Source organism: Microbispora sitophila, from assembly GCF_014892245.1.
Lineage (GTDB): Bacteria > Actinomycetota > Actinomycetes > Streptosporangiales > Streptosporangiaceae > Microbispora > Microbispora siamensis.
The window spans coordinates 219,887-450,572 of the sequence record NZ_JADBGC010000003.1; the positions used below are offsets into that span (position 1 = coordinate 219,887).

Annotated in this window: 198 protein-coding genes and 1 other RNA gene (1 of these 199 only partly in view); 110 read left to right on the plus strand and 89 right to left on the minus strand. The window is 71.4% G+C overall.

The genetic code is table 11. From position 1 onward, the window contains the following. The first annotated feature begins 137 nt into the window (after window positions 1–137). Both IL992_RS06945 and IL992_RS06950 read left to right on the plus strand, forming a co-directional pair. A complete protein-coding gene (locus IL992_RS06945; protein WP_193202667.1) occupies window positions 138–1,082 on the plus strand; it encodes an ATP-binding cassette domain-containing protein in 945 nt (314 codons plus the stop codon). Then, entirely contained in the window at window positions 1,079–1,828 is a 750-nt protein-coding gene (locus IL992_RS06950; protein WP_226872463.1) for an ABC transporter permease, read from the plus strand. The genes IL992_RS06945 and IL992_RS06950 overlap by 4 nt, the downstream gene beginning before the upstream one ends. On the opposite strand, the gene IL992_RS06955 is transcribed toward IL992_RS06950, so the two are convergent. Continuing rightward, window positions 1,812–4,955 (minus strand): BTAD domain-containing putative transcriptional regulator, encoded by a 3,144-nt coding sequence (locus IL992_RS06955; protein ID WP_193202481.1) that lies wholly within the window; start codon window positions 4,953–4,955, stop codon window positions 1,812–1,814. The genes IL992_RS06950 and IL992_RS06955 overlap by 17 nt on opposite strands. Window positions 4,956–5,094: 139 nt before the next feature. Between IL992_RS06955 and IL992_RS06960 the strand changes: the two genes are divergently transcribed. Next, window positions 5,095–5,628, plus strand: a complete 534-nt coding sequence (locus IL992_RS06960) for a sugar O-acetyltransferase (protein ID WP_193202669.1) — start codon at window positions 5,095–5,097, stop codon at window positions 5,626–5,628. After that, a complete protein-coding gene (locus IL992_RS06965) occupies window positions 5,628–6,170 on the plus strand; it encodes a TetR/AcrR family transcriptional regulator (protein WP_226872465.1) in 543 nt (180 codons plus the stop codon). Before IL992_RS06960 ends, IL992_RS06965 begins: the two co-directional genes overlap by 1 nt. Window positions 6,171–6,186: 16 nt before the next feature. On the opposite strand, the gene IL992_RS06970 is transcribed toward IL992_RS06965, so the two are convergent. From IL992_RS06970 to IL992_RS06995, 6 genes are all read right to left on the minus strand, one after another. Beyond that, a complete protein-coding gene (locus tag IL992_RS06970; RefSeq protein WP_193202483.1) occupies window positions 6,187–7,779 on the minus strand; it encodes a hypothetical protein in 1,593 nt (530 codons plus the stop codon). Beyond that, window positions 7,776–8,672 (minus strand): ATP-binding cassette domain-containing protein, encoded by an 897-nt coding sequence (locus IL992_RS06975; RefSeq protein WP_193202484.1) that lies wholly within the window; start codon window positions 8,670–8,672, stop codon window positions 7,776–7,778. Before IL992_RS06975 ends, IL992_RS06970 begins: the two co-directional genes overlap by 4 nt. A 9-nt stretch (window positions 8,673–8,681) precedes the next feature. Continuing rightward, window positions 8,682–9,074, minus strand: a complete 393-nt coding sequence (locus IL992_RS06980) for a hypothetical protein (RefSeq protein ID WP_193202485.1) — start codon at window positions 9,072–9,074, stop codon at window positions 8,682–8,684. A gap of 88 nt (window positions 9,075–9,162) precedes the next feature. Next, complete coding sequence (locus IL992_RS06985; protein WP_226872466.1) at window positions 9,163–10,377, minus strand: sensor histidine kinase; 1,215 nt, start codon at window positions 10,375–10,377, stop codon at window positions 9,163–9,165. Window positions 10,378–10,436: 59 nt separating this feature from the next. Further along, window positions 10,437–11,090 carry a response regulator gene (locus IL992_RS06990; protein WP_193202486.1) on the minus strand — a complete coding sequence of 218 codons (654 nt, stop codon included), beginning with the start codon at window positions 11,088–11,090 and terminating at the stop codon, window positions 10,437–10,439. Between the two features lie 43 nt (window positions 11,091–11,133). Beyond that, window positions 11,134–11,883 (minus strand): acetoacetate decarboxylase family protein, encoded by a 750-nt coding sequence (locus IL992_RS06995; protein WP_193202487.1) that lies wholly within the window; start codon window positions 11,881–11,883, stop codon window positions 11,134–11,136. A 160-nt stretch (window positions 11,884–12,043) separates the two neighbouring features. On the opposite strand from IL992_RS06995, the gene IL992_RS07000 reads away from it, so the two are divergent. Next, on the plus strand, window positions 12,044–12,412 hold the full coding sequence (locus IL992_RS07000) for a YciI family protein (protein ID WP_193202488.1): 369 nt from the start codon (window positions 12,044–12,046) through the stop codon (window positions 12,410–12,412). Next, window positions 12,396–13,637 carry an RNA polymerase sigma factor gene (locus tag IL992_RS07005; RefSeq protein WP_193202489.1) on the plus strand — a complete coding sequence of 414 codons (1,242 nt, stop codon included), beginning with the start codon at window positions 12,396–12,398 and terminating at the stop codon, window positions 13,635–13,637. The genes IL992_RS07000 and IL992_RS07005 overlap by 17 nt, the downstream gene beginning before the upstream one ends. Here the strand turns inward: IL992_RS07005 and IL992_RS07010 are convergent. Both IL992_RS07010 and IL992_RS48240 read right to left on the minus strand, forming a co-directional pair. Further along, the gene (locus IL992_RS07010; RefSeq protein WP_193202490.1) at window positions 13,616–14,260 is read right to left on the minus strand and encodes a response regulator transcription factor; all 645 of its coding nucleotides are present in this window, start codon (window positions 14,258–14,260) and stop codon (window positions 13,616–13,618) included. The genes IL992_RS07005 and IL992_RS07010 overlap by 22 nt on opposite strands. Continuing rightward, on the minus strand, window positions 14,248–16,251 hold the full coding sequence (locus IL992_RS48240) for a sensor histidine kinase (protein ID WP_193202491.1): 2,004 nt from the start codon (window positions 16,249–16,251) through the stop codon (window positions 14,248–14,250). Before IL992_RS48240 ends, IL992_RS07010 begins: the two co-directional genes overlap by 13 nt. Window positions 16,252–16,389: 138 nt before the next feature. Between IL992_RS48240 and IL992_RS07020 the strand changes: the two genes are divergently transcribed. The 4 genes from IL992_RS07020 (at window position 16,390) to IL992_RS07035 (ending at window position 19,978) form a co-directional block, all read left to right on the plus strand. Beyond that, window positions 16,390–16,740, plus strand: coding sequence for a hypothetical protein (locus tag IL992_RS07020; RefSeq protein ID WP_193202492.1), 351 nt, complete (start codon window positions 16,390–16,392; stop codon window positions 16,738–16,740). Window positions 16,741–16,765: 25 nt separating this feature from the next. Further along, entirely contained in the window at window positions 16,766–17,428 is a 663-nt protein-coding gene (locus tag IL992_RS07025; protein WP_193202493.1) for a hypothetical protein, read from the plus strand. A gap of 181 nt (window positions 17,429–17,609) precedes the next feature. Further along, a complete protein-coding gene (locus IL992_RS07030; protein ID WP_193202494.1) occupies window positions 17,610–17,840 on the plus strand; it encodes a hypothetical protein in 231 nt (76 codons plus the stop codon). Then, entirely contained in the window at window positions 17,837–19,978 is a 2,142-nt protein-coding gene (locus IL992_RS07035; RefSeq protein ID WP_193202495.1) for a peptidase domain-containing ABC transporter, read from the plus strand. Before IL992_RS07030 ends, IL992_RS07035 begins: the two co-directional genes overlap by 4 nt. Here IL992_RS07035 and IL992_RS07040 read toward each other — a convergent pair. From IL992_RS07040 to IL992_RS07055, 4 genes are all read right to left on the minus strand, one after another. Then, complete coding sequence (locus tag IL992_RS07040) at window positions 19,975–21,138, minus strand: glycosyltransferase family 4 protein (protein ID WP_193202496.1); 1,164 nt, start codon at window positions 21,136–21,138, stop codon at window positions 19,975–19,977. The two genes, IL992_RS07035 and IL992_RS07040, sit on opposite strands and share 4 nt — an antisense overlap. A gap of 67 nt (window positions 21,139–21,205) precedes the next feature. Next, entirely contained in the window at window positions 21,206–23,740 is a 2,535-nt protein-coding gene (locus IL992_RS07045; RefSeq protein WP_193202497.1) for an acyltransferase family protein, read from the minus strand. Window positions 23,741–24,047: 307 nt separating this feature from the next. Beyond that, window positions 24,048–25,814, minus strand: coding sequence for an LCP family protein (locus IL992_RS07050; protein WP_319018391.1), 1,767 nt, complete (start codon window positions 25,812–25,814; stop codon window positions 24,048–24,050). A gap of 451 nt (window positions 25,815–26,265) precedes the next feature. Further along, complete coding sequence (locus IL992_RS07055) at window positions 26,266–28,092, minus strand: hypothetical protein (RefSeq protein WP_226872467.1); 1,827 nt, start codon at window positions 28,090–28,092, stop codon at window positions 26,266–26,268. 157 nt (window positions 28,093–28,249) lie between these two features. Between IL992_RS07055 and IL992_RS07060 the strand changes: the two genes are divergently transcribed. Genes IL992_RS07060 through IL992_RS07085 form a run of 6 tightly spaced genes read left to right on the plus strand, consistent with a single transcriptional unit; the run spans window position 28,250 to window position 35,101 of the window. Continuing rightward, on the plus strand, window positions 28,250–30,361 hold the full coding sequence (locus IL992_RS07060; RefSeq protein WP_319018392.1) for an ArnT family glycosyltransferase: 2,112 nt from the start codon (window positions 28,250–28,252) through the stop codon (window positions 30,359–30,361). Window positions 30,362–30,401: 40 nt separating this feature from the next. Continuing rightward, complete coding sequence (locus tag IL992_RS07065) at window positions 30,402–31,274, plus strand: permease-like cell division protein FtsX (RefSeq protein ID WP_193202498.1); 873 nt, start codon at window positions 30,402–30,404, stop codon at window positions 31,272–31,274. Continuing rightward, window positions 31,271–32,125, plus strand: coding sequence for a permease-like cell division protein FtsX (locus IL992_RS07070; protein ID WP_193202499.1), 855 nt, complete (start codon window positions 31,271–31,273; stop codon window positions 32,123–32,125). Before IL992_RS07065 ends, IL992_RS07070 begins: the two co-directional genes overlap by 4 nt. Next, window positions 32,112–33,029, plus strand: coding sequence for a permease-like cell division protein FtsX (locus IL992_RS07075; RefSeq protein WP_193202500.1), 918 nt, complete (start codon window positions 32,112–32,114; stop codon window positions 33,027–33,029). Before IL992_RS07070 ends, IL992_RS07075 begins: the two co-directional genes overlap by 14 nt. Window positions 33,030–33,086: 57 nt before the next feature. Further along, window positions 33,087–34,022: a glycosyltransferase family 2 protein gene (locus IL992_RS07080; protein ID WP_319018393.1), complete on the plus strand. Its 936-nt coding sequence runs from the start codon at window positions 33,087–33,089 to the stop codon at window positions 34,020–34,022. Further along, window positions 34,019–35,101 (plus strand): glycosyltransferase family 4 protein, encoded by a 1,083-nt coding sequence (locus IL992_RS07085; protein WP_193202501.1) that lies wholly within the window; start codon window positions 34,019–34,021, stop codon window positions 35,099–35,101. Before IL992_RS07080 ends, IL992_RS07085 begins: the two co-directional genes overlap by 4 nt. Here IL992_RS07085 and IL992_RS07090 read toward each other — a convergent pair. Next, a complete protein-coding gene (locus tag IL992_RS07090; RefSeq protein ID WP_319018394.1) occupies window positions 35,065–36,018 on the minus strand; it encodes a lysylphosphatidylglycerol synthase transmembrane domain-containing protein in 954 nt (317 codons plus the stop codon). The genes IL992_RS07085 and IL992_RS07090 overlap by 37 nt on opposite strands. A 149-nt stretch (window positions 36,019–36,167) precedes the next feature. On the opposite strand from IL992_RS07090, the gene IL992_RS07095 reads away from it, so the two are divergent. The 5 genes from IL992_RS07095 (at window position 36,168) to IL992_RS07115 (ending at window position 42,002) form a co-directional block, all read left to right on the plus strand. Beyond that, complete coding sequence (locus IL992_RS07095) at window positions 36,168–37,022, plus strand: class I SAM-dependent methyltransferase (RefSeq protein WP_319018395.1); 855 nt, start codon at window positions 36,168–36,170, stop codon at window positions 37,020–37,022. Beyond that, window positions 37,019–37,945, plus strand: coding sequence for a lysylphosphatidylglycerol synthase domain-containing protein (locus IL992_RS07100; protein WP_193202502.1), 927 nt, complete (start codon window positions 37,019–37,021; stop codon window positions 37,943–37,945). The genes IL992_RS07095 and IL992_RS07100 overlap by 4 nt, the downstream gene beginning before the upstream one ends. Window positions 37,946–38,175: 230 nt before the next feature. Next, entirely contained in the window at window positions 38,176–39,303 is a 1,128-nt protein-coding gene (locus tag IL992_RS07105) for a glycosyltransferase family 4 protein (RefSeq protein ID WP_193202503.1), read from the plus strand. Between the two features lie 611 nt (window positions 39,304–39,914). Then, window positions 39,915–41,018 carry a mannose-1-phosphate guanylyltransferase gene (locus tag IL992_RS07110; protein ID WP_319018396.1) on the plus strand — a complete coding sequence of 368 codons (1,104 nt, stop codon included), beginning with the start codon at window positions 39,915–39,917 and terminating at the stop codon, window positions 41,016–41,018. 9 nt (window positions 41,019–41,027) lie between these two features. After that, on the plus strand, window positions 41,028–42,002 hold the full coding sequence (locus tag IL992_RS07115) for a DNA-3-methyladenine glycosylase family protein (protein ID WP_193202505.1): 975 nt from the start codon (window positions 41,028–41,030) through the stop codon (window positions 42,000–42,002). On the opposite strand, the gene IL992_RS07120 is transcribed toward IL992_RS07115, so the two are convergent. After that, window positions 41,987–42,406: a hypothetical protein gene (locus IL992_RS07120; protein WP_193202506.1), complete on the minus strand. Its 420-nt coding sequence runs from the start codon at window positions 42,404–42,406 to the stop codon at window positions 41,987–41,989. The two genes, IL992_RS07115 and IL992_RS07120, sit on opposite strands and share 16 nt — an antisense overlap. Window positions 42,407–42,568: 162 nt before the next feature. On the opposite strand from IL992_RS07120, the gene IL992_RS07125 reads away from it, so the two are divergent. Together IL992_RS07125 and IL992_RS07130 are read left to right on the plus strand one after the other, a co-directional pair. Next, window positions 42,569–45,202, plus strand: coding sequence for a bifunctional FO biosynthesis protein CofGH (locus tag IL992_RS07125; protein WP_193202507.1), 2,634 nt, complete (start codon window positions 42,569–42,571; stop codon window positions 45,200–45,202). Between the two features lie 113 nt (window positions 45,203–45,315). Beyond that, entirely contained in the window at window positions 45,316–47,067 is a 1,752-nt protein-coding gene (locus tag IL992_RS07130) for a substrate-binding domain-containing protein (RefSeq protein WP_193202508.1), read from the plus strand. A 20-nt stretch (window positions 47,068–47,087) separates the two neighbouring features. Here the strand turns inward: IL992_RS07130 and IL992_RS07135 are convergent, their stop codons facing one another. Continuing rightward, window positions 47,088–48,371, minus strand: a complete 1,284-nt coding sequence (locus IL992_RS07135) for a coenzyme F420-0:L-glutamate ligase (RefSeq protein ID WP_193202509.1) — start codon at window positions 48,369–48,371, stop codon at window positions 47,088–47,090. Between the two features lie 31 nt (window positions 48,372–48,402). Then, window positions 48,403–49,341, minus strand: a complete 939-nt coding sequence (gene cofD, locus IL992_RS07140; RefSeq protein WP_193202510.1) for a 2-phospho-L-lactate transferase — start codon at window positions 49,339–49,341, stop codon at window positions 48,403–48,405. A 171-nt stretch (window positions 49,342–49,512) separates the two neighbouring features. Between cofD and IL992_RS07145 the strand changes: the two genes are divergently transcribed. The 4 genes from IL992_RS07145 (at window position 49,513) to IL992_RS07160 (ending at window position 56,452) form a co-directional block, all read left to right on the plus strand. After that, entirely contained in the window at window positions 49,513–51,537 is a 2,025-nt protein-coding gene (locus tag IL992_RS07145) for a hypothetical protein (protein ID WP_193202511.1), read from the plus strand. A gap of 192 nt (window positions 51,538–51,729) precedes the next feature. After that, window positions 51,730–51,987, plus strand: coding sequence for a WhiB family transcriptional regulator (locus IL992_RS07150; protein WP_079313297.1), 258 nt, complete (start codon window positions 51,730–51,732; stop codon window positions 51,985–51,987). Window positions 51,988–52,148: 161 nt separating this feature from the next. Continuing rightward, entirely contained in the window at window positions 52,149–55,001 is a 2,853-nt protein-coding gene (locus IL992_RS07155) for a glycosyltransferase (protein WP_193202512.1), read from the plus strand. Next, window positions 54,998–56,452, plus strand: a complete 1,455-nt coding sequence (locus IL992_RS07160) for a DUF5719 family protein (protein ID WP_193202513.1) — start codon at window positions 54,998–55,000, stop codon at window positions 56,450–56,452. The genes IL992_RS07155 and IL992_RS07160 overlap by 4 nt, the downstream gene beginning before the upstream one ends. A gap of 17 nt (window positions 56,453–56,469) precedes the next feature. On the opposite strand, the gene IL992_RS07165 is transcribed toward IL992_RS07160, so the two are convergent. After that, on the minus strand, window positions 56,470–56,937 hold the full coding sequence (locus IL992_RS07165; protein WP_079313295.1) for a metallopeptidase family protein: 468 nt from the start codon (window positions 56,935–56,937) through the stop codon (window positions 56,470–56,472). Between the two features lie 166 nt (window positions 56,938–57,103). Between IL992_RS07165 and IL992_RS07170 the strand changes: the two genes are divergently transcribed. The 7 genes from IL992_RS07170 to IL992_RS07200 all read left to right on the plus strand — a co-directional run bounded on the left by IL992_RS07170 (window position 57,104) and on the right by IL992_RS07200 (window position 63,393). Beyond that, window positions 57,104–57,469, plus strand: a complete 366-nt coding sequence (locus IL992_RS07170; protein WP_030509365.1) for a DUF3499 domain-containing protein — start codon at window positions 57,104–57,106, stop codon at window positions 57,467–57,469. Between the two features lie 105 nt (window positions 57,470–57,574). Continuing rightward, window positions 57,575–58,930 (plus strand): phosphomannomutase/phosphoglucomutase, encoded by a 1,356-nt coding sequence (locus IL992_RS07175; protein WP_193202514.1) that lies wholly within the window; start codon window positions 57,575–57,577, stop codon window positions 58,928–58,930. A gap of 4 nt (window positions 58,931–58,934) precedes the next feature. Next, window positions 58,935–59,108 (plus strand): Trm112 family protein, encoded by a 174-nt coding sequence (locus IL992_RS07180; protein ID WP_076432865.1) that lies wholly within the window; start codon window positions 58,935–58,937, stop codon window positions 59,106–59,108. 40 nt (window positions 59,109–59,148) lie between these two features. Continuing rightward, on the plus strand, window positions 59,149–60,303 hold the full coding sequence (locus tag IL992_RS07185; RefSeq protein ID WP_193202515.1) for an SIS domain-containing protein: 1,155 nt from the start codon (window positions 59,149–59,151) through the stop codon (window positions 60,301–60,303). A 34-nt stretch (window positions 60,304–60,337) separates the two neighbouring features. After that, entirely contained in the window at window positions 60,338–61,279 is a 942-nt protein-coding gene (locus IL992_RS07190) for a cation diffusion facilitator family transporter (protein WP_193202516.1), read from the plus strand. A 129-nt stretch (window positions 61,280–61,408) separates the two neighbouring features. After that, on the plus strand, window positions 61,409–62,002 hold the full coding sequence (locus IL992_RS07195) for a DUF6230 family protein (RefSeq protein WP_142561559.1): 594 nt from the start codon (window positions 61,409–61,411) through the stop codon (window positions 62,000–62,002). A gap of 11 nt (window positions 62,003–62,013) precedes the next feature. Further along, window positions 62,014–63,393 (plus strand): DUF6114 domain-containing protein, encoded by a 1,380-nt coding sequence (locus IL992_RS07200; RefSeq protein WP_193202517.1) that lies wholly within the window; start codon window positions 62,014–62,016, stop codon window positions 63,391–63,393. A gap of 46 nt (window positions 63,394–63,439) precedes the next feature. Here the strand turns inward: IL992_RS07200 and IL992_RS07205 are convergent, their stop codons facing one another. After that, window positions 63,440–63,772 carry a MerR family transcriptional regulator gene (locus IL992_RS07205; RefSeq protein ID WP_193202518.1) on the minus strand — a complete coding sequence of 111 codons (333 nt, stop codon included), beginning with the start codon at window positions 63,770–63,772 and terminating at the stop codon, window positions 63,440–63,442. A gap of 167 nt (window positions 63,773–63,939) precedes the next feature. Between IL992_RS07205 and ahcY the strand changes: the two genes are divergently transcribed. Continuing rightward, the gene (gene ahcY, locus IL992_RS07210; RefSeq protein WP_193202519.1) at window positions 63,940–65,367 is read left to right on the plus strand and encodes an adenosylhomocysteinase; all 1,428 of its coding nucleotides are present in this window, start codon (window positions 63,940–63,942) and stop codon (window positions 65,365–65,367) included. Window positions 65,368–65,425: 58 nt separating this feature from the next. Then, window positions 65,426–66,670, plus strand: coding sequence for an adenosylhomocysteinase (locus tag IL992_RS07215; RefSeq protein WP_319018397.1), 1,245 nt, complete (start codon window positions 65,426–65,428; stop codon window positions 66,668–66,670). On the opposite strand, the gene IL992_RS07220 is transcribed toward IL992_RS07215, so the two are convergent. Further along, window positions 66,621–68,123 carry a DUF1349 domain-containing protein gene (locus IL992_RS07220; protein ID WP_193202520.1) on the minus strand — a complete coding sequence of 501 codons (1,503 nt, stop codon included), beginning with the start codon at window positions 68,121–68,123 and terminating at the stop codon, window positions 66,621–66,623. The genes IL992_RS07215 and IL992_RS07220 overlap by 50 nt on opposite strands. An 85-nt stretch (window positions 68,124–68,208) precedes the next feature. Here IL992_RS07220 and IL992_RS07225 point away from each other — a divergent pair, with 85 nt between their 5' ends. Next, the gene (locus tag IL992_RS07225; RefSeq protein WP_319018398.1) at window positions 68,209–69,372 is read left to right on the plus strand and encodes a sensor histidine kinase; all 1,164 of its coding nucleotides are present in this window, start codon (window positions 68,209–68,211) and stop codon (window positions 69,370–69,372) included. Next, a complete protein-coding gene (locus IL992_RS07230; protein ID WP_193202521.1) occupies window positions 69,369–70,025 on the plus strand; it encodes a response regulator transcription factor in 657 nt (218 codons plus the stop codon). Before IL992_RS07225 ends, IL992_RS07230 begins: the two co-directional genes overlap by 4 nt. A 9-nt stretch (window positions 70,026–70,034) precedes the next feature. Here IL992_RS07230 and IL992_RS07235 read toward each other — a convergent pair whose 3' ends face one another. Beyond that, on the minus strand, window positions 70,035–70,451 hold the full coding sequence (locus IL992_RS07235) for a nuclear transport factor 2 family protein (RefSeq protein ID WP_193202522.1): 417 nt from the start codon (window positions 70,449–70,451) through the stop codon (window positions 70,035–70,037). Between the two features lie 63 nt (window positions 70,452–70,514). Next, window positions 70,515–71,165, minus strand: a complete 651-nt coding sequence (locus IL992_RS07240) for a DUF305 domain-containing protein (RefSeq protein WP_319018399.1) — start codon at window positions 71,163–71,165, stop codon at window positions 70,515–70,517. 172 nt (window positions 71,166–71,337) lie between these two features. On the opposite strand from IL992_RS07240, the gene IL992_RS07245 reads away from it, so the two are divergent. Next, a complete protein-coding gene (locus tag IL992_RS07245) occupies window positions 71,338–72,756 on the plus strand; it encodes an LVIVD repeat-containing protein (RefSeq protein WP_193202523.1) in 1,419 nt (472 codons plus the stop codon). A 156-nt stretch (window positions 72,757–72,912) separates the two neighbouring features. Here IL992_RS07245 and IL992_RS07250 read toward each other — a convergent pair whose 3' ends face one another. Next, window positions 72,913–73,818, minus strand: a complete 906-nt coding sequence (locus tag IL992_RS07250; RefSeq protein WP_319018400.1) for an RDD family protein — start codon at window positions 73,816–73,818, stop codon at window positions 72,913–72,915. Window positions 73,819–73,858: 40 nt separating this feature from the next. Between IL992_RS07250 and IL992_RS07255 the strand changes: the two genes are divergently transcribed. Beyond that, window positions 73,859–74,851: a stage II sporulation protein M gene (locus tag IL992_RS07255; RefSeq protein ID WP_193202525.1), complete on the plus strand. Its 993-nt coding sequence runs from the start codon at window positions 73,859–73,861 to the stop codon at window positions 74,849–74,851. 16 nt (window positions 74,852–74,867) lie between these two features. Here IL992_RS07255 and IL992_RS07260 read toward each other — a convergent pair whose 3' ends face one another. From IL992_RS07260 to IL992_RS07280, 5 genes are read right to left on the minus strand one after another with little or no spacing between them, the layout of a single operon-like run. Further along, the gene (locus IL992_RS07260) at window positions 74,868–76,208 is read right to left on the minus strand and encodes a DUF58 domain-containing protein (RefSeq protein WP_193202526.1); all 1,341 of its coding nucleotides are present in this window, start codon (window positions 76,206–76,208) and stop codon (window positions 74,868–74,870) included. Between the two features lie 7 nt (window positions 76,209–76,215). Continuing rightward, complete coding sequence (locus tag IL992_RS07265) at window positions 76,216–77,181, minus strand: AAA family ATPase (protein ID WP_193202527.1); 966 nt, start codon at window positions 77,179–77,181, stop codon at window positions 76,216–76,218. Continuing rightward, entirely contained in the window at window positions 77,178–78,341 is a 1,164-nt protein-coding gene (locus tag IL992_RS07270) for a DUF4350 domain-containing protein (RefSeq protein WP_193202528.1), read from the minus strand. Before IL992_RS07270 ends, IL992_RS07265 begins: the two co-directional genes overlap by 4 nt. Then, entirely contained in the window at window positions 78,338–78,976 is a 639-nt protein-coding gene (locus tag IL992_RS07275) for a DUF4129 domain-containing protein (protein ID WP_319018401.1), read from the minus strand. The genes IL992_RS07270 and IL992_RS07275 overlap by 4 nt, the downstream gene beginning before the upstream one ends. Further along, on the minus strand, window positions 78,973–80,298 hold the full coding sequence (locus tag IL992_RS07280; RefSeq protein WP_193202529.1) for a DUF7847 domain-containing protein: 1,326 nt from the start codon (window positions 80,296–80,298) through the stop codon (window positions 78,973–78,975). The genes IL992_RS07275 and IL992_RS07280 overlap by 4 nt, the downstream gene beginning before the upstream one ends. A 307-nt stretch (window positions 80,299–80,605) precedes the next feature. Here IL992_RS07280 and mtrA point away from each other — a divergent pair, with 307 nt between their 5' ends. The 6 genes from mtrA to IL992_RS07310 all read left to right on the plus strand — a co-directional run bounded on the left by mtrA (window position 80,606) and on the right by IL992_RS07310 (window position 87,927). Further along, window positions 80,606–81,283: an MtrAB system response regulator MtrA gene (mtrA, locus tag IL992_RS07285; protein ID WP_030509347.1), complete on the plus strand. Its 678-nt coding sequence runs from the start codon at window positions 80,606–80,608 to the stop codon at window positions 81,281–81,283. A 16-nt stretch (window positions 81,284–81,299) separates the two neighbouring features. Next, window positions 81,300–83,039, plus strand: a complete 1,740-nt coding sequence (gene mtrB / locus IL992_RS07290; protein WP_193202530.1) for an MtrAB system histidine kinase MtrB — start codon at window positions 81,300–81,302, stop codon at window positions 83,037–83,039. Continuing rightward, a complete protein-coding gene (locus IL992_RS07295) occupies window positions 83,014–84,795 on the plus strand; it encodes an LpqB family beta-propeller domain-containing protein (RefSeq protein WP_193202531.1) in 1,782 nt (593 codons plus the stop codon). The genes mtrB and IL992_RS07295 overlap by 26 nt, the downstream gene beginning before the upstream one ends. Before the next feature lie 53 nt (window positions 84,796–84,848). Then, window positions 84,849–85,571 (plus strand): ComF family protein, encoded by a 723-nt coding sequence (locus IL992_RS07300; protein ID WP_193202532.1) that lies wholly within the window; start codon window positions 84,849–84,851, stop codon window positions 85,569–85,571. Between the two features lie 529 nt (window positions 85,572–86,100). Further along, a complete protein-coding gene (gene hpf / locus IL992_RS07305) occupies window positions 86,101–86,766 on the plus strand; it encodes a ribosome hibernation-promoting factor, HPF/YfiA family (protein WP_193202533.1) in 666 nt (221 codons plus the stop codon). A gap of 456 nt (window positions 86,767–87,222) precedes the next feature. Continuing rightward, on the plus strand, window positions 87,223–87,927 hold the full coding sequence (locus IL992_RS07310; RefSeq protein WP_193202534.1) for a response regulator: 705 nt from the start codon (window positions 87,223–87,225) through the stop codon (window positions 87,925–87,927). Window positions 87,928–88,011: 84 nt separating this feature from the next. Here the strand turns inward: IL992_RS07310 and IL992_RS07315 are convergent, their stop codons facing one another. Then, entirely contained in the window at window positions 88,012–89,220 is a 1,209-nt protein-coding gene (locus tag IL992_RS07315; RefSeq protein WP_319018402.1) for a winged helix-turn-helix domain-containing protein, read from the minus strand. Window positions 89,221–89,303: 83 nt separating this feature from the next. After that, entirely contained in the window at window positions 89,304–89,576 is a 273-nt protein-coding gene (locus IL992_RS07320; RefSeq protein ID WP_193202535.1) for an HGxxPAAW family protein, read from the minus strand. A gap of 219 nt (window positions 89,577–89,795) precedes the next feature. Between IL992_RS07320 and secA the strand changes: the two genes are divergently transcribed. Continuing rightward, entirely contained in the window at window positions 89,796–92,597 is a 2,802-nt protein-coding gene (secA, locus tag IL992_RS07325; RefSeq protein ID WP_193202536.1) for a preprotein translocase subunit SecA, read from the plus strand. 53 nt (window positions 92,598–92,650) lie between these two features. On the opposite strand, the gene IL992_RS07330 is transcribed toward secA, so the two are convergent. The 3 genes from IL992_RS07330 to IL992_RS07340 all read right to left on the minus strand — a co-directional run bounded on the left by IL992_RS07330 (window position 92,651) and on the right by IL992_RS07340 (window position 95,486). Continuing rightward, window positions 92,651–93,103 carry an Rv3235 family protein gene (locus IL992_RS07330; RefSeq protein WP_193202537.1) on the minus strand — a complete coding sequence of 151 codons (453 nt, stop codon included), beginning with the start codon at window positions 93,101–93,103 and terminating at the stop codon, window positions 92,651–92,653. Window positions 93,104–93,368: 265 nt separating this feature from the next. Next, a complete protein-coding gene (locus IL992_RS07335; RefSeq protein WP_193202538.1) occupies window positions 93,369–94,703 on the minus strand; it encodes a PTS transporter subunit EIIC in 1,335 nt (444 codons plus the stop codon). 42 nt (window positions 94,704–94,745) lie between these two features. Then, window positions 94,746–95,486, minus strand: a complete 741-nt coding sequence (locus IL992_RS07340) for a GntR family transcriptional regulator (RefSeq protein WP_193202539.1) — start codon at window positions 95,484–95,486, stop codon at window positions 94,746–94,748. 153 nt (window positions 95,487–95,639) lie between these two features. On the opposite strand from IL992_RS07340, the gene IL992_RS07345 reads away from it, so the two are divergent. The 7 genes from IL992_RS07345 (at window position 95,640) to IL992_RS07375 (ending at window position 101,545) form a co-directional block, all read left to right on the plus strand. Continuing rightward, a complete protein-coding gene (locus IL992_RS07345) occupies window positions 95,640–96,674 on the plus strand; it encodes an SIS domain-containing protein (protein WP_193202540.1) in 1,035 nt (344 codons plus the stop codon). A gap of 33 nt (window positions 96,675–96,707) precedes the next feature. Next, window positions 96,708–96,944: a glucose PTS transporter subunit EIIB gene (locus IL992_RS07350; protein ID WP_079313268.1), complete on the plus strand. Its 237-nt coding sequence runs from the start codon at window positions 96,708–96,710 to the stop codon at window positions 96,942–96,944. Window positions 96,945–97,024: 80 nt separating this feature from the next. Further along, window positions 97,025–97,471, plus strand: coding sequence for a PTS sugar transporter subunit IIA (locus IL992_RS07355; protein WP_193202541.1), 447 nt, complete (start codon window positions 97,025–97,027; stop codon window positions 97,469–97,471). Window positions 97,472–97,481: 10 nt separating this feature from the next. Then, complete coding sequence (locus IL992_RS07360; RefSeq protein WP_193202542.1) at window positions 97,482–98,117, plus strand: HAD family hydrolase; 636 nt, start codon at window positions 97,482–97,484, stop codon at window positions 98,115–98,117. A gap of 24 nt (window positions 98,118–98,141) precedes the next feature. Further along, window positions 98,142–98,399 carry an HPr family phosphocarrier protein gene (locus IL992_RS07365; RefSeq protein WP_079313265.1) on the plus strand — a complete coding sequence of 86 codons (258 nt, stop codon included), beginning with the start codon at window positions 98,142–98,144 and terminating at the stop codon, window positions 98,397–98,399. 77 nt (window positions 98,400–98,476) lie between these two features. Next, window positions 98,477–100,150 (plus strand): phosphoenolpyruvate--protein phosphotransferase, encoded by a 1,674-nt coding sequence (gene ptsP, locus IL992_RS07370; protein WP_193202682.1) that lies wholly within the window; start codon window positions 98,477–98,479, stop codon window positions 100,148–100,150. 57 nt (window positions 100,151–100,207) lie between these two features. Continuing rightward, window positions 100,208–101,545 carry a glycoside hydrolase family 3 protein gene (locus IL992_RS07375; RefSeq protein WP_319018403.1) on the plus strand — a complete coding sequence of 446 codons (1,338 nt, stop codon included), beginning with the start codon at window positions 100,208–100,210 and terminating at the stop codon, window positions 101,543–101,545. Here IL992_RS07375 and IL992_RS07380 read toward each other — a convergent pair. From IL992_RS07380 to IL992_RS07390, 3 genes are read right to left on the minus strand one after another with little or no spacing between them, the layout of a single operon-like run. Continuing rightward, window positions 101,538–101,804 carry a hypothetical protein gene (locus IL992_RS07380; RefSeq protein ID WP_193202697.1) on the minus strand — a complete coding sequence of 89 codons (267 nt, stop codon included), beginning with the start codon at window positions 101,802–101,804 and terminating at the stop codon, window positions 101,538–101,540. The genes IL992_RS07375 and IL992_RS07380 overlap by 8 nt on opposite strands. Before the next feature lie 8 nt (window positions 101,805–101,812). Further along, the gene (locus IL992_RS07385) at window positions 101,813–102,763 is read right to left on the minus strand and encodes a hypothetical protein (RefSeq protein ID WP_193202543.1); all 951 of its coding nucleotides are present in this window, start codon (window positions 102,761–102,763) and stop codon (window positions 101,813–101,815) included. Beyond that, window positions 102,754–103,086 carry a hypothetical protein gene (locus IL992_RS07390; protein WP_193202544.1) on the minus strand — a complete coding sequence of 111 codons (333 nt, stop codon included), beginning with the start codon at window positions 103,084–103,086 and terminating at the stop codon, window positions 102,754–102,756. Before IL992_RS07390 ends, IL992_RS07385 begins: the two co-directional genes overlap by 10 nt. An 83-nt stretch (window positions 103,087–103,169) precedes the next feature. On the opposite strand from IL992_RS07390, the gene IL992_RS07395 reads away from it, so the two are divergent. The 4 genes from IL992_RS07395 (at window position 103,170) to IL992_RS07410 (ending at window position 105,933) form a co-directional block, all read left to right on the plus strand. Next, on the plus strand, window positions 103,170–103,967 hold the full coding sequence (locus tag IL992_RS07395; protein ID WP_193202545.1) for a YbaB/EbfC family nucleoid-associated protein: 798 nt from the start codon (window positions 103,170–103,172) through the stop codon (window positions 103,965–103,967). Window positions 103,968–104,039: 72 nt separating this feature from the next. Beyond that, window positions 104,040–104,714, plus strand: a complete 675-nt coding sequence (locus tag IL992_RS07400; RefSeq protein ID WP_193202546.1) for an HAD family hydrolase — start codon at window positions 104,040–104,042, stop codon at window positions 104,712–104,714. A 29-nt stretch (window positions 104,715–104,743) separates the two neighbouring features. Further along, window positions 104,744–105,250: a DUF6912 family protein gene (locus tag IL992_RS07405; protein WP_193202547.1), complete on the plus strand. Its 507-nt coding sequence runs from the start codon at window positions 104,744–104,746 to the stop codon at window positions 105,248–105,250. A 50-nt stretch (window positions 105,251–105,300) separates the two neighbouring features. Continuing rightward, the gene (locus tag IL992_RS07410) at window positions 105,301–105,933 is read left to right on the plus strand and encodes an HAD family hydrolase (RefSeq protein WP_193202548.1); all 633 of its coding nucleotides are present in this window, start codon (window positions 105,301–105,303) and stop codon (window positions 105,931–105,933) included. A gap of 4 nt (window positions 105,934–105,937) precedes the next feature. Here the strand turns inward: IL992_RS07410 and IL992_RS07415 are convergent, their stop codons facing one another. The 3 genes from IL992_RS07415 to IL992_RS48245 all read right to left on the minus strand — a co-directional run bounded on the left by IL992_RS07415 (window position 105,938) and on the right by IL992_RS48245 (window position 116,761). After that, the gene (locus IL992_RS07415; RefSeq protein WP_193202549.1) at window positions 105,938–106,336 is read right to left on the minus strand and encodes a hypothetical protein; all 399 of its coding nucleotides are present in this window, start codon (window positions 106,334–106,336) and stop codon (window positions 105,938–105,940) included. Between the two features lie 13 nt (window positions 106,337–106,349). Further along, window positions 106,350–112,550 (minus strand): RHS repeat-associated core domain-containing protein, encoded by a 6,201-nt coding sequence (locus IL992_RS07420; protein WP_193202550.1) that lies wholly within the window; start codon window positions 112,548–112,550, stop codon window positions 106,350–106,352. A gap of 80 nt (window positions 112,551–112,630) precedes the next feature. Then, window positions 112,631–116,761 (minus strand): LamG-like jellyroll fold domain-containing protein, encoded by a 4,131-nt coding sequence (locus IL992_RS48245; protein ID WP_193202551.1) that lies wholly within the window; start codon window positions 116,759–116,761, stop codon window positions 112,631–112,633. A gap of 410 nt (window positions 116,762–117,171) precedes the next feature. Here IL992_RS48245 and IL992_RS07430 point away from each other — a divergent pair, with 410 nt between their 5' ends. Both IL992_RS07430 and IL992_RS07435 read left to right on the plus strand, forming a co-directional pair. Then, window positions 117,172–117,891, plus strand: a complete 720-nt coding sequence (locus tag IL992_RS07430) for an HAD family hydrolase (protein ID WP_193202684.1) — start codon at window positions 117,172–117,174, stop codon at window positions 117,889–117,891. 132 nt (window positions 117,892–118,023) lie between these two features. Beyond that, window positions 118,024–120,054 (plus strand): HNH endonuclease signature motif containing protein, encoded by a 2,031-nt coding sequence (locus IL992_RS07435; RefSeq protein WP_193202552.1) that lies wholly within the window; start codon window positions 118,024–118,026, stop codon window positions 120,052–120,054. Window positions 120,055–120,113: 59 nt separating this feature from the next. Here the strand turns inward: IL992_RS07435 and IL992_RS07440 are convergent, their stop codons facing one another. Continuing rightward, on the minus strand, window positions 120,114–121,661 hold the full coding sequence (locus IL992_RS07440) for a penicillin-binding transpeptidase domain-containing protein (RefSeq protein WP_193202553.1): 1,548 nt from the start codon (window positions 121,659–121,661) through the stop codon (window positions 120,114–120,116). Window positions 121,662–121,769: 108 nt separating this feature from the next. Between IL992_RS07440 and IL992_RS07445 the strand changes: the two genes are divergently transcribed. The 4 genes from IL992_RS07445 (at window position 121,770) to IL992_RS07460 (ending at window position 127,094) form a co-directional block, all read left to right on the plus strand. Beyond that, window positions 121,770–122,717: a LysR family transcriptional regulator gene (locus tag IL992_RS07445; protein ID WP_193202554.1), complete on the plus strand. Its 948-nt coding sequence runs from the start codon at window positions 121,770–121,772 to the stop codon at window positions 122,715–122,717. Window positions 122,718–122,725: 8 nt separating this feature from the next. After that, on the plus strand, window positions 122,726–123,601 hold the full coding sequence (locus IL992_RS07450; RefSeq protein ID WP_193202555.1) for a serine hydrolase: 876 nt from the start codon (window positions 122,726–122,728) through the stop codon (window positions 123,599–123,601). A gap of 62 nt (window positions 123,602–123,663) precedes the next feature. After that, the gene (locus IL992_RS07455) at window positions 123,664–125,589 is read left to right on the plus strand and encodes an acetoacetate--CoA ligase (protein ID WP_193202685.1); all 1,926 of its coding nucleotides are present in this window, start codon (window positions 123,664–123,666) and stop codon (window positions 125,587–125,589) included. A 68-nt stretch (window positions 125,590–125,657) separates the two neighbouring features. Further along, window positions 125,658–127,094 (plus strand): AAA family ATPase, encoded by a 1,437-nt coding sequence (locus IL992_RS07460; protein ID WP_193202556.1) that lies wholly within the window; start codon window positions 125,658–125,660, stop codon window positions 127,092–127,094. Window positions 127,095–127,123: 29 nt separating this feature from the next. Here IL992_RS07460 and IL992_RS07465 read toward each other — a convergent pair whose 3' ends face one another. Further along, window positions 127,124–127,813: a cyclase family protein gene (locus IL992_RS07465; protein WP_193202557.1), complete on the minus strand. Its 690-nt coding sequence runs from the start codon at window positions 127,811–127,813 to the stop codon at window positions 127,124–127,126. A gap of 4 nt (window positions 127,814–127,817) precedes the next feature. Next, the gene (locus tag IL992_RS07470; protein ID WP_193202558.1) at window positions 127,818–128,315 is read right to left on the minus strand and encodes a winged helix-turn-helix transcriptional regulator; all 498 of its coding nucleotides are present in this window, start codon (window positions 128,313–128,315) and stop codon (window positions 127,818–127,820) included. A gap of 98 nt (window positions 128,316–128,413) precedes the next feature. On the opposite strand from IL992_RS07470, the gene IL992_RS07475 reads away from it, so the two are divergent. From IL992_RS07475 to IL992_RS07485, 3 genes are all read left to right on the plus strand, one after another. Then, the gene (locus IL992_RS07475; protein ID WP_193202559.1) at window positions 128,414–129,058 is read left to right on the plus strand and encodes a dihydrofolate reductase family protein; all 645 of its coding nucleotides are present in this window, start codon (window positions 128,414–128,416) and stop codon (window positions 129,056–129,058) included. Window positions 129,059–129,079: 21 nt separating this feature from the next. Further along, complete coding sequence (locus IL992_RS07480; protein WP_193202560.1) at window positions 129,080–129,871, plus strand: alpha/beta fold hydrolase; 792 nt, start codon at window positions 129,080–129,082, stop codon at window positions 129,869–129,871. 61 nt (window positions 129,872–129,932) lie between these two features. After that, entirely contained in the window at window positions 129,933–133,139 is a 3,207-nt protein-coding gene (locus IL992_RS07485) for an ATP-binding protein (protein ID WP_193202561.1), read from the plus strand. Window position 133,140: 1 nt separating this feature from the next. Here IL992_RS07485 and IL992_RS07490 read toward each other — a convergent pair whose 3' ends face one another. After that, window positions 133,141–133,986, minus strand: coding sequence for an ABC transporter permease (locus IL992_RS07490; RefSeq protein ID WP_193202562.1), 846 nt, complete (start codon window positions 133,984–133,986; stop codon window positions 133,141–133,143). A gap of 76 nt (window positions 133,987–134,062) precedes the next feature. Continuing rightward, window positions 134,063–135,052: an ATP-binding cassette domain-containing protein gene (locus tag IL992_RS07495; protein ID WP_193202563.1), complete on the minus strand. Its 990-nt coding sequence runs from the start codon at window positions 135,050–135,052 to the stop codon at window positions 134,063–134,065. 206 nt (window positions 135,053–135,258) lie between these two features. On the opposite strand from IL992_RS07495, the gene IL992_RS07500 reads away from it, so the two are divergent. Genes IL992_RS07500 through IL992_RS07525 form a run of 6 tightly spaced genes read left to right on the plus strand, consistent with a single transcriptional unit; the run spans window position 135,259 to window position 142,947 of the window. After that, on the plus strand, window positions 135,259–135,705 hold the full coding sequence (locus tag IL992_RS07500; protein ID WP_193202564.1) for a DUF2690 domain-containing protein: 447 nt from the start codon (window positions 135,259–135,261) through the stop codon (window positions 135,703–135,705). 4 nt (window positions 135,706–135,709) lie between these two features. Then, entirely contained in the window at window positions 135,710–139,540 is a 3,831-nt protein-coding gene (locus IL992_RS07505; protein ID WP_193202565.1) for a GDSL-type esterase/lipase family protein, read from the plus strand. 45 nt (window positions 139,541–139,585) lie between these two features. Further along, a complete protein-coding gene (locus tag IL992_RS07510; protein WP_193202566.1) occupies window positions 139,586–140,497 on the plus strand; it encodes an ABC transporter ATP-binding protein in 912 nt (303 codons plus the stop codon). Further along, window positions 140,494–141,207 carry an ABC transporter permease gene (locus IL992_RS07515; RefSeq protein ID WP_193202567.1) on the plus strand — a complete coding sequence of 238 codons (714 nt, stop codon included), beginning with the start codon at window positions 140,494–140,496 and terminating at the stop codon, window positions 141,205–141,207. Before IL992_RS07510 ends, IL992_RS07515 begins: the two co-directional genes overlap by 4 nt. Window positions 141,208–141,217: 10 nt before the next feature. Then, window positions 141,218–142,345 (plus strand): sensor histidine kinase, encoded by a 1,128-nt coding sequence (locus IL992_RS07520; protein WP_319018404.1) that lies wholly within the window; start codon window positions 141,218–141,220, stop codon window positions 142,343–142,345. Further along, window positions 142,342–142,947, plus strand: a complete 606-nt coding sequence (locus tag IL992_RS07525; protein ID WP_193202568.1) for a response regulator transcription factor — start codon at window positions 142,342–142,344, stop codon at window positions 142,945–142,947. The genes IL992_RS07520 and IL992_RS07525 overlap by 4 nt, the downstream gene beginning before the upstream one ends. Here IL992_RS07525 and IL992_RS07530 read toward each other — a convergent pair. After that, complete coding sequence (locus IL992_RS07530) at window positions 142,944–144,056, minus strand: sensor histidine kinase (RefSeq protein ID WP_193202569.1); 1,113 nt, start codon at window positions 144,054–144,056, stop codon at window positions 142,944–142,946. The two genes, IL992_RS07525 and IL992_RS07530, sit on opposite strands and share 4 nt — an antisense overlap. Continuing rightward, a complete protein-coding gene (locus IL992_RS07535; RefSeq protein ID WP_193202570.1) occupies window positions 144,053–144,715 on the minus strand; it encodes a response regulator transcription factor in 663 nt (220 codons plus the stop codon). Before IL992_RS07535 ends, IL992_RS07530 begins: the two co-directional genes overlap by 4 nt. A 148-nt stretch (window positions 144,716–144,863) precedes the next feature. Here IL992_RS07535 and IL992_RS07540 point away from each other — a divergent pair, with 148 nt between their 5' ends. After that, window positions 144,864–146,360 carry a DUF1349 domain-containing protein gene (locus tag IL992_RS07540; RefSeq protein WP_193202571.1) on the plus strand — a complete coding sequence of 499 codons (1,497 nt, stop codon included), beginning with the start codon at window positions 144,864–144,866 and terminating at the stop codon, window positions 146,358–146,360. A 24-nt stretch (window positions 146,361–146,384) separates the two neighbouring features. Here IL992_RS07540 and IL992_RS07545 read toward each other — a convergent pair whose 3' ends face one another. Further along, window positions 146,385–147,002 (minus strand): DUF4328 domain-containing protein, encoded by a 618-nt coding sequence (locus tag IL992_RS07545; protein ID WP_193202572.1) that lies wholly within the window; start codon window positions 147,000–147,002, stop codon window positions 146,385–146,387. 244 nt (window positions 147,003–147,246) lie between these two features. Here IL992_RS07545 and IL992_RS07550 point away from each other — a divergent pair, with 244 nt between their 5' ends. Further along, a complete protein-coding gene (locus IL992_RS07550; protein ID WP_193202573.1) occupies window positions 147,247–147,825 on the plus strand; it encodes a GNAT family N-acetyltransferase in 579 nt (192 codons plus the stop codon). A gap of 9 nt (window positions 147,826–147,834) precedes the next feature. Then, entirely contained in the window at window positions 147,835–148,647 is an 813-nt protein-coding gene (locus IL992_RS07555) for an alpha/beta fold hydrolase (protein ID WP_193202574.1), read from the plus strand. A 12-nt stretch (window positions 148,648–148,659) separates the two neighbouring features. On the opposite strand, the gene IL992_RS07560 is transcribed toward IL992_RS07555, so the two are convergent. Beyond that, window positions 148,660–149,184: a GNAT family N-acetyltransferase gene (locus IL992_RS07560; RefSeq protein WP_193202575.1), complete on the minus strand. Its 525-nt coding sequence runs from the start codon at window positions 149,182–149,184 to the stop codon at window positions 148,660–148,662. Between the two features lie 42 nt (window positions 149,185–149,226). After that, on the minus strand, window positions 149,227–150,090 hold the full coding sequence (locus tag IL992_RS07565; RefSeq protein ID WP_193202576.1) for a helix-turn-helix domain-containing protein: 864 nt from the start codon (window positions 150,088–150,090) through the stop codon (window positions 149,227–149,229). A gap of 138 nt (window positions 150,091–150,228) precedes the next feature. Here IL992_RS07565 and IL992_RS07570 point away from each other — a divergent pair, with 138 nt between their 5' ends. Continuing rightward, entirely contained in the window at window positions 150,229–150,984 is a 756-nt protein-coding gene (locus IL992_RS07570) for an SDR family NAD(P)-dependent oxidoreductase (protein WP_193202577.1), read from the plus strand. 44 nt (window positions 150,985–151,028) lie between these two features. Here IL992_RS07570 and IL992_RS07575 read toward each other — a convergent pair whose 3' ends face one another. Next, on the minus strand, window positions 151,029–151,406 hold the full coding sequence (locus tag IL992_RS07575) for a winged helix-turn-helix transcriptional regulator (RefSeq protein ID WP_319018405.1): 378 nt from the start codon (window positions 151,404–151,406) through the stop codon (window positions 151,029–151,031). A gap of 56 nt (window positions 151,407–151,462) precedes the next feature. Here IL992_RS07575 and IL992_RS07580 point away from each other — a divergent pair, with 56 nt between their 5' ends. Further along, window positions 151,463–151,858, plus strand: a complete 396-nt coding sequence (locus IL992_RS07580; protein ID WP_193202578.1) for a YybH family protein — start codon at window positions 151,463–151,465, stop codon at window positions 151,856–151,858. A 1-nt stretch (window position 151,859) separates the two neighbouring features. Here IL992_RS07580 and IL992_RS07585 read toward each other — a convergent pair whose 3' ends face one another. From IL992_RS07585 to IL992_RS07600, 4 genes are all read right to left on the minus strand, one after another. Then, window positions 151,860–152,279 (minus strand): hypothetical protein, encoded by a 420-nt coding sequence (locus IL992_RS07585; RefSeq protein WP_193202579.1) that lies wholly within the window; start codon window positions 152,277–152,279, stop codon window positions 151,860–151,862. Between the two features lie 61 nt (window positions 152,280–152,340). Further along, window positions 152,341–152,553 (minus strand): DUF397 domain-containing protein, encoded by a 213-nt coding sequence (locus IL992_RS07590; RefSeq protein WP_193202580.1) that lies wholly within the window; start codon window positions 152,551–152,553, stop codon window positions 152,341–152,343. Between the two features lie 85 nt (window positions 152,554–152,638). Continuing rightward, window positions 152,639–152,827, minus strand: a complete 189-nt coding sequence (locus tag IL992_RS07595; protein WP_226872470.1) for a hypothetical protein — start codon at window positions 152,825–152,827, stop codon at window positions 152,639–152,641. Between the two features lie 125 nt (window positions 152,828–152,952). Continuing rightward, a complete protein-coding gene (locus tag IL992_RS07600; protein WP_193202581.1) occupies window positions 152,953–153,174 on the minus strand; it encodes a hypothetical protein in 222 nt (73 codons plus the stop codon). 190 nt (window positions 153,175–153,364) lie between these two features. Between IL992_RS07600 and IL992_RS07605 the strand changes: the two genes are divergently transcribed. Next, entirely contained in the window at window positions 153,365–154,039 is a 675-nt protein-coding gene (locus tag IL992_RS07605) for a DUF5919 domain-containing protein (protein WP_319018406.1), read from the plus strand. Between the two features lie 90 nt (window positions 154,040–154,129). Next, window positions 154,130–157,219, plus strand: a complete 3,090-nt coding sequence (locus IL992_RS07610) for a DUF3427 domain-containing protein (RefSeq protein WP_193202583.1) — start codon at window positions 154,130–154,132, stop codon at window positions 157,217–157,219. Window positions 157,220–157,243: 24 nt separating this feature from the next. Here IL992_RS07610 and IL992_RS07615 read toward each other — a convergent pair whose 3' ends face one another. After that, complete coding sequence (locus IL992_RS07615) at window positions 157,244–157,441, minus strand: hypothetical protein (protein WP_193202584.1); 198 nt, start codon at window positions 157,439–157,441, stop codon at window positions 157,244–157,246. A gap of 254 nt (window positions 157,442–157,695) precedes the next feature. Between IL992_RS07615 and IL992_RS07620 the strand changes: the two genes are divergently transcribed. Beyond that, entirely contained in the window at window positions 157,696–158,385 is a 690-nt protein-coding gene (locus tag IL992_RS07620; protein WP_319018407.1) for a hypothetical protein, read from the plus strand. After that, the gene (locus tag IL992_RS07625; RefSeq protein ID WP_193202585.1) at window positions 158,382–159,059 is read left to right on the plus strand and encodes a DUF4166 domain-containing protein; all 678 of its coding nucleotides are present in this window, start codon (window positions 158,382–158,384) and stop codon (window positions 159,057–159,059) included. The genes IL992_RS07620 and IL992_RS07625 overlap by 4 nt, the downstream gene beginning before the upstream one ends. 2 nt (window positions 159,060–159,061) lie before the next feature. Here the strand turns inward: IL992_RS07625 and IL992_RS07630 are convergent, their stop codons facing one another. Continuing rightward, the gene (locus IL992_RS07630; RefSeq protein ID WP_193202586.1) at window positions 159,062–161,161 is read right to left on the minus strand and encodes a glycoside hydrolase family 6 protein; all 2,100 of its coding nucleotides are present in this window, start codon (window positions 161,159–161,161) and stop codon (window positions 159,062–159,064) included. A gap of 124 nt (window positions 161,162–161,285) precedes the next feature. On the opposite strand from IL992_RS07630, the gene IL992_RS07635 reads away from it, so the two are divergent. Next, window positions 161,286–161,921: a TetR/AcrR family transcriptional regulator gene (locus tag IL992_RS07635; protein ID WP_193202587.1), complete on the plus strand. Its 636-nt coding sequence runs from the start codon at window positions 161,286–161,288 to the stop codon at window positions 161,919–161,921. A gap of 1 nt (window position 161,922) precedes the next feature. Here IL992_RS07635 and IL992_RS07640 read toward each other — a convergent pair whose 3' ends face one another. From IL992_RS07640 to IL992_RS07660, 5 genes are all read right to left on the minus strand, one after another. Then, window positions 161,923–164,175 carry a glycoside hydrolase family 6 protein gene (locus IL992_RS07640; protein ID WP_193202588.1) on the minus strand — a complete coding sequence of 751 codons (2,253 nt, stop codon included), beginning with the start codon at window positions 164,173–164,175 and terminating at the stop codon, window positions 161,923–161,925. Between the two features lie 89 nt (window positions 164,176–164,264). Next, window positions 164,265–164,525: a hypothetical protein gene (locus IL992_RS07645; protein WP_193202589.1), complete on the minus strand. Its 261-nt coding sequence runs from the start codon at window positions 164,523–164,525 to the stop codon at window positions 164,265–164,267. 164 nt (window positions 164,526–164,689) lie between these two features. Continuing rightward, the gene (locus IL992_RS07650) at window positions 164,690–165,256 is read right to left on the minus strand and encodes a hypothetical protein (RefSeq protein ID WP_193202590.1); all 567 of its coding nucleotides are present in this window, start codon (window positions 165,254–165,256) and stop codon (window positions 164,690–164,692) included. Window positions 165,257–165,464: 208 nt separating this feature from the next. Beyond that, window positions 165,465–166,385: a hypothetical protein gene (locus tag IL992_RS07655; protein ID WP_193202591.1), complete on the minus strand. Its 921-nt coding sequence runs from the start codon at window positions 166,383–166,385 to the stop codon at window positions 165,465–165,467. An 85-nt stretch (window positions 166,386–166,470) separates the two neighbouring features. Further along, window positions 166,471–167,319, minus strand: coding sequence for an SDR family oxidoreductase (locus IL992_RS07660; RefSeq protein ID WP_193202592.1), 849 nt, complete (start codon window positions 167,317–167,319; stop codon window positions 166,471–166,473). Window positions 167,320–167,403: 84 nt separating this feature from the next. Here IL992_RS07660 and IL992_RS07665 point away from each other — a divergent pair, with 84 nt between their 5' ends. Further along, window positions 167,404–168,126 (plus strand): TetR/AcrR family transcriptional regulator, encoded by a 723-nt coding sequence (locus IL992_RS07665; protein ID WP_193202593.1) that lies wholly within the window; start codon window positions 167,404–167,406, stop codon window positions 168,124–168,126. Between the two features lie 23 nt (window positions 168,127–168,149). Here the strand turns inward: IL992_RS07665 and IL992_RS07670 are convergent, their stop codons facing one another. The 12 genes from IL992_RS07670 to IL992_RS07725 form a co-directional block, all read right to left on the minus strand. Further along, the gene (locus IL992_RS07670; RefSeq protein ID WP_193202594.1) at window positions 168,150–170,156 is read right to left on the minus strand and encodes a polyprenyl synthetase family protein; all 2,007 of its coding nucleotides are present in this window, start codon (window positions 170,154–170,156) and stop codon (window positions 168,150–168,152) included. A gap of 17 nt (window positions 170,157–170,173) precedes the next feature. Further along, complete coding sequence (locus IL992_RS07675; RefSeq protein WP_193202595.1) at window positions 170,174–170,962, minus strand: ABC transporter permease; 789 nt, start codon at window positions 170,960–170,962, stop codon at window positions 170,174–170,176. After that, window positions 170,959–171,612 carry an ABC transporter ATP-binding protein gene (locus IL992_RS07680; protein WP_193202596.1) on the minus strand — a complete coding sequence of 218 codons (654 nt, stop codon included), beginning with the start codon at window positions 171,610–171,612 and terminating at the stop codon, window positions 170,959–170,961. The genes IL992_RS07675 and IL992_RS07680 overlap by 4 nt, the downstream gene beginning before the upstream one ends. 9 nt (window positions 171,613–171,621) lie before the next feature. Continuing rightward, window positions 171,622–172,269, minus strand: a complete 648-nt coding sequence (locus tag IL992_RS07685) for a hypothetical protein (RefSeq protein ID WP_193202597.1) — start codon at window positions 172,267–172,269, stop codon at window positions 171,622–171,624. Window positions 172,270–172,503: 234 nt separating this feature from the next. Further along, window positions 172,504–173,226 carry a GNAT family N-acetyltransferase gene (locus tag IL992_RS07690; protein WP_193202598.1) on the minus strand — a complete coding sequence of 241 codons (723 nt, stop codon included), beginning with the start codon at window positions 173,224–173,226 and terminating at the stop codon, window positions 172,504–172,506. A 45-nt stretch (window positions 173,227–173,271) separates the two neighbouring features. Then, on the minus strand, window positions 173,272–173,490 hold the full coding sequence (locus IL992_RS07695; RefSeq protein WP_079315621.1) for a helix-turn-helix domain-containing protein: 219 nt from the start codon (window positions 173,488–173,490) through the stop codon (window positions 173,272–173,274). Next, window positions 173,490–173,987, minus strand: coding sequence for a DUF2975 domain-containing protein (locus IL992_RS07700; RefSeq protein ID WP_193202599.1), 498 nt, complete (start codon window positions 173,985–173,987; stop codon window positions 173,490–173,492). Before IL992_RS07700 ends, IL992_RS07695 begins: the two co-directional genes overlap by 1 nt. A 93-nt stretch (window positions 173,988–174,080) precedes the next feature. Continuing rightward, window positions 174,081–175,541 carry an FAD-binding oxidoreductase gene (locus IL992_RS07705; RefSeq protein ID WP_193202600.1) on the minus strand — a complete coding sequence of 487 codons (1,461 nt, stop codon included), beginning with the start codon at window positions 175,539–175,541 and terminating at the stop codon, window positions 174,081–174,083. A gap of 72 nt (window positions 175,542–175,613) precedes the next feature. Beyond that, window positions 175,614–177,071 carry an NADH-ubiquinone oxidoreductase-F iron-sulfur binding region domain-containing protein gene (locus tag IL992_RS07710; RefSeq protein ID WP_319018408.1) on the minus strand — a complete coding sequence of 486 codons (1,458 nt, stop codon included), beginning with the start codon at window positions 177,069–177,071 and terminating at the stop codon, window positions 175,614–175,616. Next, window positions 177,068–177,937 carry a hypothetical protein gene (locus IL992_RS07715; protein WP_193202601.1) on the minus strand — a complete coding sequence of 290 codons (870 nt, stop codon included), beginning with the start codon at window positions 177,935–177,937 and terminating at the stop codon, window positions 177,068–177,070. The genes IL992_RS07710 and IL992_RS07715 overlap by 4 nt, the downstream gene beginning before the upstream one ends. Window positions 177,938–178,073: 136 nt before the next feature. Then, window positions 178,074–179,147 carry a DUF1996 domain-containing protein gene (locus IL992_RS07720; protein ID WP_193202602.1) on the minus strand — a complete coding sequence of 358 codons (1,074 nt, stop codon included), beginning with the start codon at window positions 179,145–179,147 and terminating at the stop codon, window positions 178,074–178,076. A 23-nt stretch (window positions 179,148–179,170) separates the two neighbouring features. Further along, entirely contained in the window at window positions 179,171–179,773 is a 603-nt protein-coding gene (locus tag IL992_RS07725; protein ID WP_193202603.1) for a DUF4142 domain-containing protein, read from the minus strand. A 129-nt stretch (window positions 179,774–179,902) separates the two neighbouring features. Between IL992_RS07725 and IL992_RS07730 the strand changes: the two genes are divergently transcribed. Continuing rightward, complete coding sequence (locus IL992_RS07730) at window positions 179,903–180,481, plus strand: sigma-70 family RNA polymerase sigma factor (protein ID WP_319018409.1); 579 nt, start codon at window positions 179,903–179,905, stop codon at window positions 180,479–180,481. Next, entirely contained in the window at window positions 180,481–180,678 is a 198-nt protein-coding gene (locus tag IL992_RS07735; RefSeq protein ID WP_193202604.1) for a zf-HC2 domain-containing protein, read from the plus strand. Before IL992_RS07730 ends, IL992_RS07735 begins: the two co-directional genes overlap by 1 nt. Here the strand turns inward: IL992_RS07735 and IL992_RS07740 are convergent. Beyond that, a complete protein-coding gene (locus IL992_RS07740; RefSeq protein WP_193202605.1) occupies window positions 180,638–182,857 on the minus strand; it encodes a bifunctional polysaccharide deacetylase/glycosyltransferase family 2 protein in 2,220 nt (739 codons plus the stop codon). The genes IL992_RS07735 and IL992_RS07740 overlap by 41 nt on opposite strands. A 7-nt stretch (window positions 182,858–182,864) precedes the next feature. Next, complete coding sequence (locus IL992_RS07745; protein ID WP_193202606.1) at window positions 182,865–183,437, minus strand: hypothetical protein; 573 nt, start codon at window positions 183,435–183,437, stop codon at window positions 182,865–182,867. A 309-nt stretch (window positions 183,438–183,746) separates the two neighbouring features. On the opposite strand from IL992_RS07745, the gene IL992_RS07750 reads away from it, so the two are divergent. Both IL992_RS07750 and IL992_RS07755 read left to right on the plus strand, forming a co-directional pair. After that, window positions 183,747–184,568: a tryptophan 2,3-dioxygenase gene (locus tag IL992_RS07750; RefSeq protein WP_193202607.1), complete on the plus strand. Its 822-nt coding sequence runs from the start codon at window positions 183,747–183,749 to the stop codon at window positions 184,566–184,568. Between the two features lie 26 nt (window positions 184,569–184,594). Beyond that, entirely contained in the window at window positions 184,595–189,538 is a 4,944-nt protein-coding gene (locus tag IL992_RS07755; RefSeq protein WP_193202608.1) for an NAD-glutamate dehydrogenase, read from the plus strand. A 13-nt stretch (window positions 189,539–189,551) separates the two neighbouring features. On the opposite strand, the gene IL992_RS07760 is transcribed toward IL992_RS07755, so the two are convergent. Continuing rightward, the gene (locus IL992_RS07760; RefSeq protein WP_193202609.1) at window positions 189,552–190,640 is read right to left on the minus strand and encodes a hypothetical protein; all 1,089 of its coding nucleotides are present in this window, start codon (window positions 190,638–190,640) and stop codon (window positions 189,552–189,554) included. A gap of 83 nt (window positions 190,641–190,723) precedes the next feature. Between IL992_RS07760 and prfB the strand changes: the two genes are divergently transcribed. Then, on the plus strand, window positions 190,724–191,842 hold the full coding sequence (gene prfB, locus IL992_RS07765; protein WP_193202610.1) for a peptide chain release factor 2: 1,119 nt from the start codon (window positions 190,724–190,726) through the stop codon (window positions 191,840–191,842). Here the strand turns inward: prfB and IL992_RS07770 are convergent. Continuing rightward, a complete protein-coding gene (locus IL992_RS07770; protein ID WP_193202611.1) occupies window positions 191,836–192,024 on the minus strand; it encodes a hypothetical protein in 189 nt (62 codons plus the stop codon). The two genes, prfB and IL992_RS07770, sit on opposite strands and share 7 nt — an antisense overlap. Window positions 192,025–192,203: 179 nt before the next feature. Between IL992_RS07770 and ftsE the strand changes: the two genes are divergently transcribed. The 5 genes from ftsE (at window position 192,204) to ssrA (ending at window position 196,961) form a co-directional block, all read left to right on the plus strand. Continuing rightward, window positions 192,204–192,893 (plus strand): cell division ATP-binding protein FtsE, encoded by a 690-nt coding sequence (gene ftsE, locus IL992_RS07775; RefSeq protein WP_079315626.1) that lies wholly within the window; start codon window positions 192,204–192,206, stop codon window positions 192,891–192,893. Between the two features lie 14 nt (window positions 192,894–192,907). Next, a complete protein-coding gene (ftsX, locus tag IL992_RS07780) occupies window positions 192,908–193,807 on the plus strand; it encodes a permease-like cell division protein FtsX (RefSeq protein ID WP_193202612.1) in 900 nt (299 codons plus the stop codon). A 57-nt stretch (window positions 193,808–193,864) separates the two neighbouring features. Further along, the gene (smpB, locus tag IL992_RS07785) at window positions 193,865–194,347 is read left to right on the plus strand and encodes an SsrA-binding protein SmpB (protein ID WP_142562969.1); all 483 of its coding nucleotides are present in this window, start codon (window positions 193,865–193,867) and stop codon (window positions 194,345–194,347) included. Window positions 194,348–194,350: 3 nt separating this feature from the next. Beyond that, on the plus strand, window positions 194,351–196,258 hold the full coding sequence (locus IL992_RS07790; RefSeq protein ID WP_193202613.1) for a penicillin-binding transpeptidase domain-containing protein: 1,908 nt from the start codon (window positions 194,351–194,353) through the stop codon (window positions 196,256–196,258). 318 nt (window positions 196,259–196,576) lie between these two features. Then, window positions 196,577–196,961: a transfer-messenger RNA gene (gene ssrA / locus IL992_RS07795) on the plus strand. 102 nt (window positions 196,962–197,063) lie between these two features. Here the strand turns inward: ssrA and IL992_RS07800 are convergent. After that, window positions 197,064–197,474: a type II toxin-antitoxin system VapC family toxin gene (locus IL992_RS07800; RefSeq protein WP_193202614.1), complete on the minus strand. Its 411-nt coding sequence runs from the start codon at window positions 197,472–197,474 to the stop codon at window positions 197,064–197,066. Further along, window positions 197,471–197,809 (minus strand): type II toxin-antitoxin system Phd/YefM family antitoxin, encoded by a 339-nt coding sequence (locus IL992_RS07805; protein WP_193202615.1) that lies wholly within the window; start codon window positions 197,807–197,809, stop codon window positions 197,471–197,473. Before IL992_RS07805 ends, IL992_RS07800 begins: the two co-directional genes overlap by 4 nt. Window positions 197,810–197,946: 137 nt before the next feature. Between IL992_RS07805 and IL992_RS07810 the strand changes: the two genes are divergently transcribed. After that, entirely contained in the window at window positions 197,947–198,519 is a 573-nt protein-coding gene (locus IL992_RS07810; RefSeq protein ID WP_319018410.1) for a GntR family transcriptional regulator, read from the plus strand. Here the strand turns inward: IL992_RS07810 and IL992_RS07815 are convergent. After that, window positions 198,492–199,532, minus strand: coding sequence for an adenosine deaminase (locus tag IL992_RS07815; RefSeq protein WP_319018411.1), 1,041 nt, complete (start codon window positions 199,530–199,532; stop codon window positions 198,492–198,494). The genes IL992_RS07810 and IL992_RS07815 overlap by 28 nt on opposite strands. Before the next feature lie 78 nt (window positions 199,533–199,610). Further along, entirely contained in the window at window positions 199,611–200,693 is a 1,083-nt protein-coding gene (locus IL992_RS07820; RefSeq protein WP_193202616.1) for a S1C family serine protease, read from the minus strand. Between the two features lie 188 nt (window positions 200,694–200,881). Here IL992_RS07820 and IL992_RS07825 point away from each other — a divergent pair, with 188 nt between their 5' ends. Beyond that, window positions 200,882–203,089: an acyl-CoA dehydrogenase gene (locus IL992_RS07825; RefSeq protein ID WP_193202617.1), complete on the plus strand. Its 2,208-nt coding sequence runs from the start codon at window positions 200,882–200,884 to the stop codon at window positions 203,087–203,089. A gap of 15 nt (window positions 203,090–203,104) precedes the next feature. On the opposite strand, the gene IL992_RS07830 is transcribed toward IL992_RS07825, so the two are convergent. Beyond that, window positions 203,105–203,659 carry a hypothetical protein gene (locus IL992_RS07830; RefSeq protein WP_193202618.1) on the minus strand — a complete coding sequence of 185 codons (555 nt, stop codon included), beginning with the start codon at window positions 203,657–203,659 and terminating at the stop codon, window positions 203,105–203,107. Between the two features lie 246 nt (window positions 203,660–203,905). Here IL992_RS07830 and IL992_RS07835 point away from each other — a divergent pair, with 246 nt between their 5' ends. The 5 genes from IL992_RS07835 (at window position 203,906) to IL992_RS07850 (ending at window position 212,621) form a co-directional block, all read left to right on the plus strand. Then, window positions 203,906–205,705 (plus strand): hypothetical protein, encoded by a 1,800-nt coding sequence (locus IL992_RS07835; protein ID WP_193202619.1) that lies wholly within the window; start codon window positions 203,906–203,908, stop codon window positions 205,703–205,705. A 139-nt stretch (window positions 205,706–205,844) separates the two neighbouring features. Then, window positions 205,845–205,976: a hypothetical protein gene (locus IL992_RS47535; RefSeq protein WP_256862666.1), complete on the plus strand. Its 132-nt coding sequence runs from the start codon at window positions 205,845–205,847 to the stop codon at window positions 205,974–205,976. 224 nt (window positions 205,977–206,200) lie between these two features. Beyond that, window positions 206,201–207,478 (plus strand): glycosyltransferase family 4 protein, encoded by a 1,278-nt coding sequence (locus tag IL992_RS07840; RefSeq protein WP_319018412.1) that lies wholly within the window; start codon window positions 206,201–206,203, stop codon window positions 207,476–207,478. 8 nt (window positions 207,479–207,486) lie between these two features. Continuing rightward, window positions 207,487–211,641, plus strand: a complete 4,155-nt coding sequence (locus tag IL992_RS07845) for an alpha-(1->3)-arabinofuranosyltransferase domain-containing protein (protein ID WP_319018413.1) — start codon at window positions 207,487–207,489, stop codon at window positions 211,639–211,641. Next, complete coding sequence (locus IL992_RS07850; RefSeq protein WP_193202621.1) at window positions 211,638–212,621, plus strand: DUF3068 domain-containing protein; 984 nt, start codon at window positions 211,638–211,640, stop codon at window positions 212,619–212,621. The genes IL992_RS07845 and IL992_RS07850 overlap by 4 nt, the downstream gene beginning before the upstream one ends. Here IL992_RS07850 and IL992_RS07855 read toward each other — a convergent pair. Then, window positions 212,562–213,332: a class I SAM-dependent methyltransferase gene (locus tag IL992_RS07855; protein ID WP_193202622.1), complete on the minus strand. Its 771-nt coding sequence runs from the start codon at window positions 213,330–213,332 to the stop codon at window positions 212,562–212,564. The two genes, IL992_RS07850 and IL992_RS07855, sit on opposite strands and share 60 nt — an antisense overlap. Window positions 213,333–215,237: 1,905 nt before the next feature. After that, window positions 215,238–216,476 carry an acyltransferase family protein gene (locus IL992_RS07860; RefSeq protein WP_319018414.1) on the minus strand — a complete coding sequence of 413 codons (1,239 nt, stop codon included), beginning with the start codon at window positions 216,474–216,476 and terminating at the stop codon, window positions 215,238–215,240. Between the two features lie 215 nt (window positions 216,477–216,691). Here IL992_RS07860 and IL992_RS07865 point away from each other — a divergent pair, with 215 nt between their 5' ends. Genes IL992_RS07865 through IL992_RS07880 form a run of 4 tightly spaced genes read left to right on the plus strand, consistent with a single transcriptional unit; the run spans window position 216,692 to window position 220,696 of the window. Beyond that, on the plus strand, window positions 216,692–217,621 hold the full coding sequence (locus IL992_RS07865) for a DUF3068 domain-containing protein (protein WP_193202624.1): 930 nt from the start codon (window positions 216,692–216,694) through the stop codon (window positions 217,619–217,621). 51 nt (window positions 217,622–217,672) lie between these two features. Continuing rightward, on the plus strand, window positions 217,673–218,587 hold the full coding sequence (locus IL992_RS07870) for a decaprenyl-phosphate phosphoribosyltransferase (RefSeq protein WP_193202694.1): 915 nt from the start codon (window positions 217,673–217,675) through the stop codon (window positions 218,585–218,587). After that, window positions 218,584–219,936: an FAD-binding oxidoreductase gene (locus tag IL992_RS07875; RefSeq protein WP_193202625.1), complete on the plus strand. Its 1,353-nt coding sequence runs from the start codon at window positions 218,584–218,586 to the stop codon at window positions 219,934–219,936. Before IL992_RS07870 ends, IL992_RS07875 begins: the two co-directional genes overlap by 4 nt. 10 nt (window positions 219,937–219,946) lie before the next feature. Next, complete coding sequence (locus IL992_RS07880) at window positions 219,947–220,696, plus strand: decaprenylphospho-beta-D-erythro-pentofuranosid-2-ulose 2-reductase (RefSeq protein ID WP_193202626.1); 750 nt, start codon at window positions 219,947–219,949, stop codon at window positions 220,694–220,696. Between the two features lie 44 nt (window positions 220,697–220,740). Here the strand turns inward: IL992_RS07880 and IL992_RS07885 are convergent, their stop codons facing one another. After that, on the minus strand, window positions 220,741–221,862 hold the full coding sequence (locus tag IL992_RS07885) for a S1 family peptidase (RefSeq protein ID WP_193202627.1): 1,122 nt from the start codon (window positions 221,860–221,862) through the stop codon (window positions 220,741–220,743). Between the two features lie 289 nt (window positions 221,863–222,151). Here IL992_RS07885 and IL992_RS07890 point away from each other — a divergent pair, with 289 nt between their 5' ends. Both IL992_RS07890 and IL992_RS07895 read left to right on the plus strand, forming a co-directional pair. After that, window positions 222,152–222,598 (plus strand): hypothetical protein, encoded by a 447-nt coding sequence (locus IL992_RS07890; protein ID WP_193202628.1) that lies wholly within the window; start codon window positions 222,152–222,154, stop codon window positions 222,596–222,598. After that, complete coding sequence (locus IL992_RS07895) at window positions 222,595–222,912, plus strand: transcriptional regulator (RefSeq protein WP_193202629.1); 318 nt, start codon at window positions 222,595–222,597, stop codon at window positions 222,910–222,912. Before IL992_RS07890 ends, IL992_RS07895 begins: the two co-directional genes overlap by 4 nt. Window positions 222,913–223,034: 122 nt before the next feature. Here IL992_RS07895 and IL992_RS07900 read toward each other — a convergent pair whose 3' ends face one another. Continuing rightward, window positions 223,035–223,997, minus strand: a complete 963-nt coding sequence (locus IL992_RS07900; RefSeq protein WP_193202630.1) for a LysR family transcriptional regulator — start codon at window positions 223,995–223,997, stop codon at window positions 223,035–223,037. A gap of 261 nt (window positions 223,998–224,258) precedes the next feature. Between IL992_RS07900 and IL992_RS07905 the strand changes: the two genes are divergently transcribed. Both IL992_RS07905 and IL992_RS07910 read left to right on the plus strand, forming a co-directional pair. Continuing rightward, window positions 224,259–225,374 (plus strand): NAD(P)H-dependent flavin oxidoreductase, encoded by a 1,116-nt coding sequence (locus IL992_RS07905; RefSeq protein ID WP_193202631.1) that lies wholly within the window; start codon window positions 224,259–224,261, stop codon window positions 225,372–225,374. 99 nt (window positions 225,375–225,473) lie between these two features. Then, window positions 225,474–226,670, plus strand: a complete 1,197-nt coding sequence (locus IL992_RS07910; protein ID WP_193202632.1) for a damage-control phosphatase ARMT1 family protein — start codon at window positions 225,474–225,476, stop codon at window positions 226,668–226,670. 66 nt (window positions 226,671–226,736) lie between these two features. Here the strand turns inward: IL992_RS07910 and IL992_RS07915 are convergent, their stop codons facing one another. The 3 genes from IL992_RS07915 to IL992_RS07925 all read right to left on the minus strand — a co-directional run bounded on the left by IL992_RS07915 (window position 226,737) and on the right by IL992_RS07925 (window position 229,791). Beyond that, window positions 226,737–227,465: a MerR family transcriptional regulator gene (locus IL992_RS07915; RefSeq protein ID WP_193202633.1), complete on the minus strand. Its 729-nt coding sequence runs from the start codon at window positions 227,463–227,465 to the stop codon at window positions 226,737–226,739. Between the two features lie 15 nt (window positions 227,466–227,480). Continuing rightward, entirely contained in the window at window positions 227,481–228,905 is a 1,425-nt protein-coding gene (locus IL992_RS07920) for a serine hydrolase domain-containing protein (RefSeq protein ID WP_226872471.1), read from the minus strand. A 70-nt stretch (window positions 228,906–228,975) separates the two neighbouring features. Next, window positions 228,976–229,791, minus strand: coding sequence for a crotonase/enoyl-CoA hydratase family protein (locus tag IL992_RS07925; RefSeq protein ID WP_319018416.1), 816 nt, complete (start codon window positions 229,789–229,791; stop codon window positions 228,976–228,978). A gap of 209 nt (window positions 229,792–230,000) precedes the next feature. Between IL992_RS07925 and IL992_RS07930 the strand changes: the two genes are divergently transcribed. Next, on the plus strand, window positions 230,001–230,686 hold the start of the coding sequence (locus IL992_RS07930; RefSeq protein WP_193202636.1) for an acyl-CoA synthetase. It continues 862 nt past the right edge of the window; the window shows 686 of its 1,548 coding nt (coding positions 1–686); it begins with the start codon at window positions 230,001–230,003; its stop codon lies off the right edge, out of view.

Here is a 230,686-nt window from a genome sequence, read left to right on the forward strand (position 1 = left end):
TGGAGGCGGCCGGCGCCCAGGCGGTGCTGTGCGACCTGGAGCGGACCACGGCGGCGGAGGTGGCCGAGATCCTGCTGGGAGCAGGCGCCGTCGTCTTCGCGGCCGGGGCGGGGGAGGGCTCCGCGATCGTGGACGCCATGAACGGTTCAGCCATAGCGGCCTCGGGGCTGCGGAAGGCATATAAAGACAAGATCGTGCTCGACGGCGTCGACCTGGATGTCCGGACCGGAACGATCTTCGCTCTGCTCGGACCCAACGGCGCCGGCAAGACCACGACGGTGAACGTGCTGACCACGCTGCTGACCCCAGACGCCGGCCAGGTGGTCGTCGCCGGGCACGACGTGGTCACGGAAACCAAGGCGGTGCGCGCGGCGATCGGGGTCACCGGGCAGTTCGCCGCGGTGGACGACCTGCTCACCGGCGAGGAGAACCTGCTGATGATGGCGGATCTCCTGCACCTGCCCAAGGCGGAGGGCAGGCGGATCGCCGGCCGGCTGCTCGACCGGTTCGATCTGGCCGAAGCGGCGGGCAAACCGGCGGCGTCCTACTCCGGCGGCATGCGCCGCAAGCTGGACCTCGCCATGACGCTGGTAGGGGAGCCGCAGATCATCTTCCTGGACGAGCCCACGACGGGACTCGATCCACGCAGCCGCCGCACCATGTGGGAGATCATCCGGGAACTGGTCGCCGGCGGTACGACCGTCTTCCTCACCACCCAGTATCTGGAGGAGGCCGACGAGCTCGCCGACCGCATCGCCGTGCTCGATCAGGGCCGGCTGGTCGCGGAGGGCACCGCCGACGAGCTCAAGCGCCGGGTCCCCGGCAGCCATGTCCGGCTGCGGTTCACCGGCAGGCACGAACTCGACGCCGCGGCACGCATCCTGCCCGGGTCCACGAGGGACGACGAAGAGCTGACCTTGCGTGTGCCCGGCGACGGCGGGGTGAGGTCGTTGCGCGCGCTGCTCGATCGGCTCGATCGGCATTCCATCGACGTCGAGGAACTGTCGGTGCACACACCGGACCTGGATGACGTCTTCCTCGCCCTTACCGGCAACGCGAACAAGGAGGTCAGTGCACGATGAACGTCATCGCGGATTCCGGGACCATGCTGCGGCGCAACTTCCGGCACACGATGCGAAATCCGATGGCGCTGTTCAACGGCGTCGTCATGCCGGTCTTTCTGATGTTCCTGATGGTCTACGTGTTCGGCGACGCGTTCAGCGTCGGCGTCGACTACGCCGACTACGCGACGCCGGGGTTGATGCTGACGACGATCTGCTACGGCATCGGCGCCACCGCGATCGCGGTGAACTCCGATATGACGACCGGATTCATCAACCGGCTTCGCGTCATGGACGTGTCCCGGGCCGCGGTGCTGAACGCGCACGTGATCGTGACCATGCTGCGAAGCCTGGTGGCCATCGCGTTCGTCACCGGGGTCGCGTTCCTGATGGGATTCCGGCCGTCGGCGAGTTTCGCGGAATGGCTCGGCGTGATCGGCATCGTCGTGCTGACGGTGTTCGCGATCGGCTGGCTGACCGTCGCGTTCGGCCTCGCGGCGAAAACGCCGGAAAGCGCGGGCCTCGCCGCTGTCCCGCTGATGCTCCTTCCCTTCCTGAGCAGCGCGTTCGTGCCGGCCGACAAGATGGGTCCCGGTGCGCGGCAATTCGCCGAATACCAGCCGTTCACCCCGATCATCGAAACCCTGCGCGGGTTGCTGACCGGCGCGCCGTCGGCGGGCTCGGCCATCACGGCGATCGCCTGGTGCGCGGGGCTGGCGTTGATCGGCTACCTGTGGGCGCGCGCGTCGTTCAAGAAGCGAGCGTGATCTCGGCCAGCTCGCGCCAATCCCGCCGCCGACCGTCGCGGATCGCCTCGGTGAAAACGGATTCACCGAGGCGGTTCCGCGTCTCCGCGGTGATCCGGGAAACGTCCGGGTGCGACCGATTCGGCGTGCCGCGCACGCCGTCGCTCGCCGCGAGCAGTCGCACGGCCTGCTCGTGGTCTCCCTGGCGCAGCGCGAGATCCGCGATGCCGACCAGCACCTCGGCGACCGTCGGCGGATGCTCGTACTTCATGACCGCGCGGAGCGCCTCGGCCCGATACGCGCGGGCCTTGTCGAGGTCCTCGGTGAGGTAGCCGTACAGGTCCATGATCGCGGCCCGGACGGAGTCGCCCCTTTCCGCGTCCTCCAGCACCGCACGCACCGTCGCCAGGTGCTCGTGTGCCTTGTCCGGCTCGCCGCGCCAGCGCGCCAGCTGTGCCTGCACGAGCGCCAGCTCGGCAAGCGAGTCCGGCCAGCCGATCCCGCCCGCGCACCGCTGCGCTTCCGCCATGGCGGAAGCGCTGGACCGCTCGTCGCCGAGCAGCCAGTACAGCTGAGCCTGCCGCGCCCGCAGGCCGACCACGTCCTCGGTCCCGCCCACCTCGGTCAGCGCCACGATCGCCTCTTCGAAGTGCTCACACGCTCGTGCCAACTCGCCGCGCATGGCGAGCCGATCGGCCAGGAAGGTCAGCGCCAGCGAGATCCCCATCCGCTCACCCAGCGTGCGGAACTCGGCGAGGGCGACTTCGGCGTCGGTGTCCACGTCGGTCTCGTCGCCGCCGAGCGTGAGCCGCAGCCGGCCACGGGCGAGCCTGGCCTGCGCGCGCACCCACGGATCGTCGTCGGCGATGAGCGGCTCGAACGCGGGCAGGAACTCCGCCGGGCCCTCCAGCATCCGCTCAAGCACCCCGACGAACCCGAGCAGCGGGTGGCTATACCCGCTGCGCTGAGCGAGCCGGTGCGCCTCGTGGATCCACTCCCGCGCCTGATACTGATCGCCGCCGACCCCGGCGGTCACGAACATCGTCACGATGAGGTACGCCATCGCTCGCACCTCATCGGGCACCTCACCGTCCAGCGAGGCCGCCGCGATGCTCAACTCGGTGCCCTCGGCCCTGTGCCCGCTCAGGTACCAGTACCAGCCCGCGGCCCCGACCAGCCGCATCGCCTCTTCGGCCCATCCCTCGGCGATCGCCCCGCGCAGCGCCGCATTGATGTTGTCGTGCTCGGCCTCGAGCCTGGCCAGCCAGTCCAACTGCTCGGCCCGGCGCAGGTGCGGATCGGCCGTCTCGGCCAGTTCGGTGAAGTAGGCGAGGTGCGCCCGGCGCGCCTGCTCGGTCTCCCCGGCTTCGGCGAGCCGATGCGCCGCGTACTCCCTGATGGTGTCGAGCATCCGGTAGCGCGGCGTGCCCTCGCCGTCGGCGAGCAGCAGCGACTTCTCGATCAACGCGGTCAGCAGGTCGAGCACCTGCGCCCCGGCGAACGCCTCGTCCCCGCACACCCGTTCGGCCGCTTCCAGACTCGCCCCGCCGGAGAACACCGAGAGCCGCCGCAGCACGCGACGTTCGGCCTCGGTCAGCAGATCCCAGCTCCAGTCCACGACCGCGCGCAGCGTCTTGTGCCGAGGGAGCGCCGTACGGCTGCCGCTGGTCAGGAGGTGGAATCGGTCATCGAGCCGGCGTGCCAGCTGATCGACGGACATGGTGCGCAGCCGTGCCGCGGCCAGTTCGATCGCCAGCGGAATCCCGTCGAGCGACCGGCATATCCGCGCCATGGCCGACAAGGTGTGCGCGTCGGAGCCGATGTCCTTGCGCACCAGACCCGCGCGGTCCCGCAGCAGCCGCACGGCGGGCGAGGACCCGGCCTCGGAGGGATCCGCTCCCTTCGCGGGCAGCGCGAGCGGCTCGACCTGCCACAGCACCTCCCCGGTGATACCGAGCGGTTCCCTGCTCGTGGCCAGAATCCGCAGCCTCCGGCACTCTCCCAGAAGCCGGTCCGCGAAAGCCGCGGCCTCCTCGATCACGTGTTCGCAGTTGTCCAGGATCAGCAGGATCGCGCGCTCCCGGACCGCGGCGATGAGCTGATCCATCGGTTCCCCACCCCGGGCGGCGCCGAGCAGCGCCTGGTCACGCAGGCCGATCGAGGTGAGGGCGGCCTGTGCCAGCTCACCGCCTGCCCGCACCGAGGCCAGTTCGACCAGCCACGCCCCGTCCGGCAGCTCGGCGAGCATCGTCCGCGCGGTCTCCGTGGCCAGCCTCGTCTTCCCGGAGCCACCCGCCCCGATCAAGGTGACCAGCCGGTGCGTGATGGCCAGCCCGGCGACCGCGGAGATGTCGTCGTCCTTGCCGACGAAACTCGTCAGCTCGGCGCGCAGGTTCGTCCTGCCGTTCTCCGCCCGCTCGCCCAGCTCGCCCCGCAGCAACGCGGTGTGCAGCGCGGAGAGCTCGGCAGACGGATCGGCGCCCAACTCCTCGGCGAGCCGCTCGCGCGTCCGCTGGTACACGGTCAACGCCTCAGCCGTACGCCCCGCTTCGGCGAGCGCCCGCATCAAGGCCGCCACGAACCCTTCCCGCAGCGGGTACGCGGCGACCAGCTCGGTCAGCTCGGAGACCAGCTCCGAGCCGCGGCCGAGGCGGATATCGGCATCCACCCGATCCCCGAGCGCGGCGACGTGGAGTTCGTCCAGGCGCGCGACCGCGGCGTCGAACGCGTCGCTGTCTCGCAGTGCGATGTCCGCCATGGCCGTACCGCGCCACAGTGCCAGGGCCGACCGCAGCAGATCGGCCCTGGCCGCGGGCTCGGCGGTGCGGGCCTGACCGACCAGGTGCTCGAACCGGCACACGTCCACGGCATCGGGAGCCACGGCCAGCCGATAGCCGCCGGAATCCGCCTCGATCGCACCGTCCGGCAACACCCTGCGCAGCCTGGACACCAGCGCCTGCAGCGCATTCACTTCGTCCGCGGGCGGCCGTTGCCCCCAGATCCAGTCCACCAGCCTCGCACGCGTGACGATCCGGCCGGGTTCGAGGGCGAGCGCGGCGAGCAGCGCGCGCAGCCGGACCCCGGGAACCTCCACCAGGGCGCCATCGCCGTTCCGGACCTCGAACGGCCCGAGCAATCCGACTCGCACATCAGCGATTGTCCCGCACACCCGTAATCGACCGAACCGTGGCAAAGACGACCAAGGGTCACAGCCCGATGCGTACGAACGTACACTTGCGGTCGCGGTGGGCTATTTCGCAGGTGACCCCCGTACGAACCGCGAGCGGATGCTCGCCGGTGAGCTCTACATCGCCGACGACCCCGAGAGCGCCAGGCGCGCACAGCGCGCGGCGCGGCTGGCGGACGCGTACCATCGCGCCGCGCTCGCCGACGAGAGCGCCGCCCGATCGATCCTGACCGAGCTGGTGGGGAGCCTGGGCGAGGGAGCGGTCGTCAGGCCGCCGCTGTACGTCGACTACGGCGAGAACATCACCATCGGGGCCCGCACCTTCGTCAACTACAACCTGACCGCGCTCGACGTCGCAGCGATCACGATCGGCGAGGACTGCCAGATCGGCCCGAACGTGCAACTTCTCACCCCGACGCACCCGATCGAACCCGAGCCTCGCAGGGCGAAGCCGGAAGCCGCGGAACCCATCACGATCGGTGACAACGTCTGGATCGGCGGCGGCGCGATCATCCTGCCGGGCGTGACCATCGGCGAGAACAGCGTGATCGGGGCCGGCGCGGTCGTCACCAAGGACGTCGGCGCGAACGTCGTCGCGGTCGGCAACCCGGCGCGGGTGATACGGCGGCTGTGATGACCCGCCGTTACGACCCGGAGCGCCGGGACCGCATCATCGACGCCGCGATCGACTGCATCGCCGAGGACGGGGTCGCCGGGACCTCCCACCGGAAGGTGGCCGCCCGGGCCGGCGTTCCGCTCGGGTCCATGACCTACCACTTCGAGAACATGGACGACCTGCTCGTCGAGGCGTTCACCCGCTTCGCGGCGAGCATCGGCGACGCGTTCGAGCGACGCCTGGCCGCCGCCCGGGACCGGGACGCCGCGGTCGAGGCGATCGTCGCGCTGATCCACGGGGACCTGCAGCGGTCCCGGCGCGAGCACGTGCTGACGTACGAGCTGTACACCCTCGCCGCGCGCAGAGCCGCCTTCCGGTCGATCACCCACAGGTGGATGCGCGAGAGCCGCCGCGCCCTCGAACGGCACTTCGCCCCCGACACCGCCCGAGCGCTCGACGCCTACGTCGAAGGCGCGGCACTGCACATCGCACTCCACCCGGACCCGCAGCCGCCGGCCCTGACACGAGCCGCCGTCGCCCGTCTCGCGTCCGGCGGCTGAGCGTGATCACGCCGCGTCAGCGGATCGCGTGGCGGGCGGTACGGACGGCCAGGGCGGCGCAGAGCAGGGCCGCGGCGAGGCAGGCCACGACGAGCGGGGACGGCCCGGCGGGCAGCCCGTCCGTACGGACCGCGCCCATGTAGTCGACGGCCGCCGTGCCGTTGACGGCGAGATACCACAGGCCGAGGTAGACGACCTGGAAGACCCGGTGCGTACGGCAGGCCACGCCGAGCGCCAGGGCGAGCGAGGGCACCAGGAGCGTGCCGCCCGCCCACGACCCCACTCCGGGCCAGTCGGCGGCGACCGCCATGCGGACGAGGGGCCCAACGCCGGTCGCGGCCGTGAGGACGACCCCGGCCGCCCACTCCGCGACCAGCCCGCGCCAGGGCGCGGGATAGGCGCCGAGCAGCCCTTCCACGCCGTACTCCACCCGCTGGGTTCCCAGCCGCGACCAGATCAGCACCGGCCATATCCAGGCGAGCGGGAGCACGGTCGCGGGTTCCGGCGTGGCGAAGGCGGCCGCCGTCACCCCGGCGGCCACGAGCCACCACCAGCGCGAGACGCCCTGCAGGAGGATGCGCAGCTCGCCGGAGAGAAGCCGCCGCGACGCCCGGCCCGGACGCGGCGCGACCCCCGGCACGGTCGAAGGCGTGACCGGGGACGTGGTCCGGAAGGCCGGTCGCCCGCTGTCGGCGGTGACGCCAGGCTCGTACGGCGCGACGGCCGGGGCGGTGAGACGGCGCGCCGGGTCGAACCGGGCGAACCAGAGGCACGGCAGCAGCGCCAGGACGAGCGCCGGCAGGAGGACGAGGAGACGGCTGCCGAGGAACGCGCCGGTGACGGAGAAGCCGTCCCACTGGAAGGTGCGCAGCGGCCTGGCGACGGAGGTCAGGCCGAGGCTGAACTCCCGGCCGTGCACGTCGACGCCCTGCGCGGCGAGGGCGGCGCGCATCGAGTCGGCGGCCTGGTGCACTCCGAGCCCGCCGAGGGGCGCCTTCGGCGACTGGCCGCCGATGAGGAGGACCAGGGAGACGACGAACCAGACGACGTTCCCCACGCCGCCCCGCAGCAGCGGCACGGTTTCGAACAGCACCGCGGCCGCCGCCGTCAGCGCCAGCGGAGGAAGCGTGATCGTCGCGAAGGGCAAGAGGAGCGCCACCGGGTCCACGGCCCCGGACTCGCCGCGGGCGAGCTGCATGATCGGCGCGGTCGCCGCGAGCACGCCCGCCATCGAGGCGAGCACCAGGAAGTCGCTGAGGAACTTCCCCAGCAGGTATGCCGGCGTACGCAGTGGCGTGGCGGCGACGAGCTGGCCCACGCGGGTGCGCTCGTCCCGGCCGATCGCGTCGCGTACCAGGTAGAACCCGCCCATCGTGAGCCAGAGGGCACCGGCGAGCGCGGTCGCCGTCCCGACCCAGGCGCTGGTGTAGACGCCGCGGTAGCCCCCGACGTCCAGGATCACCCATCCCGAGTCGGCGGGCGGGACGGCCAGCCGGGCCAGGCCGACCGCCGCCAGCAGGAACAGCGCGTACGCGGGCCGCCGCACCCGCTCCCGGAAGTCGGCGACGGCGAGCGCGATCGTCGCCCGCGCCGTGACCCGTGCCGTCATCGGGCCGCCTCCCGGACGCCGCCGCCCACCACGGCGAGGTACAGGTCCTCCAGGTCGGGGGGCACCCGTACGGCGCCGGCGGCCGGCGGCGTGTCCGACAGGAGCCGCAGACGGACCCCGTCCACCGTGCGGATCACGCGGCTGGCCGGGTGGCGCTCCCGCAGGACGGCGGCCTCGGACGGATCGGCGACCGTCTCCCAGACGTGGCCGTCGACCTCGCTGAGCAGCGCCTCGGGGGTGCCGCGCCGCAGCAGCCGTCCCCCGGCCACGACGGCGACGTCGGACGCGACGGACTCGATGTCGGACACGATGTGCGTGGACAGCAGGACCACCCGGTCTTCCGCCAGGTCGCCGAGCATGGCGCGGAACCGCACCCGCTCCTCGGGGTCGAGCCCCGCCGTCGGCTCGTCCACGATCAGCACCCTCGGGTCGGCCAGCAGGGCCTGGGCGATGCCGACCCGGCGCAGCATGCCGCCGGAGTACTTGCCGAGCGGCGTCCGGACCGCCTCCGTGAGGTTGACCAGTTCGAGCAGTTCGTCGACGCGCGCACGCGTCGCACGCGCGGCCAGCCCCTTCAGGGCGGCGAGATAGGAGAGGAACTCCCGCGCGGTCAGGTGCGGGTAGACGCCGAAGTCCTGCGGGAGGTAGCCGAGAACCCCGCGCAGCGCGCCGGGCCGGGACACCACGTCGGTCCCGTCGAACAGGACCCTGCCGCCCGTCGGCCGGGTGACCGTCGCGCAGATCCGCATCAGCGTCGACTTCCCCGCTCCGTTCGGGCCGAGCAGGCCGAGCAGTCCCGCGCCGCACCGCAGGGTGACGCCGTCGACCGCGCGCTTGCCGCCCTTGTAGGTCTTGGTGACGTCCACCAGTTCGAGGACCGGAGTTTCGATCATCTCGTCACCTCACTCGGGCAGGCCGCGCAGATCGGTCGTGCGGCCGTCGCGCAGCACTTTGACCTCGCGGGGCACCTCGACGCGGAACCGGGCCGAGCAGTCGGCCCACCCGGAGCATCCGGCGTTGAGGTCGAGCGTGTTCCCTTCGAGGGTCTGGCTGGAATGCGGGTTCGTGCCGTGCACGTCGAACCACAGGGTGACCTTGATGTCCTTCCTGTCCGTCGCGACGAGGTCGGTCGGGGTGTCGTGCGCCCGCACGTCGAGCGTCCTGCCGCCGAACGAGAAGGTCTGGGACACCGGTGTGGCCTTCGACGCGTCTGAACAGCCGCTCAGAACCGAGCCGCTCAGAACCGCCGCCGCGAGCACCGTCAAGGCGCACCACACCGTCTTGCGCGTAGTCATTCGGATCCTCCGGATAAGCCGTCCCGAGCAGGATCCGACGTGGGCGGCCGGGCCGGCATCTGCCGTTCGGCAGATATCGGGGACCCGATCAGCGGCCGGCGCGGCTCCTGGCACTGTGGCTCCTGGCACTCTGCGAAACGGGGAGGAGGGCGACGACCTGCCACCCCTCCGCCTGGCGGCCGGCGTGGAGCACGCCCCCGAGCGCCTTCACTCGCTCGGCCAGGCCGACCAGGCCGGTGCCTCCGCCGTGCCGGTCGTCTCCCGCGAGGCCGGTCGGAGAGGTTCCGCCGCCGTCGTCGGTGACGGACACCCGCAGGGCCGGGCCGTCGGCCGCGCCAGCCGGGGCGACCGCGACCACCACGCGGGTCGCGGCGGAGGCGTGCCGCCGCACGTTGGTCAGCGCCTCGAGCACGACGGCGTACACGGTGCTCCCGATCTCCGGCGTCACGGGGAGGGCGAGGTCGCCGGGCATGTCGAGCCTGGCCGGGATTCCTCCGGTGGCCGAGAAACGGCCGACCAGGTCGGGCAGGTCGGCCAGGCCGTAGACTCGGGTCGGCGGCGGCTCCTCCGCCACTCGCTCGTCCGGATCGCGCAGCGCGCTCACCATGTGGTCCATGGACGCCAGCGCACGCAGCCCCGCCTCCTCGACGCGTACGGCGAGCTCACGCGCCTGACGCGGATCGAGCTCGCCGAGCTGGGCCGCCTGGGCCTCCAGGACGATCCCGGTGACCTCGTGGGCGACGAAGTCGTGCAGGTCGCGGGCCGTATCCAGCCGCTGGGCCCGCCGCGCGTCCGCCACCGCGCGCACCCGCCGGTCGTCCAGGGACCTGAGGTACAGCGCGACGGCGGCCACGGTGACCACCGCGAAGAACGACAGGAGGCAGGCGATGACCGACGCGTCCGCCGTCGGGCGGGGCATGCGCAGCGTCAGCCGCAACGGCAGCGCGACGGCCGCCGCGATCCCGAGCGCCGTCCCGATGACCGCCGCCTGCCGCCCCGGCAGCCGCCGTACGACCCGTCCGAACAGGAGCAGCAGTGCGCCCATCTCGACGGGCAGCCACAGCCCGGCGAACTGGTGCCGCCCCTGGTAGACGAACGTGACGGCGTAGGAGACCAGCGCGACGACGCTCGCCGCCGTGGCGAGGCCGACCCGCCGGTGCGGCCGGCGCGTCAGCGCGACGGCGACGGCCAGGGTGGCGGACAGGGCGACGACGAGCGCGTGCGGGGGAGCGAGGATCGCCGGCGTCGGCACCATCGCCACGATCACGACGCACAGGAAGGCGCGGACCCGGGACCTCGTCATGCCACCGAGGGTACGCACGCGGCGGGGACCTTCACCGCACCCCGTTCATCGCACCCTGTTCATCGGACCCCGGCGTACCCCAGCTCCCAGGCGCGTACGGCGATGCCGACCCGGTTGCGCACGCCGAGCTTGCGCTGGATGCTCGCCACGTGGGTCTTGACCGTGCCCGGCGAGATGAACAGCTCGGCGGCGATGTCGGCGTTGGTCTTCCCCTCGGCCACCTGGCCGGCGATCTCGATCTCGCGCTCGGTCAGCGGCTCGGACGGCGGCGTGTGCCGGGGACCGTCGCCCGTGACGTGCCTGAGCAGCCGCACCGTGACGGAGGGGCTGATCAGGGTGTCGCCCGCCACGGCGGCCCGGACCGCCTCGACCAGGAGCGCGGGGCCCGAGCGCTTGACCAGGAACCCGGACGCGCCGTGCCGCAGGGCCGGGTAGACGTACTCGTCCAGGTCGAAGGTCGTCACGACCACGACCTTCGTCGGGACCGCCGCGCCGGGGCCGGCGAGGGCCCGGGTCACCTCGATCCCGTCCATCCTGGGCATGCGGATGTCGACGAGCGCCACATCCGGCTGGAACCGCCGGGCCATCTCCACCGCCGCCACTCCGTCGGCGGCCTCGCAGACGACCTGGATGTCCGGCTGGCTCTCCAGGATGCGGCGCAGGCCCCGCCGCACCATCTCCTGGTCGTCGGCGATCAGGACGCGAATGGTCACGCGCCGATTCTTCCAGCCCCGCCGGGAGCGGCCCGCGGTGGCGTCACGCCCGTCCCGGCTCCTCGAACGCCATCGACACGTGCTCGGCGGTGGCCGTCATCAGGGCTCGCCGGGGCAGGCCGAGCTCGCTCAGCTCCTTGGCGATCGGATGGTTGCCGAGGCGGATGAGCGCGCCGCCGGGCCGCCAGCGGATCCCCCGGGCGCGGACCGTCCAGGGGATGCGGCGGGTGACCCCGTCCAGGTGGGCGTAGGCGTCCGGCACGGGCAGCGCCTCGCCGAGCAGCGGCGCGGGCGTCGCCGGGATGCCGGGCCTGATCAGCAGGTCGACGACCATCCGGCCGTCCCTGCGCAGCAGACACCGCTTGTACGGCGAGCCGAGCCGCAGATCCACGTCGGCCAACTCCTTGGGGAAGCCCCAGATGGTCCGACCGGCCTCCAGCGTGAACGCCTGGTCGACCGGCAGCCAGTGGACGAAGGCGCCCGACCCCGCCCCGCGCAGGTCCTTCAGCCCGGCCAGCGGTCCGCGCCTCGGCGGGGGACCCGCGTCGACCGGCCGTACGAGGAAGGTGACGCCGAACTCGTTGTAGGAGCCCAGGTCGGAATCGTGATAACGGACGAACACCAGCGAGCACAGGGCCTTGCCCGGCAGGACCTCGGTGACGTCCATCCCGGAGTACGCGAGGACCGCGCGGGCGGCGTCCGCCCGCACCGGGTAGGCGGCGAGGCAGACCGACGCGTCGCGGACCTCCACCGGCGTCTCGACCCTGCGACCCTGGACGACATGGCTTGCCATGCTCCCAGTACAGCAAAGCCCGGCGGCCGGGCGACAGCCGTACGGCGGCAAGGTTGTCCCAGTCCTGTTTCCGGCGGGTGTCGATATCCGGGGCGGCCGTTCGTGTAGAGGGTGAACGGGCCCGCGCCGGGCGGGCCTCGCAGAGGAGGTGTACGAGACCATGAGGCACTATCTGCTCAGCATCCAGCAGCCCGACGGCGGGACGCCCCCGCCGGAGGTCCTGGAACCGATCATGCGCGACCTGGCGGTCCTCAACGAGGAACTGCGCGCCGCGGGGGCGTGGGTCTTCTCCGGCGGACTGCACGATCCGGGCACGTCGACGGTGGTGCGGGTGCGCGACGGCGAGGAACTCGTCACCGACGGTCCGTACACGGAGGGCAAGGAGCACGTCGGCGGGCTGACCATCATCAAAGCGCCGGACCTCGACGCGGCGCTGGAGTGGGGTCGCAGGCTCGCCCGTGCGACCACGCTCCCGGTGGAGGTGCGCCCCTTCGCGGGCGTCGTGGAGGGCGATGACGACCGGGAGTAGGGCCCCCGACGTCGAGCGGGTGTTCCGCGAGGAGTACGGCCGGGCCGTCGCGGTCTTGGTCCGCCACTTCGGCGACATCGACGTCGCCGAGGAGGCGGTCCAGGACGCGTTCGCCGAGGCGGTGCGGCGCTGGCCGCGCGACGGGACGCCGCCCAGCCCGGCCGGCTGGATCATCACGACCGCCCGCAACCGGGTGATCGACCGCCACCGGCGGGAGTCCCTGCGTGCGGACAGGCACGCGCGGGCGGTCCTGCTGCACGCCCCCGACGACGCTGACGACGGCCCGGCAGAGGAGGGTCCCGTGCACGACGACCGGCTCCGTCTGATCTTCACCTGCTGCCACCCCGCGCTCGCCCCGGCCGCCCGGGTCGCGCTGACGCTGCGCCTGCTCGGCGGCCTCACCACGGCCGAGATCGCGCGGGCGTTCCTGGTCCCCGAGCCGACCATGGCCCAGCGGCTGGTCCGGGCCAAGGCCAAGATCCGCGACGCGGGGATCCCGTACCGCGTCCCGCGGGAGGCCGACCTGCCGGACCGCCTCCGGGCCGTGCTCGCCGTCGTCTACCTGATCTTCAACGAGGGACACACGGCGAGCGCGGGCGACCGGCTGGCCCGCGAGGACCTGTGCGCGGAGGCCGTCAGGCTCGGCCGCCTGCTGGCCGCGCTGATGCCCGACGAGCCGGAGGTCATGGGGCTGCTCGCGCTCATGCTGCTCGTCCACGCGCGGCGCGACGCCCGCACCACCCCGGCCGGCGACCTCGTGCCGCTGCCCGAGCAGGACCGCTGCCGGTGGGACCGCGCACTCGTCGCCGAGGGCCAGGACATCGTGCGGGCGTGCCTGCGGCGCGACCGGCCGGGGCCGTACCAGATCCAGGCGGCGATCAACGCCGTCCACGCCGACGCGCCGATCGCCGCCGTCACGGACTGGCGGCAGATCCTGAGCCTGTACGACCACCTGCTCGCCCTCGCCCCGAGTCCGGTCGTCGCGCTCAACCGGGCTGTCGCGGTGGCCGAGGTGGACGGGCCGGAGGCCGCGCTCGCTCTCGTGGCCGCGCTCGATCTGGACGGCTACTACCTGTTCCACGCCGTCAGAGCCGACCTGCTGCGGCGGCTCGGCCGGGCCGGGGAGGCCGCGCGGGCGTACGAGGCGGCGATCGCCCGCACCCGCAACGCCTCCGAGCGGGCCTTCCTCGACCGGCGCCTGCGTCAGGTCCGGGAGTTGAGGTAGAGCAGGACGGCCAGCACGCGGCGGTGGTCCTCCTCCGAGCCGGGCAGGCCGAGCTTGGCGAGGATCGAGCTGACGTGGGTCTCCACCGTCCGGTCGGTCAGGTAGAGCCGCCGGGCGATGCCGACGTTCGTACGGCCCTCGGCCATCAGCGCCAGCACCTCCCGCTCCCGGGCGCTGAGCGACGCGAGGGGGGCGGCGGCCCGGTGTACGCCGATGAGACGCGAGACGACCTCGGGGTCGAGCGCGGAGCCGCCCGCCGCCACCCGGCGCAGCGTGTCGAGGAAGTCGTCCACGTCGAAGACCCGGTCCTTGAGCAGGTAGCCGAACCCGCCGCGGGACACCAGGTCGACGGAGTGCCGGGTCTCGACGTGCTGGGAGAGCAGGACGATGCCGAGGCCCGGGTGGGCGTCGCGGATCCGCCGGGCCGCCCGCGCGCCGTCGTCGGTGTGGTCGGGCGGCATCCGGATGTCCGCGATGACCAGGTCGGGATCGGTGGCGTCCACGGCGGCGACCAGCCCGGGGGCGTCCTGGGCCTTGGCCACGACCTCGTGCCCGGCGTCGGCGAGCAGCCGGGCCAGCCCCTCCCTGAACAGGGCGGAGTCCTCACCGATCACGACGCGCACGGCAGCACCGCCTCCACTGTCGTCCCGCCGCCCTCCGGGCTGGACAGCCGCAGCGCGCCGCCCGACGCGCGGACCCGGTCGGCCAGGCCCGCCAGCCCGGCGCCCGGCCGCATCTCGGCGCCGCCCCGCCCGTCGTCGCTGATCCGCACGGTGACCCGGTCGCCGGTCCGGCTGACGCGGACGCCGATGGCGGCGGGGCCGGCGTGCTTGACGGCGTTCGTCATCGCCTCACTCGCCACGTAGTAGGCGGTCATCGCCACATCGTCGGGCAGGTCGTCGGCCGACACGTCGAGCGCCACGGGCACCGGAATCTTGCCCGCCAGCGTGACCAGCGCGTTGCCGAGACCGTCGTCCAGGCTGCTCGGCCGCAGGCCGTGCGCGATCTGCCGCAGCTCGGTGACCGCGACGGCCAGTTCGGCCACCCACTCGTCCAGCAGGGCGCCGACGTCGGCCGAGCCGTCGCCGAGGTGGCGCTGGGCGAGCCGGATCGCCATGCCGAGGGACACCAGGCGCTGCTGGGCCCCGTCGTGCAGGTCGCGTTCGAGCCGCCGCCGCTCCTCGTAACCGGCGTGCAGCAGCCGGGTGCGGCTGGCCTCGGCCTCGTCGAGCGCCCGGCTCACCTCGATACGCAGCCGCACCACCTCGATGAGCAGCGCGCTCGCGTCGGCCGCCTCGCGCAGCAGCTCCCGGCTGCCCGCCCGGCCGCGTACGATCGCGCCGATCTCGTGGCCGCCGAGCCGTACGGGTGTCACGGGGGAGTCGCCGGGATCGACGGGCGCGCCGGTCGCGTCGACCAGCCCGGTGGCACCGGTCGCGTCGACCGGACCGGTAGCACCGGGCAGCCGGTAGCCGACGCGCAGCTCCGGATCGCGCAGCGCCTCGCGCAGCGCCGCCTCCAGTTCCTCGGGCCGCGCCTGTCCCTCGTGCATGCGGTCGCGCAGGTGCCGTACGGCGGTCAGCACGGCCTGCCGGGCCGGGTAGAGCCGGCGGTCCACCCGGCGCTGGAGCCGCACGCGCAACGGGGACAGCGCGGCGGCGCAGACGGCGGTGGCGGCGGCCGCCGCGACGGGCGAGCCGCGGCCGGCGCCGAGGCCGACGAGGAACGAGGCGGCCGTGTAGAAGCCCAGCAGGACCGCGGTCACCATGCCGTAGGTGACCGCCGCGCTGATCGCCCGGTCGACGTCGTAGAGGTCGTGGCGCAGCACCGCGATCGCGGTCGCCACCGGGATCGACACGGCCGTCGCGGCCAGGCCGATCACCACGAGGTCGGAACTGCCGAGGAACAGGTAACTGGCCCAGCACAGCAGCAGCGTGAGCGGCAGGAAGCCGCCGCCGAGGGCGAACCACTTGAGCCGCGCCCGGCTGATCTCGTCGGCCGCCCGCCGGTAGCGGATCACCATCGCCGCCGCCGACGCGACCAGCAGCCCGAGGAAGACCGGCAGCAGCGCCACTCCCGCGATCTCCAGCAAAGGCAGGTACGCCTCCGGAGGCCGCAGCAGGTGTGGCGTGCTCTCGAACGGCGGCGGGTACGCGCCGGGGACGCACGCCACGACCAGCATGAACAGCACGGGCACGACCAGCAGCCCGGCGACGGCCCAGCGCCAGCGCCGCCCCGGCAGGCGCCCGTCGGGAAAGACGAGCGTGAGCAGCGCAGCCGGCACGTACAGGAGCATCCAGTCGCCCTGCGACAGCGCCGCGTAGACCTCGGAGACCAGCAGCCCCGGGTGACGCCCGGCCAGGTTCGCGTACGAGTCGCCGACCGCCAGATGCACGGGCGTCGCGCCGGCCAGCACGAGCAGCAGGCCCACCACACTGCGCGGACGCCGGGTGGCGACCAGCACGCCGAGCACGACCGAGGGCAGGGCGAGCGCGGTGCCGACCGCGAGCGCCATGCCCGCCCCCGCGTCCTGACTGGCCGGCACCACCCCGGCGCCCGCCAGCGCGCACACCACCAGCACGGCGGCGTACGCGAGCAGACGGGGGAGTGCCACGAGCACACCGTAGGTCCCGGGGCGGCCGGGGTGAATACGTGCCAGCACGGAGATCGGACCGGGGGCGGCCCGGATCCGCCGACGGGGCCCGCGCGCCCACACTGCGGACGTCGGCATCCCGCGGCTCAGGAGAAGCGCATGAAACGCTCGGTCTCTCTCGTCATCGGCCTGGTCGTCGCAGGCCTGTTCGGTCTCATCGACGTGATCTCGCTGCCGTTCGGCGACGGCGAGCACCCGCCGTTCGTGGTGGCCCTCGCCGACGGCGTACTCGGCCTGATCACCGTGGTCGGCGTCGTGCTGGCCTGGCGCGGCAGCCGCGCCGGGGTGGTGGCCGTGATCGTCACCAGGCTGCTGTCGGCGCTCACCGCCGTTCCGACGTTCTTCGTCGACGGGGTCCCCGCGCCGGCGATCGCGGTGGCCGCGGTCGGCGTCGTGCTCACCCTCGCCTGCGTCGCGCTCCTCGCCCCGGCGCTGCGCTCCCACGCCTGACCTCCCCTTCTGTTGAGGAGAACCCATGGAAACGGCTCCGCCGCACACTCGTCGTCACGCACCGCTCGCGCTGGCGCTGTTCACCGCGCCGTGGGGTTTCGTCGTGGCCAACGCGGCGTACGCCTGGGCCACGCGCGACGGGGGAAGCGACGCCACCGGCGCGGAGGCGCTGGCGCTCACGGCGGCTCACCCCGCGCAGATGCGGCTGGCCACGGTCGCCGCGATGCTGGGCAGCCTGCTCATGGTCCCGGCCGTCCTCGGCGCCAGGCGGCTCCTCGCGGACCGGAGCCGCAGGCTCGGCTTCCTCGGCGCGACCCTCATGGCGGGCGGCTACATCTGCTACTTCGCGGTCGTCTTCGGCGGGATCACCGTGGACGTAATGGCGCGACGCGGGGGCCCTCTCGCGGATTACGCGGCGGTCGTCGACGGCGCCCAGAGCGACCCGTCGGCCGTCTGGGTGTTCCTGCTCTTCGTGCTCGGCAACCTGGTCGGCACGCTGCTGCTCGGGCTGGCCCTGCTCCGCGCCCGCGTGGTGCCGCTCTGGGCCGCCGCCGGGATCATGGCATGGCCGCCGCTGCACGTGATCGGCCTCGTGGCCGGCACCGAGTGGTTCGAGGTCGCGGGTGCGCTCACCCAGGCCGTCGGCCTGGCCGCCACCGGCGCGCGCCTGCTGGCCGCGTCCCGGTGATCCGCGGACGCGCCGTGGGGCCGCGCTTCCAGATCGCTTTCAAGTGATCCCCAAGTCGCGGCCCCTAACGTCGGCGCCGAGCGGAAGGGAAACCAGTGACCACGATCGAGTGCCGCCGTGAACGCGGCGAGGAAGGCGGCGGGGCCGCGAGGAACGGCCGGTCCCGGGGGGTGAGCGCGCCGTGAGCGGCGGGATCTTCCGTGAGGAGGCGCTGCGCCGCCGCGCCGCCCCCGTGGAGCAGGCCGTCACCCCCGAGACGGGCGTCCGCAGGTTCGTGATCCTGTGGGGGGCGGTCGTGGTGCTGGTCGTGGTGCTGTCCCTGCTCACCTGGCCGCTCCTGGGCGGTGGCGCGAGCGCCACGCCCACCGGGACGGGCGTGGCGGTTCCCGCAGTCCGGGGAGGCGGGCGGTGAGGCGGGTGCCCGTCGTGCTGCAGAACGCGGCGACCGAGTGCGGGGCCGCGTGCCTTGCGATGGTGTTGTCCTTCCACGGGCGGCGCACCACGGTGCGGGAGATGTCCGACCGGCTGCAGGTGGGCAGGGACGGGCTGAGCGCGCTGGCGATCGTGCAGGCCGCCCGGCAGCACGGCCTGCAGGCGCGGGCGTTCTCGCTGGAGCCGGCCGATCTGGCCCGGGTGCCGATGCCGGCGGTGGTCCACTGGGACTTCCAGCACTTCGTGGTCGTGGAACGCTGGAGTGCGGGTCATGTGGACGTGGTGGACCCCGGCCTGGGCCGCAGGCGACTGCCGGCGCAGGAGTTCGACGCGGGGTTCACCGGGGTTGTGCTGGCCTTCGAGCCCGGCCCGGGGTTTCGGCGGGGGCGTTCTGACGCCGCCCGCGCCTGGCGGCGGGAGTTCGTGCGGGCGCTGCTGCTGCGCCGCAAGGGACTGCTGGCCCAGGTGCTGGCGGCCTCGGCGCTGCTGCAGGTCCTCGGCCTCGGGGTGGCGGTCGCGCTGCGGGTGGTGGTCGACCGCATCCTGCCCGGCGGGAACGGGCACCTGCTCGCGCTCGCCGGGGCGGCGGTGGCAGCCGCCACGCTCACCCAGTTCACCCTGGCCTACCTGCGGGCGATGCTGCTGGTGGCGCTGCGTGCCCGCACCGACGGGGAGGTCACCCGCACCCTGGTCTCCCATCTGGTCGCCCTGCCCTACCGGTATTTCGCCACCCGGGGCACCGGCGACCTGCTCAACCGGGCCGGCAGCGTCGCCGCGCTGCGTCAGACGCTGACCGGGCAGATCCTGGCCACGCTGCTGGACGGGCCGCTCGCGGTGGTCTACCTGGTGCTCGTGGTGGTGGCCGACCCGCTGCTGGGAGGTGTGCTGGTGGCGCTGGCCGCGGCCCAGGGCGGGCTGCTGCTGGCCACCGCCGCACGGGTGGGCGATCACACCCGGCGGGAGCTGGCGGCCCTGGCCGCCACCCAAAGCCGCCTGCTGGAGGCGGTCGGCGGGATCGAGACGCTCAAGGCCTCCGGCGCCGAGCCGCGCGCGATGCGCCGCTGGTCGGACCAGTTCGCCGCGCAACTGGACGCCGACGTGCGCGGCGGGCAGATCCGGGCACTGGTCGAGGCCGCCCTCGGGGCGATCCGCTATCTGGCGCCGCTGGCGCTGTTGTGGGCCGGCGCCTCACGAGTGCTGGACGGCGAGCTGAGCCTGGGCGCGCTGCTGGCGCTCAACGCCATCGCCACCGCCGCGCTGGGTCCGCTCGGATCGCTGATGACCGCGCTGCAGAACCTTCAGCAGGCCGGGGCGCATTTCGACCGGCTGTCCGACATCCTGGCCGCCGAACCCGAACCGGCGGCCGGGATCGAGGTGCTGCGCCTGCGCGGCGCGATCGAGCTGCGCGGCGTGAGCTACCGCCACGACCCGCGCGGCCCGTGGATCCTGCGCGACGTCTGGCTGTCGGTGCGGCCCGGGCAGAAGATCGCGCTGGTCGGCGCCTCCGGCTCGGGCAAGAGCACTCTGGCCCGGTTGCTGCTGGCCCTGCACACTCCCAGCGAGGGGGAGATCCGCTACGACGGGGTGCCCGCCGCCGAGCTGAACCCGCGCTCGCTGCGCCGCCAGTTCGGCGTGGTCACCCAGCAGCCGTCGCTGTTCACCGGCACCATCCGCGACAACATCGCGCTGAACGACCCCGGGGCGTCCATGGAGCGGATCGCCGAGGCGGCCGCCCGCGCCTGCCTGCACGAGGAGATCACCGCGATGCCGATGGGATATGACACGATCCTCGTCGAGGGCGGCGGGCTGTCGGGAGGCCAGCGTCAGCGCATCGCGCTGGCCCGCGCGTTGCTGCCCCGCCCCAAGGTGTTGTTGCTGGACGAGGCCACCAGCCAGCTCGACGCCGCGACCGAGGCGGCCATCGAGGCCCGCCTGACCGGCCTGACCCAGACCCGCATCGTCATCGCCCACCGCCTCAGCACCGTCAAAGACGCCGACCAGATCCTCGTCCTCGACCACGGACGCGTCGTCGAACGCGGCACCCACACCGAGCTCCTCGCCCTGCGCGGCCGCTACGCCCGCCTCGTCGCCACCCAGATGTCCGGCGCGGGCCGCTAGACGTTCTGCCCCGACAGGTTGGTCAGGCGGCCGGCGGGGGAGCGGTCCGGCAGGGCGGCGACGGAGCTCGGGGCCTGGGCCCACCGCTCGAGCAGGGCGACGAACTCCCCGGCCACGGAGGGCCAGTGAAAGTGGTTCAGCGCCTCGACGTAGCCCCGGGCGCCCATCGCGGCACGCCGTTCGGCGTCCTCACGCAGGCGGAGCACGCACTGCACGACCGCGTCGGCCACCGCGCCGACCTCGCCGAACGGGACGATCGTCCCGCAGTCGACCCGCCCGACCAGGGACGCCGCCCTCGGCAGCGGGGTCGTGACGACGGGGATGCCGCGTGCCATGTATTCGACGACCTTCGTGGGCGTCGACTCGCGGTAGTTCGGCACGTCGTGCAGCAGGGACAGCCCGGCCAGGGCTCCCTCGGCCATCCGCAGCGCGTGGTTGTTGGGGACGTACCCGAACCAGTCGAGCAGCCCCGCGCGCTGCGCGTCGCGCAGCATCGGACGCACCGAGGCGTCGGCCGGTCCGATCAGGTCCAGGCGGATGCCGTACGGCCGGAGCCGCCGGGCGATCTCCACCATCTCGGCCGCGCCGCGGGCGAGGGAGATGTGGCCCACGTAGACGATCCGGGAGTCCCCGGGCGGCGGGGGCGGCGTCTGCGGCACGTACGTGTGGTTGGGCACCACGGGATGCGCGCCGGGGAAGCGCTCACGATAGGACTCCTCGGCGAGGATGAGGTGGAGCCGCCGCTCCGCCCGGCCCTCGATCGCGCGGATCAGCGGCGGCAGGACGCCCCGCAACGGCCCCGGCAGGTACGCCTTGGCGTTCAGCGCGCCGATCGTGTCCTCGTGGACGTCCCAGACCGTGGGCGGCCGCCTGCGCGGCAGCGCGAGCAGCAGCTCGATGTCGTGCACGAGCAGCAGGTCGGCGTCTCGCACCGCCGTACGCAGGGCAGCGGCGGCGGCCCGCAGCGCCTTGCCCCGGTGCAGGCCCACGGCCCTCGGCACGTCGACGGCCCGGATGCCCTGCCGCGGCGTCACGTTGCAGTGCGTGAACGGCGCGACGAAGGTCACCTCGTGCCCCGCGTCGAGCAGCGCCCGGATCTGCCGGTGGGTGATCCGGGCGTCCTCGGGGTGATGGACTGTCGTGCCGACGCATACCCTCATATGGGGAGGCTGACCGCACCGTCCGAAATGACCGGATGCGCTGGGTGAATGCCCCTCGAAATGCCGCTTAACTTCCGGTGTTCGCCGGCTGCGGCACCTGCCCGCTCGGCCTGCGGTACAACCAGGTCAGCCGGGGTTCGAGCAGCCACTTGAACGCCGTACGGGTGATCGGCAGGCACAGCACGATGGCCAGCGCGAAGCAGGAGCACGCGATGGCCGCCACCCCGAGCGGGCCGTACAGCCAGGAGAAGCTGAGCCAGCCCATCTCCTTGGCGATCATCACGGGCACGCCGTGCAGCAGGTAGCAGTAGAGCGTGCGGGTGCCGAGGTCGGTGAACCACGTCTGGCGCCGGGGGATCAGCGACATCACGGCCGCCGACATGGCCAGCGCGGCCACCAGCAGGCCTGTCCGCAGCAGCATGCCCTTCCACCAGACCAGGTGGAGGTCCTTGTAGCTGTCCTTGTAGTAGATCGGGCCGAGCTTGATCGAGTAGTTCTTCACCAGGAAGATCGCCACACCGGCGGCGCCCAGCAGCACGCCCACCGACAGCACCATCACCCAGCGCTGCTTGAGGAAGTCGAAGACTCCCGGCTTGAGTACGAGGCCGAGGACGAAGAACGGCATCAGGCCGAAGAAGCGGTCCATGCTGAAGTCGCCGGTCAGCTCGGAGAACCCGGCGAACAGATACACGGCGACCGAGATGACGAACGGATACTTCATCCGCTTCCACACGGGTGTGGACAGTCGCCAGAACAGCAGCGCGAGCAGATACCAGTTCAACCAGGCAGGGTCCATGATCGTGATGCTGAACTTGTGCCCGAAGGCGGTGCGCAGCAGGGCGTACCCCAGTTCGACGATCACGTACGGCACGAGGAACGTGTCGACCAGTTTGTTGGTCTTGGCGTTGGAGTTCCAGAAGTTCCTGGACAGGTAGCCGCTGACGATGACGAACAGCGGCATGTGGAAGACGTAGATGAACAGGTACGCCGCCCGGGCGGAGTCGGCCGCCAGCGTCGGGACCAGCGAGTGCCCGATCGGCACCAGGGCGATGCCGACGAACTTCACGTTGTCCAGGTAGGGGTCGCGCGGCTTCCTGGCCCGGGGCGCGGGCTCCTGCTCGGGCTCGTCCTCCAGGCCGTCCTGCTGTCCCGCACCCCGGGCGAACGGGTCGTCCGGCCGGACGGGCGCCTCGGCCCAGGCGGGCAGCGGGGCGCGCAGCGGCCTGCCGAGTGGGCCGGTCTGGCGGGGGTCGTTCGCGCCGCCCGCGCCGTCCTGCGAGCGCCGCCAGGGGTCCCACTGGGCGGGGTCGGCCTCCTGACCGGGCCACGCGGGGGCCGGCGCGTCCGGCGTGGGCGCGGGGCTGAAGGCCGCGTGCGGAGCGGCCCCGGGGAAGGCGTCCGACAGGCCTCGCCCGCCGCGCGGGCCGCGGGTGGTCTCGGGGAACGGCGCGGCGCCGAAGGGGTCGTCCGGCGTGAAGGCCGAGTCGGCGCCGGACGGGGGGGTGTCGAGGAAGGGGTTCGCCGCCCTGCCGGTGGCGGCCGCCGGGGGCTCCGGAAAGCCCGGGGGTTCGGGGAAGCCGGCGAATCCCGTTCCCAGCGGCTCAGGCCCGGTGCCGAAGGCCGGGGTGGGGAAGGCCGGGGAGTCGCCGAAGGGGGGCGTGGGGACGTCCGAGCCGTCCTGCGGGCCGGGGGCGGACGACCGCCGGGCGGCGCCGGGGAAGGCGTCCGAGAGGTTCCGGGGACCGTGCTCGGGGAACGTCTGCGGCCACGCGGGACCGTCGGCGGCGCTCACGCGCGAGGCGCCCGGACGATCCGCGCCCTGACGGTCGGTGCTCGGACGGTCGGCGGCCCGGCCGGCGGAGAAGTAGTCGAAGCCCTCCGGCGACGGGGCGGACTCGGGCGGCATGCCCAGGCGGGAAGCGCCCGGCTTGCGCGGCTTTCGTACGGGCAGGGGCTGCTTCTCGTACGGACTGTCGTGCGGCGCGGAAGCGGTGGACGCGGAACCGGCCGGCGCGGCACTGTTCGGCGAGGCGTTGTGTGGCACGGCGCTGTTCTGTGCGGCGTGTGCGACGCTGGGGCCCTCGGCGCTCCGCGGCCTGCGCACGGGCAGCGGCTGCTTCTCGTACGGCGGGGGGCCGGCGGGCGTGGAACCGGTCGGCGCGGCACTGTTCTGTGCGGCACTGTTCTGTGCGGCACTGTTCTGCGCGGCGCTGCTTTGTGCGGCGCTGGGGCCCTCGGCGTACCCCGCTTCGGCGGCCGCGCCTGCCGCGCTACCCGTGCTTGTCGTGCTCCCCGGGGCCCTCTCGCCGCTCTCGTGGCGTCCGTGCGCCGATGCGACGGCGCTCTCGTCACCGGACGCCGGGAAGGCGCCCTCGTGACGCCCGTGCTCGTGCCGCTCGGGTGCCTGGGAGCCGGGCCGGCCCGCGCCCTGCTCCGCCTCCGGACCGCCCGCGGTCTTCGGCTCTCGCCGCGGCAGGCCGCCGTCCGGAGCGGGCCAGTCTCCGGTGATGCGGCCTATCACTCCGGTCGGAGCCTCTTCGGCATCGGGGTCGGCGCCTTGCGGGGATCCGGGAACCGGGGGTTGATGGCGGGTGTCACTCACGGGAGAAACGCTCAGCTATCTGTTGGAGGCTCGGGGGAACGGCCACGCCTGGCGTAGCGTCGCCGCGTCCTTTCGGACACTAGCGAAGGCGCCCCGGCGCATCAGCCCGAACGGGCGAACAGGGCGCGTTCGCCAGGTGTTCACCCTAACGTTCTTGAAGACTGATGTCGCCTCTGAGGCCGAACGTAACTCATGTGGCGTCTGTCGGTTCTGTTGTCAGACCGCCGGAGATAGAACGGGCCGGGGCCCTTCGTCCTGGTGGACAGTGGGGAGCCCCGGCCGGGTTGTGGGCGGAGTGCGACGCGGGTCAGCTCGCGCAGGGGTTGGTGTCTGAGGTGACGACGTTGTCGCCCAGGTTGATGGGGGAGCGGACGCCCTTCCAGTCGGCGCCGATGACGAGCTGGATGATCGGCCCGCGCACCTTGCCCTTGGGCGCGTCCGGCGGGGGCGAGGACGGGGTGAACGGCGTGACCGGGCCGCCCGCCACCTTGCCGGTCTGCGGGCTGACGGGGTTGACCAGCTTGCCGACCAGGATCTTCGAGTAGTTCCAGCCCTGTCCGGTGTAGCGGACCATGGTCTGTGGCTGGTCAGTGCCGTCGGGCTTCCTCGCGTCGCCGACGCCGACGACGTTGAAGCCGAGCCCGGCGAGCTCCTCGGCGACCTCCTTGGCCCGCCCGGAGGTGTTGGTGCCGTTGAACACCTGCACCTTGACCTGCTGCGGCTTGGTGACCACCGGGCCGGACGGCGAAGCGGCCGCGCTCGGGGTCGCGGTGGCGGTGGGCGTCACCTCGGTGTCGTTCGCGATGGCCCTGAAGAGGTTGCCCGCGGCCGGCTGCTTCCACTGGACGCGGTTCTTGTCGGCGACGTACGGCTCCCACGGCACGGTGGTGGCCTTGAAGCCCTTCGCCGAGAGCTTCTGCGCGCTCTGCGCGATCTTGATGAGCTCCTCGGTGTTGAGCGCGTCGTCCATCGTGACGGACTTCGCCGCGGCGGCGATGAAGTTCTGCAGCTTGCCGACGTCCGTGAGCAGGGCGCTGCTGGTCGCCTTCTTCACGACCTGGGAGATGAAGACCTGCTGGCGCTTGATGCGGGAGATGTCGCTGCCGTCGCCGAGGCCGTAGCGCAGCCGCACGTAGCCGAGCGCCGCCTCACCCTTCACGATCTGCTTGCCGGCCGGCAGCGCGAGCTTCGCCTTCTTGTCGTTGACGGCCTGCGGCAGGCAGATCTCGATGCCGCCGAGCGCGTTCACGATGTTCTTGAAGCCGGTGAAGTCCACCTTCACGTAGTGGTGGACGCGGATCCCGGTAAGGCTCTCGATGGTCCGGCGCGTGCAGATCATCCCGCCGTCGGAGAACGCGGAGTTGATCATCCCGAGGTGCGCCGGGACGAGCGTCCTGTTCCTGTTGTAACAGGCGGGGATCATCACCATGGAGTCGCGGGGGAAACTGAGCAGCGTCGCCCCGTCGCGGTTGGGCGACACGTGCAGCAGCATGATCGTGTCGGTGCGCTCACCATCGTTGACCAGGTGCTGGCCGTACTTCTTGTTGTCTCCCGCGCGGGTGTCGGAGCCCACGAGCAGCACGTTGATCGCGCCGGTCTCGTTGACGGGGCGGTTCTTGTCGAGGTCGTCGGTGGACGCGCCTCTGTTGATCAGGCCGATCGTGCTCCGGTAGACCTTGTAGGCCGTCAGCGTGCCGATGACCAGCACGCACGTGAGCACGACGCTGATCCAGCCGCCGATCCCCATGCCGGACCTGCCGCCGCCTCCGCCGCGCCGGCGGGTCGGTTTGCCGTCCGGAGGGAGGCCGCCGCCCCCGGACGCGCGGCTCGCGACGGTGGGTGCCGTGGGGGCCGGGCCGTAGCCGCTCTCCTCGTCGCCGCCGCGCCTGCGGCCGCGCCGCCGCGGCGGCTCCTCTTCGTCGTAGGGGGGCTCGGGCGGACCGCTCGGCTCGGCACGCCGCCCGCCTCGGCGGCGTCCCTCGTCGTACACCTCGGGCGGGTAGTCGTCCCTGGGCGGTCGCTGCCCGCCTCGTCTTCCCGGCATCTCCGCGTAGCCGGCGGGGGCGGTGGCCACCGGCATGTCCGCGTAGCCGGCGGGCGCGGGAGCCCCTCTGCGGCCCCGGGGAGGCTCGAAGGCGCCGCCGTATGAGCCGTCTTCGGGGGGACCCCAGACTCTCTGGTCGGACGGAGCCGGCGGAGGACTGGAACGCGCCCCGACGCGCCTGCGCTCGCTCACCGCGCGCCTGCCCGGCGAGCGGCGGCCGTACGGCCCAGTGTGGCGGCCCGACGGCACAGTGAGGCGGCCGGACGAGTGGGCGAGAGGCCGGAAGAATTACTGGTTCGCTCGCACACTTGTCCTCCTTGCCTGGCGATCACACGTCGCGCTCCGAGGGTAGGTCACCGGAGCGTCTGCGGGCGCCGCGATTGGGAGGATCCGGGCCGCGATCACCCTGTGCCACGTCCCCCTGATCCAGGGGCAGAGCATACTAAACACCGACATTTTGGGTATGGGATTGAGTTTGCCTTTACCCGGATTTGGTGTTTTGTCGGCCGTTTGGCCAGGTCGCGCGGGTCATGTCCGCCGGGCGGAGTCCGCGGACGGACAGGGCGGCGGCCAGGCAGGCGAGCGGCACCGCGGGCAGGACGTAGCGGTAGTCGAACTGGGCCGTGGCGGGCGGGACGAGCAGCAGCGCCCAAGCCGTCGCCCAGGCGATGCCCCAGTGCGAGGAGGCCCAATTCGATCGGCCCCGGCTCGATCGGCCCCGGCTCGAGGAGGCATGGTTCGAGGAGGCATGGTTCGAGGGGGCACGGTCCGCGGCCGGCCGTCGCGTCCGCGCCGACCGGGCACGCACGGCCCAGGCGGCCGGGGGGACCAGGAGGATCAGCAGCAGCACCGTCCCCGGCAGCCGTGCGACGTCCTGGTAGGCCCGCATCAGCCCCGCGAACGGCTCGGAGATGCGCAGCGTGAGGGAGCCGCGCTCGTAACGCTGCGCGAACTCCTTGCCCTTCACGGCGGGGTGCCGCCCGGGCGGCGGTGGCACGGTGTCCGGAAACTCGTAGTACCCGTACGTCTCGGCGTCGGGGTAGACGGGCCGCCCGAGCGTGAACGACCTGCCGAGCTCGGTCAGCGTGCTGCGGAGGTAGTCGAGCGGCTGGCTGCGGATCGCGAGCGAGGCGAACCTCCCGGCCAGGGTGTCGGTCTCCTCGGTGAACGTGATGCCGGGCAGCCGGACCAGGGGGGATTCGGGGTTCCAGATGTACTCCTGGGACGCCGGCCGGGACGCGGGAGGCCGGGAGTCGCACAGCACGGCGAGGTCGGCCGGTGGCTTCATCACCGAACAGTCGGCGAACGCCATCGTGCGGGCGTAGAGGAAGACGCCGTTCGAGCCGACCAGCCCGACGCGCTGGTAGGTCGCGTAGAACCAGCCCGCGTAGCCCGCGACCGGCAGAAGCGCGGCCACCAGGAAGGGCACGGTGAGCCTGGCCACCGCCTTGCCGGGGCGGGCCGCCCCGCTCGCGCGGCGCACGCCGTACGCGAGCAGAAGGAGCGCGAAGACGGCGATCAGCGGCAGCCCGACGGTCCTGGTGAGCGTGGCGGCGGCGAGCACGAGGCCGAGCGCGGCGGCCGAGCGCGGCGTCAGCGGGCGGCGCATCGCCAGGCACACCGCCGCCACGACCAGGAACGTGAACAGCGAGTCGGAGACGAGCAGGTGCTCCAACTCGATCTGGTACGCGTCGAGCAGCACCGGGACGCAGGCCAGGACGGCCGCCCACGAAGGACCGCCGCGTCGCAGGACGGTCACGTAGAGCATCACGCCGACGAGCAGCCCCAGCACGTGTTGCACGGTCACGACCAGGGCGAAGCTGTGGAACGCCTCCAGAAGCCTCAGGAACATCGAATAGCCCGCCGGGCGGACCAGGTCGGGCCTCGGCCGCATGGCCGTCACGACGTACGTATAGGAGTCGGGGAACCACAGCGCGGGCCGGTAGCCGAGCGCGGTCACCAGCCGCAGGAGTGCCCCCAGCCCGAAGACCACGAGGAACCATCGATGCCGGCGCGCCCACCCCGGGAGATCCGCACGCGCCCAGGCCACCGGGTGCAGCGGATCGCGGGGCGCCAGACGCCCACGCATCCAGTTCCCGAGCCGCCCGCCCACTAGTCCTTCGCCCGTGAGTCGCAGGTGCGCGGGCCGTTCCTCCGCGGGTCGTTCCTCCGCGAGCTGTCCTTCCGCAGGCGGCGCGGGCGGCCTCGGAGACGGCGGCTCGCCGGGCCGGGCGGGCTCGGGGTGCTCGTGCGGGTGCTCGCCCCGCTCCGGCCAGGGCGCCGAGCCCCGGCTGTCCGACACCCTCATGCGCCCCCCTGCCTGCCTCCCGGCGTACGCTACCGGCTCCGTCCGACCCCCGTGCGGGGGCCGGACGCGCCTGTGGACAATCGCGACGCGCGGAGCGGGCGGGCCGCCTGGTGAAGGCGGGGCGCCCGGGTGGGCCGCTAGTCTCGGGTGCATTCCAGTGCACAGATCCGGCGATTCACGTGGTCGCACACGGCTGCCATCGGAGCGGGAGGCGGCGGGCAGGACGCTCGCGGCCGTCTCCGTCGTGCCCGCGCTCGCGCTGAGCGGGTGGCTGCTCGCCGGGCTGCCGCTGCTGCTGCTCGGCTGGTTCCGGCCGCTTCCCATGGCGCTGCTCGGCGGCGCCGCCGCCCTCCTGCTGTGCGCGTACGGCCTGCGCCGCCTGCCCGGGACCGCCACGCCGCACCGGTGGGCGACGGCGGCCACACTCGCCGTGGCACTCGGGTCGGGAGTGTTCAACGGGCTCCTGCACGGCGAGCAACTGATCGTCCGGCGTGACCCGTCGACCTACGCGCAGTACGCCATCTGGCTCGCCCGGCACGGGTCGCTCCCGATCCCGATGGGGAACTTCGGCGGTCCCGATCCCGCGCTCCGCTTCGACAGCATGGGCGTCTACGTGACCGACGGCGGGATCGTCCCGCAGTTCATGGCCGGGCCGCCGATGACCTACGCGATCGGCCACTGGCTGGGCGGCGTCCCCGGCCTGCTGCTCGTGCCGCCCGTGCTGGGCGCGCTCGCGGTGCTCACCGTCGCGGGGACCGCCGCGCGGCTGGTGGGCACGCGCTGGGCGCCCCTCGCCGCCCTCGTGTTCGCGGTCAGCCTGCCGATCCTCTACACGTCGCGGACGACGTTCAGCGAGATCCCCTCGCTGATCCTGCTGTTCGGCGCGATGAACCTGCTGCTCGACGCCCGGACCCGGCTCAGAGCGGCACTGCCCGGCGCGGGCTTCCCGTCCGCGGCGCTCGCGGGGCTGTCGTTCGGGCTGGCGCTGCTGGTGCGCATCGACGGCCTGCGCGACGTGCTGCCCGTGCTCGCCTTCGCCGGGGTGCTCGTCGCGCTCCGGCGGATACCCCGCGCGAGGCCCTTCCCGGAGGGACGGCTGGGCCTGCCCCTGCTGATCGGCCTGGTCGTGGGCGGCCTGTGGGGGTTCACCGGCGGCTACGTCCTCGCCCGGCCATACCTGGCGTATCTGTCGGGCTCGCTCATGCCCCTGCTCGCGATCTGCGCCGTCGTCGTGGCGCTCACGGTCGCCGGCACGGCTCTCGCGCCCTGGATCGCCGTCCGCGCGCGCCGGTCCCTCACGGGAGCCGCGTGGCTGCCGAACGCCGCCGCGGCCCTGGTCGTGCTGGTCATGGCGGGCTTCGCCGTACGGCCCTGGGTGCAGACCGTGCGCCGTGACGCGGTCACGCCCGAGGACAGGCTCACGGCCGACTTCATCGAGAAGACGCAGGTCGCCAACGGCCTTGCGAAGGACATGTCCCGGCTGTACTACGAGCACTCCCTCGACTGGGTCTTCTGGTACGTCGGGATCCCCGCCGTCGTGCTGGCGACCGTGGCGGCGGCCGTGCTCGCGCGCCGCCTGACCAGGGGCGAGGAGTTCGGCTGGCTGCTGCCGCTGGCCGTGATCGGGTGGACGACCGTGACGACGCTCTGGCGCCCCGCGATCACCCCCGACCACCCCTTCGCGTCCCGCAGGCTGGTGCCGATCGTCATCCCCGGCCTGGTGCTGCTCGCCGTCTGGGGGCTGCGGTGGCTCTCGCGGCGGCTCGCGCGTACGCGCTGGTTCGCCGGCCGTCCGGGACGCTCGCGGACAGCTGTCGCGGCGGGGGCGCTGCTGCTGGCGGTCCCGCCCGCGATCACCTCGATCGGCACGGCCTTCACGCCGGTCAACAGGGGAGAGGCCGCCGCGGTGGCGGGGCTGTGCCGGGCGATCCCGGCGAACGCCTCCGTGCTCGTCGCCGAGCGCGTCACGGGCGAGCGGCTGACGCAGGTCATGCGGGGCCAGTGCGGGTTGCCGACGGCCCGGGTGGTCTATCCCCGGGGTTCCGACGTGCCGCCCCCTGCCGACGTGCTGCGCCTGGTGGAGGCCGTCCGGCGCACCGGCCGCGTGCCCGTGCTGCTCGCCGCCGAGCCCGAGCAGCTCATGATGTACGGTCCGGCGACCCGGGTGATGAGCCTGCACACGCGGCAGGACGAACGTTCCCTGGTGGACCCGCCCAACGGCACCTGGTCGCTCAACATCGACGTCTGGATGACCGTTCCCACTCAATAGATCTAGGGTTCGGCGTGTGGATTCCCCTGCGATGGAGGAATTGTCCTTCGGCGACGATCGTCGTGAGCCGCAACACAGGACGGGCCTTTTCCGGAGGCCGCTGGTCGTCGCCGGACTGGTGGTCGTGCTCCTGGGGGGACTCGCCGGACTCGGGCTCGCCGGGTGGCGGTTCTACGAGCACTCCCGCTGGCCGCTGCCCCCGCCCGTAACCTCCGCTCCGCTCACCGGGAGGTTGTCGGTCTTCCTGTGCGCGGACGATTCGGACGAGTACGCACCGGAGTGTCTGTACGGTGCCGCGACCGCCGATGACCGGCGGGAGATCGAGGCCATGCTCAGGTCGCTCCCGGAAATCCGCGATCTCTCCTTCGAGACGAAGCAGCAGGCGTACGAGAGATTCCGGAAGAGTGCCGGTGAGGACCCGGCGGGTCTGGAGTTCGTGCGGAAAACGAGAGTCGACGAGATGCCCGAGTCCTACCAAGCCACCCTCGGTCCCGGGGACTGGGAGGCGATCCGGCTCGGCATCGGGGACTTGAGAGGCGTCCTGGCCACAGAGATCTACGGCGACAGCCTCTGGAGAGGAGTCGCCGACGTCGGGGTCGCGCTCTGCCCGGAGATCGGCAGCGACTTTTCGCGGTGCCAGGGACGCGAAGGGAGGGTCTCGGAAGAGGAAAAGGCGGCCGTGCTCGACCGCATCAGGGACCTCGACGGGGTCAAGGCCGTCTACTTCGAGGACGTCGCCTATGCGCTCGTCAACAGGCGGCGGATCTACTGGGAGGCGGACGCGAAGGACCTCGACCCGCGCACTCTGCCCGAGGCGTTCTATGTCGCGTTCGACCGTCCACCGGCGAAGGCCGAGATGGAGAAGATCTTCGGCCGGGTGCCCGGCGTCGCCGTCGTGGTGTCGGTGTCATGACCCTTCCCGAGGAGTATCAAATCGAGGAACTGACGATCGTTGAGAGCGGTGGTCGGCGGAGATGGCCGCTCGTCGTCGCGGCGGTCGTGCTCATCGCGGCGCTGATGGCCGGAGGGGTGCTCGCCTATCGGGCCTCCAGGGAGCCTTCGCCCCCGCCGGACGGGCCGTGGCCCCGGACCGGCACCTTCCTGGTCCACCTGTGCGGGCCGCCGTCCCCTTATGACGCGCAGTTATCTGACGACGCGCAGTCCTTGGACGAGTACTGCCCGTCGGGTGCGGCGACGGCGGCCCAGCGGCGCGAGGTCGAGCGCGTGCTCGCGAGCCACGCGGAGACCCGCGGATACCGGCGGCTCACGCCAGGGCAGGCCCTCGCCATCGCCCGCCAGGACGAACGCGTCGGCGACCATCTCGACGAGTATCTGCTGAGGCGCGCGGAGTACGGCGGAGTCCTGGCGCCGGGGAACTGGCGGCGGGTCCTCGGTGAGGTGCAGCGGCTTCCGGGGGTCTTCTACGTCGAGTCCTACCGGGACGACTTCTGGTGGGACAAGGCCGACGTGGCGGTCCGGCTGTGCCGGAAGGACTGTGAGGGCGGCCCGGCGGACCGGCAGGCCGTGCTCGACCGCATTCGCGCGCTGCCCGGCGTTGACGAGGTCTACTACGAGGATGCCGAACACGCCGTGGCGGTCATGCGTCACGTGCATTGGGTGGATCGGCCGGAGTTCTACCGTGCGGACCTGGCGCCGGAGGCCTTCCACGTGAAATTCGCCGGCCACCGGGACTTCGCCGAGGTTCAGCGGGCGTTCGCCGGAATGCCGGGCGTCGTGAAGGTGGTCCGGCATGCTCACCCGTAAGGGCTCACCGAGCCTCCGGATGAGAGCTCTCGCGGTCGCGGTGGCGGTGCTTCTTGTGGCGTCCTGCGCGACCGCCGGACCGCGGGCCGCTGCGGTTTCGCCGTCGCCGTCCGGTTCCGCCACGCCGTGGCCGCCGCCGGACGATCCGTGGCCGCGCACGAGCGCGCTCACGCCCTTGCCGCCGCCGGACGGCCCGTGGCCGGAGACGGGACAACTGGCCGTGTTCTTCTGCGCGCGCTCCACCGTGTTCGACGCCTGTAACGACCGGGGAGCCGCCACGCGGGGGGAGATACGGAAGGTGCGGGCGCTGCTCGGAGCCGCGCCGGAGGTCGAGAAGGTCCGCTTCGTGTCGCAGGCGGAGGAGTTCAGGCGAACGCGAGAGGCACTGCGGGACAGACCCGAGCTGCTGGAAGGCGCGGACCCCGCGGACGAGTCCGCGTCCTACATCGCGCGGGTGGGTCCGGGGGACTGGCGCGCGCTGGTCCGCCGCCTCTCGAAGGCGGCGGGGGTGTCCAACGCCTTCGTGACCCGCGACGACTACTGGCCGGGCAAGGCTGACGTCATGGTCCAGCTGTGCCCCCGGGCCGACCTCAGCGAAGGGCAGGGAGGGCCCTGCGAGGGGCGAGGGTTGGCCACTCTCGCCGAGAAGAACGCCATTCTGGACCGCATCGGCGATCTCCCCGGGCTGGAGAAGGTCTATTTCCAGGCCCGCTCCCACCAGGCCCCGATGTGGCGTCACCGGATAGTGCCGGAGGAAGACTTCGGCGCCTACCTTCCCGAGGTCTTCTACGTGAAATTCTCGATCCCGCCCGTGCTGTCGGAGGTCAGGCGGGCGCTGCGCGGAGCGGCCGGGGTGTTGCTGGTGGGCCCGGTCGACGCGACCACGAAGGAGAAGCGGCTGTGACGACGGCGTCCTCGAAGTGAGACCGCGATTTGGTGGGGCAGAGTACCCTAGCCCGACGTGACCACGCCCGAGACCTCTGGAAGCGCCGTGACTCCCGCAGAAACCCCGTACGTCACGATAGTCCTGCCCTGTTACAACGAGCAGGACCACGTCATCGACGAGGTCGAGCGCATCTGCGCCGCCATGGACGCCAGCGGGTACACCTACGAGCTGCTGGCCGTGGACGACTGCTCCACCGATGAGACGCTCGCGCGCCTCCAGGAGGCCGCGCCGCGCTTCCCGAACATGCGGATCAGGGCGTTCCACCGCAACGGCGGCTCGGGCACCGTACGCAGGATCGGCAGCCAGGAGGCCCGCGGCGAGATCGTCGTGTGGACCGACGCCGACATGAGCTATCCGAACGAGCGCATCCCCGAGCTGGTCCAGATCCTCGAAAAGGACTCGACGATCGACCAGGTCGTGGGCGCGCGCACCACTGAGGAGGGCTCGCACAAGTTCCTGCGGGTGCCGGCGAAGTGGTTCATCCGCAAGGTGGCCGAGCGGCTGGCCGGGCAGAAGATCCCCGACCTCAACTCGGGCCTGCGGGCCTTCCGCAAGTCGGTGGCCAAGCCGTACCTGCGGCTGCTGCCCCCCGGCTTCTCCTGCGTCACGACGATCACGCTGGCGTTCATGTCGAACCAGCACGACGTCTACTACCTGCCGATCGAGTACTCGAAGCGGGCCGGTAAGTCGAAGTTCAACTTCGTCTCCGACGCCTACCGCTACATCCTGCAGGTGCTGCGGATGGTCATGTACTTCAACCCGCTCAAGGTGCTCATGCCGCCCGCGCTCTGGCTGGTCGGCATCGGCCTGGTCAAGGGCGTGTACGACATGATCAGCCACCTGGCCTTCTACCTCACCAGCAACACCGTCGTGACCTTCCTGTCCGGCATGCTGATCGGGGCGGTGGCCCTGCTGGCCGACCTGATCGTGCGCTCCAGAGGTGACGTGTGAGGATCGCGATCGTCGGCCCGACGTATCCGTACAAGGGCGGCGGGGCGCAGCACACGACCGAACTGGCCCACCGGCTGCGGGCGCGGGGCCACGACGTGGTCATCGAGTCGTGGCGGGCGCAGTACCCCTCGTTCCTGTATCCCGGGCAGCAGACGATCGACAGCCCCGAGGGCGAGCCTTACCCGGGCGCCCGCCGCGACCTCGACTGGCGGCGGCCGGACGGCTGGGTGGCCTGCGGGCGGCGGCTGCGCGGGGCCGACCTGGTCGTGCTCGCCGTGCTCAGCCCGGTGCAGGTGCCCGCATACCTGGGCATCCTGTACGGCCTGCGCCGCAGGGCCCGGGTCGTGGCCCTGTGTCACAACGTGCTGCCGCACGAGAGCAAGCCGTACGACAGGCCGCTGATGAAGGCGCTGCTGCGCCGGGTGGACGGCGTGCTCGCTCATTCGGAACAGCAGGCGGACCTCGCCCGCGCGCTCACCGGCGCGCCGGTGCGGGTGGCCGCCCTCGCGCCGCACCTGCCCGCGCGCGGCGCCCGGGAGACGGCGGGCCGGGGGCCCAGGGGCAGCCTGCTGTTCTTCGGCATCGTCCGGCCCTACAAGGGGCTCGACCTGCTGCTCGAGGCGGTCGCGCAGGTGCCCGACGTACGGCTCACGGTCGCGGGCGAGTTCTGGGGCGGCCTGGAGGAGACCCGCGCCCTGATCGCCCGGCTCGGCCTGGCCGGCCGAGTCGAGATCCGGCCGGGATACGTGGCGGCCGAGGACGTGCCGGGGCTGTTCGCCGAGGCCGACGCGCTGGTGCTGCCCTACCGGTCGGCGACCGCCAGCCAGAACGTGTGGCTCGGTCACGAGCACGGCGTGCCGGTGATCGCCACCCGGGTCGGGGCGCTTCCCGACAACGTACGCGACGACGTGGACGGCCTGCTGGTGGAGCCGGGTTCGGCCGGTGCCCTGGCGGAGGCGATCAAGCGGTTCTACGAGCCGGGGACGCCCGAGCGACTGCGGGCGGGCGTCGCGCCCGTCGATCCCGAGCCGCACTGGGCCGTCTACCTCGACACGTTGCTGGCCGCGTCGGGGAGCTGACCGGCCGGGGCGGCGTGGCCGCGGGCGAGCAGGAAGCCGAGCCCGGCCCAGGCGGCGTCGGCGACGGTGAACATCACCCGGGACACCACGGCGATCGCCAGCGCCCTCGGCGTGTCGAGCACCGGCGCCAGCGCCACGACCATCGCGCCCTCCCGCACGCCGATCCCGGCGGGGACCACGACCGTGAGGATGCCCGTGGCCCAGGCCAGCGCGTACGCGCCGGCCGCGACGGCGTACAGGGACGGGCCCGCGGGCCGCATGCCGCCGATGAGGACCCACAGGTGCACGCCGTACACCAGCCAGCCGGCCATCGTCCAGGCGGCGGCCTTGGCCATCTCCGTGCCGCTGAGCACCCGGTCGAGCGGCTCCCTGCGGGCGACGCGCAGGGCGAGGTTGAGCCCCCAGGTCATCACCTGCGGGTGGAGGCCGACGAGGATGATCGGGACAAGCGCGAGCAGCCACCACGCCTGCCTGGCGATCTGCTGCGACAGCGTGGCCGCGGCGAGGGCGAGCGCGCAGCCGAGGGAGGTCACCAGGCCGAGGGCGGTGGCGCTGAACGTCCGTCGCGGCGGCGCGCCGTGGTCGCGGGCCAGCTCGATCATCGCTGCGAACGCCCAGACCGAGCCGGGGATGTACTTGCCGAGCTGGCCGACGAACAGCACCCGTGCCGCCACGCGCAGCGGCAGGGGCGAGCCGAGCCCGGCGAGGATGTCGCGCCAGGCGACCAGCATGAACCAGAGCCCGGCGAGCACGGACAGGAACGAGACCCCGAGCGACCACCACGACAGCCGCGACAGGGCGGCCGAGGTCTCCGTCCAGTTGCGGGCGAGGCCGTACGCCAGGAAGGCGAGCGCGACCAGGGCCAGCAGCACCCGCAGCAGCGGGCTGGAGCGCAGGCGGTTCAGCAGGCGCGGCACGCGCCCCAGAGTAAAGCCTGAAGCTACTGATCGGTAGGTCCGCCGCGCGGGTTATCCACAGGGTCGGCTGATCGGGAGACGGGGGCGGGGCGGGCACGGGTACTGTTGGGCAGCGTGGACGACAGGCAGGACGCGAGGGTGATCGACCGGTGAGCGGGGAACGCGCGGCCCAGCTGGAATACTCCGAGTTCCAGGCCGCGATGCTCGACGAGGACAAGCGCCGGCGCAAGGCCGCGAAGATCATCGCCGTGCTCGCGCACTTCCTGGGCAGGGACGCGGCCAAGCCCGGCGAGGCGCTGTCGGGGCTGACGGTCGGCGACGTCGGGTGCTCGGCCGGGTTCATCGCCGACGAGCTCGCCGCCGCGGGCGCGCGCCGCACGCTCGGGCTCGACATCGACGTCCCGGGCCTGCGCAAGGCGTCCGACCGGTTCGGCGAGCGAGTCGCGTTCGTCTGCGCCGACGGCTCCCGGCTGCCGTTCCCGGACGGCTCGATCGACGTGCTGGTCTTCAACCACATCTACGAGCACGTGGTGGACCCCGACGCCGTGATCGCCGACATGCACCGTGTGCTGTCCGACGACGGCGTGCTCTACCTGGGCCTGGGCAACCGGCTCGGGGTCATGGAGCCGCACTACAAGCTGCCCTTCCTGTCCTACCTGCCGCCCGCCGCGGCGGACCGGTACGTGCGGGCGTTCGGCCGGGCCGACCACTACTACGAGCGCTTCCGCACCCGGCCCGGGCTGCGGCGGATGCTGGCGGACTTCCACGTGTGGGACTACACGTTCCCGGTGCTGGCCGCGCCCGAGCGATTCGCCGGGGGTGAGCTGTTCCCCGGCGCCGTCGGCCGCGCCGCCAAGGCCACGCTGGAGCGGACCCCGCGCCCGGCCCTGCGGGCGCTGCTGCCGGTCGTCCCCACCTACCTGTGGGTCGCGACCAAGACACCTCGACGCCCCCTCGGCGCGCCGCTCCCGCAGGCCCCCGAGCCGGTCCGCACGTCCCGATGAGCCGCCGCAAGGCCGTACGCGCGCTGTTCCTGCTCGTGGCGCTGGGGTTCGGCGTCTGGGCCGTGGCGAGCCAGTGGACCGCCGTGGCGGACGGGTTCGCCCGCCTGTCGTGGGCGGAACTCGGCGGCTCACTGGTGGCGGTGCTCGGCGCGCTGCTGTCGGGGATGCTCATGTGGCGGGCGCTGCTGACCGACCTGGGTTCCCCGCTGGCGTTCACCGACGCGTCCAAGATCTTCTTCGTGGGCCAGCTCGGCAAGTACATCCCCGGATCCGTGTGGCCGATGCTCGCGCAGATGGAGATGGGCCGCGACCACGGCATCCCCCGCTCGCGCAGCGCGGCCGCCTTCTTCCTGACCTACCCGATCTACCTCGGCACCGGCCTGCTGGTCGCCGTCGTCACGCTGCCGGTGCTCGCCGGGCAGTCGGTCGCGAGATACGCCTGGCTGCTGCTGCTCGTGCCCGTGGTCGCCGCCGCCCTGCATCCGAAGGTGGTCAACGGCGTCATCGCGTTCGGGCTGCGCACACTGCGCCGCCCGCCGCTCGAACGGCCGCTCACCCGGCGCGGCGTGCTCGTCGCGTGCGGCTGGGCCCTGGCGGGCTGGGCGGCGTACGGCGTGCACCTGGCGCTGATCGTGCACGGCCTGGGGGCGGGCGGGCCCTCGGCCGTGATCCTGAGCTTCGGCGCCTTCGCGCTCGCCTGGTGCCTGGGGTTCGTGTTCGTGATCGCCCCGGCGGGCGCCGGTGTGCGGGAGGTCGCGATGGTGGCCGCGCTCGCCCCGGTGCTCGACCGGCCCGCCGCCATCGCCGCCGCGCTGTGCTCCCGGCTCATCGTGTCCGTCGGCGACCTGGTGTGCGCCGGCGCCGCCGGTCTGGCCTCCCGGCGCGCGGTCCGTACGCGGGAGGAACCCGTAGCCCGGGCCTGAATCCGTGGATTCGACGCGGGTCGCACACCCGGAGAGATGATCCTCATGTGATATCACTCACGTTTCGGGGGACGCCGGAAATAGAGTGACAGGGAGGGATGCGGGGGAAGGCGTCAGTTCGTGGCGCGGGGCCCCTGGCCCCTGCCGGAACACCGCCGGAACCAGCGGGACCGCGCGGGCGGGGAGTGATCCTCCCGGTCGGTGCGGGCCCAGTGAGGGGAGCGATTCACTTGACACCCCGGGTGCTCGTCGACGCCGCCGCGGTCCCCGCCGATCGCGGCGCCCTGATCAGGTATGTCGATGGACTGGTCGCGGCCCTGCACGAGGCGGGCGCGGACATCGCGGTGGTCTGCCAGCGTGCGGACGCCGAGCGGTACGCCGCCCTGGCCCCCTCGGCGCGGATCCTCTCCGGACCGCCGGCGATCACCAACCGCAACAAGCGGCTGGCCTGGGAGCAGACGGGGCTGCCGGTCCTGGCCCGGCACGCCGGCGCCCAGGTGATCCACGCCCCCTACTATTCGATCCCGCTGGGCTCGGGCCTGCCCACGGTGGCCACCGTCCACGACGTCACCTCGTTCACCGACCCCGACCAGCACGACCCCGTCAGGGCCTCGTTCTTCCGGTCGGCCACCCGCACCGCCGTACGCCACGCCAACCGGGTGATCGTGCCCTCGAAGGCCACCATGGACGAGCTGGTCCGGGTGCTCGACGCCGACCCCACCCGCATCGACGTCGCCTATCACGGGGTGGATCCCACGTTGTTCCACCCGCCGGCGCCCGAGGAGGTGCGCCGGGTGGCCGGGCGCATCGGCCTGCACGGCCGGCCGTACGTCGCCTATCTGGGCGCGCTGGAGCCGCGTAAGAACGTGCCGAGCCTGGTGACCGGGTTCGGCCGGGCGGTCGCCCACCTGTCCTCGCCGCCCGCGCTGGTTCTGGCGGGCGGTCCCGCGTGGGACGAGGAGGTCGACGCCGCCATCGCCGCGCTGCCGCAGAAGGTGAAGGTCGTCCGTCCCGGCTTCCTGCCCTTCGCCGACCTGCCGGGCTTCCTCGGCGGGGCGCTCGTGGTCGCCTCCCCATCGCGATGCGAGGGGTTCGGGCTGCCGGTGCTGGAGGCGATGGCCTGCGGTGCGCCCGTGCTGACCACCCACCGCGCCTCGCTGCCCGAGGTGGGCGGCGACGCCGTGGCCTACACCGAGCCCGACGCCGACAGCATCGCGCGGGCGCTGCGCGCCCTGCTGGAGTCGCCGGAACGGCGCGAGTCGCTGGCGGCCGCCGGGGTCACCCGGTCACGCGAGTTCACCTGGCGGCACTCCGCCGAGGCCCACCTGGTCGCCTACCAGCGGGCCGTCGAAGGCTAGGGAGGCGAATCGGCGCGAGGGTCCATGAAAGTTTCCGATCAGCGGCCGGATGGTCTCACTCCCAGACAGGCGACGACCTCCGTGAGTTCCGAATCCAGAAAGAGCTGGAAGCGGTATCCACCCGGAGGTGTGTCATCGACGTATCCCAGTGTGAGCTGGACGCCGTGATACGCGCGAAGTTCGTTGACAGCCGTGCCGAAACCTAACGAGGGCCGGCCGGAGCGGCGCAGTCTCCGCTCCCTTCTCTCGTAAATAGAGATCAGGTCTCGGGTCGTCACGGCTCCGGGCCAGAGCACGTACTCAGCACCGGCATCGAGCGCTGCCCGCGCCAGCAAGCGCGCTTCATCTGCTCCTTCCAAAAGTTGCCTGAGACGTCTTCTCTCCACGGCATCCTCCAGGTGACCGTTCGAAGACACGCCGTATGGACTCATCCGTTAGCTGCTCGGCGGCATCCCGATTATCGCGCGTCCGTTTTTGAGGCAAAAATCAGCCCTGCGTGTCGCTCGGTTCGGGGTTATGCGAACGGAAATTGCGGGCAGTCATGAAACGTCCGCACAACGGTCGGCGGCGGCGAGCCATGCGAAGGGCCCGGCTAGGCTACCCTCGCGGCTGTGAGGGAGAGTTCTGTGCGGTCGCCGGATGGTCTTGAGGCGATCCTTCTCGTGGGCGGCCAGGGTACGCGTCTGCGACCGCTGACGCTCAGCACGCCCAAGCCGCTGCTTCCGACGGCGGGGGTGCCCTTCCTCGCGCACCAACTGGCCAAGGCGCGGGCGTACGGGGTGCGCCGGGTGGTCTTCGCGACGTCCTACCGGGCCTCGATGTTCGGCGAGGCGTTCGGCGACGGGTCGGGCTTCGGCCTGGAGATCGTCTACATGACCGAGGACACCCCGCTCGGCACCGGCGGCGCGATCCGCAACGCCGCACGGGCGCTGACCTGCCCGCCCGAGGCGCCGGTGCTCGTGCTGAACGGCGACATCCTGTCGGGTCACGACATCGCGGCGCAGGTGGACCTGCACGTTTCACGGGGGGCCGCGGTGACCCTCCATCTCACGGAGGTGGACGACCCGTCGAGATTCGGCTGCGTGCCGACCGACGACGACGGTAGGGTCAGCGCCTTCCTGGAGAAGACGCCCAATCCCGTGACGAACCGGATCAACGCCGGCTGCTACGTGTTCCAGCGCTCGGTCATCGACACGATCCCCGAGGGCCAGGTGGTGTCGGTGGAGCGGGAGACCTTCCCCGGACTGATCGCGGCCGGCGAGCTGGTGCTCGGCTACGCCGACACCTCGTACTGGCTGGACGTGGGCACCCCGGCGGCGTTCGTGCAGGGCTCGGCCGACCTGGTGCTGGGCAAGCTCGGCTCGCCCGCGCTGCCGGGTCCGGTGGGCGAGAGCCTCCTGCTGGACGGGGCCGTCGTGTCGCCCGAGGCCAAGGTCACCGGTGGCACGGTCGTCGGCTCCCGGGCCACGGTCGAGGCCGGCGCGAGCGTGCGCGGCAGCGTGCTGTCCGAGGACTGCCACGTGGCGTCGGGCGCGACCGTCGTGGACTCGGTCGTCGGCGTCGGCGCCCGCGTCGCCTCCGGCGCCGTGCTGCGCGAGGTCGTGGTCGGCGACGGCGCGCTCATCGGCCCCGGCAATGAGCTCACCTCCGGTATGCGCGTCTGGCCGGGGGTAAATCTGCCCGAGTGCGCGGTCCGCTTCTCCAGCGACGTGTGACGGGGGGCAGTGACCGTTCCCGCCGCTTCCGCGGCGGCCGTCCGGGAGAGGCGCTGGCGGCCGCCGGCGCCGCTCGACGTCGCGCTGACACTGTCGCCGCACCGGCGCGGGGGAGGCGACCCGGCCTGGCGGCGTACCCCGGACGGGGCGATCTGGCGCACCTCGCGCGCCCCCGAAGGGCCCGGCACTCTGCGCGTCACGGTGAGCCGCGGCGAGGTCCTCGGGCAGGCGTGGGGGCCGGGGGCGGACTGGCTGCTGGAGACGCTTCCGTCGCTGCTGGGCGCCGACGACGACGTGGCCGGTTTCGCCGCGATGCTCGCGCGGCTCACCCGCTCGGGCGTTGCCCGGCAGGCCCGCGCCGCCGTGTTCGTCGCGGGGCTGGCCGACCGTGCCGCCGGGCTGCGGATCGGGCGTTCCCTGCGGGTCTTCGAGGCGCTCGCGCCCGCCGTGCTGGAGCAGAAGGTGGTCGGCAGGGAGGCGTGGCGGGCCTGGCGGTTCCTCATGCGCCGGTACGGCGAGCCGGCCCCCGGCCCGGCCCCCGAGGGCATGTACGTGATCCCGCCGCCCGAGGTGTGGCGGGCGATCCCGTCGTGGGACTGGCACCGGGCCGGGGCGGAGGCCGTACGGGCCCGGACGATCGTCAACGCGGCCCGGCACGCCGAGAAGCTGGAGCGCACCACGGAGGCGTCGGCGGAGGCGGACCGCCTGCTGCGGGCGCTGCCGGGGATCGGCGTGTGGACCTCCGCCGAGGTGCGCCAGCGGGCCCACGGCGACCCGGACGCCCCGAGCGTGGGCGACTTCCACCTGCCGGGGATCGTCGGCTACGCGCTGACCGGGCGGAAGACCGACGACGACGGCATGCTCGACCTGCTCGAGCCGTTCCGGGGGCACCGCCACCGCGTGGTCAGGCTGATCGAGCTCAGCGGCGTCCGGCCGCCGGCGCGCGGCCCGCGCATGGCCCCGCGCGACTACCGGGCCTTCTGACCACGTCCGGTGCGTCGCGCACCGCCGGCCTCGCCCGTCTTCAGGTCCTGGTTGATCCCGCAGTGCTCGACCCCCGCGTGGCACGTGCCGCTGAGGGTGTTGGTGAAGACGCCGACGCTCGTCTCCTGCTGGAGGCCGGCGAATGCGAGGCCGTTGTTGCCGGCGGGGGCGTTCACGTTGCGCCTGCCCATGGACACCTGCCGGGGGGCGCTGGCGATCGCGGGCGTGTTGGCCGTGTTGCGGCCGTCCGTGACCTGCTTGGCGTGGCCCTTGCCCGATCCGTCGCCGTGCCCGGCGTACGGCGCCGCGAACGCCTCACCCGCGAGCGGCGCCGACAACCCGATAACGAGCGTCGCGACGGCCAGCGACCGGGCCCCCGAGGCCAGACAAAACGCACTATCCACCCTCATAACGGCCACCAATTCCCCGCCCGTCCGTCGATCCCGCCCCACCACTCATACCCTGCGACCGCAAACTCCCCGGAGGGCGTACACCATGACTTCGGCCGTACGCGCGGCCGGGGGCTGAGTGCGCCGGACGGACTCACGCCTCATAGGGTGCGGCGTATGACGGCGAAGCGACCCCCGAACGTCAGCTCCGACAGCGGCACCCGCCGGGCACTCGCGCGGGCCAGGGACGGCAAGACCCTCGATCTCGCCGAGGCGGCGATCCTGCTGCGCGCCCGCGGCGACGACCTGGACGCCCTGCTCGCACACGCCTCGCGGGTCAGGGACGCGGGACTGGAGGCCGCCGGACGGACCGGCGTCATCACCTACAGCCGCAAGGTGTTCATCCCGCTGACCCGGCTGTGCCGGGACAGGTGCGGCTACTGCACGTTCGCCACCGCGCCGCACAAGCTGCCGAGCGCCTTCCTGTCGCCCGACGAGGTGCTGGAGATCGCCCGCCAGGGCGCGGCGATGGGGTGCAAGGAGGCGCTGTTCACGCTCGGCGACCGGCCGGAGGACCGGTGGCACCAGGCGCGCGAGTGGCTCGACGCCCACGGGTACGACGACACGCTGTCGTACGTCCGGGCGATGGCGATCCGGGTGCTGGAGGAGACCGGGTTGCTGCCCCACCTCAACCCCGGCGTGCTGACCTGGAAGGACCTGCAGCGTCTCAAGCCGGTCGCGCCCTCGATGGGCATGATGCTGGAGACCACCTCACGGCGGCTGTTCACCGAGAAGGGCCAGGCCCACTACGGCTCTCCCGACAAGGACCCGGACGTACGGCTGCGCGTGCTCGAGGACGCGGGTCGCTCCAGCGTGCCGTTCACGACGGGCCTGCTGATCGGCATCGGCGAGACGATCGAGGAGCGGGCCGAGTCGATCTTCGCGATCCGCCGGGTGGCCAGGGAGTACGGCGGCATCCAGGAGGTCATCGTCCAGAACTTCCGCGCCAAGCCCGACACGGCCATGCGCGGGATGCCCGACGCCGACCTGCACGAGCTGGCCGCGACGATCGCGGTGACGCGGCTGGTGCTCGGCCCGAAGGTCCGCGTGCAGGCGCCGCCCAACCTCATCGGCGAGGAGTACGCGCTGATGCTGCGGGCGGGCATCGACGACTGGGGCGGCGTGTCCCCGCTCACGCCCGACCACGTCAACCCCGAGCGCCCGTGGCCGCAGATCGACGACCTGGCGGCCCGCACCTCCGCCGCCGGCTTCACGCTGCGCGAGCGCCTCACGATCTACCCCGAGTATGTGCTCGCGGGGGAGCCGTGGCTCGACCCCCGGCTCACCGAGCACGTCGCGGCGCTGGCCGACCCGGCCACCGGGCTCGCGCGGGAGGACGCGGTGCCCCGCGGCCGTCCCTGGCAGGAGCCCGACGGCGGACTCGGCGGGCTCGTCACCGGCGGGCGGGCCGACCTACACACCGCCGTCGACGCCGAGGGCCGCACGGGCGACCGCCGCGCCGACTTCGACAGCGTGTACGGCGACTGGGACGCCCTGCGCGAGCGCCTGCCCAGCGGCGGGCGAGACGGGTCTGTCAGGGCGGACGTGCGGGAGGCGCTGCGGCAGGCCGAGGCGGACCCGGCGCGGCTGACCGACGAGCAGGCGCTGACGCTGCTCGACCTCGCCGGCGACCAGTCGGGGGCGGGCGCCGACGACGCCGGCCTGGACGAGCTGTGCCTGATCGCCGACGGGCTGCGCCGCGAGGCGGTGGGCGACGACGTCACCTACGTCGTCAACCGGAACATCAACTTCACCAACGTCTGCTACACCGGCTGCCGCTTCTGCGCGTTCGCCCAGCGGCGCACCGACGCCGACGCCTACACCCTGTCGCTGAGCGAGGTGGCCGACCGGGCGCAGGAGGCGTGGGAGGCCGGGGCGACCGAGGTGTGCATGCAGGGCGGCATCCACCCCGACCTGCCCGGCACGGCCTACTTCGACATCGCCCGGGCCGTCAAGGAACGCTGCCCCGAGATCCACGTCCACGCGTTCTCGCCGATGGAGGTCGTCAACGGCGCGAGCCGTACGAACCTGTCGGTCGAGGAGTGGCTGCACGCGGCGCGGGAGGCGGGGGTCGACTCCCTGCCCGGCACGGCCGCCGAGATCCTCGACGACGACGTGCGGTGGGTGCTGACCAAGGGCAAGCTGCCCGCACGGGAGTGGATCGAGGTCATCACCACCGCCCACCGGGTCGGCATCCCGACGACCTCGACCATGATGTACGGCCACGTGGACACCCACGAGCACTGGGTGCGCCACATCCGGCTGATCCGGTCGATCCAGGAGGAGACGGGCGGGTTCAGCGAGTTCGTGCTGCTGCCGTTCGTGCACCACAGCGCCCCGATCTACCTGGCGGGGATCGCCCGGCCGGGGCCGACCGTACGGGAGAACCGGGCCGTCCACGCCCTGGCGCGGATCATGCTGCACGGCGCGATCCGCAACATCCAGTGCTCGTGGGTGAAGCTGCGCGACGACCTGTGCCGGGACGTGCTCGCCGGAGGCGTGAACGACCTCGGCGGCACGCTCATGGAGGAGACGATCAGCCGGATGGCAGGCTCGGAGAACGGCTCCTACAAGACGATCAGCGAGATCGCGGCCATGGTCGCGCCGACCGGCCGCCCGCTGCGCCAGCGCACCACGTCGTACGGCCGGCCGAGCGAGGAGCGGGCCGAGGCGGCCCGGCGCAGCGACGGGGTGTGCCAGTCGGTCCGCAGGCCGCTGCTCACGGTCTCGCCCATCGCACGTCAGGAGTAATTGGACGCGCTGTATATAACAAGTTCTATTTCGCTCTTGCGCCGCATGCGGGGTGGGTGGGCAGAATCGCAATGCCGCTGCACCGGTCATGAGAACTGGGAAGGACCCGCACCGTGCCGTCCGGTCGTCACCGCGCCGCCTTCACCGTCGAGCGGCGCCGCAGGCAGGCCAGATGGAAGGGCGTGGTCGCGGTCCTGACGGCCGCGGCGATCGTCGCGGCGGGGGCCGTCCTCTTCCTCACGCGCTCGACAGGAACGTGTTCCGCCCGGGATCCGATCCTCGTGAGCGTCGCGGCGGCCGTGGACGTCGCGCCGCCCGTGATGGACGCGGCCGAGCGGTTCAACGCCTCGGGCGCGGGCGTGGAGGGGCGGTGCGTCCAGGTCCAGGTGGCCGAGCAGCCTCCGGCGCCGGTGCTCCGCACGCTGATCGGCGACCGGGCCGGCGTCCTGCCCGACCGCCCGGACGGCTGGATCGCCGACTCCTCCGTGTGGGTGCGGCTCGCCCGCAAGCAGGGCGGGCAGGACATCGCCGCCGACGAGACCGTCGTCGCCACCTCCCCGCTGGTCTTCGCCACCCGGCGCTCGCTCGCCGAGCGGTTCGCCGCCGGGGGGACGGCCATGAGCTGGGACATGGTCTTCCCCGCCACGGTGCGGGGACGTCTCCAGCCCACCGAGCACGAGCCCGACATCGTGCGCATCCCCGATCCCTCGGTCTCAGGAGCGGGGATCGCGACCGTCGCGGCGGCCCGCGACATCGTCGGCACGGGCGAGAAGGCCGACCGCGACCTCACGGCGTTCGTGCGCATGGCGCAGGCGGGGTCGGCCCCCGACTACCGCAGCATGCTCGGCGCGGTGGACGCCCCCGGCTTCTGGTCGCGTCCCGTGGTGATCGTCCCCGAGCAGTCGGTGTGGGCGCACGACCGCGAGAGCGGCGCCGAGCCCGTGGTCGCCCTCCAGCCCAAGGAGGGCACGATCAACCTGGATTACCCGTACGTCGTGACGGCCGCGGATCCCGACCGGGCGGCGGCCTCCCGGCTGTTCGCGGCATGGCTGCGGTCGGCGGCCACGCAGGAGGCCGTACGGAAGGCCGGGTTCCGCGGCGCCGACGGGCGGCCGCCGTTCGACAGCGGTGCGGGCATCTCGACCGAGCTGCCCCGCCCGCGGCCGTCGATCACGGCAGAGGTGATCGACGAGGCGCTGGAGGCGTGGAGCAGGCTGGCCCCGCCGAGCCGGATCCTCGTGCTGGCCGACGTGTCGAAGGAGAACGCGGAACCGATAAAGGCGGGCGGGAAGACCCGGCTGGACGTCGCGGTCGAGGCGGCCAAGCTCGGCCTGCAGCTGTTCCCGAACGAGACCCACATGGGCCTGTGGGAGTTCGCCCGCGACCTGAAGGGCGGCGCGGACCACCGCGCGCTGATCGGCCTCGGCCCGATCACCAAGCCCGACGACGGTCAGGAGGAGATCCGCAGGACCGCCCTGTTCCGGGTGGCTGACGGCATCAAGGCGTTCGGCGACCGGAGCAGCTCGCTGTACGACGCGATCGACGCGGGCTTCCGGTCGGTGTCGAAGGGCTACGACCCGCTGATGAGCAACGCCCTGCTGGTGCTGACGGCGGGCGTGGACGACGGGAAGGGCGTGTCGCGGCGCGAGCTCGTCGACAGGCTGCGCAAGGAGTGGGACCCGGACAAGCCGGTGCAGATCATCATCGTCGCGTTCGGCAAGGCCGCCGACCGGCCGGCGCTCGACGAGATCGTCTCGGCCACCAACGGGCAGCTCTACGTGGCGCAGGAGCCGGGCCAGATCATCGACGTGTTCCTGTCGGCGCTGGCCCGGCGGCTGTGCCACCCCACGTGCACGCAGAAGTGACGTGCACGCAGAGGTGACGGTCACCTCGTGACGTAGAAGTCGGCCGGGTCGCGCGGCGGCCGGTCCTTCGGCGGCGCGGCGGGATGGCCGATGGCCACGGCGCCCATGGGGTCCCAGTTCTGCGGCAGGTCGAGCACCTTGCGTACCACGTCGCGGCAGAACATCGTGGACGACACCCACGCCGAGCCCAGCCCCTGCACGGCGAGCTGGACCAGGAAGTTCTGCACGCCGGCGCCGGTGGCCACCACGAACATCTCCCGCTCGGCGGCGTTCCTGCGCTCGTCCCTGTAGGTGTGCGAGCCGTCCATCACCAGGCACGGCACCGCCAGGTAGGGCGCGTTCCGCAGCACGTCGCCGCGCCGGATCCGCCGGGCGATCGACTCCTCGGAGAAGCCGTCGGAGCGCAGGTCCTCGATCCAGGCGTCCCGCATCGCGTCAAGCAGTTCCGTACGCGCCCGCGGGGTCTCCAGCAGTACGAACCGCCACGGCGTGGTGTGGTGCGGGGCGGGCGCGGCGACGGCGGCGGCCACGGCCCGCCGTACGGCCGCGGAATCGACCTCGGCGGCGGAGAACTCCCGGATCGTGCGGCGGGCGAAGACGACGTCGGCCGAGCCGTACCGGAACATGTCCTCGTCGGCGGGGCGGACGAGGACCCGCCCGCCCGGGCCGTCCTCGTCGGTCACCAGGTCGCCCAGCCCGCGGACGAGGGCCACCGGAACGCCGGACAGCTTGCCCTTCGCCAGGTCGCCCGCCGCCGCGATCTCGTCGACCAGCGCCGTGACGGTGGCGTTGAGCGGGTTGCCGTAGCCGTCGATGCCGCCGCGCAGGTCCTCAAGCGGCCGCACGCCGGCCGCGCCGATGGCGACGTCGGTCAGGCCGTGCCGCCAGGGCCGGCCGAAGGTGTCGGACACGATCACCCCTATCCGCACGCCGAGCCGCTCGCGCAGCCCCCGGCGGATCCGGCCCGCCGAGGCGTCCGGGTCCTCGGGCAGCAGCAGCACGGTGCCGGGGGAGGTGTTGGAGGCGTCGACGCCGGCCGCGGCCATCACGAAGCCGTGCCGCGTCTGCGCGATGACGGTGTCCCCGCGCCGCGCGACCACGCGCTCGGTCTCCTCCTCGATCGCGGCCGTACGGCTGCTGTCTTGGCGGATGCGGCCTTCGGCCTTGCTCACGATCTTGGAGGTCACGACCAGGATGTCGCCGTCCCGGAGGTCGGGCGCGGCCTGCGCCACGAGGAGGGCGATGTCGTCGCCGGGCCGCACCTCGGGCAGGCCGGGCAGGCCGCTGACACTGATCTGGGGCATGGGCTCCTCTGACATCTGTTCTGGCATGGGTTCAGGACCTGAGGGATCGAGCCAGTGCGAGGGCCGCGGCGGCGATGTCCCGCGTGGCCTCGGGGTCGCTCATCAGGAGCGGGCGGGCCTCCACCACCACGCCGTCGAGCGCCACGCCCTTGTCCTCCTCGGCCACGAGCCAGCCGTCGAGCAGCGCGGAGCCGTACAGCTCCAGGACCGCCTGGGCGCTCGTCTCCACGCCGATCGCCGTCAGGCAGGCGTCGGCCATGCCGCGCACCGGCGCGCCGCCGATGATGGGGGAGACGCCGACGACCGTCTTGTCCTCCAGGGCCGCCCGGATGCCCGGGATCTGGAGGATCGTGCCGATGCTGACGACCGGGTTCGACGGCGGGAGGATGACGACATCCGCCGCCGCGATGGCATCGAGCACGCCGGGCGCGGGACGGGCCTCGTCCGCGCCGACGAGCACGATCTGCTCGGCCGGCACGGAGGCGCGCAGCCGCACCCACCACTCCTGGAAGTGGATGGCCCTCCTGCCGGTCTCGTCGGAGACGACCACGTGGGTCTCGGTGCGGTCGTCCGACATCGGCAGCAGCCGCACCCCGGGCCGCCACCGGTCGCACAGGGCCTCGGTCACCTGCGAGAGCGGATAACCGGCCGCCAGCATCTGGCTGCGGATGATGTGGGTGGCGAAATCACGGTCGCCGAGGCCGAACCACTGGGGCTCCATGCCGTACGCGGCGAGCTCCTCCTTCACCGTGAACGTTTCATCGGCCCGTCCCCAGCCTTGTTCCTCGTTGATGCCGCCGCCCAGCGTGTACATGACCGTGTCGAGGTCAGGGCACACGCGCAGGCCGAACAGGGTGATGTCGTCGCCGGTGTTGCCGATCACGGTGATCTCGGAATCGGGGGCCGCCGCCTTGAGACCTCGGAGGAACCGGGCGCCGCCGATTCCTCCGGCGAGGGACACGATGCGCATGCCGTCAGTCTTCCATCGGCCGCCCGCGGGAGCGCCGACACCCACCCAGGAACCGGGATGAACAGCCATATGTAGGGTGTGTTCGGCTTGTGAGGTTCTTGGGTCTGCCGACGCTTAAGTCAGTCATGTGCAAAACTTCCCCGAGTGCCGTTTGGACCGATGGGGGTAGTCGTGCTCAAGGTCGATACCGGCCGGCTCCGCGAGCCGGCCGCGTGGACGATGCTCGCGGTGGTGATCACCACCGTCCTCGTGACCATCGCGCGCATGCTGATCGGCTCCTCGCTGAGCAGCACATTCGGCGTCCGCGCGGCGGCGAGCCTGTACTCCCTCGTGTCCCCGGTCTCGACCGTGCTCGCGGCCGGCGCCGTGCTGCTCGTCGCCAAGGCCGGCGCGCCCACCCCCAGGGCTCGCCTCGTGGCGCTCGGCGCGGCCGGGTCGCTCGGTCTCGGCATCGTCTTCGGCGTGATCGCTGTGCTGGGCGTGCTCGTGGGCGACCTGGCCACGTTCCGCGACCGGTTCGAATACCTGATCACCGGGCTGCCGATGATCGCGCTCGCCGTCTTCGGCGCGCTGTTCTCGCTGAGCACGGCATCGGCGCTCCAGCCCGCCAGGGAGCCGGCGGGCGACTACTTCGGCAGGCGCGAGGACGCCTATCCGCCTCACACGTACGCCCCGGCGCTGCCGCAGGGCCCGCAAGGCCCCCAGAGCCCTCAAGGTCCTCACGGGCCGCAGGGGTACGGCGAGGTTCCGCAGGGGTACGGCGAGGTTCCGGGAGCGGCAGGTGCGGGCGCGGCAGGTGCGGGCGCGCCGCCCCACAACCCCCACCCCAATCCCGGCCCGGTGCCCGGTCAGCAGGTTCCCGGTCAGCAGCAGTTCGGTCACCCCGCCCCGGGTGACCCGCAGAACGTCCCCCAGGCCGTACCCCAGGCCGCTCCGCACGCCGCCACCCCCGGCGGCCAGTACGACGCCCCCCACCAGGGCCAGCACAACGGCCCGCAGAACCCGCCGCAGAATGTCCCGCACCCCGGCCAGTACGACGCCCCTCACCAGGGCCAGCCCCACAGCCAGCCGCAGGGCCAGCCGCAGGGGCCCGCGTACGGGCAGAGCACGCCGGCGCCGGCCCACCCCCAACTGCCGCCCGCCGAGCACCGGTACGCCGAGCACCAGCAGTACGGGCAGGACCAGCAGTACGCGCAGGACCAGTACGGCCAGGACCAGTACGCCCAGGAGCGGGGCCAGGGGGCCTTCGGCCAGGAGCGGCCCCAGGACGTCTACGGCCAGGAATACGAGCCGCAGCCCTCCTACAATCCCGCCCCGACCGCCCCGCAGCCCCCGCCGTTCGGACAGCCCGGCGCCCCGGCTCCCGCCTCGGCTCCCTCTCAGGGCCCCGGCCACGGACAGGCGCAGCAGCAGCCCCGGCCGTCGCTGCAGGACGTCCAGACCGGCGCGCACTACCCCGACTACGGCGCGTACGGCGCGCAGCCCGAGGCGCCTGCTCCCCAGCGGCCCGACTACTCCCCGCCGCCGCAGGGCCCGGTGTTCGACCAGTACGGCTACGCGGGCCAGCAGACGGAATCCGGCGGCTACGGGCAGTTCCCGAGCACTCCCCCCGCCGCGCCCGGCAACGCCCCCAGTGCTTACGGCCAGCCCTCCTCCTACAGCCCGAGCCCCGCCCCCGAGGCCAGGCCGTACGAGCAGGACCAGGCGTACGGACAGGGGTCGCCGTTCTCCGGCTACTCCGGCCAGGCGTTCGCCCGCCAGGCCGGCGAGCACGCGGCCGGTGGCCCGGCCTTCGACGCTCCCCCCGCGTACGAGGGCCCGGCCGACCCGAGGGAGCAGCAGCTCGCGCAGGCCTACCAGCAGGCGCAGAGCTACCAGAAGGGCGCCCTGCCGGACCACCCCACCGGCCCGCAGGACATGCCGGAGTACTACGACAACCCGCTCGGTCACCCCCAGTCCGAGCCCGCGCCGTTCCAGCCCCCGGCGCCCGGTCCCGCCGACCAGACGGTCCGCTTCGACCCCTCCGCCTACCACGGAGACCCGCTCAGCGACCCGCTGCGCAGGGAGGAACCGCTCGACCCGACGGCCATCTACACGCCGGACAGGTCGCAGGCAAAGTATGAGGAAGGTTCCGCCCCCGATCAGGCAGGCCGCAGAACCGACCCCGACCTCCCTTGGTATGGTTCCGAACGCTGATAGGACCGTAGATCGGGGCGTACGAACCGGGGCGAGCAGGTCTTTCCCCGGGTATCGTTATGCCGCTTGACGCCACACGCGCCACGCGCGTGTAATTACAGACATGTTGTTACGCCTTCCCAAGGGTGGGTATAGGGCAGGCGTTTTTATGGGGGGCTCCATGTGGGCGGGCGAGCGACAGGGAGGTGTGCAATGACCGATCTGGTCATGGCACAGGCGCTCGATGGTGAAGATCTTGGGTGGCAGGAGCGCGCTTTGTGTGCGCAGACCGATCCTGAGGCGTTCTTTCCTGAAAAGGGCGGTTCCACCAGGGAAGCAAAGAAGGTGTGCCGTTCGTGTGAGGTGCGCGCCGAGTGCCTTGAATACGCGCTTCAGCATGATGAGCGTTTCGGCATCTGGGGCGGCCTGTCCGAGCGGGAAAGGCGCAAGATCAAGCGCCAGGCCGTCTAGGTCCCTGAGGCTGACGTGGACGGGGCCGTGCGCTCGGCGCGCGGCCCCGCACTCATGTCTGGGTTGCTGCTGACATCCTGTTTCGCCTGGATGTGATCGGGTGAGTCCGGGTTGCCGTATCGTGGTCGGCGCTCAGCCGTACGACCCCCCTAGGACTCGACGTGCACTCGGTGACCGCGATCGTCGTCGCCCACGACGGCGCCCGCTGGCTCAAGGAGACGCTGGCGGCGGTGCTGCGCCAGACCCGGCCTCTCGACCGTGTCGTCGGCGTCGACAACGGCAGCCGTGACGGCAGCGGAAAGCTGCTGACCGAGGCGTTCGGCTCGGGCAACGTGCTGACTCTGCCCCGGTCCACCGGGTTCGGCGAGGCCGTCCACGAGGTGCTGCGGCGGCTGCCGCCCGCGCCCGGGCAGGAATGGGTCTGGCTGCTCCACGACGACTGCGCGCCCGACGCGCACGCGCTGCAGGCCCTGTTGTGGGCCGCCGAGCAGGATCCCAAGGCCGCCATCCTCGGCCCGAAGCTGCGCGACTGGCTCGACCGGCGGGTGCTGCTCGAGATGGGCGTGACCGTCAGCAGGTCGGGACGGCGCGACACCGGCCTGGAGCCGAGGGAGTACGACCAGGGCCAGCACGACGGGATCGCCGACGTCCTGTCGGTGTCCACGGCCGGCATGCTCATCCGCAGGGACGTCTGGGACGAGTTGTCCGGCCTCGACACCGCGCTGCCGCTGTTCCGCGACGACCTCGACCTGTGCTGGCGGGCCCGTACGGCCGGACACCGCGTGCTGAACGTGAGTGACGCGGTGGCCTGGCACGCCGAGGCGTCCGCGCGGCGGCGCCGCAGGATCGCCACCAGCGAGGAGCATCCGCGCAGGCTCGACCGGCGCAACGGGCTGTTCGTCCTGATGGCGAACCTGCCGTTCGGCGCGCTCGTGCGGTCGGTGTTGCGCAACGTCTTCGGGTCCGCGCTGCGGGCCCTGCTGTTCCTGCTGGCCAAGCAGCCGGCCAACGCCCTGGACGAACTGGCCGCGCTCGGCTCGGTCATGGGCCACCCCATGCGCCTGCGGCGGGCCCGCAAGGCCAGGAAGAAGGGCAGGAAGCAGGGCTGGCCCGCGATCCGGCGCAAGCTCACCCCGCCGGGCGCCGCGCTGCGGCGGCTGGCCGACATGGTGCAGGGCTTCCTCGCCGGAGCCGGCCCGGTGGACTCGGCGGGCCGCCACCACGCGGCCGCGGACCGCGCCCAGGAGGACGACGGCGACGAACTGCTGACCGACTCGGGCGGCGTCCAGCGCGTGTTCAGCAGTCCCGGCGTGGTGCTCTGCCTGATCCTGGTGGTGATCACGCTGGCGGCCGAAAGGGCGCTGCTGCCCGGGCTCCTGTCCTCCGACGGGCATCTGGGAGGCGGCGCTCTGGTGCCGGTCACCGGGGGCGCGTCCGACCTGTGGCGGCTCTACATCGAGGACCACCACGCCGCCGGGCTCGGCTCGCAGACCTGGGCTCCGCCGTACGTCGCCGTACTGGCCGGGCTGTCGGCGGTCGCGTTGGGCAAGACATGGCTGGCCGTGGCCGTGGTGCTGCTCGGCTGCGTGCCGCTGGCCGGGATCTCGGCGTACGCGGCGACCAAGCGGATGATCTCGTACACGCCCGCGCGGGTCTGGCTGGCCGCCACCTACGCCCTGCTGCCGGTCACGACGGGCGCGGTGGCGGGCGGGCGGCTCGGCACCGCGATCGTGATCGTGCTGCTGCCCGTCTACGCGGCGCTCGCCACGCGGGTGATCGCCGGGTCGCGGCGGGCGGCCTGGGGCTTCGGCCTGCTCCTGACCGTGGGCACGGCCTTCGTCCCCCTCGTGTACGTGCTGGTGGCGATCCTCGGCGGGCTCGCCGCGGTGTCGTTCGGCGGCATCCGCAGGGGCGTCAGGCGGTCGCTCGTGATCGGCCTCGGCACCCCGGTCGTCCTGCTGTTCCCGTGGCTGGTCCAGATCGTCAGGGAGCCGGGCCGCATCCTGCTCGAATCCGGCCTTCACGATGGGCGCCTCACCGCCCCCCGGCTCGGCGCCGACTCCCTGCTCATGCTGAGCCCCGGCGGGCCGGGCGCGCCGCCCGTGTGGGCGACGGCGGGCCTGATCGCGGTCGCGCTGGCCGCGCTGCTGCTGCGGCGTCACCAGATGATCGTCGCCATCGGCTGGGGCGTCATGCTCTTCGGGTTGCTGGTGGCGATCGTGGTCAGCCGGATCAACGACGCGGCGTGGCCGGGGGTGCCGCTGGCGTTCGCGGCGACGGGCCTGCTGGTGGCCGCGGGGCACCAGGCGCACCGGATCGCCGAGTTCCGCGCCGCGGGCGGGCTGCGCCGCCTGGGCGCGATGCTGATCGTCGTGGTCGCCTTCGCGACCCCGCTCGCCGCCGCCGCGCTGTGGGTGACCAGAGGCGCGGACGACCCGCTGCGCAGCGACCTGAGCGACCCGGTGCCGGTGCTCGCCGAACTCCAGTCGGAGCCCGGCGAGGGCACGCTGCTGCTGCGCCCCAGGGACGGTGTGGTGGGCTACACGCTGATGCGCGGCCAGGGCCCGCTGATCGGCGAGTCCGACCTCGAATCGCCCCGGGAGGCGACCGGCCGTTTCACGACCGCGGTCGCCGGGCTCGCCTCGGGCCGGGGCAGCACGTACGTCCAGACGCTCGCGTCGTCCGGGGTCCGCTTCGTGACCGTGCCGGGCCCCGTCGACCCCGCCCTGCAACGGGCGCTCGACTCGCAGCCCGCCCTGGTCAGGGTGAGCCTCTCGGAGACGGGCGGGCTGTGGCGCGTGGCCGGCCAGGTGACGGTGCCCCCGCGGCCGGCGACCGCGGGCGCGCTGCATCGGGGCTGGCTGTGGGCCCAGGGCGCGCTGCTCGTGCTCGTGCTGATCCTGGCCTCGCCCGGGGCCCGTACCAAGGAGCCGGAGGGCGACTACGCCGACGTGCCCGTCGAGGAGGGGCCGCGGGGCCGCCGCCGAGCAAAGGAAGATCGGGTGCCCGCGTGAGGAGACTGATCGAGAACCGCTTCGGCCTGCTCGCCCTGGTGCTGGTCGCGCTGGGCGCGTTGTACGGCGTCGCCTTCGTCAGCCGGCCCGCGCCGGCCGCTCAGGTGCGTCCGCAGGCCGTCAAGGCGCCGGTGGAGTCGGTGGCCGCCGTGTGCCCGGCGCCGTCCGGCAGCCGGGTGAGCGTGGTCACTCCCGCCCAACAGCAGCAGAACCAGGGGCAGGGGAGCGCCACCCTGTCGGCGATCAAGGCGCCGGAGGAGAAGAGCGGCGGCAAGGACGACGTGATCGACCGGCCGGGCCTGCTGTGGCAGCGCGAGATCGCCCCCGGGGGCGGCCCCCTCGTGGTCGACGCCACCGGTTCGATGGCCGCCGGGCTGGAGAGCGCCCAGACCGCCAGGGAGACGTCGGGCACCCAGCGGGGGCTCGCCGGGGTGCGGTGCGTCGAGCCGGGCGCCGAGACCTGGTTCGTCGGGCCCGGGCCCGCCGCGGCGGAGATGACGCTCTACCTCGCCAATCCCGACTCGGCTCCGGCCAACGTCTCGTTCATGGTCTATTCCGGGGAAGGCCCCGTGCTGAGCGAGCGCGGCAACGGCGTCGTCGTCAAGCCCGGCCAGCACCGCGTGATCCGGCTGCGTGACCTCGCGCCCTCCCCGCTGATCATGGCCCTGCAGGTGAGCACCCGCAGCGGCCGGGTGGCCGCCGCGGTGAAGGCCGTGCTGGGTGAGGGCAGGGGCGTCGACTGGCTGCCCGTCGCCGCCGCCCCCGCCACCCGGGTCGTCGTCCCCGGCATCCCCGGCACCGCCGGGCAGCGGGAGCTGTACGTCGCCACGCCGGGAGACCGGGACACGGTCGTGCGGATCAGGGCAGTGCTGGAGGACGGTTCCTACGCGCTGAAGAACAAGGAGACGATCGAGGTGCCGGCCGCTTCGGCGGCCTCGCTCGACCTGTCCACCGGCATCGGCGGGCAGCCGGCCGCGCTGGTGCTGGAGTCCGACGTCCCGATCGTGGCGGGCCTGAAGATCACCGGAACGGGGACCAGGCAGGACGTCGCCTTCACGGCCGGCGCCGCCTCCGTCGACCTCGGCAGCGTCGTCGCGGACGGCCGGGCGGAAGGCAAGCAGACCTCCTGGCTGGTGCTGTCGGCGCCCTTCGCCGCGGCCACCGTGGAGGTTCGGCTGGTGCCCTCGAAGGGCGAGGCGCCGGCCCCGGTCGAGGTGAAGCTGCCCGCCGCCCGCACCAAGGAGCTCAGGCTCGCGCCGCCGAAGGGAAGCAAGGGCGGCTTCAGCGTGGTCGTACGGCCGATGCCGGGCTCGGGGCCCGTGTACGGCGGGCGCGTTCTCGACGAGGCGGCCAAGGACGGCCAGCTGGTGACCGCGCAGCCGCTGGCCATGGCCAGGACCTGGGCTCTGGTGCCCCCGACCGTCGACTCGCCGGGCGCCGTGCTGCCGTAGGGCCTCGGTGCCGGTCGTCAGTGCCGGTCGTCGTAGCCGGGGTCGATCGTCTCCGGCGTGAGGCCGAGCAGGCTGGCCACCTGCTCGACGACCACGTCCAGGACCAGCGTGCCGAGCTGGTCGCGGTCGCGGGCCCGGGCCTCCAGCGGGCGGCGGTACAGCACGACGGAGGCGGGCTCGTCCCCCGAGGCCGACTCCGCCCGTCCCAGCGGGATCGGGTCGGAGGACAGCCGGGCGGGCCCGTCCACCAGCTCCGCGGCCGGCGGCACCTCCTCGACCGCGAACTCGACCGACGCGAGCTGGGTGCCCCACCGCGGCTTGAGCCGGTCGACCGCGTCGAGCACCAGGTCGTCGAACCGCTCGCCGCGGGACTTGGCGATGGGCACGTGCGAGGGCGCGAGGGGGCCGCGCATGCCGCGGCCGTGCCGGTCACGCCGGCGCACCCGCCGCCCTCGATCCGGCCTGTCGCCGCTCCGATCGCTCACGCAGCCAGCTTAGAGCGCCTTCCGCCGGTGCGGTGGGTCCGGCGGGTCGTGTCCGCTTTGCCCACCAACGTCATGTCGACTTCAGAGATCGCTGAATTGTGGCGACACGTTCAATAAGAGCGGCGGGGTGGTGGCAATGTGAACGCGGACCGGATACGGTCCCTCCGTGAGCCCCGTCCGCAGCTGTTCCCGTACCGCCTGCAGGCAGCCTGCCGTCTTCACACTCACGTATGTCTACGCCGACTCGACCGCCGTACTCGGCCCCCTGGCGACGTACGTCGAGCCACACTGTTACGACCTGTGCGCGGAGCACGCGGAACGGCTCACCGCGCCCAGGGGGTGGGAGGTCGTGCGCCTCCCGTCCGAGTCCGTCGCCCCGAGCGGGGACGACCTGGAGGCCCTGGCGAACGCGGTCCGCGAGGCCGCGCGTCCCGCTCCCGCCGCCGGCGAACCCGTCGGCCAGGCGGTCGAGGTGGGCCGCCGAGGTCACCTGCGGGTGCTCAAGTCCGCCCAGCCCAACAGGGAGCGATGACACCCCGCGATGAGATCGCACGCGGCGCGTTGAAGGGCTCATTGTGTGGGCAATCAGGCGCTATAGGCTCAGGTGCGAAGACTTAACGACTTTTAGGGGCGTGCAGTGGCCGACCTCAGCAGGATCTTCAAGGCGTACGACGTGCGCGGCGTGGTGCCGGACGAACTCGACGAGGAGATCGCACAGGCCGTCGGGGCGGCCTTCGTCGAGCTGACCGGTGCGTCCTCGGTGGTGATGGCGCACGACATGCGCACCTCGTCCGGCCCGCTGGCCGCGGCGTTCGCGCGTGGCGCCACCTCCCGTGGCGCCGACGTGATCAACGCCGGGCTCGGCTCGACCGACATGCTCTACTACGCCAGCGGCAGCCTCAACCTGCCGGGCGTCATGTTCACCGCGAGCCACAACCCGGCCAAGTACAACGGCATGAAGATGTGCCGGGCGGGCGCCGTACCGGTGGGCACCGACACCGGCCTGCTGCAGATCCGCGACCGGGCGGCCGAACTGCTCGAGGCGGGACTGGGGGGCGACCCCGGCAAGGGCACGGTGACCGAGCGGAACCTGCTCGAGGGCTATGCCGCCCACCTGAAGACGCTGGTCGACCTGTCGGGCATCCGGCCGCTGAAGGTGGTCGTGGACGCCGGCAACGGCATGGGCGGCTACACCGTCCCGGAGGTCTTCAAGGGCCTGCCGATCGAGCTGACCCCGCTCTACTTCGAGCTCGACGGCAGCTTCCCCAACCACGAGGCCAACCCGATCGAGCCGGAGAACCTGCGCGACCTGCAGAAGGCGGTCGTCTCGCAGGGCGCGGACATCGGCATCGCCTTCGACGGCGACGCCGACCGGTGCTGGGTCATCGACGAGCGTGGCGAGTCGGTCTCGCCGTCCACCATCACGGCGCTGGTCGCGGTGCGGGAGCTGGCCAAGAACCCCGGCGCCACGATCATCCACAACCTGATCACCTCCAAGGGCGTGCCGGAGATCGTCAGCGAGCACGGCGGCAAGCCCGTTCGCACCCGCGTCGGCCACTCGTTCATCAAGGCGGAGATGGCCCGCACCGGCGCCGTCTTCGGCGGCGAGCACTCGGCCCACTACTACTTCCGCGACTTCTGGTTCGCCGACTCGGGCATGCTGGCCGCACTGCACGTGCTCGCCGCGCTGGGCGAGCAGGACCGGCCGCTGTCGGAGGTGCTGTCCCGGTACTCGCGCTATGCCGCGTCCGGGGAGATCAACAGCAGGGTCGAAGACCAGGCCGGCGCCCTGGCCCGGGTACGCGAGACCTTCGCGGGCCGGGAGGGTGTTACCTTCGACGAGCTGGACGGACTCACCGTCAGCGGTCCGGACTGGTGGTTCAACCTGCGTCCGTCCAACACCGAGCCGCTGCTCCGGCTCAACGCGGAGGCCGGCGACGAGGAGAAGGTCGCCGAAGTCCGGGATGAAGTGCTCGCCGTGGTAAGGAGCTGACGAGTTGAAGATCGACGACTGGCTGCTGGACATCCTCGCCTGCCCGGCGTGCAAGTCCCCGCTCCGCGCCGTGCCCGACGCGGACGAGCTGGCCTGCACCTCGGAGTCGTGCGGGCTGGTCTACCCGGTGCGTGACGACATCCCGGTCCTCCTCGTCGACGAGGCCCGCAAGGCATGAGCGAGCGACGTAACGCCGAGCCGCCAGGCGAGGGCGTGGCATGAGTGGTGCCGGAGGGGCCCGGTTCGAGCCCGGCCGGCTCGACGACCAGGCATACCTGGTGGAGGGCGACCCCTCCGGCATGCTCCGCTCGGTCGCGTCGTCGGCCGCCCAGGTGCGGGCGGCGTACCGATCGGCGGTGGAGAACGGCGTGGCGCGGGTCGGCCGGGACGGCCGCCCCCGCGCGATCGTCGTGGCGGGCATGGGTGCCTCCGCTCTCGTGGGCGACGTGCTCGAGGCGCTGTGCCGCTACGGCGCCCCGGTCCCGGTGGTGACGGTGCGCGGCCACCGGCTGCCCGGCTGGGTCGGCGCCGCCGACCTCGTCATCGCGATCTCCCGCTCCGGCAGGACCGAGGAGACCGTCGCCGTGACCGCCGAGGCCGTACGGCGCGGGTGCGCGCTCGCCGGCGTGGGCGCGCCCGACACGCCGCTGTCGGCCCTGGTAGAGCGGGCGGGCGGGCCGTACGTGCCGGTGGGCGGGGTGACCGGGGTGGCCGGGCAGCCGAGGGCCACGCTGTGGTCGCTCATGGTGCCGCCGATCCTGGCGGCGGCCGCGCTCGGGCTGGTCTCGGCCGGGGAGAGCGAGTTCGAGTCGGTGGCCAAGCGGCTGGAGGACCTGGCCCATCGGTGCCGCCCGTCGAGCGAGTCGTTCATCAACCCCGGCAAGACGCTGGCGATGGAACTGGCCGGGACGCTTCCGGTCATCTGGGGCACCTCGCCGCTGGCCGCGGTGGCGGCCCACCGCCTGGCCGGCCGGCTGAGCGAGGACGCGGGCTATCCCGCGGTCTGGGGGGAGCTGCCCGAGGCCGCCCACAACCAGATCGTGACGTTCGACGGCCCCCTCGCCGGGCGGGACATCTTCGCCGACCCGTTCGCCGACGAGCCGGGGGAGGGCCCGCGCCTGCGCCTGCTGCTGCTGCGCGACGTGGAGGAGCACACTCAGGTCACCAGGTCCCGCACGGTGGCCGTACGGCTGGCCGAGGATCGGGGGGTTCCGGTGTCCGAGATCCTGGCCGAGGGCGTGCACCCGCTGGACCGGTTCGCCGCCCTGGTCGGCCTGTGCGACTACGCGAGTGTCTACCTCGCTCTCGGGTACGGGATGGACCCGGCGTCGGCCGCGGCGGCAACGGAACTCCAGGCCAGGATTTCCCAATAGGATCGCCTCGGCCGATTGAATTGAGGAGTTCATCGTGAGTGCGGGTGGCGGTACCAAGGCGATCCTCGCGGCGCTCGGCGCCAATCTGGCGATCGCTGTGGCGAAGTTCGTGGCGTTCCTGTTCACCGGGTCGTCGTCGATGCTCGCCGAGTCGGTCCACTCCGTGGCCGACTCCGGCAACCAGGCGCTGCTGATACTCGGCGGCAAGCGCGCCGCCAAGGGAAGAACCCGCAAGCACCCCTTCGGCTACGGCCGGGAGCGCTACTTCTACGCGTTCGTCGTCGCCGTCGTGCTGTTCACGATCGGCGCCCTGTTCTCCCTGTACGAGGGCTGGCACAAGATCGCCGACCCGCAGCCCGTGGAGTCGCCGATCTGGGCCTTCGCGGTGCTGATCTTCGCGATCGTCGCCGAGGGCTTCTCGTTCCGTACGGCCATCAAGGAGTCGAGCGCGCTCAAGGGCGACCACTCCTGGGTGGCGTTCATCCGCCGGGCCAAGGCCCCCGAGCTTCCGGTCGTGCTGCTGGAGGACTTCGGCGCGCTGCTCGGTCTGGTCTTCGCGTTGTTCGGCGTGACGATGGCCGTGGTCACCGGCAACGGCATCTGGGACGGTGTGGGCAGCCTCGTCATCGGCCTGCTGCTCGCGGTGATCGCGGTCATCCTGGCCGCCGAGACCAAGTCGCTGCTGATCGGCGAGAGCGCGACGCCCGAGGTCGAGGACAAGATCTGCGCCGCCCTGGAGTCCGCGCCCGAGGTCAGCCGGGTCATCCACCTGCGCACCCTGCACCTCGGCCCGGAGGAGCTGCTGGTCGCCGCGAAGATCGCGGTGGAGCACGACGACACCGCCGGCGAGGTGGCACGGGGCATCGACGAGGCCGAACGGCGCATCCGCGAGGCGGTTCCGATGGCCCGGGTCATCTACCTGGAGCCGGACCTCTACCGGGCGGACGCCGCCTCGGGGCAGCGTACCGGCGCATAACCCTCGTTACGGGCAGCCGTTTTTCACTGCGCACCGTAATTGAAATGTGATGCACAGTCACTTCAGTGCTGGCGGTACCGGTCGGTAACTTTACCCTTACATTACGACTGGTTACCCCGGAGGTGACTCATGATTCAGGGACGCGTGCGGTGGAAACGATTCGCCCTCGTCTTCGTGCCCGCGCTCGCGGTCGCCTCCGTGCTGGTCGGCGCGACCGCCGAGGGGGCGATCGGCGCGTCGTTCGTGGTCTCGGGTGACACGTTCAAGGTCTCCGCGGACACGCTGCAGGGCCAGGGCTTCGTGCAGTACGGCAGCACGGTCGAGAACAAGAAGGGCCAGAAGATCCCGGTCGCCGTCTCCGGCATCCGGAAGGCCACCCTGACCAACATGTGCCAGACGGTGCTGGTGAAGTCGCCCGTCGGCGCCGTGACCATCCGGATCACCGCCGGCACGGGCAAGGACCCGGTGACCGCCGAGAACATGATCGTCGATGCCACCCAGATCGAGGGCAACGCGGTCTTCACGAAGCTGGAGGCGGGCCGCGACGCGAGCTCCCTCGACCAGGTGCCGGACGGCCAGGGCGCGGCGGGCATGTTCGGCCAGCAGGCCGCCGGGGTCACCATCAAGGACTTCCGGCAGGTCTCCTGGGCGGTCAACGCGGCCACGTTCAAGCTGCCGGGGCTGAAACTGGCCGTGGAGCCGGGCGAGCACGAGTGCTTCTGATGGAGCGGCAGGTGAAATGGCGGCGGTCGCGGCCGTTCTGGGGCGGCCTGCTGGTGCTCGCGGCCGGCCTGGAACTGCTGAGCATCCCGTTCGCGACGCAGGCCCTGCCGCTCGTCATCCAGTCGGGCACGGTGGGCGCCACCTACCTGATCGCGCTGGTGCTGATCATCCTGGGCCTGATGATCTGGCTCCAGCCCGGCCAGCGGGCCTTCCTCGGCGTGGTCGCCGTACTGGTCTCGATCGCGTCGTTCGTCTACGCCAACCTGGGCGGCTTCCTGATCGGCATGCTGCTCGGCCTGGTCGGAGGCGCGCTCGCGGTCGCCTGGGCGCCCGCGGAGACCACCGAGGCCGGCGCGGCGCCGATCGAGCCCGCCGCGCCGCCCGTGCTGTCGGAAGGGGGAATCACCTTCACCGAGCGCCGGGTGGTCAGCGGCGACGAGCGCCTGGAGGCCACCCGGCCGCAGCGGCCCGCCGAACCCGCGGACGAGGCTCCGCGCATCCTGGTCGCCCGCGTCCGCCGCGACACCGATCCCGCCGCCGAAGAACCCGGCGACGGCCCCGGCGACGGCTCCGACGACTCCGGTGAGAGCTCCGGCGAGGGCCGCGATGACGGGGGTGTCCGCCCGGACGGCGGCGGGCGCGGAGACACGGGTCCGGGCCCCGCGGCCAAGGCGCTGGCCATCGCGGTGCTGCCCGTCATCCTGGCGGCCGGGACGGGCATGGCCCGGGAGGACCCGGGAACGGGCGGACAGGGCGGCTCCCTCCTGCCCGGCGTCGTCCCGAGCGCCGTTCCCGGCGGCCTGTCCGACGTCCTCGGCGGCGTCCTGCCCAGCGCGGTCCCTTCGGCCCTGCCCACGGGGCTGCCCACGGACCTGAAGGACGCCGTGGGGTCGCTCACCGGCAGGAAGAGTCCCTCGCCGTCGCCGGGGGAGGCCGGCCAGGACGAGCCGGGGGGCTCCTCCACGAAGGGAGCGGTGACGGTCGCGACCGAGACGGCGGCCGTCCGCGCGCCCTCGCTGACCATGACCGGGATGAAGTTCACCGGCGTGGTCGAGATGCCCACCGCGACCGGCACGGTCAAGATGCTCCGCTTCACCATGGACAAGGCCGTGCTGGAGCAGCCCCAGCAGACGATGGGCCCGACGACGCTGACCGGCAGCACGTTCACCTTCGAGGGCAACGTGGTGATCTGCACGACGAAGATGACCGCCAAGCTTCTCGGCGTGCCGCAGGAGTTCACGGCGGATCACCCGAACCTCCTGGTCAGAGCACTCAAACTGGTGCCGTCGCTGAACGTCCCGCTGACGATGACCGACATCGTCAGCGAGCAGCCGTACGTCACGGCCGACTCCCTGCGGGCGGACGACCTCCACCTCGTGGTCGGCGCCTGACTTCCGAGCGCCTGACTTCCGAGCGCCTGACTTCCGAGCGCCTGACTCACCGGTGCCGTAGCAGCCGCAGGGCCTTCTCCTTCTCGAAGTCCAGCGCCCGGCGCGGCGCCTGGATACGTCCGATGCGCAGGCCGAGGTCGCGTACGGCCTGGGCCACCGCGGGCTCGGACAGCGCACGGAGCGCGAAGGCCAGTTCGGCCGGCGAGACGTCGAACCGCCGCTCCAGCTCCATCGCCTGGCGCACCGCCTCCAGCTCGTCGGGCCCGAAGCGCCGATGGGCGCCCTTGTCCCGCACGGGCGGCAGCAGGCCGAGAGCCTCCCGATAGCGCAACATCCGCGGGGACATGCCGAGCCGCCTGGCCGCCTCGGTGATGCGCATCGTGCCTCCGGTCCCCGTTCCTGGGTCCACGCTAGACAGTCCAGCGGCCCTCCGGCACCCATCGGCGATGGAATCTCACATTCTTGTGTCAGGTTTGCGGGCCTCCGTATGCGTTCCTGCGTCCGCGACGCCTAAACTCGCACCGACGGACAACGGAGGAGACACTCATGGACTTCAAGGTCGCCGACCTTTCGCTTGCGGAATTCGGCCGCAAAGAGATCCGCCTCGCGGAGCACGAGATGCCGGGCCTCATGGCGACCCGCAAGGAATACGCCGCGGCTCAGCCGCTGCGCGGCGCGAAGATCATGGGCTCGCTGCACATGACGATCCAGACCGCCGTGCTGATCGAGACGCTGGTCGCGCTCGGCGCCGACGTCCGCTGGGTGAGCTGCAACATCTTCTCCACCCAGGACCACGCCGCCGCCGCGGTCGTCGTCGGCCCGGACGGCACGGTGGACAACCCCTCCGGTGTCCCGGTCTTCGCCTGGAAGGGCGAGACGCTCGAGGAGTACTGGTGGTGCACCGAGCAGGCCCTCCGCTGGCCCGACGGTTCCGGCCCGAACATGATCCTGGACGACGGCGGCGACGCCACGCTGCTCGTGCACAAGGGTGTGGAGTTCGAGAAGGCCGGCGCCGTGCCGGTCGCCGGTGAGGACGACCCCGAGGAGTGGGCGGTCATCCTCGACACGCTCCGCCGTACGGTCTCCGAGGACAAGTGGTGGACCCGCGTGGCCGAGGGCATCAAGGGCGTCACCGAGGAGACCACGACCGGCGTGCACCGCCTCTACGAGATGCACAAGTCCGGCACGCTCCTGTTCCCGGCGATCAACGTCAACGACTCGGTGACCAAGTCGAAGTTCGACAACAAGTACGGCTGCCGCCACTCGGTGATCGACGGCCTCAACCGCGCCACCGACGTGCTGATCGGCGGCAAGGTCGCCGTGGTCTGCGGCTACGGCGACGTGGGCAAGGGCTGCGCCGACGCGCTGCGCGGCCAGGGCGCCCGGGTCATCGTCACCGAGATCGACCCGATCTGCGCGCTCCAGGCCGCCATGGACGGCTTCCAGGTCACCACCCTGGAGGAGGTCGTCGGCATCGCGGACATCTTCGTCACCTGCACCGGCAACTACGGCATCATCAGCGCCGAGCACATGTCGCAGATGAAGCACCAGGCGATCGTGTCCAACATCGGCCACTTCGACAACGAGATCGACATGGCCGGCCTGGGCCGCATCCCGGGAATCAAGAAGGTCAACATCAAGCCGCAGGTCGACGAGTGGGTGTTCCCCGACGGGCACTCGATCATCGTGCTCGCCGAGGGCCGCCTGATGAACCTCGGCTGCGCCACCGGCCACCCGTCGTTCGTCATGTCGAACTCGTTCACCAACCAGGTGATCGCCCAGATCGAGCTGTTCACGAAGACCGACGACTACCCGGTCGGCGTGTACGTGCTGCCCAAGCACCTCGACGAGAAGGTCGCCCGCCTCCACCTCGACGCGCTCGGCGTGAAGCTGACCAAGCTCAGCAAGAAGCAGGCGGAGTACATCGGCGTCGACGTCGAGGGCCCGTACAAGCCGGACCACTACCGCTACTGATGGCTAGCGTGACGGGGGCGCGGGCCCGGCCCGCGCCCCTCGTCAGGAGGCAGACGGCGTGATTCAGCCGGACATCGCGGAGGCCGGGGAGCGGCGCATCGAGTGGGCGGCCCGGTCGATGCCGGTCCTCCAGGCGATCGGCGCCGGTTTCGGCGCCGACCGGCCGCTCGACGGCCTGCGCATCGCCGCCTGCATGCACGTGACCGCCGAGACGGCGGTGCTCCTCGGGGCGCTGCGGGAGGGCGGCGCCCAGATCGCCCTGGCCGCGTCCAACCCCCTGTCCACGCAGGACGACGTCGCCGAGGCACTGAGAACGTACGGCATCGCCGTGCACGCCCGCGCCGGGGTGGACAAGGCGACCTACTACCGGCACATCCACCAGGCGCTCGACATCGCGCCGAACGTCGTGCTCGACGACGGATGCGACCTCGTCAACACCCTGCACACCGAGCGGGTCGAACTCCTCGACGGCGTGATCGGCGGCTGTGAGGAGACCACGACCGGGATCATCCGGCTGCGCCAGATGGCCTCGGAGAACGCGCTGCGCTTCCCGATGGTCGCGGTGAACGACACCCGGACCAAGCGGATGTTCGACAACCGTTACGGCACCGGCCAGTCGACGCTCGACGGCATCATGCGGGCCACCAACGTCCTGCTGGCGGGCCGCACCGTGGTCGTCGCGGGCTTCGGCTTCTGCGGCCGGGGCGTCGCGGAGCGGGCCAAGGGCCTCGGCGCACGGGTCATCGTCACCGAGATCGACCCGGTCAAGGCCCTCGACGCCGCCCTGCAGGGCTACGACGTACGGCCGATGAGCCTGGCCGCCGAGACCGGCGACGTGTTCGTGACCGTCACCGGCAACCGTGATGTCATCCGCGCCGAGCACCTGGCCGTCATGAAGGACGGCGCGATCCTCGCGAACGCGGGCCACTTCGACGTCGAGATCGACGTACGGGCACTGGAGGAGATGGCGCGCGAGGTGCGCTTCGGGATCCGGCCCAACACCGACGAGTACGTCCTGGAAGACGGCCGCAGGCTGCTGCTGCTCGCCGAGGGGCGCCTGGTGAACCTGACCGCCGCCGAGGGCCACCCGGCCGCGGTGATGGACATGTCGTTCTCGGCCCAGGCGCTCGCCGTCGCGTGGCTGGTCCGGGAGTCGGTCCGGCTGGCGCCCGGCGTGTACGACGTCCCGGCCGACATCGACGCCGAGGTGGCCCGCTTGAAGCTCGCCGCCGCCGGGATCTCGATCGACGCGCTCACCGACGTGCAGGAGGAGTATCTCCACTCCTGGCGCCTCGGGTCCTGAGGTTCACGGCCGGCCACACGACCGCCAGCGTGTACGCGCACAACACGGCCAAGCCGGCCCAGCCGGGGAGCGGGAAATACCCGGCGGACGGCGCGTAGTGGGCGACCACCTGCGGATACTCCACTGCCGTCTGCTGTACGGCGAAGCCCGCGGCCGGGGTGAGCCGCAGCAGCCATTGCGACACCACGTCGGGCAGGAACGGGAACGCGGTCACCGCGTAGGGCACGGCGACGAGCGACAGCGCGAGGGTGATCGCCGCCCAGCCGCGCCGCAGCAGGACGCCCAGCCCGTACGCCAGGACGGCGCAGAGGGCGAGCACCGCCGCGGTCCCGACGACGACCCGGACGCCGGTCAGCGGGGAAACCGGCTGCACGGGGACGCCGTTGCCGCTCAGGATCGCGACGCCGACCGGCAGGACCACGCCGACGGCGGTGAGTCCGGTCACGAAGGTTGCGGCGCCGACCACCACGGCTCGGGCGGCCAGAACCGGGTGCGACACCGCCGTGTCCGGCCGGGCGCCGAACCGGGCGGCCAGGACGATGACGATGATCGACATGATCACCAGACCGGACAGCGTCCTCTCGACGGTGCCGGTGCCCTCGCTTCCGCTCGGGCCGATGTCACCGGTCCCACTCACGGTGATGACGCCGTCCTTCTCGACCGCGCCAGAGGCGTTGTGGTACTTCTCCCAGTCGGTGTGGTTCATCTCACCGACGGCTTCGCTGCGCCACGCACCGGCGGACGCGCCTGCCACGGTGACGTGGTCGAAGACACCGGTGGCCTGCGTGAAGCGGCTCTCCTCGACCGCTCCGCCGAATCCGACCTTCCGTAGTGTGAGGTCGCCGGGGGACGTGGCGAACAGCCCGACCTGCGCCGTCGCCGGGAGACCGGCCAGTCTCACCGTTCCGACGGTGTGCCAGCGCAGGCCGTCGGCCGACTGTGAACCGGTGACGGTGTCGCCGGACCGCGTCAGGCGCAACCAGCGCGGGAACCGCGGCGTGAGGCCGCCCTCACCCGCGGCGATGTCGTGCCGGAAGTCGTACTGCATCCGCACGCCGTGCCTGCCGGTCATCATGAGCGCCGCGTAGGAGGAGCCCTGCCGGACGCCGTCCTTGATGATGATCCCGGCCTTCGCCCACGGCACCAGGCCGGAGACGATCTGGTCGTGGCCGGGCGGAGGATAGGTGATCGTGCCGGTCATGGAGGTCATCCGCACGGTGATGGTGCCCTCCGGGCCGAGGTCGCGGTGCAGGAACCAGAACCGGTCGCCGACGATCGAGCCGTCCGCGGCGGTCGGATCGGCCGGGCAGGGCCCCTCGCAGGACGACCGGCTTCCGAAGGCGTAGAGCAGGCCGGCGGCGATCACGATGAGGGCCGCCACGGCGAGGGCGATCAGCCGGGCGGGGCGGCGGAAGGCCGTCCATTCCCGGTGAAGGAGTTCTCCTGTGAGCATGCGGTCGTTTTACGGGCGCGGGCCTAACACCGCCCGAACCGCCTCTGTCACGCCGTTGTTAGGTCCGGCCGGGCATCCTGGAGACGTGATCAGGCTGCGCGACGGGAGCGTGGGACTCCGGTTCACGATCTTGTACACCGGAGTGTTCCTCATGTCCGGGATCGGGCTGCTGGCCCTCACCTTCCTGCTCGCCGGCGGGGGAGGGGCCAGCGCCCCCGCCGGCCGGCAACCGCCCGCAGGCGGCAGGCTGGGCGAGATGCACCAGCAGGTTCGCCATCTGCAGGAGCAACTGGCCGAGGTGAACGCGCAGCACTCCCGGCAGCTGCTGGTCGGATCCCTGCTCGCGCTGACGGTGATGGCGGTCGTCTCCGTGCTGGTCGGCCGGGTGCTCGCCCGCCGGGTGCTGCGCCCACTGCGGGTGATCACCGAGGCGACCCGGCGCATCTCCGCCGACAACCTGGACCAGCGGCTCGGCGTCAGCGGGCCGGCGGACGAGGTGAAGGACCTGGCCGACACCATCGACGGCCTGTTGGGGCGGCTGGAGGCGTCTTTCGCCGCCCAGCGCCGGTTCGTCGCCAACGCGTCGCACGAGTTGCGGACCCCGTTGGCGACCATGCGGGCGTCGGTGGACGTCGCGGTGGCCAAGCCCGGCGTGGCGCCGCAGACGCTCGCTTTGGGCGACCGACTCCGTACGCAGCTGGACCGAGTGGATCAGCTGCTCGACGGCTTCCTCGTGCTGGCCCGGGCGCGGCACGGCGCGCTGGCCGGCGCTGCCGAGGTCGACGTGGCCCGATTGGTCGCGCAGGCGGTGAGTGACCGCAGCGCCGGGATCGCGGCGAGACGGCTGAGCGTGACCGAGGATCTGCGGGACGGCATGCCCATCCGGGGCGATGCCGCCCTGCTCTCCCGGATGGTGGGGAACGTGGTCGACAACGCCGTGGTGCACAACGAGGAGGACGGCTGGATTCGCGTCGAGACCTTCCGGGAGGGCACCGAGGTCCGGCTCGTCGTGCAGACCGGCGGACGCGTCCTCGACCAGCGGGACGTGGACCGCCTCGCCCAGCCCTTCGAGCGGCTCGGCGTGGACCGAACCGGATCCGAGAACGGCTCCGGCCTCGGGCTGTCCATCGTGGCGGCGATCGCGGCGGCTCACGGCGGGCGGCTCGAACTGCTCGCCCGGCCGGAGGGCGGCCTGCGAGTGTCGATCGCGCTGCCGTACGTCCCGGTCCCGGCCGAGGTGCGGTCGTGAGGATCCTGGTCGTCGAGGACGCGCGGTCGCTCGCCGAGGTCGTCGCCGAGGGCCTGCGCGATCAGGGGATGGCCGTCGACATCAGTTACGACGGGCTGTCCGCAGCCGCCAAGCTCGACCTCACGGCGTACGACGTGGTGGTCCTGGACCGCGACCTGCCCGGCCTGCACGGCGACACGCTGTGCCAGATGATCGTCGACCGGCCGGACCGCCCGATGGTGCTGATGCTGACCGCGGCCGGGACACCCGACGACCGCGTCAGTGGTCTGACCCTCGGCGCGGACGACTACCTCGCCAAGCCGTTCCACTTCCCGGAGCTGATCCTGCGTATCCAGGCCCTGGCCCGCCGCAAGCCGGACGCGCATCCGCCGACCCTGCGCGCCGCCGGGATCGAGCTGGACCCGGTGCGCCGGACCGCGGTGCGCGACGGCCGGCAACTGAACCTTTCCGTGAAGGAGTTCGCCCTGCTGCAGGCGCTGATGCGGGCGAGTCCCGGCTTCCTCAGCACGGAGGCTCTGCTGGAGCGGGTCTGGGACGAGAACGCGGATCCGTTCACCAACACGGTGACGGTGACGATGGGGCGGCTGCGCCGCAAGCTCGGCGAGCCACCGGTCATCACGACGACACCGGGCGTGGGGTATCGGCTCGCCTGAGCCCTGCCGTCAGGTACCGAGAGCTCGCGCGACAGTGAGGCTGTCCTCGTAGATGTGGTAGCGGGTGACGAGCCCGTCTTCGACGGTGAGGTGCAGCGCGAAAGGCGAGGCGTAGGCGGTGCCCCCGGCCCGGACCGTCTGCGCGATCTCTCCGAGCACGACGGCGTGCGTCCCGTCGACCAGGATCCACGTCACCGACGTGCCGTTCCGTTCTGGCACATGGTGGGCCTCCAGTGACCGGAAATGGTCTGCCACCTCGGCCCGGCTGGACCGAGGCCGGATCCAGGGAACCGCCGGATGCCCCTCGGCGGGCCAGGAGAGCCGCCAGTCGACGGGCTCGGCGAACAGTTCCGCGGTACGGTCGTGATCACCCTCCGCCATCCGGCGCAGCAACTCTTCCACGACGTCATAGGTGTCGCTCCTCATGCCGCAACCCTCGCGGACCGAGGCGTAGTGCGTCGATTACCGGTGAGGTAAGCGCGGGGAAGATCAGGTCCCCTGCATCTCGCGCATCCGCCGGATCTCGGCGGTCTGCTCGGCGATCACGTCCGTGGCCCACTGCTCGACGGTGAGGTGGGAGCCCTCGGTGAGCACCCGGGTGGCCATCGTGATCGCGCCCTCGTGGTGGGCGACCATCATCTGGAGGAACAGGCTGTCGAACTCGGCGCCGGACGCCGCCCTGAGCGCGGTCATCTGCTCCGGGGTGGCCATGCCCGGCATGTCCTGGTGGTCCGCGTGGTGGTCGGGCCGAGGGAGGCGCTCCTGCTCCAGCCAGGTCGTCATGCCCCGGATCTCCGGCTCCTGCACGTCATGGATGCGGGCCGCGAGCGCCTTCAGCTTGGCGGAGGAGGCCCGTGAGGGCGCCAGGGCCGCCATGTCCAGCGCCTGCCGGTGATGGACGATCATGTCCTGGACGTACCGCACGTCGGCCGCGTTGATCGTGGGGGAGGGGACCGCGGTGGCGGCCTCGGCGGGGCTGAGGGTCCTGGCCTCCTCACCCGGCCGGCCAGGCGCGATCACGGGGGCGGTCGAGACGGGAGCACTCCCGCGTACGTCCTCGGAGCAGGCGGTCAGGAGGAACGCGGCACCGGTCATGAGGACGAGTGCCACCCGCACCCTGTTTCCCTGTGCGACCCGCACCCTGCCTCCCTGTCACGGAGCGTATAGAGATCACGACGCTAACCCGGCAGGAGTAATAGGTCAAAGGGCGATATGTGCCAGTTTTCTTGACAGACTGACAACTAGCGGGGCGTCAATGTCAAAGGTGACGATCTGATCATTTATCTCCCCTTTATATGAGGAGGACAGCGAGTTGTTCACCTTACGCCGCAGCGGTCGTGCGCTGGCCGTGGCAGGAGCGGCGGTCGTCCTGGCTCTGTCCGCGGGCCCCGCACAGGCCGCCGACGTGCTGGCCCCGGGCGAGATCGCGATGAGCGCGAACGTCACGCACGTCGCGAACGTGCCCACCCCGGCCGCCCTGGCCGGCACGATCAACACCGACATCGCCTTCCAGGGCGACTACGCCTACGTCGGCAACTACGGCGGCTTCACGATCTTCGACATCAAGCACCCGCAGAAGCCACAGGTGGTCAGCTCCGTCGTGTGCCCCGGCTCACAGATGGACATGTCCGTCTACGGCGACCTGCTGATCGGCTCCGTCGACTCCTCCCGCAACAACGACTCGTGCTCCAGCACGGCTCAGCCGGCGTCCGAAAAGGCGTCGTGGGAGGGCCTTCGCATCTTCGACGTCAGCGACAAGTCGAACCCGAAGTACATCAAGTCGGTGGAGACGAACTGCGGGTCCCACACCCACACGCTCGTGCCGGACAAGACCGGTGAGAACGTCTACGTCTACGTCTCCTCCTACGCACCGCTGGCGACCTTCCCCGACTGCCAGCCGCCGCACGACCTGATCTCGATCGTCAAGGTGCCGCTCAAGAACCCCACCGCGGCGTCCGTCGTCGCGACGCCGGTGCTGTTCCCGGACGGCGGCAACCCCGGCGAGCCGGGCAAGCAGTACCCGTACCGCACGTCGGCGACGGAGGGCTGCCACGACATCACCGCCTACCCCGAGAAGGGCCTGGCGGCCGGCGCGTGCATGGGCGACGGCATCCTGATGGACATCCGTGATCCGGAGCACCCGAAGGTTCTCGACGTCGTCCGCGACGACGAGAACTTCGCCTTCTGGCACTCGGCGACGTTCAACAACGACGGCACCAAGGTGGTCTTCACCGACGAGCTCGGCGGCGGCTCCCGGGCCACCTGCAACGAGGCGATCGGCCCGAACCGCGGCGCCGACGCCATCTACGACATCGCCCCCGGCAACAAGCTCACCTTCAAGAGCTACTTCAAGATCGGTCGCTATCAGGCGGACACCGAGAACTGCGTCGCGCACAACGGCTCGCTGATCCCGGTCAAGGGCCGCGACATCATGGTGCAGGCGTGGTACCAGGGCGGCGTCTCGATCTGGGACTTCACCGACTCGGCCCACCCGCAGGAGATCGGCTACTTCGAGCGCGGCCCGTGGTCGCAGCCGCTGAGCGGCGGCTTCTGGTCGGCCTACTACTACAACGGCTACATCTACGGCAGCGACTTCAACTTGGGACTCGACGTCCTGAAGATCAACGACTCGCGTACGAACCAGGCTAACAGCGTGAAGATGGACATCCTCAACGTGCAGAGCCAGGGCTCGTACCGTGAGCACGGCGAGGGTGTGCCTGGCGGCCACTGAAAGCCTGAGTGACCCGTCCGGCGAGTGATGCGAGGAGGCGGGCATCTCCGGTGCGGCCTCTCCCTCAACGCACCGGCGATGCCCGCCTCAACCCCACTGCAGGTATGCCCCATGACCTGCAATGACCACAGGTGCCCCGCAAATCGGGCTCTACACCTAAACCGGAGGAACAAATCCTCCCGATGTCGTCGGAGCCTCTCCGCGCGGCGGTCCCGCCTCCCTCGGCGGAGGCGGCGCGGGCGGCGCCGGCAGGCGGTGCCCCTGCGCGCCGTACCCCTGCACGCCGTACCCCTGCGGGCCGTACGGCGGGGGCGTGGAACGGGCCCGGGCGAGCCGCATCTCCTCACGGCGCCTGCGTTCGGCCAGCACGGCGGCCAGATAGGCGTACGGCGGAACGCCGGGCGGGGGCGGCGGCGCCACCTGCGCGCTGATCTGCCCGGCCACGCGCAGCCCCATCTCCTCGCGCATCCGCGGGCTGAGCTGGTGCCACCGGGACAGGTACTGCCGGGCGGTGTTGGCCAGGTCGTCGGACAGCCCGGACAGCTCCAGCGTCGCGGCCCACGACGCGAGCGGCGGAGGCATCTCCGGCGGCGGGGCCTGCTGCGGCGAACGCTCCCCGATGACGGTCGTCCCGGCGAACACGTCCCCGAGGCGCTTGCCGCGCTGGTTGAGGAGCGACGTGATGAGCGCGGGGGCGCCGAAGAACGTCCAGAACTCCAGGAACCCGGCGAGCCCGCGAAACAGCGCCTGCCGGAAGCGCTCCGGCCCGCCGTCGTCGCTCACCACGCGCAGGCCGAGGGCGAGCTTGCCCAGCGAACGGCCCCTGGTGATCGTCTCGAACGCGACCGGATAGCCCACCGTGACCAGCACGACGAACAGGATGAGCAGCCCGGTGGCCAGCGACTCGTCGGTCACCAGGGACGCCTGCGCGACCAGCACGACGGCCAGGATGATCACGGCCCACTGGACGGCCCAGTCGATGAGGAAGGCCAGGGCGCGGCTGGGGAGCTGGGCGACGCGAACCTCTACGACGACCGCCTCGCCGGTCACGACTTCGGACACACTGCGCACCCTACTGTGTGCCGCCGATAGGGTCCGATCCGTGGACATCGATGCGTTCGTCGCCGCGAGCAAGCCGTCCTGGGACCGGCTGGACGACCTCGTGCGGCGGCAGCGCAGGCTGCGCGGCGCGGAGGTCGACGAGCTGGTCGAGCTCTACCAGCGGGCGGCGACCCACCTGTCCATCGTGCGGTCGGGGTCGTCCGACGCCCTTCTCGTCGGACGCCTGTCGTCGCTGGTGGCGAGGGCGCGCGCGGCCGTCACCGGCGCCCACAGCCCGGCCTGGCGGGAGGTCGCCCGGTTCTTCACGGTGTCGTTCCCGGTGGTGGCCTACCGGGCGCGCCGGTGGTGGGTCGGCGCCACGGTGGCCTCACTCGTGGTCGCGTACGTCGTGGGCGTGTGGGTGGCGCGCGACCCCGCAGTGCAGAGCCTCATCGGCACACCCGAGGACATCCGCCAGATCGTCGAGCACGATTTCGCCGACTACTACTCGGAGAACCCGGCGGCGTCGTTCGCCGGCCACGTGTGGCTGAACAACGCCTGGCTGTCCATGCAGGTCGTGGTCTCCGCGATCCTGCTCGGCCTGCCCATCCCCTGGATCCTGTGGCAGAACGCGGCCAACGTCGGGCTCATGGGCGGCCTGATGCACTCGCACGGCAAGGCGGACGTGTTCTGGGGCCTGATCCTGCCGCACGGCATGCTGGAGCTGACCGCGGTCTTCCTGGCGGCGGGCGCCGGGCTGCGCCTCGGCTGGACCGTCGTCGACCCCGGGCCGAGGCGGCGCGCGGAGGCGCTGGCCGAGCAGGGCAGGGCCGTGATGAGCGTCGCGCTCGGCCTGGTCGTGGTGCTGCTCGTCTCCGGGCTCATCGAGGCGGGGGTCACCCCGTCGGGCCTGCCGACCTGGGCGCGCATCTCGATCGGGGCGCTCGCGGAGGCGCTCTTCCTCGCGTACGTGATCGTCTTCGGCCGCCGGGCGGAACGCGCGAACGAGTCGGGGGACATCGAGCACGCCCCCGACCTCGCCCCGACCGCCTGAGACCACCGCGTAAGACTCAGAGCCGGCCGGCGGCCTTCAGAGCGAGATATGTGTCGGCGAGCGCCGGGGCGACGTCCTCGGGCAGGGCGTCCACGACCTCCACGCCGTGGCGGCGCAGCACCGCGGTGATCTCGCGTCGCTCGCCGCGCAGCCGCTCGGCCGCCGCGGCGTCGTAGACGGCCTCGGCGGTGCCGCGCCCGGCCGCCATGCCGGCCACCCGCGGATCGGCGACCGAGGCCACCAGGACCATGTGCCGGGACGACAGTCCGGGCAGCACGGGCAGCAGGCCCTCCTCCATGGCCGTGGCGTTCAAATCGGTCAGCAGCACCACCAGGCAGCGCCGCCTTGCCCTGGACAGCACGGCCGCCACCATCCCGGCGGCGTCGGCCTCGACCAGCTCCGCCTCGATCGGCGCCATCGCGTCCACCAGCGACGACAGCAGTTCCGTCCGCGACGCGCCGGACACCTGGGCCCGTACGGCCCGGTCGTAGGCGAGGAAGTCCACGCGATCGCCGGCCCGCGCGGCGAGCGCGGCCAGCAGCAGCGCGGCGTCCATCGACCAGTCCAGCCGCGGCCAGCCGGAGAGCCGGTCACCGCCGACCTGTGCCACACCGACCGGGGCCACGCCGACCCGGCCCGCCGAGGTGCGGCCCGTGTCGAGCACGATCAGCACGCGGCGGTCGCGCTCCGGCCGCCAGGTGCGCACGACGACGTCGCTGCGCCGGGCGCTCGCCCGCCAGTCGATCGAGCGGACGTCGTCGCCCACGACGTACTCGCGCAGCGAGTCGAACTCGGTGCCCTGGCCGCGCACCAGCGCGGGGTGCCGTCCGTCGAGCTCGCGCAGCCGGGCCAGCCGCGCCGGCAGGTGCCTGCGGCTGAGGAACGGCGGCAGCACCCGGACGGTCCACGGCACGTGGAACGTCCGCTGCCGCGCCGCCAGGCCCAGCGGCCCGACCGAGCGGACGGTCACGGCGACGGCCTCCCGGTCGCCCCTGCGGGTGGGCGTCAGCGTCGTGACCAGGCGCCGTCGCTCGCGGGCCGGCACGTCGAGCGTCACCCGCCGCGCGGCGGCCCCGGCCGAGGGCTGCCAGGCGTCGCGAAGCACGCCCCGGACCCGCCGCGGGCCCGGGTTGTCCACGACGAGGCCGATCGCCGCCGACTGCCCGAGCCGCACCCGCCGTTCGCCGTCGCGCTGGAACCGCAGCCCGCGCACACCGCCCGCGAGCAGCAGGTCGGCCGCCACGAGCATGGCGAGCACGAGCACGGCGGCCAGCACGACCAGGCCGGGCTCGGGGGCGAGGAGCACGACGATCGCGGCGAGGGCGGCGAGCAGTGCCGCGCGTCCGGTCAGCGCCACGCGGCCCTCACCGGGGAACGGGGACGGCGGACAGGATGCCCTCCAGGATGCCGTCGGGGGTGGCGCCCTCCAGTTCGGCCTCCGGGCGCAGCCCCACCCGGTGGCGCAGGGCGGGCCGCGCCAGGGCCTTCACGTCGTCCGGTGTCACGTACGACCGTCCCGACAGCCACGCCCACGCCCGCGCGGCGGCCAGCAGCGCGGTGGCCCCGCGGGGCGAGACGCCGAGCTGGAGCGAGGGCGACTGCCGGGTGGCCCGTGCGACGTCCACGATGTAGCCGAGCACCTCGGCGCCCGCGTGGACCTGCGCGACCGCCCGGCGTCCCGCCGCGAGGTCGGCCGCGGACGCCACGGATTTGATCTCCGTCAGGTCGCGCGGGTCGAAGCCGAGCGCGTGCCGTTCGAGGACGGCGATCTCCTGCTCGCGCGGCGGCAGCGGCACGGTCAGCTTGAGCAGGAACCGGTCGAGCTGCGCCTCGGGCAGCTGGTAGGTGCCCTCGTACTCGACGGGGTTCTGCGTCGCCACGACGATGAAGGGGTCCGGTAGCGGGCGGGCCGCTCCCTCGACGCTGACCTGTCGTTCCTCCATCGCCTCCAGCAGGGCGGCCTGCGTCTTCGGCGGCGTGCGGTTGATCTCGTCGGCGAGCAGCAGGTTGGTGAAGACCGGCCCCTCGCGGAACTCGAACTCCGCCGTCCTGGCGTCGTAGACCAGCGACCCGGTGACGTCGCCCGGCATCAGGTCGGGGGTGAACTGCACCCGCTTGAAGTCCAGCGCGAGCGTGGCCGACAGCGTGCGTACGAGCAGGGTCTTGGCCACGCCGGGCACGCCCTCGAGCAGCACGTGACCCCGGCACAGCAGCGCGATGACCAGCCCGGTGACGACCGGGTCCTGGCCCACGACCGCCTTGGCCACCTCCGCCCGCAGCGCCGCGAGCGCCTCGCGGGCGGCGTCCGCGTCCGATTCAGGTGTGGTCACGAATCTCGTACCTGCCTTTCGAGTGTGTCCAGGTGGGCGGCGAGGGTCACCAGCGCGGTGTCGTCACCGGGCGGCGGGCCGCACAGCAGCGTCAAAACCGGCTCCGGGTCGCGGCCGGTGCGCGCGGCCGCGGCGACGGCGACCTCCTCCGCGGTCGCGGTGCGGGGCAGTCCGAGGCGGGGGGCGAGCCGGTCGGCCGCGGCGGCCCGCAGCGCGAGGGCGGCCCGGTCCCTGGCCCGGCGGGAGCGGTACAGGCGTCCGCGCCCCTCCACGGTCTCCGCGGCCCGCACGACCACGGGCAGGCGCTCGACCACGACGGGCCCGAGCCTGCGTCCGCGCCACAGGGCGGCCAGGGCCACCGCGACGAGGAGCTGGATGACCGCCCACTTCACGCCGCCGGGGATGAGGTCGCCGAGCGAGCGGGCCTGCCCGTCCGTCCCACCGCCGGGACCGCCTGTCTCGTCCTGGTCGTCGGGCTCGGCGAGCCAGACGAGTTTCTGCCGCGCCCCGGCCAGGTTCAGCGCGAGCGCCGCGTTGCCGTCCTCCGCGAGGCGCAGGTTGGTCATGAACGACGCGTCGCCCAGCACGGTCACGGTGTGCCCGTCCGCGGTGTAGCGGACCAGGGCGTGCCCGTCGCCGGCCGGATAGCAGCCCGTGGCCCCCCGTGGCCCGGCGAAGGACATGCCGCCGGTGTAGGCGTCGCCCGCTCGCACCGCCTCTCGTAACGTGCACTCCGGGGCCCGCGACCGGGTGCGCACAGGGCCCTTCCTGCGTACGCCGGAGGCGAGCACGTCGAGGTACGGCACGGAGCCCGCGACGAGCCGGTCACCGGGGGCCTCCGCGATGCGGCGGGCGGCGTCGCGGTTCAGGAAGCTCGCCTCGGTGACCAGCAGCAGGGTCTGCGGCCCGGCGGCGGCCACCGCCGCGCCGGGGGTCTCCACTCGGGTCACCTCCACCCCGTGCGCCTCCAGCAGCCGGGCGAGTGCGGCGCTGCCGTTCAGCGAGGTGTCGGCGGGATCGAGGGTGCGGCCGCCGGACTGTCCCCCCGTCAGCAGCATCGGCAGCACCGCCGTGGCCAGCACGAGCACCACCAGCAATGCGACCCAGGCCGTCTGCCGCCCTCGGCTACGGGCTTTCGCCGGGGCGCTCGCGGCGGTCATGCGGTCACGCCCGCGCGGGCCGACCGCAGGCGCTCGTCCAGGGCGGTGAGCGTCAGGTAGCCCTCCCGGGTGCCGCCCGCCCCGCCGTAGGTCACGTCGTCGAACAGGCGTGCCGCCGCGCGCAGGTCCGCCGCGTGGGGCGGCAGCGCCTGGCCGGCGACCTCGGCCAGTTCCACGGCGGTACGGCCCGGCATCGGGCTGACGATCGCGCGTTCCTCCAGTTCGCGGGCGATCGCGCGCAGCCGCTCCTGGATGGCCCCCGCCCAGCCGCCCTCGGCCGCCAGGCGTTCGGCCTCGGCGCGATGCTCGGCGGCCGTCCGCTCACGCTGCCCGAAAACGGCGCCGCTCTCCGTACGCCGGCCGCCGGAGAAACGGCGCAGGGCCCACAGGAGCAGCACGGCCAGGACGGCGAGGACGACGGCGATCACGACGAGCGACGTCACGCCGCCCCCGCCCATCCCGCCGCCGTTCATGAAATCGCCGAGGAACTGGGAGATCTCCCGCTGCAGCCGGTCGAACAGCGGCTCGTGCTGGTAGGCCGCCCCGGACAGCTCGCGTGCGGCCTCCCGCGCGGCCTGGTCGCGGCCGACGTCGACCGGCGAGGCGAGCAGCGCCGCCGCCCGCACGGTCGTCACGCCTGCGGCCCGTACGGCCCGTACGGCGGAGCCCCGTGGTACGGCCCGGAGCCCGGCCCCGTCCCGGCGGCGTAGCTCGGGTGCCACAGGTCGTCGACCCCGGAGTGGACCCAGCCCTGCGACTGGTTCTGCGCCGCCGCCGTCTGCAGCACGAGGTCGAACGCCTCGGCCCGCATCCGCCTGTCGGCGTACAGCAGCCCGGCCACGCCCGCCTGGAAGGGATACGTGATCATGGACGCGATGACCTGGCCGACCGCCAGGAGGAGCGCCGCGATCGTGGTCCCGGCGGCGGTGCCGCCGCTCAGCATCCCGACGAGCGAGCCGCCGAACGTGAACGGGATCGCCAGCACGCTGCTGATGATGGCCGCGAGTATGGCGGTGAGCAGCAGGATGCCGAGCACCCGCCAGCTGTCGCCCTTCACCAGCCGCCACGACCGGCTCATGGCGTCGGTGACTCCGCGGCCCTCCAGCACGATGGCGGGGGCCGACAGCGACAGGCGCGTGTAGAAGAACAGCAGATAAGGGACGTAGGCCACGAAGAACAGCAGGACGACGAGCACCGCCACCCCCGTGCCGGTGTTCCCCGTGCCGTCGAACGCGTTGGCCGCCGCGAGGCTCACGAGCACCGCGACGAGCGCCAGCAGCGGCAGCAGGAGGATGAGCGCCTGCAGCAGCACCAGCCCGAACAGCGCGGGCAGCCGCGACCGCGCGAGCCGCCACGCCTCGCCCACCGTGATGCGCCCGCCGAACACCGCGCGGCCGAGCACCCGGGTGAGGACGCCCGTGAGGATCGTGGTGCCGACGAACGTCATGACGTAGGTGACGATCGCACCGATGAGCTGTGAGGCGTCTCCGGCGATGGACACGTCCGCGGCGTCGGTGGCGTACGGGTCGGCCAGGAGGTCGCCGATCGAGCCGAAGGAGATGGCCTGCCCGATCGCGGCCGGGATTCCGGTCACCGCCGCCACGATCGCCGACAGGCCGAGCGTGGCCTTGGGGTTCGACCGGATCAGCTTGATCGTGCCGTCGAGGATGTCGCCGAGCGTCAACGGGCGCAGCGGGATGATGCCCGGCCGCGGCGCGTCCGGCGCCCGGTACCCGTACTGCCCGCCCGTGTAGGGCGCGTACGGAGTGGGCGGGTGCGGGGCGGACGAGTACGGAGTGGACGGGTGCGGGGCGGACGGGTTCGCGCCCTGCGGCGCGCCGGCGCCGGGAGAGGCCCAGGAGGGCCCGGCCGCCCCGGCGGCCCCGCCGTACGGGGGAGGTTGCTCGGCCGCCCAGCCGGAGGGCATGTCGGGGGTGGAGCCGGGGCCGTCTGTCATGTCCCAATCCTGGCATGATGTACGCGCGTGCCGCGCGGCCGTACAGAGGCTCGTGCAAGGCTCTCGGGCGGAGGGCTCTTGGGGGATGGCCGAAACAGGGGGTGCGGGCGCACACTTGGAACGTGACCGCACCACGGGATTCCCGCCGGTGTGACCGCATCTGGTCAGATAATCGCGCGCTTCGTCCGCTGCGCCTAAACTCCATCCTCTGTCGTGGTCGTGTAACACCAAAGCGGTGGCCACGGTAGCCTGCGGGGGAAACTGTGACAAACGCCCAAATCTCCCATACGCGTACGAATGAGGGGCCATGAAAGGACGCGTGCTGGTCGTCGACGACGACGCCGCTCTCGCCGAGATGCTCGGCATCGTCTTGCGCGGGGAGGGCTTTGAGCCGTCGTTCGTGTCCGATGGCGACAAGGCGCTCGACGCCTTCAGGGACACCCGGCCGGACCTCGTCCTGCTCGACCTGATGCTCCCCGGTGCCGACGGCATCGACGTCTGCCGCCGCATCCGCGCCGAGTCCGGGGTCCCGATCGTGATGCTCACGGCCAAGAGCGACACCATCGACGTGGTGCTCGGCCTGGAGTCCGGCGCGGACGACTACATCGTCAAGCCGTTCAAGCCCAAGGAACTCGTCGCCCGCGTGCGCGCCCGCCTGCGCCGCACCGACGAGCCCACGCCCGAGATCCTGCAGATCGGCGACATCACCATCGACGTGGCCGGCCACTCGGTCAAGCGTGGCGAGGAGACCATCAACCTCACGCCGCTGGAGTTCGACCTGCTGGTCGCGCTGGCCCGCAAGCCCCGCCAGGTCTTCACCCGCGAGGTGCTGCTCGAGCAGGTCTGGGGCTACCGGCACGCCGCCGACACCCGCCTGGTGAACGTGCACGTCCAGCGCCTGCGCGCGAAGATCGAGAAGGACCCCGAGCACCCGGAGATCGTCGTCACGGTCCGGGGCGTGGGCTACAAGGCCGGCCCGGCGTAAGCCGCACGTCACCGTCATGCCGGTCTCCGCGAGGAAACGCCGTCGCCGGACCCCAGGCCAGATCGCCCGCGGGGTCCGCAGGCGCGCGCGCCGCCTCGCGGGCCGGCTGCGGCACGCCTGGCGGCGCTCGCTCCAGCTTCGCGTCGTCACCAGCACGCTGGTGCTTTCGATGGCCGTCGTGGTCGTCCTCGGCGTCTTCCTGATGCAGTCGATCGTCGCCTCGGTGCTGACCAGCACCGAGGTGTCCGCGGTCGAGGAGTCGCGGGCGAACATCGCGACCGCGAGCGGCTACCTCACGCAGCCCGCGGACTCGGCCGACATCTCTCAGGACGCCACCGCCCAGGGGCAGACGGTGAACCCCGTCGACGCGGCGGCCAAGGCGCTGACCGACCGCTCCGGCGGCCGCTACGACGTCGTCATCTTCAACGAGGGCTCGGTCGGTGAGGGCCGGGCGTCCGGTCAGGTCGACTGGTCGAGCGTCCCGGCCCTGCTGCGCACGAAGGTCCAGAGCAGCGAGGAGCAGTCGCTCTGGGTCCAGACCGTGAAGATCCGGTACATCGGCGCGAAGCAGCCCGAGAGCGCCTGGGTGGTCGGCGCCCGGGTGAACGGAACCTACGAGATCTACCACGTCTTCCCGCTCGGCGACGAGGAGAAGACACTGCTCACGGTCCAGCAGATGGTCTTCGGCGCGGGAGCCGCGCTCGTGCTGCTGCTGGCCGGCGTCGCCTCGCTGGTCACCCGGCAGGTGGTCACCCCCGTACGGCTCGCGCGCCAGGCGGCGGAACGGCTCGCCGCCGGCCGGCTGGAGGAGCGGCTCAAGGTGCGCGGGGAGGACGACCTCGCCCGGCTGGCGACCTCGTTCAACGAGATGGCGTCCAACCTCGCCGTGAAGATCCACCAGCTGGAGGAGCTCTCCCAGGTGCAGCGGCAGTTCGTCTCCGACGTCTCCCACGAGCTGCGCACACCGTTGACGACCGTCCGCATGGCCGCCGACCTGCTGTACGAGGGCCGCGAGGACTTCGACCCCGCCTCCGCGCGGGCCGCCGAGCTCATGCAGAACCAGCTCGAACGCTTCGAGTCGATGCTCGCCGACCTGCTGGAGATCAGCCGCTACGACGCGGGGGCGGCCACCCTCGACCTGGAGCCCGTCGACATGCGCGACGTGGTCCTGCGCGCGGTGGGCGACTCCGAGACGCTCGCCGAGCGGCAGGCCACCCGGTTCGAGCTGCGCCTGCCCAACGAGCCGTGCATGGCCGAGGTGGACAGCCGCAGGGTCGAGCGCATCCTGCGCAACCTGCTCTTCAACGCCATCGAGCACGGCGAGGGCAAGGACATCGTCGTCACGCTCGGCGCCGACCGCGACGCGGTGGCCGTGGCCGTACGCGACCACGGGGTCGGCCTCAAGCCGGGCGAGGAGACGATGGTGTTCGACCGCTTCTGGCGGGCCGACCCCTCGCGCGCCCGGACCATCGGCGGCACCGGGCTCGGCCTGGCGATCTCGCGGGAGGACGCCATGCTGCACGGCGGCTGGCTCCAGGCGTGGGGCGCGCCGGGGGAGGGCAGCCAGTTCCGCCTGTCGCTGCCGCGCGTGGCGGGGGCCCCGCTGCGCGGGTCGCCGCTGCCGCTCGTGCCGCCGGAGGTCGAGATGCGGCGCACGTGGCGCGGCCATGCCACACCGGTCCTGACCCCGGCGCCGGCGGAGACGGCGCCGAGGGTGCGGGAGAACGTGGATGCGGGGGCCTTCGATGCGGAGTGAGCGGCTCGGCGCCCGCCGTCTCACCGCCGCCGCGGGCGCGGCGCTCGTCCTGGTCTCCGGCGGGGCCGGGTGCGCCACCGTGCCCACGAGCGGCAGCCCCCGTGCCGCCCAGGAGGACCACGGCAAGGACACGCTCAGCCAGCCGTACGTGCGGCTCATCGCGACCCCGCCCAAGAAGGGCGCCCCGCCCGAGGACATCGTGAAGGGCTTCCAGGCCGCCATGGGGGCCTTCGACGACCCCGGGCTCGCCATCGCCCGGGAGTACCTCACCCCGGGCGCGGCCAAGCACTGGAACCCGTGGCGGCTGACCCGCATCTACGAGGGCAAGATCGAGTCGGACCGCGCGCAGAACCTCCAGGAGGCCACGCGGACGACGGTGACGCTGAAGGGCACAGCGGTCGCCACGATCGACGCGGAGGGCAGGTCCACCCCGGCAGCCGGCAACCTCGTCGAGCCGTTCACGCTGGTCAAGCAGAACGGCGAGTGGCGGATCGACGTGCCGCCCGACGCCCGCCTGCTGTCGTACGACGACCTGTGGCGTGCGTACCGGAAAGTGGACCTCTACTACCCGCCCGCCACCGGGGAGATCGGCCTCGTGGCCGACCGGGTGTGGGTGCCGATCGAACCCAGCAGGGGCGTGCCCGAGACGCTGGTCCGCCGCCTGCTCGCCGGGCCGACCTCGTCCATCAGGAACGCGGTGAGCAGCGCGTTCCCGCCGGGCACCGAGCTCAACCGGATCACCGTCGAGGGCGACACGGTCGTGCTCGACTTCTCCTCGGAGCTGGAGTCGGTGCCCACCGACCGCCTCGACGCGCTGAAGGCGCAGCTCGTGTGGACGCTCGGCGAACTGGTCACCGGCCGGACCGTCGAGATCCGCGTGAACGGCGAGTCCGGGATGCGGTTCCGGCCCGCCGACTACGCCCGATACGACCCGAACGTGCTGACCGGCTCCCTGCAGGCGTACTACATGCAGGGCGGCAGGCTGCTGCAGTTCAAGGAGAAGGGCGACGGCACGCCGGTGCCGGGCGCGGCCGGCGAGCAGGCCGGGAAGTTCTCCCAGCCGGCCGTCTCCAACACCAACCAGTTCCCGCCCCTCGTGGCCGCCCTGGTCAACGGCGACGGCGTCTACGTCGCCCCCATGACCCCGAACAGCCAGTGGCAGCGGTGGATCGCGGGCGGGGACATGAGCCCGCCCTCCTGGGACCGCTACGGGGCCGTCTGGTCGGCCGAGAGGGTGAACCCGCACGAGAGCCGGGTCTGGACGGCCGAGAACGGCCGGGCCCGCCGCGTGGACATCGACGACGAGCTGTCCTACGGGCGGATCATCGAGCTGCGGGTCTCCCGCGACGGAGCCCGGATCGCCGCGATCGTCGACGACGGCCTCGGCACCTCCGTGAAGATCGGCACGATCGTCCGCAACGGCCAGCAGACGCGGATCGAGTCCGTACGGTCGCTCATCGAGCCGCGCGACGCGCGGAAGATCAAGGACATCGCCTGGCAGGACGCCGCCGATCTGCTCGTGCTGTCCGAAGGGAGCAGCGGCCAGGAGCTCGCCACCTGGTCGGTGATGGAGGGCGTGGTCCCCAACGACGGCCCCATCAAGCTCGACTCGAAGATCAAGTCGATCGCGGCCGTCCCCGACCACGTCCTCGCGGCGGCCGACGAGGGCCAGGTGCTCACCTACAGCGTGGACAAGCACGCCTGGACCCCGCGCGCCGACAACGGTGCCACCAACCCCGTCTACCCCCTCGGCTGAGCCGGCCGGAGTGACCGGAGTGAACTGTCGGTGGCGGGCGGCATCCTGAGGGCGTGCCGCCCGCCCTGCTCGATCTGATCCTCCCGCCTCGCTGCGCCGGATGCGGCGCGCCGGGCGCTCCGGCCTGCCCGTCCTGTACGGCCGAGTTGCTGCGGGAACCGGCTCCCCGCCCACCTGACCCGCCGCCTCCGGGCCTGCCCGACTGCTGGTCGGCCACCGCCTACGACGGCGCGGCCCGCCGGATGATCCTCGCCTGCAAGGAACGCGGCCGTACGGCCCTCGTGCCGGTCCTGGCGGCTTCCGTCAGCGCCTGCGTGGCCGCGTGGGCGGCGGGCAGGGGGGCGTACCGGGAGGTGTGGCTGGTGCCGGTTCCGAGCGCCCGGGCCGCCTCCCGCCGCCGGGGACACGACCCCGTCCGCGCCGTCGCCGCGGCGGCGGCCCGCGAGCTGCGCCGGCGAGGCCGGCCTGCCGCCCTCGCGCCCCTGCTGCGGCAGGGCCGGCGCGTCGCCGACCAGGCGGGGCTGGGATCGGCGGAGCGGGCCGTCAACCTGTCCGGGGCGTTCGAGACCGCCCCGGGCCCGGTGGCGCGGCTACGGCCCTCTGGCCGCGGTCCCGGGGCCGTCGCCGTGGTCCTGGTGGACGACGTCGTCACGACGGGGACGACGCTGGCGGAGGCGGCAAGGGCGCTGCGCGCCGCCGGCGCGGAGCCGTCCGCGGCGGTGACCATCGCCGCGACACGCCGGAGACGCCCGATTGGTGAATATCACTCACAGTAAAGACTGGGGCAAGTTAGAGACTTCCCGCCGGGGAGCGGCTCCCTGTCTACTTCGGGGCGACTTCCCTGCTCAATGCAGGTGTGGACGCCGCGGTTGCGGGGATTCCCAGAATATGACCACGAATTTTCCGACGGGGAGACGGCAACCCGGATCACGCAAAGTGATCGTTTAGCCGATCTCCTGGCTGACATTCGAGGCGGTAGCGACTAGCGTTCAGACATGGCACCCGTTCGGGTCCGTGGTTGCGCCGGGCCGATTCCCCCCTCGTGGGGTTCGGCCTGGCTAGCCGATGCCAGCCGCAGGCGAAACGGCCCACGTAAGGCGACTCTTGGTCGACCGATCACGGTGCGGCTTAGAGGTAAGTCCTGCCCTCCCGGGGGTCCAGATGTCCCCCGTAAGAGGAGAAGGGCAGTAGTGGCGAGTGAGCTGCGAACCCCTCAGCAGGCGGATGTGGGGACGAAGACCAGGTCGGCCGGACGGGTGTCCAGGAGCGCGTGCACCACCGTCGATGTGCGAAGGGGGGCTTTGCGTGGAAATCATCGTCAAGGGACGGCACACCACTGTGGGTGACCGGTTCCGCGATCAAGTGACGTCCAAGCTGGCCAGAATCCAGAAGCTCAACAACAAGCTCATCCAAATCGACGTAGAGGTCTCGAAGGAGCCCAACCACCGGCAGAGCGGGCAGCGTGAACGGGTGGAGCTGACGATCCACTCGCGGGGCCCCGCCATCCGCGCGGAAGCCTGCGCGGACGACCGGTTCTCGGCGCTGGACATAGCCATTGGCAAGCTGGAGGAGCGGCTGAGGCGGCTCGCCGACCGCCGCAAGATCCATCACGGGAAGAGCTGCCCTCCCTCGATGGCAGAGCTCACCGCGGTGACGGAGGGCGCGCAGGGGGTGATCACGACCGTCCGGGAGGAGCCGGAGCCGGTCGCCGAGATCCCGGCGGAGACCGCCGGAGGGCGGGCCGAGAGTTCCGAGGCCATCGTGCCCATCGAGATGGACGGCGAAGGACCGCTGATCGTACGCGAGAAGTTCCACAAGGCCGACCCCATGACGATCGACCAGGCGCTCCTGGAAATGGAGCTCGTGGGTCACGACTTCTACCTCTTCCGCGACAAGGAAGGGGGCCAGCCGAGCGTCGTCTACCGGCGCCGCGGCTACGACTACGGAGTCCTCAGGCTCGTAGAGAGCTAGGTCGTGTCTGACAAAACATGTCCTGCTGCGCGTGGCCCAGGCGGCGCCTCGCGGCGTTGTCGTCGTCGCCCATAGCTCCGCTATGGGCTCCTCCTCCGCCTTGCGATGCATCCACCTGGATCCACGCTCGCGACGGACAGCCTTTGTCAGACACTCCCGCACCTCGCCCTACGTGGGCCGGACCTCGCTCAGCGGGGCCCGGCCCACGTTTCGTACGCCCACGGCGGCATCGAAGCGGATGCGTGAATCGGGGGGTGCGGGCACCTATCGTGAGGAGGAAGGGCGCGTGCCGCATCAGGTGTCGTTCGCCCAGGTATGTCCTGGTGCCGGGGGTAGTAGCGCCTCGATGAAGATCCGCACCGGTTCCGGAACCGTGCCATGATGGCGATCAGCACGCTGACCGCCACGGTTCGCCGGGCGGAGCGACAGCGTCCTTGACCCCCGCAAGGAGGTTCCGTGACCCGACCCGACGAGGCGGCCCGAGCAGCCGGTCGAAGCGAGCCGATTCGTGTGCTGATCGTCGACGATCACGCCTTGATCCGCCGCAGCCTTGAGCTCGCGCTGGCCGCGGAGGCGGACATCGAGGTGGTAGGCGAGGCGAGCGACGGCAAGGAGGCCGTCGAGCTCGCGGACCGGCTGATGCCGGACGTGGTCCTGATGGACGTCCGCATGCCGAAGCTGGACGGCATCGGGGCGACTCGGAAGATCAAGGAGTCGGTGCCGAGCACCCGGATCATCATGCTGACCGTCAGCGACGAGGAGGAGGACCTCTTCGAGGCGATCAAGGCGGGTGCGACCGGTTACCTGCTCAAGGACGTCCAGATCGACGAGGTGCCCGACGCCGTGCGCGGCGTCCACGAGGGCCAGTCGCTCATCAACCCCGCCATGGCGGCCAAACTGATCAGCGAGTTCGCGAACATGAGCCGCAAGGAGGCCGAGCGGCCCCCCCAGCTCCCGGTCCCCCGCCTGACCGACCGGGAGATGGAGGTCCTGCGCCTCGTCGCCAAGGGCATGAACAACCGCGAGATCGCCAAGGATCTGTTCATCTCCGAGAACACGGTGAAGAACCACGTCCGCAACATCCTGGAGAAGCTCCAGCTCCACTCCCGGATGGAGGCCGTGGTCTACGCGGTGCGCGAACGGCTGCTCGAGATCACCTGAGTCGCGGCGAACCCCCAGGCCCGCGCGCCGTGTCGCCGGGCCTCGGCGGGTGCGCCTACGCGAGCCCTGGGGTGCCGTGAGTGGTCAGTTGGGTCCGCGGGTCACTGCGGCGCGCAGCGGGGCCTCCAGGTCCGGCGTGCCGACCCGCTCCACTCGCACATCGGTGCAGCCGACCCAGCTCGCGGCCTCCCACAGGGCGTCACTCATTGCCTCCACGGCCCTGGCACGGCCGCCGCCCGGCTCGAATCCGACCTGCCGGGCGACCAGTGTGGCGCCCTCGCGGGCCGGGTCGACCCGCCCGATGATGCGCCCGCCCGCGAGCACCGGCATCGCGAAGTAGCCGTGCACCCGCTTGTCCTTCGGGACGTACGCCTCCAGGCGGTGGTTGAGGCCGAACACGCGCTCGGCCCGCGCCCGCTCCCAGATGAGCGAGTCGAACGGCGACAGCGGCGTGGTGCGGTGCCGCCCGCGCGGCTCGCTCTCCAGCGCGGCGGGGTCCGCCCAGGCGTTCGGACCGTCCGGGTCCGCGCCGCGCCGCGCGGGCCAGCCCGACACGCGTACGGGCACGAGGCCGGCGGCGCCGCTCAGCAGCGCCTCGTCGAGCATGGCGGCGTGCCTGCCCTTGACGCGGGTGAAGTCGACCAGGTCCGCCCTGGTCGCCACGCCGAGCGACCGCCCGGCCATCGTGGTCAGCCGGGTCACGCACTCGTCGTCGGACAGGTCCTGGGCGAGCAGGTCCGCCGGGACCGCGCGCTCGGCGAGCTCGTAGACGCGCCGCCAGCCGACGCGGCGGGTGCAGACGACCTCACCGATGTCGAGCAGGAACTCGATGGCGATCTTGGTATCCGACCAGTCCCACCACGGGCCTCCGTTCTTGGCGCCGCCGATGTCGGCCGTGGTGAGCGGGCCGTCCGAGCGCACCTGCTCCAGGACCTTGTCGACCACGGGCGGCACCTCGTGCCAGCGAAAGCGCCGGTCCCGGTACGCGCGCCGGCGGAAGGCGTACAGCGGCCACTGCTCGATGGGCAGGATGCAGGCGGCGTGGCACCAGTACTCGAAGGCACGGGCGGGGTCGTCCCAGTAGGCCCGCTCGACCACGGAGCGGCCGACCGGCCCGAGGCGCGCGTACGCGACGAGCTCGTGGGAGCGGGCGAGGACGGAGATGGTGTCGAGCTGGACGGCGCCGACGCGCCGCAGCATCGCGGGGACGCCGCCGCCGCGGGCGGTGGCGCCGAGGAAACCCTGGGCCCGGAGGATGATCCTGCGGGCCTCGTCGGCGGTCAGGTCGGTCACAGCCAGAGATGCTAGACGCCGTGACCGACAAAACGCTTACGGCGGTTCGGGCATGGGCATGGAGGCGCAGGCCCGGGGAGGACTCAGGAGGTGATGGACCGGTGCTCGAAGGGCGAGTGGTGCTCCTGGACCGGAACCTGCCGGGGGGCGTCCACGATCACGTCCGAGAAGATGTCGAACGCGAGCGCGAGCAGCCCGCCGACGGCGCAGATGCCCACGCCGATCCAGACGAAGAGCCAGTTCGGGCCGAGGGTCAGCGCCACGCCCCCGAACGTGAAGCCGATGAGGATGGTGATGACGGCGAGCCAAGATTTGGCGCTTCCCGCGTGGCTGCCCTGGTGTCCGCTCTGTGCCATACCCCGTTTTCTACCTGATGGCCGAGGTGGTCGGAACATCGGGGGAACCTTTGGCGGCGGTTTTCCCCTACGAGATATGCGATTGTGCCGCGGCGCTCCGTCGATTGCAGGTGGGTGTGTCTGGTACGGGAACCGCCTACGATGGCTAGCGGGGAAGTATGTCTCGTCCTCACACCCCGGTGATCGGCCGGGGTAGACCTGCGAGGAGCTTTACTAAAAGTGCCAGCCATTCTCGACAAGATCCTTCGCGCCGGCGAAGGCAAGACTCTGCGGAAGCTCAAGCGCATCGCCGAGCAGGTCAACTCCATCGAAGAGGACTTCAAGAGCCTGTCCGACGCCGAGCTCCGCGCGCTGACCGCCGAGTACAAGCAGCGTCACGCCGAGGGTGAGTCCCTCGACGACCTGCTGCCGGAAGCGTTCGCGACCGTCCGCGAGGCCGCCCGCAGGGTCCTCGGGCAGCGCCACTTCGACGTGCAGCTCATGGGTGGCGCCAACCTGCACATGGGCAACATCTCCGAGATGCGCACCGGTGAGGGCAAGACGCTCACCTGTACGCTTCCCGCCTACCTCAACGCGATCTCCGGCAAGGGCGTCCACGTCGTCACGGTCAACGACTACCTGGCCAAGCGCGACGCCGAGACCATGGGACGCGTCCACCGCTTCCTCGGCCTGGAGGTCGGGGTCATCCTGGCCAACATGTCGCCGGAGGAGCGCCGCAAGCAGTACAACGCCGACATCACGTACGGCACGAACAACGAGTTCGGCTTCGACTACCTCCGCGACAACATGGCGTGGTCGATCGAGGAGTGCGTCCAGCGCGGCCACAACTTCGCCATCGTGGACGAGGTCGACTCGATCCTGATCGACGAGGCCAGGACTCCGCTCATCATCTCCGGTCCTGGCGAGCAGTCGGGCAAGTGGTACCAGGAGTTCGCCAAGATCGTGCCGAGGCTGCGGCGCGGCACCGAGGGCAAGGACGGCGAGGAGAGCACCGGCGACTACGTCGTCGACGAGAAGAAGCGCACCGTCGGCATCCTCGAGGCGGGCGTGGAGAAGGTCGAGGACTGGCTCGGCATCGACAACCTCTACAAGCCCGAGCACACCCACCTCGTGCAGTTCCTCAACAACGCCCTCAAGGCCAAGGAACTGTTCAAGAAGGACAAGGACTACATCGTCGTCGACGGCGAGGTCCTGATCGTCGACGAGTTCACCGGGCGCGTCCTGCACGGCCGTCGTTACAACGAGGGCATGCACCAGGCCATCGAGGCCAAGGAAGGCGTGAAGATCAAGGACGAGAACCAGACTCTCGCCACGATCACGCTGCAGAACTACTTCCGCCTCTACGAGAAGCTCGCCGGCATGACCGGTACGGCCGCCACCGAGGCCAACGAGTTCCACCAGACGTACAAGCTGGGCGTCGTCCCGATCCCGACGAACCGGCCGATGATCCGCAAGGACCAGCCCGACGTCGTCTACAAGACCGAGGACGCCAAGTTCCAGGCGTGCGTCGAGGACATCAAGGCGCGCTACGAGAAGGGCCAGCCGGTCCTCGTCGGCACCACCAGCGTCGAGAAGTCCGAGAAGCTGTCGCGGATGCTCAAGCGTCAGGGCGTGCCGCACGAGGTGCTGAACGCGAAGAACCACGCCCGTGAGGCCGCGATCGTCGCCGAGGCGGGCCGGAAGGGCGCCGTCACCGTGGCGACCAACATGGCCGGTCGAGGCACCGACATCATGCTCGGCGGCAACCCCGAGTTCCGCGCCGACCTGGAGCTTCACCAGCGCGGCCTGTCGCCGTCCGAGACTCCGGAGGAGTACGAGAAGGCCTATCCCGAGGCGCTCGAGAAGGCCAAGGAGGCCGTCAAGGCCGAGCACGAGGAGGTCACCGAGCTCGGCGGGCTCTACGTGCTGGGCACCGAGCGGCACGAGTCGCGGCGCATCGACAACCAGCTCCGCGGCCGTTCCGGCCGTCAGGGCGACCCCGGCGAGTCGCGCTTCTACCTCTCGCTCGAGGACGACCTCATGCGGCTGTTCAACTCGGCCAGGGTCGAGATGATCATGACGCGGCTCAACATCCCGGACGACGTGCCGATCGAGTCGGGCATGGTCTCCAAGGCCATCGCCTCCGCGCAGCACCAGGTCGAGCAGCAGAACTTCGAGATCCGCAAGAACGTCCTGAAGTACGACGAGGTGATGAACCGCCAGCGCACGGTGATCTACGCCGAGCGGCGGCGGGTGCTGGAGGGCGCCGACCTGCACGAGCAGGTGCGCGGCTTCGTCGGCGACGTCGTCGACGACTACGTCAAGGGCGCCACCGCCGAGGGCTTCGCCGAGGAGTGGGACCTCGAGAAGCTGTGGAAGGCGTTCGGCCAGCTCTACCCGATCTCCTTCACGGTCGACGAGCTCATCGAGCAGGCCGGCGGCGACCGGGAGGAGCTGACGGCGGAGCTCATCGCCGAGAAGGTCAAGGAGGACGCGTTCGCGGCCTACGACCGCCGCGAGGAGCAGCTCGGTTCCGAGGCGGTGCGCGAGCTTGAGCGCCGGGTCATCCTCTCGGTGCTCGACCGCAAGTGGCGCGAGCACCTCTACGAGATGGACTACCTCCAGGAGGGCATCGGCATGCGTGCCTATGCCCAGAAGGACCCGCTGATCGAGTACCAGCGCGAGGGCTACGAGATGTTCTCGGCGATGCTCGACGGCATCAAGGAGGAGTCGGTCGGCTACCTGTTCAACCTCGAGGTCGAGGTGCAGGCCAACCCGATCGTCGAGGAGAACGCCGAGGAGGACACGGCGCTCTCCGAGACCGGCTCGATCATCGCCCGGGCGCTGCGGCAGCCGTCGCGGCCGACGGAGATGGTCTATACCGCGCCGGGCGAGAGCGGCGACGTGGAGGTCAGCCGGGTGCGGTCGACCCCCGAGCAGCGCGCCGCGTACGGCGACACCGAGCGCAACGCGCCCTGCCCCTGCGGCTCGGGCAAGAAGTACAAGCGCTGCCACGGCGACCCGCGCAACCAGCAGGCGTGACGTGACCCGAGAAGGACCCCGCCGGGCCAGGCCCCGGCGGGGTCCTTCGCGTATCACGCGGTCTCGAACTCGGTGACCAGCCACTGCACGCCCCGCCGCTCCAGCCGTACGGCGAGCACGCGGCTGCGTGGACCGCAGTGGACGAGCAGGCACATCTCGATCACCCCGTCACGGGGTCGCTGCACATGGGGAAGGCCCGTCAGCGGCGGCCGCTCGGTGTCGATCATCTTCCCGGCCCGGACCAGTTCGCGATAGGCCCGCTCGGTCAGCCGGTCCTGGACGGTCTCCGGCGGTCTGCGGCCCGCCAGGATCTCCGCGAGCGCCTGGCCGAGCCCCCGCAGGCGGCGCTCGTCCGTGGGCGTGCCCGTACGACGCGGGACCGGGGCCAGGGCGAGCGCGCCGTACGTGCCGGGACGCGTGACGTGGCCGCCGCCGTCACGCTCGTCGTACGGAGGATCGGCCGGGGGGACGGACGCGAGCCGTGGCAGGGGGACGGGCTTGGGCATCGGGGGACTCCGCTCTCGTGCGCCGTGAATCTGACGCCTAATAGAGGTTGCGGTCAGCCGCCCTGATACGGGGAAACGCCAACTTTGCCGAGTCGCGAGCCTTTGTGCCGCCGTTCGTCCGGGAAGATTCCTCCGGGTTGGCGTGGCCGTCTTGGATTTGAGCATGGGTTGATCGGGAATTATCGGCATCCGTAATAGCGGGAAACACAACAGGGGCGCCCGGGATCACCGGGCGCCCCTGCTCCCTGAGAGGGGACCTGACGCGTCAGGCGCGGGCACGCGCCGTCTCGGCGCTCTCCCCGGAGTCCACGTCGGGCTCGGGTTCGCGGCCGGGCGTCATGATGTTCAGCTTCTTGATGAGGAAGCTGAAGATCACGTAGTAGAGGACGAAGTAGACGACGCCGATCAGCATGATCAGCAAGAAGTTGTGCGTGTTGTCCTTGGACGCATTGAGGCCGGCGTCGATCAAGCCCGCGGAGAACCCGAAGCCGAGCCGGCCGTCGAGGGCCGCGACCAGGGCCATCGAGATGCCGGTGAGCAGCGCGTGCGCCGCGAACAGGATCGGGGCCACGAAGATGAACGCGAACTCGATCGGCTCGGTGATGCCGGTGAAGAAGGAAATCAGGGCAGAGGAGAGCATGATGCCGCCGACCGTGGCGCGGCGGTGCGGCGGCGCGGCCCGCCACATGGCGATCGCGGCGGCCGGCAGGCCGAACATCATGACCGGGAAGAAGCCCGCCATGAACGCGCCCGCGCCGTCCTGGCCTGCGAAGTAGCAGTTCAGGTCGCCCGCCGCGTGGGTCGCGCCGACGGTGCACTCCGGCACGGTGAACCAGACGATCGAGTTGACGAAGTGGTGCAGGCCGAAGGGGATGAGGCCCCGGTTCACGATCCCGTAGATGCCTGCGCCGATCGTGGAGTTGCCGGCGAGCCAGTCGCCGAAGCTGCTCAGGCCCTGCCCGATCGGCTGCCAGATCAGGCCGAAGATCACGCCGAGGACGAGCCCGGACACCGCGGTGAGGATCGGGACGAAGCGGCGGCCGCCGAAGAAGGCCAGGTAGGCGGGTAGTTTCGTCCGATAGAAGCGCTGCCACAGGATGGCTGTGACGATTCCCATGAGGATGCCGCCGAGCACTCCGGTCGGATTGGCCGACGCCAGGTTGAGCGCCTCCGCCGGCTTGCCGTCCGCTCCGACGAGCGTCTGGGCCACCTTCTTGTGCACCGCCGAGTCCGCCGAGGCGTCGAAGAACATCAGGTGGGTGACCCGGTCCCAGACGAGGTAGCCGACCACGGCCGCCAGGGCGGTGGAGCCGTCGGCGCGCCGGGCGAAACCGACCGCGACGCCGATCGCGAACAGCAGCGGCAGTGCGTCGAACAGGGCGCCGCCGGCGTTGGCGATGACATGAGCGATCTTGTCGAGAGCGGCGTTGTCCGTGCGGCCGAGGAGGTCGTCCTGGCCGATCCGGAGCAGGATCGCCGCGGCGGGCAGCGCCGCGATCGGGAGCATCAGCGAGCGGCCGATGCGGGACAGCGCGGTCATCACCGCGTTCTGGCTAGAGGGTGCGGCGGGCAGGCCCGCGTCGGCGGAGGTGGAACTCATCGGTTGTTCCTCCAGGGGGGTGGGGGAGAACAGGGAGGAGTGTCAGAGCCTTCTGGCCGGGGCTCCGAGGAGCGTCCGGAGCTGGTAGCGGTCGGCGCGATAGGTGGAGACGCCGAGTTCGGCGCATACCCCGCCGGCGAAGGACCGGCGCTGCAGCAGCAGCACGGCCCCGCCGCGGGGAAGTTTGAGCAGGTCGGCGTCGCTCGGATCGGCGAGGCCGCCGTCGATGGTCAGCTCCCCGGCGTCCATCACGAGCCCGTACCGCGACTCGAGCAGGGCGTACAGGGATCGTCCGGTCAGGTCGTAGGCATCGAGATCGGGTGCGAGCGCGACCGGGATGTGGGCGCGCTCGATGCTCAGCGGTTCCCCGTCCGCGGTGCGCAGCCGCTCGATGAAGTGGACGGCGTCTCCCGGCTGGATGCCGAGCTGCCGTGCGAGGTGGGCGCTGGCCCGGACCACCCGCCGGTCCAGGTCGCGGGAGCCGGGCTCCATGCCGCGCGCCCGCATGTCGTCGGTGAAGGAGGTGAGTTGGAGTGCCAGCTCGATCTTGGGGCGGGCCACGAACGTGCCCTTGCCCGGGACCCGGTGCAACCGGCCCTCGGACACCAGGTGGTCGACGGCCTGCCGTACCGTCATACGGGACAGGTCGAAGCGCTGGCTCAGGTCACGTTCGGAGGGGATCGCCGCGCCGATCGGCAGCTCGTTGTTCTCGATCAGATCGAGCAGGATTTCCCGCAGTTGGAAGTACTTGGGCACCGGGCTGGCCGGATCGATCTGGGCCACTGATCCCTCCCCTCTCGCTCTGGATCGTCCGAATAAGTTAAGGTTCTTACTGGTCTAGTCCGGACTAGACCACAGCCGGGAAATGTGTGTCAATGTATGGGCCGGCGACGGATCGATAACGGACAAATCTCGCCAAGCAGAGGATGATCATCGATGACGACCAGGATGCGCGGTGAGATCGCCGAGCAGCCCGCCGCGATTCGGGCGACGCTGGACGCCCTCCTTCCGAGGACCGGCGAAGTCGAGGCGGTCGCGCGGGGCACCCGCCACCTGCTGTTCGTCGCCCGCGGGACCTCGGACAACGCGGCGGTCTACGGCCGCTACCTGATCGAGGCGCGGGCGGGCCGGATGGCCGCGATGGGCGCCCCCTCGGTCGCCACGACCTACCGCCGCAAGCTCGACCTCGACGGGGTGCTGGCCGTGGGCCTGTCCCAGTCCGGCCGTACGGAGGAGATCGTCGAGACCCTCCAGTGGGCGAAGGACTGCGGCGCGAAGACCGTCGCGATCACCAACGGCGGCGAGGAGTCGCCGCTGGCCCAGGCCGCCGACCTCGCGCTGTGCACGCTCGCCGGCGAGGAGAAGGCCGTCCCGGCCACGAAGACCTACACGACCCAGCTCGCCGCACTGGCCGTCCTCGCGATCGGCCTCGGCGCCGACGTGGACCCCGACGACCTGCGCCGGGTGCCGGACGCGGTGGAGAAGCTGATCTCCGACCCCGGCGACCTGGACGCCGTGGTCGAGGGCCTGGCCGACAAGCCCGGCGTCGTCGTGTCCGGCCGCGGCCTGGCCTTCTCGACCGCGCTGGAGCTGGCGCTCAAGCTCAAGGAGGCGTGCTACCTGCACGCCATGGGCCTGTCGTACGCCGATCTGCTGCACGGCCCGATCGCGGTCGTGGACGCCGAGACCCCGGCGATCCTGGTGGCGGCCGGGGAGGGCCCGACCCTGGCGGGCACGGTCGCGCTGGCCGAGCGGGTCACCGGGGCGGGCGCCGCCGCCTTCGGCGTCGGGGGCGGCGAACGGCTCGCCTCCGCCTCGACCGCCGCCCTGAACGGTCCGGACCTGCCCGAGTGGGTGGCTCCGCTGGGACTCATCGTCCCCGGGCAGTTGCTCACCGAGGCGCTCGCGCGCAGGCTCGGTATCGACCCCGATTCCCCCCGCGGTCTGAAGAAGGTCACGCAGACCGACTGAACGACAGACCGGCCGAACAGCAGGAGGACCCCCATGGCTGCAGACGCCGAGGCGATCATCGCCGGGCTCGGTGGCGCCGACAACATCATCGAAGTGGAGCCGTGCATCACCCGGCTGCGCACCGAGGTGCACGACGCCTCGAAGGTGGACCAGGCCGCGCTCAGGGCGGCCGGCGCCCACGGAGTGATGGCGGCGGGCAACGTCGTCCAGGTCGTGGTGGGCCCCGAGGCCGACACCATCGCCAGCGACATCGAGGACATCATCGGCTGAACCCGGGAGATCGTCGCGGGTCCGCCGGTCTCGGCGGACCTGTGGTGACGCCTGCCCGGATCTCAGGGAAGGGCTCTTCATTGACGACTGTTCTCGCCCCGGTCGCGGGGGCGGCCATCGGCCTGGCCGCCGTGCCGGACCCGGTGTTCTCGCAGGCGATGGTCGGCCCGGGAACCGCGATCGACCCCCTCAGGCGGCCCGTCGAGGCCCTGGCCCCGATCGACGGCACGATCGTGAAGCTGCACCCGCACGCGTACGTCGTGGTGGGGGACGACGGCAGGGGCGTGCTGGTGCATCTCGGCATCGACACCGTGCAACTCAAGGGCGAGGGCTTCCGCCTGCTCGCGGCGGAGGGGGACCGCGTCAGCGCCGGGCAGCCCGTCGTGGCCTGGGACCCCGCGACGGTCGAGGCCGGCGGGCGCTCGCCGGTCTGCCCCGTGGTGGCGCTCGACGCCGTGGCGGGCTCGGTCGGCGAGATCGCCGCGGGCGGCGTGGACGCGGGTGACCCGCTGTTCGAGTGGTCGTGATGCCGAGGTGATGGAGGCCGCGCTCTTCGATCTCGACGGCACCCTGGTCAACACCGAGGTCCGCAGCCGTGCCCTGTGGCGGATGTTCCTGGACGACCGCGGCATCACGTACGACGAGACGCTGTTGCGGCGTGTCATGGGCCGGCGCGGGGTGGATGTGATCCCCGAGGTGCTGCCCGGCATGGATCCGGAGGTCGTGATGGAGGAGATCCGCTCCTACTACGACCATCCGGACCTGCCCGGCATCGTGCCGGTCCCGGGGGCGGCGGAGCTGGTGTCCCGGGTCGCGGAGCAGGGGGCTCCGCTGGCCCTGGTCACCTCGGCTCAGCGATGGTGGGCCGTGGAGCGGCTCACCGACATCGGCGTCGTGGAGGTGGTACGGACCATCGTCTCCGCCGAGGACGTGACCATGGGCAAGCCCGACCCGTCCGGCTACCTCATGGCGGCCGACCTGCTCGCGGTCGACCCGGCCAAATGCGTGGTGTTCGAGGACTCGCTCGCCGGGATAGCGGCGGCTCGGGCCGCGGGTATGACCTGCGTTGCGGTGGCCACCACTCATCATCCGGATGAACTCTCGCACGCGGATCTGGTAATACCCGATATGTCGGGTATTGACTGGCCTTTGACGGAACTACCGGCGGTCTAGACCACCGCTGCAGGAGGAGGAAACGTGGCCGAACGCACAGTCAGCGTCGCGTCCGAGGTGGGGCTGCACGCGCGCCCTGCGGCGACGTTCGTGCAGACCGCGGCGAAGGTGCCCTTCGACGTCACCATCGCGAAGGCGGGCGGTTCGCCGGTGAGCGCGAAGAGCATCCTGTCGGTTCTGGCGCTCGACGTACGACAGGGAGAGTCGATCGTCATCAGCGCGGAGGGCGAGGGCGCCGAAGAGCTGCTCGACGAGCTCGCCCAGATCGCCTCGGCCTCCTGACGCCAGTGGACGGGCAGGAGAAGACGGGGACGACGGCGGGGGACGACAACGGCGCGCGGTCGCCGGCCGGCACGTCGCTGGCCGGCACCGGGGTCAGCCCCGGCGCCGGGTACGGCCCGGCCCATGTGCTCGCGGGGGAGATCCCCGAGCCCGACAAGGAGGCGCGCCACGACGGCGACGCCGCCGCCGAACGGGCCCGCGCCGAGCGGGCGGTCGAGGAGGTGGCCGCCGACCTGGAGGCGAGGGGCGCGAGGGCGGGCGGCGAGGCCCAGGAGGTGCTCGGCGCGCAGGCGTTGATGGCCCGCGACCCGAGCCTGGCCATGGAGGTCGGCGAGCTCATCGACCGGGGCGTGGCCGCCCCGCGCGCCGTCTTCGACGCCTTCGGCAAGTATCGGGACCTGCTCGCGGCGGCCGGTGGCTACCTGGCCGAGCGCGTGGCGGACCTCGACGACATCCGCGACCGGGTGATCGCCGTGCTCACCGGCCTGCCCATGCCGGGCGTGCCGGCCAGCGCCGCCGAGCCGTTCGTGCTCATCGCCAAGGACCTCGCGCCGGCCGACACCGCGCTGCTGTCGAAGGACGTGGTCGCCGCGTTCGTCACCGAGCAGGGCGGGCCGACCAGCCACACGGCGATCCTCGCCCGCTCGATGGGCGTGCCCGCCGTCGTCGGCTGCGCCGGCGCGACCGCGATCGCCCCCGGCACCCCCGTGCTGGTCGACGGCGCGTCCGGGCAGGTGCTGCTCACGCCGGACCCGGCCCGCGTGGCCGAGGCGCGCGGCGCCGAGGAGGCGCGGCGGGCGGTGCTGTCGGCGGCCACCGGCCCCGGCGCGACCGCCGACGGCCACCCCGTTCCCCTGCTCGCCAACATCGGCGGCCCCCGCGACCTGGAGAGCGCGCTGGCCAACGGCGCCGAGGGCGTCGGCCTCTACCGCACCGAGTTCCTCTTCCTCGACCGCGAGACCGCGCCGTCGGGAAGCGAGCAGGAGGAGGCCTACCGGGCGGTCTTCGAGGCGTTCCCGGAGGGCCGCGTGGTGGTGCGCACGCTCGACTCCGGCGCCGACAAGCCTCTGGCGTTCCTGCCGCCGCCGGAGGAGGAGCCGAACCCGGCGCTCGGAGAGCGCGGCCTGCGCATGTTCCGCCGGTATCCGGAGATCATGGCCGCGCAGCTCGGCGCGCTGGCCCGGGCCGCTGCGGGCGTCTCGGCCAAGGTCCAGGTCATGGCACCGATGGTGGCCACCGTCGAGGAGGCGGAGTGGTTCGCCGAGGCCTGCCGTACGGCGGGGCTCGACGGCGCGGGCATCATGATCGAGGTGCCGTCGGCGGCGCTGCGGGCGGCGGACCTCATCCGGGCCGTCGACTTCTTCTCGATCGGGACCAACGACCTCACGCAGTACGCGCTCGCGGCCGACCGCCAGGTCAGCGCCGTCGCCGGGCTGCAGGACCCGTGGCATCCGGCCGTGCTCGACCTGATCGCGATGGCCGCCTCGGCCGCCTCCGCGGCGGGCAAGGGCTGCGGAGTCTGCGGCGAGGCCGCGGCCGATCCGGTGCTCGCCTGCGTGCTCGTCGGCATGGGGGTCACCTCGCTGTCCATGGGCGCCCCCGCGCTGCCCTGGGTGCGCGCCGCCCTGTCGCGGCACACGCTCGAGCAGTGCCGCGCGGCCGCCGCCGCGGCGCGCTCGGCCACCTCGGCGCGGGCCGCCAAGGCCGCCGCCCGAGCGGAGCTTCCCGGCCTGGACGCACTCGCGCTCTGACCGGCCGTGACCGGGTTCCGGGCCCGGTCACGGCCAGGCACGGCTACGGTAAAGAACGTGCCACGAATCAGACACGGTGTCGTCATGCTCGCCGCCCTCCTCGTGACCGGATGCTCGTCCGGCGTCGGCGCGGCGAGCCCGGCGCCCTCGCCGCGCGCGTCCGCGCCGGGGTCCGTGTCCCCGCCGTCCCCCTCGCCGGCCCTGTCGCCGTCCGTGTCGCCGTCCCTGTCACCGTCGGCCCGGCCCTCCGGCGGTCAGGCCGAGCGGACGCTCGCGGCGATGAGCCTGCGCGACAAGGTCGCGCAACTCTTCACCATCGTGGTGTGGGGCCAGAAGGCCGGGGCGGCGAGCAAGGAGAACGAGGCACGGTACGGCGTGGCGACGCCGGCGCAGGTGGTGGAGAAGTTCCGCCCCGGCGGGGTCATCCTGTTCGACTGGGCGGGCAACGTCTCCGGCGCGAGTCAGGTGGCCGCGCTCACCACCGGCCTCCGCGAGGCGGCCGCCAGGTCCGGCGAGGCGCCGCTCATGATCGGCGTGGACCAGGAGAACGGCCTCGTCTCCCGGCTCAAGTCTCTCGTCACCAAGTTCCCAGGCGCGTCGGAGATCGGGGAGACCGGCAAGACGGCGAACGCGCGCGACGTCGCCAGGGCGACCGGCGAGGAACTGCGCGACCTCGGCATCTCGCTCGACTTCGCGCCGGTCGCCGACGTCAACATCAACCCCCGCAACCCCGTGATCGGGCCCCGCGCGTACGGCTCCGACCCCGGGAAGGTGGCCGAGATGGTCGGGGCGGCCGTCGACGGCTTCCACGCGGCGGGCGTAGCCTCCGTCGCCAAGCACTTCCCCGGCCACGGGGACACCTCGGTCGACAGCCACACGGGCCTGCCCGTCATCACACACTCGAAGACGCAGTGGCGGAAGCTGGACGCGCCGCCGTTCCGCGCGGCGATCGCGCACGACGTGGACGCGATCATGTCGGCGCACGTGGTGATGCCGAAGCTCGACCCCTCGGGCGACCCCGCGACGCTGTCTCACCGCATCCTCACCGGCCTGCTCCGCGAGGAACTCGGCTTCGACGGCGTGATCAGCACCGACGCGCTCGACATGGCCGGGGTGCGGAAGAAGTACGGCGACGCCGAGGTCGCCGTGCGGGCCGTGCTCGCCGGGGCCGACATACTCCTCATGCCGCCGAACCTGCCCAAGGCGTACGACGCCGTCCTCGACGCGGTGAAGTCGGGCCGGATCACCGAGCGTAGGATCGACGAGTCGGTGCTGCGGATCCTGCGGCTGAAGGAGAAGCGCGGCGTCTTCGGCCCGATCCGCACCGACCCCGGCGCGCTGAAGTCCGCCGCGCATCGCAAGGTCGCGGAGCGCGTCTTCGCCGCCGTCAGGTGATGGCGGGCGCGTCCTGTCCGGGCTCGTCCTCTGCCGGCTCGCCGGTGTGGGCGTAGTCGAAGTACACCGTTATCGACGGCCAGTTGGCGCCTTCGTCGGTGATCTCGTTGTGCATGATCAGGTCGTACACCTCGACCTGGCCCAGCTCCTCGATCGTGGTCGCGACGCGGCGGAGCAGCGCCGGCACGCTGTCCTGTCCAATCCCTTCCGGGTTGTTCTGGGTGAAGTGGTGCATTTGATTGGTAATCGGCTTTGTCACGAAAGTCCCTACCAGAAGCGCTTCTTCTTCTTGCCCTGATTGCTCTGGTTCTGCTGGCCTTGCTGCTGGCTCCCGGTGCCCTGGCCGGACTGGCCTGACTGGCCGGACTGGTTCGACTGGGTGCCGCGCTTCTGCGCGTTGCGCTCACCGTCGAGCTTCTCACCCGTCTTCACCTTCTGCTCGGCCGCTCTGGCGGCCTTCCTGTCGTATGGCTGACCGGCCTTCTTCGCGTCCAGCGCGGCCTGCTCCGCCGAGGACAGCTGGGGGCCGGTCTGCCTGGAATAGGGCTTGCGGCTCCTCCCCATGTCCAGCTTGACGCCCCCGCGCGGCCCCGTCTCACCTGCCGTCCGCACGGGCGCGCCCCGCAGGGGAACATGAGGGCCGCCCGCTCCCGCCAGGGACGGACCGCCGCCGAATGGGCCGCGGGTGTTCTTCAGGATGCGTTCCAGGGGTTCGGTGACGTGCCGCGTGACGGCCGGGGCGAGAACCCGGGCACCGCCCTCCTCGGCCTCCCGGAGGATCTTCCGCATGGCGTACCGGGTGGCGAGCAGCCCGGCCGTGGCCGAGGCCGCGGCGAACGGACCGCCCGCGACGAGGATCGAGGCCAGCCTGGTCGCGCCCGCGACGGCCTGCGTGATGACGGCCACCTTCGTGGCGGTCACCGCGCTGGCCGTGCCTTCGAGCACCGCCGGCGCGTACGCGGCGGCCCGGACGGCCGCGCGGAGGTGTTCCGTGGTGCCGGTCTTGTTCCAGTTGTTCCCCATGGCGTCGGCGGACACGCCCTGGTACACGCCTGGCAGCCGCCTGACCTCGTCCTCCGCGCCGGTCCCCCCGGAGGCGGCGCCGGCCTGCACGACCTGCCATGGGCGGATTTCCGTGCGGATGTCGGCCTCGTCGATCTTCGGGAAGTTCACCAGGCTCGCGACCGGCTGTGCCCAGTCCGGCGGCATCAAGCCCATGCCGCACCCGGTTCGTCGTGCGCCTGCGCGATCTGGCGGCCCGCGTCGCCCTCGGCGTCCGACACCCGCCGGCGCGCGACCGCGAGCGCGTCTCCCGTGCCGCCCACCGTCCCGCCGAGGTGCGCGTACGCCTCGACGGCCGTCAGGGCGCAGCGGTTGTACGCGGCCACGAAGGCGCCGAACAGGCCGTCGTCGCCCCACGAGGCGGCGCCCGCACGCTCACGCAGATACTGAAGGGCGGTTACGAACTCGTCGCCGTGCTCCGTCAGGCGAGAGGCGGCCCTGTCCACCCCGCTGTATTCGATGCCAAGTTCCCCGTACATGCGCGGCACGTTAGCATGACCGGCGAATTACGGTTGGGTGAATTGCACAGTAAACACCTTTTGTCCTTTTTGCGGAGGAACACTTGTCCCTGTCGTTTCCGGGTGGCAGCGACCTGGAGCTGCTGGAGCAGATGATTCGCCAGGCCGAGGACGTCATGCGCGGCCTCGCGGACGTCCAGGCCGGGATCCGGCAGGTCACCGGCGAAGGGGAGGGCGCCGACGGCCTGGTGAGGGCCAGGGCCGACGGCAGGGGACAGGTCACCGCGATCACCCTTGACCCGCGGGTCATGCGGCTCGACGCGGCCGCCTTGAGCGCGGAGGTGACGAAGGCGATCCAAGCCGCCCAGGACGCCGCGAAGGAGCGGACGGACAAGCTCGTCGCCGCCGCCCGGACCAGGGTGACCGGGCTGGCGGCCCCGCTGGACGAGACGTTCGTGCGTTATCGGTTCGACCAGCTCGCCCAGGAGCTGGACGCGGGAGCGGACGGCTTCGGTCCGCACTCCGCGGACCGGGCCGACGACCTGGAGCAGGACGCGGAGCGGGCCGTACGGATCGAGGCATGGCTGGAGGACGGGCAGCGCGAGATCGAGGCCGTCACCGGCCACGGCCGGGCGGCCGACGGCCGGATCCAGGCGGTCACGACGGCGTACGGGCAGGTGCGGGAGGTCGTCATCGAGCCTCGTGCCATGCGCCTGCCCAGCCGGACGCTGGCCGAGGAACTCCTGCTGGCCCTGCGCCGGGCGCAGCAGGACGCGGAACGGCAGAGCCGTCAGTTGGTGAGTGACGCGCTGCGGGAGATGGCGCCCGGCGAGTCGTTCGACCCGGACACCATCGACGAGTGGTTCGGCGGGTTGCTCAAGCCGTTCGAGCGGCCCGACTGACCACCCGGACCGGCGCCGGGGTCCCGTACGGCGGACGGCCTATATTTGGAGGCACGTCGGGTGGGAGGCGCGGTGCTCAAGGGTGTGCTGATCGACTGGGGCGGGGTTCTGACCACGAGCCTGGCCGAGTCGATCGCGGAGTGGATCGAGGCGGACCGGATCGACCCCCGGCACTACCGGGAGGTCATGCGCGCGCTGGTCGCCCAGGCGTACCGGGCCGGCGTCGAGCCGGACGGGGAGAACCCGATCCACGCGCTCGAACGGGGCGAGATCCCGGTCCTGGAGTTCGAGCGCGCCCTGGCGGCCCGGCTGGTGACCCTCGACGGCGGCCCGCCGGAGGCCGACGGCCTGCTCACCCGGATGTTCGCCGGGTTCCGGCCGGTCGAGGAGATGAACGAGATGCTCCGCCAGGCTCGCGTGGCCGGGCTCGGCACCTGCCTGGTGTCCAACTCCTGGGGTGACCACTACTCCCGTGAGGGCTGGGAGGTCCTCTTCGACGCGGTCGTCATCTCGGGAGAGGTCGGCATGCGCAAGCCCGAGGAACGGATCTTCCGGCATGCGCTCGGCCTGCTGGGGCTCGAGCCGACGCAGTGCGTGTTCGTCGACGACATCGAGGCGAACATCCTGGCGGCACGCTCGATCGGCCTGGTCGGCGTCCACCACAGCGAGCCCGCGGCGACCATCACCGAGATGGAGCGCCTGTTCGGCCTGTCTTTCCGCGAGCCCGGCGCCGCCGCCCGTCTGTAGCTTGAATCAGAGACCGAGTCGAGGAACGCATGCGCGTCTATCTGCCGTCCACGATCACCGCGCTGGCGCGCGTCGTCGCCGCGGGGGAGCTGGGCCCGGCCCCGCTGACCGGCTTCGCGGTCACTCCCGCGTTGATCGAGTGGTACGTCTCGGGTGACACCGAGGAGCTGGAATACGTCGCGCTGACCGAGGCCGCCCGGGCCTCCCTGCGCATGCTGGCCGCCGACCGCAAGGACGGCGTCGAGGTGGCGGCCCGGCGCGTCGTGATCGCGGCCGAGGTGCCCGACGAGACCGTCAAGGCAGGCGCCGATCTTGAGGAGCGCGCCCGCGTGCGGGTGCTGGAGCCGATCTCGATGCGGCTGGTCGCCTCGGTCCATGTGGACGACGCCGACGCCGCGCCGGACGTGGAGGCGGCGATCGCGGCGCTGCCCGCGGCCGACGGCGGGGACGACGACGCGCAGTTCGTCGTGGACGGCGCGGAGGACCACGAACTGCTGTGGTACGCCACGCAGGAGATCCCGGATCTGCTCGCCTGACCCGCGGAGTTCATGGAGTTGTCACGCCCGGCGTCTAAGCTGGAGGCGAGATGACACACATTGTTTGGGACTGGAACGGGACGCTCTTCCACGACATCGACGCCGTCGTAGGCGCGACCAACGAGCTCTTCCAGCCGTACGGCCTGGGGCCGTACGACGCGGAGGGCTTCCGCGAGGTGTACACCCGCCCCATCTGGGTGGCGTACGAGCGGATGCTCGGCCGGGCGCTCAGGGAGGGCGAGTGGGAACTGCTCGACGCGGGCTTCCACGAGCACTACCACCGGCTGATGGAGGCGTGCAGCCTCGCCGAGGGGGCGCTGTCGAGCCTGCGCGCCTGGGAGGAGTCGGGCCGCACGCAGTCGCTGCTGTCCATGTGGGGCCACGAACGGCTGGTCCGCAAGACCGGCGAGTTCGGCATCGACGGCCACTTCACCCGGATCGACGGCTCGCGCGCGGCGACCGGCGGCCACAAGGCCGAGCACATGGTGGAGCACCTGCGCGCGCTCGGCCTCGACTCGGCGAAGGTCGTGGTCATCGGTGACAGCGTGGACGACGCCCACGCGGCCCAGCACGTCGGCGCTCGCGCCATCCTCTACACCGGCGGCATGACCAGGCGGTCGGAGCTGGAGGGCGTCGGGGTCCCGGTGGTGGACTCGCTGGCCGACGCCCTCGATCTCGTCTGACGCGTCAGCGGGCCTGGCGTTCCTCCTCCTCCAGCAGCCACCGGGGCTTGGCCCTGCGCGGCGGCCGGTAGAGCCGCTTGACCGCCACACCTCCGAAGACGAACGACGCGAACAGGAACAGACCCATGATCGCGTCCCAGGTCTCCTGACCGGAGACCCGGGTGTAGGCGAGCATCACGGCCCACATCGCGAGCATGACGGCCCCGGGGAGCTGTGCGAACGGCAGGTTGCGCAGCTCCTTGGGGTTGTCGGTGTCGAAGTAGCGAGCCGCCCAGGTGCCGCCGGGCCCGCCCCGGACGAACCTGACGTGGTTGACGAAGCCGAGGATCGCGAGCAGGGCGGCGGCGAGCACCGCCCACACCGGCGCGTGCGGGTAGCCCACGACCTCGGCCGTGTCGGTCACGGCGCCCGTCATGCTAACCAAAGAGACTCTTCCATCCCTTCTTGATACCCGACCCGATCGACTTGACGGTGTTCACCACCGGCTTGCGCATGTGGTCGTACGCGGCGATCGCGGTGTCGCCGACGACGCCGCCGACCATACCGCCGACGTACGCGCCCGCGGCGCCGCAGACCGCGGCGAGCACGACGCCCGGGCTGCACGCCGCCGCGCCGATCGTGGCGCCCGCGTAGGAGCCGCCCGCGACCGCCGCCCCGCGGATGGTCGCCCGCGCGACCTTCTCACCGGTGTTGATGTCCTTGCCCGAGTCGCTGTTCCACTGGGTGAGCGCGCCGTCGGCGAAGGTGGCGACGACCCCGAACCTGCCGACGAACTTGCCCGCCTTGCCGAGCCGGCCGCCCCACTTGATGCCGCGCGCCTCGATCCGGTTGGCCTTGGCGTCGTACCACTTGCTGAGCCCCTGCCACAGCCACTTGGTCAGCCAGTTGCCCTCCGGATAGCTGACCGACTTGAGCTTGTAGATGCCGGCCATGACACGGCGGCTCTCCTTGAAGTTCTCACCCCAGGTGTTGAGCATGTCCGCGGGGCCGCCCAGTCCGTACGCCAGCCAGCCCAGGGCGGTGAACTTGCGCGGATCGACGCTGGACAGGGTGTTGCTCTTGACCGTGGAGCCGAAGCTCGGGCCTGAGCGGTGCGGAGCGCCGCCGCCACCGCCGGTGTAGCCGCCACCGCCGCCGTGGCTTCCGCCGCCGCCGTGGTTCCCTCCGCCTCCGCCGCCGTGGTTGAGGATGGCCAGCAGGGCGCGCAGGAGCGCCAGGAGGATCGCCAGCCAGCTGCCCCAGAACTTGCCGTCGGGGTCGGTGAAGGTGACGGGGTTGTTGCCGGCGTAGGCGTAGCCGTTCATCTGCTGCGGGTCGTGCGGGTCGATGATCGGGTCGACGCTGATGAACCTGCCGGTGGCCGGGTCGTACTCACGCGCCCCGAGATGGGTGAGACCGGTCGACTCGTCCACGGTGCCGCCGACGAAGCCCTTCTCGCCCGGCCAGGAACCCGGGGGCGATCCCCGCAGCTGGCCAAAGGGCTTGAACCGGCGCTGCGTCAGCGACTGGTTCGCCGCGTCGATGGCGAGCTCCGCCGTGCCGTTCTGGTCGGCGGCCAGGAACTTCACGCCCGAGGTGGTGCGCACCGCGACCGTCACGGTGTCGTGGGTGTAGTACCTGGTCGCCTGGACTTTGGCCGTGGTCTTGTCCAGGCGCAGCTCCATCCCCGGGAGGTAGAGCGTGGTGCCGCCGGGGTCGCGCCGGATGAGCCGGTTGCCGTCGGCGTCGTACACGTAGGAGGTGACCTTCGTGCCCTCGGTCACCTTGGCCAGGTGGCCCTCGACGTCCCACTCCAGTGTCTGGGCCGTGGCGCCGATCGTGCGGCCGGTGGTGTTGCCGGTCTCGTCGTAGGCGTAGGACTCCGTGCGGGCGCCCGCGCCGCCGGTCTGGGTCACGCCGGACAGGGCGTGCGGGTGCGGCGAGCCGGGGGCCGGGTAGTCGTAGGTCCGGTTCGTGTCGGCCGTGCCGCCGACGCCGTGCTCGACCTCCTTCGTGCGGTTGCCGGTCACGTCATACCCGAACGACTGCCAGTAGGGCGCGACGCCGCCGATGACGCTCGCGCTCGGCGCGCCCGCGCACGACTGGGTGCCCTGCGTCCAGGCCTCGGCGAGGCGGCGCAGGTAGTCGTAGGCGAAGCACTGGGTGTCGGTGCCGCCGCGGGACACGTCGGAGATCGAGACGACGTTGCCCACGGCGTCGTAGGTGTAGGTGGCGTCGCGGTCCACGCCCGCCACGTCCTCGCGGTCCACCCGCGACGACTGCAGGCGCTGGGTGCCGTACTCGTAGGAGTAGGTGAACCAGGTCTTCTTGCCGCCGGTCGACAGTTCGTACTGCTCGGGCTTGCCGGTGAGGCTGTGGATCGAGTCGGTGACGTACGGCGACAGGCCCGACATGGTGGTGGGCCGGCGCAGGTCGTCGTAGGAGTAGACGACCGTCTCGGCCGGCAGGCCGCCCGCGTCGGGGTAGGTGGCCGACTGTACGGTGCCGTCCAGCTTGTAGCGCGTGTCGAACACGTAGCTGCCCGCGAGCGCGCCCTCGGCGGACGGGATCGTCACGGTCGTGCGGATGGCCCGGTAGAGGTTGTCGTAGGCGTTGAACGTGGTCGTGTACGCCTGGCCGTTGGCGTACCTGGTGGCGCTGGACGCCTGTCCCTTGCGCACGGTGTCGTAGGTCCACGACGCCATCAGCGGGCCGGTCGCGGAGCCCTCGCGGGTCTCCGTCCTGCGGCCCATCGAGTCGTAGACGTTGAAGATCGTCTTGCCGCGTGCGTCGGTGGTGGTCAGCACGTGGTCGAGGTCGTCGTACGTCGTCTTCGTCGTCCCCTTGTCGGGGTCGCGCACCTCGGTCTCCCGCCCGCGCAGGTCGTAGAAGTGCGTCCAGACGTTGCCCGCGGGGTCCTTGACGGTCGAGAGCTTGCCGGCGGGCGTGTACGTGTAGGTCGTCTTGTCGTAGTCGCCGGTGGGGGAGTCGCCCCTGTACTGGCGCAGCTCGACGATCTGGTCACGGGCGTCGGTCAGCGTGGTCACCGGCGTGTCGCCGGTCGGCGGGTCCACGGTGACCCTGCCGCCGCCGTAGCTGGTGACCGTGCGCCACTTCTCCTTGGTCTCGCCGTTGCCGACGAGGAACCGTTCGAGCGTCACCCGGTTGCGGCCGTCGTAGTCGAACACCTTCTGCGACTCGACGTCGCCCTCGTACGCGCCGAACAGCGCCGTCGAGGGGGCCTCGGTCGAGTAGTACTGGCCGTACTCGCGGGCCACGTTGCCGCGGGAGTCGTAGAACTTGTCGCTGACCAGGCGTCCGCCGTCCGGCCCCGGCTCCTGCGTCTGGCGCAGCCGCAGCCGCCCGTCGTACAGCTCGTACGTCGGAGAGGTCTGGCCGCCCTCGGCGTCCAGCTTCCTCGTGCCGATGGCGACGATCTGGCCGTCCACGATGCGGTAACTGAACTCCAGGTTCGGCGTCTGGCCCGCCGCCTTCGACCGGTCGGGCATCCACACCTTCATGAGACGGCCGAGCGCGTCGTACTCCAGGTCGGTGCGCTTGCCGTTGGCGTCGATCTTCACGGTCTCGAACCCGTACGCCGGGTCCTTCTCCTGGCTGGTGACGTGGGCCGTCGAGGCGTCGCCGGGAACCACAGGCGGGCCGGTGACCTTCACGCCCGTGTTCAGCCCGCCGGTGTCGGTGTAGGCCGTGGTCGTGACGTGGCCGGCCGCGTTCTTGGTGGTCAGCTCGCGGCCGTAGGCGTCGTACGTCGAGATCTCCTTGGCGACGTACGTCGCGGTGGTGCCGTCGTGCGCGGCGATCGTCTCGACGCGGGTGACGTCGCCCCTGCTGGGCGCGGCCCCGAAGGCGCCGTTGTCGTAGAAGGTGCGGTCGTCCTCGACGACCTGCTTGGCCCGGTCAGGGGTCGCCGAGCACGCCACCGCGACGGTCTCCACCCTGCTCGGATACTTCAGCATCCAGGCCTTGGTGTTCTGGGCGTAGGTGGTGCGGGTGCACCGGTCGTCGGCGGTGGTGGACAGGTCGCCCTTGTCGTCCACCTGGGTGGTGAGGCCGGCGACGGGCTCGTACTTCGTCCCGCTCTCGGTCTCCCGCCAGCCGCCGCCGTCCATCGCGGTCCACGTGTGCGTCTTGGCGACGTTGACGATGTTCGCGGTGACGGTGCCCCAGCTCCGGGTGCGCTTGGCCGTCTCCTGATACCAGGGGGTGTTGACGGTCTTGACCGCGACCGCGCCGTCCACGCCCTCGTATTCGGTCCGCTTGAGCTCGAACCCCTGCAGCGGGTCCTCGTCGTCCACGCTGCCGCCCTCGCCGTCGGAGACCGCGACCTTCTTCGTCCCGCCGCTCGGCCCGGCCCGGTCGCCGTTCATGCCGCGCAGGTAGCGCGTCTCGACCAGGGAGCGCAGGTCGTTCCAGCCGCCGGTCCGCACCCGTACGCGGCCGTAGCCGCGCCACTGCGACCAGGTCTTGTACTTCTCCTTCGTCATGCCGTCGTCGTCGTCATAGTGCCAGGCGGCGCCGTCGAGGTACTCGTACGTCGTCAGCGCGTCGGGGGAGCCGCCGGTGCGGTCGGTCTGCACGACCTGGGTGACGACGTACTTGTGGAACCAGTCGGTGATCGGGTCGTCGTACCCGGCGGGCGTCCACTTGACGGGGAAGCAGCGCCGGGTGTTGGTCTCCGGGGTGGGCAGCGAGCCGAGCGTGCAGTCGGCGTCGGAGTAGTTGACGTCGATCTGCCCGCCCGACTCGTCGTAGATCGCCCCGAGGCGGTACTTGACGAACGGCGGGATGTCGTCGCCCTGCTTGTCCACCCGGTTGGGCAGTTGCACGTGGTTGAAGGTCACCGAGGGCAGCGCCACCGGGCTGCCGGTCGCGCGACCGGTGTGTGCGATCGACTTCACCAGCAGGGCCTGGTCGATGTCCGCGTCGCCCCACAGGTGGTCGAGGGTCCAGTTGTCGACGTCGCGGTAGGTGCCGTCGGCCTTGATCACCTGCGTGGTGACGCCGGTGAGCCGCTTGCGCGACCAGAACGTGGGCGCGAGCGTGCCATGCGTCGCCTTGCACTCGGTGCCGGCGTCGCAGTTCAGGTCGTACGGCACGTCCGGCCACTTGGTGGGGTTGGAGCCGATCTTGCTCGGGTCGCAGTCGAAGCCGTCGGCCTTCAGGCACCGCTCGGAGACGCCGAACACCACGCGTGCCGGGGCCTTGGCGCTGAAAAGCGTGTCGGAGCGCTGGCCGTACTCGATGCGGTCGAGCCAGCCGCCGCGCACGTACGGCGTCTCGTCCTCGGGCTTGAGGTTGCGGCCGTAGTGGTTGCCCTCCTGCTGGTAGTAGTACGTGATGGCGTTGCCGCGCGGGTCCACGACGTAGTCGAGGTTCCACTGGTAGGCCTGCTGGCACCACGAGGCGGCGAAGGTGGAGGCGTGGCACGGCTCGTTCGCGTCGTTGCCGAACACGGGGTGCGTCCAGGCCGACTTCGTCTCCGGCTTGCCGCTGCTCCACCCGGGCAGCCGGTTGAGCCCGAAGAAGAACTGCACGCCGTCGGGGGTGGTGAGCTTCCAGTACTCCCCGTCGTCGTCCCCGTTGGCCTTGGCCGTGTCCTTCAGGCGTTCGACGCGGGTGCCGTCGTCGTTCTTCATCCGCCACGTGCCGTCGGAGGCCTGGATCAGCTCGCCGCCGCGTCCGTTCCAGCTGATCACGGCGTTGTCGTACGCCCAGCACTGGTCACCGGGCGGGGTGCCCCACTGGTCCTTCGGCGCCCCGTCGTCGGCACAGGGCTTGTAGGCGCGCTTGATGTAGCCGGGCCAGTAGTCGAAGCCCTCGCCCACCCAGGACGGCTGGTTGTTGGTGTTGGACGTGCGGCCGTCCACCGCGCCGGAGGAGTAGCCGATCTCCACCTTGGGCGTCAGCTCACCGGGGACGGGCGGCACCCGCAGGGGATACGACCAGGAGAAGTCGCCCGACTGCTCGGCCACGGTCCAGGTGGCCGACGGCGACAGCTTGGTGGCCTTGTAGTCCCCCTTGTCGCTGGAGTCGCCGGACACGGCCGCCAGCACCGTCGCCTCCGCCGGGATCGAGGCGGTGAGCGTACGGTTCGCCGCGTCGTTGCGCGCGCGGACCGGTGTCTCCGTACGGCAGGCGGGCTGGTCGGGCGTGGTCAGCGCACAGGCGGGCAACCGGACCAGGCGCAGCCGGCTGCCGTACGAGCCGCCGAAGTCGTCGGCGAGGCCCGAGTAGTCGACGGTGACACTCGACGCCCTGTCTCCGGCGGCCTCGACCGTGAACAGGGCGGCGTCGGCGCCCACCCGCTCGGCGGCGGCGTGGTCCAGCATCCGCACCGCGCCGGGGGAGGTGACCTTCACCTCGCCGGACGCGGGCCGCCGCTTGGCGGGGGCGCCCGCCGGGTCGGGGCGGCGGGGCTTGACGCCCAGTGTCTCGCCGCGGACCACGCGCTCGGCGCTCTTCACCTCCGGGCGTCCCGCGTCCGGCGCCGTCGCCCGCGCGGGCTGGGCGACCAGGGACGCGGCGACGGTGGCCAGCGCCGTGACCGCGGCGACCCTGCGTCTGAACCGCTGCCTGAACCTCTGCCTGAACCGCTTCGGGTGGGGGAACCCGTTCATGCGCAACCTCCCGCCCGGCCGCCGTGCGGCGGCCGGGCCTGGTTCGAGTTCGAGTCGCCGGTTCTTACAGGCCCGTGTTCTTACAAGCCCGTGTCCGTGGCCAGTTCGGTGCCGCCGGCCAGCATCTGGATCTGTTCCTCGGTCGCGATCCCCTGGAAGGCCCACACATCGTCGATCACGCCGGGCCAGTACTCGCCCCACGCGCCGTCCGCCTTGGTGCGGCCCAGCTGGAGCCCCTTGCCCGCGTTGAACCCGATCACGTTGTGGCGCCAGGACACCGTGTCCTCGATCTGTTCCAGCTCGCCGTTCACGTAGAGCCGCATCTCGTCCTGGAAGGCGTCGTACACGATCGCCACGTGGTCCCAGTCGAAGCCGGACTGGAAGGCCGAATGCTCGGCGGTCGGCCGGGCCGCGCCGGTCGCGTCCTTGTCCGGCATCTCGATCTGGTAGCCGCCCGCGTTGGCCGGGTCGGCCGGATCGGGCCGATAGCGCAGGGTGAACGCGCTGTTGACCGAGCCCTCCTGGCTGAAGACCGCCGCGGCCCTGGACGGCCGTCCCGCGGTGGTCACCCAGCCCGCGATCGTGAAGCTCTCGTCGGTGCGGACGACCGGGACGGAGGTGGCGGCGTAGTCGCCGTCGCCGTCCAGCACCAGGCCGCCCGGCGGGGTGCCCACCCAGCCGGCTCCCTGGTCGATCCTGGCGTTGCCGTTCAGCGTGACGTGGCGCCCGGACGGGCCGTCGTCGGCGGCGATGGTCAGCGAGGCGCCGGAGGCCAGCGTGGCGATCTCCGAGTCGCTGATGATCTGGTCGTACAGCCGAACGTCGTCGATCTCGCCGGGGAAGAAGGACTTCAGCGTGCCGTACCAGCCGGCGCCGATCTGCACCGGGCCGGTGGCCTTCCACGGCGTGGTGAAGGCCGTCGTGGAGTTGAGCTTGCCGTTGACGTAGAGCCTGATCTGCTTGTTCGCCGCGTCGTACACGCCGGCGAGGTGGGTCCAGACGCCGCCCTCGGGCACGGCCGTGGACTGGGCCCGCGTGATCACGTCGTCGTCGTTGTCGTTGTCGTACCGGTTGAAGATCCACCGGTCGTAGCTGGAGGAGTAGTACAGCTCGAACCCGCTGCGCCGGGAGCCGGCCTGCGTCGCGATGATCGCGGCGTGGGTCGGTTTGGTCGCCGGGAGTTTCGCCCACGCCGACACCGAGAAGCTCTTGGTGGTGTCGGGCAGGACCGGGCCGCCGGTCTTGAGGTAGCCGGTCGTGCCGTCGAGGTGCACGGCCTTGCCGAACCACCCCGCCGCGCCGAACGTGACGCCGCCCTGCGGACCGGCCGGGTAGGCGCCGCCCGCCTCCTCCGCGCGCGGGGCTCCGGCCGCCTCGTCCATCTTCCAGTAGGCGGTGGCGGCCCGTACGGCGGAGGCGGAGTCGTTCAGCTTCCAGCGCGCCGCCACCACGGGGTGCTGGGTGAACAGGTTGCCGACCTCCTCCGGCGTGACGATGCGGTCGAAAAGGCGCACGTCGTCGATCTCGCCGGGGAAGAAGGCGTCGAGCTTGCCGTACCAGCCCGCGCCGATCTGCACGGGGCCGGTGGCGTTCCACGGGGTCGTGTAGGCCGTCGTGGCCTGGAGTTGGCCGTTGACGTACAGCTTGATGTTCTTGGCCACCGCGTCGTACACGCCGACCAGGTGGGTCCATTCGCTGCCCTGCGGCGAGGCGGTGCCGATCGCCCGGGTGATCGTGCCGTCGGTCGTGTCGTTGTTGTAGCGGTTGAAGATCCACCGGTCGTAGCCGGAGGAGTAGTACAGCTCGAAACCGCTGCGCACGCTCCCGATCTGGGTCGCGATGATCCCGGCGTGCGTGGGTTTGGTCGCGGGCAGCCGCGCCCAGGCCGACACCGCGAAGCCGTTGCGCGTGTCGAGCACCGGCCCGGCGGTCTTGGCGTAGCCGTTGGTGCCGTTGGTCTGCATGGCGGTCTTCGACATGCCGTCCACTCCGAGCGTCACCCCGCCGTACACGGTCGCCGGGTACGCGCCCGAGGCGTCGGCCACCTGGGTGGAGTCGATCGGCTCGTCCAGGGCCCACTGGGCCTTGGCCGGGGAGCCCGCCTTCACGCGGAACACGTAGCGCCCGATCTCGCTGGAGTTGCCCGCCGCGTCGAACGCCTTCACCGTGAGGTAGTTCGGCCCGGCGTGGTCGGGCGCGATGTCGATGGTCACCGCCCCGCCCGGGCTGGACGGCTTGCGCTCGTTGGCGGAGGTCGGGTTGGAGTTGATGCCGAACCAGTACTTGACCACGTCGGTCGAGGACGAGGCCGCGGTGAAACGGCCGTAGCGGCCCACGCCGTCATACCAGGGATCGGCCTCGTTCTCCGGGTCCGACTGCGGGTACGCCGTCGACGACAGCGTGGGAGCCGCCGGCACGCTCTTGTCGTAGGTGAAGTAGCACGCGGTGGCGTCGCCCGCGTAGCTCCACGGGCTGTACTGGTAGCCGTCCCAGGTGCGGACGTACCAGTTGATGGTCTTCTTCTCGGGAATCGACGCCGGCAGCGTGACCTGGAAGGTCGAGCCGGTGGTCTTCGGGCCGATCTTGCCCGACGACCACTTCTGCGCGCCGTCCCAGGTCGCGCCGAACTCGGCGTACACCTTCTTGGCGTCGGCGGAGTCGGCGTCGTACAGGACCGCCGAGATGGTGGGGGGCACGCGCACGGCGGGGGCGGGGGAGTAGACGCAGGTGCCGCCGGGGTTCATCGACAGGTCCGACATCTTCGGCTGTGGCGGCGGGGTGTTGTAGTTGACCCGCAGGTAGGCGTCGTCGGCGAACCGCTTCCAGCCGTAGGCGTCGGTCTCGTAGCCCGCGCGCAGGCCGAACGTCGTGGTCGACCACTTGCCGGCCGAGGCGTCCTTGACCGCCTTCGTCGCATTGAACTCGACGTCGCCCGCCGGGCAGCTGGACGACCAGCCCTTGGCCACGTCACGGGTGTCGAGGTGCTCCAGCCAGTTGTCGGAGGTGGAGTTCCACGTCGAGCTCTCGACGAACCCCTTGGTCCGCCACAGCTGCACCGTCCGGCCGTCGCAGGAGTACGACCAGGTCTCCTTGGCCACGAAGTCGGCCGAGATGATGTACTTTCCGGCGTACGCGCTGGTCGGCATGCGGTAGAAGATGCGCTTGACGTCGGACGGCGCGCACTTGGAGTCGCCCGAGCACAGACCCAGGCCCGAGTCGGCCTTGCCCCCGAACTTGTAGTACGACGTGCTGGGGTAGGTGCGCGACACGTAGGCCCAGGCCGACGCCTTGACCGTCTTCCACACCGGGTCGATGTAGACGGGATAGCGGGTGTCGGGCGCGTCGAGCAGCGCTTTGTCGGGAGTGAGGGTGAGGTTCCCGCCCTCCACGGCCGCGTTCAGACCGGCGACCTTCGAGGTGTCGGAGGGGCCGCGCTCCAGCGGGGCCGAGGTCGCCGCCTTCAGCGCGGGAGCCGGGGTGCCGGAGTCCCACATGACCGCCGCGGGCGCCTCGAACAGCGCTCCGCCGCCCGCGGCGTCGACCGCCTCGACGGCGCCGCCCTCCTTCGTCCGCACGCCGACACCGGGGCCGCCCAGTCCGAGCGAGAGCCGGGCCAGCGCGTTGTTCGCCGCGGCCTCCCTGGTCTTGACGACGAGAGTGTGGGAGAAGCCGTCCACGTCGGCCCGTACGACGAGGTCCACATCTTTCATGACGTCGTGGTAGACGGCCGAGTCGCCCCGCAGTTCGGGTTCGGGCAGCCCTCCGGGCCACTTCAGCGACAGCTCGCGGCCGGCCCTGGCGACGCGGGCCAGTGGTGCGTCGCCGCCGCCGGACAGCGACAGCCCGACGGTGCTCGCCCGTGGCCCGATCGAGCCGTCCGGCAGCCTGACCAGCGTGGTGTCGGGGGCGACCCAGGAGTCGCCCTGCCGCACCCGCACAGGGCGCAGATGCTCGACCGTGGTGAAGGTGCCGTCGGGGTTGGCGTAGGTCTCCCGGTCCTCGCCGCGCTTGGCCAGCACCTCGACGGGGCGGCCGGTCTCGCGGGCGGCCCGCCCGGCGGCCTCGTCGGTCGGCGCTCCTTCCCCCGGCTCCTGAGGATCGGCCTGCGCGGCGCGGGGAGCGGCGTACGCCGCGCTCCCACCCTCGTCGGTTACGGTCAGGCCGATCGCGAGGACCGCGGCCAGCACTGTAGAACCCAGCTTTCGGTACACGACGTCCGCCTCATTCTGGACAGGGTGGGACGAGAGCTAAGAACCGCGCGGAAAGTGCAAAAAACGTTTACTGATCATTAAGAGAACCGCCGGTGACATGTCTTGTCAATATCTTGTTTGCGGTGTGGTGGACGGTTACGATCCCCGCGCCGCAGGCGGTGAGGAAGGGGGGTTCGGACCGAATCCGCAGCAATTTGCGGACGCTCCCCATGCCGTACGGGCCGGGTTCCGGCCATGGCGGCTGTCGGGGTAATGGATGCCGGGGGGAGCGCTGGGGCGGATTTCGGCCGGTACCTCGTCCCGCGTGCCAACCCGTGCCTGCGACTTGTCGAGGCGTCGTGGATGCGGCGGGTGCCCCGCGTGGGCCGTACGCTGAGCACGATCCACACCGCACCCCCACGGAGGCCGCGATCAACCGCCTCGTTCTCTGGAACATCGACCTGACGCTCGTCGACGTCGCCATCGTGACCCGCGACGCCTACGCGGACGCGTTCCGGATGGTGACAGGGCGACCGCTGGTGAAACTCGCACCGGCGCTCGGCCGGCCCGACTCGGAGATCATCTTCGAGACGCTGGCCGTCAACGGCATCGCGGTCGAGGACTACCACCTGCCCAGGTTCGTCGACGCGCTGGCCGTCAGCTTCGCGGAGCGGCGCGGCCGGCTGGCCAAGGACGGCCGAGCGATGCCCGGCGCCAAGGACGCGCTCAAGGCCGTGTCCCGCCTCGACGGCGTCGCGCAGTCGGTGCTCACCGGCACCATCAAGAGCAACGCCGTGCACAAGCTCAAGGCGTTCGGGCTGGACAAGTGGATCGACGTCGAGGTGGGCGGCTACGGCGAAGAGGTCTATCCGAAGGCCACGCTGCTGCAGGTGGCGCAGGGACGGGCCAAGGCCCGTTACGGCGCCGCTTTCACCGCCGGCAACACCGTCCTGATCGGCGACTCCACACGCGACGTCCAGGCGGCGAAGATCGGCGGCGCGGCCATGATCGGTGTGGCCTCGGGCCGGTCCACGGCCGCCGAATTGCGCGAGGCGGGCGCCGACATCGTGCTGTCCGACCTGTCCAACCCCTCCGAAGTCGTCGCGGCCGTCGCCCGCCTGACCACCCCGGCCGACCGTACGACGCCCTGACCCCGCAGGGGGTACGGGCCTGCGGTCGTAAATGCCGTAGATATCGCCCTTTTCTCGGTTTCCGCTGGTTGCCGCCTGCAGAGATGGGTGAAAGAATTCATATAAGTTTTCGAATTCTTTGAGGAGGGTGTGATGGATCTGTTCGACTCGGATTCTGTCCACCCTCGTCGTTCGAATAAAGCCGACGTCGGCTGGTGGGATCCGTTGATCTGCGGTTCGCCGTTGTGGTCGTCCGAGGGCTCGGCCGCCCGCGAGCATTTTCCGATCATCGACTCCGAGTTGCGGCGGCACGCGAGCCAGGACGGCCGCGACGACGCGCCCGGCACCGGCGGTGTAGATAACAGCTCGGGTGTGGATGCCGCCGGTGCGGGTGATCGCCGAGTTCGGTCGTCGTGGGTGTTGGTGGGTTCTGTTCGTGAGTCGGTGCAGGCGTTGGCGCTGGCGCCGCTTCCCGATGATGTGGACATCTGCGTGGCCGAGGCGGAGGAGTTGATGGTCGCGCGGGATCGGATCACCTCCGCGTTGGCGGATCGGGTGGGGCGGGTGCATGGGGCGGGGTGGGCCAAGCGGCATGGGCATGCCTCCACCCGTAGTTGGCTGCGCAGCGCCGGGGGGATGGGCGTGGCGGGTGCGGGCCGTTTGTTGACTGTGGCGGTGGAGTTGGCGCGTCTGCCGCGGGTGCGGGAGAAGTTCGCCGCCGGGCAGTTGGCGGCGGGGGTGGTGGAGGCGATCTGCGCCGCCACCGCCCAGTTGAACGATGAGCAGGCCCGCCTGGCCGAGCCGATCCTGGTGGAGTTGGCGGGCAAGGCGGGTGCGGCGGAGGTGGCCAAAGCCGGCCGCTACCTGCGCGCGGTGCTCGACCCTGATGGGGAAGACCGCGACGAGCAGGCCGACTACGGGCGGCGGTTCCTGCGGGTGCGCCCGGCCTGGGGTGGCGGGCTGGAGGGGGAGTTCTACCTGCCCCGCGAGGCGGCCGCCCGGTTGCGCGCGTTGCTGGATGCTTATGCCAAGCTGCGGGCGGAGGGTGATGACCGGCCGCAGCGGGTGCGTAATGCGGATGCGTTCATCGCGCTGCTGGAGCAGAAGATCGCCACAGAGCTCCTGGTCCTGGTCAACGCCGAATCCCTCCCCACGGACGACACCGACACCGCCCCCACCGACCGCCCCGAAGACGCCGCAGACACCCAGGCCGCCGAGGGCGCCGAGGATGGCCGGGACGGCGAGGACGTGAGCGCCCCTGGTGAAACGGGCGAGGCCGAGGTCACCGGCGACTGCGCCTTCGGCGATGCCGAGAGCAGTAACGACGCCTGCGATGCGAGCACCGTCCCTGCCGAGGACGACGACACCGCGCCCGCCGCAGGGGACGAGGACGGTGACCGTGTTGCAGTCAGCACTGGAGCCACACGCGCCAGGTGCACGTCCGCATGGCCCGCACGTGGCGGCAGCGGGCATTCGCACACAGCACATCCGCACACAGCGCGACCGGACCCTCCTCCCGAGGACGCACCTGGACATCACACTCACGCCGGGCATCGGCCTGCGGGGGACTGCCGGCATGGGCAGGCCACGCCTGGAGGTCACGGCCACGAGCAGCGAGGATACGGCGAGGGCGGATACGAGTGTGGCGGGGGAGCGCGGTGCTCGTCGGCAGCACCGGGGACGCCGAGACCGGAGCCGGAGACGCCACCGGGTACAGCGCCAGGGACGCCACCAGGAGCGTCACCGGGGGCACTGCCGGGGGCGTTGCTGGGGACGGCGCCGGGGTTGTTGCTGGCGACCGGGCAGATGCTGCCCATCACCAGCGTGCACCGCCTCGCCCGCACCTCCACCCTGGTGCGCCTGGTGATGGATGCCGACGGGCAGGTGCTGGACATGGGCCGCAAGGTCCGCCTGGCCACCCCCGCCCAACGCCGGGCCGTCTTCGCCCGCTACGCCACCTGCTGGATCGACGGCTGCCCACTCCCGGCCACGATGTGCCAGATCGACCACGCCGACAACTGGAGCGCGGGCGGCCTGACCGACCTGAAACTCCTCGGACCCGCCTGCCAGTTCCACAACCGCGACCGCTACCGCCACCCCGACCGCTACACCCGCCACAAGGTCGGCACCGACTGCTGGGCCTTCACCTACCACTCAACCCGCAACAGGCGACTGCGAGAGTGAGGCGGCCGGCGGCGCGATGGGCGAGATCACAGTGCTGCCAGGTCACAGTGCTGTGAGAATCACAGAGCTTGGAGGAAGCGGGCCGCGACGGGGGCCGCCACCTGCGCTCCGGTGCCGCCGCCCTCGACCACGACGGCGAAGGCCAGGTCGCCCTTGTAGCCGATGAACCAGGAGTGCGTAGGAGGGTTCTTGCCGTTCTCCGCCGAGCCGTACTCGGCTGTGCCGGTCTTGCCGGCCGTACCGGAGGGGAAGGAGATGCCGCTCGCGGTGCCCTCGCTGACGACGGCCGGCATGAGGCGGCGCAGCGCGGACACCACTGCGGGCTCCAGCGCGCGCGGGGGCGTGCCGCCCTCCGGGACGAGCGAGGCCGGAACCAGCCGGGGCTGCCGCCAGGTTCCCGCGGCGATGGCGCCCGCGACCGCGGCCATGTTCAGCGGGCTGGCCAGGACGCGCCCCTGGCCGATGGCGGCGGACGCGAGGTCGGTGTCGTCATGCGGCGCGGGGAAGGCGGCGTCCACGGCGGGCACCCCGATCTTGATGCTGGCGCCGAAACCGAAGTCGGCGGCCACCTTGGACAGGCGGTCAGCGCCGAGGCGCCGCACGGCCATGTCGCCGAACGTCGTGTTGCACGAGTGCGCGAAGGCGTCGACGAAGCGCAGCGTGCCATAGTCGTGGAATTCGGCGTTGTGGAACGGGAAGCCGCCAATCGTCTTCTCGGCCGGGCACTCGACGGTCTGGCCGGGCGTGACGCCACCGGCGACCAGGGCCGAGGCGGTCACGATCTTGAAGGTCGAGCCGGGCGGGTACGTGCCGAGCAGGGCGCGGTTGTAGCCGCCCGGCTTGTTGACCACCGCGAGGACCTCCCCCGTGGACGGGCGCAGCGCGACGAGCGAGGCGGGCTTGTCCACGCCCTCCAGTGCCTGCGCCCCCGCCCGGTGCACCTGCAGGTCGAGGGTGGTCGTCAGCGGCTTGCCGGGCTTCGATCCGCCCTCGGCGAGCGTGCCGACCTTCGACCCCGTACGGCTGTCGACCAGGTCGGCCCGTGCGGAGGTGGTGCCGGTCAGGCGGGAGGCGTACTGTTCGCGCAGCCCCTCGACGATCTGCTGCACGGAGCCGGGCGTGTCCGGCGTGTCGATGCGGGTGCCGTCGGCGGCGGTGATCGGGGCGCGCTCGGCGGGCACGGTGGTGAGCTTGGCCCGGATACCGTCGGTCATTCGAGGGTGGATGGCCGTCGGCGTCCACGCCACCTTCCAGGCGCGGTCGCGCTCGACCAGGCGGAGCCTCCCGTCGTACGCGATGGGCAGTGGGCCGGTCAGCCGGGCCCGGAACCGCACGGTGTCGTCCTGGACGCTCGTCAACTGGAATCGCTGCCCGGTGAGCTTCAGGTCGTCGTGGAAGCGGCGGTACGTGCTTTCGAAGCCGGCAGGCGGGTCGGCGGCGAGCGTGCGCATCGCCGCGTAGTCCGAGCGCGACCAGGCCGCGAGGAAGTCCCGCGCGGTCTCCTCGGGCGATCCCTTCGTCCGCAGTGCCCACACCGTGACCCCCGCGGCCACCACCGGCACGAGCACCGCCGCCGTGACGTACGGCCAGCGCCTTCGCCCTCGCATGCGTCCCCCTTCGAGTCGAGTGCACGCCAAGAGCAGCAGACCAGCCGGGAGTATGTCCAATATGGATATCAACGCGCTTCATGTGCGATTCGGATATGCTCCCAGCTCGTGGACTTGGTCCGGCATCTCGGCTACTTCCTGGTTGTGACCGAAGAGCTGCATTTCGGGAACGCGGCCGCGCGACTGGGGATGGCCCAGCCGCCGCTGAGCCAGCGCATCAGGCGTCTGGAGGAGGAGCTGGGCGTGCGCCTGTTCGAGCGGTCGAGCCGCCGGGTGGCGCTGACCGAGGCGGGACGGCTGCTGGTGCCCGAGGCCCGCGAGATCGTCGCCAGGGCCGAGCGGATGCGTGACCTCATGTCCGACCTGGCGCGCGGCGACGCGGCGGTCGTGCGGGCGGGCGTCCCCGCCGACCTCGGCGCCGCCGTGCTCGCCGCGCTCATCGCGGGGTTTCGCGACCGCCGCCCCGACGTACGGCTGTCGCTGACCGAGATGGGCACGGCCGCGCAGGTCGCGGCGTTGCTGGAGGGCAGGCTCGACGTCGGGCTGCTGCGCCATCCGGTCGCGGCGAACGGGCTCGCGTACGGCCCGGTGCTCGTCCGGCATCCGGGCGTCCTGCTGGCCGAGGGCGACGAGCTGACCGAATGGGCGACCGTGCACCTCGGCGACCTGGCCGGGCGAGACCTGGTGCTGTTCCCCCGGGACGCCGAGCCCGGCCTGTACGACGACACCCTGGCCTCGTGCCGTCGCGGGGGCTTCGTCCCCACCGAGATCATCTGCACCGACCGGGCGGAGTTCGCCCTCGGCCTGGTGCTGTCCGGCACGGCCGTCGCGTTCGGCGCTCCCGCCGAGGTGCCGGGGGTGGTGTGGCGGCCCCTCGCGGGCACGCCCCTGGCCTGGCGCTGCTCCCCGGCCTGGCGGACCGAGCCGGGGCCGTACGTGCGAGACTTCACGGCCGTGGCCGTACAGGTGCTGAAAGAGAACGCCGGCATGGTGGACGAAGGCGTGCCGCCCGCGCCGCGCGTGGCGCCGCGCCCCGCGACCGGGTTCCTCGCGTGAGCCCCGGCGTGAATCCTGTGGAGCGGGTGTTCCGCAACGCCGGTGTCACCGGGTGGCTGCATGCCGTCGACATCGACGACGGGCGCGAGGTGGGCCTGCGGGCCGACGAGCCGGTGGTGCTCGCGTCGGTCTTCAAGGTGCCCCTGCTGCTGGAACTGCACCGCCAGGCCGAGCGCGGGCTGCTCGACCTCACCGAACGTGTCGGTGTGCCGGCGGCGGACCGTACGGCTGGGGGCACCGGGCTGGCGGCGATGCTGGACGACGCCACGCTGTCGCTGCGCGACCTGGCGTACCTGATGATGGCGGTGAGCGACAACACCGCGGCCGACGTGCTGCTCTCCCGGGTGGGCCGGGAGGCGGTCAACACGCTGCTCGACGGCCTCGGACTGACGGCGACGCGGGTGGTGCAGAACTGCCGCGACATGCTCACCAGCCTGTGGGTGGACGCGGGCGTGGCGGAGCAGTCGGACGTGACCCAGGCGTGCACCGACCCAGAGGTGGTGGCGCGGCTGCGTGCGCTCGATCCGGCGCTGGGCAACCGGAGCACGCCGCGAGAGATGACCCGGCTGCTGGCCTTGATCTGGCGTGACGAGGCGGCGGGCGCCGCCTCCTGCGCGGCGATCCGCCGCCTCATGGCCCTGCAGGTGTGGCCGCACCGGTTGGCCTCGGGGTTCCCGTTCGACGACGTCGCGGTGAGCGGCAAGACGGGCACGTTGCCCACGCTCCGCAACGAGGTCGGGGTGGTCGAGTATCCCGACGGCGGGCGCTACGCCGTGGCCGTGTTCACCCGGTCGCTCAGCACCGCGCAGAACCAGCCGCGGGCCGACGCCGCGATCGGGGCCGCCGCCCGGGTCGCGATCGACCAGCTCAGAACCCACATATGACAGACCCTTTCTATGTGGGCGGGGAGGGTGACATGCGGCTCAAGCGTGGCAAAGATGGGGGCATGGTCGAGGAAGGCGCTCTGCTCTGGGAACCCACGCCCGACGTCGTACGTGCGGCCCGGATCACCCGTTACATGGAACGACTGGGCCGTACGGGGGACTACGAGGACGTGTGGAAGTGGTCGGTCGAGTCTCCGGCCGACTTCTGGACGTCTATATGGGACTACTTCGGTGTGGTCGGTACACGTGGCGACGGGCCCGTCATCCAGGGAACGATGCCGGACGCCGAATGGTTCGCGGGATCGGCCCTGAATTACGCCGAGAACGCGCTGCGCGGCCACCCCGGCCGGACGGCGGTGATTTTCCGCAACGAATCGGGCAGCCGCTGGCAGTACTCGCTCGGCGAGCTCCGTGAGGAGGTCGCCCGCGTCAGGGCGGGGCTCGTGCGGCTGGGTGTCGGGCGTGGTGACCGGGTCGCCGCCTACGTCCCGAACATCCCCGAGGCCCTCATCGCCTTCCTGGCCACCGCCTCGCTGGGGGCGATCTGGTCCTCCTGCTCGCCCGACTTCGGCGCGCCCAGCGTGACCGACCGGTTCGCGCAGATCGAGCCGAAGGTGCTGGTCGCGGTGGACGGCTACCGCTACGGCGGCAAGGCGTACGACCGGTCGGAGGTGGTGCGCGAGATCGCCGGGAAGCTGCCGACGCTGCAGGCCACCGTCTGGATCCCCGCGCTCGGCGCCGACGCGCCCGACGACGCCCCCGATGCCGCGCTGAGCTGGGACGACCTGCGCGCCGAGACCGCGCCGCTGGAGTTCGAGCGAGTGCCGTTCGGCCATCCGCTGTGGGTGCTGTACTCGTCGGGCACCACCGGCCTGCCCAAGCCCATCGTCCACGGTCACGGCGGGATCGTGCTGGAGCACCTCAAGTCGCTGTCCTTCCACCAGGACCTCGGCGAGGGCGATGTGTTCTTCTGGTACACCACGACCGGCTGGATGATGTGGAACTACCTCATCGGCGGCCTGCTGGTCGGGTCCACGGTCCTGCTGTACGACGGCAGCGCGGCCCACCCCGACACCGGCGCCCTGTGGCGGCTCGCCGCAGAGGAGGGCGTGACGTACTTCGGCACCGGCGCGCCGTACATCCTGGCGTCGATGAAGGCCGGGGTGAAGCCGCAGGGGCTCGACCGGCTGCGCGGGATCGGCTCGACCGGCTCGCCGCTGCCGCCCGAGGGGTTCGCCTGGGTCTATTCGGACGTGAAGCCCGACGTGCAGCTCGGCTCGTTCTCCGGCGGCACCGACGTGTGCACCGGGTTCGTCGGCGCGGTGCCGCTGCTGCCGATCCGGGCCGGCGTGATCCCGTGCCGCTGCCTCGGCGCGTCCGTCGAGTCCTTCGACCCCGCGGGCGCCTCGATCGTGGGCGAGGTGGGGGAGCTCGTCATCACCCGGCCCATGCCGTCCATGCCGGTCATGTTCTGGAACGACCCCTCGGGCGATCGCTACCGCGAGTCGTACTTCGCCGACTACCCGGGCGTCTGGCGGCACGGCGACTGGATCAAGATCCTCCCCGACGGCGGGTGCGTCATCTACGGCCGCTCCGACTCGACCCTGAACCGCGGCGGCGTACGGATGGGCACCAGCGAGTTCTACCGTGTCGTGGAGCGCTTCGAGGAGATCGCCGACAGCCTCGTCATCGACACCGGGCAGCTCGGCCAGGAGGGCAGGCTGCTGCTGTTCGTCACCCTGGCCGACGGCGCGTCTCTCTCCGACGAGCTGACGTCCCACCTGCGTACGGCCCTGCGCACCGAGCTGTCGCCCCGGCATGTGCCCGACGAGATCCACGTGGTCCCCGGCATCCCGAGGACGCTGTCGGGCAAGAAGCTGGAGGTCCCCGTACGGAAGATCCTGCTCGGCACCCCGGTCGAGAAGGCCGCCAACCCCGACGCCATGGCCAACCCCGAGGTCCTCACCCACTTCGCGCCGCAGCAGTAGGACGGCGGTGTGTATAAGTACACTTCTTAGAAGTCGACTTCTAAGAAGTGTACTTATAAGGGGATCTCATGAAGCCTGCTCACATCTTCGATCGAGATCGCGAGTGGGCCGCCCTCAGGGACTTCGCGGAGGCGCATGACCCGGAGATGAGACTGGCGGTGGTGAGCGGCCGCCGCCGGCAGGGGAAGACGTTCCTCCTGCAGGCCCTCACCGACGTGTTCGGCGGCTTCTACTTCGTCGCCGTCGAGTCGACCTCGGCGGACGCCCTGCGCCAGTTCGGCACGGCCGTGGCGACCTATCTCGGCGTGCCGGGCACTTTGGCGTTCGCGAACTGGGACGAGGCCATCATCTATCTGCTGGACCGCTGCAGTGACCGGTTGATCGTCCTCGACGAGTTTCCGTACCTGGTGAAGGCCGATCCATCGATCCCCTCGATCCTGCAGCGGGAGCTTGACGCGCGGGTCGCGCATCGTGGCACCGGCAGCCGGGTGCGTCTGGTGCTCGCCGGGTCCGCCATGTCGGTGATGGGCAGGCTCCTCGCCGGGCAGGCGCCGCTGCGCGGGCGGGCATCGCTTGACCTGGTGGTGCAGCCGTTCGATTACCGTCTGGCCCGGCGGTTCTGGGGAATCGAGGATCCGCGGCTTGCGCTTCAGGTGAACGCCATCGTGGGCGGAACGCCGGCCTACAGAACCCGCTTCGTGGGCAACGAGGCCCCCGGCGACGATCTCGGCGACTGGGTCATCCGGCGGGTGCTCAGCCCTGACACGCCTCTCTTCCGTGAGGCCCGATACCTGTTGACGAACGAAATGGAGATCCGGGACGAGGCCCTCTATCACGCGGTCCTCGGAGCGATCGCCGCCGGGAACAACACGCGCGGTGGCATCGCGGGGCACATGGAGCGCAAGGCGACGGACATCGCCCATCCGCTTGCCGTACTCGAGGACTGTCAGCTCATCCGCAAGGAGATCGACCCGGTACGGAAGCGCTCGCTCTACCGGGTCGCGGAGCCGCTCGTGACGTTCTACGAGGCGATCATGCGGCCGGCGTGGAGTCAGTTGGAGCGGGGGTGGGCCGACCGGGTGTGGCAAGCGGCCCGGCCGAGATTCACGTCGCAAGTGGTGGGCCCGCACTTCGAGCATGTGTGCCGGGAGTTCGCGCTCGCGCACGACTGGGGCGGCGAGTTCGCCGCCGAGGTCGCGGCGGGGATCGCCCCTGGCAGTGGCAAGGGGCAGAACATCGAGGTCGACGTGATCGCCCTCGCGGCTCAGGACAACCACACGCGCCGGCTCCTGTCGGTGGGAGAGGCGAAGTGGTCTGAGATCATGAACGTAGGCCACCTGAGGCGCCTGGAGCAGGCAAGAGACCAACTGCACACGCGGGGGCTCGACACCCGCGACACGGTGCTCGCCCTCTACAGCGGCGCAGGTTTCGACGCCGCCCTCACCGACGCCGCCGCATCTGACCCCCGGGTGCTCCTGGTCGACCTGCCCATGCTGTACGGCTGAGCCTGACGTTCGGGTCGCGTATGGAGCGATCAGAAGACGAGGGCGTACGCGCGGACGGGGAAGGTGCCCATGCCGGACACGGCGACGGGTGCCGCGTGGAGCCGGAACCCGGTGTGCGGCAGCCGTTCCAGTCCGCACATGTGCTCGATGATCGGAATGCCCGCGATGAGCAGAGCGGTATGGGCCGGGCGAAGTCCGTCCGCCATGTCGTCGATGTTGACACTGTCGATGCCGACGACGGCCGGTTGCCGCTCGGCGAGCAGGGCGGCCGCGTCCGCCGTCAGGAAGGGATGCCGCGGGTCGCCGTAGGCCGGGCTGCCCCAGTGCCTGTCCCAGCCCGTACGCAGCAGGACCGCGCGCCCCCGGACGTCATGGCCTTCGAACGCGTCGACGCCGATGCCTCGCCGGGGGGAGTCGGAGACGTCGATCAGCAGACCGGGGACGTCGACCAGCCGGGACAGGTCGATCTGGGCAAGGTCCTCGCCCTCCGCGAGCCGGTGGAACGGTGCGTCGAGGTACGTGCCGGTGTTCGCCACCATCGTGATGCGGCCGATCTGGAACTCGGTGCCCGGAGCGTACCGGCCGCGGGAATCTTCGCGCGTCAGGTAGTCGGTGATCTCCGGTGCGGGCAAACCGGGATAGGTGACCATGCCGTGCCGGACCACGTGACTGAGTTCGACGACGCGGGCGCGCGGGTGCTGCTGATCCTCAAACATCATGTGGTCAGGATGACGTAGCCAGGACGCGTTCGTACGCCTCCTGGAGCAGTCGGGACGCGCGCGGGCGGTCGGGGTCCGGACGGGGGATGCCCAGGTGGGTCTCGCGCAGCTCGTCCATCAGGTTCTCCCAGAGGGGCGGGCCGCCTTCCTCCAGCAGCCGCGCCCGGATGCTCAGCTCCGGCGTCGTCGGACGGTGCCGCAGGCCCCAGGAGCCGAGCGCGACCATGACCGGAACCGTCTGGATGCCCGCCTCGGTGAGGCTGTAGGTGCCCCGTCGTCCCCGCCCCGCGTCCTCGTGGGTCAGCAGGCCTCCGGCGACGAGGGACTTGAGGCGGCTGCTGAGGATGTTCGACGCGATCCCCTCCTCCGAGTTGGCGAGTAGATCACGGAAGTGCCGGCGCCCGCCGAAGATCACGTCGCGCAGGACGATGAGGCTCCACCTGTCTCCGAGCGCCTCCACCGCCGCGTTGATCGCGCACCCCGACCGCGGCTCGTCTCGCATGCAAGACCTCCAACTGATTGCGTTTTGCCACCACCTAGTCTACGCTTATTCCCAGTAGTTGCAATCCGCAATCACTGGCCGGAAACAGGAGATCAGCCATGTCTCGCGTCAGGGTGCACAACTTCTCCGTCTCCCTGGACGGCTTCGCCACGGGCGAGGGTCAGAGTCTCGACGAGCCGTTCGGCCATGCGGGCGGACGACTCCACGAGTGGTTCTTCGAGACCCAGATCTTCCGCGAGATGCTCGGGAAGAAGGGTGGCAGCATGGGGGTCGACAACGCCGTGGCCCGCACATGGAACGAGGGCATCGGCGCGGAGATCATGGGCCGCAACAAGTTCGGTCATCAGCGCGGCCCGTGGGAGAACCACGACTGGACCGGATGGTGGGGGCCGAACCCGCCGTTCCACACGCCGGTCTTCGTCCTGACCCATCACCCCCGGCCCTCGGTGGAGATGGAGGGGGGCACCACGTTCCACTTCATCGACGCCACCCCGGAGGAGGCGCTGCGTCAGGCCCGCGAGGCCGCGGGCGATCTCGACGTGCGCATCGGCGGCGGGCCGAGCACCGTCCGGCAGTTCCTGGCCGCCGACCTGATCGACCACATGCACATCGCCGTCGTCCCGATCATCCTGGGCCGCGGCGAACGCCTGTGGGACGGGCTCGAAGGGCTCGAGAAGCGTTTCCGGATCGAGTCGGTGACCACCCCGAGTGGCGTCACCCACATGACCTTCACACGACGCTAGCCCCCTGAAAGGCTGACAGACATGACCGAGAACATCACGTCCAAGGACGGCACGACCCTCGCCGTCGACACGATCGGCCAGGGTGTGCCGGTGATCCTCGTCGGGGGCGCGTTCAACGACCGCTCGACCGTGGCCGGGCTCGGCGCCGAACTCGCGTCGGCGTTCACCGTCGTGACCTACGACCGGCGCGGCCGGGTGGGCAGCGACGACAAGAGCGACGACTACCAGGTCGCGAACGAGATCGACGACCTGGCGGCCGTCATCGAGCACGTGGGCGGCCGGGCCTCGGTGTTCGGGCACTCCTCGGGCGCCGTCCTCGTGCTGGAGGGGGCCATGCGCGGGCTGCCGATCGACCGGGTGGCCGTCTACGAGCCGCCGTACTGCGCCGACGAGAACCAGCCGAGGCCGGCGGCCGACGTCTACGACCGGCTCAAGGCCCTGGTGGCCGCCGGCGACCGCGACGGCGCGGTGGAGTTGTTCCTCCACGAGGCGGTCGGGGTCCCGGCCGAGGCGATCGCCGGGATGAAGGCCGGGGAGGAATGGGCGTTCCTGGCCGACAAGGCGCCCAGCCTGCCGTACGACGTGCTGGTCAGCGCGCCCTGGCGGGTGATGCCGTTCGACCGGCTCGCCGCGATCGGCGTGCCGGTGCTGGCGGTGTACGGCGACCAGACCGCGCCGAACCTGGCGGAGGGGACGAAGGCCGTCGCGGCGACCGTGCCCGGCGCCGAACTTCTGGTGATGCCCGGAGAGGACCACGGGGTGCTGCAGCGGCCGGCGGCGCTGGCGCAGATCCTTACGAAGTTCTTCGGCTGAGCCGTATGCCCGCTCCGGACGCCCGGAAATTGTCGGAGCGGGCGGATACCTTCGAGTCGGCATGCGGATCGACGGCGCGACCACTGAACTGATCGGCACCGGGCTGATCGGCACTGGGCTGATCGGCAGGGAGCACCCTGCCGCGATGCTGCGCGCCGAGATCGAACGGGCGGTCGGCAGCCACGGCGGCCTGACGCTGGTCGCCGGCGAGGCCGGCATCGGCAAGACCACGCTCGTCACCAGCGCGGCTGAGGAGGCCAGGCGTCTGGGCGCGCTGGTCCTCAGCGGATCGTGCTGGGACTCCGACAGCGCCCCGGGCTACTGGCCATGGGTGCAGATCCTGCGCGGGCTGCGGCGGTGCGCCGCGCCCGGGGAGTGGGCGGCGGCCGAGGAGGCGGCGGGCGCCGAACTGGCCGCGCTGCTCGGCGAGTCGCCGAACGCCGACGTGGCCGAGGGCTTCCGGCTGTACGACGCGGTGACGAGCGCCCTGGTGGCGGTCTCGCAGAGCCGTCCCCTGGTGGTGGTGCTCGAAGACCTGCACTGGGCGGACGCCGCGTCGCTCAGGCTGCTGGAGTTCGCGGCCCAGCACACCTGGTTCGAGCGGGTGCTGATGGTGGGCACCTACCGCGACGTGGAGGTGGAGTCGGCGGACCATCCGCTGCGGCCCCTCGTGCTGCCGCTGGTCGCGCGGGCGACGACGGTCCCCCTGACCGGGCTCGAACGCGAGGAGGTCGCCGCGCTGATGACCCGCGCCGCCGGCCGGAACCCGTCCGCCGACCTTGTCACAGAAGTGCACCGGCGCACCGGCGGCAACCCCTTCTTCGTCGAGCAGACGGCGCGGCTGTGGCGCAGCGGCGGTTCCGTCACCACGATCGCTCCCGGTGTCCGCGACACCCTGCTGCGCCGGCTGTCCCTGCTGCCCGCGCCGGTCGTGGACCTTCTCGTCACCGCCGCGGTGCTCGGGCGTGAGTTCCATCGCCAGGTGCTGGCCGCCGTCGCCGCTGCTCCCGTTCTGCAGGTGGAACGGCTGCTCGACCAGGCGGTGGCCGCCCGGCTCGTGGTAGCACGGGGTGCGGAGGCGCAGGGCGGAGAGACGTTCGCGTTCGCGCACGACCTGGTCCGCCAGACGCTCTACGAGTCTCTCGACGAGAAGGCGGCATCCCGGCGGCACGCCGCGGTCGTCGAGGCCGTCGACCGGTCGCCCGGCCTCGCCGAGCACGTGCTCCCCGCCGACGTGGCCCGGCACGCCTACCTCGCCGGTGACCACGTCGAGCCGGCTCGCGCGGTGGACCGGCTGCTCGCCGCGGCTCGCGGCGCCGCCGCTCGCCTGGCCTTCGAGGAGGCGCTCGGGCACTATCGCAGGGCGCTCGAACTGGCCGCCGTCGCCGGAGAGCCGCGCCGGCGCGTCGTGATCGCACTCGAACTCGGCCGCGAGCTCTACCACGGGGACGACCCCGACGGCGGCCGGCGTGCGTTCGAGGAGGCGGCCGTCGTCGCACGGGAGGCCGGCGAGCCCGAGTTGGTCGCGCGGGTGGCGCTGTCCGTCTACGCGGCCTGCGGCGGCGACGGCGGCCCGTTGGGCGCCGACCTGCTGCGGGAGGCACACGGCGAGCTGGTCCGGGACGGCCGGCCCCCCGACAAGGAGCTCTCCCTCGACCACCTCGCCCGGGAGCTGGCCATCCACGTGGCGCTGCTCGCCCGGCGCGGCGAGGACGACGAGGCGCTGGCCTTCAGCCTGTGGGTCTTCCACGACGCCATCTGGGGCCTGGGCACCGCACCGGAGAGGGTGGCGCTCACCGGAGAGCTGCTGACTTTGGCCCGCCGCACGGGCGACGTGGAGATGGAGAGCATCGCCGCCGCATTGCGCTGGGTGGCTCTGCTGGAGCAGGGCGATCCCGCCTATCTCGGCCAGTTCCGTGAGTTCGTCGCGCTCGGCGGCCGCACCGACCTGCCGCGCATCGACATGGCCACGGCCAGCGACCGCAGCATCATCGCCGCGTTCACGGGAGACTTCGGCCAGGCGGAGACCCTGCTCGACGAGCTCGCCGGGTTCGAGCACGGGCACGACCACTTCGCGTACATGCTGGACCACCACCGCTGGGCGGTGCGGATGCTCCAGGGCCGCGACGACGACCTGGACGACATCCACCGTGCGCTGCGCAGGAGCCGGCACCCCTGTCCGGGCCTGCTGGAGGCCATGACCGCGCTGCGGAGAGGTGACGGCGCGACCGCGCTGCGCCACCTGCGCGACACCATGGCCAGAGGCGAGCCGCGGCGCTCGATACAGCCCCTGTGGCTGCGGTTCCAGGCCATGGTCGCCGCGTGGTCGCGCGACCCGGAGCTGTGCGAGAAGGCGAGGGCCGAGCTCGACCCCTACCTCGGCAACTGGGCGGTCTCGATGTACGGCTGGGACATCGGCGGCCCGGTGATCCTCCTGCGCGCTCTCGTCGACGCGGCGCAGGAACGCTGGGACGAGGCGATCGACGGGTTCACGGCCGCCTGGCACTCCGCCGATCTGCTCCACGCCCGCCCGTGGTCCGTCGAGGCGCGGGCCCATCTCGGCGAGGCGCTGCTGCGGAGGGGCCGCCCGGGCGACGCGGATGAGGCCGGGAAGCTGCTTGACGACGTGGAGGGCGAAGCGGGCCGGCTCGGCATGGGGCACATCGTGGAGCACGTCCGCCGGGTGCGTCTCAGGGAACGCGCGCCCGTGCATGGCCGCTCCGGAGCCGAGTTCCGGCGGGACGGCGCGGTCTGGACCCTGGGATTCGGCGGCCACACCGTTCACCTGCCTGATGCCAAGGGTCTGCGCGACCTCCACTGCCTGCTGAGCCACCCCGGGGCCGACCTGCCCGCCGTACGGCTGCTCGACCCGGAGGGCGGGGAGCTCGTCGTCGCCGCCCGGAGGATGGGCGGCGACGCGGTCCTCGACGAGGAGGCCAAGACGCGATACCGGCGCCGGCTCGCCCTGCTCGACGAGGAGATCGACCGGGCGGCCGAGCGGGGAGACGACGGCCGGGCGGCGGAGTTCGACAGGGAGCGGGCGGCCCTGCTGGCCGAGCTGCGCTCCGCGTCGGGGCTCGGCGGGCGCGACCGCCGCCTCGGCGACGAGGCGGAGCGCGCCCGCAAGGCGGTCACCGCCCGCATCCGTGACGTGCTGCGCAAGCTCGACCGGCTTCATCCCGCGATGGCCGCCCATCTGCGCGCCGCCGTCTCCACCGGCGCCACCTGCCGCTACCAGCCCGAGCATGAGGTCACCTGGCGCCTTTGACCTATTTGCGGTTGTAGAGGCGCATGGTCAGCGCGCCGAAGACCACGATCGACACCGCGCCGCAGACCAGCACCCAGGTGATCTCCCCGGTGTCCGCGCTGCCCGCCATCAGGGAACGCGCCGCGGTGACCAGGTGGGAGATGGGATTCACGCCGACGAACGCCTGCAACCAGCCCGGCATGGTCTGCGGGTCCACGTAGACGTTGCTGAGGAAGGTGAGCGGGAACAGCACCAGCATGCTGACGCCCATCACCGACTTCTCGCTGCGCAGCAGCAGCCCGAACATCGTCCAGACCCACGAGAACGCGAACGAGAAGGCCACCAGCAGCGCGATCGCGGCCAGCACGCCGACGACCCCGCCCTGCGGGCGGAAGCCCAGCACCAGCCCGACCACGAGGATGACCGTCGCCGCCATCGTGTAGCGGAACGCGTCGCCGAGCAGGTAGCCGACCATGGTCGACGGCCGCCAGATCGGCAGCGTACGGAAGCGGTCGAACACGCCCTTCTCGATGTCCTTGTTGACCTCGACCCCGGTGTACATCGTGATCATCACGACGCTCGTCACCATGATGCCCGGCAGCAGGAACTGCAGATACTCCGTCGGCGAGCCCGCCAGCGCGCCGCCGAACAGGTAGGTGAACATCAACGTCATCATGATCGGGAACGCGGTGACGTCGAACAGCTGCTCGGGCACATGCTTGATCTTCAGCATCGCCCGCCAGCCGAACGTCAGCGAGGCCGACAGGGCGCTGGGGCGCGGCGGGCGTGCCCCGGGATCCAGCACCGCCCCCAGCGTGTCGGCCGCGGGGACGAAGGACGTGCCGGTCTCGGTGGTCGTGGCGCTCATGCGACCCCCTCGCCTAGTGGCTCGGGGGCGCATTCGCGCAGCGCCCTGTGCTTATCGCTTCGCTCGCTTCGCTCGCTCATGCCGCCGTCTCCTCCATTTCCTTTTCTCTGTCGGTGAGGGCCAGGAAGACTTCGTCGAGGCTGGGCTGGCCGAGGGAGAAGTCGTCCACGACGATGCCCGACGCGGCCAGCGCCGCGAGGGCGCGCGAGGCCCGCTCCGCACCGGCGTCCGCGTCCTCTCCGGGGATGCGGGCGGTGAGGGCCACGGGATCGGCCTCCAGGTGGACCTGGGTGTTCAGCTCCTTGGCCAGCACCCGCTCGGCCTCGGGCCGTTGCGCGGCGTCTCGCAGCCGTACGTGCACCGACCCCGAGCCGACCGACGACTTGAGCTCGCCCGGCGTGCCCTCGGCGATGACCCTGCCGTGGTCGATGACCGCGATGCGCCCGGCCAGCCGGTCGGCCTCGTCCAGATACTGCGTGGTGAGCAGCACGGTCGTGCCGTGGGCGACCACGATCCTGACGATGTCCCAGACCTGGTTGCGGCTGCGCGGGTCGAGGCCGGTCGTGGGCTCGTCCAGGAACAACAGGTCGGGCGTGTTGAGGATGCTGGCCGCGATGTCCAGCCTCCTGCGCATGCCGCCCGAGTAGTTCTTGACCTGCCGGCCGGCGGCCTCGGTCAGCCCGAACGCCTCAAGCAGCCGCATGGCCCTGTCCTTGGCGGCGGCCTTCCGGTGGCCCAGCAGCCTGCCGAGCAGGACCAGGTTCTCCATTCCGGTCATCTCCTCGTCCACCGAGGCGTACTGGCCCGTCAGGCTCACCCGGCTGCGTACGGCGTCGGGCTCGCGCAGCACGTCGTGGCCGAACACTCTGGCCTCGCCGCCGTCCGGGCGCAGCAGGGTCGCCAGCATCTTGACCGCGGTGGTCTTCCCCGCCCCGTTGGGGCCGAGCACGCCGTACACCGTGCCCGCGGGCACCGTGAGGTCGAGCCCGTCCACCGCGCGGTTCTTGCCGAATGTCTTGACCAGACCCGACGTCTCTATTGCCAGCCCTGTTGTCCGGTCCTGCATGATCTGTCGTCTCCGTTCCGTTCAGCCGTTCACGGAAGAGGCGCCAGATCCGCGGAAGGCACCCGCTAGATCCGATCTAGCGGCGGAGGACGGAAAGGCTGGTCAGTGATTGATGCGCGCTTGTCTCGCATCAACGCACCGGCCCCATCAACCTCTCGAATGCCTACAAATGGCGTGGTTCCTGTTCGCGATGGAGGGAAGACCACGTGACCACATCACGCACGCCACGCCTCGCCGGGCGGCTCCTGCTCCTGGCGTCGTTGCTGCCCGCCGTGCTGGCCGTCGCCCCGCCCGCCCAGGCGGCGGCGACGTGCTCCGGATCCGGCTGTAACGGCAAGGACCCCCAGACCTACGGGTGCTATTCCGACGCCAAGCCACTGGCCTCGCTGTCACTCAACCACGGCACCTCCACCATGACGCTCTTCTACTCCAGAAAGTGCACGGCCAACTGGGCGCGGATCACCACACCCAGCTTCAGTCTCGGCGCGAACATCTGGGTGGAGAACGCCCTGGGCGACAGCTACTCCACCGGCAGCGTCGAATACGGATACAGCGATACGCACATGGTCAACGGCGAGCCCATCGCGCGCGCCTGCGCGGTGGACAACTCCGGATACCCCCCCTCCCACCCCGGCTGCACCGGCTGGTTCTGACGCCGTGCATCCCTGGAGACACCGCTGGAGACACCGCTGGAGACACCGTGCGGCAGCCCTGGCCGCCGCACTCGGCCTGTCGCTGGCCGCCACCGCGGCCCCCACCCACGCCGCCGAAACTCTGGCCGCCCCGGCCATCGGAAGCACGATCGTGCCCGATGGAGACGAGATCGTGTTCGGAGACGGAGACACCTCCGGCTACCACCTGTACGCCGCGGGCCCGGCGGACGGCTGGACGTGGCACGCCCTGGCGAGCATCCAGCCCGGCGTGGGTGAGGACGAACGCTGGATCGGGCAGCAGTGCCTCACCGGCGACGGCCGCTGGGTGGTCGCCGTCGTCGCGCCGTGGAGCGCGGCCAACTCCGAGGCGGGCATGGGCGCCGGAGGCTTGGCGTACGCCGTGGACGCGCACACCGGCGCGGTCCGGCCCCTCGCCTCCGGCGTCTCGCTCGCGTACTTCAACCCGGGGTGCGGTGCGGGCGGCGAGGTGGCGCTCACGAGCTATCCGGGGCGTGACCAGCGCCCAACCCGGATCGGCGTGCTGGACGTGGCCAGCGGACGGCAGACCCGGTCGGCCGTCGTGCGAGCCGAGATCACCTCGGCCGTGCCGGCCGGCGACCGCATCGTCGGGGTGCGCGGTGCCGATCTGGTCGACGTCACCGGCGGCCGGACCACGGTGCTGCGGCGGTTCCCCGGGCGGGTGACCGACGTGATCCCGTCCGCGGCCGGAGGCGTGGACCTGATCACGCACACTGGTGCGGCCGGCGAGGTCTGGCGGTGGACTCCCGGCGGCGCCCGGCGGGTGGCCAGCGGCGGGTCGCTCGGCCTGCACCTGCGCAACGGCCGGGCCGGCCGCACGGTGGTGTCCGGGGCCGGGCACCTGGACGCCGGCTCCGGGCTGGTCGCCGCCCCCGCCGCCGAGAACCCGACGGCCTCCGGCCCGTCGGCCCGCAGACTGCCCGCGCCGCGCCCGGTGCCCGCCACCGCCCTGCCGGAACTGCGGCTGGACGGCGCCGCCACCGTCCGGGCGCTCACAACGGGCGGCGGCTACGCCTGTGCGGTGCCGCGCAACGACATGTTCAAGCAGGTGTGGCAGCCGACCGCAGCACAGGTGCGCTGGGCGGTCAACCAGGCCGTCCAGCATGCGCTGAAGCCCGGGCTCGCCTCCGCGAGACCGGCGAACCCCGAGATGTACACCGACGTCAATGGGCAGCCGCTCGCCACCGGATACCCGAGTGAGGACTTCCTTCCGATCGACGGCGCGCCGGCCGTGCCGCCCCTGGTGCTGTACGGCATCCTCGCCCAGGAGTCCAACTTCAGCCAGGCGAGCTGGCACGCCCTGCCGGGCCGATCGGCGAACCCGCTGATCGCGGATTACTACGGCATCGGCGGCACGGGCACGGCCGTCGACTACTCGAAGGCCGACTGCGGGTATGGCATCGCCCAGATCACCGACGGCATGCGGCTGGAGGACGCCGAACCCGGGGACCGGAAGGTCCGGGTGGCGGTCGACTACGCCACGAACATCGCGGCTGCCGTGACCATCCTGCAGGAGAAGTGGGTGCAGCTGCACGACCTCGGCATGACGACGAACAACGACGATCCCACGAAGGTGGAGAACTGGTACGGCGCCATCTGGGCGTACAACTCGGGCGTGCACACCGACCCCGGCGAGCGCAACGGGCTGGGCTGGTTCAACAACCCCGCCAACCCGATCTATCCCGTCCGGTCGACCTTCCTGCACAACGGAGCCACCGAGGCGTACGGCGACGCGAGCACGCCCGCCCACTGGCCCTACCAGGAGCGGGTCTTCGGCTGGATCGACGTGCCGCAGTATGGTCCGGACAACGAGCGGCGCTATCACGGCTCCTACGACTGGGACGACACGGCGAATCCCGGCCGGTTCCTGAACACTCCCGGCGCCGACGCCTTCTGCGATCCGGCCGTCAACCACTGCGATCCCCGTCTGGCGCTCGACCAGTCCGGCGACCCCTGCCCGTCCGAGGACGCCGCGTGCTGGTGGGACAGACCCCTCAACTGGGCGAACTGCGCCCTCGCCTGCACCACGTCCACGCCGGGCGACGCGCCCAACGGGCACGTCGAATACGCGCAACCCGGCACGCCCGAGCCGCACGTGACGCCCGATCCGGCGACCTGTTCACTCACGGGATCGGTCAGCCCGGGAGCGAACGCGATCGTCGTCGACGACTCCGCCCTCGACAGCGAGAAGAACCGCGCCCGGCTGACCCCCAACCTGATGGGCTGCGGCAGTCACGCCTCCGGCGTCGTCGCCCCGGCCTCGGCGGGCGCCACGTTCACACTGCTCGGGCCGGACGGGGAGGACGTGCCGGCCACGCCGTCGAGCGTGCCGGCCATCGATCTCCACCAGATCGGCGGCGGCGTGGGCGGGCACGTCTTCTTCACCCACACAGCGGGGCCGGCGTACGAGGACACGGAGGTGCGGGGCCGGTGGGCGGCGACCCTTTCCGCCGACACCACCTACGGCACCGTCTACCAGGTGAAGGCCTTCGTGCCTGACCTCGCGGCGGCGACCGGCCACGCGACGTACGAGATCGACACCGGCGGCTACGCGGGGGCCGTGAACAACACGCGGGCGCTGCGGCGCACCATCGACCAGGGGCGGCACACGAACGAGTGGGTGCCGCTCGGCTACTACCTGTGCGGCGGCACGGCGGACAACAGCCCGGGCGGCCCGCCGTCCTGCCGGATGACCGTCACCCTGCGCTCGATCACTCCAGAGGGCGACCGCACCCAGGGAGTCGACGTGGCCTTCGACGCGGTCGCCTTCGTGCCCGTCCCGGCCGGAGCGTACGTCGCTCTGGGCGACTCCTACTCCTCCGGAGAGGGACTCGGCGGCGGGGACAACCAGTCCCCGGCGGGCTGGGAGGAGGGCACGGACGTGACCCAGAACGTCCCCGGCGACACCGGCGACCTGTGCCATCGCGGCGGCCACTCCTGGCCGCGCCAGGTCGCGGCGCGTATGAACCGGCTCGCCTTCGTCGACCTGACCTGCTCGGGATCCAACCTCGGCGACGTCGCCGGCATCGGCTACCACATGCAGGAGAGGATCGAGGGGTCGTGGATCCCGGGGGTCTACACGGCCCGTTTCCTGGGTGACGGGCGGCTGCACGCATCGGCCGGCGACGGCGGCGACTGGATGACGAACATCCCCAACAACGACCAGGCCGGCTCCGCGTTCTACGGCGAGCCGAGCAGTCAGCTCCAGCTGCTCCGCGCGCTGCGACCCGCGCTGGTCACCCTCACGGTGGGCGGCAACGACGTGGGGTTCGTGGACATCCTCAACACCTGCATGCACGCGCCGCCCGACTGCCTGGAGGTCTACGGCGCGGGTACCGGGCACGACCTGCTCGACGCCCGGATCGACAGCCTGGGCGACTTCCTCCCCGAGGCGTACCAGGACATCGCGAACGCGGCGGGCGGTGCGGACAAGGTCTACGTCGTGACCTATCCCGGCATCTTCGCTCCGGGCGACCCGAACGATCCGGCGGCGTCCGACTGCACCGGTTTCCTAGGCGCTCAGCGGACGTGGCTCAGGCCGAAGGTGACCCGGCTCGCCGGCGTGATCAAGGCGTCGGCCGCCGAAGCCCACGTGCATGTGATCGACGTCAGCGGGCTGTTCGCCGGCCACGAAGCCTGCGCGCCGGATGGATATGTCACCCTTCCGAACGTCTTCTACGTGAACTCCTGGCCCGCCGTCGACAACTGGTTCCACCCCAACCGGGCCGGTTACGACGCCCTGAGCAGGGAGGTGGCGAGCCATGTCACCATGACATCTGTCGTGGGCGGGTCGTGACAGATGGCGGAGGTCCCCGCTGGGGCGGAGGCGGAGGCTTGCCGTATGAGACTCCATGACGGCGCCCCCGCCCTGTCCGTGACGGGGCTGCGCAAGACGTACGGCGAGACCCGCGCGGTCGACGGGATCGACCTGGTGGTGGACCGAGGAGAGGTGGTGGCCCTGCTCGGCCCCAACGGCGCGGGCAAGTCCACCACGATCGACATGGTCGTCGGGCTGGCCCGCCCGGACGCCGGGGAGATCGCGGTGTTCGGCGCCTCTCCCCACGAGGCGGTGCGGCGCGGCATGGTGGGCGTGATGCCCCAGGAGGGCGCGTTGCTCGACGACGTGACCGTGGGGGAGACCGTGACGCTGATCGCGTCCCTCCACAGCGCCCCGCTGCCGGTGGAGGAGGCGCTGAGCCGCGCCGGGGTGGCCGACCTCGCCGACCGGCGGGCCGCGCGGCTGTCCGGCGGCCAGCGGCAGCGGGTCCGGTTCGCCATGGCACTGGTGCCAGGCCCCGGCCTGCTGGTGCTCGACGAGCCGACGGCGGCCATGGACGTGACGGCCCGGCGGGAGTTCTGGCAGTCGATGCACGCCTTCACCGAGACCGGCCGCACCGTGCTGTTCTCCACGCACTACCTGGAGGAGGCCGAGGCGTACGCGGACCGGGTCGTGCTGATGCACGCGGGCCGCGTCGTGGCCGACGGGCCGGTGTCCGCGGTCATGGCCGAGGTGTCCGGCCGTACGGTGACCGCGACCGTGCCCGGCGCCCGCGCCGAGGACCTGGGCGCCCTGCCGGGCGTGACGGCGGCGCACGTCCGCGACGGCAGGGCCGAACTGCGCTGCACCGACTCCGACCTGGTCGTACGCGAACTGCTGACGCGCTATCCCGAGGCGCGGGACGTCGAGGTCGGCGCGCTGGGCCTGGAGGACGCGTTCCTGCGCCTGACCGGAGCGTCGGAGGCCGTGCGATGACCGGATACCTCACCTTCGAGATCAGGCGGACCCTGCGGGACGCCAAGTTCCTGCTGTTCGCGGTCGCCCTGCCGGTGGGTCTCTACCTGCTGATGGCCGACCGTTTCGTCGACCAGGGGGCTCCCGCGTCGTACGTCATGGGCGGCGTCGCGGCGTTCGGGGCGGTGAAGACCGCCCTCGACGTCGGTGCCCGCACGGCGGTGGAGCGCGCGATCGGCTGGCAGCGCCAGTTGCGGCTGACCCCGCTCAGCGGCGGTGGCTATCTGCTGGCCAAGGCGTCGGTGGCGATGGTCGTGGCGCTGCCGCCGGTGGCCGGGGTGTCGCTGGTCGCCGCGCTTGTCAGCGGGGTGCACCTGTCTCCCGGCGGGTGGGCGCTGGCCGTGCTCGGCGTGTGGGCGGGCACGGTGCCGTTCGCCCTGCTCGGCCTGCTGATCGGCCAGTTCGCCACCGCCCAGAACCTGCAGGCGTACCAGGCGGCGGTGGTGCTGGTGCTCAGCTTCGTCGGCGGGCTGTTCATCCCGGTGAGCACGTTCCCGCAGGCGCTCGCGACGGTGGCCAAGGTGCTGCCGAGCTACTGGCTCGCGCAGGTCGGGCACGCCACCGCTCCCGGCGGTGACAGCTGGCAGGCCGCGCTGGTCCTGACGGTGTACGCGCTCGTGCTGGGCGCCGCCGTGGCCTTCCGGTATCGCCGCGACACCGCTCGGGCCTAGGGTGACTGACGTGGGCGAGCAGGGCGTATGGGGGCGTTCCGCCTGGCCGGTGTGGAACCCGGCCCGGCCGGCCTCCCGTACGGCTCACATCCGTGGCGTCGTCGTGCTGTCGCTCTTCCTTCTGTGGCCGCTCTGGGAGGTCCTGCGCCCGGACGGAGGCGGACCGGATGCGGCGGTCGGGGCCGTCGTCCCCCTGTACGGCGCGGGCTGGCTCGTCGCCATGACCACCGGGCCCCGCCTGCCGCCCCGGCGGCGGATCCTGCTCGTCGGGATGCTGTTCGCGCTGGCGGTCGTGGCGGCGCTGTTGCGCGACGGCCCGCTCTACCTCGGCCACGCCGGCCTCTTCAGCTTCGCGCTCGCGGCGGCGGCCTGGCTGTTCCCGGCGCTGTGGGCGGTGCTCCTCGGGCTGGCGACCTGGGTGGTTCAGGTGCTCGCGCACTGGTCGGCCCCCGGTCCCGTTGATTGGGGGCATGTGGGCGGGCTCGTCCCCGGGATCGTGATCCCGGTGGCCGTGACGCTGCTGATCCGGCTCGTCGTCCAGCTCGGCCAGGCCCGCGAGGAGATCGCGGCGCTGGCCGCGGCGGCGGAACGCGACCGGCTGGCCAGGGACCTCCACGACGTGCTCGGACACAGCCTGACCACGATCACCGTGAAGACCGGCCTGGCCCGCCGGGTGCTGGAGAGCGGTGGCGACCCGGAACGCGCCCTGGCCGAGTTGCGCGACGTCGAGCGGTTGTCCCGGCAGGCGCACAGCGAGGTGCGCCTGACCGTGTCCGGCCGCCGCCGGCCGTCCCTCGCCGCCGAGCTGGCGGGGGCACGCGCCGCGCTGCGGGCCGCCGGGATCAGCCCGATCCTCCCGCCGTCCGCGGACCACGTCCCGGCCGAACTGGCCGAGCCCTTCGCGTACGTCCTGAGGGAGGGAGTCACCAACGTGATCCGGCACAGCGGTGCGACGCGGTGCGAGGTGCTGCTCGGAGACGACTGGCTGGAGGTGCGCGACAACGGCCCCGGGCAGACGGCGGCGAAGCCGGGCAACGGCCTGTCCGGCTTGGCCGAACGGTTGCGCGCCGTCGGCGGGCGGATCGAGGCGGGCCCGTTGCCCGCCGGCGGTTTCCGGCTGCGGGCGAGCCGCGCATGATCAGGGTGTTGCTCGCCGACGACCAGGCGCTCGTACGCGGCGCGCTGGCGGCGATGCTCGCGCTGGAGCCGGACATCGAGGTGGTGGCTCAGGTCGGCTCGGGCGAGGAGGTCGTCGAGGCGGCGCGGCGGACTGTTCCTGACGTGGCGTTGCTGGACGTGCAGATGCCGGGCAGGGACGGTTTGGAAGTCACCGCCGACCTGCGCGCCGCGCTCCCGTCCTGCCGGGTGGTGATCTGTACGACCTTCGGGCGGCCGGGCTACTTCGCCCGTGCCATGGAGAACGGCGCCTCGGGCTTCGTCGTGAAGGACGCCCCGCCCGAGCACCTGGTCGACACGGTGCGCCGGGTCCACGCGGGCCTGCGCGTGGTCGATCCCGCCCTGGCCGCCGAGTCGCTCGCCAGCGGGTCGAGCCCGCTGACCGCCCGGGAGCGCGACGTGCTGCGTGCGGCCCGGCAGGGCGGCACGGTGGCGGAGATCGCTCGGAGCCTGCACCTGTCCGCCGGGACCGTACGCAACCACCTGTCGGCGGCGATCGGCAAGACCGGCGCCGGCACCCGCGCCGAGGCCGCCCGCATCGCCGACGAGCACGGCTGGCTCTAGCGGCTCGGATGAGATCCGTGCGCGAACCGCACGGTGATGGACAGGCCGCCTTCCGGGCGTGGGCTGGTGGTGAGGGTGGCGTGGTGGGCTCGGGTGACGGCATGGACGATGGCGAGGCCCAGGCCGTAGCCGTCGCGGCGGCCGTGACGATCGGGCGCCAGTTTCTGGAAGGGCTGAAAGAGGCGCTGGATCTGGTTGCCGGGGACGACCGGCCCGCTGTTGGTGACCGTAAGGGCCACCTGCGCGCCGGAGGTCTGCGTGGTGATCTGGACGTGCCCGTCCGGGTGGTTGTGGCGGATGGCGTTGTCGATGAGGTTGGCGACGAGGCTTTCGATCAGTTTCGGGTCCCCGGCCGTCATCGCGGGCGTCAGGTGTTCGGCAAGGTCGATGCCTGTCTCCGCTGCTTGCTCGCGGCGGGAGGCGAGGACTCCTTCGACGACGTCGGCGAGGTCGAGGGTGTCCCAGCGGGTGACGCCGCGCTCGCTGGTGGCCAGGGCGAGCAGTGCTTGGACGAGCCGCTCCTGGTGTCCGCCAAGAGCGAGGGCCTCCTGACAGGCCGAGCGCAGGGCATCGGCGTCGGCGTCGGGGTCGGCGAGGGCGACTTCAAGGAGGGTGCGCAGGCCGGCGAGAGGGGTGCGTAGCTCATGGGAGGCGTTGGCGACGAAGTGGCGTTGAGCGTCGAAGGAGGCTTCAAGGCGGGCGAACAGGCCGTCGAGGGTGTGGCCGAGTTCGGTCAGCTCGTCCGTGGGCTCGCCGAGGTCCAGGCGCCGATGGAGGTCCCCGGCGGAGATGATTGTGGCGGTGGCGGTGATGGCACGCAGCGGGCGCAGGAACCGGCCGGCGACGAACCAGCCGAGAGCCAGGGCGACGGGAATCAGAACCACCAGGGCGACGGCGGATCCCGCGAGGAGCTGGGGCAGGCTGATCCCGGACCCGGTTTCGGTGACCGCGCTCGACGAGGGGTGGCCTGCGGGTTTGGCCGCGTGGATGCCGGCGAGCGGGACGTCGACGAATACGAGCACGAAGACCCCGGCCGCGTAGATGCCCGCCGCGTAGGCGAGCGCGAGCCGCTTCTGCAGGGACCTTCTGGCGAGCTGCCGGGTGGTCATGACGATCCGATGCGGTAGCCGCCTTCGCGGATGGTCTCGATCACGGGAGGGTCGCCGAGCTTGGCCCGTAACCGGTGCATGGTGTGCTTGACGGCGCTGCTGAAGGGGTCGGCGGCCTCGTCCCAGACGCGTTCGAGCAGTTCCTCGGCGGAGATGACCACGCCGGGTACGGCGAGCAGGCATTCGAGCAGGGCGAACTCCCTGGGGCTCAGGTCAAGGCGCCGACCGGCCCGGGACGCGATACGGCGGGCCGGATCGAGGGTGATGTCCCCGTATGCCAGGGTGGGCGGGAGCGGCGGGGTGGCACGGCGGGCCAGGGCACGGACGCGGGCGACCAGTTCGGCGAACGCGAACGGCTTGGGCAGATAGTCGTCGGCGCCGAGGCTGAGCCCGTCGACGCGGTCCTCGATCGTGCCGGAGGCGGTGAGCATCAGCACGCGGGTCTCACAGCGGCTGCGGGCGAGTCGCCGGCAGATCTCGTCCCCGTGGACGCCGGGCAGGTCGCGGTCCAGGATCACCACGTCGTAGCGGGTGACGGCCAGGCGGTCGAGGGCGGCGGTTCCGTCCAGGACGACGTCGACGGCCATGCCCTCGCGGCGCAGCCCGGTTCCGATGGAGCGGGCGAGGACCTCGAAGTCCTCGACGACGAGGACCCTCACCGGCGCTCACCGCCGGCCCTCGTGGGCGCGGGGCGGGCGAGGCGGCCGCGTTCAGGTGCCATGTCTCCACGATGCCAGGTCCCCGGTCGCAGCCGGGTCGCAGCCGCTGCGACCCGGCTGGAACCGGGTGCCCCGTACAACCGTCGGCATGAATCCATTCACGCCTTACGGCTTTCCCCGGGGTCTGCACGCGGAGTGGACCAAATTCCGGACCTCGCGCGGCTGGGTGCTCGCCATGGCGGCCTCCGTGCTGGTCACCGTGTCGCTCGGACTGCTGATCGCCGGGGGCGCCCGCACCACTTGCGTGACAGGGAAGGGCGAGGGCCCCTGTCCCGCGCCATTGGTGGGACCGGATGGCACGGCGGTCAGGGACAAGTACTACTTCGTGCACCAGCCCCTCAAGGGGAACGGCAGCATCACCGCCCGTGTGTCGGACATGACCGGGCAGATCCGGCTGCCGGACGCCGTGCCCGGGGTGCGCAACGTCACGGAGGGGGTGGTGCCGTGGGCGAAGGCCGGGCTCCTCGTCAGGCAGAGCCTCAAGCAGGGCACACCGTATGCCGCCGTCATGCTCACCGGAGATCACGGCGTGCGGATGCAGTACAACTACACCCACGACGTGGCCGGCGGTCCTCACAATGGCCCGCAGTGGCTGCGGCTGACCAGGTCGGGCGACACCATCAGCGGCTACGAGTCGGACGACGGCAAGACGTGGACCGAGGTGAGCACGGTCAAGCTGACCGGGCTGCCGGAGACGGTCGAGATCGGGCTGTTCGCCACCTCGCCAGGCGCGCTGTGGGACATGGCGCAGGCTTTCGCCCAGGCCACCGCCACCTTCGACCAGATCACGCTGCAGGGCGCGAACGGTTTGTGGCGCCGCGACGACGTCGGCGTCTCGATGGAGTCCGACGGTAAGACCCCGCATCACCCGGGCGGGGCCGTCGAGTCCGGCGACAAGTTCATCGTGACCGGAGGTGGTGACATCGGGCCCGCCACGGTGGAGGGCGGTCTGCGCGCCGACCTCATGCTGATCGGCGGGGCCGTGGGGCTGATCCCGGTGCTCGTGGTGGCGGTCACGTTCTTCACAACGGAACACCGGCGCGGGCTGATCAGGACCGGCCCGCCGGCCGAGCCGCGTCCGGCGCGGCTGCTGGCGGCCAAGGCCGTGGTGGTCGGCGCGGTCGCGTTCGTGGCAGGGCTGGTGACCTCGGGGGTCGTGATCCCCGTCGGCCTGGCGATGTTGCGCGCCAATCAGAACCCGATCCAGCCGATCACCCTGGGCACAGAACTCCGGGTGATCGTCGGCTACGCGGCGCTCACCGCGGCCGCCGCCGTGCTGGCTCTGGGCCTCGCCGCGCTGGTCAAGCGGGGCATCGTCGCCATCGGGCTGACCATCGCGCTGATCGTCGTGCCCTACCTGCTGGCGGCCGCGGGTCTGGTGCCATGGCTGCTGATGATCACCCCTGCCGCCGGGTTCGCGATCACGCAGAGCGTTCCCACGTTCGCGCATGTCGACGTCGGCCCGTCACTGCTCGGAGGCTATTACCCGCTCCCGCCATGGGCAGGGTTGGCCGTGACCTGCGGATATGCCGCCATCGCCCTCGGGGCGGCGATAGCCGTACGCCACAGGAAAGCGCCACGTTAGGTTCCGCCGTCTCCTAACCCCGGCTCATACCGCGTACGGAGACGGCCAGAAGGCGACCCGGCGGTGGTCCTCCTGGAAACGCGTGATCGTCAGGACGACCGCGATGGCCAGGGCGGCTGCCGCGATGGTCAGGATGTTGCCGGCGATGCCGTAGAGGGCGGCATCCCGAATGGCCGGCAACTCCTTGGCGTTGGCGTAGAGCGGGATCAGCCCCCTCGTCACGAACGAGGTGACCCACCATGTCAGCCACCAGGCCCAGACAAGACCGGAACGGCGGGCGGTCGCGAGGCTTCCGGTCTCCTGGATGGCGCCGGCCTTGGAAGACGTCCAGATGTCGTCGACGATCTGTTTCGGGAACCAGAGACTGACGATCGGCGTGAACCACCCGAAGATCAGCCAGGGTCTGGCGCGCCGGTGCGGCCACGGGCTGAGCGTCTCGGCATTCGCCCGGGCCCGGAACAGCCAGATCAGGAACATGACGGCGGTGGCGTAATAGGCGACGGTCTCCACCCATCCCGACATCGCATAGAGCCTGTCATTGGTTTCGAGGTCGCTGAGGGGAACGGAACGCATGTCGGCCAGGAACCTGTCGATGAGCACGACGCGCTGCACGTCGACGGCGGAGGCGAGCACGCGCACCACGGCGTCGACGACCAACATCACGACGGCCGCCGTCCCCAGGCCCTGGATGGGACGCGAGGGCGTGGGCGGTGGTGCGGGATACACAAAGACTCCTCGAGATAGGCCGACGAGTCATCATCCGATCGGGCGCGGAACTCGGGCGTCCGCGTTTCTCACCCGGGATGATCCTGTGATCGCCCCGGGATCGGGTGGGGGCACAAAAAGCGGATGACCGGCAAGCGGCACGAGCGCGAGAATGCGTCCCATGTCTCAGGCGACACTGCGTACCGCCCGCATCGAGCTCGTTCCGCTGTCCGACGAACACCTGGAACACGAGGTCGAACTGGACGCCGACCCCGAAGTCATGCGTTACCTCACCGGCCGGGCACGCAGCCGTGAGGAGGTCGAGGCCTTCCACCGCCAGCGGCTCGCCGCTGCGGAACGTGTCGCGGGGCTCGGCTTCTGGGTGGGTTTCGTCGGCGGGCGGTTCGTCGGCTGGTGGATCCTGGAGCCTCCCACGCGTGACGACCAGGGCCCGGTCGAAGGGCAGGCCGAACTCGGATACCGGCTCCTGCGTCGCTACTGGCGTCAGGGCTTGGCCAGCGAGGGAGCCCGCGAGCTCCTCCGCCACGGATTCGAGGACCTCCGGCTGACCCGCGTCTTCGCCGAGACCATGGCGGTCAACACCGCCTCCCGCGCCACGATGACGGCGATCGGCATGCGGTACGTCCGTACGTTCCACGCGAACTGGGAGGAACCGCTCCCCGGCAGTGAGCTCGGCGAGGTCGAGTACGCGATCACCCGAGAGCAATGGCTCGCTTCCCGAGCGGCCACGCTTGGTTAGGTTGTCGGCATGGAGGTAGAGGTCGGCGGCGCAGCGGTGCATTACGTCGAGCACGGCAGCGGACTCTCCGTGGTGGCGTTGCACGGAGCGGGGGTGGATCATCGCGAGATGGTCGGCTCCCTGGAGCCGGTCTTCCGTGACCGGTCTGGTTATCGGCGGGTCTATCCGGACCTGCCCGGCATGGGCCGCACTCCGGTGCCGGACTGGTTGCGCGGCTCCGACGATGTCCTCGATCTCTTGCTCGGCCTGATCGATGCCGTCGTCGGCGATCAGGAGTTCGCGATCGCCGGCCAGTCGTTCGGCGCGTACCTGGCCAGGGGCATCGCGGACCGGCGTCCGGCTCAGGTCGCGGGGCTGGCGCTGATCTGCCCCCTTGGCGAGGAGTCGCGTGACGTGCCCGCACACGCGGTGCTGCACGCCTCGGTCGACGTGGCCGATGTGCTCAGCCCGGCCGAGCAGACCCAGTTCCGGGACTACTTCGTGGTGCAGACGCCTGCCACTCTCGAACGGTTCCGGCAGTACGTCGCTCCGGCCATTCCCCTCGTCGACCAGGAGGGCCTGGGGCGGCTGTTCGAACAGTGGCGGCTGAGCAACGCTTCCGCGGACGCGTCTCCGTACACGGGCCCGACTCTGATCCTCGCCGGGCGCCAGGACGCCACGGTGGGGTACGCCGGTGCATGGGATCTGGTGGAGCGGTATCCGCATGCCACGTACGCCGTCCTGGACCGCGCCGGCCACGCGCTGCCGCACGAGCAGACCGGGCTGCTCACCGCGCTCATCGCCGAATGGCTCGACCGGGTGAACGAGCGCCTCGCCGCATGAGCCCCGGTCCGCTCACGGATTCGGCGGGTAAGGATCGCTTCGCAGCCTGCTGTACATCCAGCCGTCGCGCCACTGACCGCGGAGGAACTCCACCGCGCGTAAGACGCCCTCCAACCTGAAGCCGGCCTTCTCCAGCGACTTCTGTTCCGCGATGTTCTCCGGATGGGTGAACGCCTGGATGCGCTCGACCGGGGTGTGGGTGAACAGGTAGTCGCACAGCATCGCCTGAGCGCGCCAGCCGATGCCACGGCCACGCCAGTCGGGCAGCAGAGCGATCCCTATCTCCCAGTATCGGGAGACCCCGAACCCTCGCGCCGACCAGCTCACCAGGCCCGCGGCCGTGCCGTCGGCCTCGACGATGAGCCTGCTGTCGTCCTCGCCCAGGTAGCCGTCCTTGGCGAAGCGACGTGCCGGCGCCTGGGCGTCGCGAAACCCCGCCCAGTCCAGGCCGATCAATCCCGGCTCCGTGACGAAACGCCGGAACATGGCGAGATCGTCCTCTGTCACCGGCCGCAGTCGTACCTCAAGCGCGCTCACCGTGCCGCCTCCCCTCGATGCACTTCGACACTAGCGCTGAGATCATCCGCCGCTGACGGCGCGAAGGGCACCGGGGTGACGGCCGGTGAGGCGGTCGAGCCTGGCGGCGGTGGCGTCGTCCGCGGGGAGATAGGTGATCAGAAGTTGGTTGTCGTCGTCGGACAGGCCGAGGGTCTCATAGGCCAGGCGTAGTTCGCCCGCCTCCGGATGCGTCAGCCGTTCGAGGCCGGTGCGCCTGGACGGGCCGGGCGGAGTTTTCAACCGGTCGGTGAAGGGGGCGCCGACGGCGAGGGTCAGTTCGTCGACGAGGTGCTCGACGTGCGGGTCCCCGCGGGAAACGCCCAGTTTCAGCCCGGCGAGCCGCTCGTCGGCGACCCGGTCCCACTCGGGATATGCGGCTCTGGCCCGGGGATCGGCGAAGACGTACCGCACCAGGTTGGGCGGCCGGCGGTCCAGCAACCCGATGGGGCCGGCGAGCCGCTCGTAACCGTTCGTGTACGCGAGCACGTCACCGAGCCGGTTGACCACCAATGCCGGGGCGGGTTCGAGCCGGTCGAGCAGTGCCCGGACGGTGGGCCGCACCGACTGCGCGGGCGGCCCCTGGCACGGGCCGACAAGCCGGCCGGCACCATCGGCCGCCTTGAAATGGTGGAGCAGATGGAGGCGGTCGTCGGCGGACAGGCGCAACGCGTCGGCGAGGGCGGCGAGCACGGGCACCGAGGGGTGACGATCACGCCCCTGCTCGAGCCGGGTGAGGTATTCGACGCTGATCCCGGCGAGCGTGGCCAGTTCGGAACGGCGAAGGCCGGGGGTGCGGCGCCGGCCGCCGCCGGGCAGCCCGACCTCGGTGGGGGTGACGGCCTCGCGGCGGGCCCGCAGGAACTCGCCCAGAGTGTTGTCGCTCACGATTCGCAGGCTACCGAGTGACCTCGTCTCCGATCGTGGCCCTGCGGGGGCCAGCCTCGGCCCGGCCTCCCTCCGGCGGTCCCCGCCGCCGGATCCTTGGCCCTGCTCAAGGTTTCCACTGTCGTAAGGAGCGTTGAAATGGATCTGGGACTCACCGGCCGTACGGTCATCGTGACGGGAGCCTCCGGCGGCATCGGCCGCGAGATCGCCCGCGGGTTCGCCGCCGAAGGGGCCGACGTGGTGCTCACCTACCACCACGCACAGGCGGGCGCGGAACAGCTCGCCAAGGAGATCGGCGGGCGCTCGCTGGTCGCCCCGTACGAGTTGGACGACGACGAATCGGCCCGCGGCCTGGTCGAGACCGTGCTCGACTGGTCCGGCCGGATCGACGTGCTCGTCAACAACGCCGTGCACTGGGGCGCCGCCGAGCCGGAGGCGGACCTTCCCTTCGAGGCCGTGCCCGACGAACGGTGGCAGAAGGTGATCCGGGCCAACGTCGAGGGCGCGCTGCGGCTCTGCCGGGCGGTCGTCCCGTCCATGCGGGAGCGCGGATGGGGCCGGATGGTGCACATCTCGTCCAGCATCGCGGTCGACGGCATGCCCGGTGGGGAGTACTACGGGGCGGCCAAGGCGGCACTGCACGGTTTCAGCAGGTCCGTCGCGTTCGGGCTCGGGAAGGACGGAGACATCCTGTCCAACGTCGTCATGCCCGGCTTCACCAGGACCGAGACCAACATCGCAATGGTCGAGCAGGCAGGCGGGCACTACAGCGCGCGGGCCCCGATCGGCCGCCTGCTCGACGCCGCCGAGGTCGCGGGCGCCGTCGTCTACCTGGGCTCGGCCGCCAACACCGGCATCACCGGACAAGCGATCAAAGTGACCGGCGGCGCATGACCGGTTCAGGTGGCGGGGCAGCGGTAGGCGGACTCTCAACACCCTCACGGTCCAACTCCGCTGTCCGTGCCCCAGTCCCAGAGGGCTTGCAGGACCGGACCGAGGGAGCGTCCACGCGGGGTCAGGCTGTACCGGACCCGAGGCGGCCAGCCGGAGAGACGGTGACGGTCGACGACCCCGACGTCCGCGAGGTGGGCCAGCCGTTCGGAGAGGACCTTGTCCGAGAGGCGGGGCAGGATGCGGCGGAGCTCGCTGAACGTACGGTCGCCGCGGAGCAGTTCACGGATCACCAGTGTCGTCCACCTGCCGCGGAGCGCCGCGAGGGTGATCTCCACAGGGCAGGACGGGGAAGGCTCGGCGGCCTCGCCCATCGGGCCGTCCGGAAGGCCCGGCCGGGCGATGCACACCCTTTGGTTAGCCACGAAAGCGCCTCCTAATGTTCCTCGCGGTTCCTGTACGACCGGAGGGATGAAAGCCGATGAGTCGAGAAATAGCACGCCGGGCCGAGGACGTCCCCGCGGTGTTCGCCGCGCGATTCAACAGCGGCGTGCCGGCCGCTGTGTCGGAGATGTACGAGGACGGCGCCGTGTTCGTGCCGAGTCCCGGCACGGCAGTGACCGGGGACGGCATCGGCCGGGCCAACGCCGAATTCCTCGGTCTCGGGGTGCCGATCACAGTGCGGCCCCGGCACACCTACGTGTCCGGCGATCTCGCGCTGCTCGTGGTGGACTGGATCATCGATGGCGTGGACGTCCGGGGTGATCGGGTGCGCATCGAGGGCACCGCGACAGACGTCGCCCGCCGCGCCTCGGACGGCGTCTGGCGGTACGTCATCGACAACCCCTTCGGGGTGGCGCCTGTGGAAGGAAACTGAATCAAGAGGCGGGACAGCGGTAATCGGCGTGGCGATTGGGGGAGCAGCACACCACGCCGCAGGTGAGGAACCGGCCGCCGGTCAGCCAGATGCCCCACTGCACGTCCACGCCGCTGGCGAGTGCCTCGCGGGCATTGCGAAGGCGGAGGTCCAGCCCGATCCGGGCCTCGTCGGCCGGGCGAAGGAAGGAGCTTTCCATCGTCCGGTAGCGCTCCGCGAGCCAGGCGAGTGCGTCGTCGGGTGTGGCCGGAGAGGCGTCGATCCGGCGGGCCGGCTTCAGCAGCCAGTCGCACGTACGCATCGGCGGCAGCGGGGAGCTCGTGAACGGACCGGGGTCGGCGGGCGGCAGCGGCGGTCGTCGCTCGGCCTCGTTGCGCAGGTCTTCCCCGATCCCGCTCCACACGTAGCAGTGCAGGTGCATGACGCTCCGTACAGTGGGGGTGGCCCCTGCCTGCTATCACCGGGCAGGGGCCACCGTGCTCCTACAGTGTGGTCAGGCCGGCCGCGCGAAGCTCGGCACCGGTGAACCGGAGAGTCCCGGCATCCGGGTTCTTGCTGTCACGCAGGGCGAAGGCGTCGGCCTCGCCCGGAATCGGGGCCAGTTCGACGCAGGACTCCATGTCCTGTTCCTGCTGGTTGCCGCCGCACAGCCGCCGGAAGCGCACTCCGGCGAGGTCGCGGTCGTACAGGTCCATCGTGTTCCTTTCCTGTTGGTGGTCCCGCCTCGGACGGTTCGCCGGGCGGGCGTCTTCATCGGACCTTGCCGAGCAACAGATCCATTCACAGCCGTCGCGCCTGCGGGTCGGGCAGGCGTTCGGTCTCCCGGACCTCCGGTTTTTTGTCGGTTCGGCTCGTACGGCGGACGAACAGCAGCCCACCGGACGCGCACAGTTCGTACGCCAGCGGCGAGCAGTAGTCGCAGGTGTGGGCGACGACCCGGGCCCGGGCAGTACGCCTGGTCTCGCGCATCCACCGGATCGCGACATGTCCCGGCTGCTCCGTAGCCACATGCAGCCCAGGACAGGCGGAGTCGGCCTGGGCCAGAGCATCGAGCGCCCGGACAGAGGACGCTCGGAGGGCAGGTACGCCGTCACTCACTGGGGCAACAACCCTGCGGCGAGCTCCTCCTGGTCGCGGAGCTGCGCAACGAGTTGGTCGGCGTCGTCAGCGTCGATGGTGTGGCTCAGCCCGTGACTCAACTGCGCGTCAGTGAGCCGCTGGTTACGCGTGGCCCATAGGCGATCCGCTGAGCTCCGCCAGATCGTCCAGTGGGGGAACGCGGCCTGCAGATCCTCGAAGGTTGTCGTCGTGGACATGGGGACAGCATCACGTGTTGTGCTGGTGCGTTTACACTGCGTTCTCGGGACGTGCGGGACGTTTCGCGTTACCGTCTGGATACGTCCTCAACGTCCTCCCGATTCGAGGTCGCCAGTGGCTAATGACTCTCTACGCCAAGCCATGTCCAGTGCGAGACTTACCGAAAGGGACCTCGCGTTGCGGTGCGAGGTGGACGTCAAGACGGTGTCCCGCTGGCTGACTGACGAGGCACGCGTGCCGCACCCGCGTCATCGGTGGGCCGCTGCCGAAGCGTTGGGAGTGGATGAGTCCGTGTTATGGCCCGAGGCGATAAGGAACACGGTCAAGACTGGACCTGATCGGGAGGTCGTGTCGGTCTACCCGTACCGGTCGGCCTGCCCGAAGAGCGTATGGCGGGCACTCATCACCGATGCGAAGTCGACAATCACGTTGGCCGGATACACGAACTACTTCCTCTGGCTTGAGCACCCCAACCTCGCGAAGGTGCTCAAGCGCAAAGCTGAGCAGGGCTGCCGCATCCGCTTCCTTATCGGCGACCCCGACAGCGAGGTAACCCGTCGACGTGAGGAAACCGAAGCGGTCCCGCTCACGGTGTCCACTCGGATCCGCATCACGCTGGCCGAACTCGACCATCTCAAGGACGTGCCCGGCATCGAGGCGCGGTTCGGTGACGAGCACATCGCCCTGTCGGCGTTCCAGTTCGACGACGAGATGCTCGTCACCCCGCACCTTGCCAAGCTGGTCGGCCACGACTCGCCGCTCCTGCACCTCAAGCGCCACCAAGACGACGGCCTCTACGACCGCTTCGCGTACCACGTCAAGGAGTTGTGGTCGGTAGGCCGAGACATCTGGGCAGGGGAGTAGTGGTCTCCCCGGCCTCGGTGACCCTGGTGCGGAGAGCAACGAAATGATCAATTTTGTGCAGTGGTTGGGAGTGATGCGTAAGGTTTCGGCATGAACGAGGCGGCTGGGATCTACGAGCACCTGATTACACAGGGCCTTCAGGCTCGTGTCGCGATGGTTTCGCCTGATTTGGTGCAGCGGTCGAGCCTCGACGAAGCAGACGCTGACGAGGTACTGGTTCGACATCTCGCTGTGCTGGTCAGGCGGGCACTGCGCGCTTCTCGGGACTCAGATGACCCCATCAGCAGCCGGGTAAGGGTGGCTAACAGGATTGCTGCGGCGATTGCCGACATCGTTCCCGACTCAGCCGTTCCCGATGATTTCGTTCATGACGCACACGAACTGCTACTTGCAATCGCTGAGCAGAGGCAGCCGGATGGCAGCGTAGTTTTTCCGGACCGGCCAGAGATACCTCTCTCGTCTAGCGCGCTACTGGTTAACGGTCGAGGCCAGCCCCAAATCGGGCGAGAGATTGTGCGGGAGTTGGCGTCCGCTACGCGTGTAGACCTACTCTGTGCCTTCATTAAGTGGCACGGCCTTCGACTTGTTGAGGAAGCGCTACGTGGCTTCATTGCTCGGGGCGGCAAGCTCAGAGTAATCACTACCACCTATCTAGGTGCGAGCGAAATCAAGGCTATTGATCGCCTCATCGAGTTGGGGGCTGAGGTCAAGGTTTCCTATGAAACGCAAAGAACCCGCCTACATGCAAAGGCGTGGCTGTTTCACCGGGGTACTGGTCTGGACACCGCGTACGTGGGATCGTCCAACCTCTCTCGCGCGGCCCTCCTGGATGGCCTGGAATGGAATGTGCGGCTGTCGCATGCTGAACAGCCACACATTCTCGATACTTTCTCGGCGACGTTCGAAGAGTATTGGGACGATCCGACTTTTGAGCGCTACGACCCGGAGCGTGATCGAGAGCGTTTGCGGTGGGCTCTCAGCAATGAACGCGGTGGCTCTGTGGCTACGGATACTTTGGAGATTGCGTCGATAGACGTATATCCCTTCGGCTATCAAGGTGAGATCCTAGAGGCGTTGGCGGCTGCTCGTGAAGTGCATGGCCATCATCGCAACCTAGTGGTCATGGCGACAGGGACTGGGAAGACGGTAGTCGCGGCCCTGGACTACAAGCGTTTGAGAAATCAGGGCCATGAATCCCTGCTCTTCGTTGCGCATACCAAAGAAATTTTGCGCCAGAGTCGATCGACGTTCCGTCAGGTGCTGCGAGACGGCTCATTCGGTGAGCTGCTCGTAGACGGCGAACGCCCGCAGCACTGGCGACATGTTTTCGCCTCGATTCAATCTCTTGCGCGGCTCGATTTGGCTCGCGATCTTCCTGTGAATCATTTCGATATGGTGATCGTCGACGAGTTCCATCACGCGGAAGCCCCTAGCTATGCCGCCCTGCTCAACCACCTTGCGCCAAGGACGCTCCTAGGCTTGACGGCGACCCCCGAGCGCACCGATGGTGCCGATATCTTGCACTGGTTTGACGGCCATCAGCCCACTGTCGAATTGCGGCTATGGGAAGCAATTGAACGGCAATTCTTGGTGCCGTTCCACTACTTTGGTGTGCATGACGACACCGACCTCTCATCCATCGCCTGGAGTCGTACCGGATACGACAGCACGCAGTTAACCAAGCTGTACACTGGACATGATGCTCGTGTGGCTCTGGTGGTCAAAACTCTCCAGGACAAGCTGACCGATGTTGGGCGGATGAGAGCGGTTGGCTTTTGTGTCAGTATCGCGCATGCCGAATTTATGGCTAGGCGTTTCAGGGATCGAGGCATTCCCGCTGCTGCGGTTACCTCGGCGACACCTCGTAACGAGCGTGAACAGGCTCTACGGGATTTGGCCGCTCGTAAGGTCAACGTGGTGTTCACTGTCGACCTCTTCAACGAGGGGGTCGATGTACCCGCTATCGATACCGTACTCTTCTTGCGGCCTACGGAGAGCGCAACTGTCTTCTTGCAGCAGTTGGGCCGCGGACTGCGACTTGCCGAAGATAAGTCATGCCTCACGGTACTTGACTTCGTAGGTCGGCAGCACGCTAGGTTTCGCTTTGATAAGCGCTACAGGGCGCTAACGGGCGTATCTCGGCGAAAGCTGGAAGGCGAGATCAATGATGGCTTCCCGCACCTTCCTCCGGGCTGTCATATCGATTTAGATCGTGAAGTCAGTAGCCTCGTTCTTGCTAATGTACGCCAGGCTCTTCGCCTTCGTTGGGAAGAGCTGGCAGCGGAGTTAAGGTCGCATGCTGAGGCAACCCTATGGCAATTCCTGCAGGAAACTGGCCTCGAACTGGAGGAGCTATACGCGGGAAGTCGTAGTGGCTGGGCGGGACTTCGGCGGGCGGCTGGCCTGGATCTGCGGGCGGTTCCAGAAGGTGATGTTAAGCTAGCCGGGGCGATCAAGCGGATGTTGCACATCGATGACCCGGAGCGACTAGGGTTTCTGCGTGAGATTCTCAGCAAGGAGGATCCTCCCGATTGGGATGGCGCTAGCGAGCGTGAGCGACGCCTCCTCGCAATGATGCATGCGACGTTGGACAGTAAACGCTCGCTGAGAGAATTGCCGGAGAACCTTGGCCGCCTCTGGCAGAACGTCCCTCGCCGCGAGGAACTGCTGGCTATCGTAGACGTCTTATTCCAGCGTATCTATCGGGTCACGCCAGTGATCGAGGAGTCGCCACTGCGTCTACATGCTACCTATACGCGGGACGAAATCCTGTCCGCGTACGGACGAGAGAAACCTCATTCGCATGTCGCTGGCGTTTACTGGGCTGCGGAGCACCAGGCGGACCTCTTCTTCGTCACTATCAATAAGAGTGATAAGGGCTTCAAGCCCTCGACCATGTACAACGACCGAGCAATAACGCCTTCGCTATTCCAATGGGAATCTCAAAGCACTACCCGCGAGATGTCAGAGACCGGGCAGCGCTACGTCTCCCACACGCAGCGCGGATCGACCGTCCACTTGTTTATCCGCGAAAGTAAAGAGAGTGCTCCGCCATATCTTTATGCCGGACCAATGACGTATCTGGAGCATGAGGGCGAGCGGCCCATGCGCATCCGTTGGCGGCTGGACTATCCGCTCCCGGCGGACGTCTTCCACTATGCCAAGGTCACGGCGGGGTAGTGGGTTCGCCGAACTGCCGGCAAATTAGCCCTTGCGGAGCGTGTTAAGGGCGGACCGACAGACGGCGTGCCAGACGTCTCCGCCCTTGTGCCGGGTCAGGACGCTGGCGACGACCGACTCCTGGCATGTACGACCGTGCCAGGAGCACCGGCCCTGGGCGGCGAGCTCGCCCTTGTGCAGCCTCGCGTCGAAAGGCCGCTCCTCCACCAGTTCGGTCGACATCGTGCCTCCGCTGCCTCGGACTTTCATGTGACTGTGATTCGGTCGTTAATCTTCACGTCCTTCGGTTCACATGATGCTCCGCGCTGGCCCAAAGCACACCCGCCCAGGTCAGACGTAACCAATGCGGGCACGGGCATCCCACCCAACGCAGAGCCGCACGGGGTCCAGTCGCCGGCGCCATCTACCAGCGGGCTTGAGCGACCGCTTAAATCGGCTTACTCTCCATTTTGAGCGAACGCTCAAGGCGGCGGAGGGTGCGCGTGGGTCGGTTTGTGTACGTTGAGTGCTTGATTCGGGCCGACATGGACGCCCTGTGGAAGTTGACGCAGCGACCTGAGCTGCATCAACGTTGGGATCTTCGGTTCACGGAGATCGACTACCTGCCGCGTGCCGACGATGGGCCGCAGCGGTTCCGGTACGCCTTCCGGGTCCTGCCGGGGCTTGTCATCACCGGCATCGGTGTCACGACCGGGGACCGTCACGACACCGACGGCAGGACGTCGGCGTTGCGGTTCGCCTCAGACCATCCGCTCTCGCTGATCCGCTCGGGCTCCGGCTACTGGCGATACGTACCGACCGACGACGGCATCCGCTTCATCACCCGGTACGGCTATCGCCCCGGCTGGGGCAAAGCCGTGGACCTCGTGTTCCGGCCGCTCATCGGCTGGGCGACGGCCTGGTCCTTCGACCGGCTTCGTCTCTGGCTGGAGACGGGCCAAACGCCGGAGCGTTCCCTGTGGCAGGCCCTCGCCGAACTGTGCGCACGCGTGCTCGCCGCCGGCATCGCTATACAGGCGACCCCGCCCGCAGCCGCCGTCCTGGTCGTGGCGCTGGCCGTGCTCCTGCCGCCGCTCCCGTCAACCCCTGCGGCTCGCCGGTGCCGGCGCCGTCCGCCCGATCGGCAGGCGGCAAAAGCTCCCCTGACCCACTTGGAGACGCCATGACCTCGATCTTCGAACGTGCCCTCGGCGCTGACTTCGCCCGTCTGCACCCGCAACTGCGGCGCCGCTTCGGCGTGAGCGTCACCGGCGGGCGGGCTTGCGTCGGCACGGGGGTGATGGAGCACATCTGGCACGCGGGCTTCACCCGGCCGTTCCTCGCCCTCGGCGGAACGCGCAACATCCTGGTCCCCGAGCAGGGCCGGCAGGTGCCGTTCACGATTGAGAACTATCCGTACGTCGACTCGTACGGGCGGGAGACGGTCAGCTTCGTCCGCACCTTCGATCTGGCAGGCCGCCGCAGGCGGTTCGACGCCCAGATGGTGTACGACTCCAAGAGGGACGGCATCGTCGACTACCTGGGCTCGCACCAGCATCTGGCCGTGGACCTGGACTTCCAGGTGGACGAACGCGGGGGCCTCGTCATCCGCTCCGACGGGTTTCGACTGCACGAGGGCTGGCTCTCGTGCCGCCTCCCCGCGCTAATGACCGGCACGGCCGTCGTCAGGGAGTCGTACGACGACGAGGCGGGGGAGTTCCGCGTCGGGGTGACGGTCTCCCACCCCAGGCTGGGGCCCATGTTCGGCTATTGGGGCGCATTCAAAGCCCGGTACGTCGACGTCACCGAGCACGGTGTGCCCGCCGTCCTAAAGCCGCGGCGCGAAGAGGCACGCCTGTGAGATCAACGCAACGGCGGGACGGCGTTGCGGGCGCGTTCGAGAGCCAGAGAGGGCCACCAGGTGCCGCCGACGGGGTCCACCTGGTGATACACCGGATCCTCCGGCCCGGGGCCGCCCCGGAGGCACCGGCCGTTGGACTCTCCGGGGTGGCGGATCCACAGGAAGGCGTCGGCCAGTTCGTTGCCGGTGTCGGTGGTCGGGCGAAGACCGACCCCTCGGCCCGGAGGGTTGCACCACAACTGGGGGTCGGCGTACTTGCCCTCGGGAGCCTCCCACACGCCCTTGCCGTTGCGGCTGGTGTCGATGACGAAGTGGGTCAGCGGCGCGTCGTCCGGCACGGCGTCGATCTCGGCGTCCGCACAGGTGCCGCCACCCTTGGTGCTCAGCAGGTAGACGCAGCGGGAGAGCCTGTCCCCGTACCGCAGGAGGCTGTCGGTGTGCTGGAAGTCCGAGCTGTTCAAATAGAAGCCGTCGGCCCGCCCCACCCCGGCGTTCACAAGCCGATCGGCCATCGCGACGAAGTCGGGCCAGCCCTCGATGCCGCCGTCGAGGTAGACGGCCGTGTGCGGAAGCGCCCCCAGCCGGTCCACCGCGTAGCCGAGCTCGCGATAGCGCTCGGCCGTCTCCGCCTTCCCGCCCGACGGGCAGTCCTCGGTGCCCGGCAACTCGGTCAGGCTGTTGGGTTCCAGCACCACCACCGCGCGGCCGGCGCCGATGCCGGACGCGATCCGGTCGATCCAGTCCTTGTACGTCCGCTCGTTCGGCGCCCCCCGATCGGAGCAGTCCAGCAGCGGGACGTAATCCGTGAGGAACACCGGCACGGCATCGTGGGTCGCGGCGAGCCGCATCGTGGACGTGACCGTGTCCTTGACCTCGGCGACCGGCATGTTCAGGTTCACGGCATGCGGCACCGCGGCCAGGGCGCGCATCAGCGCGGCGTCGGTCTTCCGGCCCTGCGCGTCCCACAGGTCTGCCTGGCGCTGCGGGTCGAGCTCCTGCTTGTACGCGAACCGTACGCCGGGCTCGCGCAGCGGATTGCCACCGGTGCCGGCGGCGGAAGCGGACGGGAGAGTGGTGGGGACGGAGGCTGCCGAGGTGGCCGCCGACGTGGCGGACGAGCCGGACGAGGGCGATCCCGACGAGGTGCCGAGCCAGGTGGCGGTCGCCGCCGCGACCAGGGCGAGCGCGCCCGCTCCGACCCCGATCATCAGGCTGCGGCGGCGTCTTCCGTCACCTCCGGGCAGAGTGGCGACGGACGGTGCCGTGGAACCGGTGAGCGTGTCGAGGATGTCCTGTACGGTCGGGCGTTCGGCGGGGTTCTTGGCCAGGGCGTGGGCGACCAGCGTGCCCAGCGGCCCGTCGAGGCCGGTCAGGTCGGGTTCGCCGTTGATGACCCGGTTGAGCACGACGGGGAGCGATCCGTGGCCGAAGGGGGCGTGGCCCGTGCCCGCGTAGGTGATCGTGCTCGCCCAGGCGAAGACGTCCGAGGCGGGCGTGAGGGGGCCGCCCTCGAACTGTTCCGGGGACATGAACGAGGGTGTCCCGACGACGGCGCTGCTCATGTGTCCGGCCGCGTCGGTCAGGTGGGCAATGCCGAAGTCGATGACCTTGGGGCCGATGGGGGAGAGCAGGACGTTGCCCGGTTTGAGGTCGCGGTGGATGATGCCGGCCGCGTGGATGGCGCGTAGGGCGGTCGCGACGCTGACGGCGAGCCCGTCCAGGCTGGAGCCGCGCAGCGGCCCGTCCCGCATGACGGCCTCCCTGAGGGTCGGCCCGGGGACATACTCGGTGACCAGATAGACAATCTCGCCGTCCACTTCGGCGTCCAGCACGGCCGCGGTGCAGAAGCGGGCGACCCGTTTGGCCGCTTCGACCTCGCGCCGGAACCGGCGGCGGAAGTCGGGGTCGGTGGCGATCGTGTGGTGGAGCAGTTTGACCGCGACCTGTGTGCCGTCCGGTGCTTCGCCCAGGTAGACGGTGCCCATCCCGCCCTCGCCCAGCCTGCGCAGCAGCCGGTACGGCCCCACCTGGGCCGGATCACCTGCCCGCAGGCCGGACTCATGCTGCCCGGGTAAGCCCCCCGCCTCGCTGCCGCCGTTCACACCGCCCCCGCTGGGATGTCCGGAAGGTCAGTCAGTACGGATCTTATTGACCGCCGCCGCGCGGGGCCATTGTCGAACACGTGCCACTACGGTGAAGCCGCGAAGAGGAACGAAGGGGGAGACGATGGGCGACACCCGTACGCGGCTGCTCGAAGGCGCTCTGGAGACGTTGCGGACCCAGGGCATCGCGGGGGCCTCGGCGCGGGCGATCGCCACCGCAGCCGGGGTGAACCAGGCGCTCGTCTTCTACCACTTCGGGACGGTCGACGACCTTCTCTCTGCGGCCCTTCGGTACGGGTCCGAGCAGCGGGTGGCCGTCTACCGGGCCCGGTTCGCGGCCGTGGACTCCCTGCGGGATCTGCTCGACCTCGGCCGTTCGCTGCATGCCGACGAGCGCGAGGCGGGAAACCTCGCCGTGCTCGCCCAGATGCTCGCGGGCAGCCAGATGGACGACAAACTCGCCCCCGCCACCGCTGCCGGCCTCGGCATGTGGGTCACCGAGATCGAGGAGGTCCTCAACCGTGTGCTGGCCGGCAGCCCGCTCGCGGAGTTCGTGGACGTCGCCGGGCTCGCCCGCGCCACCGCGGCCGCCTTCGTCGGCATCGAACTGTACGACGGCGTCGACCGCGACGGCGCGGAGCGCGCGTTCGACAGCCTGGAGCAGCTCGCCGGTCTGGTCGGCGTCCTGGAGGACATGGGCCCGCTTGTCCGGCGTACCGTCCGCACCCGCCTCCGTAAGGCCAACTCGGGCGAGAAGTGAGTCAGCGCAGCGGGGGGACGGCGTTGCGGGCGCGGTCGAGGGCGAGCACCGACCACCAGGTGCCGCCTTGCGGGTCAACCTGGTGGTAGACGGGGTCCTCGGGACCCTTGCCGCCCCGGGTGCACTGGCCGTTGGACTGCTCGGGAGATCGGAGCCACAGGAAGGCGTCGGCCAGCTCGCTGCCTGTGTCAGTGGTCGGGCGGCGGCCGACACCGCGGCCCGGAGGGTTGCACCAGATCTGCGGGTCGGCGTACTTGCCCTCCGGTGGCTCCCAACCGCCCTTGCCGTTGCGGCTGGTGTCGATGACGAAGTGGGTCAGGGGCGCCCCGGCCGGCACCGCGTCGATCTCGGCGCCGGTGCAGGTGCTCCCGCCGTTGTTCATCTTGAGGTAGAGGCAACGGGAGAGGCTTTCCCCATACCTGAGAAGCTCGTCGGTCTCCTGGAAGTCCGCCGTGTTCAGGTAGAAGCCGTCGGCTCGCTTCACCCCGGCCTTCACGAGCCGGTCGGCGATCTCGACGAGGCTGGGCCAGCCCTTGATGCCGCCGTCGAGGTACACGGCCGTATGCGGGAGCTTCCCCAGGCGGTTCACCGCGTACGAGAGCTCGCGGTAGCGCTCGGCCGCGCCCGCCTTGCTTCCCTGTGAGCAACTGTTCGAGCCGGGGAGCCTGGTCAGGCTGTTCGGTTCCAGCACGACCACCGTCCGCGCCTTGCCGATTCCCTTCGCCACACGGTCGATCCAGTCACGGTAGGACTGCTCGTCCGGCTCTCCCCATTGGGAGCAGTCCTTCATCGGCACGTGGTCGGTCACGAACACGGGAACGGCGTGACGGGCGGAGGCCGCCCGTACGGTGGACGCGACCGTGCGGCCGGCCTCGGCGGCCGGCATGTTCAGGTTCACGGGATGCGGCACCGCGGCGAGGGCACGCATCAGCGCGGCGTCGGTCTCCTTACCCTGCGCGCTCCACACGCCCGCCTGGCGCTGCGCGTCGGGATCCGGCCGGTACGCGAACCGTACGCCGGGCTCGCGGAGCGGGTTGCCGCCACTGCCCGTCGGAGCCTTCGACGCGGCCGGGGCGGTGGGCGTAGGCCTCCCGGGAACCACCACGGCCGAGTGCGTGGAGGTGATGGAGGAGGTCGCGGACGCCCCGGCATGCCTGTCGCTGTCGGAGGGCCATGCCGTGACTACCGTCGCGATCACCGCCAGCCCGGCGACTCCGGCCGCGGCCCCGGTGAGCAGCCTGCGGCGGCGTCTGTCGCCCCCGGGCAGTGTCGTGATCCACGACTCCGGCGCCGCTGATGGCTGCGACACCATCTCTGCCCCGGACGCCTGCGGGGACATCGCGGGGGAGCCGGTGAGGGCGTCCAGGATGTCCTGTACGGTCGGGCGTTCGGCGGGGTTCTTGGCCAGGGCGTGGGCGACCAGCGTGCCCAGCGGCCCGTCGAGGCCGGTCAGGTCGGGTTCGCCGTTGATGACCCGGTTGATGACGACCGGCAGCGGCCCGTTGCCGAAGGGGGCGTGGCCGGTGCCGGCGTAGGTGATCGTGCTTGCCCAGGCGAAGACGTCGGAGGCGGGTGTGAGGGGGCCGCCCTCGAACTGTTCGGGGGACATGAAGGAGGGTGTGCCGACGACGGCGCTGCTGTGTGTGGCGGTGTCGGTCAGGTGGGCGACGCCGAAGTCGATGACCTTGGGGCCGATGGGGGAGAGCAGGACGTTGCCGGGTTTGAGGTCGCGGTGGATGATGCCGGCGGCGTGGATGGCGCGCAGGGCGGTCGCGACGCTGACGGCGAGGCCGTCGAGGCTGGAACCGCGCAGCGGCCCGTCCCGCATGACGGCCTCCCTGAGGGTCGGGCCGGGGACGTATTCGGTGACCAGGTAGACGGTCTCGCCGTCCACTTCGCCGTCCATCTGGGCGTCCAGGACGGCGGCGGTGCAGAAGCGGGCGACTCGTTTGGCGGCCTCGACCTCGCGACGGAACCGGCGGCGGAAGTCGGGGTCGGCGGCGATCGTGTGATGGAGCAGCTTGACCGCCACGCGGGTGCCGTCCGGTGCTTCGCCCAGATAGACGGTCCCCATCCCGCCCTCGCCCAGCCTGCGCAGCAGCCGGTACGGCCCCACCTGGTGCGGGTCGCCCGTACGCAGGTCGGCAGGGTGCCACGGCGGGCCGGACGGCCGTCCGGGGCCGGACTCGTGCCCGTCACTGGAACCGCGTAAGCCCCCCGCCCCGCTGCCGCCGTTCGCCCCAGAATGCGACATCGCTCGCCCCCGCTGGAATGCTCTCGACAGATCGGTAAGGATCTTATTGACCACCGCCGGGCGCGGCCATCGCCCAGCACGGGGGCCGCTCAGCGGTCGCGGCGGCCGTTCTGCCGGTCGGCGTCGTCCTTCCCGCCGTGGTCGAGGCCGGTGAACTGTCGCACGTACGCCTGGTAGGCGTCGGCCCGGACTCTGGCCGACGGCGATTTCGTGGCGGAGCCCCAGGCCCCGAGCCACAGCGCCGCGCGGACGACCGCTCCCAACCGGGCGGTGGGCGGGAGCCGCCGGCTCTCGTAGTCGGCCCACTGCCGGTCGCGCAGAGCGGAGGCGGAGTCCAGCGCGGTCACCATCCGCTGGTTCTGCCGGTCGAGTGCCGCCTGCCATCTGGCCTTGGTGAGGTCGCCGGATGTCCCGACATGGAAATCGGCCCGGAAAACGAGGGTCGCCTGAAGGGATTACGCCTGATAATGCCGCGGATCGTCGGCAGATCGCGCCCCGCGATCGCCGAGAGGCTCTACTGCACGCAGAGAGCGGACACGGTCACGTCGTAGATGTACCAGCTGCCGGTAGGAGTCACGTACACGTAGTTCACGGCGGTCGTCTGGTAGCCGGTGCAGTCGGCTCCGGCTCCGAGGATGGCGGCGCGGGCCGCCGCCGCGCCGTTCTGCTGAGCCGCCGCGGGCGTGCTGCCCTCACCGCGAGCCGTCGCGGTGCGCGACACGGTGTAGGAAGGCGGTGGCGGCGCGGGAGCGCACAGGCCGGTCGCGGTTCCGCTGTACTGGTAGCCGCCTCCGCTCGGTACGACGTACACGAGGGTGGCCGACGAGGTCACGTTCGTGCAGACCTCCCCCAGTTGGGCGGCCAGATTGGCGAGGGCGGTGCGGGCGTTCGTCTGGGCCGCCGCCGAAGCCGTGGCCTGCGTCTGGCCCCATGCCGAGCCGGTCGCCGTCCGCCAGGTGTCGGCGTGGGCCGCCGCCGGGCTGAGACCGATCCCCGCCGCGACGAGCGCCACCAGCGTCACCAACCGGCCGGCGAACGAAATACGCCGGGATTTTACGTACGGTTCATCGTGCTGAGCCATTCGCGCCTCCTATGAGGGCCTGATGAATAGCGACAGTGCAGGATGTGCTCTGATCCCCGCTTATGGGCGTGATCTCGGGGCGCGAAGTCATCGTAGATTTGCCGTTTCCCGGCGGCCATCCTCGACGGCGTGAGCAGCATTGGACGTGCTGGTGGGCGATCTCGGCCGATGAAAGTTTCCAGGGCCCTCGCCCCGAGCCCGGAGTGGCTCACACGGTGTGGTCCAGCTGTCGCCAGCGACCGGGGTCGTTGAGCCGTTGCAGCCGTAGCGCCTCGTCGTGGTAACCACGACGGGCGTCGTCCTCGGTGCGAAAGGCCAGGGGCCTGCCGCGAGGCTCCGATGACGTCACGTACCAGTCGCCGTACTCGCAGCCGCTCGGCAGCCGGCCCAGGATGATCTGGAAGGACTTGCGTGGATCGGCGGCGGCGAACTCCCACCGGGCCACCGGTTCGAGACCGGAGCAGGTGGACAGCCACCCCGGGGGCAACTCCCCGCTCCCTGCTTTCGCCCGCTCGGCCGCCAAGCGCGCCAGTTCCTGGGGAGCGACCAGCAGGTACGCCGCCAGGACGCGAGACGCCTTCGACAGCCCATATTCGGCGGACAGGTCACGGTCGATCTCGTCCCAGTGGGTGCCGACCACCCGCCCCAGCTCCAGCGCGTCCAGCCTGCCGGACATCAGTTCCTCGCGGACCGGAAGGATGCCCCCAAGCCATCCCGTGCCCGACTCGTGCAGGTTGAACAGCTCGGCGTCCTCGCCGTACAGGCTGAACCGCAGGAGCAGGTCGTCGTCGCGCGTCTCCATGCACAGGCCTTCAAGCGCGTTGCCATGCAGATGCGGGGCGACGGCCTGCGCCGGCAGCGCCTCGCTGGGGATCCGGAAAGCGACCGTACGGGGACCGTAGTTGTCGAAGAACAGCCAGGCGTCGAACGTCTGCTCGACGAATTTCTCCATCTCCCGCGTGTAGTCGTCCCAATCCACGGATGTGGAGAAATGGTCCGCCGTCACCATCGGCTGCCCGGGCAGCATTCGCAGCACCGACTGCGTGTTCTCGTCGAGAACACGGTCGAGCACCACGGCCTCGATGTATCTGTAGTGACGACGTTCGTCCCGGTACTTGCGCCTGCCCATGCCTGCACTCCCTGGGAACACACTCCGTCCGACGTACTGTAACGATCACGGGAATCGAACGGGCGGAATCAGGCGCAAAAGGGCATCAGTTCGTGAGCGTGGCCGCCAGCAGTTCGCGGATCGCGATCGGCTTACGACCGAGCAGCTCCCCGAGGGCGGGGCCGACCTCGGCGAACTCTCCCTTACGGCTGGCCTCGAACATGCCCAGCAGGAACCGGGCCTGCTGCTCCGGCACGCCGCGCGCCACCATGCCCGCGACCCACTCGTCGTCCGGGACGGTGACGCGGGTGATCTCGCGTCCCGTCAGGTCGGAGGCGATCGCGGCGACGTCCGCGAGATCGAGCGCCTCGGGACCGGTCAGCGGCGGGGTGATCCCGTCGAGCCGGCCCTTCTCGGCCAGTGCGACGGCGGTCACCTCGGCGAGGTCGGCGTGGGCGGTCCAGGAGACCGGGCCGTCCTCCGGTGCGACGAGCGTGCCGGACTCGAGCGCCTGACCGGCGAACTGGAGCGCGGTAGTGGCGTAGAAGCCGTTGCGCAGCGCGGTGAACGCGACCCCGGACGCGCGCAGGTCCTGCTCCGTCTCGGCGTGCGAAGGCATCGGCAGGAAGGGCGAGGCCGGGTTCGCGCCCATGTGGCTGGTGTAGAGGACCCGCTCGGCGCCCGCGGCCGTCGCGGCCTCGATCGCCGTACGGTGCGGGCGGGCGTCCGCCGGGCCGGAGACGATCAACACCTGTGACGCGTCCTCGAGCGCGTACGCCAGGCTCGCGGGGTCGTCGAAGTCGCCCTGCCGGACGCGTACGCCGAGGTCCGCGAGGTCCTGGGCCTTGAGGGGGTCGCGGACGCTGACGCCGATCTGGCGGGCGGGGAGGCGTGCGAGCAGGTGCTCGACGACGCCGCGGCCGAGCTGACCGGTCGCTCCGGTGATGATGATCACGATCCACTCCTTGCTATCGCTGATATCGCCCGAACGCTAACATTGGAAAATCGTCGATAGCAACAAGCTGATATCGTCGGAAGCATGAGCGATGCGGAGAGCGAGGCGGCGAGCGGCCGCGACAGGACGCGAGCGCACATCGTGTCGGTCGCGGCCCGGCTGCTCGCGAGCGGCGGGCGCGACGCCCTCTCGACCAGAGCGGTGGCCGCCGCAGCGGGGACGCAGGCGCCGACGATCTATCGCCTGTTCGGCGACAAGGAGGGCCTGCTCGACGCGGTCGCCGAGTTCGGCTTCAGCTCCTATCTGCAGGACAAGAAGGCGAGCCCGCCCGCCGGCGACCCGGTCGAGGCCTTGCGGGCCGGATGGGACCTGCACGTCGGCTTCGGGCTGGCGAACCCCGCCTTGTTCTCGCTCATGTACGGCGATCCCACGCCGGGACGGCGGTCGCCCGCAGCCATCGCCGCCTTCCGCATGCTGGGCGAGCGCATCCACGCCATCGCCGCCGCCGGCCGGTTGAAGGTCGGCGAGCGCCTGGCGGCGGACCTCCTGCACGCCGCGGGCTGCGGCACGGTCTTCACGTTGCTCGCACTGCCGGAGGAGCGGCGAGACCCGCGCCTGTCGGAGGTGGCCCGCGACGCGGCGATAGCCGCCATCACCACCGACGCCCCCGCGGTCGAAACCCCCGGACCGGCCGCGGCGGCGATGGCGCTGCGCGCCGCGCTACCGGACGCCACGGCTCTCACCGAGGGCGAACGCCACGTGCTCGGCGAATGGCTCGACCGCCTCGCCGCGGACGGATCCGCCTGACTTCTCGGTGCATCAGCCGGGGGTCAGCGCGCCACGCCGGTCTCAGCGTGGTCGAGCAGGAGTTCCCGGCGCAGCCGGGCCAGGTCCGGTCCGCTTCCCGTGGGCGTACGGCTGTAGCGGCCGGTGCCGTACAGGGAGCGCCAGTTCGGCACCCGTTCCCTGACGAGGTGCACAAGATCGATGTCCGTGCCGCGGGCGGCGCCGCCCGGGGCCCGCAGGAGGGCGGGCGCGGCGGCGAGCATGGCGTCGAGCTGGGCGTAACCGTCCTCGACCTGCCGGGTCACCTCGTCGATCGCTTCCTGCCTGGTGCAGCCGGTCTCATGACAGAGCACTCTGACCAGGTTGTAGGGAGCGCCGGCGGCCTCGTCCTGCTCTAGGGTGCGCAGGTCGTTCTCCGCGAGCACGACGGTCAGCCCGAGGTCCAGCGCCCGCCGGAAGAGCGGGTGGTCGCGTACCACAGGGTCGATCTGCCTGCCGTACGTCACCTCGAAGAGGTCCAGGGCGAGGTCGGGCCCGGCGCTGCGCAGCCGCAGCGGGAGCTGGTCGCGCAGGCTGGGGACGAACCCGCTGAGCCGATGGCACGCCTCGCGTTCGCACGCCTCCAGCCACTCGGCGAGATGATCGAGGGCGCGAGCCTGCCATGAGGGTGGCTGAATGAGGCGGATCCGCGCCCAGGACTGGGCCAGGGCGGTGGCGACCGCTCCACCGGCCCTCGGGGTGTCGCCGAGGTCGCGGATGAGGAGGGTGAGCCGGTGCCGCAGCTGAATGACTTCCTCCGGGTCGGTCAGTGCAGGGTCCTCCAGTAGATCGTCGAGCACATAACACACCAGAATCCACCGGGCCAGCGTCTCGACCTGCTCGGGGTCGGCGCCCGGCCACATGCGCGCGGCGGCCGAGGCCATGCCGCTCCATCGCGGGTGGCGGACCTCCTCGGGCGTGGCGGCGAGCCCGGTCTCCAGCAACCAGGCGTCCACCCGTTCCTGCACGCCATCCCGGACCCGTGCGGGGACGCCGGCCGGAGCGGGGGAGGGCGCGGGAACGGTGACCGGAGCCGGGCCCGGACGCTTGCCGGTGCTCATGACCGATCGGGCGTAGCCGGCCAGCGCCTCCCGCGGCCGCGGGTCGCCGAGGCCGTCGAGCTGACGGAGCGCCGCCTCCATGTGGGCGTCGACGACCTGGCGGGCCTCGTCCACGGCTCCGCAGGACAGCACCAGGCGCCGCGCGCTCTCGGCCTCGGCCGCCGTCAGGCCGCGGCGCAGCAGGCGGGCGAGCACGGGCTCGCGGGCCAGCGCCCTGATCACCGGGAGCGTGTAGACACCCTCCACGATGTCGGAGTTGGCCGGTTTCCCGAGATTCCCGGCCGTCGCGGTCAGATCGAGGATGTCGTCGCGCACCTGGTAGGCCAGACCGAGGTGCCAGCCGAACCGCGCCAGCGCCTCCTCTCCCTCCGAGCCCGGTGCGGCCTGCATGGCGCCCAACCGGCAGGCCACGGACAGCAGCTCGGCCGTCTTGGCGCCGGTCACCTCCATGTAGGCTTCCTCAGTGCGGGAGAGCAGGAAGCGGTCGGCCGTTTCGGCGATCACTCCCGAGCAGGCGCGTTCGCCCGCCTCGGCGGCCACCAGCGCCTCGCGCTCGCCCAGCTCGGCGAGGATCCGGCTGGCGTTGACGACCAGGAGGTCACCGGCCAGGACCGCCATGCGCGCGCCCCACACACCGTTGACGCTCGGCCGGCCCCTGCGCTGCCTAGCGTCGTCGATGACGTCGTCGTGGTAGAGCGACGCCGTGTGCAGCAGTTCGACGGCCGCCGCGGCGCGTACGGCACGAACGTCGGCGGCCCCCTCCGGGCCGGCGAACAGGTAGTACGACAGCAGCGCCAGAGTGGGCCGGATCAGGCGGCCGTGGCCGCCCCGCGGTTGCCTGGTCAGCGTGGCCAGGTCGGGCCGGCCCCGCACGCCTGCCAGGCCGAGGACCTCCCGCACCCGTTCCAGGTCGGATATTAAAGCGGGGAAAAACGGGCTCTCGGTTGTCATCGATGCTCCTGAGGGACTCATGGACGCGCCGTGGCCGGCTCGCCGAGCGGCCGGTGCACACGGGTACGGCGGGCGAACGCGCAGATGCCGAGGGCCGCCGTGCCCAGCGCCCAGCACACGGCCGGACCCGCGGCGTTCCAGGGCACCGTGTCCAATGCCACGGCCGAGACGGCCCACTGCATGGGCCCGTAATCGGGCAGGTAGCGCACAAGGACGCTGGCCGCGGCCGGAGTGGCGAGCGGGCTTTGCAGGGCCAGGTCCACCGAGCAGATCACGGTGACGAGGACCAGGCCGGCCAGGTCGGTGGTCAGCACCGCGGCGAGCGCGATGCCGATCCCTCCGTAGATCAGCGCTCCGCCGGCGAGGGCGGAGGCGAGCAGCAGGGGCTGCGCGGTCGGGTGGGTCAGGCAGATCAGGCCGGTCGCGTAGAGCGCGACGCAGAGCGCGACCACCACCAGGGCGGTGAGCTTCGCCGCGATCAGGCACATGTGAGGGAAGCCGGACCGCACCAGGCGGCGGTCGAAGGACGCCGAGTTCATCGTGGTCACGAACATCATGAACCCGGTGATCAGCGCCGATATCTGCAGCGCCCCGGCGAGCTGGTTGAGGACGTTGGCCGGCATGGTGACGGACCTGTCGGCGGCGCGGATGTGGAACGGGAGCGCGATCTCCAGGGACAGGGCGTAGATGAGAACCGCCCACACCGGGATGAAGAGCACGACGATGGTCAGTGCCAGGCGGTTGCGCAGATGCTCCACCATCACCATGCGGACCGCTGTGGTGTAACAGTCCCACCGGCGCGTCATGCCGCACCTGCCCTGTCCGCGCCCCCGACGCCTGTGCGTTCCTGCTCGCGCAGCACGCCGCCCTCCAGCCGTTGGAGAGTGTCGAGGCGGGCCGCGTCATAGGCGAGATGGGAGACCACAAGCACGGAGCGGCCGCGCCCGCGCAATTCCTCGGCCAGGTCCCAGAACCGCACGTAGGTCTCCCAGTCGAAGCCCTGGTAGGGCTCGTCGAGCAGGAGTACGTCCGGGTCGTGCATCAGGGCCAGGACGAGATTGAGCTTCTGGCGGGTGCCGCCGCTCAGCGCGGCGGGGCGGGCCCGGCGGGAGCCGGAGAACCGCAGCGCCTCCATCAGCTCCTCGGCCCTGCACAGGCTCTCCAGGCCGTAGGCGACCTGGAAGAACCGCAGGTGCTGCTCGACCGTGAACGCGTCGTGCAGCACCGTCTCCTGCGGGCAGTGACCGATGCGCCCGCCGTGGCGCACCGACCCGCCGTCCGGCCGTAGGTCGCCGGCGAGGACGCGCAGCAGCGTGGTCTTGCCCGCGCCGTTCTCCCCGACGATCCCCACCACCCGGCCCGGCGGCAGATCGAGATCCACTCCACGCAGCACCGGGCCACCCCGGTAGCCCTTCCGCACGTCCCGCACCCGCAGCACGGGCTCATCCGACGGCATCCGATTTCGTTAGTTCGGTGTGTCCACGGCGATGAAGGCGACGGTGCCGCTGCCCTGGACGCTGCTCACGCCCTTGTCGGAGCACTGGCTGATGTCCGAGGTGGGAGCGGCCTTGCCTGCGATCCGCTTGCCCTTCAGCTTCCCTTCCGTGACCTCGCCGACCAGCATCATGTCGCCCGGGTTGTACGCGTTGATCGCGTCCATGTTGGGGCGGACCGTGGAGGTGCCCAGCGTCTGGCCCTGGGCGTCCTTCCAGGTGATGGTGCCCGTTCCACTGACGTTCTGGACGCCCGTGCAGGACGCCTGCCCGCTGCCTTGGAGGGTGGCCGTACCCGAGCGGATGTTGGGGAAGCTGCTGTCGGGAGAGGCGCAGTTGGTGAGCGTCAGAGTGCCCTTGGCGGTCACCGTGCGGGCCTCCTTGCCCACTGCCGGGTCGGCGGTGATCGGCTGACCGTTGGTGCTCACCGCGCACGTCAGCACGGTGTGGCCGCCCGGCTGCTTCGGCGTGGGGTCGGCGACCGGCCGGGTGCTCGTGCCGGTGCCGCCCGGCGCGCCCTGGGCCACCGTAGGGGCGACCATCAGGGCCAGGCCCGCGACGGCCGCCGCAGCGGCGCCGACACCGCAGGCCAGGTAGACGCGCGATCGAGAAACGTTCATGGACTTCCCCCCGAATGATTGCTGTCGGCAATCTATCTATCACAATCGGTAACGGGAGGCCGGTGACTCGAGACGGGTCACGCGCCGCGCCCCCTCATCGATCGAGGGGATCTACTCGGGTGCGATGGCGACCGCGTGTGCGGGATGAGCCGCTCGACTGGCCGGCCTTCGAGGGCGGCGGCGAGCCGGTCACCAATGATGAGATCACGTCCGTGGTGGCCGAGGGAGCTGCTGTCAGACCTTGACCGTCATCGCGCTGTCGACCACCCGGAAACCGAGCCTCTCGTACAGGCGGCGGGCGGGGTTGCCCTCGGTGACCACCAGGCCGACGCCGGTCAGACCGTCCGCACCGGCGCGGACCAGGACGGTCGACAGCATGAGCGCGCCGAGACCCCTCGGCGACCGGTCCGGGTGCCGGAAGACGTCCGCGATCCACGGTCCCCGGTTCGAGTCGGTGACGAGAACTCCCCCCACGACCTCGCCCTCATCTCGTACGGCGAGGACGCTGCAGGGAAGCAGAGGGCCGATCTCCTCGCCGCTGAGGAGCGGAACGAGCTCCTCCTTCAGGGCCTTCTCGCCGTCACGGGGACGGTAGTCGGGATGGCCGGGCGGGTAGGCCGCGAACCACGCGGGGAAGATCTCGGCGGGTGACCGGTCGCAGGGGACCAGCCGGAAGCCGTCCGGAGCGGCGTCCGCGACCGGCCGTGCGATCGGCAGATCGCACAGCATGACGTTCATGTGCCGCAGCAGCCGCGCGCCCCGGTCGAGCAGCGCTCGACCGAGCCCGACCGGCGCGGAGACCGCCCAACCGGGCATCCCCGACGTGATCGCGTCGGCGGCCCCCGGACCGATGTCCTCGATCGCGTACGCCCACGGGCTGCCGTCGCGGACGCCCTCCAGGTAGCTGAACACCGGGACGCCGTCGGCCCCGAGCATTGTCCGCCGCTCCTCGGTCATACCGTGAGGTTCGCGCACCCCGCCTCGCTCGGCAACCGGTCGAGGTCACGCGTCGTCGTCCTCGGCCTCCCAGCGCAGCAGGTCTCCCGGCTGGCACTCGAGCGCCTCGCAGAGCGCGGCGAGTGTCGAGAAGCGCACCGCCTTGGCGCGGCCGTTCTTGAGCACCGCCAGGTTGGCGGGCGTGATCCCGACGCGGTCCGCGAGCTCGCCCACGGACATCTTCCGCTTGGCCAGCATGACGTCGATCTCGACGACGATCGGCATCAGATCACCTCGTCCAGCTCGGCCTGCATTCGCGCCGCCTCGATGTCGCGCGCGACGGCCTGGGCGAGCAGCATGCGCAGCACGAGCACGATGAGCGCGACCCCCAGGGCCGCCACGCCGGCCCCGCCTATCAGGAGGACCACGCCAGGGGGGACGGGCTCGCCCGGCGCCAGGACGGCCCCGAGCGCGAAGATCAGGAGGGCGGCCGCCACGAAAGCGCCGATCACGACGTCCACCCATCGGAAGGCGGCGTGGGTGAACACCGTGCCGCGCCGCACCATGGTCACCAAGCGCCACACGCAGACCAGGACGACCTCCACCGCCACGAAGCCCAGGACCGTGATCGCGAGGATCGGGGAGCGTAGGTACGCGTACTCCGGGTCGAGCTCCCGCAGGTCGGCGGCCAGCAGCGGCACCATCACCGTCTGCACGAACACCGAGCCGGCGAGCAGTGCCACGAGCACGGCGCGTAGCGCCATCACCGTCAGCTTTCTCATCATCCCTCCATCGATCGGTTCTCAATAGAAATCTATCGATAATCGATAAGGGATGGCAAGGCGTATCCGACGGCCGATACTCGCTGCCGCGCCCTAGACGCCCTGGGGGAGGCGGAACAGGCGGCCGGGGTCGTACGCCGCCTTGACCTGGGCCAACCGGGCGGCGTTGGCGCCGTAGTACTCCTGCCGCCAGTCCTTGAGCTCGGGGTCGATGTAGTTCACGTACGCGTGGTCGCCGAAGTACGGCCGCATGGCGGCGTGGGCGGCCCGGGCCCAGCCGGCGGCGCCGGAGAAGTGGGAGTAGTACTGCACGCTGAACAGCGCCTTGCGGTGCGGGAAGGCGGTGGCGTCGGGGCGGACTCTGGCGATGGCGCCGCCGAGCGCGTCGAGCATCACCGAGTGCCGTCCCGGGGCGGCGACCTGGGCCAGCAGCGCCTTGATCCCGGCGGACGACAGCGGCGTGTAGGCGAAGTGCGACTTGGCCGAGAACGAGTCGCGCACGAGCTTGCCGCTCGGATTCTGCCCGGGAAGCGTGCCGGGACGGTGGCACTGGGCCACCGACATCGACGCGCAGCCCGCCTCCACCATCATCGCGTGGTCGTACGCGGAGGTCGCGACGTAGCGGGTCGAAGGCCCCGAGCCGACCCGGTCGACGAGCTTCTGCAGCAGGTTCTCGCACGCCGTCCTGCCGCCGAGGTAGAGGCCGCCGACCATCACGTCGAGCGACGGGTCACGGTCGAGATGGCAGTTCGACCACATCGCGTCGGGCGCGGAGGGCGCCCACGCCTGCCATGCCTTCAGCACCGCCGCCGCCTTCGCCCAGGGCCAGTGCAGGAAGAACAGGGTCACCGTGCGCGTCGGATGAGTCCGGAACGTGAACGACGTCGCCACACCGAAGTTGCCGCCGCCGCCGCCCCTGGACGCCCAGTAGAGGTCCGGGTGCGAGCTCGGCGAGCAGGTCAGCACCTTCCCGTCCGCCGTCACGACCTTCAGGGACTCCAGCACGTCGCAGGTCAGGCCGTACTGCCGCGACACCACGCCGATGCCGCCGCCCAGCGTGAGCCCGGCCACCCCGACCGTCGGGCAGGAACCCGCCGGGATGCTGACGCCGTGCGCGGCCAGCTTGGCGTACACGTCGACCAGGCGCGCCCCCGCGCCGACCGTGGCGTGGCCGCCCGAGTAGGACACGCCGCTCATCGGCGACACGTCGATGACGAGCCCGCTGCCCGTGGACCAGCCCGCGTAGCTGTGGCCGCCCGACCGGGAGGTCACCGGCACGCCGTATCGCCGGGCGAACGCCAGGCACTCCGACACGTCCGCCGCCGTCTTGCAGTAGGCCACCCCGGCCGGCCGTACGGAGTCGAAGGCCGAGTTGAACACGTGGCGCGCGTTGTCGTACGACGCGTCGCCGGGGCGGATCAGTTTGCCGTCCAGCCCACGCCCGAGCGCGGACCAGTCGGCGGGACGGGGACCCGCGGCGGCGAAAGCCGTGCCGGAAACAGCGGCGGCCCCCGCCAGGGCCGAGACGCGAAGGAAACTCCGTCTGTCGATCATGGTCGTACTCCCGAGGTGGTGATCTACCTCGTTGAGACGCTCATGGAACCGGTCCGGTTGGTTACAAGCCCATCACTTCGTTCCTATACGCAGGGCCAGCGCCGGGCACATCTCCACGGCCTTCTGCGCCTCGCCCAGCAGCCACGAGGGCACTCCGGTGTCCATGAACACCGGAAAGCCGTGATGGTCGAGCTTGACCAGCTCGGGCACGAGGTGCGCGCACAGGCCGTGGCCCTGGCAGCGGGTCCAGTCGACGACGAGCCGCGCGTCCTGCGCGTCCTCGATCGGCAGCGGCAGCACGCCCTTCGCCGTCCGCCCGCAACCGCCGTGGAAGCGGTGCTCCTCCACGTCGTCGGCGAACGCGTCCAGCGCCGACAGCACGAACCTGGCCGAGCCGTCCGGATGGAAGCAGGCGCCCCGGCCCTTCACGGCGGCGGCGGCGCGGAGGACGAGGTCGGGGCCGTCCGGGTCGCCGTCCTGGAGCCGGCGGCAGGCCCGCGCGAGGTCCGGCAGGCCCAGGCGGCACGGCCCGCACTGCCCGGCCGACTGCGCCGCGAGATAGCCCGCCACCCGCGCCGTCTCGCCGAGCGGGCAGGTGTCCTCGCCCAGCACCACCACGATGCCCGCGCCCAGCTCGCCGCCCACCTCCTTCGCGCCGCGCCGCGACAGGATCGCGCCGTACGCGTCCTCGGCGGACATCCACGTGCCGTGGTAGCCGCCGAGCAGCAGCCCGTCGCCGATCTTCGCCTCGCACAGGTTCAGCACGTCGGCCAGCGGCACGCCCGGCGTGACCTCCACGACCGCGGGGGTGGTCACCGAGCCGCCGACCGTGAGCAGGATCGTCCCCGGCTCCTGCACGGTGCCCACCGCGGCGTACTCCTCCGGCCCCAGCTCGGCGAGCACGGCGAGCTGGGCGAAGGTCTCGGTGTTCGACAGCAGTGTGGGCAGCCCGCGCACCCCGCTGTCGCTGGAACGGACCTTCCGGCCCGGCGGCAGGCCCGCCTCGCCGTTGACGGCGCGGACGAGCGCGCCACCCTCGCCGGAGATGAACCGCTCCTGTACGCCCGCGACGCGGACCAGTCCGGTCAGGCCGCGCTCGGCCACGGCCGCGGTGACCGAGGCCTCGGCCAGCTCGCCGGCGCCGACCGCGATCACGACCTCCCGCGAGCCGAGCGCGCTGGCCGCGAGCAGGGCGCCCTCCAGGACCAGGTGGGGCGCCCGGGTGAGCAGGGTCTTGTCCTTGAGGCTGGCGGGCTCGCCCTCGGCGGCGTTCACCAGCACGGCCGTCTCGCTGTCGCGGGCGCGGGAGGCCACGGCGCGCAGCTTGCGCGCGAACGGGAACGCGGCCCCGCCCCGGCCCCGCAGGTCCACCTCCTCGGCCATGGAGATCAGCGTGTCCACGGTCTGGCTCGGCAGCCGGTCGTGGAACTTGTAGTGCGCGTTCAGGTCGAGCCTGCGGTGGTCGTCCAGACCCGCGGTGAGCCGGGCCGGGCCGAGCCGCCGTACGTGGGAGACGCGGTAGGGAATCACACGATCCTCCGGAGGCGGGGTTCCTGGGGGGTGGGAGGCGCTTCGAGGACGTCGAAGGGATCGGTGCCGGTGCGGCCGAGGACGGCGGCCTCGCGCGGCGCCCGCCGCCGTACGGCGGGCCGCGGCGTCGCGAGGTCCTCGCGCACCGTACGGTCGGCGCTCCGCTCGGTGCTCCAGTCGCCTGTTGGGGCCTGCCGGGCGGGCCGGGTGGCGGCGGCGAGCCGGATCAGCAGGGCGGCGCCGACCGCCGCCAGGCAGGCCACGTAGCTGAAGGTCACCCAGGGGGCGGCGGCCCGGCCGGCGGTCAGGCCGTGCAGGATCGCCACCGGCCAGGCGAGGTAGGCCAGGTCGTGCAGCCCCCGCCACAGCCAGGGCCGCTCCGCCTGGGCGAACCTGCCGCGCATCACGCCGGTCGCCACGATGACGACGAACAGGTCCGAGGCCACGGCTCCCAGCGACACGTAGACGTCGGTGGAGGGGATCACCGACCCGTACGGCGGCACCAGCCCGGCGGCGATCTTCATGCCGATGTGGACGATCAGGAAGCCGATGCCGAGCAGCGCCATGGCGCGGTGCACGAGCTGGACGCGCACCCGCTGCGAGATCGGCAGGACGACGCGGTCGGTCGCCGCCAGGCCGAGGGCGACCGTCGTCGTGAGGCCGACGAGCGAGAAGACCCCGGCGTAGAACGTGAGGAACGACTGGGCGTCGGCCAGGAACACGGCGCCGCCGCTGGTCAGGGCGGCGGCGAGCCCCCCGGTGAGGGCCAGGGTGACCAGGGCGCCGAGGCCGATCCGTACGCCGCGCCTTTCGAGGTCGAGGCCGGAATCCGGCCGGGTGTGCCGGGGAGCCCGTCTGCTGGGCAATGATTCCTCCGTCTGGTCAATGCGGCTCGGAGTGGGGCGCCGTTCCCCGTCCTCAGGCGGGGGTGGTCTGCGAAGGACCGGACGGGGAACGGCACGAGCGGGGCCGGTTCGGCGGTGCAGGGCGGTGCAGGGCGGTTCAGCAGCGCAGGCCGCGGTTGACGCAGGAGACGACCGAGCTCATCAGCCGGTCGGGCATGACGTTCTCGAAGTCGGCGTGGTCGGTGATCGGGTTGTGCTGCTGCTCGGGGAAGCTGTCCACCGCGAACGACGGCCCGTTCGGCACCGAGTAGGCCAGGGTCATGCGCAGCTGCGGGATCGCCCGGGTGCCCGTGGGGCAGGCGCCGTTCGCGCCGGGGAACACGACGTGCGTCCTGTGGTTGGCGCTGTCGGTGTTCTGGCCGTCCCAGCAACTGGGGAAGTCGAGCACCCGCAGCACCAGGCTGCCCCGGGGGCAGAGCGGATATCTGCTCGTCAGCCGGTTGGTGAAGCCGGTGCAGGTCCACTGCGCCCGGGCGTTGGCGCCGCCGTTGGTGGCCGCCTTCGCGTCGCCGGTGATCATCCGGAGGAAGCGCGGCATCGCCACGACCCTGCTGACCGGGTTGCCGCGGAACTGCAGCGTGACCGACCGGGCCAGGAGGATCCTGCCGACGTTGCCCTCGGACGCGCCGCCCGGCTCGTCCGTCACCGCGCCCGTCCCCATGCCCCGGCCACCGTTCTGCCCGGCCCGGAACCGCTCGATGTCGTCCGGGGAGGACGAGGGGGAGGCGGTCGCCTGGGCGCCGGCGCCGGTCCGGGCGCGCAGGACGGGCCAGAAGTACGCCGACCTGTCGCCGAACCGGCAGGTGGTGCCGCCCGCGGCGAGGCTCTCGTCGGTGGAGAAGCCGTTGGTGGTGAGGTTGCCGACGTAGTCGTGCACGTGGTGCGCGCCGTTCGACACCCCGGGCGTGACGATGTGGTTGTCGGAGTTGCGGTGGCCGTTCTCGTTGCGTCCGCAGCGTGAGGTGAACGAGCCGCGCCCGGCGCGTACGGCGGTGTCGCCCGGCGGGACCTGCCGGATGTCGACGAAGTCCTCCAGGGCCGGGCCGACGTCCTCGCACTCCGCGCCCTGGACGGAGGGGTCGCAGTGGTCGGCGAACGCGGGCCGGCCCACACCGGTCAGCGAGCCTGCGATCAGTACGCCCGCCATCGCGAGCACGAGCCGTTTTCGCATGGATGCTCCTTAGACAGTGCCTTCTAGACCGTGGGGGTGGGCAGCGTGGAGTAGTCGACGAGACCCGTGCCTTCGAGCAGCGTCATGTGCTTCATCACGACGTCGACCGCCTGCCCGGCGAAGTCGCGGATCAGGCTGTTGCGGGTGCCCGCGCGTACGGCGGAGACGAAGGTGAAGACCTTGCCGTGCGCGTCGCGCAGGCGGGCGGCGAAGACGCGGTCGAAGTCGGCGCCGCGTGCGGCGGCCATCTCGTCCAGCCACCGGCGCTGGTCCGGGTTCGGCTGGTCCGGCAGCGGAACGGCGAGCTTGGCGGCGAGTTCCCTGACCGCCGCGTCGAGCTTGGTGTGGTCCTCCACGAGGTGCCTGCCGACGTCCTTGACCTTGTCGCTGCCGGCCCGGTCCTGGGCCCAGCGGCCGGCGGGGATCTCCCAGAGCCCCGCCCAGCGCACCCGGACCAGCAGGTCGCGGTCGGCCGGGCCCAGCGGGCCGTAGGGGGTCTGCGTCCAGTCCGGCCCCGTCCAATCCGACTGGGACGAGGCGCTCCGGGGGACGACCACGATCACCGTGACGGCCGCCGCGAAGAGGAAGACGCCGAGCACCAGGAGTTCCCCGAACCGGAACCGCATCGTGCCTCCTTTCGTGACCTTCGGTCGGAGGTACGCGGTCCCCGCAGGCGCGGTTCAGGAAATAGTCAGAAATGACTGGAGTTACGGATGTGGTGTACGAACAAGTAACCCTGGTGCAAATATGTGGCCGTGCGTCGACAACTCGACAGCCGGTTCGTGCGTCTTGACCCCCCTGACTACGACGCTGACAACGACGATCCCGATCGGGACGAACGCCTGATCCGGGAGCTGTACCGCGAGTTCGGCGGTCCGCTGCTGCGTCACGTGCGCAAGACGACCGGCAACGACCTGCAATGGGCTGAGGACGTCGTCCAGGAGACGCTGGTGCGTGCCTGGCGTAACTCGGCGAAGCTGACGTGGGAGCCGCCCCTGCTGTGGGCGTGGCTCCTCACCGTCGCCCGCCGCATCGTGATCGACGGGCGCCGCAGGCGCGGCGTACGGCCGAGGGAGGTAGAGGCTCCCGAAGAGGACAGCATCGCCGTACCGGACGGCTCGGACCGGACGCTGGCGGCCATCGTGGTCGCGGACGCGCTCCGGCACCTGTCGAGTCAGCACCGGGAAGTTATCGAAGAGACATACTTACGCGACCGGACGGTAAGCCAAGCGGCCGAGGTTCTGGGCATCCCACCGGGTACCGTGAAATCCAGGCTCTTTTACGCCCTGCGCGCGCTTCGCACGGCCCTGAAGGAGAGGGGGGTGGCCAGCTGATGTCCGCGTCGTCGCCGCACTTCGACGTGGCAGCGTACGCCCTGGGAGTGCTGGACGACGACGACGCCGAGGCATTCGAGCGGCACCTCGACGGATGCGCGCCATGCCGGGCGGAACTGCTGGAGACCCAGGAACTGCCCGGCATGCTCGACGCCATCAAGGACGGCTCCGTCTCCTCGGAGCGTTCCCACCCCTGACCGGCCGGCGTCGGCGGCCCGCGAGGGACGGTTGCCGGACGGACGGTCCCGCCGCCAGGTGGAACGTGCCCTCCCTGCGCACCGTGTGCCAGCGCAGCCGGGCCCCCAGAACCGCGGTGGCCACCGACTGGATGACGACCAGGTACATCAGCTGCCGGTAGACGAACTGCTGCAGCGGCAGCACCCACAGCACCGAGGCGCGTTCGCCGTCCAGGCGCAACGCGTACCAGCCGGTGAGCGCCTGCACCGCGACGAAGCCGGCCCACACCGCGACCACGGGAAGGGGATCGCCGATGAACAGCCCGTAGAGGGCCATGACGTCGACGACGGGGGCCAGCAACGGCAGGATCACCTGGAACAGCGTGAGATATCCGAGGCATCGACGGCCGAACGGACGGCGCTCCACGACCGCCCCGCGATGCTTCCAGATCGCCTGCAGCGTGCCGTAGCACCACCGGTATCGCTGCCGCCACAGCTGGCCGAGTGAGGCGGGCGCCTCGGTCCACGCGCGGGCCCGCTCCTCGTAGACCACCCGCCAGCCCCTGCGGTTGACGGCCATGGTCAGGTCGGTGTCCTCGGCGAGCGTGTCCCCGCTGACGCCTCCGGCCGACGCCACCGCCTCGCGGCGGAACGCGCCGATCGCCCCCGGCACCGTCGCCATGCAGCCGAGCAGGTCGAACGCGCGGCGGTCCAGGTTGAACCCGACGACGTACTCGATGTGCTGCCAGCGGCCGATCAGCCCACGCCGGTTGCCGACCTTGGTGTTGCCGCTGACCGCGCCGACGGTGCGGTCGGCGAGCGGCCGTACGAGGTTGCGGATGGTCGAGGGTTCGAAGACGGTGTCACCGTCCACCATGACCAGGATGTCATGGGCGGCGTGGGCGATGCCGGTGGCGAGCGCGGCGGGTTTCCCCGCGTTCGGCTGCCGGATCACCCGGACCCCGGGCAGGCCGAGCGAGGCGGCGATCCGCCCCGTGTCGTCGGCGGAGCCGTCGTCCACGACGACGATCTCGACCGGGCCCGTGTAGTCGGTCCTGACCAGGGACCGCACCGTCGCCTCGATCCCCGCGGCCTCGTTGTAGGCGGGGACGATCACCGAGACCGGCGGCGGGGCCGCCCAGTGGGGCATGCCGGTGTTCGCGGACCTCCCGCGCGTCCTGCGGGCGTGCGCCCACGCCAGTGCGACGAAAAAGGTCATCCGGAGCACGGTGAGCACGCCGGCCGCGGCGAGGAACCAGCCGAGCGCCTCGACGAAGGCGAAGGAGGCCCGCTGGGCGAACCCCAGGACCGTGCCGAGGACGCGCTCGTCGGGGGAGGCGGCGGTGTGCGCCGTGGGCAGCCCGACGGCCTCCGTGAGCGTGGTGGCGGTGTATCCCTTCCTCTCCAGCCGGGTGAGCAGCCGGTCGACGGCGGCCAGCGTCCGGGTGCGGTCGCCTCCCGAGTCGTGGAACATGACCACCGCGCCCTCGCCCTCGACCGTGCGCGCGAGGGATGCGAGGACCATCTCGTCCGCGGGCGGGCGGCTCCAGTCCTGGGTGTCCACGTCGGTGAACGTCACGAGGTATCCCTCGTCGCCGAGCAGGCGCATCGCGGCGAGCTGCCCGTACCCGACCGCTCCCGGGCCCGAGGAGTACGGAATGCGGGCGAGGCGGGTGTGGATCCCGGCCGCCGCGGCCAGCGTCTTCTGCGTCAGGGACATCTCCACGCGGACCCGCCAGGCCGGCACCGCGCCCAGGTCGGCGTGAGTGTAGGTGTGGTTGCCGATCTCGTGCCCTTCGGCGACCACGCGGCGGGTGAGCTCGGGATGCTCGGCGACGTGGGCCCCCAGGACGAAGAAGGTCGCCTTCGCGTGGTGCTTGCGGAGCAGGTCGAGCAGCCGGGGCGTCCAGCGCGGGTCGGGACCGTCGTCGAAGGTGAGCGCCACCCGTCGGGGCTTGGGCCGCGCGCTGAGCGGCCGGGCCCCCGAGACGTTGACCAGCGGGCCGCCGGAGCGGATCTGCTCCAGCTCGGCGGAGTCGCCGTAGTCCGCCGGGGGCGCCTCGGTCTCGCCGATGACGTTGTGCGCGTACGCGTTGAGCAGCAGCGCTCCGGCCATGAGCAGCGCGGCGATCGCGACGAGGAACCAGTGGCCACGCGGCTCGGCAGGTCTCCGCTCGGCCGGTCTGCGCTGTCGTCTCATCGACGCGTCACTGGGAGGCCCCGGCCGTCTGCCCGGGCTGCTGGGGAGGCGTCTGGACGGTGCTGCTGGGCTCCGGTGCCGGGGTCCGCGTCGCCTCCTCGGCCGGCGCCGTGGTCTGCGCGGCCTCGGGAGCCGGCGGCGCGGGCGTGGACTCACCGGACGCGGAGATCTCCACATCCGGCTCCGGGACCGCGGAGGGCGTCGTGCTCGGCTTGAGGCTCTTCTGCCTCGAAGGAGCGGCGGAGGGCGCCCTGCTCCGCAGTCCGCGAGCGGAGGGCGACCGCCGCGCGGAAGCCGCCGTCGCGCGCGGCGTGCCGCTCGCCGGGGGGACACTCCTGCGCTCGGACCTCCGGGACGGGGTGGGAGAGCCCGCGGGGGAGCGTTCCACGACCTGCTGTCCCTGCGTGCCCGGCCATCCCATCGGGGGCAGCTCGGGGCCGGCCAGTGCTCCGCTCACCAGGGTGAGAGTCAGCGCGAGGACGACGATCGCCCCGCCGACAGCGGCGGCTGTCAAGATCTTGGCCCGGCGTCCGCTCTGGTCCACGAAGACGGCCGTACGCTCCGGACGATGATCTTCCACGACGCATGATCGTACGCGAGTCGAAAGCAGCTTCGAGAAGTTCACACCGTTTTGTGATCAGGCATTCAGGATTTCCCGATGTCCGGCGCGAGGACCTCCCGCCGGTGAGCGGCGTCTCCGGGGGTGGCTTGCGCATGAGAGCCCCCGGCGGGGGCGGGGCTGGTTAAATGGGGCACGGTCAATCCCCTGGTCGCGCGCACCGGACGAAGTTGACGTTTGTGCCGTTATGGGGTGGTATCGGGGGCGGTGGTGCCGGGCTTTCGATCAATGGGGATCGGAAGGGACGCGTCCATCGTGGAGGAGTGGCGCATGCCTGCGACGCCGTACGGCCGGGCCGGGTCCGGGGATGTCCTGCCCCCGCCGCGCAGCTTCGGCGAGGAGGGCGGGCGCCTGTCCTACGGCGGCTATCTCCGCCTGCCCGAGCTGCTCGCCCAGCAGGAGCAGCGGTCCGGGGCCAGTGACGAGCTGCTGTTCATCACCGTCCACCAGGTCTACGAGCTGTGGTTCAAGCTCCTCCTGCACGAGCTGGAGCGGATCAGGGACGCGATGATCGAGGGTGCGCTGTGGCGCGCCAGGCATCTGTTCCGCCGGGTGCACGCGGTGGAGAAGGTCCTGGTCGACCAGGTCCAGGTGCTGGAGACCATGACGCCGCAGGACTTCCTGGAGTTCCGGTCGGTCCTCGCCCCCGCGAGCGGTTTCCAGTCGGTGCAGTTCCGTGAGCTCGAGTTCCTCTCGGGCGTCAAGGACCCGTCGTACCTCGGCCGGCTGAGGGACGCGAGCGAGGAGGAGCTCGCCAGGCTCCGGCGGCGGCTCGCCGAGCCGACGCTGTGGGATGCTTACCTCACCGCCCTCTCCCAGCGCGGCCTGCCGGTCTCCGACGAAGAGATCATGGAATCCCTGCTGGCCGTGGCCCGTGACCGGGGATCGTACGACGACCTGTGGGACCTGGCCGAAGATCTCCTCACCCACGACGAGACGACCGCGCTCTGGCGGATGAGGCACGTGCAGATGGTGGAGCGCCAGATCGGCACGAAATCCGGTACGGGAGGCTCGTCCGGGGCACCGTACTTGAGGGGAAGGGCGCGTTTGCACTTCTTTCCCCTGCTCTGGGAACTCCGGGCCTGGCTTTGAATCCTCACAAGGGAGTGAGTAGCGACATGCCGCTCGAAATGGCGCTGAATCGGCAGGAATCGGATGAAGCGCTGGACGAGCTTCTCCGCATCGCCGCCGAGAGGTGCGCGCACGCGCCGGGAGCGCTGCAGGTGGAGGGCGAGGACGTCCTGGCCTTCCTGAGGCGGTACTACCGCAACGTCCCGGTCGAGGACCTGGCCGACCGCGACCCGGTGGACGTGTACGGCCCCGCGATGGCCCACCGCCACCTGGCCCAGCACCGGCCGCAGGGACGCGCGCTGGTCCGCGTCTACACCCCCACCCTTGAGGAGTGCGGCTGGGACCCGGGCCGCACGGTGGTCCAGATCGTCACCGACGACATGCCGTTCCTCGTCGACTCGGTGACGACCGAGCTGGACCGGCACGAGATCGGCACCCACCTGATCGTCCACCCCCAGATGCGGGTGCGCAGGGACATGACCGGCGAGCTGCTCGGCCCGGACCAGGAGAACATGACCGGGCAGGTCGTCCGCGAGTCGTGGATGCACATCGAGATCGACCGGCAGGCCGACCACGCCGTGCTCAAGGAGCTGGAGAGCGACCTGAAGCGGGTGCTGCTCGACGTGCGCTGCGCGGTCGAGGACTTCGCCAAGATGCGGGCGCTGGCGGTGCAGACCGCCGAGGACCTGGCGGTCAACCCGCCGCCGCTCGAGCCCGCGCAGGTCGAGGACGGCATGGAGCTGCTGCGCTGGCTCGCCGACGGCCACTTCACGTTCCTGGGCTACCGGGAGTATCGGCTGGAGGACACCGACGGCGGCATCGCCCTGCGCGCCCTGCCCGGCACCGGGCTCGGCATCCTGCGGGCCGACAAGGCCGGATCGGCCAGCTTCGCGGCCCTGCCGCCGAAGGTGCGGGCGAAGGCGCGGGAGAAGCAGCTGCTGATCGTCACCAAGGCCAACAGCCGGGCCACCGTCTACAAGCCCCACTACCTCGACTACGTCGGGGTCAAGGTCTTCTCGCCCGAGGGCGAGGTCATCGGCGAGCGGCGGTTCCTCGGGTTGTTCACCCACGTGGCGTACAACGAGTCGATCTCCCGCATCCCGGTCCTGCGGCGCAAGCTCGCCGAGGTGCTGGAACGTGCCGGGCTGTCGCCCGACAGCCACGACGGCAAGGATCTGATGGAGATCCTGGAGACCTACCCGCGCACCGAGCTCTTCCAGATGTCCGTGGGCGAGCTGCTGCCCATCGCGCTCGGCGTGCTGCGGCTGCGCGAGCGCAAGCAGGTCAAGCTGTTCCTGCGCCGCGACGACTACGGCCGCTACATCTCCTGCCTGATCTTCCTGCCGCGTGACCGCTACACCACCAAGGTCCGCCTGCACATGCAGCGGATCCTGATGAAGGCGCTCGGCGGCACCTCGCTCGACTACAGTACGATGATCGGCGAGTCGGCGCTGGCCCGGCTGCATGTCGTGATCCGCGGTGAGCGCGGCACACCGCTCGCCGAGACGCCGGTCGACGTCGAGGAGCTGGAGGCGCGGCTTGCCGCCACCACCCGCACGTGGGAGGACGACCTCGCCGCCGCGATCAACGAGCTGTGCCCGGAGGAGGACGCGCCCCGGCTCCTGCGCCGCTACGGCACCGCCTTCCCCGAGGGCTACAAGGCCGATTTCCCCGCGCGTACGGCCGTCGCCGACCTCAAGCGGCTGGAGGCGCTCGGCGAGGACCCGAACGCCATCGGCATGAACCTCTACGAGCCGTACGGCGCGGCCGAGGGGGAGCGGCGCTTCAAGCTCTACCGGCTGGGCGCGCCGATCTCGCTGTCGCGGGTGCTCCCGCTGCTCACGCGGATGGGCGTCGAGGTGGTGGACGAGCGGCCGTACGAGGTCGACCGCGACCACGACCCCGACACCAGGGACGCCTGGATCTACGACTTCGGCCTGCGGTACACCCCCTCCGAGGAGGTGCACCGCGACGAGTTCAAGCGGCTGTTCCAGGACGCGTTCGGCGTGCTGTGGCGCGGCGAGGTGGAGAACGACGGCTTCAACGCGCTCGTGCTGGCCGGCGGGCTCACCTGGGAGCAGGCCGAGATCCTCCGGGCGTACGCCAAGTATCTGCGGCAGGCCGGGACCACGTTCAGCCAGTCGTACATCGAGAAGGTGCTGCGCGGCAACGTGCGGCTGGCCCGGCTGCTGGTGCGGCTGTTCGAGGCCAGGCTCGACCCGCGCCGGCCCGACGACGGCAGGCCGGAGGTCTGCGACGCGCTGACCGAGGAGATCCTCGCCTCGCTGGACGAGGTGGCCTCGCTCGACGAGGACCGCATCCTGCGGGCCTACCTGGAGATGATCCAGGCGACGCTGCGCACCAACGTCTTCCAGGCCGCGCGCGACGACGGGCGCGACGCCGGGGACGCGGGCAGCCAGTTCGTCACCGGCAGGCGCAAGCCGTACATCTCCCTGAAGGTCGATTCGCAGGCGATCAGCGTGCTGCCGCTGCCCCGGCCGAAGTACGAGATCTTCGTGTACTCGCCGCGGGTCGAGGGCGTGCACCTGCGCTTCGGCAAGGTCGCCCGCGGCGGCCTGCGCTGGTCGGACCGCATGGAGGACTTCCGCACGGAGATCCTCGGCCTGGTCAAGGCGCAGATGGTCAAGAACACCGTCATCGTGCCGACCGGCTCGAAGGGCGGCTTCGTCGTCAAGCGTCCCCCCGCGGGCGGGCGCGACGAGTTCCTGGCCGAGGGCGTGGCCTGCTACCGCCAGTTCATCTCCGGCCTGCTCGACCTCACCGACAACCTGGCCGCGGGGGAGGTCGTGCCGCCGCCCGACGTCGTGCGGCACGACGGCGACGACACCTACCTCGTGGTGGCCGCCGACAAGGGCACCGCGACGTTCTCCGACATCGCGAACGAGGTGGCCAAGGAGTACGGCTACTGGCTCGGCGACGCCTTCGCCTCCGGCGGGTCGGTCGGCTACGACCACAAGGCCATGGGCATCACCGCCAGGGGCGCCTGGGAGTCGGTCAAGTACCACTTCCGCACGCTCGGCGTGGACGTGCAGAGCACCGACTTCACCGTGGTCGGCGTCGGCGACATGTCCGGCGACGTGTTCGGCAACGGCATGCTCCTGTCGGAGCACATCCGGCTCGTGGCGGCCTTCGACCACCGGCACGTGTTCGTCGACCCCGACCCGGACGCCGCGCGGAGCTTCGCCGAGCGGCGACGGCTGTTCGAGCTGCCCAGAAGCTCCTGGGACGACTACGACAGGTCGCTCATCTCGGCGGGCGGCGGCGTGTGGCCGCGCACCGCGAAGTCGATCCCGGTCTCGCCGCAGACGCGCGCCGCGCTCGGCCTCCCGCACGGCGTCACCGCGCTCGCGCCGAACGACCTGATCAGCGCGATCCTGCGGGCCCCCGTCGACCTGCTGTGGAACGGCGGCATCGGCACGTACGTCAAGGCGTCGTCGGAGACCCACGCCGACGTGGGGGACAAGGCCAACGACGCACTGCGGATCAACGCGGCCGACCTGCGCTGCAAGGTCGTGGGCGAGGGCGGCAACCTCGGCTTCACCCAGCGCGCCCGGATCGAGTTCGCGCTGAACGGCGGGCTGATCAACACCGACTTCATCGACAACTCGGCCGGTGTGGACACCTCCGACCACGAGGTGAACATCAAGATCCTGCTCGACCAGGTCGTCCGCGACGGCGACATGACCGACAAGCAGCGCAACCAGCTCTTCCTCGACATGACCGACGAGGTGGGCAGGCTGGTGCTGGAGGACAACTACGCCCAGAACGTCGTGCTCGCGGCGGCCCGCGCGCAGGCGCCGGAGATGCTGCACATCCACGCCCGCTACCTGCGGAGGCTGGAGCGCGAGGGGCTGGTCAACCGGGAGCTGGAGTTCCTGCCCTCGGACAAGGTGCTCGCCGAGCGGCGCCAGGCCGGGCTCGGGCTCAGCAACCCCGAGTTCGCGGTGCTGCTCGCCTACACCAAGCTCGTGGTGGACGCGGAACTGCTGCAGTCGGACATCCCCGACGACCCGTCGCTGGCGTCGTGGCTGGTGTCCTACTTCCCCTCGGCCCTGCGCGAGCGCTTCCGGACGTACATGGACTCCCACCCGCTGCGCCGGGAGATCATCACGACCCGGATCGTGAACGACGTGGTGAACTTCGGCGGCACGAGCTTCGTCTACCGCTTCGGTGAGGAGACCGGCGCCTCGACGGCCGACATCGTGCGGGCCTACCTGGTGACGCGGGAGGTCTTCGACCTGCCCTCGTTCGTGCGCCAGATCGAGGAGCTGGACAACGAGGTGGACACCGGGACCCAGCTCGCCATGCTGCTGGAGGGCCGCAAGCTGTCCGAGCGCGGCACCCGCTGGCTGCTCGGCAACCGCCGCCCCCCGCTCGACCTCGCCTCCACGGCCCGCTACTTCATCGAGGGCGCCGGTGGCCTGCTGCCCCACCTGCCCAAGCTGCTGACCGGCCCCGACCTGGCGGCGTATGAGGAGCGCCGGGACTCCTTCGTGGCCAGGGGCGTGCCCGGCGAGCTGGCCGAGCGGGTCGCGGCGATGGTGCCGGCCTACTCCACGTTCGACCTCGTGGAGATCGCGGCGTACACGGGCCGGCCGGTGAGCGAGGTGGCCGAGGTCTACTTCGACCTGGCCGACCGGCTCCAGCTCGCCCGGTTGCGCGAGCGGGTGATCGCGCTGCCGCGCGACAGCCGGTGGAACTCGATGGCCAGGTCGGCGCTGCGCGATGACCTGTACGCCGCCCACGCGACGCTGACCAGGGACGTGCTGATCCACAGCCGGCCGGGCCTGTCGCCGGAGGAGCGGCTGGCGAGCTGGACGGAGGCCAACCAGGCCGCGGTGACGCGGTCGCGGCAGACGCTGTCGGAGATCTGGGAGAGCGACACCTTCGACCTGGCGACGCTGTCGGTCGCGCTGCGTGCGGTGCGGACGCTGGTCTCCACCAGCAACCTCCCCCACGCGGAGGCGTGACCATGCCTGGCGATCAGCGGTTGGAGCCGCCGGTGACGAAGCCCTCGTAGCCGACGACGTGCGCGGGCGCGGTGGACGCCTTGGGCGGCACCGCGCTCACGTACTGCTGGGTCTCGACGATCTGCCGCTTCTGCCGGATGAACAGGTTCTTGGCGGGATTCAGCAGCCAGCGGGCTTCGGCGGGGATCGCCACCGGACGGCCCTCGGCGCACTTCAGCCCCTGGGGCTGGCCCTGCGGCTGGGCGCTGGCGGTCCACGAGGACGTGCGGATCAGCGTGTACAGCATCATCGCGCCGCCGTCGCGGGTGCGCAGGGCGAAGGTCGGGTAGTTGGGAGCCGAGGCGAAGATCGACTCGTAGACCATGCAGTCGTCGGCCTTCGCCGTCACCTTGGTCTTGACGATCTCGTCGTAGAAGCCCGTCGTCTGCGGGCCGGGGGCGATCAGCCCGGAGGCGTAGCCCTTGGGGCCCTCCTCGGCGACCGTGGCGTGCAGGGGGCCCATCAGGTTGGGGCTGATGGCCACCGAGGCGTCGCGCGACTCCAGCGCCGTGGCGTACCCGTCCGCGTCGAGGGCGACCGAGGGCGGCTTCTCGCCGGGATAGAGCAAGGACGCGAAGCTGTTGAGCCACCGCCCGTCCTGGCCCTGCCGTACGAACGTGAACACTCCCGTGCGGACCTCGCCGGACGCGTCGCGCCGCCGGGCGGTGGCCGCGAACCAGACGGTCGAGCGGCCGCTCTGCCGGGGCACGAGCACCGTACGGCGATCCCAGGTGTAGCGGGCGGGCTCGCCCTCCTGGGAGTGGATGCCGGCGATCGTGATGGGCCGCTGGCCGTCCTGGGTGAGCAGGAGCTCCCACCGGTCGGCCCCGGCCAGCCGCAGCACGTCGTCGGTGTCCAGGAACGCGTCGAGCGCCCGGGACGCCTCCTCCAGCGTCACCGCCGGGGGACTGGGCGACGGTGACGGGCTCTCGCCGGGACTCGGCAGGGCGGAGGTGGCCGCCGCAGGGCTGGCCGTCGGCCGGGCCGGCTCCCCGCCCGAGCAGGCGACGGCCGTACAGGTGACGAGGGCAAGGGCCAGCGCACTCCGAACGACCCCGTTCACGCCAGCCTCCCCATGCAATCGATCCACATGCTACCGAGGCGCGCTGCCTGACCGGGTCCCCGATTCGCGTACCCTTTACAGACGTGGCAGTCATCGATCCAGCCGAAGAGATCAACGAGCTTAGCGGCACGCTGAAGGGCATTCAGGACGTGCTCGACCTCGACGCCCTGCGCAAGCAGATCGCCGAGTTGGAGGAGCAGGCTGCCGCGCCCGACCTGTGGAACGACCCCGAGCAGGCGCAGCGCGTCACCAGCCGACTCTCCCACCTGCAGGCCGAGGTCAACCGGGTGGACGGTCTGGGCCGCCGCCTCGAGGACCTTCCGGTCCTGTTCGAGCTGGCGTCCGAGGAGGGCGACGAGGACGCGCTGGCCGAGGCGGAAAGGGAGCTCTCCGCGCTCAGGTCCGAGGTCGGCGCGCTCGAGGTCCGCACGCTCCTGTCGGGCGAGTACGACGCCCGCGAGGCCCTGGTGACCATCAACTCGCAGGCGGGCGGCGTCGACGCGGCCGACTGGGCCCAGATGCTGCTGCGCATGTACCTGCGGTGGGCCGAGCGCAAGGGCTACCCGGCGGAGGTCTACGAGACCTCCTACGCCGAGGAGGCCGGCATCAAGTCGGCCACCTTCGCGGTCAAGGCCCCTTACGCGTACGGCACGCTCAGGGGCGAGCACGGCACCCACCGGCTGGTGCGGATCAGCCCGTTCGACAACCAGGGCCGCCGGCAGACCTCGTTCGCGGGCGTGGACGTGGTGCCCGTGGTCGAGCAGACCGACCACATCGACATCAACGAGGACGACCTGCGCATCGACGTCTACCGGTCGTCCGGGCCGGGCGGCCAGGGCGTGAACACGACCGACTCGGCCGTGCGGATCACCCACCTCCCGACCGGCATCGTGGTCTCCTGCCAGAACGAGCGGTCGCAGCTGCAGAACCGCGCGACGGCGATGGCCGTCCTCCAGGCCAAGCTGCTCGAGCGCAAGCGCCAGGAGGAGGCCGCGGCGATGAACGAGCTGCGCGGCGAGGCGACGACGTCATGGGGCACGCAGATCCGCAACTACGTGCTGCACCCCTATCAGATCGTCAAGGACCTGCGTACGGGTGTGGAGGCGGGCAACCCCTCCGCCGTGCTGGACGGCGACCTCGACGAGTTCATCGAGGGCGAGATCCGCTGGGCGCGGCGCCAGGAGTCGGGTGACGGTCAGTAACCGCTGACGTGGGTGAGCGCGACCAGTGCCACGACCAGTAGCACGATCAGCGCGATGACCAGGGGCGGCAGCCCCATGAACCCGTGGTGGTGAACCTTGGCGCGGCCCTCGCGGCAGACGGGGCAGCGCCCCTCCACCACGGGGCCCGCGCACGCGGCGCAGATCAGATGTTCGCAGCTCATAGCAGCTTTACCGCCCCATCGCCCAAGGGCTAATCGTTTTGTTTCCGTTATGGACGTTCCATGCCAGTGTTACCCCTAGACTGGCCTCTGGCCAAACGGAACGTCGATCCAGAGCAAAGTGACCGGCGACCCCCGGACCGGCCGTCCCACCCCCTAGACTGGCTAGCCGTGATGCGCCCGTGATCCATTTCGATAATGTCACCAAGGTCTACGCGAACCAAAACCGGCCCGCCCTCGACCACGTGAGCGTGGATGTCGACAAGGGCGAGTTCGTGTTCCTGGTCGGTCCGTCAGGGTCGGGGAAGTCCACCTTCCTCCGGCTGGTGCTGAAGGAGGAGCGGCCCAACAGCGGCTCCATCCACGTGGCCGGCAAGGACCTGTCGAAGCTGTCCAACTTCAAGGTGCCGCACCTGCGCCGCCGCATCGGCTGCGTGTTCCAGGACTTCCGGCTGCTGCCGAACAAGAACGTCTACGAGAACGTGGCGTTCGCCCTGGAGGTCATCGGCAAGCCGCGCCGCTTCATCCGCAAGGTCGTGCCCGAGGTCATCGAGCTCGTGGGCCTCGAGGGCAAGGCGCACCGCATGCCGGAGGAGCTGTCCGGTGGTGAGCAGCAGCGGGTCGCCATGGCCCGCGCGTTCGTCAACCGGCCGATGATCCTTCTCGCCGACGAGCCCACGGGAAACATCGACCCTGCCACGAGCATCGGCATCATGAAGGTGCTCGACCGAATCAACAGGACTGGCACGACCGTCCTCATGGCGACACACGACGCCGCGATCGTCGACTCCATGCGCAAGCGGGTGGTCGAGCTCGAGGACGGCAAGATCGTCCGCGACCAGTCGCGCGGCGTGTACGGCCAGGCGTATTAGGAGTAACTGGGACCATGCGGGCCAACTTCATCTTCTCCGAGGTCTGGATCGGCCTTCGGCGCAACCTCACGATGACCATCGCGGTGATCGTGACCGTGGCGGTCGGCATGGCGCTGCTCGGCGTCGGACTGATGATCAACTCCCAGGTCTCGAAGCTGACCGGCTTCTGGAGTGACAAGGTCGAGCTTTCGGTCTACCTGTGCACCAAGGGCTCGCCCTTCGAACCCTGTAAGAACAGGGGCGCGGTCACACAGGAGGAGAAGGGCACCCTGGAGCAGACGATCAAGGCGCTCCCGGATGTCGAGCGGGTGCAGTTCGAGAACCAGGCCCAGGCGTTCAAGAACTTCCAGAGCACCGAGAACAACACACTGCTGCTCTCGGTGACCAAGCCCGAGGACATGCCGGAGTCGTTCCGGGTCAAGCTGAAGGACCCGGAGAAGGCGGCCGCCGTGGCGAGCAGCCTCAAGGGGCAGCCAGGCGTCTCCAACGTCGTCAACGAGCGCGACCTGCTCCAGTCGGTCTTCGGCTTCATGGACACGCTGCGCAACGTGGCGCTCGGCATCGCGATCCTCATGGTGATCGCGGCCACCCTGCTGATCGGCAACACGGTCCGGCTGTCGGCGTACAACCGCCGAAGGGAGACCGGCATCATGCGGCTGGTCGGCGCCTCCAACATCTACATCCAGCTTCCGTTCGTGCTGGAGGGCCTGATCGCGGGCCTCATCGGCGGCGTGCTGTCCGGCGTGATCCTGATCATCGTCAAGGTCTTCATCTTCGAGTCGATCCAGACCTACATGGCCGCGCCCCTCGGCTGGGACACGGTCGCCGGCGTGATCACCGGCACCATGGCCATCGGCGTGCTGATCTGTGTGCTCGCCTCGTTCGTCACCCTGCGCCGCTACCTGCGGGTGTGATCCCGCACCGGCCGCGCAGTTCGTTTCCGCCCTTCGCGGCGACGGTAGGCTCCCTTTATGCCACGTGAGACCGGGCGCAAGCTGATCGCCCAGAACAAGCGTGCCAGGCACGACTTCTTCATCGAGGACACCTACGAGGCCGGGCTCGTCCTGACCGGCACCGAGGTCAAGTCCCTGCGGGCGGGAAAGGCCAACCTGACCGACGGCTACGCCTCGGTCGAGGGCGGCGAGGTCTGGCTGATCAACGTGTACATCCCGGAGTACAGCCAGGGCACCTGGACCAACCACGCCGCCCGGCGCACCCGCAAGCTGCTGCTGAACCGCAAGGAGATCGGCAAGCTCGACGCGACGCTGAAGGAGAAGGGCCTCACGCTGATCCCGCTGTCGATGTACTTCAAGGACGGCCGGGCGAAGATCGAAATCGGGATCGCCAGGGGTAAGAAGGACTACGACAAGCGGCAGACGCTCATGGAGAAGCAGGCCAGCCGGGAGATGGCACGGGCCATGTCGAACGCGGTCCGCCGCCGGGGGGGCCGTTAGGCCGTGTCCTTCCGATCATTCGGGGTCGTCCGGGCGAAAGCCGTACGGGCCGCGCTCGCGCTGGGCTTGGCCGCGCCCCTGCTGACCGGCTGCTTCGAGGAGCCGTCGCCGCACGACGCGGTGCGCGACTTCCTCGTCGGCTGGCAGACGGGGGACTACGCGGCCGCCGCCCGGCGGGCCGACGGCGACCAGGCGGCGGTGCGCAAGGCGCTGGAGGACGCCCGGCTGCAACTGGACGCCGCCTCGATCCGCTTCTCCCTGCGGGGGATCAGCCAGGACGGCGACGCCGCGCAGGCCGGCTACCACGCCGAGGTGGACCTCGGTGAGAACAACCCCCTCTGGCAGTACGACGGGAACCTGCCCCTGCACCTGGTCGGCGGCCAGTGGAAGGTGCGGTGGTCGCCGAGCGTCATCCACCCCGACCTCCACCCCGGGCAGCGGCTCGCGGTCGCCACCGTCCCCAAGGGCCGCAAGCCGATCCTCGACCGGAACGGCAACTCATTGCAGGACGAGACCGTCCTGCACGTCGCCGGGGTCTTCCCCGCCAAGGTCAAGGACCCCGGCCGGCTCTGCGACCAGCTGTCGAAGGTCACCGGCTTCGCCCAGGACCGCCTGCTGAGCCGCATCCTGTCGTCGCCCCCGCAGGACTTCGTCCCCCTCGCGACGTTCGGGCGGACGAAGTTCGCCCAGATCAGGGTCAAGCTGGAGGCCATCCAAGGCCTGGAGTTCCAGATCGACAACCCGCCGGTCGCCCCCAAGTCGCCCACCCAGATCGTCGGGGTGGTCACGGCCATCACCCCGGAGGCGGAGCAGCGCCTCGGCGGGCCGCAGCGGGCCGGCGACACGCTCGGCAGGGACGGCCTGCAGAAGGCCTACCAGGACCAGCTCACCGGCTCGACCGAGACCCGGGTCGTCATCCTCGACAACGCCACCGGGCGGCTGGTCAAGGAGCTCAAGGCGTGGCCGGGGCGAGAGAACTCGTCGGTCCAGACCACGATCGACAGCCGCCTCCAGAGCGTGGGGGACGCCGCGGTGGCGGGGTCCCGGCCGGCCGCGCTCGTCGCGGTGCAGGCCTCCACCGGCCAGTTGCTCGCCGTCTCCACCAACCAGCTCCACCAGGAGAAGGACGCACTGGCGGGCAGGTTCGCGGCCGGCACCGCCTTCTCCGTCATCGCCGCGGAAGGACTGCTCCAGTCGGGCCTCGACCCGAAGCAGAAGGTGCCGTGCAGCGCCGACCGCACCGTGGGCGGAGCCCGATTCCAGCAGCCCGGCGTCAACGGCGTGACGGTGCCCACCTTCCAGACCGACTTCGCGCAGGGCTGTGTGACCGCCCTGGCGTCGCTGGCCCGGCGGATGAGCGGGCAGCGGCTGTCCGCCAGCGCGAGCCAGTTCGGCATCGGCGGCGACTGGAAACTGCCGCTGAAGACGTTCAGCGGGTCGATGGACGCCCCCAGCGGCGACGCCGCCATCGCGAAGATCATGGCCGGGCAGGGCGCCCGCGTGAGCCCGCTGGCGCTGGCCCTCGTCGCCGCGGCCGTCAAGTCCGGCACGTGGCGGCCGCCGGTGCTGGTGACCTCGCCCAGCGCTCCCGACCCGGCGGTCGGGGAAGGCGCCACGCCGGCCGGCGTCCAGCCGGTGACGCTCGATCCCGCGATCACCGCGAAGCTGCGCACGCTCATGCGGGCCGGTGTGACGTCCGGCGCGGCCGCCGCCGCCTCCGCGCCCGGCGACCCCGTGTACGGCGTGGCCGCCGAGGTCACCCAGACGGAGAAGAAGGAGCGCACCAGGCTCTCGTGGTTCGTGGGCTGGCAGGGGGACGTCGCGGTCGCCGTGCTGGCGCAGAGCGGCGACACGGCGGCCGCTTCGGCGATCGCCGGGAGCTTCTTCCGGGACGCCCAGCCCCAGACCTGAAAAATGCTCGGGAGGCGAGCAACCATCAGGGCGGCGACCGGCGTCTTTCTAGGTGACTGGGACCCGCTTGGGGGGTTGCGGGCCCAGTCGCCGTGATGAGGACAGGGCTCCATCTCGGGGGGAGCCCTGCCCGTCTGGACCGGCTCGACCCTGCCGGTCAGCCCCCGGGGCGTGCGCCAGAGGCCGCGTTCCCGGGGGCTTCGGCGTCCCGTCGGCCCCCGGGTGCATCGGGGGGCCGGAATTCGAGTCGCGTCGCCGGTGTTGTCATGAGTAAGCTTGTGATGCCAGGCCCTCGGGTCTGGATTGACAACTGCACATGGGGGTGACCGGTTTCGACTTCGACATTGCAAGTCAGGGGAAGCGGGTCGGGGACTGCGGACATAACCCCGTTAACACTGTGACCGCGAACAATAAGTGCCAATAAGAAGAGCACTGAGGTCAGCCAGGCTTCCCTGGCTCTCGCCGCCTAAGCAGCGAGAAACCTCTGTCAGCCCGGGAGTGCCTTCGGCCCGGAACTGACATCGCTAGAAGGCTCAACCGTCCGGCCCGGTCACGGGGCCGTACGGGAAACCAAACAGTGACTGGGCCCGTCGGCGACTCGCCTGTGAGATCGCCGGGGCCGAGAAAATCGCAACAGGCTGCACCCGGAGAAGCCCTGTCTTGGTGTTGAAGGACGCGGGTTCGATTCCCGCCACCTCCACATCTCCGCGGAAGGGCGGGGAGGAAGCGAACGCTTCCTCCCCGCCCTTCCGCTGTTTGCCCGGGAGGCGACCCTCCGATCCCGCCATGGCAGGGACGATCGACTTCAGATCGGACGTGTCACAGGGACGACGGTGAGCAGGTGGTCGAGGCCCGTGAAGTCTTTGGGGTTGCACGTGTAGAGCGGGAGCCGGTTGGCGATGGCGACGCAGGCGATCATCAGGTCGGCGGTGCGGGGGCGGGGTTTGCGCCCTGCGGTGATGACGGCGGTCCAGAGCTGACCATACTCGCGCGCCGCGGTGTCGTCGAAGGGGAGTGGATCGAACTCCGCCTCGACGGTCTGCAGGATCTTCATGCGCTGGGCGAGTTCCTGAGGGCCGGAGGCGGTGAGCACGCCGACCGACAACTCGGCGGTGGTGATAGCGCTGATCATCATCTCGTCGGGCAGTTCCGTGGGGTCGATGCCGGCCCGCAGGATGAGGATGTTGGTGTCGAGCAGCCCCTGGGCGTGAGTCATCCCTGCTCCCCGTCGTCCACGGCGTCCTCGGCGAACTCGCCTCTGCCGTAGGCGCGGTCGTAGGGATCGTAGAGGCCGTCGTCGGCGTGGCGGTCCGCGTCCTCGCGGTACTTGCGGTCGTCGAGTCGCGGCATGCCGCGGGAGACGGCGGCGAACTCGGCGCGGGAGACGGCCCGCCGCCGCCTCCTTATGGGGACCAGGTCACCGATGTGGTGGCCGTTGCGGGTGACGGCGTAGCTTTCGCCGCGCTCCAGGCCATCCATGATCTCCGCCGACCGGTTGCGCAGGTCGCGCTGGGAGATCTGGTGATCGCGGTCAGGCTGAGGAGTGCTCATACACCCACTCTAGACAGGGGCGCTACGGCGTGCCACCTGGTAGCACGCCTGCGCGTCACCCCGTGGAGCCCACCCCTGGAGTGGCTCTCAGGCAGGACGAGTACCTAGAGTCGGGGCGGTACGTGGGAGGGGGCGCCGTGGGGCAGCCGAAAGTCATGGGGGAGCCGAGAGTGGTGGTGCGGCGGTCGTTGCCGTCGGAGCCGGCCGTACGGGGATCGGCCTCGTTGTTCCTGACGGAGGCGGAGCGGCAGGGGGTGCGGGCCGGGCGCAGGATGCTGTACGTCGGCCCGGAGCCCGCGCCCGAGCACGTGGCCGCCGGGCTGCGGGTCGAGCCCGGCACGCCGGTGCTGGCCCGGCGCAAGCTGCTGCTCGCCGGCGACGTGCCGGTGCGGGTGGCCACCAGTTTCCTGCGGCTCGATCTCTTCGCGGACACTTCGCTGTGCGAGCCGGGCTTCCTGGCGCCGAGCCTGCAGACGCGAATCGAAGAGCTGGGCCACCGGTTCGGGCGGGCGGAGGAGCACCTGGTCGCCCGGCCGCCCCGGGGCGACGAGGCGGCCACGCTCGAAGTAGACCGCGGCGAGTGGGTGGTCCAGATCGTGCGGGCCTCCTACTCGGCTGAGGACCTGCCGATCCACGTGCTGGAGACGGTCTGCGCCGCCTCCCGGCACGTCTTCGACATCGTTCAGGTGAGCGGGGCCGACGAGTTCTGACCGGCGTAGGCGTCGATCTCCGCGAGCAGGGCCGCCTTGCCCTCGGCACCGAGGAAGGACGCCTCCACCGCGGCGCGGGCCAGGTCGGCGACGCCCTTCTCGTCGAGGGAGAGCAGTTCGGCCGCCACGGCGTACTCCCGGTTGAGGTCGGTGCCGAACATCGGCGGGTCGTCGGTGTTCACCGTGATCGGCACCCCGGCCGCGACGAGCGCGGGCAGCGGGTGCTCGGCCAGGCTGGGCACGGCCCTGGTGCAGACGTTGGAGGTGGGGCAGACCTCCAGCGTGATCCTGTGCTCGGCCAGGTGCTCCAGCAGCGCCGGGTCCTGCACGCCGCGGATGCCGTGCGCGATCCGCTCGGCGCCGAGATCGCGTACGGCCTGCCAGACGTACTCGGCGTCGGTGACCTCACCGGCGTGCGGCACCGAGTGGAGCCCGGCGGCGCGGGCCGCGGCGAAGTACGGGGCGAACTGCGACCGGGGCACCCCGGCCTCTGCGCCGCCGAGACCCAGGCTGACCAGGCCGTCCGGCGCTTGGTCGAGCGCGATGGACAGCGTCTGCTCGGCGGGTGGGCCCGGGATGCCGGGGATGTCGAAGCACCAGCGCAGGATGGTCCCGAAGTCCGCCTCGACCCTACGCCGGGCGTCCTCGATCACCTCGCAGAACTCCTGCGGGGCGAAGCCCCGGGCCAGGTGGGGCTGCGGCGTGACGGTGAGCTCGGCGTACCGCACCTGCTGGGCGGACAGGTCGCCGCCCACGCCGTGGATCAGCGTCCACAGGTCCTCGGGCGTCCTCACCAGGTCCACGATCTGCGGGTAGACCCGGAGGAAATGGGAGAAGTCGCGGAAGTCGTAGAACGCCTCGACCAGCGCGGGGTCGGCGGGCACGGCCGTCGCTCCCTCGTAGCGCGCGGCGAGTTCGGCGACGATGTGCGGTGACGCCGCACCGATGTGGTGCACGTGCAGTTCCGCCTTGGGCAGCCCGGCGATGAACCGGGTGAGTTGCGGGGAGATCACGGACAGAACGTAACAACCAGGTAGGAGCCGCCACCAAGCGATTCCGCGGTATCTCACACCACTTTGTCAGGATCGGGCTCATCCTCGGGCCGGCAGCTCGCTGAGCACGACGGTCACCGTCCTCCTGGTGCCGTCCGGTTGCATCAGCTCGACCCGGGCCTTGTCGCCCGGTTTGAGCGTCACCAGGACCTGCGACAGGGCGCTGGCGGTGGGCGTGGACGTGCCGTTGACCTTCACGATCACGTCGCCGGGGCGGATGCCGGCCTTGCCCGCGCCACCGCCGGGGGACACCGAGCCGACCGCCACGCCGATGGGGTTGCCGTCCGGGTCGACCGCCGTGCCGACCCGTACGCCGAGGGCCGCCCGATGGCTGTTGACGACCCGGCCGTACTGGATGATCTGGCGGGCGATGTCGGTCGCGGTGTCGCTCGGGATCGCGAACCCGAGGCCGGGCGCGGCGCCCAGGTTGGGATCGACGGCGGCCAGCGTCGGGATGCCGATGACCTGGCCGGACAGGTCCACCAGCGCGCCGCCGCTGTTGCCGGGGTTGATGGGCGCGGAGGTCTGGATGGCGTTGGCGATGGTCGCGGCCCCGCCCCCGGCGTGCCTTTCGCCCGTCACGGTGCGGCCCAGGGCCGACACGATGCCCTGGGTGACGCTGCCGGAGAAGCCGAGCGGGTTGCCCATCGCGAGCACGATCTGCCCGACCTTGAGGTTCGCGGAACGGCCGAAGGTCGCCGGCGTCAGCCCGTTCCTGTTCTCGACCTGGATGATCGCCAGGTCGCCGGGGGGATAGGAGCTCACCAGCCTGGCCTTCCTCGGCTTGCCGCCGGTCGCCAGCGTGACCTGGAACTCCCTGGCGGCACCGACGACATGGGCGTTCGTCAGGATGTGGCCGTCGGTGTCGTAGACGATGCCCGAGCCCAGCGCCTGTCCGGTGGTGATCTGCACGATCGACGGAAGGACCCTCTTGATGACCTGCTCGTAGGTCGACTCGAGCTCGATCGGGCGGGATGGCACGGGCGCGGCCGTCCCCGTCTTCGGAGGCGCCGTCGGCGAGGCGGTCTCGCCCGGGGCGGTTCCCGGCGCGCATCCCCCCGCGACCAGCGCGGCCACGGCCGGGGCGGCGACCGTACGGAGGACCTTCCGTGAGAGCTGCATAGTCCCCTGTCTACCTGCGCGAACAGTCGCCGCAAGGCGGCACGCCGGGACAAGCGCAGCTCATGACGGGCGGCCGGGACAGCCGATACCCGGGCGCTCCGAGTACCCCCGGCGCTCCGGGCCACGGCCTAGCCAGCGAATATTCCTCTAGAATATGGTTCTACAAGGACCTAGCGCTGGAGGATCTTATGGCGATCGGGCTGAGCGAGGAGCACGAGGCGCTTCGCGAGTCGGTGACCGGATGGGCCGAGCGGGCCGTGCCCGCCGACCTCGTGCGAAGCACGGTGGGTGTCCTCGCCGATCCGGGAACGGAGGAGCGTCCGGCCTTCTGGCCCGCTCTCGCCGGCCAGGGGCTGCTCGGGCTGCACATTCCGGAGGAGTTCGGCGGCTCCGGCTACGGCCTCCTGGAGGCGGCCGTGGCGATCGAGGCGCTGTCGGAGCGGGTGGCGCCCGGGCCGATGGTGCCGACCGTGCTCGCCGGCGCCGCGATCCTCGCCGCCGAGGGCAAGGCCCAGGCCGACCTGCTGCCCGGCCTCGCGGACGGATCGCTGACCGGCGCGGTGGCACTCGAGGCCGAGATCACCGGCGTACGCGACGGCGACGTGCTGACGATCAGCGGCGCGGCCGGGCACGTCCTCGGCGCGGTGGTCGCCGACGTGCTGGTCCTGCCGGTGTCCGTGGACGGCGGCGAGGAGTGGGTGGCCATCGACGCCGCTCAGGCGACGGTCACCGCGGTCAAGTCGCTCGACCTCACCCGCGGCGTGGCCAAGGTCGGGCTGGACGGTGTACGGGTGCCCGCCGAGCGGGTGCTGACCGGCCTGACCGGCGCCGAGGTGCGCAACCTGGCCGCGATCGTCCTCGGCGCGGACGCGGCCGGAGTGGCCGCCTGGTGCGTGTCCGCCGCCGCCGACTACGCCAAGGTCCGGGTGCAGTTCGGCCGCCCGATCGGCCAGTTCCAGGGCATCAAGCACAAGATCTCGCGGATGCTGGTGGCGCTGGAGCAGGCCCGGGCCACGGTGTGGGACGCCACCCGGGCGGAGGGCGCCGAGCGCGACTACGCCGCCGCGATCGCCGCCGTCATGGCGCCCGACGCGGCCGTGCAGTGCGCCAAGGACGCGATCCAGACGTTCGGCGGCATCGGCTACACCTTCGAGCACGACGCGCACCTGTACTACCGCCGGGCGCTGACCATCCGCGCGCTGCTCGGCTCCTCCTCCGAATGGTCCGACCGGGTGGCCGCGCTCGCGCTCCAGGGCGTCGCCAGGGAAATGGAGATCGACCTGCCGGAGGAGTCGGAGCCGTTGCGCGAGTCCATCCGGGCGGAGCTCGCCGGGATCGCCGCCCTGGAGGGCGTCGAGCAGAAGCGGGCCCTGGCCAAGGCCGGCTTCGTCATGCCGCACCTGCCCAAGCCCTGGGGCCGCGCGGCCTCCCCGCTGGAGCAGGTGCTCATCCACCAGGAGGTCAGGGCGGCCAAGATCAAGCCGCCCCAGATGATCATCGGTGCGTGGGTGGTGCCGTCGCTGGTCACGTACGGCACGCCGGAGCAGCAGGAGCGGTTCCTGCCGCCGACGCTGAGCGGCGAGCTGATCTGGTGCCAGCTCTTCTCCGAGCCGGGGGCGGGTTCCGACCTCGCGTCGCTGCAGATGAAGGCGGAGAAGGTCGAGGGCGGCTGGAAGCTCAACGGTCAGAAGATCTGGACATCGGTGGCCCACGTCGCCGAGTGGGCCATCTGCATCGCCAGGTCCGACACCTCCAAGCCGAAGCACGACGGCATCACCTACTTCCTGGTGGACATGAAGGCGGCCGGCGTCACCGTGCGGCCGCTGACCGAGATGACCGGGGAGAACCTGTTCAACGAGGTGTTCCTCGACGACGTCTTCGTGCCGGACGAGATGGTCGTCGGCGAGGTCGACGAGGGCTGGCGGGTCGCCAGGAACACGCTGTCGAACGAGCGGGTCTCGCTGTCGTCCGGCTCGGGCGGCACCGGCGCCTCGGTGCCCGACCTGCTCGGCCTGGCCGGCCGGCTGGGCCGCGAGCTCACCGCCGCCGAGCGGCAGGACCTCGCCCGCGTCGTCTGCGAGGCGCACTCGATCAACGCGCTGTCGCTGCGGGTGACCCTCAAGCAGCTCGCCGGCAGCGAGCCGGGTGCCGACGCGTCGGTGCGCAAGCTGCTGTCCACCGCGCACGCGCAGCACGTCTCCGAGGTGGCGGTCTCGCTGCTCGGCGCGGCCGCCGTCACCGCCGCCGACTGGAAGCTCGGCGACGCCGGCTACTGGAACCGCGCCGTGCTCGCCACCCGCGCGATGACGATCTACGGCGGCACCACGGAGGTGCAGCTCAACATCATCGGCGAGCGCATGCTCGGCCTGCCCCGCGACCCGGAGCCGGGCAAGTAGCTCGGAAGGCGCCGGTCACGGCGTGATCCGGCGGTAGGCGTGCCACCATCCGCCGCAGGAGGTGATTGCGCGGGTGACCGTGTCCCGGTAGCAGACCTGGACCCGGACGTCCTCGGGAACGTCCTCCTCCCAGTCGTGGAAGTACGAGCGGGCGTAGCCGTCCGGCCCGCACTTCTTCAGCGTCCTGCTCCACGTGCTGTCCTCGGTGCGGACCTTCACGCGCAGGTAGGCGCACAGCCTGGCCGAGGAGTTCCGGTCATACAGCCGCGCCTCGAAGTTGAAGCTGCCATTGTCCTCGTCCTCCCACACCCGGCCGCGGACCATGGCCTGCGCGCCGTTCCGGTACGCCGAGTAGAAGGGCCCCCAGTCGGCGTCCAGGCCGATGTAGCTGGAGGCGGTGACTTCGCCGGGCCCGGCGGTCGGGGCGGCTTTGGGAGTCGGGGCGGTGTTGGGAGCGGCCGCGGTGGGGGCGGTGGGCGCGGCCTGGGCCGGGACGCTGAGCGCGGCCAGGCCGCCCGCGACGACGGCGAGGACGGCGAGACCGGCCAGGTGGCGGGTCGAGCGGGGCATGTTGATCCTCCGGTGCTCCTGGGGCGGGCCGTGACGACCGGGCGGGCAGGGCGTGGGCGCCGCCGGGGAGTCGCGGCGGCCGTGTCCCCGTGGTACGGCCGAGCGCTTGCAGCGGCCTTGCCGTCCACTTTCGGCCTTGCCAGGCACAGGCCGCGGAGCGGACGTTGACGCGATCGAACGCCGGCAAGCCGGGCCGTTAGCCTGGTCGGCATGTGGCCGCCTTCCCGTTGTGCACAGCGTGGCCGGGTGCGGCTGGGCGCCGCCGCCCGCCTGCGGGCCGTGCTCGCGCGGGGTGGGCCGGCCCTGCTCGGCCTGGCTCTCGGGGTGCTGGCGCTCGGGCCCGCTCTCGGGCCGGGGTTCGCGCTGCGCTACGACATGGTGTTCGTCCCGGAGCCGCCGCTGCGCCTCGGTGACGGCTTCCCCCGGGCCGTGCCGAGCGACCAGGTCGTGGCGCTGCTGTCGGCCCTGCTGCCCGCGGAGATCGTGCAGAAGGCGATCCTGCTCGGGCTGTTCGCGCTGGCCGCGTCGGGGGCCGGGGCTCTCGCGCGCGACGCCCTGGCTCCGCGGGCCCCCGGAGATGACGCGGCGAGGGGCCCGGACGTGCGCGCAGTGGCTGGAGCGGGTGCGGGGTTCGCGGTCGGGCCAGGCGCGGGCGAAGCCGGGGCGAGGCGTGAGATGGGGGTGCTCGTGCCCAGCCTGGCCGCGGCGGCGTTCTACGCCTGGAACGCCTATCTGGCCCAGCGCCTGCTCATCGGGCAGTGGGCGCTGCTGCTCGGATACGCCGGGCTGCCCTGGGCCGTGCGCGCCGCGGCGCGCGGCGGGACCGTGCGGCTCGCGGCGGCCCTCCTGCCCGCCGCTGTGGGCGGGTTCCAGGCCATGCTCGTCAGCGCCCTGACCGTGCTCCCGGTGGCCGCGCTGCGGCGACTCCCCGCACACCGGCCGGAGCCGCCGGATCACGCGAAAGAGCGGCCCGTCGAGCCGGGAGCAGCGAGGAGCGCGCGCGCCCGCGGGTGTCGGCGGGCCGTGCTGTCATCGGCGCTGTCATCGGCGGTGCCGTCGCTGGGCGTCGTCGTCGTGCTCAGCCTGCCGTGGCTCGTCCCGGCGCTCGTTCTGGTGCTCAGGGCGGACGCCGCGGCCGATCCCGCCGGGGTGGCCGCCTTCGCGCCCCGGGCGGACGGGCCGTTCGGGACGCTCGGCAGCCTGCTCACGCTCGGCGGCATCTGGAACTCCCACGCGGTGGTGCCCGGACAGGACATGCCCGCGCTCGCCGCCGTCCGCCTCGCCCTCACCCTCGTCGCGGTCACCGGGTTCGTACGGCTCGGGTTCGTACGGCGGCCCGCGTGGTGGCCCGGCCTGGCCGCGGCGGCGTGCGCCGGTGTCCTGATCGCGTGCGCCGGGGCCTTCGCGCCGGGCGTGCCACGCGCCCTGATCGGCTGGTGGGCGGGGTTCGGCCCGCTCCGCGATGGCCAGGTGTACGTCGCGCCGTTCGCGCTTGCGCTGGCCGTGGGGGTCGCGATGGCGGTGACGGCCCTCCGCGCCGCCATGCCGGCGCCGGTCGCGGCGGCCGCGGTGGCGGTGCCGGTGCTGGTCCTGCCGACGTTCGCGCTGGGTGCGTTCGGCAGGCTCGGGACGGCCGGATATCCCGAGGAGTGGCGCCGCGTCCAGGCCGTCGTCAACGGGGATCCGGCCCCGGGCGCGCTGCTGTCGCTGCCCTGGAGCGCCTACCGCGCGTTCTCCTGGAACGGCGGCCGGGTGGTCCTCGATCCCGCCACCAAGATGTTCGCCCGGCCGGTGGTGTGGAACGACGCGCTCGTCGTCGGCACGGGCGGCGGGAGACAGATCCGGGTGGCCCCCGAGAGCCCGCGCGCGCGGCGGATCGGCGCGCTGCTGGCCGGGCCCGCGACGAGTCCGCTCACCGGGGCGCTGACCCGGGAGGGGGTGCGGTACGTGCTCGCCGGCGGAGTTGACGAGAACACGTTCTTATCCCGGCTGCCGGGGGCGACCCCCGTCTACAGGGGCCGTGAACTACTCCTGGTGCGCCTGTGAGCAGCCAAGATCCGCGACTCGCGGCATACTGGACGGTAAGTCTTTTTATCACGGTTTGACCAAGGCTATGGTGTAGGAGCTGTATCACGTTCTAGTCTCGGCGCACCCGCGCGTTCGAACTGTGGAGGAGGAAGCATCCGTGTTGAAGGTGCTGGCTGCTCTCGCGGTCGGGGCCGTGCTCGCCGGCGTCGCCTCCGTGGCGGTCGTCAACGTGGCCGCGCCCACCGCTGAACCGCCGAACAAGCCGCTCTACAACTACGGCGACAGGTGAGCGCACCAGACCTGACGTCCGTTTCATAAGGACTCCCTCGAAAAGGACTCCCCGCGAAGACCCAGTTCGTCAGGGGCGTGGTTTCGCCATGCCCTCATGCGTCCGTGCCCCGATTCGCCCCGCACCGCCTCACCCGCCGCGTACCGGGACCACCCGTGCCGGCGGCCGCGTCCCGCGGTGCCCCCCGAACTCGCCGCCGAGACGCGTCACCCGAAGGAGTGGTCGTGGTCGCACAGGGTGCGAAGGCGAAGTCCTCGGGGCACCCGGCCCCCCTTCCCGAGCCGCCCGACAGGCCGCATCTGGCGGCCACCGGCACACGTGCGGCTCCGGCCGCCGTTCCCCTGCTCGACGGCGTGCGCGTGGCCGTGCTGAACTTCCGCGAGCCGAGCCAGACCGTCGCGGGCGGCGCGGAGGAGTACGCCTGGCGGGTCGCCGCCTACCTCGTCGGCCAGGGGGCGCGCGTCCACTTCGTCACCAGCCGGGAGCGATACCAGACCCGCGGCGAGTCGCGTGACGGCATCGAACTGCGCAGGATGGGCAACAAATATCTGGTCTACCTTCTCGTCCCGCTCTGGCTGCTGCTGCGCCGCCGCCGGTTCGACGTCATCATCGACTGCATGAACGGCATCCCGTTCTTCTCGCCGGTCGTGGCACGCCGCCGTACGCGGGTGATCTGCGTGGTCCACCACGTGCACGACCGGCAGTTCTACGCCTTCTTCCCCCGGTGGCTCGCGCGGGTCGGCTGCTTCATCGAGGGGCCGGTGGCGCGGCTGCTCTACCGGCGATGCACCACGGTGACGGTCTCCGAGTCCTCCCGGGACGAACTGCGTGACCGCCTCCGCTGGCTGGCCCCGATCGAGGTGGTGCCCAACGGCAGCCCGACCGCCAGGCCCGTCGCGAGGGAGCCGGTGCCGGGCAGCCCGGCCGTCGTCTACCTGGGCCGCCTGGTCGGCCACAAGCGCGTCGAGCGGGTGGTCGAGCTCGCCGCGGAGCTGGCGCCCTGCCGTCCCGGCCTGCACGTGCACGTCGTCGGGCGGGGCCCCGAGCACGACCGGCTGGCCGCGCGGGCGGGCAGGCCCGACGTGGCGGGGCGGGTCCACCTGCACGGATTCCTGCCGGAGGCGGAGAAGAACGCGGTGCTGAGCGGCGCCAGGCTGAACGTCACGGCCTCGGAGTTCGAGGGCTGGGGGCTGACCGTGATCGAGGCGGCGGCGCTCGGCGTGCCCACCGTCGCCTACGACGTGGCCGGCCTGCGCGACTCCGTACGGCACGGCGTGACGGGGTGGCTGGTGCGCGACGGCGAACGGCTCGCCGACGTGGTCGGCCAGGCGCTGCGGGAGCTGGACGATCCCCTGACGAGGGCGCGGATGGCCCGGGCGTGCCGTCGCTGGGCGGGCGAGTTCACCTGGGGGAAGACGGGGGCGGCCATGACCAGACTGGTGGCGGGCGAGCTCGGCCGGCTCCCCGCGCGAACCTCCGGCGACGGCCCTGAGAAGTCCTGAGCGCGCCCGTGTCCGTTGACGTCTCGGTCCAGCCGCGGGAGCCCGGTCCCACCCGGGAGGGGGCGACCCGCAGGCCAGGGGAGACCGCCGGGGCCCCGGAGACGGCCCCCGCCGCTCCTCCCGCGCCGCCGGGCCGGGGGCTGCGGCACCGGCTCCGGCTGCTGGCGGGCTGCCTGCTGCTTGCGGCCGTCGCCTTCAACACCGCGCCCGGCGCGGTGATCTCCGAGACCAAGCTCGACATGGCGGTGAACCCCCTGGGGTTCCTCTCGCGCGCGCTGCACCTGTGGGATCCGGCCTACTTCGGCCACCTGCAGAACCAGGCGTACGGCTATCTCTTCCCGATGGGGCCGTTCTACGTGCTCTTCCGGGCCATGGACATGCCCGCCTGGGACATCCAGCGGCTCTGGATGTCGCTCGTGCTGTGCGCGGCGTTCCTCGGGACAGAGCGGCTGGCCCGCGCGATGGGCATCGGCTCGCCCGGCACCCGGATCCTCGGCGCGCTCGCCTACGCCCTGGCCCCGCACGCGCTGGCCCTGATCGGGATCAACTCCTCGGAGTTCCAGCCGAGCGCCGTGCTGCCGTGGGTGCTGCTGCCGCTGGTGAGTGGCACGCGGCAGGGGACGAGCCCGCGCCGGGCCGCCGCGCTGTCGGCCGCCGCGTTCCTGTTCGCGGGCGGCGTCAACGCGGCGGCGGAGCTGGCCGTGCTCGTCGTGCCGCTCGTCTACCTGCTCACCCGCCGCCACGACGGGCGCATGTGGGCCCTGCTCGGCTGGTGGCTGCTGTTCGTCGGCCTCGTGTCGATGTGGTGGCTCGTCCCGCTGCTGCTGCTTGGGCGCTACATCTTCTCGTTCCTGCCGTTCATCGAGACGGCGTCGGCGACAACCAGCGTCACCTCACTGGTGAACGCGCTGCGCGGCACGTCGAGCTGGATCTCGTTCCTGCCGGTGGACGGGCAGCCGTGGCTGCCCGCGGCCTACGACCAGGCGACCGCGCCGTGGCTGGTCGCCGCGACGGCGCTGGTGGCGGGGCTCGGGCTGACCGGCGTCGTCCGCAGGGCGACCCCCGAGCGGACGTTCCTGGTCCTGAGCGTGATCGCGGGCCTGCTGATCGTCACCGCGGGCCATGCGGGCGACCTCGCCCACCCCTGGACCGGCCAGGTGAGGGACCTGCTCGACGGGCCGCTCGCGCCCTTCCGCAACCTGCACAAGTTCGACGCGCTGATCCGGCTGCCGCTGGCGCTCGGCCTGGCCGCGCTGCCTGTCACCGGATCGGTGCGCCTGCGCAGGCCGGTCACCGCGGTGGCGGCGGGGCTGCTCGCGCTCACGCTCGTGCCGGTCGGGACCGCCGGGGTGACCGCCCGCGGCTCCTTCGCGGACCTTCCCGCCTATTGGCGGCAGGCGGCGGACTGGCTGAACCGCAACGCGGGCGACGGCATGGTGCTCGCCATGCCCGGCTCGGCGCGCGGCGAATACCTGTGGGGCCGCCCGCTCGACGAGCCCATGCAGTCGCTGCTGACCGTGCGCTGGGCCACCCACGCGAACGTGCCGTGGGGATCGCCCGGCCTGGCCCGGCTCGTGCAGGCGGTGGACGAGCGCTTCGCCACCGGGCACGGCTCGCCCGGCCTGACCGAGGCCCTGCGCCGCGCCGGCGTGACCTACCTGCTCATCCGCAACGACCTGGTCAGGGAGACGCTCGGGACCGCCTGGCCCGCCCGGGTGCACCAGACCCTGCAGGACTCCGGGCTGTCCAGGACCGCCGAGTTCGGGCCGCTGGTCGGCCTGACCGCGAACGGCACCGCCTCGGGCTGGCTCGACCAGCCCTACCCGGCGCTGGAGGTCTACAAGATCCCCGGGACGGCCCCGCTCGCCTCGACCGTGCCCCGTGCGGGCACGCTGCACGTGGAGGGCGCTCCGGAGGCCGTGCTCGACCTGGCCGAGGAGGGGCTGCTCACCGGCGACCGCCCGGTGCTCGTGGGCGACGAGCCGGGCGCGGCGGCGATCCCCGCCCGCGACACGATCCTCACCGACACCCTGCGGAAACGGGACATCGTGTTCGGTGACGTACGGCGCATCGCGTCGGCCACGCTGCCGGACAACCGGGTGCCTGTCACCACCGATCTCACCGATCCGGCCTGGTCGGCGGCCACCTCGACCGCCCGCTACCTCGACGTGAAGGACGTCACCGCCTCGTCGGCGGACTCCGCCGTCACGGCCGCCGTGGGCCAGCGCGACCCGGGGCGGCAGCCGTACGCCGCGCTCGACGAGGACCCGCGCACGGGGTGGCGGTCGGACGGCTGGAACGGCGCGGTCGGCGAGTGGCTGGAGGTCCGCTTCACCGGCCAGGTGGACCTGACCGAGATCTCGGCGGCCTTCGAACAGGGGGCGATCGGGCCGCCGGTGGCCGAGGTCGCGCTGGAGACCGAGCGCGGCGTCCGCCGAGCGGCGGTGGCGCGGACCGACGCGCTCCAGCCGCTGCGCCCGGTGCCGGGGAAGAGCTCGTGGTTGCGGGTCCGGGTGACCGGACTCGCGTACGAGCCGAAAACCGCGCTCGGCAGCCGGGTCGGCATCACCGACCTGCGCATCCCCGGCGTGCGGGCGGTACGGACGATCTCGGTGCCGGACACATCCACCACGGACACCGGCACGGGCGACCCGGGCGCCGTGCTGCTCACCAAGCGGGGGGACGCCGACGCGTGCATGCGGGGGTCGGTCACCTGGACCTGCTCCTCCCGGCTGCAGATCATCGGCGAGGACGGCTACGGGTTCGACCGGCTCATCCCGGTGGCACGCGACGGCGTGCGCACGGTGCGCGGGCAGGCCGTGCTCACCGATCCGAAGGCGGCGGATCTGATCACCACGCTGCCGAACCAGTATCCGCACGTCAGCGCGTCGTCCACGGCGGCCGAGCACGGGGCCGTGCTGGGCCGCCAGGCGATGGACGGCGACCCCTCGACGCTGTGGTACGCCCAGCCGTTCGACCGGCATCCGACGCTGTCGATCGACCTGGGCAGGACCCGGACGTTCTCCCGGATCCGGGTGCTGTTCCCCGACTCGGCGCAGGGCATCCCGCCGGTGAAGCTCACGCTGCGCGCGGGAGAGCGAGCGGTGCAGGGGTGGGTGGACCGCGACGGCGTGTTCACGTTCCCCGCGCTGAAGACGCGGAAGTTCACCATCGAGTTCACCGCGCCCGCCTCCCGCGCGATCGAGGTGGCCGAGATCGCCATCCCCGGGGTGAAGCCCCTCGGCGGCCTCGGCGCCATCCCGCTGCGGCTGCCCTGCGGCTATGGCCCGACGCTGCGGGTGGACGGCGACGACGTGCCGACCCGGGTGGTCGGCGGCACGCTCGACGACGTGCTCAACGGTCGTCCGCTGACCTATTCGGGGTGCGCGCCCGTGCACCTGACCGAGGGCCGCAGCCGGGTCAGTGTGGCGCCGAGCGACGCCTTCCGCGTGCGCTCGGTGGTGCTGGACGACGGAGCCGGAGAGGACCGCGCGGCGGTGACGGCGACTCCCGCCACGGTGACGTCGTGGGGGCCGCAGGAGCGCCGCCTCCGGGTCGCCGCCGCCGCGCCCTCCTACCTGGTGGTCAACGAGAACTACAACGCCGGCTGGCAGGCGTACCTCGACGGCGCACGGCTGACCCCGGCACGGCTCGACGGCTGGCGGCAGGCCTGGGAGTTGCCGGCCGGCGGCGGCGAGGTGGTGCTGCGCTACGAGCCCGACCCGGCCTACCGCATCGCGCTGCTCGCCGGGCTGGGCCTGGCCCTCGTGGTGGTGGCCCTGGCGCTGGTGCGCGGCCGGTCGCGGCTGCGCGCCGTGGCGCCGGGCCGCGTCCGCGCGCTGTGGGTGTGGATCGCGGCGCCGCTCGCCGGACTGTGGGCCGGGGGCGTGGCGGGCGCGGTCGTCGTCGCCGCCGCGCTGGCGGCGTTCCTGTGGCTGCGCGGGATCGCCGGCGCCCAGCACGCGGGTCCGAGCCGCCTGCGGGCCTTCGCCCGCCACGCCGCCTCCGCGTGGGTGGCGGTCGTCGCGCTCGGCCTCGCCGGGCTCGCCCAGGCCGTGGGGCAGGGCCTGGCCGCCGACGTGCTCTGTCTCGTCGTGCTCGCCCGTCTGCTGGCCGCCGTACGCGACGGTGCCATACGTGAGCAGGGGGAGGTAGCCCGATGACGGACGCGTTCGTGCGGCTTCGGCGCCCGCTCCTCCTGGCGGGCATCGCCTTCCTGATCACCGTGGGGGCGCTGTTCCACTTCTACGTCTATCCGCGGACCACGGTCCTGCCGTTGGAGCAGACCCGCGTCCAGCGGCTCGTCTCGCCCTCGGCCACCTACCTCGACACCGCCACCTTCCGCCTGCACAGGAACGTGCCGGTGCAGAACACGGTGGCCATATACGGGGACCCGCAGGCGGGTGACGACCGTACGGCCGTCTGGGTGGAGTTCTCCTCGCTCGACACCCGGGACGGCGAGCGCGTCGACTACCACGAGCGCCGCACGGCCTTCGACCGGCGGACCGGCCTGGCCGTCGAGTGCTGCGGGGAGTACGTCGACGACGACCCCGGCGTACGGCAGACCGGGCTGGCCTTCCGCCTGCCCGCCGGGGCCGAGCCGCGCTCGTACACCATGTTCGACCCGGTGCTGCGGCGGGAGGCGCCGATGCGGTTCGAGCGCGAGGAGACCGTCGAGGGCGTGCCGGCCTACCGCTACACCTACTCGGCCGGGCCGGTGAAGACGGCCGACCTGCCCGGCCCGGTGCCCGGCACGACGGTCGGAATGCCGGACGAGGAGCGGGTCGCCGTGGCGAGGTACACCGAGGTCACCCGCACGATCTGGGTCGAGCCGGAGAGCGGACTGACCGTGCGCACCCAGGAGCGGCGGCGCGACACCCTGCGCACACCCGACCAGGTCGAGCGGCTGGTCGCCTTCGACGCCGACCTGACGACGAGCAGCGCCGAGGTGCGCGCCTTCGCGGACGAGGCGGCCAGGTTCCGCCGATGGATCCTGCTGACGCGCGAGTGGATCCCGCTGGCGTGCGGCCTGCTCGCCGCCGTGCTCGCCGCCGTCTTCCGGATCGCGACCCGGCCGAGGAGGTCAACGGCGGCGCAACACCAGCAGCAGGTTCCAGGTCACGATCTCGCGAACGCCGGGTAGATGGATCACCGGGGTCGCCCAGCGAGGGTGGTAGCGCGGCAGGGCGTCGACGAGGTCGGCGCCGGGATGCCGCCTGGCCCACGCGAGCGCCCGGGCCACCGAGACGGCGTACAGGCTCGTGCCGTACACGTTCTTGGGGGAGCGGCCGTGGCGGCGCGCGTAGCGGCGCGCGGCGTGGTGCCCGCCCAGGTAGTGCCACGGCGAGGTCTCGTGGCCGCCCCAGGGCGACAGCCAGTTGGTGAACGACAGGTAGACGATGCCGCCCGGCTTCGTCACCCGCACCATCTCGTCGCCCATCCGCCACGGGTCGGGCACGTGCTCCAGCACGTTGGAGGAGAAGCAGACGTCGACAGAGCCGGTCTTCATCGGCAGGTCGAGGGCGCTGCCGAGCACCGCGCCGTCGGGGACGGCGCCGGTGCGCGCGCTCATCTCCCCGGCGTCGCAGTCGACGCACACCGGCCGCGCGCCCACGGCGCGCAGTGCGTCGGTGAAGTAGCCGGGCCCGCCGCCGACGTCCGCGACGAGCGCGCCGTCGAGGTCGGCGTACGCCGCGAGCTGGGCGACGGTGTCACGGGCGAGCAGGCCGTAGAAGAAGTCGGGGTCGGTCTGCTCCTTGCGGAAGGCGCTGAACAGGCGAATCGAACGGGCCAGGTCGGCGCGGAACGGCTCGGCGTGCACGACGTCCCTCTCCTGTCGGGTGCGCCGGAGCATAACACCCCCTTTTGTCCCACGGCGCTGGGAGAATCCCGATGACTCAGATCGTGCGTACCGGACGGCCCGGCATCGTGCTGCCGGCATGGCGAGCGAGCCTGGCGAACCCTGTCATGATCGCGGCGGTCCTGCTGGTCGTGGCGTCGCTGGCGGTCCGGATCCCCGTCCTGACGTCCTCCTCCTTCGTCGAGGACGATTTCCTGTTCGTGGGCGACGCCTACGAGCACTCCCTCACGTTCGACTTCCTGTTCCGCGTCCACAAGGGCCACCTGATGCCGGGGGCCCTCGGGCTCACCTGGGTGCTGTCGCGGCTGTCGCCGTACGACTGGCTGCTGGTCTCGGCGGTCACGTTCGCGGTCCAGGCGGCCGTGGCGGTCATGCTGCTGCGGCTGCTCGTGCGGCTGTTCGGCACGCGGCCGGGCATCCTGCTGCCGCTCACCTTCGCCCTGTTCTCGCCGCTGACGGTCCCGGCCTTCGGCTGGTGGTCGGCCGCCGTCAACGCGGTGCCGCTCCAGCTCACGATGGTCATGGCCCTGGCGGCCCAGGTGAGGTGGGCCGGGGAGGGCGGGGCGCGGCACGCCCGGCGGGCCTTCTACTGGGTCCTGGCCGGCATGGCCTTCAGCACGAAGGGGGTCTTCGTCCCGTTCCTGCTGTTCGCGCTCACCACGTCGCACCTGCGGCCGTGGGCGGGCTCGTGGATCGCGCTCATGCTGCGCGAACTGCGCTCCCACTGGCGCCTGTGGGGCTCGTACGTGCTGCTGATGGGCGGATACGCGGCGCTGTACCTGGCCCGCCGCGGCACCGCGCCGGGCGAGGGCGCGGCCGTCCCGGCGCCGGGCAACGCGGCGGACCTGCTGGGCCGCCTGCTCGGTCAGGTCTTCCCGGCCGGGGTGGTGGGCGGGCCGCTGTCGTGGGGCCCGGTGCTGCCCAACGGCGGGCTGGCCGATCCCAGCCCGCTGCTGGTGGCCGCCGGATGGGCCGTGCTCGCCGCCCTCGTGGTCGCCACCGTGCTGTGGCGGCGGCGGGCCGCGCGCGCCTGGCTGATCCTGGCGGGCTATCTGGTGGCCGCGGACGGCGTGCCCACGGCGATCGCGCGGGGCACCGGGCTCACCCAGGTCGTCGGTTCCGAGACCCGCTACGTCGCGGACGCCGCGATCGTGCTCGCGGTCTGCCTGGGGCTCGCGCTGCTGCCCCTGCGGGACGAGACCGAGCCCTACCGGCGGCCGGTGCCCGCCGGGAGCGGGCTGCCGACGGCGGCGGGGCTCCTCGCGGGCGCCTACCTCGCGATGTCGATCGTGTCGATCCAGAACTACCGTGACACGCTGTCGGGGGACCGGGTGCGGGCCTACCTGGCCGCCGTACGGGCCTCCCTCGCCACGGCGCCCGACACGGCCGTGATCTACTCCAGCCCGCTCCCCGAGGACATCGTGCTGCCGTGGAACGGCAACCGCAGGCTCAGCCACCATCTGCTGGCCCCGCTCGCGCGCCCTGCGCTGCGTGCCCGGATGCGCGTGCCCGAACCGTCGGAGCACGCGCTCGTCTTCGACGACAAGGGCAGGCTCGCTCCGGCCGAGGTGAAGGCGTCGATCGGGGTGGTGCCGCCGGGGGACCGCCCGTGCTTCCCGCTCCTCGGCGACGCGATCTTCTTTCCCGACGTCGTGTCCTTCGGCGGGCCGGGGCCGGTCGCCGGGCTGGCCTACACCGCCAAGCGCGCCGGCACCGGCAGCTACGAGATGAGCGGGCAGCGGGGGCAACTGCGGTTCCACGCCACCGGATCCGGCGGCGCGCTGGTGCAGTTTCCCGTCACGGCCATCGGCAAGGGGCTGCTGATCCGGCTGGACGACCCGGCGGCGGTCTGCCTGAAGGGCTTCGCCTACGGCGACCCCGTGCCCGGTGCGCCCGCCCCTACGGCCGCGGCGACACCGCCGCCGTCTCCGTCTCCGTCTGCGTCCCCGTCTCCGTCGCCCTCGCCTTCGGCGTCCCCTTCCGCGAAGAGGTCGCCAAGCGGGCGAGGCGCCTCGCCGGCTCCTCGACGAAGCGGTGGGTGAGCGTGGCGAGCAGCAGCGTGAGCGCGCCGACCACGACCAGGTTGCCGGCGAAGTTGCCGCTCCACGCCTGCTGCTCGGTGAAGTCGTACCAGAGATAGAGGGCCACGAACTGCCACAGGAACACGCCGTAGGACACCCGGCCGAGGAAGCGCATCACCCGGCTGCTCAGGAAGCGGCCGTACGGCGAGCCCTCGGCCGGCAGCAGCGCGGCCGGGGTCACCAGCCCGGCCGCCACGGTGGCGTACAGGGCCAGCTCCGACAGGTCGGCCCAGACGCCGTCCACGCCGCTGAAGCGCGTGCCGGTCAGCGGCGAGGCCGCCACGGCGTACGCGAGGGCGGCGACGAGCAGGAACGAGCCCGCCGACGCGCCCACGGCCCGGACGAACCGGTGCGCCGGGCCCTCGGGATCGCGTTCCTCCCGCGCCCACTCGGAGACGACGGCCAGCGCCATGCCGACCGCGAAGAACACCCAGGCCCGGGGGAGCCAGGTGTTCAGGTAGGGCCGGTAGACGGGGAAGTAGGTGAGCAGCGCCCACGCGAACGACGAGGCGGCGAGCACGGCGACGCCGGCCAGCAGCCGCCGCGCGCGGATGTCGAGACCGGGGTCGCCGCGCCGGGCGTACGCCGCGAGCGCGGCGGCGACCAGCGGCAGCAGCACGTAGAAGGCGGCCTCGACGCACAGGCTCCACATCTGGGCGAGCCCGCGCGGCCCGAGGCCGAACCACCAGGGGTGGATCTCGTAGGTCTGGCCGAGCAGCAGCAGTTGCAGCCACGTCTTGACGTCGCCGAGGTGCGGTCCGGCCCACAGCACCATGGCCACGATCACGACCAGCCAGTACGCCGGGAGGATGCGCAGGGCGCGCTTGATCAGGTAGACGCGGGTGTCCGGGGCACGCTCCCCGAGCAACGCGGCGCGCGCGTAGGGCCGGTAGAGGAGCAGCCCGGACAGCGCGAAGAAGATGGGGACCGCGACGTCCCCCCGGGCGAGCAGACTGCTGAAGAAGTTGTCCCGCAGCGCCGCCGCGGACTCGATCGCGACGTGGAAGACGAGGACGGCGACGGCCGCCAGCGCCCGCACGCCGTCGAGGGCGTCCACATGTCCGGAGGGGACGTGACCGGAAAGCACGGGTGTGTCACGAACGGGTTGCGAACCGGCCGGTAACATGTCACGAGTCGCCGTCGAGCTAGAACCTGTTTCGGTCACTTTTCCGCATCCCTCGTGACGTCGGTCACTGCCCCGTCTAACATACAGCGAAATAGGAACGTGTTTCAGGACAAATAGGCAGTAACTGGCCTGCCCCAGGAGGAGCGATGCGCCGCGGATTGGGAGTGGTCCTCGTAGGACTCGGGGCGTTCCTTGTCGTTCTCGCGCCGCTGCTGAGGTTCCAGGTCGCGGACAAACTCGTGCAGGCGCCGGCGAACCAGTACAGCATCACGCGGCTGACCGCCGAGAACGCGCAGTACTTCAGCAAGCGGGATCTGAAAGTCCTCACCGGCACCCTCGACATCACGGTCACGACCAGGGGTGACGTCAAGGAGGCCAAGGACGACCACGTCGTGTGGGACCAGTTCACCAACGCCAACGACGTGACCAACAACAATCCGCAGATCTCCATGACGCAGTTCCGCAGCGCGTTCAACAAATTCAACGGCCAGGGCGTCACCTGCTGCGGCACGAGCGTGAACAGCGGGTCCGGAGCGCAGCCGGTGCAGTTGCAGGGTCAGATCTTCCTGTTCCCGTTCGGCGTCGAGAAGAAGACCTACCAGGTGTTCAACACCGACACCCGTAAGGCGTACGACGCGACGTTCGACGGCGAGGACACGGTCAACGGCCTGCCGGTCTACCGGTTCGTGCAGAAGATCCCGCCGACGCCCATCGAGAAGCTCAGCGCGCCCGCCTCCGTGCTCGGCATGAAAGGCAAGGGCGACATCCAGGTCGACCGCGTCTACGACGGCGTGAACACCTTCTGGGTCGAGCCGACCACCGGCGTCCCGGTCAAGCAGGAGCAGCAGCGCCACGAGGTGCTGAAGACGGCCGACGGCGTCGAGCGCATGCCCGCCCTCATCGCCACCGCCTCGTTCACGCCGCAGACCGTCGGCGAGCTCGTCCAGACGGCCCGCGACAACATGGCCCAGATCACGCTGATCAAGACGACGCTGCCGCTGGTGGCGCTCATCCTCGGGCTCGCGTTCGCCGTCGTCGGGGTGTGGCTGCTGCTGCGGCCGGGCCGCGTGGACTGACCAGGGAAAGCCGGCCGACTCGTGAAGCGGGACAGCGCGCTGAACCCGCCGATGCGCCCGCCGGTGGCGACGCCTCCGGCGGGCACGCCCTCCCGGCGCTCGCGCGCGGCGGGGCTGCTGCGGGCCTGCCGGCCTCGGCAGTGGCTCAAGAACGCGCTCGTCTTCGCCGCTCCGGCCGCCGCCGGTGTGCTGACCACCGGGGCGGGACTGCGCGGCTCGCTCGTCGCGTTCGCCGCCTTCTGCCTGGCCGCCGGGGGAGCTTACCTCTTCAACGACGCGGCCGACGTGGCCGCCGACCGGCGCCACCCCCGCAAGCGGCTGCGCCCGATCGCGGCGGGCATCGTGTCCGTACGGCTCGCGCGAACCGCGGGCGCGGTGCTGCTGGCGGCCGGCCTGCTCGCCGGGCTCGCGGGCGGGTGGCCGCTCGCCGCCGTCGTCGCCGCCTATCTGGCGCTCACCTTCTCCTACACCCTCTGGCTCAAGCATCAGCCCGTGGTGGACCTGGTCGCCGTGGCCGGCTGCCACGTCGTGCGCGCGTACGCGGGGGCGGTCGCCGTGTCCGTGCCGGTGACGAGCTGGTTCCTGGTCGTCGTCTCGCTCGGCTCGCTGCTGCTGGTGGCCGGCAAGCGGGAGGCCGAACTCCGGGCCAGGCCCGGGGACGGCGAGTTCGCCCGGGCCACGCTGGAGACGTACACGGCGAGCTACCTCGGCCACGTGCGCGTCATGGCCTCGGGGGCGATGATCGTCACCTACTGCCTGTGGGCGCTCCAGGAGCACACCGGGCCTGCCAAGGCGTTCTGCGCGCTCAGCATCGTGCCGTTCGTGCTGGTCGTGCTGCGGCACGCGCTGCTGGTCGACCGCGGGGTGGGGGAGGAGCCCGAGGAGCTGGTGCTGCGCGACCGGCCGCTCCAGGTCTTCCTCGCGCTGATGCTGATCCTGCTGGCGTGCGGTATCCAACTGGCATGACACTGCTGACGGGATGGGGGCGCACCGCGCCCACGCGCGCGACGCTGGCCCGCCCGCGCACCGCCGAGGAGGCCGCCGCGCTGCTGGCGAAGGCGGGCAGTCGAGGGGCCGTGGCCCGCGGTCTCGGCCGCGCGTACGGCGACGCCGCGCAGAACGCGGGCGGACTCGTGCTCGACTGCACGGCGCTGGAACCGTCGTGGAGCCTGGGCCCGTGGCGCTTGGACTCCGGGGGGCTCGTCACCGCGTCGGCGGGGGTCAGCCTGCACGACCTCATGGCCGCGCTCGTCCCGCGCGGCTGGTTCGTGCCGGTGACCCCCGGCACCCGGTACGTCACGGTCGGCGGGGCCGTCGCGGCCGACGTGCACGGCAAGAACCACCACGTGGACTCCTCCTTCGGTGCCCACCTGCGCTCGCTGCGCCTGCTCACCGCCGACGGAAGCGTGCGTACGCTCGAACCGGGCGACGACCTGTTCTGGGCCACCGTGGGCGGCATGGGGCTGACCGGCGTCATCGTCGAGGCGACGTTCCAGTGCGTGCCGATCGAGTCGGCGTGGATGCGGGTGGACGTCCAGCGCACCCGCGACCTCGACCAGACCCTGGAGACGATGGCCGCGACCGACGACGGCCACCGCTACACGGTCGCGTGGATCGACCTGCTCGCGCGGGGCGGGCGGATGGGCCGAGGCGTGCTCACCCGCGGCGACCACGCCGCGCCCGGCGACCTGCCCGCCCGCGCGCGCGGGAACCCGCTCGCCTTCGCGCCGCGCCCCCTGCTATCCGCCCCGCCCTGGGCGCCCGGCGGCCTGCTCAACCGGGCCACGGTGCGGGCCTTCAACGCCGCCTGGTACGGCAAGGCTCCCGCCACCCCGCGCCGGATCGTCCAGGGCATCGCGCCGTTCTTCCACCCCCTCGACGGCGTGGCCGGCTGGAATCGGATGTACGGCCCGCGCGGCTTCGTGCAGTACCAGTTCGTGGTGCCGCTCGGGGCGGAGGACACGCTGCGCCGGGTGGTCGAGCGGCTGTCCGGCGCGGGGGTCGTGTCGTTCCTGACCGTGCTGAAGAGGTTCGGGGCGGGGACGCCCGGCATGCTGTCGTTCCCGATGCCGGGCTGGACGCTGGCCCTGGACATCCCGGCCGGGCAGAGCGGGCTGGCCGCGATGCTGACCGAGTTCGACGGCTGGGTCGCGGAGGCCGGGGGCCGCCTCTACCTGGCCAAGGACTCCCGGATGTCGGCCGCCACCATGGCCGCGACCTATCCGCGGCTGGGGGAATGGCGGGAGATCCGGCGCCGGGCCGACCCGGACGGCGTCTTCGTCTCCGACCTCGCCCGTAGGCTGCGCCTGTGCTGAAGGAGTGGCGATGAGAAACGCGCTGGGCTCGGTCGACACCGTCCTGCTGCTCGGCGGGCGCAGCGAGATCGGCCTCGCGATCGTGGAGCGGCTGGTTCGGCGGGGCGCCCGCCGGGTCGTGCTCGCCGTGCGTGGTGGGACCGCGCCGGTGGACGGTCTGGAACGGCTCGGGGCCGAGGTCCACGTGCTGGACTTCGACGCCGCCCGCCCGGAGACGCACGCCGCCCTGATCGAGGAGGCCGCCGCCAAGGTCGGCGACCTCGACGTGGTGATCCCGGCGTTCGGCGTGCTCGGCAGCCAGGCGGTCTACGACGCCGACCCGGTGGCCGCCGCCCGCGACGTCGCGGTCAACTTCGGCGGCCACGTCTCGATCGGCCTGGCCGCCGCACGGCGGCTGCGCGAGCAGGGTCACGGCACGCTCGTGGTGCTGTCGTCGGTGGCCGGGGTGCGGGTGCGGAAGGCCAACTTCGTGTACGGCTCGGCCAAGGCCGGGCTGGACGGCTTCGCCCAGGGGCTGGCCGACGCGCTGCACGGTTCCGGGGCCCGGGTCGTGGTCGTCCGGCCGGGGTTCGTGATCGGCCGGATGACGCGGGGGATGACCCCCGCCCCGATGTCGGTGAGGGCGGCCGAGGTCGCGGACGCGGTCGTGGAGGCCCTGGGCACGCGGAAGGTGACCGTGTGGGTCCCCGCGCGGCTGCGGCTCGCGTTCGCCGTCATGCGCCTGCTGCCCCGGCCCGTATGGCGAAGGCTCCCCCGCTGACCCGGTGACGGGCCGGCGGGGGAGCCTCCCGCGATCGGCTGGGATCAGCTGGTGACGAGCGTCAGTCCGTAGACCGACAGGGCCTCGTTGACGGGCTGGAAGTAGGTGGTGCCGCCGGAGGTCATGCCCTGGGCCTGGCTGCCCGAGATGAACGAGCCGCCGGAGTCGCCGGGCTCGGCGCAGACGTTGGTCCGAGTCAGGCCGCTGACCGTGCCCTGCGAGTAGCGGACGCTGGCGTTGAGCTGCTGGACGGTGCCGCAGTGCCAGCCGGTGGTCGAGCCGGCCCGGCAGATCGAGGAGCCGACGGCGGCGACGCTGGAGCCGCTCACCCTCGCGTTGCCGTACGACACGATGTTCGTGGGCGTCCAGTTGCTGTTGACCGCGACCCAGGAGTAGTCGTTGCCGGGGAACGAGGAGCCCTGGAAGGTGCCCTGCGCGACCCGGTTGTAGCCGGTCGTGGTGTTGCCGGCGCGGCCGCAGTGGCCGGCGCTGACGAAGCCGGGCGTGCTGCCCCTGCGCACCGAGAAGCCGATGGAGCAGCGGGCGGAGCTGTTGATGTAGTACGCGTCGCCGCCCTGGAGGTTGTAGAAGGTCTGCGGCTGCTCGTTGGACTGCTCGACGCGTACGGCCGACTTGTCGGCGCCGCTCGCGGCCACGAACGCCTCGGCCTCGGCCGTGTTGGAGGACAGCACGACGACGCTGTTGCTGCGCACGTCCACGTACCAGACGGACGTGGACGCGGGCGCGTTGGCGGCGGCCCGGTCCAGCGCGGCCTCGGCGGAGTCGAGCGCGGCGAGGTTGCGGCTGACGATCTTCGGCTGCGCGCCGGCGGCCAGCACCGCGCCTGCCTTCGAGGCGTCGGAGGTGGCGACGATGAAGCTCTCGGAGGTGGCGCCGGAGACCCAGGAGCCGGCGTAGGCGTCACCGATCGCGGCGCGAACCTTGGCGTCGGTGGACATGGCCTTCGCCTCGTTGGCCAGGCGGGCGTCGACCTGGGCGGGGGTGAGCCCGAGGTCGCGCTGCATGGCGTCCACCATCGCGGGCGGGGGCTTGACGGCGGAGGAGGCGGGAGAGTTGTTCGGCTCGGCCATGGCGGGGGTGGCGACCGTGGCGAGGGCCGTGACGGCCAGAGCGCATCCGGCGAGTACGGTGCGTCTGTGGAGCATGTGGGGCTCTCCTTGTCTTTGGGGGGTGCCGTCAACGTAACCGACCTCCGCTTTCAGGTGGATCTATCAATTCGCCCCTACCACCGAGTTATGGAACCGCCCTCGTCTGGGGATTCGCTGGCCCGGAAATAACCGCCCCCGAACCTCCGGGCGCGCGAGCGCGGCGACCGAGAGGCGCATCAGGTGTGAGCGGGGAGCCGGACGCCCGCGACCGGCGAACGCCCTCAGGGTTTCCATCCCGGAAAGTCTACTGTTGACAGGTTGGAAAGTCTGGGCGATTCTTTCCAACATGGAAACACCAAAGGACTCCCCGCGTCCCTCCCCCGTCGAGGCCGCTGCCGCGCTGAAGACCGCCCAGCAGGCCCGTTCCGCCGGATACACGCCAATTCCCGCATGGTTCTTCCCCACGCTCGGTCTGCTGGTGGGGGGAGTCCTGCTCCTCCAGGCGCTGCATGAGATCGTCGGCCTGGCGTTGATCGCCGCCCTGGTTGTCGGCTATCTGGTGACCGAGCGCATCTACAACAGGCAGGTCGACCGGTCCGGCGTCGCGCCGAGGGAACTCACGCTAGGCCAGCAACTGGTCCTCGCGGCGCCGCTGGCCGTGCTCTGGCTCGCCGGCGAGCTCCTTGACGAACGGTGGGGCTCGACAGCCTGGCTGATCGCCGCCGTGACAGGCGCATGCTGGACGATCGTCTACGGCATCCTCCACAACCGGCGGGCGCGGGCATCGGCATGAAGGCCACAGGCGGGGCCGACGACGGCTTCGACGCCATCATCCACGCGCCCAACCGCTTGCGGATCTGCGCCCTGCTGGAGCCGGCGGAGAAGGTCGAGTTCGGCATGGTGCAACAGTGGCTGCAGGTCAGTGCCTCGGTGCTGAGCAAGCACGTCGGCGTGTTGATGGAGGCCGGGTACGTCGAGCAGACCAAGGCCGTGCGCGACACCCGCCAGCGGGTGTGGTTGTCCCTGACGAAGGCGGGGCGCGCTGCCTATCACGCACATGTCGCGGCCCTGCGCGTCATCGTCGGCGACCCGCAGGAGCAGGATTGATCACCTCTGCCGGGCCTCGGCGAGCACAGGCAGCTGCCGGGACCGGCGACGGCTCATCGTGGACGCCAAGGAAGGAAACCATGCCGCGGCGGCGGGTGGGGTGGCCCGCCGCCGTCGCGATGTCAGGGAACGGTGCCGTATTCGGGGTTGGTGACGAGCCAGTCGGCGTAACGGGCGCTGCGCCGCACCGCGTCGGCGTACGCGGCCCGGGCGTGGGCGGCGACGACGGGGGCGGCGGCCCGCGCGCCGATCGAGTCGGCGTGCCAGCCGAGCAGGTGCCGCCACCGCAGCGGCGCCCCGGCCAGCGGCATCATGACGAGCCCGGCGGTGAGCCGGAAGGTGGCCTGGCACAGGGCGACCGCCTTGCCCACCCCGACCAGGTGCAGGCAGGTCCCCACGTCCGTCTCGTAGATGGACTCGGGGACGAACCCGGCCCGCGCGCAGGCGGCGGCGAAGCAGTCGGCGAAACAGCCGTCGCCGGGGGCGACCGTCCAGTGTTCGTCGGCGAGGCTGGACAGCTCGAGTTCCTTCTCCCCCGCGAGGGGGTGGTCCTCGGACAGGAGCACGAAGACCGGGTCGGTGCCGACCGTGGTCCAGTTCATCGCCTCGGCCGGGGGAGGCGGGCTGTCACCGCACGTCCCGAGCAGCACGAAGTCGAGCCGGCCGGCCACCGCGAGCGCGGTCAGCTCACCGGCCGACCATGAGGTGCGGGTGGTGACCGGAATGCCCGGCTGGTCGGCGGTCAGACGCTCGACGAGCCCGCCGAGTATGGGCCCGTTCGTCGCGCCGATGCGATAGCCGGGCAGTTTGACGGAGGTGTTGGCGAACCGCACCGCGTCCTCTTGGAGGTCCCGTACGGCGGGCAGCAGCACCCGGGCACGGGACAGCACCATCTCGCCGAGAGGAGTGGGACGGGCGCCGTTGCGGTCGCGTTCGAACAGCGGACCCCCGAGTGAGCGCTCGATGCGCTTGAGCTGAGCGGTGAGCGACGGTTGGGCGAGGCCGAGCCGGGTGGCCGCTTTCGTGACGCTTCCGGCTTCGGCGACCGCGTGCACGATTCTGAGGTGGCGGATCTCCAGATCCATAGGGGGAAGGTACGACCCCCGTGGTATGGCCGCAATCCCGCATTGTCATGAAATCTGACTTTAACCGTGAGCTCTCGCCACCGCTGTGACGCATTGATGTCCGTGAGCTGCGTCGCAGGGAGGCTACGGCCGCGTGGAACGTGTTCTCGCATGGGTCTCGGCCGCCTCCTCGGCCGACTAGTTACCGGCTGGTAGGAAGCTGTCCAGGGCGGCTTACTAGAACGCGTTGCAGTTCGATGAAGGGCGTCGTACGTTCGAGGCATGCGGACACGTGTCACCGACATGTTCGGTATCGAGTTCCCCATCTTCGCCTTCAGCCACTGCCGGGACGTCGTCGCCGCGGTCAGCCGCGCCGGTGGCATGGGGGTGCTCGGCGCCCTGTACTTCACCCCCGAAGAGCTCGAGATCGAGCTGAAGTGGATCGACGACCACGTGGACGGCCGTCCGTACGGCGTGGACGTGGTGATGCCCGCCTCCTACGAGGGCGCGGACCTCGACGTGGACTCCCCGGCCGAACTGGTGGCGCGGCTGCAGGGGATGATCCCGCAGGGGCACCGGGCCTTCGTGGAGGACCTGCTGGCCCGCCACGGCGTGCCGCCGCTGGACGGCTCCGACTCCGGCAAGGTGCTGCTCGGCTGGACCGACGCGACGGCCCGGCCGCAGGTCGAGGTCGCGCTGCGGCACCCCATCGCGCTGCTCGCCAACGCCCTCGGCCCGCCGCCCGCCGACGTCGTGCAGCAGGCGCACGCGAAGGGCGTGAAGGTGGCCGCGCTCGCCTCCACGCCTCGGCACGCCATCAAGCAGGTCGAGGTCGGCGTGGACGTCGTCGTGGCGCAGGGCACCGAGGCGGGCGGCCACACCGGTGAGATCTCCACGATGGTGCTGATCCCCCAGGTGGTGGACGCGGTGGACGTGCCGGTCCTGGCCGCGGGCGGCATCGGCTCCGGCCGCCAGATGGCCGCGGGGATGGCGCTCGGCGCCGAAGGCGTCTGGACCGGCTCGATCTGGCTGGCCGTGGAGGAGGCCGACACCTCCGAGACCGTGCGGCAGCGCATCATCGCGGCCACCTCCCGCGACACGGTCAGGTCGCGGAGCTGGACCGGAAAGCCCGCCCGCCTGCTGAAGAACGAGTGGACCGACGCGTGGGAGTCGGCCGAGTCGCCCGGCACGCTGCCGATGCCGCTGCAGTTCATGCTGATCTCCGACGCGCTGCGGCGGATCGGCAGGTCGGACGCGACCGAGCTGGCCACGTTCCCCGCCGGTCAGATCATCGGCGCGATGAACCAGGTCAAGCCGGCCAGACAGGTCGTCTTCGAGATGGTGGAGGAGTACATCGAGGCCATGGAGCGCCTCGGCCGCATCACCCGGGACGAGTAAGGCCGCGGTCGCCGCCCGCCCAGCCCCTCCTCCCTCGGTCGCTCGGCCGCTGCGGTTTACTGGCGGTGCGGTCCTGCGAGCCGAGGGAGGATGCCGGGGATGAGTGGTGCCCGTGACGAGACCGTGGCGGACGCCCCGCCGATCATGGGGAACGTCCCCGGCTCGTACGCCCTGAGCGTCTTCAGGGAGCGACACCCCGTTCTCGTCCGCCGGGTCGCGCGGGCGCTGCCGTACCCGCCTGACCGGCGGCGCGCGCTCGACCGGCTGCTCGACGAGGTCGTACGCGACGTCATGGAGCCGCTGGAGCCGTCGGCGCACGACGGCGCGGCCTGGGCCGAGTGGGGACGCGGCAAGATCGGCGGCCGCTATGTCGACGTGCCGTTCCTGTGGGGTGAGAGCTACTTCTACCGGAAGCTGCTCGAGGCCACCGGATACTTCGGGGACGGCCCGTGGCGCGGGGTCGATCCGTTCGGCCCCATGAAGCAGGCCGAACTCGACGGCCCGGTCGTGGACGGGGAGCTGGCGGCGCTCGACGAGACGGCGACGCTTCCCCCGGGGGAGCGGGCCGAGGCGCTGCTGCTCGGCTCGCTCTGGGGCAACCGCGCCGACCTGTCCTTCGGCGTCACCCTCAAGGGCGACCACGAGAGGGCGGCGGACCTGGTGGTGGACGACCGCCCGCTGCTGTGGTCGCTGCTCCAGGCCGCCGCGCCGGGAAGGATCTGCCTGGTCGCCGACAACGCGGGGCGGGAACTGCTGCCCGATCTGGTGCTGGCCGACCATCTCCTCGCCCGCGGGCTCGCGGGTGAGGTCGTCCTGCACGTGAAGCCCTTTCCGTACTTCGTGTCCGACGCCACCCCGGCCGACGTGCTCGCGTGCCTGCGACGGCTCGCCGCGGCCCCCGGCCGGGCCGGAGAGGCGGGCGTCCGCCTCTGGGGCGCGATGGAGGAGGGACGTCTCACGCTTCGGGCTCATCCCTTCGCCTGCGCTCCGCTGCCCTACGCGGACATGCCGGACGACCTGCGGGAGGAGTTCGCGTCGGCCTCCCTGACCCTCATGAAGGGCGACCTGAACTACCGGCGGCTCGTCGGCGACCGGATGTGGCCGGCGACCACGCCGTTCGCCGCGGTCACCGCCTACTTCCCCGGGCCGGTCGTCGCGCTGCGCACGCTGAAGTCGGACGCGCTCGTCGGCGTGCCCGAGCGGACGCTGGCGGAACTGGACGCGACCGGCCGTCCCTCGCGCACGAGCTCCTGGCGTACTGGCGGCACCCACGCCATGGTCCAGGCCCGCTCCTGAACGGCTGCCGGATCCGTCCGCGTGCTCCGGCCCTCCCATCCGCCGGCGCCGGCTCAGGACACGCGCCTAGCCTTCCATGAGTTGTGTCAGCCGGTCCCAGGCCGGGGATGAGGCTCCGGGCTGGGTTCGCACGGCCAACCGGGCGATATCCGGGTTGCGGACGGGGCGGGTCTCGGATCGGCTGCGATGCCTGGCGAACCAGTTCCGTGTACGGTCCGCGAGGGCGGGGAGGCGGGGATCGCTCGGCGGCCAGTCGTAGGCGGCGTCGTGTTCGAGGTAGAGTGCGCGGAACTCTGGGTCGGTCATGAGCTCGCGCTTCTCGGCGATCCACAGGGCGGCGTCCTCGAGTGAGGCCGTCTGCATGAGGATCCAGCCGTCGCGTTCCAGGTGGATCTGACGCTCGCTGACGCCGAGTCGGCGCAGGTCGTCGAGATAGTCGGCGACTTCGGGGGAAACGAAGAGCCCGTCACCGCCGCGCAGCTGAGCGAGTTGATCGCGGACTTGCCGCAGCTGCGCGATGCGGCCTCGGAGGTCGCGGTCGATCTCGGCGATGGCCGCCGTGAGCGCATCGGGGTCGGCGTCGAGGAGGTCCTTGATGCGGGCCAGCGGCACGCCCGCCTGAGCCAGAGTTCTGATCTTGAGGAGGTTGACGGCGTCTTCGGCGGTGTAGCGCCGGTAGCCGGACGAGTCGCGGCCGGGCTCGGGGAGCAGACCGCGCTCGTGATAGTGGCGGATGGCTTTGATAGTCACTCCGGCGTAGTCCGCGAGCCTGCCAATCGTGATCACGCTGGACATCCTTCCACCGGGCTGTCACGCCCGTCGGGTCAGGCGGCCGCCGCCGTTGCGGAAACGCGCTCGGCCGTCGCGGACGTCATGGTAGGAGACGAGCAGCAGTCGCAGGTATCCGTCGAACGTCTCCAGTGGGTATCCGGCGGGTGCGAAAAGGCCGGGCCGGATCGGCACGTAGCGCTGCGGCGGGGCGGAGGTCATGCCGCCGGCGAACTCCGTGAAGATCCGCTTCTGTGATTCGTCCGCCGGTTCGTACGTCGTCCGCTCCTCGAGCTGACCCTCGACGATGCGGACGTCGATGCGGAGCTGATTGGAGCGGTAGGTGCCCACATAGGGGGTGAGGTCGACGTCCTGTACCGATTCGCTGATCAGAGTGGGGATCCGGACGCCGAGATGCTCGCTCAGGAGCCGCTGCAGGATCTGGTCGTGCAGCACGATCGCCCCCGGAGTGTTGCCGAAGGCGGCGAAGACCAGGTCGTGTTCGGGTACGACGCACAGGATGGACACACCGCCGGGCGACGCGCCCGACATGGCGAGCACGGTCGTGTCGCCGAACGGATACCGCACCCAGCCCAGGCCCATCGGCGGGACGTTCGGGGTCGCCATGTCGTACGAGACCTGCTGCATCAGCGCGGTCGACTCGGCCGACAGGACACGTGCGCCCGATGGGGACCGACCGCCCGCGAGGTGGGTGCGCCCGAAGGCGAGCAGGTCGGCGATGGTGCCGATCGGTGTGCCGCCGGCCGGCCCCCAGGTGTCGGGCAGCATGAACATGCCCGTGGGCCTTGCCGCCATGGTCCGGGGGCCGGGGAAGTGACCGATGGCTGTGCTGCGAAGGATCGCCTGCTCGGCCGAGGTGCTGGAGTTCTTCATGCCGACGGGTGCGTAGATGTCGCGCTCGAGCAGCTCGGGGAAGGGCATGCCGGTCACCACTTCCAGCAGGCGGCCCGCGACGATCATGCCGCCGTTGGAGTAGCTGAGCCGCTCGCCGGGTTCGAACAGGGCGCCGCAGCCGCTCGCGAGGCGGTGGACGTAGGTCTTCAGAGCGTCGCGACCCTTGGCGTCGGGGAAGAACAGGTCCGCGTCGATGCCGTTGGTGTGTGAGATGAGGTGCCGGACCAGGATCTTGTCCGCCGCGCCCTGCGCGGTCAGGGCGAAGTCGGGGAGGTGCTTCACCACCGGCGTGTCGAGGTCCAGCAGTCCCCGGTCGACCTGCTGCAGGACCAGCGTGGTGGTCAGGACCTTGGTGACAGAGCCGAAGAGGAATCCGGTGTCCTCGAGCATCGGGGCGCCTGTGGCGGCGTTCGCGGTGCCGTGGGCGACGACGACCTGCTCGCCGGCGTGGTGGACGCCGGCGACGAACCCGGGGACGTTGTTGGACTCGCAGTAGGCGGCGACCCGCTCGCGGATCTGGGCTTCGACGGTGTGCAGCGCGTTGTCGTTCATGCGGAGCATCGTCGAACCTTGACCTTGGGGCAAGGTCAAGAGGCGGCGTGGGCGCCCGCAGGGGAGCGCGTCAACGCCCCTGGTAGACGGGCGGGCGCTTGTCGCGGAAGGCGCGGGAGCCCTCTTTGGCGTCCTCGGAGCCGATGACGGGCCAGCCGATCGCGTCGGAGACCTTGAACGCCTCGGCCTCCGGCATGCCCAGCGTCTCGCGGTAGGCGCGCAGGATCGCCTGGACGGCCAGCGGCCCGCAGGCGGCCACCTGGCCGGCGATCTCGCGGGCCGCCGTGAGCGCCTGACCGTCCGGCACGACCCGGTTGACCATGCCCATCGCGAGCGCCTCCGCCGCCGTGATCGCCCGGCCGGTGAGCAGCACGTCCATGGCGAAGGCGTACGGGATCTGGCGCGGCAGCCGTACGGCGCTGCCGCCCATCGGGAACAGCGCCCGCCGGGCCTCGAACAGCCCGAGCGTGGCGCTCTCGGCGACGACGCGCAGGTCGGTGCCGACGAGCAGTTCGGTGCCGCCCGCCACGGCGTACCCCTCGACCGCGCACACGATGGGCTTGGCGGGCAGCGCCTCGGGATCGCGCAGCAGGCCCTTCCAGTGGTAGTCGGGGATCTCGGCGGCCCTGCGGCGCACCCGCTCGTCCTCGGACGGCGTGCCCATGGCCTTGAGGTCGGCCCCGGCGCAGAACGTGCCTCCCGCGCCGGTGAGGATGCCGACCCGCACCTCCGGCTCGTCCGAGATGTACCGCCAGGCCTCGGCGAGTCCCACCAGCATGTCCTGTGAGAGCGCGTTCCTGGCCTCCGGCCGGTCCATCGTGACGATCACCACGTGGCCGTCGCGCTCGATCCGGCAGTGCGGGGTGCTGATGGGCAGGAGCTCCACAGGTGTCCTCCAGCTGGGTGGCATCAGTGATTCAATCAAGCGCTTGTTAGACATGGCGCGTGGGGTTAGTCTGCCCGCAAGAACTAGAACCGATTCTCATCTGAGTCGCTCCGCATTGCCAGGTCTTGTCAGCGTCGTGCCGGCGTGCTTCACTCCGGGGCCGCTCACGCCGCGGACGCCCGGTCGCGGAGCCTTGAAGGAGCTGGCATATGGGCTCACTCGGTTTCTGGAGGCTGGCGCAGGCCGACCCGGCGTGGATCGCCGCGGTCGATCCAGACGGAACGGAACATCCCGCGGGCGAACTGCTCGCCAGGGCCAACCGCATGGTCCACGGCCTGCGTGAGCTGGGCCTGCGGCCCGGCGACGGCATCTGCGGCCTGCTGCCCAACGGCGCGGACGGCCTCGTGCTCTACCTCGCCGCCCTGCAGGCGGGGTGGTACTACACGCCGGTCAACTGGCACCTCACCGGGCCCGAGATCGGCTACATCGTCGCCGACAGCGAGGCCGCCGCGTTCTTCGCCCACGAGCGGTACGCCGCGGAGGCCGTCAGGGGCGCACAGGAGGCCGGAATCGCCGCCGACCGGTGCTTCGCGTACGGCGAGGTCGAGGGCTTCCGGCCCGTGGCCGAACTGACCGAGGGCAGGCCGGACACCACGCCCCCCGACCGTACGGCCGGGGCCACCATGCACTACACCTCGGGCACCACCGGCAGACCGAAGGGTGTGCGGCGCGCGCTCACCGGCCTCGACCCCGACGACTCCGCCGAGCTGATGACGGGGCTGCTGCGGCTGTTCGGCGTGACGCCGGGCCGGCCGAACGCCCACCTGGTCACCTCGCCGAGCTACCACACGGCGGTCACCCAGTTCGCCGGTACGGCGCTGCACATGGGGCACAC

Bases quoted from the DNA above. Each gene is read 5' to 3' on its own strand.
- IL992_RS07645 (WP_193202589.1), bottom strand. From the start codon at position 164,525: ATGGTGACCGCGCTGGACTCCGCCTCCGCTCTGCGCGACCGGCAGTGG.
- IL992_RS07530 (WP_193202569.1), bottom strand. From the start codon at position 144,056: ATGACCACCCGGCAGCTCGCCAGAAGGTCCCTGCAGAAGCGGCTCGCG.
- IL992_RS07570 (WP_193202577.1), top strand. From the start codon at position 150,229: ATGGATCTGGGACTCACCGGCCGTACGGTCATCGTGACGGGAGCCTCC.
- IL992_RS07695 (WP_079315621.1), bottom strand. From the start codon at position 173,490: ATGCCGATCGTCGTCGAGATCGACGTCATGCTGGCCAAGCGGAAGATG.
- IL992_RS07725 (WP_193202603.1), bottom strand. From the start codon at position 179,773: ATGCGGTTCCGGTTCGGGGAACTCCTGGTGCTCGGCGTCTTCCTCTTC.
- IL992_RS07895 (WP_193202629.1), top strand. From the start codon at position 222,595: ATGAAGGCCACAGGCGGGGCCGACGACGGCTTCGACGCCATCATCCAC.
- IL992_RS07475 (WP_193202559.1), top strand. From the start codon at position 128,414: ATGTCTCGCGTCAGGGTGCACAACTTCTCCGTCTCCCTGGACGGCTTC.
- IL992_RS07680 (WP_193202596.1), bottom strand. From the start codon at position 171,612: ATGCCGTCGGATGAGCCCGTGCTGCGGGTGCGGGACGTGCGGAAGGGC.
- IL992_RS07705 (WP_193202600.1), bottom strand. From the start codon at position 175,541: ATGATCGACAGACGGAGTTTCCTTCGCGTCTCGGCCCTGGCGGGGGCC.
- IL992_RS07070 (WP_193202499.1), top strand. From the start codon at position 31,271: ATGACCCTTCCCGAGGAGTATCAAATCGAGGAACTGACGATCGTTGAG.
- IL992_RS07515 (WP_193202567.1), top strand. From the start codon at position 140,494: ATGACCGGATACCTCACCTTCGAGATCAGGCGGACCCTGCGGGACGCC.
- IL992_RS07720 (WP_193202602.1), bottom strand. From the start codon at position 179,147: ATGCGAAAACGGCTCGTGCTCGCGATGGCGGGCGTACTGATCGCAGGC.
- IL992_RS07670 (WP_193202594.1), bottom strand. From the start codon at position 170,156: ATGACAACCGAGAGCCCGTTTTTCCCCGCTTTAATATCCGACCTGGAA.
- IL992_RS07040 (WP_193202496.1), bottom strand. From the start codon at position 21,138: ATGAGGGTATGCGTCGGCACGACAGTCCATCACCCCGAGGACGCCCGG.
- IL992_RS06975 (WP_193202484.1), bottom strand. From the start codon at position 8,672: ATGATCGAAACTCCGGTCCTCGAACTGGTGGACGTCACCAAGACCTAC.
- IL992_RS07920 (WP_226872471.1), bottom strand. From the start codon at position 228,905: ATGAACGACAACGCGCTGCACACCGTCGAAGCCCAGATCCGCGAGCGG.
- IL992_RS07435 (WP_193202552.1), top strand. From the start codon at position 118,024: ATGGATCTGTTCGACTCGGATTCTGTCCACCCTCGTCGTTCGAATAAA.
- IL992_RS07270 (WP_193202528.1), bottom strand. From the start codon at position 78,341: ATGACCGCCGCGAGCGCCCCGGCGAAAGCCCGTAGCCGAGGGCGGCAG.
- IL992_RS07690 (WP_193202598.1), bottom strand. From the start codon at position 173,226: ATGACCGAGGAGCGGCGGACAATGCTCGGGGCCGACGGCGTCCCGGTG.
- IL992_RS07615 (WP_193202584.1), bottom strand. From the start codon at position 157,441: ATGTCGACCGAACTGGTGGAGGAGCGGCCTTTCGACGCGAGGCTGCAC.
- IL992_RS07440 (WP_193202553.1), bottom strand. From the start codon at position 121,661: ATGCGAGGGCGAAGGCGCTGGCCGTACGTCACGGCGGCGGTGCTCGTG.
- IL992_RS07550 (WP_193202573.1), top strand. From the start codon at position 147,247: ATGTCTCAGGCGACACTGCGTACCGCCCGCATCGAGCTCGTTCCGCTG.
- IL992_RS07465 (WP_193202557.1), bottom strand. From the start codon at position 127,813: ATGATGTTTGAGGATCAGCAGCACCCGCGCGCCCGCGTCGTCGAACTC.
- IL992_RS07735 (WP_193202604.1), top strand. From the start codon at position 180,481: ATGTCCGCGTCGTCGCCGCACTTCGACGTGGCAGCGTACGCCCTGGGA.
- IL992_RS07675 (WP_193202595.1), bottom strand. From the start codon at position 170,962: ATGACGCGCCGGTGGGACTGTTACACCACAGCGGTCCGCATGGTGATG.
- IL992_RS07495 (WP_193202563.1), bottom strand. From the start codon at position 135,052: ATGCAGGACCGGACAACAGGGCTGGCAATAGAGACGTCGGGTCTGGTC.
- IL992_RS07900 (WP_193202630.1), bottom strand. From the start codon at position 223,997: ATGGATCTGGAGATCCGCCACCTCAGAATCGTGCACGCGGTCGCCGAA.
- IL992_RS07555 (WP_193202574.1), top strand. From the start codon at position 147,835: ATGGAGGTAGAGGTCGGCGGCGCAGCGGTGCATTACGTCGAGCACGGC.
- IL992_RS07585 (WP_193202579.1), bottom strand. From the start codon at position 152,279: ATGCACCTGCACTGCTACGTGTGGAGCGGGATCGGGGAAGACCTGCGC.
- IL992_RS07880 (WP_193202626.1), top strand. From the start codon at position 219,947: ATGAGAAACGCGCTGGGCTCGGTCGACACCGTCCTGCTGCTCGGCGGG.
- IL992_RS07890 (WP_193202628.1), top strand. From the start codon at position 222,152: ATGGAAACACCAAAGGACTCCCCGCGTCCCTCCCCCGTCGAGGCCGCT.
- IL992_RS07055 (WP_226872467.1), bottom strand. From the start codon at position 28,092: ATGAGGGTGTCGGACAGCCGGGGCTCGGCGCCCTGGCCGGAGCGGGGC.
- IL992_RS06960 (WP_193202669.1), top strand. From the start codon at position 5,095: ATGCTCGCCGGTGAGCTCTACATCGCCGACGACCCCGAGAGCGCCAGG.
- IL992_RS06945 (WP_193202667.1), top strand. From the start codon at position 138: ATGAACGGTTCAGCCATAGCGGCCTCGGGGCTGCGGAAGGCATATAAA.
- IL992_RS07485 (WP_193202561.1), top strand. From the start codon at position 129,933: ATGCGGATCGACGGCGCGACCACTGAACTGATCGGCACCGGGCTGATC.
- IL992_RS07820 (WP_193202616.1), bottom strand. From the start codon at position 200,693: ATGCAGCTCTCACGGAAGGTCCTCCGTACGGTCGCCGCCCCGGCCGTG.
- IL992_RS07480 (WP_193202560.1), top strand. From the start codon at position 129,080: ATGACCGAGAACATCACGTCCAAGGACGGCACGACCCTCGCCGTCGAC.
- IL992_RS06980 (WP_193202485.1), bottom strand. From the start codon at position 9,074: ATGACTACGCGCAAGACGGTGTGGTGCGCCTTGACGGTGCTCGCGGCG.
- IL992_RS07150 (WP_079313297.1), top strand. From the start codon at position 51,730: ATGACCGATCTGGTCATGGCACAGGCGCTCGATGGTGAAGATCTTGGG.
- IL992_RS07235 (WP_193202522.1), bottom strand. From the start codon at position 70,451: ATGAGGAGCGACACCTATGACGTCGTGGAAGAGTTGCTGCGCCGGATG.
- IL992_RS07650 (WP_193202590.1), bottom strand. From the start codon at position 165,256: ATGGCTCAGCACGATGAACCGTACGTAAAATCCCGGCGTATTTCGTTC.
- IL992_RS07020 (WP_193202492.1), top strand. From the start codon at position 16,390: ATGAAACGCTCGGTCTCTCTCGTCATCGGCCTGGTCGTCGCAGGCCTG.
- IL992_RS07335 (WP_193202538.1), bottom strand. From the start codon at position 94,703: ATGAGTTCCACCTCCGCCGACGCGGGCCTGCCCGCCGCACCCTCTAGC.
- IL992_RS07195 (WP_142561559.1), top strand. From the start codon at position 61,409: ATGATTCAGGGACGCGTGCGGTGGAAACGATTCGCCCTCGTCTTCGTG.
- IL992_RS07025 (WP_193202493.1), top strand. From the start codon at position 16,766: ATGGAAACGGCTCCGCCGCACACTCGTCGTCACGCACCGCTCGCGCTG.
- IL992_RS07390 (WP_193202544.1), bottom strand. From the start codon at position 103,086: ATGTACGGGGAACTTGGCATCGAATACAGCGGGGTGGACAGGGCCGCC.
- IL992_RS07470 (WP_193202558.1), bottom strand. From the start codon at position 128,315: ATGCGAGACGAGCCGCGGTCGGGGTGCGCGATCAACGCGGCGGTGGAG.
- IL992_RS07865 (WP_193202624.1), top strand. From the start codon at position 216,692: ATGCGCCGCGGATTGGGAGTGGTCCTCGTAGGACTCGGGGCGTTCCTT.
- IL992_RS06995 (WP_193202487.1), bottom strand. From the start codon at position 11,883: ATGGCAAGCCATGTCGTCCAGGGTCGCAGGGTCGAGACGCCGGTGGAG.
- IL992_RS07755 (WP_193202608.1), top strand. From the start codon at position 184,595: ATGCCGCTCGAAATGGCGCTGAATCGGCAGGAATCGGATGAAGCGCTG.
- IL992_RS07125 (WP_193202507.1), top strand. From the start codon at position 42,569: ATGACGGCGAAGCGACCCCCGAACGTCAGCTCCGACAGCGGCACCCGC.
- IL992_RS07740 (WP_193202605.1), bottom strand. From the start codon at position 182,857: ATGAGACGACAGCGCAGACCGGCCGAGCGGAGACCTGCCGAGCCGCGT.
- IL992_RS07910 (WP_193202632.1), top strand. From the start codon at position 225,474: ATGAGTGGTGCCCGTGACGAGACCGTGGCGGACGCCCCGCCGATCATG.
- smpB (WP_142562969.1), top strand. From the start codon at position 193,865: ATGCCACGTGAGACCGGGCGCAAGCTGATCGCCCAGAACAAGCGTGCC.
- IL992_RS07100 (WP_193202502.1), top strand. From the start codon at position 37,019: ATGAGCCGCCGCAAGGCCGTACGCGCGCTGTTCCTGCTCGTGGCGCTG.
- IL992_RS07685 (WP_193202597.1), bottom strand. From the start codon at position 172,269: ATGAACGTTTCTCGATCGCGCGTCTACCTGGCCTGCGGTGTCGGCGCC.
- IL992_RS07460 (WP_193202556.1), top strand. From the start codon at position 125,658: ATGAAGCCTGCTCACATCTTCGATCGAGATCGCGAGTGGGCCGCCCTC.
- IL992_RS07580 (WP_193202578.1), top strand. From the start codon at position 151,463: ATGAGTCGAGAAATAGCACGCCGGGCCGAGGACGTCCCCGCGGTGTTC.
- IL992_RS06970 (WP_193202483.1), bottom strand. From the start codon at position 7,779: ATGACGGCACGGGTCACGGCGCGGGCGACGATCGCGCTCGCCGTCGCC.
- IL992_RS07750 (WP_193202607.1), top strand. From the start codon at position 183,747: ATGCCTGCGACGCCGTACGGCCGGGCCGGGTCCGGGGATGTCCTGCCC.
- IL992_RS07320 (WP_193202535.1), bottom strand. From the start codon at position 89,576: ATGGCACAGAGCGGACACCAGGGCAGCCACGCGGGAAGCGCCAAATCT.
- IL992_RS07830 (WP_193202618.1), bottom strand. From the start codon at position 203,659: ATGCCCCGCTCGACCCGCCACCTGGCCGGTCTCGCCGTCCTCGCCGTC.
- IL992_RS07640 (WP_193202588.1), bottom strand. From the start codon at position 164,175: ATGTCGCATTCTGGGGCGAACGGCGGCAGCGGGGCGGGGGGCTTACGC.
- IL992_RS07870 (WP_193202694.1), top strand. From the start codon at position 217,673: ATGCGCCCGCCGGTGGCGACGCCTCCGGCGGGCACGCCCTCCCGGCGC.
- cofD (WP_193202510.1), bottom strand. From the start codon at position 49,341: ATGCGCATCGTGTCCCTCGCCGGAGGAATCGGCGGCGCCCGGTTCCTC.
- IL992_RS07405 (WP_193202547.1), top strand. From the start codon at position 104,744: ATGCGCGTCTATCTGCCGTCCACGATCACCGCGCTGGCGCGCGTCGTC.
- IL992_RS07510 (WP_193202566.1), top strand. From the start codon at position 139,586: ATGAGACTCCATGACGGCGCCCCCGCCCTGTCCGTGACGGGGCTGCGC.
- IL992_RS06985 (WP_226872466.1), bottom strand. From the start codon at position 10,377: ATGACGAGGTCCCGGGTCCGCGCCTTCCTGTGCGTCGTGATCGTGGCG.
- IL992_RS07205 (WP_193202518.1), bottom strand. From the start codon at position 63,772: ATGCGCATCACCGAGGCGGCCAGGCGGCTCGGCATGTCCCCGCGGATG.
- IL992_RS07590 (WP_193202580.1), bottom strand. From the start codon at position 152,553: ATGGACCTGTACGACCGCGACCTCGCCGGAGTGCGCTTCCGGCGGCTG.
- IL992_RS07135 (WP_193202509.1), bottom strand. From the start codon at position 48,371: ATGCCCCAGATCAGTGTCAGCGGCCTGCCCGGCCTGCCCGAGGTGCGG.
- IL992_RS07850 (WP_193202621.1), top strand. From the start codon at position 211,638: ATGACGGACGCGTTCGTGCGGCTTCGGCGCCCGCTCCTCCTGGCGGGC.
- IL992_RS07825 (WP_193202617.1), top strand. From the start codon at position 200,882: ATGGCGATCGGGCTGAGCGAGGAGCACGAGGCGCTTCGCGAGTCGGTG.
- IL992_RS07635 (WP_193202587.1), top strand. From the start codon at position 161,286: ATGGGCGACACCCGTACGCGGCTGCTCGAAGGCGCTCTGGAGACGTTG.
- IL992_RS07360 (WP_193202542.1), top strand. From the start codon at position 97,482: ATGGAGGCCGCGCTCTTCGATCTCGACGGCACCCTGGTCAACACCGAG.
- IL992_RS07875 (WP_193202625.1), top strand. From the start codon at position 218,584: ATGACACTGCTGACGGGATGGGGGCGCACCGCGCCCACGCGCGCGACG.
- IL992_RS07770 (WP_193202611.1), bottom strand. From the start codon at position 192,024: ATGAGCTGCGAACATCTGATCTGCGCCGCGTGCGCGGGCCCCGTGGTG.
- IL992_RS07385 (WP_193202543.1), bottom strand. From the start codon at position 102,763: ATGGGCTTGATGCCGCCGGACTGGGCACAGCCGGTCGCGAGCCTGGTG.
- IL992_RS07345 (WP_193202540.1), top strand. From the start codon at position 95,640: ATGACGACCAGGATGCGCGGTGAGATCGCCGAGCAGCCCGCCGCGATT.
- IL992_RS07410 (WP_193202548.1), top strand. From the start codon at position 105,301: ATGACACACATTGTTTGGGACTGGAACGGGACGCTCTTCCACGACATC.
- IL992_RS07600 (WP_193202581.1), bottom strand. From the start codon at position 153,174: ATGTCCACGACGACAACCTTCGAGGATCTGCAGGCCGCGTTCCCCCAC.
- IL992_RS07185 (WP_193202515.1), top strand. From the start codon at position 59,149: ATGAGTGGTGCCGGAGGGGCCCGGTTCGAGCCCGGCCGGCTCGACGAC.
- IL992_RS07005 (WP_193202489.1), top strand. From the start codon at position 12,396: ATGACGACCGGGAGTAGGGCCCCCGACGTCGAGCGGGTGTTCCGCGAG.
- IL992_RS07610 (WP_193202583.1), top strand. From the start codon at position 154,130: ATGAACGAGGCGGCTGGGATCTACGAGCACCTGATTACACAGGGCCTT.
- IL992_RS07280 (WP_193202529.1), bottom strand. From the start codon at position 80,298: ATGACAGACGGCCCCGGCTCCACCCCCGACATGCCCTCCGGCTGGGCG.
- IL992_RS07540 (WP_193202571.1), top strand. From the start codon at position 144,864: ATGAATCCATTCACGCCTTACGGCTTTCCCCGGGGTCTGCACGCGGAG.
- IL992_RS07595 (WP_226872470.1), bottom strand. From the start codon at position 152,827: ATGCGCGAGACCAGGCGTACTGCCCGGGCCCGGGTCGTCGCCCACACC.
- IL992_RS07800 (WP_193202614.1), bottom strand. From the start codon at position 197,474: ATGACTCACGCCCAGGGGCTGCTCGACACCAACATCCTCATCCTGCGG.
- IL992_RS07000 (WP_193202488.1), top strand. From the start codon at position 12,044: ATGAGGCACTATCTGCTCAGCATCCAGCAGCCCGACGGCGGGACGCCC.
- IL992_RS07805 (WP_193202615.1), bottom strand. From the start codon at position 197,809: ATGAGCACTCCTCAGCCTGACCGCGATCACCAGATCTCCCAGCGCGAC.
- ahcY (WP_193202519.1), top strand. From the start codon at position 63,940: ATGGACTTCAAGGTCGCCGACCTTTCGCTTGCGGAATTCGGCCGCAAA.
- IL992_RS06950 (WP_226872463.1), top strand. From the start codon at position 1,079: ATGAACGTCATCGCGGATTCCGGGACCATGCTGCGGCGCAACTTCCGG.
- IL992_RS07420 (WP_193202550.1), bottom strand. From the start codon at position 112,550: ATGAACGGGTTCCCCCACCCGAAGCGGTTCAGGCAGAGGTTCAGGCAG.
- IL992_RS07295 (WP_193202531.1), top strand. From the start codon at position 83,014: ATGCGGGGGCCTTCGATGCGGAGTGAGCGGCTCGGCGCCCGCCGTCTC.
- IL992_RS07625 (WP_193202585.1), top strand. From the start codon at position 158,382: ATGACCTCGATCTTCGAACGTGCCCTCGGCGCTGACTTCGCCCGTCTG.
- IL992_RS07905 (WP_193202631.1), top strand. From the start codon at position 224,259: ATGCGGACACGTGTCACCGACATGTTCGGTATCGAGTTCCCCATCTTC.
- IL992_RS06965 (WP_226872465.1), top strand. From the start codon at position 5,628: ATGACCCGCCGTTACGACCCGGAGCGCCGGGACCGCATCATCGACGCC.
- mtrB (WP_193202530.1), top strand. From the start codon at position 81,300: ATGCCGGTCTCCGCGAGGAAACGCCGTCGCCGGACCCCAGGCCAGATC.
- IL992_RS07075 (WP_193202500.1), top strand. From the start codon at position 32,112: ATGCTCACCCGTAAGGGCTCACCGAGCCTCCGGATGAGAGCTCTCGCG.
- IL992_RS07455 (WP_193202685.1), top strand. From the start codon at position 123,664: ATGGTCGAGGAAGGCGCTCTGCTCTGGGAACCCACGCCCGACGTCGTA.
- mtrA (WP_030509347.1), top strand. From the start codon at position 80,606: ATGAAAGGACGCGTGCTGGTCGTCGACGACGACGCCGCTCTCGCCGAG.
- IL992_RS07665 (WP_193202593.1), top strand. From the start codon at position 167,404: ATGAGCGATGCGGAGAGCGAGGCGGCGAGCGGCCGCGACAGGACGCGA.
- IL992_RS07885 (WP_193202627.1), bottom strand. From the start codon at position 221,862: ATGCTCCACAGACGCACCGTACTCGCCGGATGCGCTCTGGCCGTCACG.
- IL992_RS07915 (WP_193202633.1), bottom strand. From the start codon at position 227,465: ATGTCCAGCGTGATCACGATTGGCAGGCTCGCGGACTACGCCGGAGTG.
- IL992_RS07700 (WP_193202599.1), bottom strand. From the start codon at position 173,987: ATGAGAAAGCTGACGGTGATGGCGCTACGCGCCGTGCTCGTGGCACTG.
- IL992_RS07490 (WP_193202562.1), bottom strand. From the start codon at position 133,986: ATGAGCGCCACGACCACCGAGACCGGCACGTCCTTCGTCCCCGCGGCC.
- ftsX (WP_193202612.1), top strand. From the start codon at position 192,908: ATGCGGGCCAACTTCATCTTCTCCGAGGTCTGGATCGGCCTTCGGCGC.
- IL992_RS07220 (WP_193202520.1), bottom strand. From the start codon at position 68,123: ATGCTCACAGGAGAACTCCTTCACCGGGAATGGACGGCCTTCCGCCGC.
- IL992_RS07350 (WP_079313268.1), top strand. From the start codon at position 96,708: ATGGCTGCAGACGCCGAGGCGATCATCGCCGGGCTCGGTGGCGCCGAC.
- IL992_RS07330 (WP_193202537.1), bottom strand. From the start codon at position 93,103: ATGCCCAAGCCCGTCCCCCTGCCACGGCTCGCGTCCGTCCCCCCGGCC.
- IL992_RS07525 (WP_193202568.1), top strand. From the start codon at position 142,342: ATGATCAGGGTGTTGCTCGCCGACGACCAGGCGCTCGTACGCGGCGCG.
- IL992_RS07655 (WP_193202591.1), bottom strand. From the start codon at position 166,385: ATGGGCAGGCGCAAGTACCGGGACGAACGTCGTCACTACAGATACATC.
- IL992_RS07855 (WP_193202622.1), bottom strand. From the start codon at position 213,332: ATGCTCCGGCGCACCCGACAGGAGAGGGACGTCGTGCACGCCGAGCCG.